A 230,686-nucleotide genomic window follows, 5' to 3' on the forward strand; every position below is an offset into this window, starting at 1 on the left:
GTGGAAGCGCAGTAATGTGTGAAGCTAACTTGTACTAATTGGCTGATTGTCTTGACCATATAATCTGAGTTACTTCAGGTTATTGAAGAAATGCTACAAATAATGTAACTTGTGTTACCTCGACTCTTTACCAGGCCTTAGGCTCAGACGGTTACGAGAAACCGTACAGCCAAAGGATAACAGTTTTCCTGGCGACAATAGCGGTTTGGAACCACCTGATCCCATCTCGAACTCAGAAGTGAAACGAACATGCGCCGATGATAGTGTGAGGCTTCCTCATGCGAAAGTAGGTCATCGCCAGGGTTTTATTCCAGAAAAGCGGCTAATAGCCGCTTTTTTTTTGCCTGAAATCCATGATATGGAACTGATTGTGCGCAGAAACCGTAGCCCGTATTAGCGAAGCGTAATACGGGAAATAACGTTTGGCACTATGCCACATCTTTCCTGTATTACGCTTCGCTAATACAGGCTACGGGACCTACGGGACCCACCACATCCGATAAGGGGGTAGCCCGGTTGCAAGCAGACCGGGCTACGGCTACGAAGGTTCTTATGAATGATGGAAACGATATAATATTCTATATAATTTATACTTTTTGCTTGTTTTAAGGTATTATTAGGGGTTAGTGCTCAATAAACAATTGCTTCATGCCTGATTTTGTCTTTTTAAAGGTATTTAATTCCAATGTTAGTCCAAAGTGTATTGCAATTTATTAAAAATTTAAAAGAGTTCGCTGACCAGATTCCTGTAGATAAACAGCTCTGTCTTGCTTTGGAAAACCATTTTAGGCACTTCAGTGTCGGAGATGAGCTTGACCTTAATGATATTCAATTTATCTTGGACTGTTACAAGAAGCGATGGCCAGAGATCTTCAATAAACCATTAGACTATACGCTTAATCCTCTCGGTATTAACCGCGTCTGGATTCAGTTCGCTAAAGATTTGGCTCTATGCTGTGATAAAAAATACTATCAAATTCTTTTTCCTACAGTCACCAATACAGTAGATTTTAATAATTTATCCCAACTTTCTGAAACAGAAGGCCCTGATAATTTTTATTTGGATCAGGATGGTCTGACCTTGTATAGAAAACGTGGTCTATGTGAACGATTGCTTAATAATCAATTTTCATTGTCTACTTGCAGGGATTTGTCGGTGAAAAGGGTGAGTTCATTGAGTGTAGATGAATTGGCTCACTTGAAAGTATGTCAGCAGGCAAAAGGTGAGTTTTCTATAAAGGAAGAAAAATTTATAAACTTCTGGGATTTCATGCAAAAGAAGGTTTTCCCTAACCTTCAAACGAAGGGCTCTATGCCTTTAAATTTGTTACCACAACTTCTGGCTTTAATTGAGGAATACTACAGGCTAAAAAGCACTGGAGCTGATTTTACTTTATTTAAAAATACAGCTAAGGTATTTTTTGGTTCTCTGCTGCACATCGAGACAGATGATACTAACTTTTTCTATGGGGTTCGGATTCCTTATTATGAGTCAGAGTTCTATTTATTAGATTTTTTAATTACGATCAATCAGGCAAGAAGCTATGAAATTGATAGGGAACTCAATGTATTAGCTCTTTGGTTAAAGCAGTACAACAGTGCATTAAAATCGTCACGTAAGGAATTGGTTGCACTTTATGACGATCAAAAGCAGAAAAGTCTGATTGCAAAAGATGCCAATGGAGTTTCTGAAATTAGTTCCGATCCCTCATTACACCGCTCATGTTGTACTGTGGTATCGTTAATGACGTCAAGCTTTGATTTTCTGCCATTTGCAGGCGTATGTATTAATTTATGGGATGCCAGTAATACTGTATCCTCTGAAGCGGCTGGGTTCTACCGGCTGTTTGAAAAAGCTTTGGAAACTGAATCATCTTCCAATCTGATTCCTGTATATCAGTCCATAATCAGAAATATTAATAACCGTAATAGTAATGATTCCGGTTTCTTATCCATTTTTAGCCAACATAATTCACTGAAACAATGGCTACAACTGATAGATAGAGGAGATTTTTCTTCCATAGATGTGTATTGGTTTGAACCAGAATTAATCTTTGATGCCTTGTTTCATTTTAAAAGCAGCGATACCGCACTGAATGAGCATATCAATATATTTTTAGATAATATCATTCAGACTTATGCCCAAAATATGAGTGATTTATTCAAGGCCTTTCGCGTCAACATTTTATTTTCTGGATTTATGAAGAAATTAAGTGAACATGATAAGACAAATTTATACAGACTAATTAATCTGTACAATCCTGGAAAATGTAAAGATGCTTTTTTAAGTAATTGTGGTGCGCATATAGGCAATCGCCTGACTCAGTTAAGTAGTATACAGGCGAACAGTCCCGTCCATTTTTTTGTTTCAGTCCGTAAACTGGATAGTTCAAAATTACCCTTTTTACAAGGTGATTTATATCAGGTCAGGGATATTATTGAGGCTTACAAGCAAGGTCTTCATGCTCCTGAACTGCATCTTGGTAGTGAACTGATTGATAAAATGTTTACTTATCTTCGCGGGCTAAGCCGTCCGATTTTATCCGTTGCGGAAACTGATGTTGCCCGTAACAGCGCCGCTCATAAAGATTATCTTGGTGCGCCTACATAGCCTTACTGCTATTAAGTTAACGTGAGTTTCGGATAAGAAAGTTGTTTGAGCCAGTGTTTACTTCGATGCCGTTCGGGCTGAGGAAGCGCGATAGCGCTGTCTCGAAGCCTTGGCACGGTGCTAAGGCTTCGAGACGAGGCTACCGCCTCTCCTCAGCCCGAACGGCATCGAAGTAACGACTGGATTGATTAAACTAGATAAAAAACTGTAGCCTTGATGCAGCGATAGTAATCAAGGCTACGTCTATTTTAACATGAAAGACAGCTAAAATTTTGATTTGTTAAATTGAACACATAATTTAATGAAGTTTTCATAGCGTCTTAATGGTATTTTGCCCTGATTTAAAGCGTCTATAATAGCGCAGTGGGGGGTATCTATATGGGTACAATTTCGAAATTTACACAGTGATATATAGGGTTTGAATTCTGCATAACCTTGGGCAAGCATGCCTGAGTCCATATCCCACAAATTAAATTCACGCACTCCCGGGGAGTCTATTAATGCCCCGCCACTGGGTAAATGATAATAGCGGGAATTGCTGGTGGTATGCCGCCCCAGCTCAGAACCTTCTGATAAGGCATTAGTGGCTATATTTTCTTCATGAGGTAGTACAGCGGAAATTAACGATGATTTTCCTACACCTGATTGGCCTACAAAAACGCTGATTTGATGATTCAGTGCTTCTTTAAGTTTTACAACGCCATCCGACTCATTTTTACTGGTCATAATGACGGGATAATTCAAAGTAAGGTAATCAGCTAATAACTGTTCTTTTAGCTCATTGCAGGGTAAGTCTGTTTTATTCAATACAATTACAGCATGCAAACGCAGTGTTTCAGCCATAATTAAATAACTGTCCAGCAAAGGCCAGCTGATTTCCGGTTTTGGAGCTATGACAATAATGAGTTGGGTAATGTTGGCTGCAACAGGTTTTTTTAAGCCAGTGCTCGTAGGGCGAGCCAGGATGCTGCCTCTGGGATAAAGGCTTACAACTACTCCTTGCCCATTTCCCTCGGTTTGCCAGACAACTCTGTCCCCAGCGACCAAAGTTTCAAGGTTAGGTCTTATGGAACAGCGTATGCGCTTACCTTGCTCATCTTCAATTTCAACATGCCTGCTGTAACGAGTAATAACCAGACCGTCAGCTAAATCATCATGATTTTCTTTGGCATCCTGATACGTCTGCTGTATTTTTTCTATGCGCGAGGATTGCTGTTTATTGATTCGTCTTTTACTCATGGTGTCGATTTATACTATAATGTGGGGCAACAAACCCAATTTATTAATGATACAGTATGAAGGTAAATCTTATTTAATGAAAGTATACTTGGTAGGTGGAGCAGTTCGCGATAAATTATTAGGTATTTCTGCCCATGAAAAGGATTGGGTTGTTGTTGGAGCGACACCAGAGCACTTGTTGCGTCAGAAGTTCAGACAGGTTGGAAAAGATTTTCCCGTATTTTTACATCCTGAAACCAATGAAGAATATGCCTTGGCCAGGACGGAACGAAAGTCCGGATCTGGCTATTATGGTTTTGAATGTGATTTTAGTACTTCTGTTACTTTGGAAGAGGATTTGGCTCGCCGTGATTTAACAATCAATGCTATTGCTATGGATGAGCATGACAATTTAATTGATCCTTATCACGGCCAGCGTGACATTCAGGATAAAATATTAAGGCATGTTTCACCGGCCTTTGCTGAAGACCCTGTGCGCGTGTTACGTGTTGCACGCTTTGCTGCCCGGTTTTATTCCCTGGGCTTTCGATTGGCAGAGGAAACCCGCGCATTAATGTATTCTATGGTGACACGAGGTGAATTGGCCCATTTGGTTCCCGAGAGAGTATGGCAGGAAATGCAACGCAGCCTGACTGAAAAAAATCCGGAGCAGTTTATTCTTACTTTACGTGCCTGCGACGCACTTAGGGTTGTTTTGCCCGAGTTAAATGCTTTGTTTGGCGTTCCCAACCCTGTTAAGTATCATCATGAAATAGACAGCGGGGTGCATACATTAATGGTGTTACAGGCCGCTGTGGCTTTAAGCCCTAATCCTGTGACCCGTTTTGCAGCGTTGGTGCATGATTTGGGTAAGGCTGCGACACCGATTCGAGATTGGCCGAAACATCACGGCCATGAAGAGCGGGGGGTCGCAATTGTAGAACATTTATGTACTCGTCTGAGAATACCTAATGACTATAGAACTCTTGCTGTTATGGTGTCACGTCACCATTTAAATATTCACCGTTTATTTGAGTTACGTGCCAGTACAGTTGTTGCTTTGCTAGACCGAACGGACGCATTTCGCAGACCCCATTTGTTTTATGAGTTACTTCTTGCCTGTCAGGCGGATGCCGAGGGTTGTGGGCGAAAAGTGGATTATATGCAGACTCAGCTATGGAGTACTATCTTATCAGAATGTGCTAAAGTAAACCCTCAACAATTAATAGCTCAAGGTTATGAAGGTAAAGCAATAAAGGAGGCTCTGCATCAACGTCGCGTGGCCTGTGTTGAACTGATTCTTAAAGCGTGGAAAGCAAATGAAAAATAATCATAATTTAATCTGGATAGATCTGGAAATGACCGGTCTTGAGCCAGAACAGGATCGAATTATCGAAATAGCTACTATAGTGACTGATCCTCATTTAAATATTTTGGCCGAAGGCCCGGTAATCGCCGTATCCCAACCTCAATCCCTGATTGATGGTATGGACGCATGGAATACCAGACAACATAATCAATCTGGCCTGGTGAAGCGCGTGTTGGAAAGCCAGGTTGGTGAGTCTGAGGCAGAACAATTAACTATTGATTTTTTAAAGCAGTACCTGGATAAAGGTAAATCACCTATGTGCGGAAACAGCATTTGCCAGGACAGACGCTTTTTATATAAATACATGCCTGAACTGGCGGCATTTTTCCATTACCGTAACCTGGATGTTAGTACACTCAAAGAGCTAGCTATCCGCTGGCATCCTACCTTACTTAATGGCCTGACTAAAGAATCCAAGCATCTTGCTTTAGATGATATTAAAGATTCAATTAACGAACTGGTGTATTACCGCCAGCATTTTATTAATTTGCCGGAAGTAAAAGAATGATTCAAAGAGAACGATTGGAATTACCTAATGGAGCAAATAAATTATTACTGCATTCCTGCTGTGCACCCTGTTCAGGTGAGGTAATGGAAGCCTTGGTATTTTCAGAAATTGAATTCGCCATATTTTTCTATAATCCCAATATTCATCCAGTGCAGGAATATGAGATTAGAAAGCAGGAAAACGTGAAGTTTGCTGAAAAGCATAATATTCCTTTTATCGATGCGGACTATGATAAGGATAATTGGTTTGAGCGTGCCAAGGGCCTGGAATGGGAGCCTGAGCGTGGAAAACGCTGTACTATGTGTTTTGATATGCGTTTTGAGCGAACAGCGCTGTATGCGCATGAGCATGGGTATCCGGTTATTTGCAGTTCTTTAGGCATTTCCCGCTGGAAAGACATGAATCAGATTAATGAGTCAGGAATTCGTGCCGCGAGCCATTATCCTGATATGGAATACTGGACCTATAATTGGCGTAAAAATGGCGGTTCAGAACGTATGTATGAAATAGCGAAGAGGGAAGAATTTTACAAGCAGGAATATTGTGGCTGTGTTTATTCCCTGCGTGATACCAATGCATGGCGCAGGCAAAAAACCAGGGACAGAATTAAAATCGGCTTAAACTATTATACAGATGGCCAGCAATCATGACCGGTCATTCACACGAAGGACATAATCACCATTCGCATAGTCATGATGACGTTACCTATGATCGTGCCTTTTTAATAGCAATTGTTGCAAACAGTATTTTTGTTGTATTGCAAATTATTTATGCCTATATTGCGAATTCTACCAGTTTGTTAGCTGATGCTTTCCACAATCTTGGTGATGTGCTGGGCTTAATTTTAGCATGGATTGCAACGGGATTGATGAAGCGCAAACCTACTCAAAAAGCGACTTATGGTTTGAAGAAAACTTCCATCCTGGCAGCATTAATTAACGGTGCCTTATTAGTATTTACCTGTGGAATTATCGCCACAGAAGCAGTATATAAACTGATTACTCCTACAGAAATCCAGGCAATTTCAGTTATGGTTGTTGCAGGAATTGGTATTATAGTCAACGGTACAACGGCATTGCTTTTCTTGCGGGGCTCTGAAGATCTCAATATTCGCGGTGCTTACTTGCATCTTTTTTATGATGCATTGATTTCAGTTGGAGTGGTTATATCTGCAGCCTTATTGTATTGGACTGGCTGGTTATGGATAGATCCTTTAGTCGGTTTGTTGATTGCACTAGTGATTCTCAAAGGAACCTGGTCTTTATTTGCCGACAGTTTCAGATTAATTATTGATGGGGTGCCACGAGGGATTTCCTGGGCAGCAGTGAGTGAGTTTCTCCTGGCTCGACCGGGCGTTAAGGGCATTCATGATTTGCATATTTGGGCCATGAGTACCAAAGAAAATGCTATGTCAGTTCATCTTTATATGCCGGATGATTCTTTATCTGATGAGTCCCGGGCACATTTAGTTGAAGAATTAAGAAAAGAATTTGGCATTCAGCATGTCACCATTCAAACTGAACGAACGGATACAGATTGTAATGATGCCTGTCATGAGCCTAGGGGTTAACTACCCACCCACGAGATTCGTCCTATGTATCAGATTTTATTCTTTTATAAGATCAGGAGGTAATCCCTCAATTAAAGAGTCAATCACTTTCTTATCACGAGAAGGTTCGACAGAAAAAAATGCAGATAATCCGACATCATTCCCCCCAAACCATTGATTAACCCCGCGTGGCGATGTCCTGATTCATCCATATAACCACTGTGGCTTGCTTTCGAAAGACCCCGGATCCCATAAAGAGCCTTGTTCTATTGATGGGCATTTTCGATTACACCATTTATAATCAATTTATTAGGACTTGGCTATAAAGTTTGAAATTATCATTGCACCAAAATTAAATCCAGCTCCGAAAGCTGTCATTAATATATTTTTATTATGTAGTAACTCTTTATAGACATGTAAAGTCAGGGGAATACTAGCATTCACAATGTTTCCATGATTTTGTATTACGGTTAAGACTTTGTCTGAATTAATATTAGACTGTTTCGCAATAGCATTTATAATTCGCAGGTTTGCTTGATGCGGGATTATATAATCAATATCGTCCATTGTCATTTGTGCGGCATTTAGAACCTCGCTAATAGAGGTGCACATAGAATTAACGGCATATTTAAAAACATTTTTTCCATCCATAAAAACCTTACTTGAAAAATACATTTGTTGTTTATCTACCAGATTATGGCAAGTAGGTATATAAAGAAAATGTACACCATCTGTGTCATTATCGATGTAGCTCGCCTTAACATTTTGCTCAGACGAGTGTTCAACTAACCAGGCTGACGAAGCATCACCGAATATAGGCGCACAAACAGGATCATCCTCATCAATAATAATACTCATTTTCTCAGCGGCCACTATTATACCTCGTTTATAATAACCATTTTCCAAAAGACTATTAGCGACTATTAATGCTTGTAAAAATCCAGCGCACCCTGACATTAAATCAAAACACAAAATTTTTTCAATTTTTAGTATTGCTGCAATTTTGTTCGCAGTTGACGGCAGTAACGAATCTGGCGTTGATGTTGTACAAATCAAAAAATCAATTGGTAGCTCTTCTTGTATCACTAGTTTCACGCTGTTGGCCGCCAATTCAGAAACCAATAAATCTGATTCAGCTTGGTGTCTGCAGCGAATTCCTGTCCGTTGTTCTATCCACCCCCTGGACAAGCCAAATTTTTGTTCGTAATAGCTGTTGAGTACCTTTTTTTTCGGAACATATGCAGAACTATTAATTAACTTTATGCCCATTTGATACTCCAGTTTAAGTTTATTTTAATAAACTATGTAGTGTTCGGAATTGTTGTAAGGTTTATAATGGTGAATGCATGAAATTACATAGACAAAGCCTGCATCAACTAATTTGCAAATTTCATTAACTGGTACTTTTCTTTTAAAATACAACTCACATACCTCATCTTTTATTTCTTCAGTATTTGTTTTCATAACGAACTCCTTAATTAAAGATATACTATTTTTTGCAAAATATAGATAAAATGTGAACAATAGGAAAGGTTAATAAGATACGTCTTCCCTATCATTTCGAGCTAATCTCTCCAAGATATTAATATTCCGTGAAGCTATCTTATAAAGTCTCGTCACTATCAATTTTTTTAGTGCTTCAAAATCATTCTTTACTTCATTGACTTCCTCTATACCAGGTATTTCATAAGTAATTTTTTCTATAATTTCCTTCATTTGTCTGATATGAATAGGATTGTAAAAATAATAGTGATTTTTATCATAAGTTTCTTTTTTAAACGTCAAATTTTTTATCTCATTAACTAGGTTGATTTTTTTTAAACATTTATATTTATTTTGGTAAATAAAACTTATCTTATTCATAAAAAAAAATTCTTTAGACAATCCTGGTAGGTAATCGGTGAGAAACGAACAATTAATAATTGGAAGCCCTAACCCAACATAATTTAGGAAGAGCACGTCAAAAACTTTATCAATATACTCTTCGAGTTTTTTTTCATCGTGGTTTTTAAAACAATTAAAAATAAAATTATAATCAAGTCCGCAACGAGAAAAATTTTTGCTTTTGTGAAGATACCAAATGACGCAATAATTATCCAAACACTGACCAATAATTTTTTTTGCCAAGGAATCTTGAAGCGCTCTGATTTCACTAGCTAACTTAAATGTCATTAATGTTGAAGTATTTGGTTTTAAATGAACTATCATGCCGTTTCTATCAAATTCATGCATAGCCAGAAGCTCTAAATCCATGATTAATCCTCCAAAATAAATGTTGATATTCTTTTTTACTTTCATTTGGGGCATAGAGTTATGTTTGAATGGGGGTATATGGTTAAAAATAGACCACCCCTGTATTTTGTCAACAAGATTGTTCTGAGAGCAGAGAGATCGGTATCTTGACAAATCCAATAAAGACAACCATATTTCAATAAACAGGTTCTTTACTTTATTACATGTGATTGGGGTCATCTAACAATAAAGGAGATATCATTATGTTATCGAGTGCTTTTATAACTAAGACCGCGCACTTTCTTCCTAATAAAGTTGTTAACAATGATGAAATGGAAAATTATCTTGGGAAGATAGGTGATAAAGGCTCTAGAGCTAAGTCTATTGTTTTGAGAAATAACAAAATAAAACAAAGACATTACGCATTAAATGAGAGAGGACAAATCACACATACAAATGCTCAAATGGCATTAGAAGCAATTAATTTGTTAGTAGACGATACGTTTAATTTATCTTTGTTGGAATTGCTTGCTTCTGGAACATCTACTCCTGATTATATGATTCCATCCCATGGTATGCAGGTTCATAGTTTGTTAAAAGATAGCTCTAGCATTTCAGTTTATTCTACGTCTGGAGTTTGCTGTTCCAGCATGCATGCGTTAGAGGTCGCTTATCTGGCCTTGTTACAAAATAAAGTGTCGAATGCTATAGCTACAGGCTCTGAATTAGTATCCCCTATATTGCGCTCAGATTTTTTTGAAATTGAATATAAAAAATTGCATGAACTGGATAACAATGCATTATTGGCTTTTGAAAAAGATTTTTTGAGATTTATGTTATCTGACGGAGCTGGAGCCTTCTTATTACGTAACAAACCTGTAAAAGGTCTAAATTTAGAGATCGAATGGATTGAGTCAGTTTCATATGCTAATCAGTTTCCGCCTTGCATGTATGAGGGGTGTATAAGAACTGATGATGGAAAACTAATTTCATGGAAAGAAATGACACCTGAACAGTGGGTAGAAAATACAGTGTTTTCGGTTAAACAAGATACACGAATATTAGAAAATATAATACCTAAAGGTGCTGAGTTCTTTAAATATTGTTTAGAAAAAAATAAATTATGTATACAGGATATCAATTATTTTCTTCCACATATTTCATCAATGTACTTTTATGATAAATTGATTCAAGAGTTTAAAATAAATGATATGGATTTACCAGAAAATAGATATTACACCTCTTTAACTGAAACTGGTAACGTTGGTTCTGCTTCAATTTACATAACACTCGATCGATTTCTTAAAGATAGAGAATTAAATGAAGGAGAGAGAATCATTCTTGGTGTCCCGGAAAGTGCTCAATTTCAATATTCAATGGCATGCTTAAAAGTTGTTTATGCTTAAGTTAGACCAACGTGAGGCAGAACGTGGGGTTTGGTGATTAAATCTTAAATGTAAATAGTCTAAAACAGTGGCCGGTTTATTAGAAGTGTAATTCAAGTCAAATTTAGTTTATAAATTTGGGTTGATTGGCTCTGCTGGTTCCTCATCAGAGCCGGACGCGCGGATTTATCGCTTCCGGCTAGATGATTTGGCACACGTTGAACATTAATGTGTAAAAGGTCACGGGGAGTTAGCAAAAACCAAGGATTTCTGCCCTGAAAAATGATCTGTCAAGATTTGAGAGCACACATCATAAGCACTTTTAGCTTGTAATCTGCATGAAGTAAGAAGAGACATGGTTCTGGCTACAAAGTCAGAACCATGATCGGAGCGTGTTCCGAAATAATTTTTTCGCCAAATTACTGTAGGGCGTAAGCATTGTTCCGCATGATTGTTGGTTGGCTCTCATTAAAAATGAAAGTCCACAGAGCATTGAAATGGGTTAATAGATTATTGTAAAACCGAACGCTCCTTAATTTGGGATCGGTATAAGTTCCTTGCTCCAGAAGCTTGCCAACCTTCTGTCGGATGGGCTGAGTTTGTCGTATGAGCTCCCATCGGGAGAAATATTCTTGCTTGTATTGGTGCCACAATTCAAATAGGTCGGTTCTTAATAACTCATTCCCTATGCGGGCTATTGGTTTGTGCTGTTTCTCAGAAAGTTTGGTGATGCGTTTTAAATGAGCCCAACAGATTTAGCATTTATCGCTGGGAAAATAGTTATATCCGGCATAGCGGTTGGACACAAGAATGCCCTCAAAATCCCCCATTAAAAAGTCAATGACTTTCTTGCCACGAGAAGGTTCGACTAGCCGATCCTGACATCATTCCCCAAAGCCATTGATTCACTCCGTCGCGGCGATGCCCTGTTTCATCCATATGACAGTGGCTTTGCTTTGACTTGGTTTAATAAGTCCGCTACAGGCTCTTTTAGCGCATCGCTCACGAGGCGTTGTTTTTTTGTAAATACATCCCGTAAATAAAAACTATTCGCTTAAAAAGGATTGAAGCCTACAACGAAGACACCTTGTATTTTGAGAGCATGTGAGACATAAAGCTCGTTAATCGGAGACTGGTTATGCCCCATGTAATGCCATTAGGCAAGGTGACCAATCGCTAATTGTACTTTCATTAGAGAATATTTAAATAACTTGATAATGAGTTATTTAATATTTTTTAACGTGGATCGGAGAATGGTACAAGTCGTGACGGTCGCTGGGCCCATCCTGGACTTCATCGGTCAGCCTTCCCCATCTTCTTTGTTCCAGAGAAGAGCAAAATTCATGCGTAGTCGCTAATTCCAACCCCATTCTAAAACTATCGCAAGCCAGGAAGGGTTCATTCAGTTTTTCGTACAGTTTGCCAAGTTCCTGGAAGGTGGCAGGAGTGGGAATAAGTTCGTTGGATTGCTCAAGATATTGTTTGGCCTTTCCCCATAAATGCTGAGCAATGCACAAGCGTCCCAAACATAAAAACAAGGCTGCAGAATGCGGATTTTTTTTCAGTAAAGATTCAGCAAAAATCAACTGTTGTTCATTAATGGCTAATAATCCATAAAGGTTAATCAGTTCTGGGTTATATTCTTTGCGCAGACAGCGTCTTAAGGTATTTTCCGCTTGAGTATACTCACTATTCTTACAAAGGAATCGCACGTATTCGGCAACAATTTCCGGATTATTGACCAAGGATTTGGGGAGCGAATGATAAAGTTTGTTTATTGATTCGGTCTGATTTTGTTTCGCAAAATCGATCATTGCCTGTAAATAAGTGTTTTGTTGTAATTGTTCAAAAGCATTGTCAGAAACCACATTATGTCTTTTTAAATCAGGTAACAGGGCAATAAGCTGAGGCCAATCTCTCACTTCCTCATAGAGGTGCATTAATAATTTTAATACATAGGGATGGCGGGGGGCTAAATCTTGCAGATGCCTTAAGGTTGCCAGGGCTTGTTCCCATTGGTGATTAGCCAATTGCAATTGAGCCTGGGTTAATTCAACAGCAATTTTAGCTTCAGGCATAGATTGTTGCGCCTCACGTAAATAATGATCGCGCAGTTGGCTGTCCCCCATTTTCTGGGCCGCTCGTGCAGCGGTCAAATAATTCAATAAGGGAGTATCAGTATTGGGTAAAGCCTGAATCAAATGATTTTTTGCCTTTTGCCAATACCCTTCACTGTATTCTATCAAGCCTTTACGGGTAGTTGCCTGTGCTTTTTGCGCCAGACGTCTGGAATTCCATTTATTTACCGTACCAGGGGTTTTGGCTATTTTGTGGAATAATTGCAACACCAGATGAACAAGGAGCACTAAAAAAAGCAACCCAAAGAGGGCAACCCATAGAGTGGTTTCTACAGTCCAATGGTTTATGGCGATCAATACATAACCCGGATCATAGTTGAGCTGTATCCCCAGAAGTACAGCGCCTGATAAAACAATAAAGGCAATCAAAACTCTAATCATTGCTTGCTTTCTCCTTTTCCGCCAGTATCTGTCTGGTTACCAGGCAGTTCTTTATTGTCAATCATTTGATTGAGGAGTGGAAGCGCTAATCCTGTTATTGGTTTTTCCTGACGTAATTTTACCTGCTGCAGTGTATTCAACTGTTTGATTAATTCTGCGGTATTACGCTCTTGCTCATCAAAAGTTCTTTTGAGGTTCACTATAGCCTGCTTGAGAGCCATTTGGTATACCGCATCATTATTATTGAGAATAGCCCATTGTGCTTCCTGAAGATTAAGGCGAATACTTTCCCTTAATATGGATTCAAATAAGGGCGACATGAGCGGCTTGATTTCTTCATCGGTGCGTCTTATTACCACCAGTTTTTCCAATAAATTGAGACTGTCCTGAAAACGGGCACGCCAGGCTTGAGGCGTTGCCGCTTTGGGAGTTTCCGTTTCTGCTGATGCACCACTCTCGGCAATAGTGGACTGGATGGTCAAATTACTCACGCTGACTTGTGCTGCATCCAATTGGCTGAGTAAGCCTGCAATATCGACCTTGGGCACGCTTTTCAACTGTGCCATTTCTTTTGCTATGGCCTGACGCACTGTAAATATTTTAGGTGTATTAATTTGTTGCAGTAATTTGTCGGCTTCCTGCAGTAATGCTATAGCGGCATTAAAATTATCACTCCAATGCTCATTAATTTGTGCCAGCTCAAGATAATAGCGTGCTTTGAGGAGTAGCCAATCCTGATTTTGGTACAGACGTTGCTGCATGGCTGTTTGCAACTCTTTATTCAGGCCATCGACTTTACTTTCCAATGTGCTTTGCATGTGTTGTAAGGATTGCGCTTTGGTTGCTATGTCTTCCTGGACGCTGTTATGTTTTTGCTTTAACTCTTCGACTTCTGCCGTCAGGTTTTTATTTGCAGTAATTAAATTATTTTGAAAAGAGTTATTCAGATTGATACTGTATAGCGCGATGATAATTGCGGCAAGGGCTCCTATACAGGCAACACCCGGAATAATTAAATAACTTTTGGAACAGGATCTGCTTTTTTGTTCCTGAGGAGGTTCATTGGATTCAATTATGGGATTTGGTTCTGATTCCATTGTTTCTTTTTTTTCTTCTTTGTTGTTATTGGTCATGAATTAATCCTTATAATCAAACAACGTACTTATCATCCTATCCGGATGGCTAATAATAATTTTTTTCATGCCTAATAAAGAGGCTTCTCTGGCAAGACGTTCACTGATAACAAGACAGGGCTTATGCCGCAACCAGTTATGTGATTCCCGATCAAACATCTTAAAAAGGTTGCGCATCGACTGTTCACTTGTAAACAGTATAATATCCACCGCATCATCATGCCATAAAGAATAAATCAATTGAGGCTGAATTACTGGCATTTTTCTTTGGTACACTACCAGGCTAAATAATTCTGCCCCACGAGCCCTAAGGCTTTCTTCAATGAGTGTCCTGCCTCCTTCTCCCTTAAATAATAGCACGGTTTGGTTTTTTAGTTGCTCTAGTGTTTCAAGGGCTAACAGATGCTCACTGTCTGGCATCTCAGGGATATCATTAGCCTGAATTTGAAATGAATTCAAGGCCTTTGCTGTTCCCTTGCCAATGGCAATAGTATTGATTTGGCCAAGCCACCTGATGTTATTTTGCTCTAATTGGCTCAGAGCATAATGTACGGCATTTGGACTGACAAAAATGGCATGATGCACCTGATTTAAGTCAGGTAGTGAATCAAGCCAGTCAGTGTCGCTGGCAGCCAGTTCCAACGCAGGGCATTCGATAGCTACACCGCCAGCCGCTGTTATTTCCTGACTAAGCTGTTGTGCCTGGCCTTGAGGACGTGTATTTAAAATACGTAAACCGCAAAGTGATTGCTTCATAAGGGAATAGAGTGAAGTAAGTTCATTGCACCTTGTTGTATCAGAGCATGAGTGCATGCATCTGCAATCTGTTGTGCTTCATTCAACGTGCCTGACTGACTGGCGAACAGGGTTTGCGTACCATCCAGACTTAATATTCTGGCTCTTAAAAAAAGAGTATTTTCTGATGTGGCAGTACAAAATACCGCTAAGGGAACATGGCAATTGCCGCCTAATTGAGCATTAACTTCCCGCTCCGCGTGCACGCACAGAGCGGATAAAGGATCATTTAAGCTGTTAATGATGTGTTGAATTTCCGGATCATCGGTGCGGCATTCTATGCATAAAGCACCCTGACCGCAGGCAGGCAGCATCATTTCATCGGATAAGTATTCTGTAATAGCATCTTGCATATTCATACGTTCGAGGCCTGCCGCGGCAAGAATAATCGCATCGTATTCTCCCGCTTCAAGCTTTGCCAGTCTGGTATTAATGTTGCCTCGTAAGGTTTTAATGTGCAGGTCAGGTCTGTATGCCAGTAATTGTGATTGGCGCCGCAAACTTGAAGTTCCAACAATTGCCTGTTGTGGTAAGGCGGCAAGACTGGAATGGTTTTTGCTGATTAAGGCATCAAAAGGGTTATGTCGTTTACAGATCGCGGCAAGATACAGACCCTCTGGAAGTTGCGCTGGCATGTCTTTAGTTGAATGGACAGCAATATCTGCCCTTTTGTCCAATAATGCTTCTTCCAGTTCCTTAACAAATAAACCTTTCCCGCCCTCGACTAATAATTTATCTTTAAGGAATTTATCTCCAGAGGTTACCATGGGTAATAATTCTATAGCGATTCCCGGCCATTGTTTTAATAGCTGCTCACGGACGTGATTGGCTTGCCATAAGGCAAGAGGGCTTTGGCGTGTTGCAATACGGATAGTTCTGGTATTCATAAGATACGGTACTTGTTGGCTAATAGGACATGATACCATTGATTTGTTTTGGGTAAGAAGATTATTCAACTGAAATTCTGGCTAGGAGCAAAGATGTGGCAAATTAAAAAAATAGTGAGGCATTTGGATGAGTCAATGCAGCGCAGTTTATCTCATTCCACTCACCAGCTGGTTGCTGTAGGTGCCATTGCTTTTCTGGGGTTTCCTTTATTTTATCTGATTTGGGTTTATTGGTTTCCTCAATCTTATGAAAATTTATCCTTGCGGTTACTGGGGAGTCTTTTGGGCTTGGGGCTCATGTTAACCCCTTATTGGCCAGTTAAATTTAAGAATTATTTGTCCTGGTATTGGTTTTTGACGCTTTTATTCACGCTGCCCTATTTTTTTACCTTTATGTTTTTGATGACGCAAGCCAGTGTTATCTCCGCCATGTCTCTGCTGTGCAGTATTTTCCTGCTCGTCTTGCTTGTTGATTTATTGAGCTTATCCATAGTCTTGAGTTTAGGCATTGGCTTGGCTTTAATCAGTTATTATTGTTTTGCTCCCCAAATGTATTTTGGCGAGGAACACATAGAAATGGCTTTAGTCATCTTTTTTACCATAGTTGCGGGGTCTACCCTCAACTATAAAACAGCCATGTTGCAACAGCAAAGATTAGCCGGTATGGCAGCAGCCGCAGGCATGATTGCTCATGAGTTACGTACACCCTTACTTGGGATTAAAAGCGGCGCTCAGGCTTTGGTAAATTATTTACCCGGCTTGCTTGAAGGATATCAATTAGCCAAAGAACAAGACTTAATCTCTGCCCCGCTTAGAGATCGCCGTTTAAATCAACTGGAGGGAGTCAGTAACCGTATAGTCAGTGAAATTGATTACGCCAATACCATTATTGACATGTTGCTGGTGAAGGCGGGGCGCGAAAACTCGTTGCAGCATTGTGCTCTGGAAATCTGTTCTATGGCTGAATGTTTAAGCGAAGCAATAGCACGATATCCTTTTTTGTCGCCGGCAGAACGAACTTTGATTCACTGGGATGGTGATTTTCAATTTAGAGGCTCCAAATTATTAATGCAGCATATTTTGTTTAATTTAATAAAAAATGCATTGTATGCGATTGCTACCGCGCGGCGGGGTGAAATTACCATTTGGGCTGAAGAAGGGGAGAAACTGAATTATTTATATTTTAAAGACACCGCAAAAGGAATGTCGAATCAACAGCTATCGCGTTTATTTAATCATTTCTACACCACCACTTTTATGGGAACGGGCATTGGACTGTCATTTTGTAAATTAGTGATGACGAGCTTTGGCGGCACGATTATTTGTGAATCCCGTGAGGGGGAGTATGCTCTGTTTATTTTAAGTTTCCCCAAGGTTGTTGACACGTTGAATCTCTTGGGAGATTAATAGAGGAGGTTTGGTATTCAATTAAAATTAAGGAAGGCTCCATGGCGCAGTTCAGGATAATAATCAGTCTGACCCTAATGGTATTAACCCTTATTTCCAGTGTATTGCATGCAGATGCCAGGCCTAAATTTTCTATTGTTCCATTAGAGCCTCAGGAAAATCATCTCAAAATAACTAAGGTCGGGGCGGGAGAAGTCATTTATCGGGTGACCAATAATACAAAAATTACCCGTACTTTGACCCTTACTCCGCAAAAAGGAGTAGTACAGAAAACGAATATGCCTGGTAGTTGCCCCGCACAGTTTACTCTGGCACCTAATCAATCCTGCTCCTTACACATTGAAGTGCATGGCAACCAAATTGCCAGGGAAGGACATGTCGGCGGACCGGTAGTATGTAAAAGTAACAATGGTGCGGCCGATCCTTTTTTATGTTCTCAGCCCTCATTAGTCAATAGTTTGTATGTTACCTTTATTCAGATTGCTTATGTAAGCAATGCTGTTTCAGGCACCGTGTCAAAATGTAGTCTTGCTGCAAATGGAACCTTTAGTTCTTGTGTTGATTCAGGGGTGGGGGCGCAATTTGATACACCTGCAGAAATCAGCATTCACCCTTCCTTACCTATAGCTTATGTGGTTAACTCATCAAGTGATTCTGTTTCGCGTTGTACTATGGATAATGATGGAAGTTTTGTTAGCTGCACCAAGTTTTTTGGCGGCAGCGTTCCTTTTGAATCTCCTGAAGGAATCGTGTTAAATCATGATGGCAGTATTGCCTACGTGGCTAATGCTTCAAGTACCGAGGTCTCACAATGTGTGCTCAATCCTGATGGTACATTTAATAATTGTGTCGTGGCAGGAACGGTTCCCTCCTCAAACACACCTTTTGGAATTGCCTTGAATTCAGCAGGAACTTTTGCCTACGTCACCTGTTGTGATGCCGTCATTAAATGTTTCATCAAATCAAATGGCGCTTTTGGTGCCTGTATCGATTCTGGAGTAGGGGCAACCTTCAATTTTGCCAATGGGATAGTCATCAATAAAAGCGATACAATTGCCTATGTAGTGGATCAAGGGATTCCAGGATATGGAATTTCCGTATGCCAAATGTTTAAGGGCGCTTTGGTCAGTTGCCGTTTGTTCACCCTGCCTGCATTTTTTGATGTTCCCAGCGACATTGTTTTAAACAGATCAGAAACTTTAGCTTATATTTCTACAGACAATACCGTGGCTGTTTGCGCGATCAGGCCTGATGGTAATCTGGAGCAATGCGTCAATTCTGGAGGGAGTTTTGATGACGCTCGAGGAATTGCCTTATCGCCTTAATATGCATATAAACCGTAAATAATTTGGCTAAAGTAGGCAATCATGATATTTTATAGGCATGTTGTAAGCCCTTGTTTAGAAATATAAATGATGCTATTTCGGTGGGCCTGAATAATTACAACAGTTTTAGGATGTGTTACTGGAACGTTAAGCTCAGGAGGAGCTATGCACCATTTTTCTATACCTACCTGTTACTTTCCAAGTACTGCTGTTTTTGTAGATGACAGTCGAGACTTTCTGCTCAATTTTGTTTTGCAGCTTGATGAAGGATTAGCCTATCGCGTATTTGATTCGCCCTTCAATGCTTTGGACTGTATTCATAAAAAACGATGTGAACTTGAATTATTAAGTCAACGATGTATCAGTGAATATACAGAGGCAAAAAACTGTCCATTGACTAATCATACAATCAACCTGGATTTAGCTGCTATTCATGCAGAGGTATACAATTCCAGGCGCTTTTCAGAAATTTCTGTTGTGGTTGTCGATTATGCCATGCCTGGTATGGATGGATTGGAATTTTGCAGAAGAATTGAAGATACTAACATTAAAAAGATTTTGTTAACTGGTCAAGCCGATGAAAAATTGGCTATTGAGGCCTTTAACCAGGGATTAATCCACAGATACATCAAAAAGAGCGATCCTGATGTAGCCAATTTGATCATTAAAGGCATCCATGATTTGCAATTGCACTATTTCCAAAGCATGTCTGATATGGTTGTCCGCATGTTATCGGTAACTTCTCCAAGCTGTCTGCATGATAAAAAATTTGCAGAGCTGTTTTGGGATTTATGCAAAAAGAAGGGCATCGTGGAATTTTATCTTGCGGATAATTCAGGCAGCTTTTTCATGTTGGATGATGATGCCAACATCAGTTTCCTTATCGTTAAAAATGAAGCGGATATGCGCCTGCATTATGACTTGGCTTTGGACAATGGTGCCAATGAGGAAGTATTGGATCAGTTGCTTGGCGGTGAGAAAATCCCTTGTTTCTGGCAAGCCAGTTCCCCAACGCCACAATGGAATGAGTGGGCGAACTGCCTGGTTCCCGCCCATAAATTTACTTCCGATGAAACCTATTACTATGCCTATGTTCAAGGTGCAGTCTTGTTTGATGTCCGTATGGACAAAATTCTTTCTTACCACCAGTATCTTGAAGAGTTGGATGCTGAGGAAATGTTTATTAATTAGCGAATTATTTCTTTACATCGTGAACGTTTGAGGGGGTAAGTCAGGAGAATTGAGCCTGTATTGTGATTCGCTAATCAAGAGTACAAAAGAGCATCATGCTAAGAACACCGAGCCGCGACCGTAAGGAAGCGGAACAGTTCGATGCACTCCATTGTGAATTACTCATTAGGTGTACATCCAAAATTTCCGCTCCCTCACGGTCGCGGCTCGGTTTTCTTTAGGTAATGAGAGCATAAGCAAACAGAAGAGGTAGTGCTGATAAATAACTATTATTTCCCTGCAAAAAAAGGCATATCCGGCTTTTTTCTGGCTAGTTCAATAAAACAATCAATGATTTGATTTAAATCATTGTTTTCATGGTGTGCACTAATCGATAAACGAATCAGGCTTTTGTTCTTTGGGGTTGCTGGAGAGCAAAATACGGCACCAAAAATATCCCTTTTTTCCAGTTCATTGCGTAACCAGATAGTGTTAGCTTCCGTGCCGGCTATAATTGGGATAATTTGCGAATTGCTGTTACCCAGATAAAACCCATGGTTTAAAAGCGATTTTCGTAAGTAATCAGCATTGGCATGAAGTTTTTCCCTGCGCCACTCTTCATCGGAAATAATGTCCAGTGATGCTGTGAACCCCGCTAAATCCTGAGGGACTAATGCAGAGCTGAATATCGCTGGAAGAGAAGAATAACGAATAAATTCAATAAGTTGATTTTTTCCTGTAATCAGGCCTCCTCTACCCGAAAAGGCCTTAGCCAGGCTTGCAGTGATTACATCTACCTGGTCTGACAAACCAAGAGCAGCAACCAAACCTTTACCTTGTGGCCCATGTGTTCCCAGTGAATGCGACTCATCAACTATAAGTAAACACTGGTACTGGCGAGCTATGTTTACATATTCTTGCAACGGGCTAATAGTTCCTGTGGTGCTATAAATAGAATCAATGGCAATAATCCCTGGGCCGTGTCGTTGCAAGCGTTTGCACAAAGACTCAATTGAATTATGCTGAAACGGTACAGATTTGGCACCCGCAGCCTTTACTCCCGCCCAAAAGGACATATGAGTATAAAAATCGAGATAAACAGGAACATTAGGTTTGGTCAAGGCCTGAATCAGTCCTACATTAGCGCACCAGCCCGATTGGCAAAGCAAGCTTGCAGGATAGCCGAGAAATTCACTGAATTGCTGCTCACAAGTATCCAGCAATTGACTGTTATTACTTAAAAAAACAGCGGATTGCATTTGGCCGTTGCCGTGTTTTTGCATTGCCTCAATCTGGGCATGGAGTAACTTGGGATGCCGGCTGATATGCAGATAGTCGTTACTGGATAAGATCAGGGAGGTAGACTCAGGTGTCTTTCCATTCATGATATGCTTGCCTTGCCAGGATTTATTGACACGCTCTTCAAAATACTTTGCTATCGCTTCATTAATGAAGTCTGGATAGTTATTGGTGTCTGTCGTTGATTTACAACCGTCTGATTCAGTGCTTTTAATGTATTCTTGATTAGTCATCCCTAACGCCGGATTTCTTTCCATTGGATGCAGTGTAGCACAACCACCGGCTTGACGTGATCCAAATTTACAGTTACTTGCTTTTTTTACTGCCAGTGCTGGAAAAAAACATCACTTGCCGGTATGATTTTTAAATTATCAAAAAAGAGGGCGCAACCATGAGGTTGAGTATCGTAGCGCTGTTATCTTTATTTTCTTTTGCTTTATATGCCTTGGAAGATATGGACCGACTGCAAATACAGCAGAGAATTCAACCTGTAGGTAAAGTGCGAGTCGAAGATCAAAATGATAGTTCGTCTCCATCAGGCGTTGAAAATAAGGCGGCAACCGAAGTTGCAGTGAAAAAGGAACCTGGCCAGGAAACTTACGAACAGTATTGTATTATCTGTCATCGTGATGGTTTGGCTGGTGCGCCTAAATTCCGTGATGCAAATGATTGGAAGTCTCATATGCAAGGGAAAAAAATCGATGATCTGCTTGCCGTTGCAATCAAGGGTTTGAATGCCATGCCGGCTAAAGGAACCTGTTTTGAATGCAGTGATGAAGAACTCAAGGATGCAATAATTTATATGATGCCTAAATCATGAAGAAAATCACTTACAGGAAAATTCAGTCCGTTTTAGCAATGGTTACTGTCGTTGTATTATTGTCATCATTTTATCTGCAATATTCTGTAGGGCTTCAACCTTGTCCTTTATGCCTCATGCAACGTATTTGTGTTTTCTTATTGTTGGGTCTCATGGGCTTAAGTCTCGGCACTTTAAGAAAGGCTCATATTGTAAGCCTTATTCAAGTCATTATTGCAACGGCGGGACTGTTTTTTGCCTCAAGGCATTTATGGTTGCAGTCTTTGCCATCAGGTCAGGCTCCCGCCTGTATGCCAGGATTAGATGTTTTGATTCACTATTTTCCATGGCAAACCGTTCTTCATGCTTTATTATGGGGCGCTGGTGACTGTGCTGAGGTAGACTGGAGCATGTGGGGCATTTCCATGCCTGGCTGGAGTGCGCTGTATTTCCTTTTTATGATAGTTTCCGGCTTGTTCCTGTATTTTCAGACTCGTGCCTTATCACCAGATAAATAATTTAATTACTGGTAATAGTGGTTCGATTTGGCTATTATTGCTCCTTTTTTGATTGCCCATTCTATTCATGACTACCTTTTCTTGCGAAGTGCTTTATCGACATTCTGCTACTAAAGCACGGGTTACGCGCGTTACTACCCCTCATGGGGAGTTTATAACACCGGTGTTTATGCCTGTGGGAACGCGCGCGGGTGTTAATAATATGACCGCAAAGGAATTGCAAGAAGCAGGAAGTCAGATTATTTTAGGCGGGAATACCTATCACATGTTATGTGCTCCCGGGATGCGTGTTATAGAAAAGGCTGGCGGGATGCATCCGTTTATGGATTGGCATAGCCCTATGTTGACCGACAGTGGTGGTTTTCAAGTCTTTAGCCTGTCTAAAAACAAAGAAATTTGTACCATTGATGAAGAGGGGGCGCATTTTAAATTACCCGGAAGCCAGGGACTTATCCATATGACGCCTGAAATGTCTTTGGAGACGCAAAAAATCATTGGTGCAGATATTATTATGGCCTTTGATCAATGCACTCCGGATAGCTGCAGCAAAGAAGAAGTGCAGCATATCATGACGCGTACCCATCGTTGGTTGCGCCAGTCTATGAATTATCATCAGCAACATCCTCTTTCTCGTTATGGATACCAGCAAGCCTTATTTGGCATAGTGCAAGGCGGTATTTTTGAAGATTTACGCCAGGAAAGCGCGGATTTTGTTGCGTCTATGAATACCGATGGCATTGCTATAGGCGGTGAAACAATAGGTTTTGATATGAAAACCACGGTTGATGTCATACGCTGGGTTCGTGATTACCTCCCTGAAAACAAACCTCGTTACACTATGGGGGTTGGCATGTCACCTCAGGATCTTTTGGAGGTTGTTGCTGAGGGCATTGATATGTTTGATTGCGTGGCGCCAACCCGCAATGCACGGCATGGTGCTCTTTATTGTGGTGGGTTAGTACCTGATGGGGATTGGTTGCGTTTTAAAAGTGACTATGAAAATGAACGCATTCAAATAAAAAAATCATGTTTTGCTGATGATTTATCCCCTGTTATGGCAAGCTGTACCTGTTACACCTGCCGCAATTATTCACGTTCCTGTTTGCATCATTTATTTAAACGAAAAGCCAATTTATTCACGGCCCTTGCAAGCATTCATAATATCCATGTATTGCACGATGTTTGTGATAAAATGCGCGCTTTGGTGATCAATTCATCGCAGTCGAGTTATTCTTAACAATTTATTACATCAGTTTTTTATATTTTAGAGATAATCAGGAGAGATAATGGTTGTAATTAGCACATCTAAAGGTGATATTCATCTGCAGCTTGATACTGAAAATACTCCCGCAACAGCGGAGAATTTTCTGAATTATATACGTAACGGTTTTTATAATGATACGATTTTCCATCGTGTTATTGACGGATTTATGATTCAGGGCGGTGGATTAACTGCTGATATGGAACAGAAAGCAACTAAAGAGCCGGTCAGGAATGAAGCAAAAAATGCAAAACCTAACAAGCGTGGCACTATAGCCATGGCGCGTACTATGGATCCTCATTCTGCAACAGCCCAGTTTTTTATTAATGTTGCTGATAATGGTTTTCTGAATTACAGCGGTGATCATCCTCAGGGATTTGGTTATTGTGTTTTTGGTGAAGTAACAGAGGGTATGGATGTTGTAGACGCCATTGCCAAAGTAAAGACAGCGCAACGTATGGGACATGGTGATGTTCCCGTTGAAGAGGTCAGTATTCTTGAAATAAAAGAAGCATAAATTAAATTCACGTCGTCCTGAGCGCGTCTTTTTGCGCGAAGGATCTCCCAATACTGGCACCATGCCGCTTTCAGGAGATCCTTCGCGCAAAAAGACGCGCTCAGGACGACGTGGATCGGGGGATGGCATAGATGTGTAGAAGAGGCAGTTGCAAGCAGACCGGGCTACATTCTGTTCGTCCAATTATTTTTTCCGCTTTTTAACGCTTTCTGAATAATCAAAAATAGGGATTTGAATATGAAAGAAAATAGCCAATAGCCTTGCGGTAAAAATACTGATTAAAGTAATAATAATGTTAATGTTCTTGGGGACATGAAAATAGCCCAGGATGATAAACAGTAACGCTCCAGCCAGAGCAATGACGGCATAAAGTTCCTTTCTTAATACCAGAGGAATGTCATTGCATAATATATCGCGTAACATTCCGCCACAAATACCAGTAAGCATGCCACCGATAACCGCAACACTGGGCGGCATCCCATGCGACAGTACCTTTTGAGTACCAATAATCACAAATGCGGATAAGCCCAAGGCATCTAATATTAAAAACACTTTCATTATTTTAACTAATGAATGGGCAATAAAAATAGTTAAAAAGGCGCAAATGGAGGTATATAACAAATATTCGGGATGGGCTACCCAGGTAAGAGGATAAGTATTAAGCAGGGCATCCCGTACTGTTCCCCCACCTAAGGCTGTTATATTGGCTATGAGCATCACACCAAAAAAATCCATTTTTTTCCGGCCAGCGGCTAAAGCACCTGTTATGGCTTCTACACAAATGCCCATAATGAAAAGAAAGTGGAGCAGCATATGATTCACTATTACTAAAACAAAAAACAAGGCTAATACTATTAAAACAAATGGCGAAATACCATACTTCTACTAGAATTTAATTAAGCACAGTCAAGGGCGGAGCCACTTAATGGATGCAGAAGAAATTGAAAATGATGCTGTCTTTGAGAATATTGCTCAACTTATGCGAAAATTAAAGGAATTGCGCTATGAAATTGTGCAACAGGAAAATAATAATGAGCACTCGCAGCAATTGAGCGATCTTGCGGCAGGGGTAAGTGAGGCAATCGGTAACCTGGATATTTTAGTTGAATTACTAGGCAGCGAAAATGAAGAATTAAAACAGGCGCTTAATAGTAAAGATGCGCTTCAAGCCTTAAATGGTATGGTAGAAAAGTTCAGTTCTGGACTGGATACACTGGCTAATGATTTTAATTCTAAAATTTCCCCATCAATGAATAGCTAATATCTTATCCATTCTTTCTGAGCTGAGGCTCTGAATCACTGCTATTAAGTTAAGCGCTACTCCACTCCTTAACTTAACGTGAATTTCGGATAAGAAGCTTGTTTTATCCAGTCGTTACTTCGATGCCGTTCGGGCTGAGGAAGCATAGCCGTCGGGCTAAGGCTCGAAACTTAAAATGTGGCAGGGTCTGGCTCCCTCGCCCGCGAAAGGAATTATATTAATAATCATATTTTTATCGCGGGAGAGGGCTGGGGAGAGGGTTAAGACCGATATTGGCCCTCTCCCTAACCCTCTCCCGCGTTCAACTACAGTTCTATACATGAATTTCTAGCGCGGGCGAGGGGACTGAACCGTGCCGTTTGCTTCTTCTGAGCCTCAGCCCGAACGGCATCGAAGTAACGACTGGATAAAACAAGCTTCTTATCCGAAACTCACGTTAACTTAATGGCAGCGAGGTCCTGAATCCGGGTTCTGATGTTCAAATTTCCGCCGGCTTTCTGTACTGCACGGAAAAAACGGGCTTTTCTGTTTCCAGCATACTGATGTTGTAATTGTTTCTGCCATTTCTATATCGCTGAGCCAGAAACCTGATATTCAGCAGGACTACAGTAGATAAAACAATGATAATGCAGCTTGGTGAGCTTGGCATATGGGTTTTACGAGCCAGATAATCCGACAGCAAGGGAGGCAGCCCTGCAGCAAGACTCGCGGCAATGGAATAGACGATAGATAACGCAGTGCAGCGAATTTGCAGCGGAAATAATTCAGTAAGCAATACTGTAGACACGCTGTAATAACAGGCGCATGGGATGGAGATAATTAATTGCATTAAAATGAAATACCAGACATTTCCATAGTTGATTATGTGCATAAAGGGATAGGCCATGATCAAGAGACCAGAACTTGCAAACGTTAACATTTTTAAGCGATCCTGCTTGTCAGATAACCAGCCAAAAAAGGGAATAAGCAAGGTGACAAAAGCCAGGGAAAAAATATTAGATGTCATGATGAGTGATCGAGGGATGTGTGCATATTGTATTGCGTGAAGTGGAATATAAAGATAAAAAAAGAAACCTGTTGTAACGGATAGGAATACTGAAAAAAAAGCAAAATAAAACATAAACGGATGCTTTTTTACAAAAGTAAGCGATTGCTTGTATATGCTGCGAGTGGTGGGTTTTTCCCTGTTGGCATAGTAAACAATATAAGCCAGGCTTTCCGGCATTTTTGCCCGAATGTAAAAGCCAATCAATGTAGTGAGCAATGCGAATAAAAAGGGAATGCGCCAGAGGTCGGAGTATTCAGGATGGATTTTTGCATAATGATGAAAGCCTTCTGCAACCAGGCAGGCAAGCAGATAACCTGCCTTGACCCCCACAGAGGACCAACACCCTCGAAATCCTCGTTGACTGGTATCACCACTTTCTACCAGCAGTGACGAGGAATTTAAAAATTCTGAGCCAAGAGCCATGCTTTGGATAATGCGTAAGGCCAGCAATAATCCCACTGCATATAAGCCAATATGTTCATAAGCTGGAATAACACCTATTAATGCCGTAGACGCTCCCATGATCAGTATCGATGCCATTAGAACATTTTTACGGCCATATAAATCAGAGAGCAACCCCAGAACGAAAGCACCTATGGGTTTTGCCAGATAAGCAATAAAAATCAAGGACAGCATGACTGTCGGTTTGCCTTTGGTATCCCCAAGAAGTACGCGAGATAATTCAGAAGATAAAAAATAACAAATGGACATATCATAAGCTTCTACAATATTACCCATTAATCCGCCTGATATTACTTTATTTTGATGTTTCATAGTGTGCCTGTCTGGATAAAGGGTTTGATGCAGAAGAATCATAGGAATTAAAAATAGAACTGAGCATATTGGAACAATATTGACCTATTTTGTAAAAGTCTTCCTGTCGGGTTGCAAACAGTTCGCGGGTAGAGGCGCAATTCTTCTGGCTGGCTAGTGAATAAATGACAAAAGCATCGTCTATTTGAGCGGCAAGGGATATACCTAGAGGTAACCCATGCTTAATCTGTTTCAGATAATACAATTCATCGTAGCGTGTCTGGGAATATAAAGTCTGCCAGTAAGCCTGAGCTTTAAGATGAAACCAACGGGGGCTATAAGACTGATCGTAATGCCACAAAGATCCATTAAATAAATTAAATTCCAGGGCTGGAGTAGAGGACAAAACCAACAGTTCATTATTCTTATTGATGCGAGTTATGGAAATATGATTTATTTCATGAATTCCCAGTATGTCCCTGAATACATTTGACACTTTGCTTTTATGAGCAAAAAGTACTTCCAGCATTTGCGGGTGGAGCACTAAACAATTACGGCTATTTTCCATGAGTAGTTCTTATTTACGTTCCATGCGGATGGCTAAAATGCTTCACTGAAGATAAAGCCAGATCAATAATTTTCTTTGACTGTTCTTCGTTGGCATTGATGAGACTGACGTCATTGATCAAGTCCATTAAAAAATCAGGCACTTCTGTTTCCGTTAAGTTGCCATTATATAGACATGCTGCCCTTGTGAAAATATAGTGGAGCAAATTTCTGCTTATTGTTAATTTATCTGTCGAATGACCCTGATCATTGTGCGCATCCCCAAATAAAAGCCAACCAGGAGAAACATGAAGTTTCGCTGCAATTTCTACCAATTTAACCGGTTCTGGTATGGCTTCACCACGAAGATACTTGCGACAGATTTGCACCGAATAACCAGTTATTTCCGCTAACTTATGAATGCAGACACCGGATGTAGAACGTTGAGAGTTAAATCCGGCCGCTATCATTGCATCACGCAAACGGTAAGCAAACTGTTTTGTTAAGTTAACTTTTTCCATTGGATGCAATCCTGATGATTTTAAACTGTCTAGAGTGTAACAAAGGGCAACTGAACCTGCAAATTTACAAACATAACGAAACTTTAAGTTTCTTTTGGAAATTAATTGTTGACAAAGGAAATCAAAAGATTATAATGCGCATCGAAACAACGGAAACGTTTCTCAGTCCAACAAGGAAGCAGTGATACGCGATGGAACCGCTATCACACAAACAGTCCAATTGATGGAAGTGGTTAAACCATAGCGGTTAACCTCGCACAATCTGGCTTGAATGATCCCCCTCATTCAAGCCTTTCTTTATTAGATGCTAAATGATTTGCTTTCTAATAATCTTTCATTATATAATTCAAGCCAATTTGAATACAGGTCGAATTCTAGGCACGTAGCTCAGTGGTAGAGCACCACCTTGACATGGTGGTGGTCGGTGGTTCGATCCCACTCGTGCCTACCATGATTCATTCTAAATAGCATAGTAGACTCATTTCTCTTGACATTTCACCCTATATAGTAGAAAGATCAACAGATTCAGTCTCTGCATCGAATTTTAGGTTTAACCCTGCCATGCAGGGTTTTTTTTTGAGATGAAATACCGGACGTACAGCAAACGGATAGAACTATGCCAAACATTAAATTACCTGATGGAAGTGTGAAACATTTTGAAGCTCCTTTAACTATTTATGATGTAGCACATCATATTAGTCCAGGATTGGCAAAAGCTGCTTTGGCCGGACGTGTTGATGGCCGTATGGTCGACACCTCTTTTCTTCTTGAAACAGATTGCTCACTGGTCATCATCACCGAAAAACAGGAAGAGAGCCTGGAGGTTATTCGACATTCAACAGCGCATTTGCTGGCACAGGCTGTAAAAACCCTTTTTCCAACAGCACAAGTAACAATAGGCCCGGTCATTGACGATGGTTTTTATTATGACTTTGCTTTTGGACGACCATTTACTCCTGAAGATTTGGTAGCGATCGAGGCAAAAATGTATGAGCTGGCTAAAGCCAATCACCCCGTCTCCCGTAGAGAGCTGCCTCGTGATGAAGCAATCAAATATTTCAAAAGCATAGGTGAAGAATATAAAGCAAAAATTATTGCTGATATCCCTGCCGGTGAAGTATTGTCCCTTTACAAACAAGGCGACTTTGAAGATTTATGCCGTGGCCCTCATGTCCCTTCAACCGGATTTTTAAAAGCATTTAAACTGACCAAATTAGCCGGGGCTTACTGGCGTGGCGATTCTAATAATGAAATGCTGCAGCGTGTTTATGGAACAGCCTGGGCGGATAAAAAATCGCTGGCTGACTATTTATTCCGTATGGAAGAAGCTGAAAAGCGGGATCATCGTAAATTAGGCAAGGCTCTGGATCTGTTTCACTTCCAGGACATTGCGCCCGGAATGGTGTTCTGGCACCCCAATGGTTGGGTTATTTACCAGGAGCTGGAGCGTTACATGCGCGCCCGTCTTGCAGATTTTGGCTATCAGGAAATTAAAACGCCTCAATTGGTAGACAAAGTCTTATGGGAAAAATCCGGTCACTGGGCAAATTTCAGAGATGAAATGTTTGTTACTGAAACTGACAACCGCCATTATGCTGTAAAACCAATGAACTGCCCCTGCCACGTTCAGGTGTATAATCAGGGATTAAAAAGTTACAGGGATCTTCCTTTAAGATTGTCCGAATTTGGCAATTGCCATCGTTGTGAACCTTCTGGATCGTTGCATGGCTTGATGCGTGTGCGCAATATGGTTCAGGATGATGCTCATATTTTTTGTACCGAAAATCAAATTCAGTCGGAAGTGGATATGATGCTGGAGTTGGTGCAATCAGTGTATGCCGACTTTGGTTTTAGCGAAATAAAATACCGTTTGGCACTGCGTCCTGAAAAGAGAGTTGGCTCCGATGAAGTCTGGGACAAAGCCGAAGGTGCTTTAAAGCTGGCCATGAAGGGACGGAATATAGAGTGGATTGATGCTCCTGGTGAAGGAGCTTTCTATGGTCCTAAAATTGAATGCTCTTTATCTGATTGTTTGGGCAGAATATGGCAATGCGGTACTATTCAGGTTGATTTTTCCATGCCTTCTCGTCTTGAAGCCAGTTATGTAGCAGAAGATGGCAGCAAACAAATACCTGTCATGCTGCACAGGGCGATTTTAGGATCCTTTGAACGATTTATGGGTATTTTAATCGAGCATTATGCTGGCAAATTACCTTTATGGTTGTCTCCGGTACAGGCGGCTGTCTTGACTATTAGTGAAAAACAGAACGAATATGCGGAAAAAGTAAGTAAAATTTTGCAAAAAAGAGGTATTCGTGCACATTTTGACTTGAGAAATGAGAAGATTGGCTTTAAAATTCGTGAGCATACGTTACAAAAAGTTCCTTATCTGCTGGTTATAGGTGATAAGGAAGTAGAAAATGGCCAGGTCTCCGTGCGTTCGCGTGAAGGAGTAGATCTGGGCGTAATGACAATTGATGCAATTTGTGATACCTTGGCGCAGGAAATTGCCCGGAAAGGATCCCTTTAAAATAACCAACTGGAGAATTGACCATTAGTGCACCGACTAAGCGTGAAAATGATCGCGCAAGAATTAATGAACAGATCACTGTACCTGAGGTACGCTTAATTGATGTCGATGGTAACCAGGCAGGAATTGTATCAACACGAGAAGCCCTGAGGGCTGCGGAAGAAGGTGGTTTGGATTTGGTTGAAATATCACCAACAGCAAAACCTCCTGTATGTCGCATCATGGATTATGGTAAGTTTCTCTTTGAACTGAGTAAAAAACAAGCTGAAGCAAAGAAAAAGCAAAAGCAAATTCAGGTCAAGGAACTGAAATTCCGTCCTACGACGGAAGATGGAGATTATCAGGTCAAGCTACGCAACCTGATCCGTTTCCTCAATCATGGTGATAAGGTCAAAATCACACTGCGTTTTCGTGGCCGTGAAATGGCTCATCAAGAACTCGGTATGAAAATTCTTGAGCGTATACAACTGGACACAGCCGAATTTGCGGTTGTAGAACAGCATGCTAAACGTGAAGGAAGACAATTACTGATGGTATTATCACCCAAAAAAACTAAGTAACAAATGCGGAGTATATTGTTATGCCGAAGTTAAAATCACATCGCGGAGCAGCTAAACGCTTCCGCAAGACAGCAAGTGGTGCGATCAAACGTCGCGGCGCTTACAGGAATCATATCCTCACCAAGAAGTCTACTAAGCAAAAACGTCATTTACGCGTAGGTGCCAGTACTTTGAAGCCATGCGATGCGCGTTTGGCAGAGCGTATGTTGCACGGTAGTTAAGGGGAGAATGAAAGATGCCAAGAGTTAAACGTGGTGTGACCGCGAAAGCGCGTCATAAGAAAATATTAGATCAAGCTAAAGGTTACTACGGTGCCAGAAGCCGGACCTATCGTGTAGCCAAGCAAGCTGTAATCAAAGCTGGCCAATACGCTTATCGTGATAGACGTCAGAAGAAAAGACAATTCCGTGCTTTATGGATCGTTCGAATTAACGCACAAGCTCGTGAATGCGGTATGTCATATAGCCGTTTGATTGATGGCTTGAAAAAAGCATCAATTGAACTGGATAGAAAAATATTAGCTGACATGGCAATTCATGACAAAGTAGCTTTTGCTGCCATAGCTGAGAAAGCTAAAGCGGCTTTAGCTGGTTAGGTCACTGATGTAACTGATAGATGGGTTTATCAATAGGTAACTGGATTTATAGTTACACTTTGAGAAAACCCTGATGCAGTCATGAAAATGGACTGCAAAATAAATTATAGAGGAGGCTCAGGCCTCCTTTTTACTTGTGGGTATCACTATGCAGGATATAATCACCATACAAGAACAAGCCGCTGACGCAATCAGCAAGGCGCAAGACGTAGCTGCCCTTGAATTAATTCGCGTAGATTTTTTAGGTAAAAAGGGCAAACTGACCGACATTTTGAAGGGCTTGGCTCATTTATCTGCTGAAGAAAAACCCAAAGTGGGGCAATTGGTCAATCTGGCCAAACGAGACATCAGTACTCTGATTGAAACCAAGATGCTGGAGTTAAAAGAAAAGCAACTGGCAGAAAAATTATCTGCTGAGCAAATTGATGTGACCCTTTCCGGCCGCTATAAAGCGTCTGGCTCTCTGCATCCTGTAACGCAGGTAAAGCATCGTATTAACGAATTTTTCAGTCGTCTGGGTTTTGACATCGTCGATGGTCCTGAGATTGAAACTGATTTTTATAATTTTGAAGCATTGAATATTCCCGGGCATCATCCTGCCCGCGCCATGCATGATACCTTCTATTTTGGTGACGGACGCCTGCTCAGAACACACACATCACCCGTGCAAATCCGCACAATGGAACAACGCAAACCGCCCTTTCGCCTTATCGCACCAGGCCGAGTGTATCGTTGTGATTCAGATGTGACCCATACCCCCATGTTTCATCAGGTTGAAGGCTTATTGATCGATAAACAGGCAACTCTGGCGGGCTTAAAGGGTTTGCTGCAAGACTTTTTCGCTCACTTCTTTGGCCGTGAACTGGCATTAAGATTCAGGCCTTCCTATTTCCCTTTTACCGAACCATCAGCTGAGGTTGATATTGAATGTACTCAATGCAGTGGTAAGGGATGCCGTTCCTGTAAATTTACCGGATGGCTTGAGGTCTTGGGTTGTGGCATGGTGCATCCAAACGTGTTGAAAGCGGTGAACATATCCCCTGATGAATATCAGGGCTGGGCTTTTGGCATGGGTATGGACAGACTTGCAATGCTCTATTACGGAATAGATGATTTACGAATGATGTTTGAAAATGATTTAACTTTTTTAAGTCAGTTTTAAGGACTATAGATGAAATTAAGTAAGTTATGGTTACGTGAATGGGTTAACTTCACATTAACTGAACAAAAGTTAGCAGATCAATTGACTATGGCGGGTCTTGAAGTAGACGCAGTCAGCCCGGTTGCCGGCGAATTTACTCATGTAGTGGTGGCAGAGGTACTCAGTACCAAACCACACCCTGACGCAGACAAATTAACTTTATGTGAAGTGAATGCCAACACTGACAAACCATTAAAAATAGTCTGCGGTGCTGCAAACGTACGTGCAGGATTAAAAGTTGCTCTGGCTATGATTGGCGCTCAATTACCCGGTGGTTTGCAGATTAAAGAATCCAGATTGCGTGGCGAATTATCACAGGGCATGCTGTGTTCTGTCACCGAGCTTGGCCTGGCTGAGCATTCAGAAGGAATCATGGAGTTGGAACAAGATGCTCCAGTAGGTATGGATATACGCGAATACCTTACTTTAAATGATCATGTACTGGATGTTGATTTAACACCTAACCGTGCTGATTGTTTTAGTGTTCTGGGGATAGCAAGAGAGGTTGCTGTACTGAATCAATTACCGCTTCTCGAGCAACTTGTTGCGACCGTTACTCCTGTAATAGATGATGTTCTGGCAATTAACTTAAAAAATCCTGAAGCCTGTTCACGCTACTGCGGACGGGTTATCCGCAATATTAATCCGGAGGCCACAACTCCTTTATGGATGAGCGAGCGTTTACGCCGCAGCGGGATAAGAGTGCTGCACCCGGTAGTCGATGTTATGAATTATGTCATGCTGGAATTAGGCCAACCGATGCACGCATTCGACTTGGCTACGTTAAAGGGTGATATCAACGTTCGTTTTAGCACTAATACAGAGCATTTGGAACTACTCGATGGCCAGAATGTTACTTTAAGCGAAAAAGTGCTGGTGATAGCAGATGAGGAAAAACCCTTGGCTATGGCTGGAATCATGGGGGGCGCTGCAAGTGCTGTCCAGGCACATACTCGAGATGTCTTTCTGGAAAGTGCTTTTTTCAATCCCATCGTTATTGCAGGTGTGGCCAGAAGCTATGGTTTATTCAGTGATTCCTCACAACGCTATGAGCGGGGTGTGGATCCTTATTTACAAATGAAAGCACTGGAGCGGGCTACTTCATTAATCCTGTCCATTGTTGGCGGAGAAGCAGGTCCTGTAATCGAAGCCTGTGACATGAAGCATTTGCCAGGTAAAATTGCGTTTCGCTTTGATACCAATAAAGTTAAAAAGTTAACCGGCCTTACCATTTCTCTCGCTGAAATGAGAACTTTGCTGGAAGGCCTGGGAATCACTATTTCCCGGGAAGAGAATAACTGTTTTGATGTACAGGTTCCTTCACATCGCTTTGATATTCAGCAGGATGTCGATTTGGTAGAGGAAATTATTCGCCTTTATGGATATGATAATTTAACTGCCCAGCCCATGAATACAGAAGTTCAGGCGGGTTGTGCCAGTGCTAATGAACACATTGCAACGCAACTGGCTATCTGGTTCAGGGCTAAAGGTTATCACGAAACCATTAGTTACAGTTTTGTTGATCCTGAATTACAGGAAGAACTTTATCCGCGTAAAGAGTTTATGCAATTGCTTAATCCTATCTCATCTGAATTATCACAAATGCGGATTGGGATGTGGCCAGGTTTGATTGCGTCAATGATTTATAACGTCCATCGCCAACAAAATGCGATTAAGTTTTTTGAAACAGGTGTGGTTTTTGATGTGCAGCAACAGCAGTTAAGTGAGCGTCCCTGTATTGCCGGTTTGCTCATGGGAGAACAAGGTGGCTTAAGCTGGAATGAAAGCACGAGATTTTTTGATTTTTATGATTTGAAAGGTGATTTGCAGTCACTGTTTTCAATGTTAAAGCTCGGCAACGTGGAATTTAAGCCAGCTGTTCATGATGCACTCCATCCCGGACAATCAGCAGAAATAATCATTAATGGTGAACATGTCGGATGGATGGGGACTCTTCATCCTCGACTGTCAGCGGCACTTGATTTGCATCAGGATGTATTGTTGTTTGAATTAAATCTGCACTCATTAATTAATCCTGTATCACCTTTATATAAAACCATTTCCAAATATCCGCAAATAAGAAGGGATTTATCCTTTCTGGTTGATAAAAAAATAACAGCCAGACAGATTGAAGCAGCAGTAAAATCTGCGGTTCAGGACAACTGGCTGAAGGCTTTTGATGTATTCGATGTTTATGTGGGTAAAGGTATTCCCGAAGGTAAGAAAAGTCTGGCTGTTGCGATGACTTTGCAAGATAGCAGTCGAACATTGGTTGATTCTGAGATCAATTTGTTAATTAGTGCTATAATCAAAACACTGGAAAATGAATTTTCAATCATATTGAGGGAATAATCGTGAATGCACTGAGCAAAGCAATAATGGCAGAAACTTTGTGTGATGACTTAAAACTCGCGAAGCCTGTGGCTAAGGAAATGGTCGAGAATTTTTTTGAAGAGCTGCGTCATGCGCTTGAGCATGGTCAGCATGTGAAATTATCCGGTTTTGGTAATTTTACTTTAAGGGATAAACCACAACGCCCAGGGCGAAACCCGAAAACTGGTGAAGAAATACCCGTAGTTGCCAGAAGGGTGGTAACCTTCAAGCCTGGTTTAAAATTAAAAACTAAAATTGAAGCAATAGGAAAGTAGTTCGTTGAATTATTATAACAAGCACGTTTTATTATGCACCAATCAGAAACCGGGCGGCAAAACCTGTTGCGCCAATTCTGGTGGTGAAGAATTTTTTGATTACATGAAATCCAAATTGTTAGAACTTGAATTACATGGCCCTGGAAAGATTCGGGTCAGTAAATCGGGCTGTCTTGGCCGTTGCAGTTCTGGTCCTTGTATTGTGATCTATCCGGAAGGAGTATGGTACGCTTACTCTTCTTTCGCTGATATCGATCAAATCATTGAGGGGCACCTCATTGCAGGTGAACCTGTAGAGGAACTGTTAATCGATAGAGAGTAGGGTGTGGTGCGGATTTCGTAGCCCGTATTAGCGAAGCGTAATACGGGAAAGTGCCATATCGATCCTGTATTACGCTTCGCTAATACAGGCTACAAACTCCGAAGCTCCGTCGTCCTGAGCGCGTCTTTTTGCGCGAAGGATTGGCACCATGCCGCTTGCAGGAGATCCTTCGCGCAAAAAGACGCGCTCAGGACGACGTGTATGTGATGTAGCGGCTCGGGTTTTTCTCGAAGTATTGAGAATTTTCGTTACAATAATGGAAAATATTCTGTATTTAGTGTAGCCTTTCAATCAATTGGGGATTACGCCTCAAAACAGTTGAAAGTGTCTGTTTCATTGCAGAATGTGCTTTTTTTAGATGGATTTAATTAATTGTTAATAAATTTTTATCCTTTTTACTTGTAGGATGTTTCTGTTTTGGTTAAAATCGCCCGTCCATGATAGAAAGATTACCAATTTAGGCGGTTCGGAGTTAATTAATGAAGACAATTAGTGCCAAAGGCCATGAAGTCAAACGTGACTGGTTAGTGGTCGATGCCAGCGATAAAGTTTTGGGTCGCTTAGCTACTGAGATTGCACGTCGTTTACGTGGCAAACATAAAGCTGAGTATACACCCCATGTTGATACTGGAGATTACATCATTGTTACTAACGCGGAAAAAGTCACTGTGACTGGCCGTAAGTTCAAAAACAAGATGTATCATCATCACACTGGTTTTCCAGGTGGTATCAAATCAGTTACTTTCGAAAAAATGCAGGGTAGAAATCCTGTAAAAATTATCGAACTTGCTGTAAAAGGCATGCTACCAAAAAACCCATTGGGCAGAGAGATGTACCGTAAGCTGAAAGTATATGTTGGTAGCGAGCATCCACATACTGCGCAGCAACCCAAGCAACTAGAGATTGAGGAATAAGTATTATGGCTGAAATGAAGCAATACTATGGCACTGGCCGTAGAAAAAGTTCAACAGCTCGTGTGTTTTTACGTCCAGGTAAAGGTACGATCACAGTAAATAACCGTACTTTGAAAGAGTATTTCTGCCGTGAAACAGCTTGTATGGTTGTAATGCAACCTTTAGAGACTGTAGAAGTTCTTAATAAGTTTGATATTTACATCACAGTAGCTGGTGGTGGTGTTTCTGGTCAGGCTGGTGCAGTTCGTTTAGGTATTGCCAGAGCTTTAGTCGCTTATGATGAAGCTGGATTGGCTAAAGATGCTGAACCTAATCCTAATTCATTCCGTAGAAAGTTACGTGCTCGCAGCCTGTTGACTCGTGACTCTCGTCGTGTGGAAAGAAAGAAAGTGGGTCTGCACAAAGCACGTCGTGCTACTCAGTACTCAAAACGTTAATAGTTTATTATTTAAATTATTCGTTTATAAAACCCCGCACTGCGGGGTTTTTTATTTATCTCCTCGTCTTGTCCGAGGGTGCTAAGGCATCAGGGCAAAAACACTGTCCCTGCCAGTATAACTGTTCCGCTTCCTGACGGTCGCGGCTCGGTTTTCGTGCGTTCGTATCTACTTCATCGTGCACCGGAAACCGAGCCGCGACCGTGAGGAAGCGGAATTTTTGTTGCGGCACAGAGCATGATTTAGTGCTACGCACTGTGCTATTCCGGAACAACTTCCCTCCGAATTCACGTCGTCCTGAGCGCGTCTTTTGGCGCGAAGGATCTCCTGAAACCGGCATGGTGCCAATATGGGGAGATCCTTCGCGCCAAAAGACGCGCTCAGGACGACGTAGATTTTTGTTGAGGATTACGTTTATAAATAGAGTTTTTCATAAGTCCTTTCAGATATCCATTTGAAAATACTCATTTCTTTGTTATAACTATAGGCAGTATCTTTGGCATAAATCAGGATTACATAACTGTGAGTGACATTACTGAACCGGATGTAGAAGGGAAGCAAAGCGATTCAATAGATGAAGAACGACGTCGGTTTTTATTAACGGGCACTTGTGTTTTAGGTGGAATAGGTGCAGCCTGTGCCTTGACCCCTTTGGTTTCATCCTGGTTGCCTAGTGCTAAAGCTCAGGCGGCTGGTGCTCCTGTTCAAGTGGATTTAAGCAGAATGCAACCCGGAGAACAGGCCATTGTTGAATGGCGAGGGAAACCCGTATGGATTATCCGGCGTACCAAAGAGATGCTTGATCATTTAAGTGCCAATTCGTCTTTGTTACGTGACCCTGATTCTTTGACGGATCAACAACCCGCGTATGCCCAAAATCTTCATCGCTCAATCAATCCGGAATATTTAGTATTAATAGGCATTTGCACCCATTTGGGTTGCTCTCCCAAATATAAGCCCAGTCTGCAGGAATTAGGTCCTGACTGGCCGGGTGGATTTTTTTGCCCTTGCCATGGGTCAACCTTTGATCTTTCGGGCAGAGTCTTTAAAGGCGTGCCTGCACCTATAAACCTGGAAGTACCACCGTATCACTTTCTTAATGAACAGACCATCGTGATCGGCGAGGATGCACAATAAAGGATACAACATGAATGGATTGGTAAATTGGTTGGATGCGCGCTTTCCGCTTATAAATACCTGGCGCGATCATTTCAGTAATTACTATGCACCCAAAAATCTAAATTTCTACTACTTTTTTGGGTCAATAGCCTTGGTGATGTTGTTGAATCAGCTCGTTACAGGCATATGGCTCACTATGTTCTATACGCCAAGCGCTGAGCAAGCATTTTCTTCTGTCGAATACATTATGCGAGATATTAACTTTGGCTGGTTATTGCGTTATATGCATTCAACCGGGGCATCTGCATTTTTTATTGTTATCTACCTTCATATGTTTCGGGGACTGTTATACGGCTCCTATCAAAAACCTCGTGAATTAGTGTGGCTACTTGGTATGTTTCTCTATTTGCTCTTAATGGCAGAAGCATTTTTTGGCTACCTGTTGCCTTGGGGGCAAATGTCCTACTGGGGTGCAGAAGTCATTACTTCCCTCTTTGGGGCAGTACCTTACATCGGTAAAAGTCTGGCCGTATGGTTGAGAGGAGATTATTCCGTAGCGAATGCCACCCTGCAGCGTTTTTTTGCCTTACATGTGGTTGGAATTCCTATTCTTATGATTTTTCTGGTGTTCTTACATATAGTTGCCTTACACAAAGTAGGATCAAACAATCCGGAAGGAATTGAAATTAAACATAATGTGGACTCCCACGGCAAGCCAGTCGATGGCATCCCTTTGCATCCTTATTATTCGGTGAAGGATTTTATGGGGATTATTGTCTTTATGATCCTATTTTTTGCTGTTGCATTTTTTGCTCCCGAAATGGGAGGCTATTTCCTTGAGCATGCTAATTTTGCTCCAGCCAATCCTATGGTAACCCCCGACCACATTGCCCCCGTATGGTATATGGCTCCATTCTATGCCATTTTACGGGCTATTCCTGATAAGCTGTTTGGAATTTTTTGTATGCAGGCCGCTATCGTATTACTGTTCTTTGTGCCCTGGCTGGATAAAAGCAAGGTACGGTCCATGCGTTACAAGGGAATACTTTCGCGCATGAGCCTGACCTTGTTTGTGTTAAGTGTACTGCTTTTGGGATACCTGGGAACGGCACCTGTGACGCCGGCCAAACTTATTTTGGCACGAATTGGTACGGTAGTTTATTTTGCCTATTTTATTTTAATGCCCTTTTACAGTCGTTTTGAAACTTCTCGACAAGTACCTGCACGGATAGGTGGATAATAATGAAGATGATGCGATTAATAGTGATTGCTTTGTATCTGCTAGCTCCATCTTTAGAAGCTGCGTCGACCAATGAGTTTGTCATGCAGACTGTTTCCGTTGATATTCGTGATAAAGAACGATTACAACGAGGAGCCAGCCTTTTTATGAATTACTGTTCAGGCTGTCATTCATTAAAGTACATGCGTTACAACCGCATGGCTAAGGATTTGGGGCTGACAACTTTTGATGGTCGACTGGATGAAGACTTGTTAAAGAATAACCTGATATTTACCCAGGCAACAATCAACGATCCCATACAAATTGCCATGCTTCCGACTGATGCCAAAGAATGGTTTGGAATAGTACCACCAGATTTATCCCTCACTGCACGAGAGAGGGGTACTACGTGGATTTATAATTACCTGAAAAGTTTTTACAGTGATGATGCAAGACCCTTTGGCAGCAATAATCTTTTGGTGCCTGATGTGGCTATGCCCAACGTTCTGGAGCCATTAATTGGCAAAATGGTTTTAAATCCTAACCATAAAACCTCTGATGCGAGTTTATTGTTAATAAAACCAGGGGAAATGTATCCGGCACAATTTGACAGTGCCATTCAGGATTTGGTTACCTTTTTAGCTTATGTAGGTGAGCCTGCTCAATTAGTACGCTATCGTTTAGGGGGATTTGTCATCGCATTTTTATTTATTTTTCTGATTGTTGCCTATCGTTTGAAGAAAAATTATTGGCAGCAATTAAAAAAGGTTGAGTAAATTTAACTGGATTTTAATCAAAATCCCCCAGAAGGTTAAAAATGTGGTAGAATGTTGCTCTTTGTATGTAAAATATCAAAGCTATTTTTACAGGCTTTCATGAATCTATAGGAGTTGCTAATGGCAATTGTTGCAAAGCGCACCATAATGTCTTTATTTTCTGATGTTGACGATGTTTACAGTCATCAAGTACGAATCGTATTAGCTGAAAAAGGCGTTAATGTTGAAATTCTGGCAGTGAAGCAAGATGAGCCAGGCGCTGATTTGTTAGCCCTGAATCCTTATGGGACCGTACCTACTCTGATTGACAGAGAGTTGGTGCTTTATGAAGCGCGCATTATTATGGAATACCTGGATGAGCGTTTCCCGCATCCTCCATTATTACCTGTTTACCCCGTTGCACGTGCTGAAACACGTAAAATGATGCATCGCATTGAGCAAGACTGGTATTATTTAATGAATTATATTTTAAGGGATGACAATGCGGAGCAGGCTCGTGCTAATCTGTTGGAAAGTCTGACCAGCCTTGATCCTGTTTTTGCTGACAAACCTTACTTTTTGAGTGATGAATTTTCTTTACTCGATTGTGCTTTGGCACCTTTATTATGGCGCCTGCCTAAGTTAGGATTAGACATTGGTCCACAATACAAAGGCATCATTGCTTACATGCAGCGTGTATTCAAACGTGAATCGTTCCAAACGAGTTTGACTGACGCTGAACGACAAATCAGAGCCGCATAATAAAAATAAGAGCTGCATAACTATGGTAATGACATCAAATAAGCCCTACTTGATTCGCGCATTCTATGATTGGATTGTAGATAATGAATTAACACCTTATATTTTGGTTGACGCTACCTATCCTGGCGTACAGGTTCCTCAGGAACATGTACGTCATGAGCGTATTGTTTTAAACATTTCGCCATCAGCCACTCGTGGGCTTTTGTTGGAAAATGATCGCATTGTATTTACTGCCCGTTTCTCTGGACAAACGGAGCAAATCTTTGTTCTTCCCAACGCGGTATTAGAAATTTATGCCAAGGAAAACGGAAGAGGCATTGCTTTTACCATTGAAGAAAGTAATGATCCTCCACCCGCTCCTACTCCTGATTCAGATACGAGTACCAGAAAAAAACCTTCATTAAAATTAGTAGAGTAGAGTCTGTAGCCCGGTCTGCTTGCAGGCGGGATGAAGAAGTTGCGGTTTTGTTGATCCCGGTTGCAAGCAACCGGGCTACGAATAGAAGAATCTGATGAATTCGGAGCAACAAGTGACCAAGCCAGAAAATATCCTTTATTGTTGTGAGCAAATCAGAAACTGCGAACGCCTCGCAGTAGATTTATATCAATTAGATGAAAATGAATTAATGTCTCGAGCAGGTACCGAGGCATTTCTGTTCATGCAAAAAATGTTTCCCAAAGTGACTCACATTGCTGTATTTTGTGGTGCAGGCAATAATGCCGGTGATGGCTATGTATTAGCACGTCTGGCGCATGAACAGGGATTATCAGTAACTGTTTACCAGTGCAAGGAAATGGAAGAACTTCCTTTAGAGGCTGAATATGCGGCGAGAATGGCGGTTGCGGCCGGAGTAGAATGCCTGGCTGCAGATGAGCCTTTGGATAGTGATGTAGAACTAATCATTGATGCTCTTCTTGGCATTGGATTAAAGGGGCCTGTGCATGGGGTAATTGCGACGGCCATCAACCAGATTAACTCTAGCGAACTTCCTGTATTGTCTTTGGATATCCCATCTGGATTAAATGCAGATACAGGTCTTGTCGAAAATTTCTGTGTAGAAGCCACGTTGACCCTCACTTTTATAGCCCGTAAAGCAGGCATGTATACTTTGGATGGTCCTGACTATTGCGGTGATATTTATTGCAGAACATTACAGCTGAAAAACATACTGGAAAAAATACCCCCCTATGCTTCTTTATTAAGTAATCACTCCCTGCCGTTACCCTTACCTGCACGTAGAAAAAATTCGCATAAAGGAAATTATGGTCATGTAGTGGTCATTGGCGGTGGACCTGGTATGCCTGGTGCTGTAAGCCTTGTAGCCAAAGCCGCAATGCGAACTGGAGCAGGAATGGTCAGTGTTGCCACCTGGCCTGAGCATGCCAAAACCGTTTTGCCTCTGATTCCTGAAGCAATGATATGGGGTGTTCAATCCGCAAAAGATCTTTCTCCCTTGTTAGAAAAAGCATCTGTCTGCGTCATAGGTCCAGGCCTTGGGGAAAGCGATTGGGCTAAAGATCTCTTTCTGGCGGCTATTACCTCGCAATTACCTATGGTCATTGATGCTTCCGCTTTAAGGCTGCTGGCAGAGCATCCCCAGCTGGATGATAATTGGGTTTTAACCCCTCATCCGGGCGAGGCTGCAAGTTTACTTTCCTGTTCCTCACAAAATGTGCAGATGGACAGGTACGGTTCTGCAACTGCAATACAGCAACAATATGGCGGTGTTGTGGTATTGAAGGGAGCAGGCACTATCATTCAAACTGCCGAAAAAAACACTTTTGTATGCCCTAAAGGCAATCCAGGTATGGCTAGTGCTGGTATGGGAGATGTATTAAGTGGTATTATTTCCGCACTTTGTGCTCAAGGATTATCTTTGTCAGATGCAGCGAAGCTTGGCGTGTGGATTCATGCTGTTGCGGGGGATGCAGTAGCCAGAACTTTTGGCGAAGCCGGACTGTTAGCTAGTGACTTACTTGATCTATTGCCTAAAATTTTGAATTGTACCCATTTATGATACACAGTGAAAATGATAAAATATTAAACTATGATTTGCCTGATGAAAAAAGCAGTGTGTATTTTGCACAGCAATTGGCTCTTTGTCTGTTTGCTCCATTAATCATTACCTTCCATGGTGAAATAGGTGCTGGCAAGACAACAATAATTCGTGCCATGTTGCGGAGTCTGGGGGTGGAATCTGCAATCAAAAGCCCTACTTTTTCATTAGTAGAAAGCTATCAGTGCCGGGTTATGGATGTTCATCATTTTGATTTGTACCGCATTCATTCAGAAGATGAGTTGGATTATTTAGGATTCAGGGATTATTTTACCCCGCAAAGTATTTGCTGTATCGAATGGGCAGAGCATGCTGGAAAATCATTGCCTGCAGTTGATATTCGTTTTAAATTAAGTATTAAAGGGGCTGGCCGTGAACTGCATGGTACTGCATCAAGCGTTGCCGGTAAAAGAATTTTAGCTTGCCTGGCAGGTGAACAATAATGATACGAGCATGTGGTTTGTGTCTGTTCTTGTGGATTAGCTCTTTTGCTGCATTTTCTGCACAATTAAATAATATAACTCTATCGCAACAACAGGCGGGTAAAACATCGCTTTATATAACAATTAATGGTCCTTTTACCCATAAATTGTTTATGTTAACTAATCCCTCCAGAGTTGTATTGGATTTGAATAACACGGATTTAAAAGTGAATCTGAATCAGGCCGGATTAACCAACTCGTTGATTCAACAAGTGCGCAGTGGTTCATCCAATTCAAAAACCTTAAGGCTGGTGTTTGATGTAAGCCAACAAGTGCAAGTGCGTTCTGCCCCTTGGGAGCGTAAAGGTTTAAGGTTAGATATTTTGAGTAGTGCGTCAGGCTCTGGCGTAACCCCCCATCATGTTGCAAAAAAACCATTACCCCATACGCCGCAAAACACAGTAACTCGTCGCAATGCATCACCTGCCAAAGCCCAGGTGACAGAGCAAAATCAACCAAGAATTGTCCATACCAAGCCTATTTCCGTTCCTCATAGCCCGTCTAATAAATATCTGCGTGATGTGGTGGTTGTTCTGGATGCGGGACATGGTGGAAAAGATCCGGGTGCGCGAGGTCCGAGGCGCAGTGAAGAAAAACATGTTGTATTAGCCATCACGCTTAAACTAAAACAGCTTATTGACAGACAGCCAGGAATGAAAGCAGTGTTAACCCGTTCTGGTGATTATTATGTCGGTTTAAGGCAACGCCTGGATATAGCAAGAAAATACAATGGTGATATATTCGTATCCATCCACGCAGATGCCTTTAATAATCCTCATTCTCAGGGCGCCTCTGTTTTTGCCTTATCGCAAAGCGGGGCAACCAGTGAAGCGGCGCGCTGGATTGCAGAAAAAGAGAACTACTCAGAATTGGGCGGCGTTAATCTTGGTGAATTGGATGATACCAATGGCGTGGTGCGTTCTGTTTTAATTGATTTATCGCAAACAGCAACCATTAATGCGGGTTTGCAAATGGGAAGCAAGGTTTTAAGTCAGTTGGATGATTTCACCACGCTCCATAATAACAAAGTGGAGCAGGCGCGTTTCATGGTATTGAAGTCACCGGACATTCCTTCCATATTAGTCGAAACCGGCTTTATTTCTAACCCGCGTGAGGAAAGGAACCTGACCAGTTCAGCGTATCAATCCCGATTAAGCCAGGCCATTTTCCAAGGGATTAAAAATTATTTCTGGGATAATCCACCGCATGGTACGCGTATTGAAGCTATGGTGTCCAATCATATACACATAGTCCGTTCAGGAGATACTCTCCCTTCAATTGCAGCCCGTTATCATGTAACGGTCAATGCCTTACAGGCAATGAATGGCTTATCTGCCAGAGCGGCCTTAAGACCGGGACAAAAATTAGTGATTCCTTCGGCATGGGCATGAGAATACAGCAATTACCTCCTGTGGTAGCAAATCAGATTGCTGCTGGTGAGGTAATCGAGCGGCCAGCATCTGTTGTTAAAGAGTTATTGGAAAATTCTCTGGATGCTGGTGCCACCAGCATCAATATAGAATTAAGCTATGGCGGCTTGAATCAAATTAAAATCAGCGATAATGGTTACGGAATCGTTGCTGAAGACTTGCCTTTGGCTGTTGCAGCCCACGCAACCAGTAAAATTACAAAACTGGATGATTTATATGCCATTGAAAGTATGGGCTTCAGAGGCGAAGCATTAGCCAGTATTGCCTCTGTAGCCAAAGTCACCATCAGTTCACGACCTGCATCACAGGAACATGCAATGATGTTGCGTGTACAGGGTTCTGAACAAACTCTTTCACCTTGTGCGCGCAACATTGGAACGACTATTGATGTGGTCGATTTATTTTTCAATACTCCTGTACGCAAGCGTTTTTTAAAAGGGGAAAAACTGGAGTTTCAGGCTATAGAACAGGTGGTGAAACGGTTTGCCCTCAGTGCCCCTGATATCGCTTTAACTTTAAAGCATAATGGCAAATTGATTTTCTCGCTGCCGCCAGCATTAAATGAACAGTCCAAATTGACGCGCATGAGTAAAATCCTGGGTAGTACGTTTATGAGTAATGCCCTGTATCTTGATGTCAAACTGGGTAATATGGCGCTTTATGGATGGTTGAGCAGCCCTGAATACCAACGCAGTCAGAATGATAAGCAATGGGTTTATATTAACCAGCGTATGGTAAAGGATAAATTAATTAATCATGCATTAAAACAAGCGTACGATGGCATACTTCATCCTGGTCGATTTCCTGCCTGCCTGTTGTATTTTACCATGAGTAGTGCTGAGGTAGATGTCAATGTTCACCCGACCAAGCATGAAGTGCGGTTTCAGCAACCTCGGCTGGTTCATGATTTTTTCACCTCCCAATTAACTAAAGTCCTTGCGGCCAGCACTGCAAAATATTTTGAAAAAACTTATGAGCCTATGGCTTATTCCGGAGAAGAGGCTGAAGAGGTTAGCGAAACGTATATCGCCCAATCGGACACTATTCCTTCAGTCGCAACGCAATTCCAGAAGCCTGTGATGCGCCACCAGGTTCCGCGTGATGCGATAGACTCCTGGAGCCCGCGACGCGAAATCACTGCGGCAAATAAATCATATTCCTCGGAGAGTGAATTATCCTGGACTGTTTTGAATCATCAACACGTTCTGATATTAATGAAACAACAACCCTATGTCGTTGATGCATTGGCTTTACAGCAGCAATGGATATACAGCCAGTTAAAGCAAAGTGATTTGCCATTGGCTAGCCGACCCTTGTTAGTGCCTGTACATTATTCGCTATCGCTGACTGAGAGTAATAAGATTGACGCATTAAAAAAAGTGCTGGAGCAGTTAGGAATTCATGCTGAGCGTTCTGCAACAGGCACTATGCTGATTCGCAGTGTTCCTGTTCAGGTTCCGCATCTGGATATACATACTTTTTTAAATCACCTTGTTGATTCACCCGTTTTGCAAACAGAACAATTACTGCTTCTTTTGAGCCAATCTCAACTTTTGGATCTCAATTATTTAGGCGTGGATGAGCGTAAGGTGTTGAATCAATTGCTGCTTGATTTATTACCTGAAACAGGAAGCCATCAAGGGTTGTTTGTGGCGCTTACTCCTGAACGTTGCCGGATGTTACTCCATGTCTGATTTAATTTTTTGTTTGATGGGGCCTACTGCCTCAGGTAAAACCGGTTTGGCTTGTGAATTGGTACGTCATTTTCCATTTGAAATTATCAGTGTCGATTCTGCAATGATCTATCGCGATATGAATATTGGGACCGCCAAACCTTCCAATCAGGAATTGTTATTAGCTCCTCATCATTTGATTGACATTATAGACCCCACGGAATCTTATTCTGCGGCTCAATTCTGCACTGATGTTTCAGCACTTTGCACTTCGATTTTCCAGCGGGGCAAGATCCCTTTACTGGCAGGTGGAACGATGATGTACTTTAATGCCTTGCAAAAAGGGCTGTCTGTTTTACCTGAAGCAGATGAAGCAATGCGCCAGCGTCTTGAAGAGGAAGCCAGAGTGCATGGTCTGGATGCTTTGCATCAGCGACTGGCTGAAATTGATCCCGACACAGCGCAGCGGATTCATGCTCACGATTCTCAACGGATTCAACGGGCTTTGGAGGTTTATTATTTGACTGGAACCACTTTATCGGAGTTTTTGGCAAAACAAAAATCAGGGGTAAACTATCGTTTTGCTAATTTTGCCCTTTTTCCAGAGCAAAGGGCATGGCTGCACCAGCGTATAGCTCAACGCTTTGATCAAATGCTTGATGATGGTTTAGTGCGTGAGGTGCAGGGATTGCTGGATAAATGGCAGCTTTCTATGAATTTGCCATCCATGCGCTGTGTCGGTTACAGGCAGGTTCTTGAACATTTGCAAGGAGATTATGATCTGGCTGCACTGCGTGAAAAAGGGATAGCAGCAACAAGGCAATTGGCCAAACGGCAACTCACCTGGCTCAGACATTGGGATGATGCCTTGTTTTATGATCCGCAAAATACGACTTTTAACGAGCAGATTATAGCGAAAACAAGGGAAATATTGGATAATGAGGCTTCTTAATATTTGGGGCCGCAAGGAACATTATGTTAAAAGAAAAGAAAGAACCGGCGAGTACTAAAAAAAATTATGTAGTACATCGTAACGAATTACCGCTCAGTTGCCCAACTGACGCCATGGAGCTTTGGAATGCCCATCCCAAAGTGTATTTGCCCATAGAAAAAACCGGGGTCGAAGTCTGCCCTTACTGTGGTTCACGATTTGTGTTGCAGAATGATTAAATCAATTTGTATTGCCAGGCTTTCTGCTCTGGGTGATGTTTTGATGATGGTGCCCCTGGTCAGAACATTACAGGCTTACTTGCCCGATACTCAATTAACCTGGATCATCTCTCGTCCTGCTTTTGATTTGGTTGAAGGCATGGATGGTGTCGAATTTATTTGTATTGATAAGCCGAAAAACCTTACTGGCTTTTTGCAGTTTAGAAAACTAATGAAGGACAGGCATTTTGACGTATTGTTGGCTCCGCACGCCCGTTTTGGATCCAATTTACTTTATCCTTTGATTAAGGCCAAAAGAAAAATTGGCTATGATTCACGCCGGGCCGATGACTGTCATCTCTGGTTTGTGAAAGAAAGCATTTCACCTGGGCTTGAGCATACCCTGGAAGGGTTTTTAAAGTTTGCAGAGCCTTTGGGTGTGAAAGAAAAAGTGATTCGTTGGGATTTGCCGATAAACCCTGCAGATTATGAATGGGCTGATGCCCATCTGCCCAAGTCGGATGAGGGGCCTGTTTTAGTGGTTAATCCTGCGGCCAGCAAACCTGAACGCAGTTGGCCTGTGGATCGTTATATTGCGGTTTTACAGCAAGCTCGTGAGTTGTGGAATGCCCAGATTGTCTTGACTGGTGGTCCTGGTGCCTACGATCGTGTCCTGGCTGATCAGATTTTGCAAGTGATTCCGGCAGTTGATTTGGTGGGTAAAACCAAGCCTAAGCAATTATTGGCAGTGATTAGCAAAGCAGATGCTGTACTTTGTCCTGATACAGGACCTTCGCATATGTCTGCTGCAGTAAATACTCCTGTTGTGGCTTTGCATGCAGTGACTAATCCTTTTATTTCCGGACCCTATACTTTTCAGCATTTGGTGGTCAATCGTTATCCTGAGGCTGTTGAAAAGGTCTTTGGCATGTCTTTTGAGCAGAATAAGCAGAAAGTTTGGGGGCGGCATGTTCATGGGGATGAGGCGATGCAACTTATTTCTGTTGCCGAGGTGATGGATAAATTGGCGTTGGTTTTGAACTAACGCGGTACATTGCAGGATTTGTAGCCCGGTCTGCTTGCAGCCGGGATCGAATTGGCATCTGGCACCATGCCGCTTTCGGGAGATCCTTCGCGCAAAAAGACGCGCTCAGGACGACGTAGATCGGGGAATAGCAGGTTGTAGCCCGTATTAGCGAAGCGTAATACGGGAATCGATGTGGTTGACAGGGTCAAATCTATTAAACCATGTCAGGTAATGAGCCCCGGTCCCGTATTACGCTTCGTTAATACGGGCTACAAAACTACGAATTTATGGGTTTAAGGAGCATGGAATGCAGCTTTCCAGTCAACAATGTGATTTTTTTTTCACTAACGGTTATTTGGTATTAAAGGATTTTTTTAGTAAAGAAACCTGTGATGCTTTGCGGGAGCGTATTAATTTTCTTATTAAAAATAATCAGGATGTTATTCCTCAGACTGTTTTTTCTACCCAAACTAATGAGCATGCAAAAAAGCGTTATTTTCTCGATTCCGGGGATAAAATCCATTACTTTTTTGAGCCAGATGCATTGGATGAACAGGGAAACAGTACTCGTCCTTTTGAGCAGTCCATTAACAAAATTGGCCATGCATTGCATGAACTGGATCCCGTATTCAAAGAGCATTCACGTGATCCTCGTATCAAAGAAATAGGCCTGCAGCTCGGACTTAAGTCTTTGGGCCTGGTGCAATCCATGTACATTTTTAAACAACCTGGTATAGGTGCAGAAGTTCTTTGCCATCAGGACAGTACCTATATTTTTGGCCAAGAGAGTGACGCACTGGGATTCTGGTTTGCCCTTGAAGATGCCACTTTGGAAAATGGATGCCTGGAAGTGATTCCAAGCCCCGACACTACTCCCTTAAAGCAACGTATGTTTCGTCAGGGGGACGAGATTTATTTTGAGCACTATGATAAATCACCATGGCCGGAAGAACAGAGTATTCCTTTACCCGTGGAAAAGGGAACCTTAATTTTGTTACACGGGAGAGTACCTCACAAAAGCAAGGCGAATTTATCTGCTAAATCCAGGCATGCTTATACCTTGCATTTGGTCGATACGACTTTGCCTTATCCGGATAAAAACTGGTTACAGTGGTCGGGTGGAATACCACATTTGTGATGTGACGCGAGAAAAACCGTAGCCCGTATTAGCGAAGCGTAATACGGGAAATTGCCACTTCGATCCTGTATTACGCTCCGCTAATACAGGCTACAATCTGATTAACATGGTGCCTGGAATGGATTCATGTTTTGAGCTACTGACGGAGCCTGTTGCTCAGGAAGAACCAACGAATTCCAAAGCGATGGTGTTGCATTCGGCTGAGCTTCAGTTGTTTCATTGGCACAACACCCTATTTCCAGGTCACAGCTAAATTTAGGCGTATGTTGTCTCATCAGCTGATAGGAAGACAGCTCTTCACTTGCCTTGATTTCAGGACTTACTCCACCTTCCAAATGAGGCAAAGACTGCTCTTTAAAACGCCATACGTTGAGTAAGATACAACAAGCCTGCATTACCATGAGTAACACGCCAACACCTGGGTTCAGGGTGAATCCAAGAGCAAGCAATAATCCACCTGCGACTAAAACTGTTGCCAGGTTGTAGCCAAGGCTAAGCAGCAGATTTTGATTGATGTTACTTACTGTTTGTTGGGATATGGCAAAGGCGCTGCCTATAGGCAACAAAGTTCCATTCTGAATAATGGCGCTTGCATTTTGCTGGGTTAATTCATCGCTGTTCTGCGACAATACGGCAATCCCGAAATCACTTGCGGCTATCGCCTGTGCGTCATTGGCTGCGTCTCCAACCATAGCTACTTTAAGTCCTTTTTTCTGTAGTTCATTGATATAAACCGGTTTCGATCTGTCATTTAAATCCAAAGAAGTGGCGACAGCATTCGCATAGACATTTTTAATGTTTAAAGCCTTTGCATAACGCTGTGCTGTTGCTTCATCAGCGCCAGTACATAAATGCACTTCTTTACCCATCTCCTGCAAGGCTTTGACCGTTTGAAATGCATCGTCGCGCAGCGGGTCAGTAATGACCATGTAGCCTATGAGCTTGTCTTCCCGAGCCAGAAATACAAGACTGTCTCCAGCTTCTAATCCCAGCATGTTTTCAATCTGTTCCACTTCAGTAAGTGAAACTCCAATGCCACGCATTAAAGAGCCGCTGCCAATGGTATAATCTTTATTGTTAATCTGACCAAAAATACCTGAGTGATGTGAATCATTCGGCTTTGACGCAACAACAGTTTCCTTACTGTTTTTCATGGCAAACGAATGAATCGCTTTTCCTACTGGATGGGCTGACTTGGATTCCAGTGCGGCACAATGAGCGAGGAACTGGTCAGGAGAAAATCCTGTGTTATCCAGTACCGCCCATTTTTTAACTACAGGAATCCCGGTTGTTAAAGTGCCATTTAAATCAAAAACTACAGCATCTATTTGTTCTGCTTCCTGTAATACTTTAGCATTTTTATACTGCACCCCATGTTCTGCTCCCTTATGGATGCCTGTTTTTACTGCCAGAGGAATAATCAATCCCAGAGTACAGGGACATGCGGATACTAAAACTGAAACAGCGCATTGAATCGCGAGTGCCGGTGGAAAAAAGATTCCTATAATGACTCCTGAAAGAACGGCTAATCCGATGACTGTGGGTATGAAATAAGTCAATAATTGAGCAGTTTTGATTTCAAGAGGTGCTTTTTCAACAAGGGAATCAGCAATACCTTTGTCCAGCCGAGCCAGATAGGATTCTTTAGCTGTTCTTGAAACGCGGATTTTTAAAGGAACAGCATCTTCTGCTACTTTCATTCCCGCCAGTACTTTTTCCCCTTTGTTAAATAAACGCGGTAAAATGGCTCCGGTGATAATGGTGTTATAAATAATGCTGTTTTCTTCACAATAACCATCAAGAGGAATAATTTCTCCTGGGCTGATAATGATCATATCATTTGGCTTCACCTCACTTAACTCAATATCCTTTGACCCGGTTTTTGAATAGAGCAATACCTTTTGAGGGGCTCTGTCCTGAAACCTGGCTGAGCTTATTTTTTCTTTTATTGTTTCTTCTATAGCGATGCCAATATGCCTGAACCCATAAATCAGCAGACCCGCCTCAAACATCATAGGAAGCCATGGTACAAAAAATGAAGCAATGGATACTAAAAGAACTGATATAGTACTAACCGCAAACAGGGTATCCATAGTCAGGGTTTGTGTTTTAATCAACTTTTGCCAGGCTTCATAATAAGAGCGTGCACCTAAAACCAGAGTTAACAAAGTGCTTATGCCGGCCAGAGGGAGCATTGCAATAAGAGGCAAACCACCTGTCGTCAGAAAAAGAATGAGCATTGCTATCCCTGTACCGCAACCAAGAGCCCCCAGAAACCAGTGGGATGTTAACAGGTTTTGACCCAAGGTTAATACGTTTTCAAAGAAGCCTGTTGGGTTCACCTCTTCCTGTGTTTCTGTTGTGGTAGTAGACGCTGATGCTATTGTACCAGGCATATAATCATAGTCTTCACACTTAAACCCTACATCTTCGATGAGGCTTCGGAGTTTTGTCCAGATGACCTGGCGCGCTTCCTCTGATGTATCTGATGGTTCGTCAATCAATATAGTGGTTCTTTTGGGATCTGCTGTGGTGAAATCCGCATTAAAACTTAATATGCTTATGGATTCATTATTTGCTCTTACTACTCTTTCAATGGCACCACTGCAATTACTGCAACTCATCCCATTGATAAAAAAGACATAGGGCTTGGACATAGAATCGTTCTCTGGCATTTGGGTTAGATCATCCTGAATTTCTTTCATTCCCTTGGGCTCTTGGGCTTGAATAGCTATTAAATAATTTAATTTGGTTCGAATAATATCATATCAGCTATTTTTTGCACCTTTGTTTTATTAATTAATGTGGGTTATGGAGTAAGAAGCTTGTTTTATCTCGTCGTTACTTCGATGCCGTTCGGGCTGAGGAAGCGCGATAGCGCTGTCACGAAGCCTTGGCATGGTGCTAAGGCTTCGAGACGAGGCTATCGCCTCTCCTCAGCCCGAACGGATCGAGGTAAATCAAGCTTCTTATCCATAACCCACATTAATTAATATAATTAATTGGCAATTTTAATCAGTCCTGTTAGGGTTGAGTGATTGTAAGTTACTTTATATTAAGGAATTATTAATTTCTTAATATAAGATCAATTTGATTAAAAAGAGTTCTTTTTGTCGCGTGCTCTGTTAACAGAATGGTAAGGGATGATTTTGAATTATTTGTCGATGAGAAAACAGAATTTTCTGGCTTTCTTTTTAGGATTCTATTGCGTTTATGATTTAGCCATCGCGTTATCTCATGCCTGGCAATTCACCACCGATGATGCCTATATCAGCTGGGTATATGCACGGCAATTAATTAATGGTCAGGGATTACTTTGGCATGGCACTCCAGCACCTGTTGAGGGGTATTCCAATTTTTTGTGGATTATCCTCTCTGCCTTGATCATGAAATTACAATTGCCTTTACTGGCTTCTGTAAAATGGTTTTCCATTGTGAGCCTGGGTGGAGGGATGTTTTTCTTATATCGCATCGGTAGAACTTTTTTTAATCCTCTTGCTGCAATGCTGGCGGTATTCCTGTTTAGTCATTACATCGGTGTGGTCTGGTGGACTGTGAGTGGATTAGAAAGCATGTTTTACTGCGCATTGTCCTTATTGCTGGTCTGGCAATGTATCAGGGCTATGGGCATTGTCAGTAATTCCGCCGTCCCGTGGACAAGTCACGGGACGGTGGAAGCCCCCATTTATTCCACAACGTCATGGCTGTTATGCAACATAAGCTTGCTTTTACTGGCATTGACCCGTTTTGAAGGTTTGGTCTGGGTTATTCCCGTTGCGGTTTTTATGGCATGCCAGATAAGAGTCCGCTTTATCAATAAAATCCAGCCAGACAAAAGCACAATGTACCGATGGCTTCTTATTACGCTGCTTTGCTTTATTCTGCCTTACCTACTTTATTTTTCGTGGCGAGTGTATTATTTCGGCCATTGGATTCCTAACAGCTATCGTTGCAAAAGTCTGGCTTCCGGGCAGTTTTTTGTAGTAGACCAGGATTATTTACAAGTACTCTTTCCCTTCATTATTGCTGCCTTACCTTTTTTCCTCCTGGCAAAAAAAGGATGCTGGCATTGGTTGCTTTGGTTGCCTTCTGTTTTATACGCGGTGATGCTGTGGAAAGCAGATCCGGTAATTACGCATTACTTGCGTTTGTTTCTGGGGCCTTTTGCTCTTTTCTCTTTACTGCCTGTTTTAGGCGTAATGCAATTTATTCAGGATTTTATCAGGCTAAAAATCGATCCTGAAGTGTTGAGTGCCGTACTTATTATTGTTATGACTTTTTTATTTATTCCCAGTCATAATGTTTCTTTTTTACAGAAAGCAGTGCTTCATTATCAGGAGCGAACTCATAATCGGATGCAAATAGTCGAATTCCTTAACAAAGAGGCTAAATCAGGAGATACGGTACTTCTGAATGATTGCGGAATCATTCCCTTCAGTGCACGCTATGATCTTCGGTTTATAGACATGCAATGTTTGAACAATCCTGAATTGACACAAAGTCCATACCTGCATCGTTTGGATCTTTATGCAGAACATTTGCAACAGGAAATTAAACCTGCCTGGGTCATTACCCTTTATTATCCGTTAGAATCAAGAAGTGATTATTTGACTGATTTATTGGAAAAGAATCATTTTTTTGATGATTATCGGTTGGTAACAGTTTTGAAATCAGGCTTTATCCCGCAAGAACACGCCTTAAGCTCAAAGAGAACCATGGATTTTGTTTTTTATCTATACAAGCGAGTAGACGAATAGTTTAATTCAGATTCACGTCGTCCTGAGCGCGTCTTTTTGCGCGAAGGATCTCCTCATACGGGCACCATGCCACGTTCAGGAGATCCTTCGCGCAAAAAGACGCGCTCAGGACGACGTGGATCGAGGTGTAGCCCGGTCTGCTTGCAGCCGGGATCGCGTAACCGTTCAGGGGGTATAGGCTTATGTGTACTCGAACAGCCAGATTTGAGCTCAGGTTGAGAGAAAAACCCGCGAAATGAGCGGAGCATAGGTGGCTATGTGAGCATCATTTCGCGGGTTTTTCTCTCAAGATGAGCCAAATATGGCTGTTCCTTCAATAGGGCTGAACACTTACGTGATCGCAGTGGTAATTTCCCGTATTACGGCTATCGCCCAATACGGGTTACGATTTGTTCTTTAATTAGAAGAGGTTGAGCCTTGGCTTGAAAAGTCAGCCGTTGGTTGCCCTGCTTTCAGGTTCTGCATGAGCATAATAGTATTCGTTAACAGAATACGCTCCTGCAGTTGTCTGTCCAGATACATTTGGTAATTGATTTCAGCAAGCAATACGGCAATTTCTTTTTCAACAGTGCCTGGAGAGGCGGTATTGATTTTTTCAATCCATTGCTTATTGGCTGTTTGGCTATTGTCGCCCTGTGTCGGTGTAAATAATCTCCAGGTAGCCATATTAAATTCATTAACTGCCTGGCTGGTAATAGGGCTGCTGGTATTTTGGTTTTGCGGTAATCTTTTTGATAAGATGTAGTACAGATTACTCATTCCGACGGAACTTTGAGCGGCATAAGTACGCAAGTTATTGATATAAGCCGATAAAGTGGCTTGCGCTTGTGCTTGTTGCGGAATATTGGGCGTATTGCCTTTGGGTGGATAAGCAATGTTATACAGATTATCATAATCCTGCAGTTTGGGTAATGACGGAGGTGTTACTGCTCCAGAGACATAGCGGATAAAATTAGCTGCAGTTTGCGCCTGATTTTGCGCCGTTAATCCAGGATTTTGAGTATTAGGAGTGGGACTTCCGGTAGTAATTCCCTGATTACTATCCGTATTATAAAGTAAAGGACCTAACAGCGAATTACTGTTCAATTGGCTGATAACGGGTTGGTTGTATTGGTACGTGTAAAATTGGTAGGTTGTGGGAACAGGACCGATAACGTTTTCCATTACCAGATTTTGATACATTAATGAGCAATTACTTATCCATTGAGTACCATCGTTATTCATACAATAAGAATAATCAGGTGTTCCCAAAATATTAAACACAGCCTGGCTTACGGGATCACCTAAGTATCCTGTCTGAGATGATGGCTGATCAATCAAATTCGAGACAGTAACATTGCCATTCTGGGTACCAGAAGGTGTTTGGTAATTTTGATAGGTGAATGTTTTGTTAGCGAGCTCATTAAGTACAGAAGCACCTTGGATATTAGGGGGTAAAAATTGACCCAGAGCTTGTGACACAAAATCAACAGGAATAGCTCCTAAAAATGTACTGTACGCGAGAGTTTGGGTCATTGCCATCAGCGTTGGATTTATGAGTGCTGCAGATGGAGGATTTTGGTTATTGCTATTGGGATTTTGGGTTAAATCGTAACCCAGGTATTGTCCAAGATTCACTAAATATTGAACCAGGTTTTCTGTATTACTACTTGTTTGCTGGCCATAGCCTGTCTCATATCCGACATCTGCTGCTGCAGTAAGTGAGGTAAAACAAAACAAGTTGATCAGAGTAAATCGTGAGAGTAATTTCATTATTCATCCCCTTCAAGTGCGCGTAAAACGAGTTTTAAGCGATATTGGCAAAAAACTCGAGACAATAAACGTAAACGTTCAAATACAATATTGCGTTTCAGAAAAAATCCTGCAGGATCATGGCTGCCCAGACTTGTTTCCTCTGCATGGATCAAAACGCGCGAAGCACTGCCTGGATGAACTGTATCAATGGCTTGCAGTAAACGAAGCCCTCTGCCCGATTTAATGTTTCCAACAATACGAATAAATTTTTCTTCTTCTGCCAATAAGCTCAAATCAATTTTTTCAATGTCATCTAACTCATTGCCCAGTCGATTCATGGCTTCTTCAAACTCTGGATTTCCATCCAAAGTCCAATCCTCTACACTTTCCATAAACGTGATCACCCGATAAATCATCGGGTCTAAATAATCAAACCAATATTTTGCGGAGGCTTCATGGCTTAGATCAGGCATTATTTACTCTTTTTTTACTGAGATTGATTGATGGACGAATCCACTACATACTACTATAGTATATTATGAAAGGTAAAAGTCCATTATTAAAAAAGTAAAAAATATGAAAAAGAAATCTGGGTCACGAATTGGAAGGGTTTTCAGGCGAATTATTAATATTCGTGCATGGTTCGATTGGGACAGGATGAAGGCTTTTACCTCATTTCTTGTGAATGGTTTTAAACGTTTATTCGTACCCCAAAAAAGCGCTAAAGCTGAATCCTTTGATACAGCCGCATCCAAATTGAAATTAACCGATGCGGACTTGTTAATTAAACAAAATGCTTTACTGCGTTTGAGTATTATCATGGCTGTGGCGTCATTTATGATTTTAATTTATTCGGGGTATCATCTTTTTAATGGTAATTTAAAAGCAGCATTAGTTAGCCTGGTCGTCACTATGATTGGACTGGTTTTAGCTTTTCGTTACCACTTTTGGTACTTCCAGATTAAAGAACGAAAATTGGGGTGTACCATCCAGGAATGGTATAGACAAGGTTTACTGGGTGAGAAAGAATGAATAAACTTGTTATTGCAGTGCTTCTTGTTTTATTTCCTGCGCTTGTTTTAGCCGCCGATGGCTCTTTAAGTTTTGCTCCTCCTGCCAGTGATTATTCAGTAATCTTTCTTGGAAATTTATTCGGTGTTGTTGATGGTGTTTTACACGGCACTGGCAGCCAGATTATGGGGAACATGTTTGGGGTGTTCAACTCAGCAGTTTTAGCTCTGGGTGGTATCATTATTATGTACACCCTGCTGGTTTCTACGATGAATACTGCCCATGAAGGGCAGATGCTCGGACAAAAATGGTCATCCATATGGATTCCTGTTCGTTCTACCATGGGTTTGGCGCTGCTGATTCCTAAAGCATCCGGTTATTGTCTGATGCAGATTTTTGTAATGTGGATAGTGGTACAAGGTGTAGGGGCGGCTGACAAAGTATGGGAAGCGGCCTTAGGCTATTTAAATCGGGGTGGTGTTATTATTCAGTCGCAGACTGACCCCTCTAAAGCATTAACCCAAGCGGCAAGCGCGGGAGTGTCTGGTGGTGCCATGACCATACTTTCCGGCCAGGTCTGTATGCTTGGTTTGCAAAATCAATTACAGTCAATTAGGCAAAGTTATTTAAATACGAAACAAAATAACACCGGCCCCTGTGCAGGAACTCCTTCCACTGATATGGCTAATTTCTGTAATACTGCCGTTCCTGATTTTATCACTACAGTAAATGCGGTAACGGTGCAAAATCAAAATAAAAATGCAACCCATTTTAGCGTCACGATGCCTAACTTTGATTCCAGTTCCCCATACAGTTTTTTAAATGGTATCTGCGGAACAATAACCTGGAATCCTATTGACCCCACTTTGTTAGGGACTTCTCCTCCAGCTCAAGGCAATAACTCTTCTGTAGGTGGAATCAACAACATCACTGCTGCTCAATTAGAAACAGCTCAAATGTCGAGAGCGATAGCCATTCAGCAAATGTATCTTGATTTATCTGCGGTTGCTCAGGTGATGGTCAATAATGATCCGGCATACTCTAATTCTTCCAATCCTAACAGCGGAAATTCAGATTACTCTTTAGTGGCAACACAGCAATTTGGTGTTCCTTACACGGCAAATGGTACTGTTTGTACGAATTACGATAAAACCTGTCAGATTTGGGGGCCTTTGGCTACACCATCAGGAACAAACAGCGGTGTCTTGTTTAACGGTACCGAGTTTCTGGGGGCCATCAATGATTACAATGGTATTATGATGCCTACCTTGAACCTTATAAAGCAAACAGCAGATGCTGCAAATGCCAATAAGTCGAGAGAATTTATTGCCAATGCAACCACCCAGGGGTGGATGATGGCTGGTTCTTATTTCTTTGACCTGGTTACCCTTAATGGGAATGCAGTTACAGATTCTGACCAGTTCGATAAGAATACTGGTCTGGATTCCAGCAGCTTTGATCTGACCGAGTTAACTTCTTCATTTGGTCAAGGTGGTTCCTGTGTGGGAACATATGCTAAATTGTGCACCTGGTTTGGAGGCAATAGCAGCTATTTGAATGCGGTGCAATCGTTGATTAATGGTGCTTATCTTTCGAGTAAAAACGGGGTGCCTATAGCGAATAATAATCCGGTTAAAGCTCCTGACTTAAAGCCTAATCCCAAACGTGAATTAGTTTCTGGTCAGGAATCATCAACAGTGTACGGCTTTATTAATAACTCGGTAATGGTGCAGTTACCAGGACAGCCCGGATTACAACCATTACAGTTTGCTAATATGATTAATTTTAGTGTTGATACAACAATGTATTATTTACAACACCAGAATTTTGATTGTGGCCGGGTTAAAATCCTGTTCTTCTCTTTCTGCCTTGGACAGATGTTTGGCGATTTATTCTATAACTATATTTTCAGATATATATATAACTTCTTCCTGACCCTTTTTGCCCAGATCATTAATCAGGTCATTATGGCGTTTTTGATGATCCCTCTACAGGGAATGGCGGATATCTTCAAAGAGGGGTTGAAGACTATTTCGACGCCCGGAGTAAATCCGATCGTGGCTTTGGCTAATATGGGAACCATGTACATCAACTTCTCCGCTAATTTATGGTTAATGCTGCTGGATATTGCGGTAGTCAGTGCTTTGATTCCATTATTTGGGGTGTTTATTTTCGCGCTGATTTCTCTGGCTATGCCCTTATTAATGGCCTGGATTGGTATTATGGTGGGGATAGGGTTTACTACGGCATATTATATACCGGTCTTGCCGTATATGATCTTTACCTTTGGAACCCTGGCGTGGCTCATAGCCGTGATAGAAGCCATGGTTGCTGCTCCTATAGTGGCATTGGGTGTAACCCACCCCGAAGGGCATGATGCTTTTGGTAAAGGCGAACACGCTATTATGATTCTGATGAACGTCTTTTTAAGGCCATCGATGATGATTATTGGTTATATTTCCGCAATCTCCTTGTCTTATGTTGGCGTTTGGATTCTTAACGCTGGCTTTGATCATGCGATTGGTTTTATTCAGGGAAATATCCAGCAAGATACAAGCGGGACTAAATTTGGCGGGTTTAAACTTGATGACCCCAATTGGAGCAATTCATTAACCGAGCAGCAGGGGGCTGGAAATTCTTCCGGTAAATATACAGAGTGGGCCGGTATTTATGCCTATTTCTTCTCCATTTTGATGTATACCACCATGTATCTGATTATTGTACAAAAGGCCTTTACTTTGATTTCACTTTTGCCTGACAGAGTGTTGCGTTGGATAGGTGGCAGTGCAGAAGATTATGGTAAAGACTCAGCCTCGTGGGGTGATGAAGCCAAACAGGCTGTGAAAAGTGCTGGTGATGAAACTCAGAAAGCTCAGGGTCAGATGGACAAGCAGTTGGGCGGATATGGCCAGAAAGCGGTTGGTGGAGTTAAATCCGGTATTGGTAAACTTATGGGTGGCAAGGGTAATGTCAGTGGTGAGGGTAGTCAATCTTCGACAGGGCCTAACTCGACTCCATCTGGTGGTAAAGGCCCTGGTGGTGCGGAGTAATTTCAAAAAGTATTGCGAGTATCAATCCGGGTTGTCCATATTGTGCTCGCATGCTCGCAATTAATGGTTCTATCTCATATTTAACGAGGTAAATTCGAGTCCCTCATTCTGTTCTTCATTGATTCTATGCTTTGTCGCAGCGTGCTCTTGTCTTCTTTTTCTTGGCATGTCAACTTCTGGTTGTTCCTGGCTGGCAGGCATAGCCTGTAGTATCTGTTTGGTAGAGGATGATTGCTCTGGCTGCGCAGATGATGAGGCCGCTTCCTTGTGACTGCCTGATTTTATTTTACTGACTACTGCCAATAATGGCATAGAAACAGCACCATAGACGCTGTTAACTAATACCCCACCTAAGCCCAATGCTGCTGTGACTGCCGTGAGCGGCGCTGTTATAATAAGGCTGGCAGCAGCAAGTGCCGGATTCCCCCCGCCCACCGCCACGGTTCCTTTTCCTGAAAGCCCCAGCATCATAGAAAAAGCCAGTGGCGCCACTGCGAAGCCTGCGCACATGAGATAATTACTCTTAATAAAATTTTTATTTGCTTTGTAGATACTCTTCCTTGACATGCTTTTCTCCATAAGTTATGTAGTTTTCTACGGTAAGGTATGTTTATGAATTTGTCAATTAGGGTAAGATTACTCTTGGTAGCGATGGATCTATTACCAAGTAAACGTCTATACCAAAGGCATGGACGTTTACCCTATAACGGTTAATTTCAATCTATTAAGCTGTTGGACGTGCCAGGTCATCATGCATCTGATCGAGCAATTGTGTTGATTTAGGTTTAAATGAGAAGAAATTTAAGCTCCACAAAGGAAGAGATACCGGGAGTGCTGCCAGGAAAAGTATTCCTCCTGCAATTAATTTATCCCATTCTCTATGGTAGCTTAAGACTGGTCTTGCTTCTTCAATAGCATTGTTGCACGCATCGCGAAGCACTTCAATTTTAGTTTCCAAAGCAGACATGTCATAAAAAAAGTTTATTCTTGCCTCGTAAATCTTCCAAAGCAATATTTCTGCGGCAGAAACAGCATGATCATAATTATCGTTTCCTTGAACACTTTTTTCGCGCATTTGTTGATATTTTAGGAGGATGGAATGAAATGACGCATCAAAACGAATATTTTGAAGGGCCTTTTGCTCTTCGCTATTGTCGGCAGCAGATAGTTCTGAAAAACACCATTTAACCAGTTCTTCACATCGTTGCCCGGTGTCGCGGGGCAGTAAATAAGCCAGTAAATTAGAACGATTACCCGTTGCCTGATACAGTACATCAAGTTGCTCTGGAATTGGTAAAATAGAAACATGTTTTAGTATAGGTAAAGGAATTGCAGGCAAATGCATGATTGAAAGGCCTAAAGCATCTTTTCCTTGTTGCGTTTGATGGCGAATGTCAGCACCAGCATTTAACAGGAAATCAATAGCATTTTCCTGATTTTGTTCAATGGCATGATAAAGCACGGTATATCCTTGTTCATCGGTGGTTTCCAAAGATGCACCATGAGCCAGCAAACCAGGTAGCGCGTCAACAAGGCCTAGGGATGCTGCTGTATATAATGCGAAATGAACGGAAAATCCTAAATTCTGAAGCTGAGGAATTACCTCATACGTTCCTGTTTGCGCAGCAAGAATAAGTGCATCCCTTCCTGTATTGTCTTTAGTATCAAGTATGTCTGATAGCAGTGCTGAATCTTTTTGGCTTAGCAACAAACGAATTAGTCCTGCAAATAAATGAGGTTGTTCTGATGCCGCATAAAATAATACTCCAGGATAAACTCCATTTGAGATGGTTTTTAATGCTTCCTGTTGTTCAGCCGAAGGTAATAACACGAAACGTGAGAGAGTTAGTTGAATTAAATCGGGATAATCAGACATAAAATCAAACACGTTTTTACCCAATTCAGTTCTTGTTGTTAAGGATTGTTGTGGACTGGAAAGGGCTGATTGCAACAGAGTTCTGCCGTGTTGACTGGTAGCCGGGGTTTTGGGTAAATGAGAAAGCACCGTAAGAGCTTCCAAAGTGCTTGACAGAGTTTCTCCGTGTTCGTGATAGAATTGCGCAGTTAATGTATTAAGAATCAATACCCAGCAATGAGGATATTTATTCTCCAGTTCACGTATCTTCGCTGGTATGCAGTGAACGAGAGTTCTTAAATTTATGTTGATATGATCATATTCTTTATCCATAATGAAAGCAAACATACACCTCCAATGTAATGTCTGGGCATCGGCGTCCAGAGCAGAAGAAGGTAGGTCTTCAAAAATTTTCAGAGCCTTAAAAAACTGTTGTTGCCCCATGAATCCCATAGCAATTCCCAGTAAATTTGCATGGCGTAATTTATCCTTTAGCACTTTTTCAGAACAATTTTCCAGTAATTCCAATGCCCTGTCGAATTGACCAGCACTAATATAGATACCTATCATTCTTTTATAAATTAACTCCAACTGAATGAATTGAGTTGGTAAATTGGGTAATTTTAGCATTTCGCCAATTTTTTTCTCTATTTTTGATATATCTGGTGAAGGGGTTATTTCTGCTTGATCAATAATTGCTATAATATCATGATACAATTTATTTAGTTGTTGATTACGTAAATAAATAGCACGTAGCTCCGCAGGTACGTAAACTGAATCAAGAGAGCCGATTATATTGGTATTTTTTGCACAAGCCTTTGCAAGGCTGGTAGCGTCTTTGGGAATATAAATTCTTTCCAGTTCTTCAATAGTTCTTCTCTCTCCGGGTAATGGATAAAACACTGCTTTTTCAAATACAAACTCTGCTATTTCAGGATGATTATTCTCTAGGGCTATTGATATAGGACTGACAGTTTGGCGGTTGTAATTGTAATCTCTTACTTCATAAGATGTAATTAATGCCCCATTTTCATATAAATATTTTAAAATTTCAAAATTGCCATCGCGCGCGGCGTACATCAAGGCAGTATAGTTAGAGCCTTCGCTTGTATTGATGTTTACCTTTTCCTGCACTAGCCATTTAACTATAGGCATATGTCCGTAACTTGCAGCTTCCATTAATAAAGTATGGCCATTGCTATTTTTCGATTCCATTGAAACACCATTTTGATAAAGGCACTTTAACATCTCTAAATACCCTTTTCTTACCGGTTCCATCGCAAGAGGCTGTCCTTTTCTGCTTAGTACATCAATAGAAGCACCAGAAGTAATCAGTTTGGATACAACATCACAGTGATTATTATTTACAGCCACTATTAAAGCAGAATTTAGCTCATCCAAAGAAAGATTTTTCGATATTAACCATTGTACTGCTGGCAAATGACCTTTAGACGCAGCCAATAGCAAGGAATTACAAAAGGTACTTCCTTTTTGAGTAAGTGGGACATTATTTTCAAATAACCACATCATGACGTGAACATGACCGTTTTCAGCAGCAAATTCCATGAGATTAAAGCCATTGCTCGCTCTTAAATGAAAAAGCTCATTGCGTTCAACAATTATAGATTTAAGTTCAGCCAATTTGCCCTGGCTTGCTAATAGAAAGATTGGATGTTCAGTTTTTAAATTCATTAAAATTGGCTCTTGCACTGTTCAGTAAGCCGGAAACGGTAGCATAAAGATATTTTTTGAACAATATTTTTTTCCCAACAGTTTAATTGGCAGACTATTCCCCGAACTACAAACCCTTGGATTTCAAGTGATACATTTTGAGATCCACAGCACTTGAAATATCAGAAATTCCTCTGACAAACTCCTCCATTTCAATTGCTTCATGCCCTATTTTCAATACGTTACGTACGTAATTTGAGGCACACAATGCAGAGTGTAAATCGTATTTGTTTACCTTGTTAGCATGCAAAAATGCAATGAAAAATTCTGTTTTTAAATTACCGGTCCCTTTTCCCATTCCTGCAAGGGAAGCATCAATAAATTGAGCGCCACAATTCATTGCAGTGAGGGCATTAGTTTGTGCCAGGCCAATATTATCATGGGCGTGAAAACCAAAAGGGACTTTATAGTTAGGAGTGTATCGTTCATAGATTGCTTTAATTCTATGCGGAAGAATGCTGCCATTTGAATCAGCAAAATAAATCATGTCTGGATCATGATGGCTTACTTGCTCAACTACCAGATCCAATTCTTCATCTGAATAGCTGGTCATGAGGATGAAGTTGACGGATACCAGCATATTCAATTGTTTTGCCATTTTTATAATGGGCACCGCTTCAGCAAGTCCGCCTTTAGGGATGCAGATTCTCAATAAACCTACACCACATTCTTTTAATTCTACAAGATCAGATTCATTAATGTTTTTCGCATGTGCCATAACCGCAATAGTTGAATTTTTAATAAGTGACTGGCAAAAAAGAAGATAATTTCTATCGCAATATCCTGCTCTACCCAGAGTGTCTCCAGGGTGCGCAGAACTGTTCCTGTAGCCTATTTCAATGTATTCCACACCAGAATTATCAAGTGGTATCAGAATTCCCTGCAATTCACTGTCCGTAAAGTGAAAATTGGTACGGTGTCCCCCATCTCGAAGTGACGCATCCAGTAATTGAATCGAATTCATGGCACAGCCTTTTACTTCATATACATACTTATAATTTTAGTACTTATAAACAGAAATATCCTGGTTCTTGACGCAGGATTATTGGAAACAAACCCTAGGGTCTGTTGCCCACTGCCCTTAAGTTAAGCGCTACTCCACCGTACCGCGGCTTGTCCGCGGTATCCAGAGATCTAAGTTCGGAGTGAGATTCCTGGATCCCGCGGACAAGCCGCGGGACGGCGGAACTTCTTAACTTAATGGTAGTGGGGCTGTTGCTCCTGGTTTCCTGATATTAAAACAGGTTGTCCTTCATTTTAATCCTTCCTTCAATAACCACTTCGAATGGTTGTGGCAACTGCCTTAGGTATTGAATTACCGTGTCATGATCATTGGCACCGACACTCAGTATTTTCGCTCTTTTCATCACGGAAAAAACGCCATTCCCACTAGCCAGGAAGTCTGGTGCAGCTATGGTATAGATTTTTTTTCTGTTGAGCGGTTTGCCCTTGTGTTGGATGGCAATGATTCGGTGCCCTATCGGTTGGCTGGAATCATAACTGTAATTTATGCCAGAAATTTGTAACATGTTGGCATAGGATCCCATCCACTGTTGCTCCAGCAAATCATAAATATCCTCTCCCGAGAGGCTAAGCGAGACGATATTATTGGAAAAGGGCAGTACTGAATATATTTTTCCCCAGGTGATCGTTCCAGGACTAATATCATCCCTCATGCCATGCGGGTTGGTCATGCCAATGTCCGTATTCATTACAGTGCGTAAGGCATCAGCAACCAGATTTCCTAAATTGGACTCTCCATGCGCGTTCGTTTTTCTCAATAAAGCGTTTTGAGACGTTCCAACATAGCTGTTAATGATCGGTGCTACTTTATCTTCTGCTAATTGGACCAATTTCTGTGTCTGTTCATCGGGTATTTTTCCGGGCCAGCGATCGGCATAAGTAGTGATGATTTGAGCCGATTTCTTTTTAACCTTATGGCTTATTGCATCAATCTGAAGTGTGACTTCAGCAAAGGAAGCACTGTAACTGTTTGCCTGAGTGACCAGAATATTTATTCCATTGTGATTGGGGATAAAGGCATTAAGAAACTGGTGAGTATGACCACCCATAACCACATCAATATCATCATCGAGCTGATCAACAATGGCATTAATACTGCCCTCAACTTTGGTATTGGTTCTTGTTTCCCCTTCATAGGGTATCTGGTTGCCGCCTTCATGGATAAGCACTACTATAATTTGCGCCCCTTTAGCCTTGACTTCAGGAATGTAGTGATTAATGGTCTTGGCCTCATCGAGAAATATTACTCCCTCGGCATTGGCTGGAAACATGGAGTCAGCAGCATTTTTTAAAACAGCACCTATAAAAGCAATACGGATATTATTTATCACTTTAATCGAGTAGGGAGGAAACAGCGGTTTTTCTGTTTTTTCATCGACTATGTTGGCGGAAATATAAGGGTAGGATGAACCCGGATAATTGGGTAAGGAAATCCAGTCATCGGTTGGAGGATTGTCAGTACCATAAATCAAATCGAACATCGCTCTTTGGCCTCTATCAAATTCATGATTTCCAACAGTAGCTACGATATTACACAAAGGATTCATACGATTTTCATTAGTACAGTGTTTATTACCCAAACTGTTGGTAAACAAAATACTGGGCTCATCATGAAGTAAACCAGAAGAAGGGGGCGAAGCGCCAACCTGATCACCCATGATGGTAATTAAGGTTCTGTCTTCCATACCGGTCTGAGCCTGTTTTAAATAGGCCGCCAGTACCGCAGCTCCGCCAACGGGTTTATTCTTTGACATTCTGCCGGTACTGATTTGTCCATGGAAATCATTAATCCCTAATATTTTTATCGTGATGGTTTCATGATCGGTTTGGGATGATAGTGCAGAGGCGTGATTTATTGGTATCGGGATTAAGCTGCTGAACACAATGAGAGAAATTAAAGTGTGACGCCATTTATTGTGAAAAAGCATAGATTAATCCTTTACAAAAATATTCTGTTGCAGCAAGAGAGGAATTAATAGTACCAGTCTCGATTTAAAATAAAAAGAAGGGGCATAAATGGTTGACCATTCCCCGATCTACGTCGTCCTGAGCGCGTCTTTTGGCGCGAAGGATCTCCTTATATTAGCACCATGCCACTTTCAGGAGATCCTTCGCGCCAAAAGACGCGCTCAGGACGACGTGGAGCTGTATCCTTATAAATATTCTATAATCATGTTATGTTGATTACTATGATGCAACTGAATTATCCAGGGGGCGCACATGTCATTATATGTATATTGGTTTTCAATGGCATTGATTCTGGTTGGCCTTGAGATGGCGACAGGAACCTTTTATTTATTAATCATTGCTATTGCCATGGCTATTGGCGGCATTGTTGCACTGCTGGGTATAGGGTTTTCAATACAACTTGCATTAGCAGGTTTGGCGGGTGTTACAGGCATTATTCTGTTGCGGCATATGAAGGGCGGGCATGCTTCTGATGCATCTGTTCTAAATCTGGATGTAGGCCAGCCCGTCAAGATTTTAGCCTGGAAAGCTGATGGCACTGCGCGGGTTTTTTATCGCGGTAGCGAATGGAATGCGGAGCTGGATGCTAAAGACAGCGATCATAAAGGTACATTTTACATTAAAGACGTGCGGGGTTCAGCTCTTGTTTTAACCAATAAAAAACCGGTTTGACTTGTGGATTAATTGTCTGGAGGCGTTATGGAAATTGCATTGTTTATTTTAATTGTAGCTGTTGTTTTTATAGTCACGGCACTCAAGGTTGTACCGCAACAAAATTCCTGGATTATTGAACGATTGGGTAAATTTCATGCCGCCTTATTACCTGGATTAAATGTGGTCATCCCCTTCATTGATCGGGTTGCATACAAACATTCACTCAAGGAAATTCCTCTGGATGTGCCTAGCCAGATTTGTATTACCAAAGACAATACACAATTGCAGGTAGATGGTATTTTGTATTTCCAGGTCACTGATCCCAAGCTTGCATCCTACGGAACCAGTGATTATGTGCTGGCGATCACCCAGCTGGCTCAAACTACTTTGCGTTCAGTAATAGGGAAAATGGAACTGGATAAGACATTTGAAGAGCGCGATCACATTAACGCAGCGGTCGTTGCGGCACTTGATGAGGCGGCTACGAGTTGGGGAGTGAAAGTACTACGTTACGAAATTAAAGACTTAACGCCACCTAAAGAAATTATTCATGCCATGCAGGCACAGATTACCGCAGAGCGAGAAAAACGTGCACTGATCGCCGCGTCAGAAGGACGCAAGCAAGAACAAATCAACATTGCTACCGGTGAGCGTGAAGCATTCATTCAGCGTTCAGAGGGGGAGAAACAATCAGCAATTAACCGCGCACAAGGTGAGGCCGAAGCCATCAAGGCGGTTGCTTCGGCTAATGCCCAGGCAATTCAACAGGTAGCCGAAGCCATACAATCAGCAGGAGGTATGGAAGCGGTTAATTTCAAAGTGGCTGAACAATATGTCGATGCTTTTTCCAATGTAGCCAAAGCGGGCAATACACTTATCTTACCAGGCAATCTGGCCGATTTAGGGGGGTTAATTGCAACAGCTATGGGAATTGTCAAAAGCCAGAAATAATTATCTATGGCCTTGGGTTAACAGGTCATTATATGTTTGAGAATGGAGAGCTCTCCATTCTCATTATAAGGGTATTTAAGAAGATAATTACTCACTTTCCACATAAATTCTCATTATAATAAGAAATTTTTGCAAAATAATTAAAATTCACTATAATTCTTATTATAATGAGAATTAATAGGGTTTGCGTGTGGATAAGAATATTGTTAACAATACAGAAGACTTAGCAAAAATCCTTAAAATGAGGAGGCATCAATTAAATATAACTCAAAAATCTTTAGCTGAACTGTGTGACCTTTCTCATAATGGTATTAGCCGTATTGAGCTTGGCCAATCTGATGTACAACTATCAACAATTTTAAAGATGTCGAAGATTTTGGGTTTTAAAATAATACTCGAGATGGAAGTATGAAATCTCTTTATGTTTTTTACGAAAGCCAACGTGTAGGCATTTATTCACGAGATGAAAATCTTGTTTCTTCTTTTACTTATGATGAGAAGTGGCAAAATAATCCAAATAGCTTTCCCTTGAGTTTAGCTATGCCACTATCTCAGCAAACCTTTGATAATAAGGTGACGCTGTCCTTCTTTGAGAATCTTCTTCCTGAGGGTGATGTGCGGGACGTATTGGAACGTGATCATCACATACATGGTTCCTTCGAGTTTTTAGAGCGCTTCGGAACCGATTGTGCTGGAGCCGTTATTATTACTGCAAATGAAACATTTGAATATATGCCCGATAGTGCGGATGTGAAAATAGATATAGAAAAAATTTATGAAGCAATAAGCAGAAAAAGATCGATAGCTGCAAAGATACCTAAGCGTATTAGTGTTTTAATTGGCAGGAGAGCCAAAGGCCTCAATCAGCAAGGTGTATGAATGGTTCTGAAGTCGGTGTTATTATTGCTGATAATCTTTAGCACCAGCAATAATCAGTTTGTAGACGCGTTCGCTGATGATGCCTTGCTCAAATTTCATGCGGGCATCCTGTGTCATTAGCTGGCCTCGTTGTCTTACCAGTTTACGGGTGGCGGAGGTGACATCGTTTGGGTCGCTTTCCAAAAGGATGTCCCTGACTTCTTCATCAAAAACCAGATATTCTCTTAAAGCAACACGGCGTTCATCTACGGTAGGCACCAGTTTTTGCCAGATACATAACCTGATGGTTTCCAGAATATCTATTGTTCTTCCCAAGCGCTCCTCTCCGGAAAAGGAGGTCACAAGGCGACGCATTGTTTCTGCAACACCTGAGGTATGCAGGGTGGTGTACACTGGATGTCCTGTTAATGCTGCTTCAAGAGCCGCGCTTATAGTTTCAGCATCACGGCACTCTCCCACCATGATCAAGCGTGGTTTGCGGCGTAAAGCATTCCGAACTCCATCAGCAAAGTTGGGTAAATGGCGTGGAATTTCTGATTGGCTGACCACAGATGAAATCGTTTCAATTTCATCATAAACGAATTCGATTGGTGATTCATAGGTTAAAACTTTTCTGTTGGAATCACTGGTTTCTATGAGTTCACGGATAATTGAAGCCAGTAAGGTCGACTTACCAGAACCCGTAGCTCCTGTGATGAACACAATCCCTTCCTGAGGTGCAATGGCTTCCAGAATATTATCCGGGAGATTCATAGTGCTCAGTTTTGGTGGGGTAGTAGGAATGGTTCTCAAGGTCAACTGAATGGCATCATGGCCTTCAACCAGGCATGCAGTACCGTTTACCCTGTAACGATAGCGAACACCGCGGTTAGGGCGGAATTCATAATGGGTATCTATATCTTTACCTGAAAGCAATTGGGTGGTGGCGTTGGGGCCATAAATCGCATTGATTAAATCCCCAAGTTCCGTATTGGACAAGCGGCGATTGGTTATTTTAAGCAATTTGCCGTAAACTTCGGCAAATATAGGCTCGCCAGTCTGGATAGTGATATCCGATGCATTCAGACTCTCTGCATGCTCCAGCATTCTATCCATAAATACCGGAGTAAAACGAGTCGGTTCATCGGGCATTAAATTAATATTATTGGTCATACTTTTATCATTAATTGACTGGCGCTATAGTGGGCTGCCAGGATTTGTTCGTTATGATAATTTTAGACTGATTTGCTACTTTTTCCATATTTTTGAACTGTTCCAGAGCGTTTTCATCTTTGGCAACAGCTGCTTTCCATTCATTACTATTCACATTAAGAGCAGGCAGGGCTGTAATTCTTAATACTCTGTCATCAATATGAATTTCAGATCCATCACCAGTCACGCCTAAGTCGGTGTGAGAGACGAAAGGAGGTGAGACAATATTCATGGCCAGCAATTTTCTGTAGAGAATCATACCGCCGAAATCTTCTTTTAGACGGGCAATATTTTCTTCAAGTATGGTGTTGGCTTGTTCAATCCCGTTTTTCCAGCCCTTTTCCGTATAAATACACCAGATCTGCTTTTCAGCTTTGGTCTTGGGGAGTAAGGTTGAATTAGGCATTTCCGGTTTTAAATAATCCAGCCACAGATATTGGCGCCAATTTGGTGGTGTTGTCACAAAATGTGCTTGTTTGGCTACCTTGTAAGTCCGGTCTGAAAGGCGAATACTTTGAGCATCAGCCAGATTTAATGTGTTTCGTCCTTCAAGAAGAACAGGGGGCAGGATGTTATGTTCCAGCACCAGGGAGTTAAAATCGTAAATAGTGTCCAGATTTCTGGTTTGTTTGGTCAGCCCTTCATCAATGATTTTTGCTCTCCAGGCAAGACCTGCCTGGGCTCCTAAACTCAGAGCGGTTTCTTTCAGTGCCATTTCGCGAATTTTACCCATTTTTTTCTTATTCAGAACTCGAGAGTGCTTACTGACCCCCATGGCCTGAATACCTGCCAGCGAGCCTGTATCGCCGACATAATTTCGGGAAGAAGAACAGGCTATCAGCAAAGCTGACAGTACAATGGTCACACTAGGAATAAATTTTGGCATAGCGCAATTCAACAACCTGACTGTTAGGATACACGTGAATATAGGCTTTTTTACCAGCCTGGTAATCAATATCACGAAGAAGTTCAGCTAAACTTACATCCTTAACGCTTAAACTGATTAAAACAGGTATTGCCGGAGCGGTACCCAGAACACGCAATTTAAAATGTGCTGATTTGGCAATCCTTGCGGTTAACTCTTCAATAGGGCCTGACCAGTCAACACTGGCGCGAGCTTGCATATTATAGGCATTAGGTATGGTCAGGGTATTGTCTTTGTTAGGTGGTGTAATCACTTTTTCAATGCGCGCCATTTCGAGCATGGAATCGCTCACTGACACAGCAGCTTCAGCCAATTTGATTGTGGCGTCATCACTGGGGTTATTCACAGGCGGCTTTCTAAATGTACCCGTGCAGCCGCCAAGCAGGACTGACACAAGAAGCATTAGGACAATCTTGTTACTCATTCAAAGTTCTTTTTATTTTAGGAGTATTAGTTTGATTGAAACAGGAGGAGCACTTATTGTCAAGGGATATAATTATCGTTTTCTAGAGTTTTTCAAAGAGGCCGTAAATTACTTGTCCTGCTTGTTTTAATTTTATTTGCCGCCATTGGTGTTCGTCAGGTGTAATAAGTGTTGGGGACTCAATATAAACAAGCCCGCCTTGCACCAGGAGCTTGTTTTTCACTATATGATCGAGGCAATCGGGAATGTAATTCTGCGCAAAAGGAGGGTCTAAAAAAATAAGGTCGAATTGTTCCGTACTCTGTTGTAAATAATTCAGGGTATCAGCCTTGATCAACGTTAATTTGGGACTGTTAAACTGAGTGATCATCTTTTGCAGATTGGCGTGAGCCTGAGGTGATTGCTCGATGAACACAACCTGGGATGCCCCGCGTGAAAATGCCTCTAAACCCAGAGCGCCGCTGCCCGCAAAAGCATCCAGACAGCGTGCATCCCTGACATCGTTCATCAGCCAGTTAAACAGGGTTTCACGAACCCTGTCCGGAGTGGGCCTTAATCCTTCTACTTCGGGAAACGACAGTTTTTTACCGCGATATTGACCGCCTATGATACGAATGATCTGTTTCAAGATTGTCCTACCGTCACCAGTAATAATTTTTCAGGATTAACCTGCTCCTTGAACGCCTGTTTTATTTGCTGGTCGGTTACTGCATTAATCCTTGCGACATAAGTGTCCAGATAATTGTCAGGAAGATGATAAAAAGCCATCCGCATTAACAGCGCCGCAATAGTACGGTTACTGGATAATGACAAAGGAAAACTGCCGGTGAGGTATTGTTTGGCAGAATTTAATTCTTCTTTATCAGGACCTTTAGCAATAAAGCCATTAAGAGTATTTTGAGTCACATCAAGGGCATTGCCTGCCTGATCGTTTCGGGTAGACAAGCTGATGATGAATGGCCCTTCACCTGGCATAGGGACAAACTGGCTGTCCACTCCGTAAGTTAAACCGCGCTTTTCCCTGACCTCTGTAGAGAGGCGTGAAACCAGAGAGCCTCCTCCCAGAATGTAGTTACCTACCATCAAAGGAAAATAATTGGGATTATGATGATCTATACCTATTTGTCCCAGTCGCACTACGGTTTGGGATGAAGGAAATGGAATGTTTACTTTTTCTGCAGCTCCTAATGGTGAGGCTTTAGGAATGGTATGAGCAGTTTTGCCCTGAGCCAGATCATGGGTTAATTGCTCCGCCAGTTGATGCGCAGTCTTGCTGTCAATCGCTCCTACCATAACCAGTACAGCATTATTTGCAACATAGTATTGTTTATAAAAATCAGTAATCTGCTTTTTATTGATTTGGCTAACTGTGTCTTTTGTACCGTTAACAGGATGGGCGTAAGGATGGTCATGATACAAGGTGGTAAAGAAATTAAGGCTGGCAACATCATCCGGAGATTCATCCACTTGTTCAATAGCCATGAGTTGCTGCTTTTTTTCCCGGGCAAAAGAACTGTCTGGAAAATCAGGATGGCTTAGGATCTGTGCAAAAGTGTTTGTTGATTGTTCAAGTGCTGCTTTATCGGTTAAAGTCCTTAAATTAAATACCGTCATATCCCGACTTGTTTCTGCATCAAACTGGGCACCGGTATTGGCTAGGGATTCCGCAATTGCTGTTGCATCTTTACCCGCATTTCCCTGATTCATCAGATGAGTGGTCAAGGCACTTAAACCAAAGTGTTTCCCATCATAGGCAGAACCCGCAGCGAAGGCTACCGTAATATCCAGCATGGGCACTTCCATGGCTTGGTAGAACACAACCTGAGTTCCCTTTTGAGTGAGCCATTTTTCTGTTTTAAATGAATTAGATAATGCATTTTGAGAAAAACTGATAACCAGGGCAGTGGTCAATACATTTAATATTCTCATGATTTTTCCTCATCTTGTTGGACGGGTTTTAATTCCGCTTCAGTCCGATTTTTATCCTGAAAATAGCGTTGTGCTGTTTGTTGAATTTGTTCAGGAGTGATGCTGTTAATGGCTTGAGGGTAATTATCAATATTTTTCCAGCCAATCCCTACTGTTTCCAAAAGCCCTAATTCCATTGCCTGGCCAAAAATAGAATCTTTTTCAAAGGTTTTTTGAGCGATGATCTGATTTTTAACGCGTTGCAATTCTTGTGCCTCTACAGGTTTGGCTTTTAAAGCATCCAGTTCGGCAAGCAAACTTTTTTGCAGAGCGGGCATTGATACGTTCTTGCTTGGCGCTCCGTAGACAATAAATTGAGTTTGATACCGGGCATAAAGGTTATAATGAACATCGGCACCTGTAGCTACGTGACTGCCTCTGATCAGGTTTTTGGCAAAACGCGAACTTTCACCGGCATCAAGGATTCCTGCGATCAGTTCCAGTGCATAAGGTTCCCAGGCATTTTTAGCTGTTTTCACACCAGGAACAGTATAACCTATCATCAGCATGGGTAATTTCGCCGGCGCTTCGACCACTATTGATTTTTTACCTAAAGCAGGCGGTTCCTGTTGTGGTTTACGAGAGACAACAGCTTTGCCTGGTATGGCACCGAAATACTGCTCTGCCAATGCGTGTACCTTCTCGGGATTCACATCACCAACCACTACCAGTGTCGCATTATTCGGAGCATAATAGCTTTGGTACCATGTTTTGAGATCCTCGACTTTCATTTGCTGCAAATCATTCATCCAGCCAATGACCGGGTGATTGTAGGGTGCTGTTAAATGAGCTGTCGCGAGAAAGCGTTCAAAAGCAAGGGCTTGCGGATTGTCATCAGTGCGCAGGCGGCGTTCCTCTTGAATCACTTTGATTTCTTTTGCGAATTCATCGGCATCAAGGAGCAAATTGTTCATCCGATCTGCTTCCAGTTCAAAACTGGTAGCAAGACGTGACGCATCGATTTTTTCGAAATAAGCGGTGTAATCATTATTGGTAAACGCATTTTCCTGGCCACCCTGGGCGGCAATGGTTTTGGAAAAAACACCTAAGGGAAATTTTTTGGTTCCCTTAAACATCATATGCTCTATAGCATGGGAAACGCCAGTTATGCCCACGGGTTCGTCTGCAGAGCCGATGTTATACCAAATCATGGATACGGCTATGGGAGCCCGGTGATCTTCTTTAACCAATACTTTTAATCCATTATTCAAGGTATACTCTTGAACTTGGCTAAAGGTCTGGCAAGATAGTAACATAAATAAAATAACGAGTGTTTTGCGCATAAATAAACCTCTTGGCTACAGCCTGTTGCTACTTTCGCGAGTTGAAACGCTAAAAGTCGACAGATACTAAAAAGCTGATAGAATTTCATATTTCTCAGGAATTGTACACTAAAATGATTAAATGGTTTAAACGAAATCAAGATTTAGGACCTCCCGCAGCAGAAGAAAATCAAAATAATCTGCCAGAGAGTCAGGAAATGATACCAGAGGTTATCGAGCCTGTTGTTGAGCAGGAGCCTACTAAAGAAGGTATTTTTGCCCGCTTTAAACGGGGCTTGAGCAAAACCCGCCACCAGCTGGGTGATGGCATTGGGCGTTTGCTTTTGGGTAAAAAGGAAATCAGCCAGGATTTGCTGGATGAACTGGAAACTTTATTGATCAGTGCTGATTTAGGGATAGAGACAACTCAGGCTGTTTTAAAACAATTAACCGATGAATTAGAAAGAAAACAATTATCTGATGGCAATACGGTTTATGAGGCATTGAAGTTACAGCTACAGAAGATTCTCGGCGAAGAAATACCATTAACTGCAGAAACCACAGACAAATCACCTTTTGTTATTTTAATGGTAGGGGTGAATGGTGCCGGAAAAACAACAACAATTGGAAAACTGGCGAAACAATTTCAGCGCCAAGGTAAGAAAGTAATGCTGGCTGCTGGAGATACGTTCAGGGCAGCAGCTGTGGAACAATTACATGTCTGGGGCGAGCGTAACGACATTCCAGTGATAGCCCAGCACACTGGTGCAGACAGTGCTTCAGTGATTTTTGATGCGCTGCAAGCCGCCAAAGCACGAAAAATTGATGTCTTGATTGCGGACACTGCGGGTCGTTTACATACCCAAAACAATCTGATGGAAGAATTGAAAAAAGTGAAAAGGGTGTTGCAGAAAATTGATCCTGCTGCCCCCCATGAAACCATGTTGGTATTAGACGCCAGCATAGGACAAAATGCCCTGAATCAGGCGCGTCAGTTTAATGAAGCAGTGCAGTTGACAGGCATTACCATGACCAAACTTGATGGAACTGCCAAAGGCGGGATATTATTTGCTATAGCTAATGATTTGGGGATACCATTTCGTTATCTGGGTGTTGGTGAGGGCATAGAAGATTTACGGCCCTTTGATGCAGCGCAATTTGTCGGTGCAATATTCAATGATGATCACATTTGACCAAGTCAGTAAACGTTATCCTGGCGGCTTTGAGGCTTTAAGCCAGGTAAATTTTTCTATGGAAAAGGGCGAAATGGCCTTTCTTACCGGCCATTCTGGCGCTGGAAAAAGTACTTTCCTTAAATTGATTGCGCTTTTGGAATGGCCTACTTCAGGTCAGTTGATGGTTAATGGCTTAAGGCTTAATCAACTTAAAAAGCGTGATGTTGCTGCCCACAGAAGCCAATTAGGTATTACCTTCCAATCACCCCATTTGCTCAATGACCGAACTGTTTTTGACAATGTTGCCTTGCCTTTACAAATACAGGGCATGCCTTATCCCATGATTGCCAAAAGGGTGCATGCTGCTTTGGATATGGTGAGTTTATTAAGTAAAGAAAAAATGTTACCCCAGCATTTGTCTGGCGGTGAACAACAAAGGGTAGGTCTTGCCCGTGCTGTCGTTCATAAGCCCGCATTACTATTAGCAGACGAGCCAACAGGAAATCTTGATCCCAAATTGTCTTCAGAAATCATGGCTATTTTTGAGCAATTTAATCAGGTAGGGGTAAGCATTTTGATTGCAACTCACGATTTGGCTTTGATCGCGCGTATGAAACATCGCATTGTCATGCTTAAAGGAGGACGGCTGTGTTGAAAAAGGCGCAATCACTTTTGGTATATCACGTACAGGCTGCGGGGCATAGCCTGAATTTAATGTGCCGAAAACCTTTGGCTACCATGATGACTGTGATTGTCATTGCCATAGCTCTGGCTTTACCAGCCCTTTTTTGGGTGTTTACGGATAATTTAAGTCATTTAACCATTGGCTGGCAGCGCGGTGGTCATATTTCCCTTTATTTAAAACCGTCTCTTCCTGAAGCAGAACAAGTTCAACTACTGAAAAAAGTACAGGAAACAGAAGGCGTTGGTCAGGCTTCTTTAAAATCGGCTGCAGAGGGGTTGACTGAATTAACTCAACAGGAAGGCATGCACGATATCATGCAGTATCTTCCCGAAAATCCATTACCTGCTGTTATTGAAGTCGTTCCCGCTTTGGTGATTGATTCTCCAGCAAAACTGGACTTGCTCTCAAGGCAATTACAGGCTCTTCCCGAAGTAGAACAAGTCAAGCTGGATATGGAGTGGATTGGACGCTTGCATGCTATCTTAGGGTTTGCTGCTAATTTGGCTAATGCACTGATGGCTTTATTAGCATTAGCCGTTATTTTGATTATTGGTAATACCTTACGTCTGTCTATCCATAACCGCCAGGAAGAAATTCAGATTTTAAAGCTTATTGGCGCTACTGATCCCTTTATTCTCAGACCTTTCCTGTATTCTGGTGTCTGGTATGGGATGGCGGGTGCTGTAGTTGCGGTGTTTTTGGTTAATATCTTTATTTTAAGCCTGGGTGTGGTGGTCAATCAATTGGCTGTTGCCTATCAAATGCACTATCCGCTTTCCGGGTTGTCAATAAGGCAGATCTTGCTACTTGTGCTATTTGCTATTATACTGGGATGGATCGGGGCACGCCTTTCGGTAAAACGCCAATTAGCTTTCATAGAACCTTATAATTGATGTATAATGTAGGGTATTAATGATTTAAAGTAACTGATCATTTTTCCCATTACCGACCGCGCCTAAGCACGCGGGATTTTGGATGTCCAATAGTTCCGCTCCCTGACGGTCGCGGCTCGCTTAGAGCCCGCGGAGAGACAGACAGTTACCATTTACTTACGTTCTGATGACTGGAGGAAGTAGTATGAGTCAACAGTTACAACTTGCCGCAATGAATTTACCTGTGGGTAGTCTGGATTCTTATATCCATAGGGTAAATCAAATTCCGATGCTTACTCTTGAAGAAGAAATTGCCTGCGCGGAAAATTTCCATGAAAAGGGAGACATTGAGGCTGCACGGCGTTTGGTTCTTGCCCATTTACGTTATGTTGTGCGTGTCGCTCGTGGCTATTTAGGTTATGGTTTGCCGCTGAATGATTTAATTCAGGAAGGCAACGTGGGTTTGATGAAAGCGGTAAAACGTTTTGACCCTAAAATGGGTGTGCGTCTGGTGTCTTTTGCTGTTCACTGGATTAAAGCCGAAATTCATGAATTTGTATTACGCAACTGGCGTATTGTTAAAGTCGCAACCACTAAAGCGCAGCGTAAATTATTTTTTAATCTGCGTCAGATGAAAAATCGCCTGGGTTGGTTTAGCAACGAAGAGGTGGATGCGGTAGCAAAAGATTTAGGCGTGAGCCGTGAAGAAGTACTCGTTATGGAGCAACGTTTAAATGTCATGGATTCCCCCTATGATGCTCCGGATGCGGATGATAATGATGATGCTTATAAAGCACCTGAGCGTTATTTATTTAATATCAATGATGATCCGGCTATTATGCTGGAGAAAGAAGATACTGGCGATCAAGGCAGGGAAAAGCTCTTTGCTGCTTTAGAGCAATTGGATGAACGCAGTCAGGATATTCTGCAGCAACGCTGGTTGGCTGAAAAAAAATTGACCTTACATGATTTGGCCGAGAAATACGGCGTATCTGCTGAACGAGTCCGACAGCTTGAAAAAAATGCCATGAAAAAATTACGTCAATTTATAGAAGGGTAACTTCCTGACTCCACGTTGTCCGATTCACGTCGTCCTGAGCGCGTCTTTTGGCGCGAAGGATCTCCCGAAAGCAGCACGGTGCCAGCATTGGGAGATCCTTCGCGCCAAAAGACGCGCTCAGGACGACGTACTATTCGATGTACTATTACAGTCACTGAGGCTCGGATTTGTTTAAAAACGCACTAATCAACTGTTCCACACGCTCATCCATCAACACACTGACATGATCCGCTTCAGGTAACAAAGACAATCTGGCATTACTGTACTGATTACAGAACTTTATTGATTCTTTAGGATTTATTGTCTCGTCTTGTTCGCCATGAATACATAAAAATTGGGTATCAGGCTTTTGCGAAAGAAACTGACGAAGGCGAATGCATTTGAGATCTATTACTGTTTGTTGCAGAATGACCTGACGTAATTGCAAATACCCATGACCGCTTAATTTAAACCGCCGTGCAATGGAATTGACGGGGCTGCGCATTTGCGTAGGAGATGCAATAAGTACAGCACGTTCAGGTTTGTAATTCAGCTGCCATTCGGGAAGCTGCCCTGCCACATTTAAGGTATTCAACAGCATAGAGCCACCAAAAGAATGACCTATGACTCCATAAAAAGGGCCGTGTGTATTAATGGTTTCTTTCAGAATAGCGACAGCATCTGTCCATGGCAATTGTACTCCCTTGGCCTCGCCATGAGCAGGAAAATCAAGTGCATAGACCTCATAACCTTGCTGATGAAGTGCTCGAATCAGGCGTATCATGTAGGCTGCTCGCGACATCCACCCGTGGGTAATCAGAATTTTTTTGGGATTTTCTACATGTGCTGGTATGAAACGGTGTAATACGTGATGACGAGGTACTTCCTGATGAATTACTTCACTACGTTTTTCTTCCATAAATTCACAGGCCATTTTGGCAAAGAGCCGGTATTTCTTTTCCATTGGAAGATGGACAGGGGTGATAAACATTTGATAGCAGAACTGTACATGTAAAAAATCCCTCAATTCTGCAAGTGAGCTGCTCATCATGATGATATTCCTCGCATTCTTTATTTTTAGTTTAGACCAAAATTAAAAAGGGAAGGAAAAATTAAATCCGAACTATTTTAAATAGATTGCCGGAGCTGGTGTCTCTTCGTTAGCTGTTCTGATTTTATGATAACCTTGTTCCAGAGTGAGTAACCCCGAAGCCATACCGGATAAAATACCATTGGTAATTTGCAGGGCATTATAGGAAGGGTCATCCTGATTCATCGTTAACAATGTCGAACTTGTAGCTAACATCGCTGCTCCCAGAAGCATTTCAATGGGGGCTTCAATCAACCCCAATGGCCCTGCAATGGAACGGTCTCCGCGAATAATGTTAACCCCACTTCCAAAACCTTTCATAAGGCCGCCAAGAAATAAAATCCAGCCATAGTTTTCGCTGCCTGCTGTTGGGTTGCCCATGCTCATGGCGGTAGACAAGGAAAAAAGACCGGCATAACTTTGAGCCATGTTGATGTAATCATTCACCTGATGCGAACTTTGGGCACACATTTTTCTATGCCTTAATTGTTCTTTTTCTTTTTCTGCCTCTTTATCTGTTACAAGGCTGGCTGTTTTTATACCTGGCGCAGAGGCTTCATTTTTTGTCTCAAACATTGTTCTGATGCGATGGTACCCCTGCTCCACTGATAACAGGCCGGTAATCATTGCTGCCAGAATACCGTTAGTAATCTGCAGCCTCATGTATGCAGGATCATCGCTATCCATTGTAAGTAAAATTGAGCTGATTGCTGTCATCGCTGCACCCAGTACCATTTCAATTGGGGCTTCTATCAAACCCAAAGGACCAGCAATGGAGCGATCACCGCGGAATATATTAACAAGGCTGCCAAAACCTTTAACTATTCCACCCAGAAAAAATACCCAGCCAAAATTCACACTACCTGCGGTTTTACTGACAGCAGACATGGCGGTTGCCAGAGAAAATAATCCGCCATAGGTTTGGGCGAGATTGGTGTATTCATTCACTCTATTTGAATGTGTTGCACTTTTTTCCCGTTGTATTTTTTGTTGCTCGAGTTTTGTTTTTTTAGCCAAAGCCTTTTTGTCAGCAACAGTTTTATCAGGAATGACATCAGGCTGATGTCTTTTACGTTTTCTTGTTGTTTCCTCTCTGATGATGATATCTCTGTTTAAGATGGGTGGGGGTGTCCCACGTTCAATATCGTGATGATTATCCGCAGGCGATTCATCATCAGGGCTCGTAAGTCTGTTAAGAAAGTTTTTTATCCAATCCCACATGAATTCCATCTCGTTGTAATTAAAAAGCCCATAATACTGGAAATTCAGGAATTGGGTAGTTTTTTTTCAACAATTCTCAAAAAGCTTCATCAGTGTTTAGGGTAGACTTTTCTTTTAATTGTCCTAGACTATTTGCAACAGATTTTAATTTTGGGGAATAGTGCATGCACACATCAAATCATATTTATCATCACGAGAGCGAAGAACTACATGGCTTTGTAGCTTTTCAAAAAGATTCGGGAACACCTCGCCCAGCAGTCATTGTGGCCCATGACTGGAGTGGTCGCAATGAATTTGCCTGTGATAAAGCGAAAAAGCTGGCAGAAATGGGATACATTGGTTTTGCTTCTGATGTTTATGGCCAGGGTCGTCTCGGAGAGAGCACAGAAGAAAAAACGGCACTCATGCACCCTTTGGTTAATGACAGAATGCTGTTAAGGAATCGGCTTCGCGCTGCTTTTGATGCGGTTAAAGCAATGCCTGAAGTAGATAAAAATCGTATTGCCGTCATCGGGTTTTGTTTCGGTGGTTTATGTGCTCTGGATTTGGCACGCAGTGGTGCGGAACTTCGTGGAGCGGTCAGTTTCCATGGTTTACTAGGCAAGCCTGATTTGCAACCTGAAACAATTAAAGCCAGGATTCTGGTGTTGCATGGTTATGATGATCCTATGGCACAACCGGAGCAAGTCAACGAATTTTGCCATGAAATGACAGAAGCCAAGGCGGATTGGCAAGTGCATATGTACGGACATGTACAGCATGCATTCACTAATCCCCAGGCACATGATACACAGGCAGGCCTGGTATATAACGCCTTGGCTGCAGAGCGCTCCTGGCTGGCAATGGAACTGTTCCTCAAAGAAATTTTTTAGGAATACCAAGAAACAAAAAGGGATTACATGTTTAAAAAAATTCTGATAGCAAATCGTGGTGAAATCGCCTTGCGCATTGTGCGTGCCTGTAAAGAAATGGGTATTGCTGCTGTGACTATTCATAGTGAAGCCGATCGATTTGCCTTACATGTAAAACGCGCCTCTCACTCACATTGCCTGAGCAAAAAACCGTTAGAAGCCTATCTTAATGGCCGGCGTATTATTGAATGCGCCAAGGCTGCAGGTTGCGAAGCCATTCATCCTGGGTATGGTTTTTTGTCAGAAAATCCCGAGTTTGCCAAAGACTGTGAAGACGCAGGGATTGTTTTTATTGGCCCCTCTTCTGCTGTGATTGCAGCTATGGGTTCCAAGGTTGCTGCAAGGGATGCGATGCAAAAAGCCAACATACCTACTATTCCTGGTAGTGATGGCAATCTGGAAACAACAGATGAAGCTGTGGCCTGTGCTCAGAAGCTGGGTTATCCCGTGTTGTTGAAAGCCACCTTTGGCGGTGGTGGTCGAGGAATTCGTCTCTGTCATGATGACACTCAGGTAAAACAACAATTTGCACGTGTGCAATCTGAAGCTGAAAAGGCATTTGGCAACGCTCATGTGTACATGGAACAATTTATTGTAAATCCTCGTCATATTGAGGTGCAGATTTTGGCAGATCATCACGGCAATGTAGTGCATTTATTTGAACGTGATTGTTCTGTGCAACGCCGTCATCAGAAGCTGGTTGAAATTGCACCATCACCTTTGTTAGATGATGCAACTCGCCAGTTGCTCTTTGATTATGCGGTAAGAGCTGCACAACAGGTCGGTTATACCAATGCGGGAACCGTAGAATTTATTTTAGACCAACAGAATCAAGCCTACTTTATGGAGATGAACACGCGTTTGCAGGTGGAGCATCCCGTAACCGAACAGATTACAGGTATTGATATAGTTCAAGAGCAAATCCGTATTGCCTACGGTGAGAAATTGGCTATGACCCAGAAAGAGATCATGCACAGGGGTTATGCCATAGAGTTTCGTATTAATGCTGAAGATCCGCAAAATGATTTTTTACCCAGCTTTGGACGTATTACGCGTTATTATGCTCCCGGTGGGCCTGGTGTGCGCACTGACAGTGCTATTTATACCGGGTACAGCATTCCTCCTGATTACGATTCCTTATGTGCCAAACTGACGGTTTGGGCTTTGGATTGGCCTTCAGTATTGCGCCGGGCACGCCGTGCGCTTGAGGAAATGCGCATGTTTGGCGTTAAAACCACAATTCCCTATTATTTGGAAATGATTCAATCCACAGAGTTCAAAGAAGGAAAATTGACTACCAATTTGGTTGAAGAACATCCTGAATGGCTGAGATATTCTAATAAGTCACTTCCACAACATAAAGCAGCTGTAATTGCTGCAGCAATTTCAATGTACAGTCAAAAACAGGGCATTGGAAAAGATTCAATTTAAGAGAATTAATTTTTTTAAATGGTCCGGGATTCCGGCGCAATCGACATTAGTTACCAATACTTATCAGCAACTGGTTCAACCGATTGCTACCGATGATGAAGAAGGCATGCCAGAATTGTCTTAATCGTAGCCCGGTTGCTCGCAACCGGGATCGGTGCTTCAATTGAACTTTTCATCCTGGCTGCAAGCAGACCGGGCTACGTATTGTTCAGATGAGAAAAAATAATGTCCAGGCGCTCCTGGATGGGGATTGCCGGTAGTTCAATCAATTCATAGCCCAATCGTTTATAAGCTGCATAAATGTGTTGGCCAATTTGTTGCGCGCTGATGTTATCTTCTACGCGCACGGAATCATACTCCAAAGGCAGTTGATGGCAGAAAAACAATTTTTTGTATTGGGTGCGCTGGCAACTGGAAATGATTTGATCTGATTTAAGTTGATAATAGCTAAAATAGCCTAAACTGTCGGGAGTGCCTCTATCAAAAAAAATCAATTCATCAGGCGAAAGACGCCGTTCTCTTTTCAGAACCAGAGCCAGAATTCCTCTTTGTAATTTCCAGTTATTCTGACGCAGTTCATCTAAAGTATGATTATTGGCTAATAAGCCGTTGATGTATTCTCGGGCCACTTCAGGAGCCGTCTGGTAACCTGCCTTAGCTAAATGATTAATTAAAGTCGTTTTACCAGAAGAAGGGGCTCCTGTGATGACATACCAGTTGGTCTGGATCATCAGAGGGAATAATTATCAATTAAACGAATGTCGCCAATCATGACTGCGGCGAATTTTCTGCCTTGATGTTCTTCAATATAATCCACTTTAATTCCCTGTGCATTGAGTTCTTCAATTATCATGGCACAAGCTTTATCCTGATGGAATATCCTGGCAAATTCTTCTGCCAGTATTTTTTGTTCCGGAGTCAGGCGATTATTGCGTGAACTGAATGCCAGGCCGCTTTCTTCCCGGATGGTTGGGCAGGATTTTATGGCCACATTCATGAATAAAGCCTGAGCCATGCCGCGAATCAATAGGTATTGCTGATAATCTTTTTCACCAAAATAAGCAGTGGTAGGTCGGGTCAAGTTCAGTAATTTCATTACTACGGTTAACACCCCATTAAAATGGCCAGGTCGGTGTTTGCCTTCCATTAACTGACAGAGGCTATTTTCCTGTACCTGATAAGTGTAGCCATCAGCATAGATTTCTTTTTCATTGGGCAAAATACAAAAATCCACACCTGAATCAGTCATGAGCTTAATATCTGCCTCCAAGGTTCTTGGATAATGTTCAAAATCATCAGGACGATTAAATTGAGTCGGGTTAATAAACAGGCTGGAAACGGTATAATCATTTTCTTTACTGCTGGCTAAAAACAAAGACGCATGGCCGGCGTGAAGGTTGCCCATGGTTGGAGCAAAGCCCAATGTACATTGGGCAGGAAGAGTCGCACGGAATGCTATCCATTCCTCAAGGTTATGAAAAATTTGCATGATTCTCTCTTTTAAAACGCGTAATCAGTGGTAGGAAAATTCACTTGCTGCACTTCCTGAGCATAAGTGTTCAAGGCATCAAGGATAACCTGTTTCCCCTGGGCATATCGTTTGACAAATCTGGGATTGAATGACGTTTGTAAACCCAGCATGTCGTGCCATACCAGCACTTGGCCATCGGTGTCTGAACCTGCACCAATTCCTATTGTGGGTATTTCCAGTGCCTCAGTAATCCTTTTTGCCAATTGTTGCGGGACACATTCAATGACTACAGCGAAGCATCCGGCTTGTTCCAGGGCACGAGCTTGCTGTAACAGGCTGTCCGCCTGCTCCTGATTTTTTCCTTGTACCCTGTAACCGCCTAATTGGTGGATGGATTGTGGTGTCAAGCCAATATGGCCTATGACGGGGATTCCTGCATTGACCAGATAAGATATAGTGTTACAGGTATCTGCATCAGCGCCTTCAATTTTTACCGCATGAGCACCGGCCTGTAATAATGCTTTAACGTGATCAATAGTTTGGGTATGTGAGGTTTTATGGCTTAAAAAAGGTAAATCAGCAATTAAAAACTGGGTTTTCAAACCGCGTGCAACCGCTTGAGTATGCAGCACCATCATTTCAATGGAGGCCATAATGGTGGTTTCATGGCCGTGTACTGCCATGGCGACAGAATCTCCAACCAAAACGCAATCGATATTTGATTCAGCCACAATGCAGGCTGAAGGATAATCGTAGCAGGTTAGCATGGAAATTTTGCTTTGTTCTTGTTTTTTTCTTTTAAAATCATGTATTTTCATGCTGCTCTCCCTGAAAAAAGAGACATAGCATTAATACAGGGGAACCGCTTTGATTCAGGTACCTGTCGCATGGATCAAGTCCTCCAAAAATGAGAATAATAAAGTCGCTGCCCGCAGGTCAGCGCGTCATTTAATATGATATAACCAAAAGTTCAGCAAGTCCACGACATGAATCAGGTCGGGGCACAATGCCGTAGCCCGGTCTGCTTGCAGCCGGGATCGAAGTGGCAACGAACTTTAAATATGACTCCCAGAAGTTCGAGTCCTGAGCAAGAAACCCCTTAACCTAAGCGGGTCTTTTAGGGAAACCTGCATCCATGCGGTCGGTGTGCGCGTCCCTGCGCACAACGCCCTAAAAGACCCGCTTAGGTTAAGGGGTTTCCGAGAGATTGTGCCAGAGTGGCAATGAACTCATTCCCGTATTATGGCTACGCCTAACTAATGCGGGCTACGAAGTCTAAATTAGACTCTGTGCCTCAACAAAAATTCCGCTTCCTGACGGTCGCGGCTCGGTTTCTGGTGCACGATGAAGTCAATACGAACGCACGAAAACCGAGCCGCGACCGTTAGGAAGCGGAACAGTTATACTGGCAGGGATTGTAGCCCGGTCTGCTTGCAGCCGGGATCGAAGTAGCACCCCCCCGGCTGCAAGCAGACCGGGCTACAACCCAAGTGTGGTGGTAATGATGGATCTCTCAATCATAATTGAACAAAAATATTGCAATTTGATTGTTATTTATGTTATTATTTTGTCCATAATGATTTTGTTTTGCTTGATCGACGGTTTTGCTTTCTCGAACGCAGATCATGGACAAAATGATACTATAAGGATGTAAACATGAAAAAAACAGGATCCCGAAGTGTTTCGTTTTCGCTGAACTTGCCTAAAACGGTTGATAATAAAGACGGTCCTGATTCAAGCCGCAGTCTTCCTGACGAGAAAAAATTTCTTAGCCCGCGTATGATGCTTTCCAAAAAACAGGGGAAGCTCATTACTGAACTCACCAGTTCAAACACCAGCAGCTCTCTTTCGGACAGTGACAACAGTGTCAATTGGCCGCTGACTTTACCAGTAGTCGCCTTTAAGTTAAAAATTAACGGTTTGATTTCTGATGGAGTTCTTTCTATTACCGTAGATAATCAATCATTGCCTGATTATCTGCTCAGTCATTTATCTGAAGCTATTCCTGACTCTGTAATGTACAAAGATTTGGTTAAAAAATTTGTTGCGGTAATTCTGTATGTTGAACTTGATTTGCCCCGGTTTCTTAAGCAAATAAAAGAAATGGTTTATGGGCATGGAGTTTTGAATGATATCTGTTCCAATTTACGAAGCACTCTGGATAAAAAATTTGAAGGTCGTTATTTGAAACTGAAAATCAGAGATAAGAATAATCCTGAACGGCATGGAGAAGCATTGAAAAAAATGCTTAGTGGCGAAGAACAGCAATACCATGAAAAAAATAATATTGATCTGCAATTGCTACTCCTCAACGAGGAATATTTTGTTGAGCACGAACCGTTCCTCTTCTTTTTTGAGCAATCGTTTCATCGTTATCAACAGGCAACTGAACATGACAAGCTGATTTTAGTCGCAGATGAACTGCACCATTTGACTCGTCTCTTTTATATTTTTGCCAGTGTTAATGATTTTACTCTTGGCGGCAAAAATAAATATGCTTTAACCTGGATCACTAATGTAAGTCGTCAGTTGGTTGGATATTTGCAATTATTCGTCCTCACCCAACCAACAGAACAGTTCCTCCCTTCTTTATATTTCATCATGGATATTATTGATTTATTAAACCAGGAAAAGGATGGGGGTGATTATCATTTTGGCCTCTTGCTCTTTAGCGTGCTTCAGTCAGGCCCGGTTAATCGATTGCTACGTTATGAAGACATGCCGCGAGCTCAAAAAGAGCACTACAACCGCCTTGCCACCTTGTTTTCAGCTATTGGAATGAATGCCAACTTAAAAGAACATTTGAGTAAACACCCGGAAGATTATGGCCCTGTCAGTTTTATTGATGCACTTTTTGCCGCAGCGGCAGAAAGTGCTGATCGCAATTTAATGGAAAAATGCGGTGACATTTTGGAGGCAATTATTTTAAAAAAGAAAAAACAAGCAGGTGTCGCCGTTACAATGCATACTGATTTGATATCGTTTCTCAAAAGAATGCCGGAATTTTCACAAGACCTGGCTTATGAACTGTCTTATCAACAGCGTCCATCTGAATTAAGTGACATTGTAGCGGGACGAAGTGAGTTGCTTGGCGAATTTAATCGCTGGATTAATTTTATTCACACGCTGAGAGCCGGATTTAAAAACGGTATAGCGCATGCTGATCTGCTGAATCTGTGCAAAGGGTGGGGACAGGAAAAATCAACCAGACAACTGTTTGTAAAACCCTTGTTTTTTAATCAGGAAATTCAAGAACCAACGCGTCAAACCAAAGAAAGATCTCCATCATTGCGAGACCAGTAACAAGCATGGAACGAATGAGGCTTAAAGTCGTTTCAGGAAAGATTAAGTGATTGCTTCTTCATATTTTTTTTCGTATCATGCCCTCAAAAAGGACAGATTTTTATGAAAATAAGTAATGCACTTGGTTTGGGGATTTTGGTGCTTTTTAGCCATGAATTAGCTTATGGACACGTGTCAAGTCAGGATAAAATGGGTAATTCTGGTACTGTTCGAAATGCCAGCCTGTTGCCGAGCCTGTTTTATAGCTATACGGATTTTAGTTACGATTCAACTGCGGGAACTAATTTTCAACGCTTTGACGGTCATGCGAATCTTTATGGCGTGAGCGCCAGCAGTTTTTTTGTCAGTAACAATGTTTTGGCTGCATTAGGGATATATCATGTAGACTCCGATGTGAGTTCGCAGACACAGTTAAATCCGAGCATCCATACCAGTCAAACTCAATCGGTTAAAAACAACACGCTGTTTGCTTCTGTCAGCAAATTTTTAAACACAGAATGGATGGCTAATTTCACCGGTGGTTATGGTCATAATCAGGTCAACTCCAGTCTTTTTGTCTTTCCCGGAACCCCTGAGCAAACATTAGGTTATGCAAGGAGTAATCTGGATAACTGGTTCGCTAATCTGAATGCGCTTTATACCAAAAAGCGTGGTTCACTTACATTTCAGGGAAGTTTAGGTTTCCTGTACAGTTATACTAATACCCCCGACTTTATTCATTACCGCTTTCCAACAGCCATTCAACCTATAGCCTCCGAGAACAGTAAATCAAGCTGGCTGATGGAAAACGCGCAACTTTCATATAATGTCACTGATAAAGTGGCGCCTTTTGTGGCAGCTGGGCTCATCCAGTCAGTTAACTCCTCAGTGGCTCAGCCTTTGATTACCACAATCAATGGCTCTTTGCCGCAATTGAATGCAATGAAAAATGGTTATCAGGCAGGAGGGGGCGTGAAATTCGTTACTAACAAATTGTCTTTAATTCTACAGTATCGATATTATAATTCGGGGCGTATTTATGAAAGTAATCAGACCTCGGCAGCTCTGACTTATTCTATGGACTAACGGAGCCTGGCTTCATAATAATGGATAAAATACTATGAATAATCTTAATAAATACTTAATCATGACCTTTATTGCAGGTTGCTTTCTGTCAAATACACTGCTGGCTACAGGATCAAATAACAGCAATAAATATGCTCAGAGCAGACTGGCAACTGCTTTTAATTTATCGGAACCCGATCCAGAACCACCTAAAAAGAACGTGACTGTTGATGTAACCCAAGATCCGCACTTTCTTGAAAGAAGCACTATAACACTGTCTGAACCCGTATCGAAACCGGCTACAACCACTCCAAGCGTTAACATTATCATACCCACTACAGGCATAGTCGTTGATTTTCAGACACAAACACAGAATCAAATGCTTGTTACTCAAAATACGAGCCTTGTCATTGTAAATTACGTACCTGTGATTACTGGTATCGCTATTAGTTGTATGGTGCCCTAACTAAGGTTAATAAAATATTAAGGATTAGCTCATGAAAAAGATATTGTTATTCGTCGTGTGTTTTAACTGGATTTTTGCGGCATTTGCTGATAATGCTACTCTTACGGTAAGTCCTGGTAGCGGAAAAGCACATTGTTTTAATTTTGCATGTTCTGTCTTGTTGAAACCACTAAGCACAGAATATTCTGATTTTGCAGATGTGATCATTACTAATAAATCAGCTTTTGAAACTGCTTTAAATATAATTGTTACTCAAGCCCCACCTAACGGCATGGCCATAGGAGTCTTTCCTCCCCCTGTAGACAGTTTAATTTATGTTCAATACGACCCCAGTATGCCCGCACCTTCAGTTACCCCGTGTTATATTCTTCCTGCTAAACGTTTAAGTCCTGGAGCTTCCTGTTCGATTCGATTTTTTGCTGACGAAGAGGCGATTTCTGTGGGCCCCATGCGACTGACCATTCAGGGGGCAAATACAGCACCTATAGACGTGACTTTTGAAGTGCAACAACAAGACTAAAAGCGAAAAAAGCCGTTATTTATCTTTAAATGACGGCTTAATTTTATGAAAACTACAGTGTCATTTTCAAATCTCCTGGAACCCAAAGCCTGCTGTATTCTGCTTCTTCTTTCAGGCCTGATGCTTCCATTGGGATTCGCTCCCTTTCATATCACACCCTGTTTGTTTGTTAGTCTGGCTTTGTTTTATTGGATTTTGCTTGGTAGTAAGCAATCGTCATTTGGGCTGGGCTTTCTTTACGGGCTTTGCTTTTTTGGGCTGTCAATGAACTGGCTCTATAGAGCTTTGCACACTTTATTTGAAACAGTAACCGTTGCTTTGTTTTTAACAATGCTTCTCATTATGTACTTGTCGCTTTTTACCGCACTGGTTAGCTTATTTTTTAATCTTCTCAAAAAAAATCTGCATCAGATTTTATTGCCCATTCTGTTTGCGAGCTTATGGACAGTGTCTGAAATGATCCGTTCCTGCTTTATGGGGGGATTTCCCTGGATGTTGCTGGGTTATGCGCAGGTAGATACTTTATTGGCTTTAACGATTCCTTACATCGGCATATATGGGGCTGGCTTTTTAGCCTGTATCATTTCAGCTTCAATAGCGCAATTGAATACTCTTACTCTGAAGTTCTGCTTTCTTATGTTGATATGTATTCCTGGAGTGATTTTGAATTCATCGGTACCTGAAGAGCTTGCTTTATCTGTAGCTGTAATTCAACCCAATCAATCAACTGAGAATAAATGGGATCAGGAGTCATTTGTTACCACATTAAAAAATATAGAAGCTAAAATTGATCAAAGCCTGGGGCGAGACTTAATTGTTCTTCCAGAAACCGCTATTTCTGTTGCGGTACAATATCTCCATCCTTATATAAAAAAATTGGAAGCTAAGGCGATAGCACATCACTCTGCTTTGCTGCTTGGAATACCTGTTGCTACAAAGAATTCTAAAAATACCTCATATGCCAATGCACTTTATGCTGTTGGTAAAGCAACTGGGCAACATTTAAAACATCATCTGGTGTTATTTGGCGAATATATTCCCCAATATTTAACCCGGTTTACTCAGTGGTTTCCATTGTCTACGGCAGATTTTTTTCCAGGGGGAGTGCAGCAGAAATTAGTTCGGGCACACCAAATACCCTTTGTCAGTTTAATTTGTTTTGAATTAGCCTTTGAAGATATGATACGGTCACAATTGCCTGAAGGTCAGTGGATTGTTTCAATAAGTGACGATGCTTTGTTTGGCAAGACGATACAGCCGTACCAGCAATTACAAATCGCTCAAGCGCGCTCACTACAAACAGGACGTTATCAAATTGTTGCTAATAATAGTGGTTTGTCCTCTGTCATCACTCCTCATGGGCAGATTGTGAGTAGTTTGCCTCATGACACGGAAGGCGTCTTAAATGCCTCTATTGAGCCAATAAAGAGTAGTACCTTCTGGGTGACATGGGGAAATACTCCTGTTTATTGCATTTTGATAGTATTTTTTGCATGGGTTGTTTTCAGAACCCTCAATTCTAATGGTTACATTTCAAATTCAGGCAGTTTTTCAGTGGTTTCTGCATGGTCTTTTTTGGGGGGTGGTTTCAAAAACAGGAGTAAAGGTATTGTTGCTATCACTAACCACATCATAAAACGAAAATCCTGCAAGTAGGCAAGAGTAGCTGCCTGGCGGGTTACTTCTGCATTAAGAGAAGCGAGACCCAGGAGAGAGTCGGTTTTCATCACACCCATTTCATTCGCCTGTCTTAAACTCAAATTAAAGGGAGTAATAAAATTGGCAAAGGCTGCATGATTGGCTTGAAGGTTTTGTGCCAGTTTGGTCATGACTATTGAAATGCCAATGCTGCTGCCTATGTTTCTCAACAAGCTGAACAGGGGCGGACCATCGTTGCGGTATTTGACCGGTAAGGTTGCAAAAGCCAGAGTGGATAAAGGTACAAAGATAAAGCCAAGGCCAAATCCCTGGAGTATGCCTGTAAACACAATGGTGGAATCGCTGATATTGGTATTGAATAAAGTCATGAGCCATAAAGAATAACTGGTGAGTATTAAACCTGCAAAAATGAGATGGCGTGAATCTGCTTTACCCGATAGTTTTCCAACGATCATCATGGACAACATAGTTCCTACACCTCTAGGAGCCAATACCAGTCCCACATCAATGACCGGGTAATTCATCAGGCTTTGTAAAAAGGGTGGCAGTAAAGCCATGGTGGCCAGTAAAATAATGCCAATCATAAAGATAAAAAGCAGGCTTACACTGAAATTGCGGTCTTTGAACATGCCAGGGTCAATAAATGGCTTTTTGTCAGTCAGAATGTGGACAATGAACAGATAAAGGCACAGTACGGAAATAATTCCTTCAATGATAATTTCGTTACTGTTTAACCAATCCAGCGATTCACCGCGGTCTAGGCATAATTGCAAAGAGCCAATGGCAATACTTAAGAATGCGAAGCCCATTAAATCAAAATGAGTTCCTTTTTCCAGTTTGTCTGGCGGTAAGAACGTATTTAACCCTAGCCAGGCAAGTAAGCCAAAAGGCAAATTAATATAAAATACCCAGCGCCAGTTGTAGTATTCAGTGAGCCATCCGCCAAGCGATGGTCCAAGAATGGGACCTACCATGATTCCCATTCCCCAAATGGCCATAGCGGAACCATGTTTTTCAGGAGGATAAGAATCCAACAGTACGGATTGGGAAACAGGAACCAGACTGGCTCCAAAAACACCCTGCAGCAAACGGAATAAAACAATTTGCGGTAAACTTTGAGCGGCGCCACAAAGCATGGAGGCAATGGTAAATCCAACCACTGACCAGATGAACAGGCGTTTGCGGCCAAAACGATTACTTAAAAAACCGGTGAGCGGCATGAAAATGGCGGCAGCCACGATATAGGAAGTCAGTACCCAGGATATTTGTTCTTGAGTAGCCCCCATATCTCCTTGCATGTGTGGCAAGGCCACATTGGCTATAGTGGTGTCCAATGCCTGCATAATGGTTGCCAGCATCACGGACAGGGTGATGAAGACTGCCTGTGATGAGGGTTGTGTTTTGTATGTCTTAAAAACATTCGACATTTAAATTCACTCAGGTTGTTTTAGCTGTATTAGTGTCTTTTGTATCGATTTTTACCCAGGAACTTAAGCCTGATCTGAGTTGCGGGCTGCCAGCTTCTGGTATCAGTTTTATCCGGACTGCTACTCTTTGGGCTATTTTCACCCAGTTCCCTGTCGCGTTCTGAGCTGGAATAATGGAAAACTCAGAGCCGGTGGCTGGACTTAAACTTTCCACCACGCCCTTCCATTTTTTACCGGGATAAAGGTCAATGGTAGCAATTACCTGTTGCCCTGGGCGTACATTAGTAAGCTCCTTTTCAGTAAAATTAGCTTCAACCCAGGGATGATCGTTAGTAACTAAAGTCATGGTGATGTTGCCGGCGCCAATAAATTGGCCAGGCTTTGGGGGAGCATTGATTGTCCCTGATATGGGAGCCCTGATTTCCGTATGAGCTAAATCGAGTTTGGCTTGATCCAGTTCTGCTTTAGCCATTAAGTAGCTGGGATGCTTTTCAACTGGTTCGTTTACGCTGCCCGCCAATGACTCAGCCAAACGTTTTAAATCATATTGTACGGTCGTAACTTGTTGTGCGGCAATTTCCGCACCTTCTTTTGCATCGTCAAGACTGGACATTGAAGTAAAATGTTTTGCAGCAAGATCGGTCTGACGTTGTTTGTTGCGTAGTGAAAAATTATATTTGGTTCGCGCCAAATCGATTTCTGCCTGCTTTTCACGATAGCTTGCCTTAAGGGCCAGAATATCAATGCGCACCTGGGATAATTTGGATTCGGCTTTGGCCAGAGCGACTTTAAATGGCTCCTGATCCAGACGATACAGGAGTTGACCCTTGGTAACATTTTGGTTTTCCCGCACCAAAGTTTCTTGAATGACACCAGAAACCTGCGAACTTATGGGGATTTTATCTGCTTTAACATAAGCATTTTCGGTCTCTACATAACGTCCACCCATTAAATACATCATGGTTATGACTAACAGGGCAAAAGCAGGGACACCAACCAAGAGCATCAAGCGTTTGGAACGTGGTTGCTCTTCGGGAGCAACGACTATGGGTGTTGTTGTAGACGCTTCTTGCAATTCATTCATTCTGTTGATCCTTTATCTGGCATTGGACTGTCTTTTTCCTGAGGTCAGGAAGTGAGTCTCTTCGAAATGATTCCATCTTACTCCTCTTGGCCCCATGGAAGGAAGAGTCTTGTCATCAGATTATTTCTCTTTGTATCTCTGGCAGTTATATCTGCACTCAATCTGCGGTATCATTGCCTAAACAGTATCGTAACGGGTTTTTTATGCAATTCACTGATAAATTAAACAAGGCCGGCGAGCATCCTCTGTCTTTGCAAGGTTTGGCGGGCTCACTGGACGCTGTACTGACTGTACCGGAAACAATTCAGAGTGATCATGTTGCTTTTCTGGGGCACCCTCATTCCCTGCAGGGTGGCACGATGAGCAATAAAGTCGTGACTACCATGGCTCGTGTTTTTAAAGAGCTGGGTATTCCTTCATTGCGTTTCAATTTCAGAGGCGTGGGGCAATCTGCGGGTGTTTACGATGACGGAATTGGTGAAAGTGAAGACATGCTGGCTTTGGTCAAGGCGTGGCAAAAAGAACGGTCTGAGATCAAACTGATCTTTGCAGGCTTTTCTTTTGGCTCTTACGTTGCCTACCGAACCGCATCTCAATGTGGGCAGGGGGTGTTGATTACTATTGCCCCGCCAGTACATCATTACGATTATAAAGAATTTCAGCCCTCACCCAATCCATGGCTCATCGTTCAGGGCGATGCGGATGAAGTAGTACCGGCAGAGCTTGTACTTGATTTTGCCCAAGAGGCTAGTCCTGTGATCCCCGTGATTGAATTTGCTGATACAGGTCACTTTTTTCATGGCAAATTAATAGAGCTTAAAGAAAAACTGATCGCCTATGTTCGTACTCAGGTTTGAGCATGACTTTATTAATGGCCTATGAAGCTGCGGTTCAACGTGGTGAAATTAATGATGATCCCAGTCAAAAAGAACTGTTGGCGCAGATGCAGCGTCTTGCCGATGAATTGGCTGAGCCGACTTCATGGTTCAGCTGGGGTAAAAAAACGATTAAAGGTTTATACATTTATGGACCAGTAGGCGTTGGTAAAACCTATCTTGTGGATATGTTTTATCATTATGTTTCCGAGCCTAAGAAAGCCCGCTTCCATTTTCATCATTTCATGCAGCAGATTGATTTTAAATTAAGGCAATTACAAGGGCAAAAAGATCCCTTACGCCTCATCGCCAAAGAAATTGCCAAATCAACACGTTTATTGTGTTTTGATGAATTTTTAGTCCACGATGTAGCGTATGCCATGATCCTTGCTGAATTGTTTTTGGCATTACAGAGTCATGGGGTGATTTTGGTTATTTCGTCTAATACTAAACCTGATGATTTGTATTTGAATGGCGTCCAGCGCGACCGGTTTTTACCTGCCATTGCCTTTATTAAAAAAGATTGTGATGTTATTTATCTCAACATTAACAAAGATTACCGCATCGGACACACGCCTTTACTGGATGCTTATTTATACCCTCTCAATGCTCATACGGCCGAGGTGATGGAACGCCAATTTAATTCATTGGTCACTGAGGTAGCCATTGATGGCGTTATTACAGTGCAAAACAGAGAGGTAGCCTATCTCAAATGCAGTGACCGAACTATATGGTTTGCTTTCGATGTGTTGTGCAATCCTCCCAGAAGCCAACTGGATTATCTGGAAATGGCCGAGCGCTTCGATACCATTTTTGTCAGTGGTCTTCCTTGTTTGACAGAAAAACATACCTTGCAAACCATCATGTTTATTCATTTCATCGATGTCATGTATGACCGGGGAATCAAGATTGTTATTTCCGCAGCAGTCCCTATTGATGAGCTCTATGTTAAAGGTGAAATGAAAGACACGTTTAAACGCACCTTAAGCCGTCTGGCTGAAATGCAGTCTGTAGATTATCTGAGTCGCCATCCGCGCCGCGTTGTCCATGACATGGCATGATGTGATAATTTTTTTATCAATTGAGAATGATTCTCGATATCATTTGTGGTAAAATATCCTGATTGAATCATTTTTTACTGTACAACATGCACATTACTGAACTAAAACAAGGTGACAAAGTCCGTCTGGTGGATTTCGGTGCGACTGAACTGCAATACAGACGCAGGCTTTTATCCTTAGGCGTAACCCGTGGTGTTGAGTTTTCAGTAGTGCGTATGGCACCTTTGGGTTGTCCTGTGCAAATTGAAGTAAGAGGCACTTCACTGACTTTACGTAAAGAAGAAGCGAGTCACCTGGTTTTGGAGCGTTTATGACTCATGTTTTATTAGTAGGTAATCCTAATTGCGGTAAAACCACATTATTTAATGCCCTGACTGGTGATAATCAACGCGTAGGAAATTGGCCGGGTGTGACTGTTGAAAAGAAAACAGGAACAATGGCTGTTGCTCATCAACAGATTGAAGTCACTGATTTACCAGGAATTTATTCTCTGGTGGCCAATGCAGAAGGCGTAAGCCAGGATGAGCAAATTGCCGCACGCTCCATAGTAACCCTTGATTCTGATTGCATTATTAACGTGATAGATGCCAGCCATCTGGAACGGCATTTGTATTTAACCAGCCAGCTTTTGGAATTAGGCAAGCCTGTTATTGTGGCGCTCAATATGATGGATATTGCCCAACAGCGTGGCATAAGCATTGATATTAATGCTTTGGAACAACAATTAGGTTGCCCTGTTATTTCCATTCAGGCACATAAAAATATTGGTGTTGCTGCGTTGCAACAGGCTTTGACCAATTTGCCCGAACAGATAGCTCCCTGGATGTTACCTTTGTCTGAACCAGTGCACAATGCTCTGGAGCAGCTGGAGCAGAAATTAATCGCTAAAGGCTACAGCCCGGCTCTTGCCTGTTATTATTCCCGCCGCCTTGCTGAAGGGGATACTTTATTAACGGACGAATCGTTTCAAGTCGATTTGGATAATAATGATTTAGGCATTGATGTTTTATTAGCCGATGCCCGTTATCAGAAAATCCATGATGTAGTCAGTAGAGTGCAGCAAAAGCGCAGTGATGCCAGTGAACATTTTACCGCAAAACTGGATCGTATCGTCTTGCACCGTTTTTTTGCGTTGCCCATCTTTTTCGCCATGATGTATTTGATGTTCTTATTCGCTATTAATATTGGTGGAGCATTTCAGGACTTTTTTGATATAGGTACCGATACAGTCTTTGTTCAGGGTAGCGCCTGGTTACTACAGCAATTACACGCACCTCTCTGGCTGATTGCCCTTATTGCGAATGGAGTGGGCAAAGGGATTAACACGACCTTAACCTTTATTCCGGTTATTGCTTCCATGTTTTTCTTTTTATCGCTGCTGGAGACTTCCGGTTACATGGCTCGTGCTGCTTTTGTAGTCGATAAAGCCATGCGCGCTATGGGGTTGCCAGGTAAATCCTTTGTACCCATGATTGTGGGCTTTGGTTGTAATGTGCCTGCGATTATGGCTGCTCGTACCCTGGATTCGGAACGTGATCGCTTGCTGACGGTCATGATGAGCCCTTTTATGTCCTGCAGCGCTCGTTTGGCTATTTATGCTGTATTTGTAGCGGCTTTTTTTCCTACAGGTGGCCAGAACGTTGTCTTTTCTTTATATCTGGTGGGAATTTTGATGGCGGTTTTGACCGGGCTTATCCTGCGTAAAACCAGCCTGAAGGGGCATGCCTCTCCTCTAATTCTTGAGTTGCCGGCCTACCATAAACCTTCTTTGAAGCGTTTAATCAGAGAAACATCAATGCGCTTACGTTTCTTTGTTTTTCGGGCAGGAAAGCTAATTATTCCTGTTTGTATTATTTTAGGCGGTTTGAACGCTATTACTTTAGATGGCGGAATTAATTCAGGCGAAGCCAGCACTCAATCCCTGCTTTCTTTGATGGGACAGTGGATTACCCCTTTCTTCAGTCCTATGGGAATTCATCAGGATAACTGGCCTGCAACGGTTGGTTTATTAACCGGAATGTTGGCTAAAGAAGTAGTGGTAGGTACTTTAAACTCCCTTTATGCCCAAGTTGGGCATCTGGGAGAAGCTGCGGCAGCGCATTTTGATTTCTGGGGTGGTATGCAATCGGCTTTGTGGTCTATTCCTCATAACCTTTCCCAATTGGGCTCAGCTTTATGGAATCCAGTGTTAGCCAGTGCTGCGGAGAGTGATGTATCGCAATCTGTTTATGGCATGATGGCGCAACGTTTTGATGGTCAGGTTGGGGCCTATGCCTATTTGCTCTTTGTTTTGCTCTATATCCCTTGTGTTTCCACCATGGCAGTTATTCGTCAGGAAGCGAATAAGCAATTCATGTGGACTTCTGTTATCTGGTCCTTTGTCGTGGCTTATGCTGCTGCTGTTGTTTTTTATCAGGCTGCACAATTGTTCGTTCATCCGCAACAGAGCATTTTGTGGATAGCGGCCATGGTGATGAGCGTAATCCTGGTGGTCACTGTATTTCGTTATAGTGGGCAGAATATGGGGAGGCACGATGCTGCTGCAAATTCGTAATTACATTTGCCGGGAAGGTGTGGTCAGTACCCAACAGCTGACGCGCGAATTTCGTCTCGAGCTTTCCGCTTTGCAACCCATGCTGGATATTTGGGTGAGCAAAGGAGCCATAAGAAAGTGTCAGGAAAAAACAAGCTGTCAGAGCGCCTGTTTCAAATGCCGTACTCCACCGGAATATTACCAATATATAAATTGATTTGTAGCCTTGATTACAGCTTTTTTACCTAATATTAAAGCATCTTTCGTGCTCATCCTGCTATTTTGCGCTAATATAACCATATCACTGTGAAAACTTGGGTAAATAAATGGCTGACTCTGAAGAGATGGGGAAACCGGGTTTTGTGGAATCTAACATTGCTGATCGCAAGTTGGCGATGGAGTTGGATTTAAACGATCCTATTACTCTGGTTGAACGAGTGTACCAAATCTGGTGGCATTGGGCGGATTTTCATATCTATATCATATCACCACACATAGACACTATTTCTCCTCCTATTATTATTCCGCCAGAGCCTATACCTGGCAGTAATGACCTGGAATTTGTTTATCCTATTCATGATTTTGGCTCCAGATTATCGTGCTCTAAAAGTGAAGACATGTATAGTGCTGGAATGTCCATGTGCAAATTATTCTTTACTATTGAAAAAATGATCCATATTCTCGTTGAGCGCATGAAATCAGGGGGAGTAAGTGGGGAAGATGAAGTTCAGGTCGCTTTCGGTGGACATGAAATTGCGCAAAGAAAAGCTTTTGAATCGGTCATCAATTTGAGTTACAACGTGGTGGTAACTAACTTTGATCCTGGTGCATGGGGCGAACGCTATCTGCAAAACGTGAAACGAATTGCAGACAAAGGATATGGCTATCCTTCAGAAACGCCTAGAGAAACCTACAAACAAATACATAACCCTTCTTCTGCGGGAATTAAACGCTAGGATTGAAGGGTTCATTTCCCGGCCCCTTGACCGCTCTCCCATATCACGTCGTCCTGAGCGCGTCTTTTTGCGCGAAGGACGACGTGGCTTGGAAGGGGGGGGACTTGTACTGATCATCCTGTTTATTTGCATCCTTTTTACAGGGGTAAAAGAGGAGGAGCATTCAGCGCTGCGCTTCATCCAGTCTACTTTTGATATATAACTATTTTTTTTCTAATAAAATCACATCTGAACCGCGGATGTGGGTTATCTTTTTCACGCTTACAGCAGCGTTTTGTACTGTTTTTTGCACATCAGCAAATAAGTCAAAACCATGATGTTCTGATGGTCGTAATAAAAAATAAGCACGGCCTTTGGGAGCAAGGGAATTTTCCAGTGCCTTGATGTAATTGTGAAAAGAACTGTCCAGATAAAAGCGACAGCGATTTTTAAAAGTGGACGGTGAAAGCATCCCATGACCTTCCATGAAGTAGGGTGGGTTACTGACAATCAAATCAAACCTATCTGACCAGCTTGGGCTATGTAATGCATCATAATTTAAAAGATGCCAGAAAAACTGTAATTCAGGACGATTAACATGAGCCACATTCTGATAAAAATATTCAGTATAAACATCCTGAATCTCGATAAACTCAAAGTGCCGAATTGCACGCAGATGCCAGGACAATTCAATACCAATAACGCCACAACCAGCGCAGAGATCCAATACTTTTAATGAATCAAGATCAGTACGGGATTCCAATTGCCCTGCAACAAAGCGAGCCAGGTGAATTGAATCAAGACTAAAACGATATTCGTCCGGTTGTTTGTAATGATAGGTAAAATACATCTTAAAATTAATTCCTGATTAAGTAATCTTCTTTTTTATTGTTCAACAAAATAAATCCGATGAGTAGTTATTTTAATTGGTAGCGTTATAGCATGTTTTGAGTATTGCGCAAGATGTGTTCAGTATCTTTTCCATCAGGCAGGGTATACAATTTGTAACATGGTCTGCTTGCAGCTGTCTTTTGATCACCTCTCTATGCCTTACACCAATGATAAATAAGGCTCTGTGCCGCAACAAAAATTCCGCTTCCTGACGGTCGCGGCTCGGTTTCCGGTGCACGATGAAGTCAATACGAACGCACGAAAACCGAGCCGCGACCGTCAGGAAGCGGAACAGTTATACTGGCAGGGACTGTGTTTACGGTATGATCCCACTTGATTGTTGGCTTAATTTGTTTGTAACATGAGCAAAATAAACCGTGCCTGTTGTATCTTAAACCATTAAATGGCCAATCAAAAACAAATCGCAAAGATGGTTTTATCGAATCGTTACTTCGATGCCGTTCGGGCTGAGGAAGCGCGATAGCGCTGTCTCGAAGCCTTGGCATGGTACTAAGGCTTCGAGACGACTCAGCCCGAACGGATCGAGGTAAATCAAGCTTCTTATCCATAACTCACATTATATTAAGATATAGCTCCAACTTCTTATTATTAATATTTCTCTGGATTTTTTATATTATTAAAATGACATTTCATAATTTAGATTTACATGATGATTATTGCAATGTGAATGCTTATAATAATATTTTTTAAGATAAAATTTATGACACCTGAATCTTCGCTTATGCTAAATTCAGGCCTTTATCTTTTATATCAGATTTATGACAATGAGTTTGTAGTAGTATTTGCTGTGGTTTCACTTGGTTTGGGAGCTTTGGAAAAAAATCTAAAATTAGCCAATATTTTTTCTTTCTCATCGGAAGAAATATTATTTTGATCCAGTACATCACTAAGCCCTTCTTCGCTTGCATTCATTGATGCTAACATCTTGGTACTTAAAGGAAATTCTACAGTTGGAGAAGATAAATTAATCTTATGCTGAGCAATATAACCAACTACTTCTTCTTGTGTTCGAAAAGTACTTAATAGCAATATTAAAAACTCATTCATTGCCATTTTCATTAAAAAGGACATTGGTTTAACATCGCTCTCTTCTGTTTGCGGTAATATTGTGTTGTCTATTTTAATTCCAGTCATTTTGTTTTATAACCCACTTGTTTATAATTTGGATTGCAATATAACAGATTAATTATTTGAATGTAAATAGGTTCTAATTTTTATAAATCCGTAATTTAATCGGACATATTTTATAGATGAAAATTACTTTATAGAAAAATTACCTTATTAATCCATTGCTGGGGTTTTATTCTGAGATAAAATTTTAAGTAGAAAATTACCTCCAAAATAAATACCCGCTTGAAAATCAGGTTTATTTTGCCTCATAAACAGCAGAATCGTGAATTTTTAATTGAATATCGCGTTTATGTGTTTTTGATTCAAATTTCAAAGCCTGCATTTGCCACTTCTATTGAGGTGTTAAAGAATCTGATTCTTCTGCGACAGGAGCAGAACTTGCTGTGGCTTCATTTTTATTAAATAGTACCTGAACATTTTTTCTTTGTCGTGGCGTAGAAGTTATTTTCTGATGACTCACTTTCTTTGCGTCACTATCAGCGCCCGAGTAAAAACGGACTATTCTCTTTCGAGAATAAAGATCGTGCATTGAGAAGGACAGTTTCTCTGCATCAGTTTCCTGTTCCTTAGGCGTGATCTTGCCCGGTTTTTCGTCAGGATCAGGTTGACTCTGATGGCTGGAACTCGATTCGGCAGGGCGCTCCAGTTCTACATTTTGAATAAAGGGTTCAAACGATTGTTCTGACTTCACCTGTAACTCAGTGCTGGTACATAATTCTAAAAGAGCAGGGCAAAGTACGCCGCTTGTTTTTATTTTTTCCAGACTACGTGGCGTTTGTAAACCTACGACAATATCCAAAGCAAAGGATAATTCCAGTCGCAGCATTTTAGATGTTTGTTGAGGCCAGTTGTCTGGCAGATTCTGCTCAATCTTTTTTAGTATGGGTGATACACAGCCAAAATAAAAAAAGGTTTTAAGGAAAATATCCTGTGTTGTATGTAATGCCCGGATTACCTCTTCTCTATTTTCCAGGACTTGTGCAGCACTCTTTAAGCAGAGTTCAAAATTACCAACTAACTTTAAGATATCGTCAACCAAGGCTATAAATGCCTCTCTGGTAAGCGCGTCATTCTTTACTAAAAGCGCTCCACTCTTGGTACTGGAGGCAGGAAGTGCTTTAATAAAATCAGAAACAATGGTTGTGAACGAGGGATGTTTTTCAGTTAATAATTCTCCTATTAAAATCAGGAGCGTTGAATGACGGCAAAAGCCATCAGTTTTTTCAGCATTAAAAAATGCTTTAACTATAAGGGGATTAAATGTCTCTTGTTCAAAATAAGGAAGAAACTGTAAAGCCAGTTGTTTAGTGTTAATTCCATTTAAGATTTTTATCAATTTATATAAACTATTAATCTGAACTCCGTAAAGATTGAAGTTCTGAGGAGAGTCATTCATTGCTAACAGTTTGGCAATCTCTGCAAAATTAACCACAAAGAACTCCATATTTTTTTTGAAAATGTCCTGAGCCTCTGTAATGTATTTTTTACTAACTTTAAGTTTATCCTTTATAAAATTATTTACTTCGTTTTGAGTGTGTTGTGTAAGCGCTTTCTGAATCTCTTTTGCATCTTTCTTTAAGATTTTCTTTATTTCCTTATCGTCTGAGTCAAACAAATGCCTCAGATGTTTTGCGTAATCATCATTTCCAAAAACTACTGCAAGTCCAGTAAATACAATATCCTTTTGGTCTTCTATAATCTTTTTCAATATTGTTTCATCATGGGGCAGCTTTGACACCTTGTCTTTCAATGTAATTAAATCATCAACGCCCTTTTCAAATCCGAACTTTTGGGCTAAATAAAGTCCCTCATTGATAATCGTTAACAAAACATGTTTTTGCAGAAGTGGTGTAAGGCTCATAGGTACAACTCGAATTTAGAATTTTCTATTACAGAAAAATGGTTAAGGCAACGTTTAAAGTTCAATTTAAAATCATACTAATGAATGTCTTGAAAGTTAGTAGTATTCCACATAGCTTTATCAATTGACATAGAAAAACACATAGTGACAAGAGTGTAATAATAACATTTTTTGATTAAGAAAAAATTATGTCGTGAAGTTTATCTTTGCTGACTGTTTGGAATTCAATCAAATTTTGGGACTTTGGCTAAATCATCTTCCCATTTCGCTCGACTATTATAAAAATATGTGCAGTGGTGCTATCTCAGTATTACTTGTTTTGAGATAATTCAACCCTGATTGTAGAACTTAGAGGAAGAAATGTGGTACATCAGAAAAAGTGATGAGCTAACGGTATTCATTTATGTTCAGCCAGGTGCGAAATCGACAGAAATTGTTGGCATCCATGATGGCGCTCTAAAAATTAGATTAAATGCTCCACCTATTGATGGACGAGCGAATGATGCATTACAGAAATTTTTAGCGAAACAATTTCATGTCCCAGCCAGTAAGGTTCAACTGATGCATGGAGAGAAAAGCAGAAAGAAGAAATTTGTGATTTTTGGTACTGAAGTTGATCCGGACAGTTTATACCAAACTCCCCAATAAATGAGTCTCAGAAACCAATTAATAGACTGAAACAGGTATGGGCTCAGCACTTACTTAAGGTTTTTTTATTCTATTTGTAGCCCGGCCTGCTTGCAGCCGGGAATTGACGCTCGTTACACAGAGGAAGTTCTAACTAAGTCTCCATTCCCGGCTGCAAGCAGACCGGGCTACGAAAACATTAAGTGCTATTCGGGTCATGCCTTGAAATTTGAACTCCTCTTCGTTGTGTGGGCAAAAAAATACTATTAAAAGCAAAGTAAGGTTAAATATCCGTGGATGACCACGATTAAATAAGATACACCCCTGAGATAAAATGGCCACTGGATTGATGTACCGCTGCGGATGCAAGTCTTGAATCAAGTCAGTACAGCCATAGTTAATGAGAGGAAAATTTCGATGTTACCAGATCTAGCTCCAACTAATTTAGCAATAAGCACTACAACTAATAGTGTAGCCCCTACTATTCCTGAGCCCTTCATTGTAATTTCTAACCTTATTGGACATATGCATAAAGAGTATCAATCCCGAATAATGACTGAGATCATAAACAGGAATGTCATGGCCATTGCAGAAGAATATGCTCAAAGAAAAAGCATTGAATGTGCTGAGCGGTATATAGATGCATTGGATAAGGCTTTAGTAGAGCTTAATTTTATAATGGCGGAACTGGATAGCGATTTAATTAATCAGTATATAAAACAGATTAGAGAGAAAAAAATTCAACTTGTTCTGGATATTGATAAACTAAATATAGCGTTTATGCCATCTTCTTATTTTAGGAACATATCCATTGGGAACATGAAAGACTATCTGGATAGAATTGAAATTCGCCGACGTCCTAATGTTTTTAGTATAAAAATGACTGACTCGGGATATTTCGAGTTATTTCCCCCAGAAACGTTCGAATATGAAGTTATTAATTATATGAACGAACTTATTCCTATTGAAACTAAACCTTTTTTTATGAATCTATATTTAGTGGGTTATCCTTATTTGTTAACTACCAGGCATGAACGGTTTTCTCAAGCAACAAAAGAATTTAGTATTTTCTGCACTTGTATCAAAAATCAAGAACAACCTCAAAGTGATTTAAAAACTACTATTTTTATTATTAATCATCACGGCCAAATATTCCGGTTTCCGCAAAGCCTACAGATTTTCTCAGGTATTTCCATTCAATCCAGGGAATATTTAAAAACACTATACCAGGTCAGTGATGTCCTAAAGAATTCCGCTCATCAGTATTCTGCTGAAGAATTTGCTGCGTTTAGTTTTGTTTTAAACCATGACCTGATTCCTGATGCCATGCAAGAACGGGTTGCCATGTTGCGACAAAATGTTCAACACAATCTGGAAGATAAAACAAAAGCAGAGCAGGCATTAAAAATTTATGCGGAAGAAGCTGAAGTTTTTATAGCATATTTAAGCACTTTAACTGATTACGATGATTTTTATAAAATAAAAATGCAGAGTGTTAAAGAGGAATTACGCTGTTCTTTTAAGTCATATGATGAGTACTATAGTTGCGCACTGCCTGAAGAACACTCTTTCGGCTTTTTTTCTAAAGTGCTCACGTTCTTTTCAAAGAGTTCCTTTTCATCCAGACAGGAAGTGAGTTGCAATAATCCGTCAATTACTAAAATGTAAGGATCAATGGAATGGTTTTGATTGATGTTACCAGGAAATCAATCGAGTCGTACCATAATCCTTTATTTTCTGTTTAATTATTGAGCGCACGGTGTTTTTAAATTATAATTAGGTGATTATATTAACTTCTTATGGGTGCAATGCGGCATCTATAAAGAGGTAGATTCTGCGAACACTGGAGTGAAGTTGATGAAACCTGAGCGTTTATTAGCAAAATATAGTTTATTCCAAAATGATACATCGGAAGAACAATATATAAAAATGAAAGATGCTTTTGGTCTTTTATTAAATAGAACGGCAGAACGTTGCAGAAAATATTGCCAACACAGGAGTGATCAGGAACGTTACGCAAGTGTGTGTGATGCTGCTGTCCCTGGACTAATTGCCAGGAGAGCCATGATTGATTCTTCAATAGATCGTGTGCTGCTTGAATTAGAAAAAATCGATGCACTTAACCGTGTTGATGAAAAGATTGCTGCCATTAAAGTTTATGCAAAAGGATTGGCAGAAACACCATTTAACGCATTATTTATGGTGATTTTGTCAGGGGAGCTAAAGAAACGTTGGCTTCCCATGGCAGAAGATCCAATTCCCACTGCAGAATTTAATGCATCAAATAATCTAACCATGTTTTGAACAAATCAATGGATCAGGACAGAAGCCAGTATTACTGTTCCGCTTCCTGACGGTCGCGGCTCGGTTTTCGTGCGTTCGTATATACTTCATCGTGCACCGGAAACCGAGCCGCGACCGTGAGGAAGCGGAATTTTTGTTGCGGCACAAAGCCTGATTTAGTACGTAGCCCGGTCTGCTCATTGATTTCTTTTAAAAGCCACCACCTGTTGTGAATCCTCCATCACTGCTGCCACCGCCGTTTCCGCGTGAAGTTCCACCACCCCAGTTTCTCGGGAATGGAAAGTGCCAGGTTCCCTGGCGCTGTTCAAAACCGCCACTGCCAAAACCAGGGTTTGCTTCTATTTTTCTGTAACGCTGTTCCCGTTGTATGGTGCTCCACAGGATACTTGCGCTGATCATTCCCTGAAGAAATTGGTTTAACTGCATCGCCAGTCCTTCTGAATTGATAAATTCAGAGTGAATGCTATCAAAATGTTGTTGTTTGAAGCGGTTTCGAATGTCTTGCAGCTCCCGCATCCGTTCCAGGTAGCGTTGCTGAACCCGTTTGTTATCCGTTACACTTTGCTGAATTTGTTGCGTTGTCACTTTGGTGGCATCCATTTCCTGGACCAGAAGATCGTCTTCCGTGGTGGTTGTGGCTCGGGCATAATCCTGCAAGACCTGAACAGGTTCCTGCTCAAATGTGCTGCTTAAGATCTTAATTGCCTCCTTGAAAGGGGCATCATCCCCAGAAGAAAATGCGCTTTGCTCCATTTCCAGCGCCTGTAAATGCTTTTCTGCATCTTCAATCTGATGATCGCACTGATCGAGCTTTTCCTGAGCCTGCTGCATGGATTTTTTTAATTCTGGAATGCCATCCTCCTCCGCTGCTTTTTTTTCGAGAGCAATGAGTTCAGCAAATGCCAGATCGGCTGCTGAAAGTAAGCGCTGGGCATGTTCGCTTAATCGTTTGGGTATTTCCAGCAACATGGCATAATTTGGCCGGGCTTTATCAAAATCACACAAGCGTGCTACCCATTTGTCCAGAAATCGTATGAATGGGTTGGCTTTGTATTGACTGGTTCCATAGCTACGTTGCCATAAGTACATGAATAACTGCTCATTTTCATAAGGTTTACCCTTTTGTTCACGTGCTGATTGTGCCTGTTGCATTTTGTCATCTGCATGTTTGGCAACGCGCGCCGCTGTTTCTGCTTTCTCCAACTGAGCCAGATAAGCAGGTTCGCCTTTAAGGCGGTTTTGCGTTGCTGCTTCTGCGGTGTCCAGACGTTCCGTTGCTTGTATGGTCAGGGCATGAAGTTGGGCTCGTTGTTGATGATGATCGTTCATTTGAACTTTCGTTGACTTGATTTGCTCTTGTAGCATGTGGATGGCTTTGACTCGCTCTTTCAAAATCTCATCGACACGTTGGCTGACCCTATCCAGGCCAAGCGACAATTCACCGCTTAACACGTTATCCAGGCGAATTTTTGCCATGCGTTTATAGCGTTCGGCTTGCATGGTTTGCAGCGCAACGAGTTTCTGGCTTTGTGTATTGTTCTGTTGGTCAATAGTCTGGATTTGTGAGTGAATCACGTCTATCCCTTTATCTATGGACAACAATATTTGACTGCCACTCTGCATGATCACGTTCCTTACCATGAGGTAATTGTTCCGCCGGGTGTTTGCATACGATATTCCGGTTTCAGATAACCTTTCTTTTTAATACCAAAAATATTATTTTGAATGATGCCATCGTCCTTTTTATCGGCGGCTATGCGATCAAACAATGATTGATCCACCCGTATGCCCCATTTGTTGACGGAGTAGGTCTTGCCATCTTCTTCATTCACAATAGGGAGTGTGAGCACCTGGCCTTTGGGAGTCACGGCTTCCACAATAATGTAATAATTCCTTGCCTGAGTGTTAATATTGGGAATTCGCCACACCCCACTGCGCTCTCCTTGTCGGGATACAATACGTAGTACGTATTCACTGTTCAGATCCGCCAGCAATTGTTTCATCTGTTCCAGGGCAACCGTAGCAGACTTACTGTCCTTTTTGCTCAGATCCAGCTTGCCTTGCTCAAGTAACGAGGTGGCTTCTTCCAGTGCCATAGGGACTTTCGTCTGTGTTTTGATTTGCTGATAATAAGCATCCAATTGCTGAGGCAATTCGGCGAATTTATGTTCGGCAGGTTTCACGACAAGGAAAAAGTACAGACACCACAGTAATACGATGGCTGCCAGGCCTGCCAGCCCGATTTTACCCCACTTACCCCTGCGGATATAGAGTGAAGCCAACCAGGTATTGAAGTTCTTCGCTGGCGGTGTATAAACAAACCGGCCTTCTTTTAAGGATTCAACACCTTGTTCAAGCACCTCATCCGGAACCGTGATGCCCTGTGATCTATAGATTTGTCTTAATCGTTCAATCATTAGTTTATCGCGATCTTCGGAATTCAGCTCCCTGTCGACTAACAACTGTTGATAACGCAGGGTATCAACGACATCCATCGCCAACATAATGTCATCCAGTGGAGCTTTCTCTTGAGTATCCTCGGCCATGTTTTATCCATTACTCTCTTTGCTTTGCTGCGGGAATTCAAGCGGCAATGCTTTGCCTTCATCCACCAATCGAGCCAGACGCTGCTTTCCATCTTCCACAGCCGTGCGGATCTCTTCTGCGTTTTTTGTGCTTAGGGTGCGCATTTCATTGATGATTTCAAAGGAGTGCTCTTGGTATCGGATGACGGAATCCACCAGCTTTTTGACCGCATCCACCCGAATCGTAGGACCATAACCCGCTTTCAAGGCTTCTTCTTGTACTTTCCCACCAATTTCAGCCAAATCTTCCATGCTTTTGCTAATGCCTTCTTTCATCGCATTTAAAGTTTTAGTGCTTTCATACAAGCCATGCAAACCGGTAAACGAAGCGTTGAGTGCCGTCAGAACCGTTTCATTGGTGCCAAAAAAGCTGATTGCCTGCTGATAAACCCGTTCTTTTGCATTAGTAGTTTGTAATAAGCGAGCCATAATGACTTCAGAGGAATGATAATTTATGGTTAAGTTATCGGATAAGTCTTTAGCAATTTGATAGCGACGATCATGATACTGAAAAACTCTTATTTTCTCATCACGAGCCAATTCCAGTTTCGCTCTCGCAGCCAAATCATCCCCTTTAAAATCAGCAACCGCTTTCACCGCTTTTTCAAGATCGGCCTTGGCTTTTGCCAATTCTTTTTCCGCTTTTTTTAACACGTCCAGCGCCAACACCTCTGACTCTTTCAGAGCGCCGCGAAAATCCTGATAGGCATTTAAAATGACGTGTTCCCGTTTAATTTGATCTTTCGAGTCAGCAGCAACATCAAGGTAGGTGTGTTTGATTTTTTCAAAACGCTGAGAGATATCGCCTCGTGAGACCTTCATCCAGATATTGGAAATTCGCTCCATGGTATCAATTTTACCATCATCAAGCTGCATGACCATTTTTTTCGCGTCATCACGAATACTGTTGAATGAATTGGTAATCTCTTCATAGCGCTGTCCCAGTTGCATGCCGCTGATTTGTTCTCTTACCACCTCGTTAAACAACGATGCCTGGCTAAGTGTTCGAGCAATCGCCAGAGTTTTTTCTTCATCGAGATCTGATATTTGATTGATTAAATCAACAATGGGAGCCTCATTTGATTTTTCAGGAACTAAACTAAGATCACGAAGTTGATTAAGTGCGGCATCCAGATATTTCAAGGGTTGCATGGTATTCATAGAATAAGACTCCTGTCCGTTTTCATCGCGTGTACGATGTATTTCCAATTAATAGTGAGAAAATCAAACAAAGTGATTTCAATTAAATATAGCAAAAAAATAGCCACACGCAGAAATGAGGTGGTTTAGAGTCGGGGTTAACTGCCAGATAATGATCGTAGGGTGAGTGATTTAAAATAAGTGTAGCCTTGATGCAGCGATAGCGTAATCAAGGTTTTCATGCAGCAAGGCTACAGTTTTTTATATATTTTAATCAATCTTCTTATCCATAACTCGCGTTAAGTTAATACTTATAAGGAAAAATGCATTATAATCATTATCCATAATCTACTGATCAACAGCACATGATGAACCTTCAAGAGAATGTGAGTTTAACCCACTTAAATACATTGCAACTAGAATCAACTGCATCCCATTATGTCGTGTTAAATCAAATCGAACAGTTAGAGGCAATTCGTTCAGTTCTCTCTGACTTTTCGCAGTTCTTTGTTTTAGGAGGGGGAAGTAATTTAATTGTACCCTCGGCATATCAAGGTTTAGTCATTCATAATCAATTGCGGGGCATCACGATTAATCAAATCGGGCAAGATCGAATTGTGACGGCAATGGCTGGGGAAAATTGGGATGAGTTTGTGGCTTATTGCACTGAAAATAGGGCTTTTGGGTTAGAAAATCTCAGTTTGATTCCAGGTACAGTCGGTGCTTCACCAATTCAGAATATTGGCGCATATGGGGTAGAGGTAAAAGATTTTATTGAAGAAGTTTTAGTTTATGACCTGCAAACTGCACAACTCCTCAGTCTAAGCAATGATGACTGTAAATTTACTTATAGAAACAGTGTATTAAAAAATAATTCACGTTACATTGTAATCAGCGTTAGTTTTAAATTATCTGCACAACCGAATCTTAATTTGAGTTATGGAGATGTGGCGGCAAGAATGTCTGCCATTAATGATTCTACTCCCTATGACTTACGTAAAATAATTATTGATATCCGCCAAAGTAAATTACCCAATCCGCAAGAGTTGGGAAATGCCGGTAGTTTTTTCCATAATCCTGTTTTACCAGCCAAAAAAGTTCGGGAATTGCTTATTCAATATCCAAAACTCCCTCAGTTCCCCACGCCAGATCCAGAGTACATTAAAATTTCTGCGGGTTGGCTTATTGATAATTTAGGACTTAAAGGATTGCGGCATGACAATGTAGGCGTTTATTCAAAACAAGCATTGGTATTAGTGAATTATGGGGGCGCTTGTCAATCAGAATTACTGGAATTTGCTGGGTGGATACAAGCTCAAATTAAAGAAAGCTATGATGTGCAACTTAATATCGAACCCATTGTCCTGGCTGAGGAGCGGCAATAGCCTAGTCAGTACAATGCCAAGGCTTCGAGACAGCGCTACAAAAGCATAATTATCTCTTATTGAGAACGGTCGCCCCTCTTCAGTGTTATTTTGTTGCTCGTAAGTCACCAATTCTTTTTGTAATCATGCGATGCAATAAATTCCTTTTATTTTCAGGCATATCGATTAAATAGAGACTCTGATAATGATTTACAAATCGTGCTATAAGATTATCTAATGTCGTATTTATTGCCTTTGCGCTTATTTTATAACGCTCCGCAAAATCGATAAATGTTTTTCTCTTAATGTTATCATCACGCCCATCAATTTTAAGAGCCATTTTGAAGTCACTATAAATAGCGGTGCAAATCAAATCATACAGGGGGGTTAGGGTAATAGTCCCATCTTCCAATGTGTGTAAGCTGATATTTTTCGCGTGCAAGTCACCGTTGCATATAAGATAGGAAAAGACGTACTGGCGAAGCAAATTTAAAATTTCCAGTTGAGGGGCATTCGTTATTTGCATTAAGGCATCGGCAATTTGATTAATAGAAATACGATATTTATCAGCAGGATAACGATTTAAAAATTGGCAGGCATCTTCTTGATGTAATTTTATTTGGTTATTCCTGTCAAATCTTTCTACTAATAGCCCACTGTTGTTGTCCTTATCAGTGACTATCTTAGCCTTTGCTACATCAAAACCACATTTTTTTGCGAGTAGTAAACACTGTAATTCATTTTGAATTAAATTATTTTTATCTTCCGGATTCAATTTCAAGATATAAGTTTTATCTTTTTTTGCAATATTCAAAGGGAAACTGATCATAGACGCTGAGATTTTTTCTTGGACTCCGGCTAATGATTTTGTATCCAGGATCAAGCTATCAGGAGCTATTGTTTCTTCAAAGTAAGAGTAAAAATTAACGGCATCTAATCTTGGAGGAGCATTCACGCCAGTACGCTCATGATCTTCAACGTAAATATCACCTACGCAATCAGTACCTACTGCTGCAAAAAGAGAAAATAAATCATCTTTTGACGTTTTAATCTTGCTAATTAATGCATTAAGCCGTCTTCCTTCAGGCAGCAAACCTGCAAAAAAAGGCGGCAAATTATCACCATGGATGACTATATTGGCTGAGTTTTTAGGAATGCAGTATGAAAAATAAGGTGCTTTAGTATTCTGAATAAAATGGGGATTCAGTTCAAATTCACATCCTTGATTCGTTCTTTGCAGAATTCCTGCAAATTCAGAATTTTTTAAAATAATTAACTTGTTGATGTCTTTATAATTATTCATTTGGATTCACCAAGCCTGATGAGCCTCGCTCTATCACAAGCTGTAATCCCAGAATCTGCAGGACATCTATAATCTTGCCTATTTGAGCTGTTTTTTTTCCCCGTTCAATCTGACTTACAAAATTAATACTGGTATTGGATAGTTCCGCCAACTGGGTTTGCGTGAGCCGTCTTCGCTTGCGTTCCCTTTCAATAGCTTGACCAAGAATGACGATTTGTTGATGTGGCAGGTTATTTTTCATATTCTCGTGTGAATTTATGTATGATTTATTATTTATTATAACATAAATCTTATTTTTTTCACTTGTACGGATGAAAAAATGTAGTTTTATATAAATTATAGTCATTTAAAATTTGTTATTCACTCGATCGAGTTAAAATAGCTCTTTTCCTTTTGCTACAAGGAATTCAAAAGCAAAGTTCCGCTTCCTCACGGTCGCGGCTCGGTTTTCGTGTTTTCGTATTTACTTCATCGTGCATCGAAAACCGAGCCGCGACTGTAAAGGAGCGGAATTTTTGTTGAGGCACGGAGCCTGGGGCACTGCTTTTTTATCAAGAACCAAGGGCTGATATTAAACTGTAGCCTTGATGCAGCGATAGCGTAATCAAGGTTTCCATTGTGTCCAACTTTTAGTACGAAAACCTTGATTACGCTTCGCTGCATCAAGGCTACCCTGTTAATATCATTGCGGAGCCACTGGCTTGGTTGTGTACCATTGTTCTCCGAGGATGATTTGTTGCCACCAACGGTCCATTTTTTCTTGATCCATGCCTTGCCATAAAGGGGGATTTAATACTAAAGCATCTCCCATTCGTTTCGAGAGTTCATAGGTTGCCAATCGATTGCTTAGAGTGTTTTTTTCCCATCGCTCAATTGCCTGAGACATATCATCAGAAACATTGAGTTGTGCCTGTAAATTTAATGCATCTTGTATTGCCAGTGATGCGCCACTGCCTACATGGGGGCGTAAGACAACACTTGCGTCGCCCAGTAAAAGTGCTCCTTTGGACACCAGTTTTTCAACACCGACATCCACCACTTTTTGCATAAAGGGTAGTGGGGTATCTATGATGATTTGAGCCATTACTTTAGGTAGTTTTGAATCTGCTAATTGATGTAAATGTTTTGTTGCTGTTTCTGAAAAATTGCCTGGGCTTGTATGGCCTAAATCAGCCAGGTTTTCTGCGTCTAATTTTTCATAAAATACCCAGTTTAATTTTTTAACGCCCTCATGATTGACGGGATAAGCCAGCAGGTGACCATTGTTAAAACAATAATAGGGAACGTCATTGATGAATGGAGATTTATCTTTAATCAAATCAAAATCGATTACGCCTCGCCATGCTACATAACCAGAATAAGTTAATTGAGAGCGTTCAGAAATAAGTTTTCTTCCCATAGATTGCGCACCATCGGCGAAAATTATTAAATCAAATTCCTGGGTTTCACCAGACTCAAACAGGATTTGACCAGGTTTTTCTTTCGCAAGGGTGACATCGACTATGCGACATTCATTTTTATATAGTTCATCAGGAATCCGCTTTCGTAAATTAAGAAACAGGGTATCCCAGTGAAGGCTGACAACTGATATGTCCTGATGCCATATATTGTGGCCGTAGTCAGGTTTGCTGGGTAATTGACAGTAAAAACTTCGTGCTGAGGATGAGTATGCTACTGTTTCCTTGTCAATAAGGTTTTTAGATATCAGGGTATCAAGCAATTCTTTTGAAATGGTAATGCCTGCACCGCGAGATTTTAAATTGTTTGAGCGTTCATAGACAGTAACTTCAAATTTATCTTTTAATAACAATGCTGCTGCACAACCAGCGATTGAGCCGCCTATAATAGCGATTTTCAATTTTATACCCTTTCTGTACTATTTAAAGCAGCAGATTATACGATAAATACATAGGAAATCACCTCGGCAATGATAAGATATTTAGTCCGAGGAGAATGAGATAATTTATAAGGAATGATCATGATGTTTAGCAGTAAGAAAAAAGCTTTAATCACAGCAACATTATTAATGTCAACCAATAGTGTAGTAAATGCTGTTGGCCTGGAGTTTGTATTTTTCCCCTCAATTCCAACCCGAATTGAAAATCCATTATATCGAACTATGGATGCCAAATGTACTATAGAAACTCAGGATGCCCAGAATGAATTAGTCGGTGTCATGAAAATAAAAACAGCATCAATTAACAACGTGCATTTAAATCCTGGTGAGAATGTATCGATTTTAGTGAAGAATGGCGATATAATGCACATTATTGCTGATTTTGGATCACGGATTGAAATGACTAATAATGGCGAAGGAGTTGTACGGGCAGTTTGTTCTATAGGTTGATTAATCATAGATGCATACCAGATTAAGGTGAAAAATGACTAAAATTATTAACGTGTACGTCAATGGAACGTTGGACTCAAACGAAGTACCCCAAAACGGCTCTATCAGTCTTGCTACCTTGCTTCATCATTTAACCGTCAGGAATGAGAATAGCATGTCCACTTGTATTAAAGGATGTGCGTTGGAAAGCTGGGATCCTCGTGATTTATATCTGGTCTTCAGTTTTCATTCAAGCGCCCAGGCCGCCAGAATAGTCCGACAAGTGAAACAAGAACTGAAGAACAGTGAAGAGCCAATAGTTTTAAATATTTACGGCTTTAGCAGAGGGGCTATCGTTGCATTTATGACCTGTATGGAATTGGATCAGATAGACAGGTCGCGATTAACTATTAATGTTGCAGGGTTTGATCCTGTTCCTGTTAATTATCAGAGAAGCGTCAAGGCGGATATGTTTTTTGGAACAAGAACCACTCTTTCGTCAAAAGTAGCCGATCTTGGTGCTTGTCATAATGTAGGTGAAATGCTTGTTTTGTTTACCAATCGGCCTTGCCCCAGTTTTATGGGTTTTTCCCCCATTTTGCCCATATTGCCTGATACTAGCCATTTTGAAGTGGATGTGATGCCAGGAAAACATGAGGATGCTGTCGCCTTTACTCTGGATCAGGGTAAAGTGAGTGCTGTGAATACTGAAAGTATACTTATGTTCCATCGAATTGTGGAATTTATGCAACGTTGTGGCACCGTTTTTGATTTCAGTCTGTTACGATTCGATGATAATTTGGTTGTTCCAATGGACTCTGACCACTTGCTAGGTCTATATGCTCAAACGGTGCATGATATTGCAGCACAACACGACCGCTCCATGCATTTGAACAATACGATTCACACTATTCATTCAGAAGACAGAGTATATTTGAACAGACATCACCAGACCTTGGCTGGTGTAGCACCTAATGATGATCAATGTATTTTAACAGTAGAAAGGAATCCGCAAAATAGAGTTGCTGAGCCAGAGTTTAAGGCCGCTCTATAAAAAAGGTTACAAGGAATATAATTTCGAGTAAAAATGAAATTTAAGCATAGACTTAGGATGGTGTAGCATGCTTAAAAGTTGTATCCATTTTTGCTCTTTTAAGTTACGGTTTGTAACAAATATATCAATTTGATGCAAGTTTTAGTATTAAATTGGATTACCTTTTTCATGCGGAGACATTATGCAGAGTAAACAAGAAAAGCCTATTATCGGATTTGCCAGTTCCATGTTTCAAACATCAGGACCACGTTGTGGGGATTCAAACTGGACTGAAGATGCTCGAATAGGGAATGTTCCTGATTCAACTCAAGCCCTACCTCATTGGGATAATTTTGAAGCAGATTTGGATTTGATGGCAAGAGCCGGTGCAGAAACGTACAGAATATCCATTGAGTGGAGCCATATTGAGCCGGTTCAGGGTCAATTTGATGCAGAAGTTTTGGCGCAATATGAACGACTCATTGATGCGTGTATAGCACGTGGTATTAAACCCATGCTGACGCTTTATCATTTTAATGAACCCAGTTGGTTTACAGAACTTGGCAGCTTTGAAAAACAAGCCAATATTGCTCATTTTACAGCTTATTGCAGGCATGTATTCAATGCTCTGTCTCCCAAGGTTTCTTTATGGTGCACCATCAATGAACCTGCAGTACAAGCTTATATGGGCTATTTCCTTGGTAAATTTCCCCCACATACCAAGTTAAGTTTTTCCCAAACAGCAGAGGTACTTAAGAATTTTCTCCGAGCTCATGTTGACGCTTATGAAATGCTTAAGGCACAGCCTAATGGTCAGGAGTCCCAAATTGGTATAGTCCATAATTTTTTACGTTTTAAGCCCTTATATCGGTTTGATCCAATTGCCTATGTACTTACTAATGTGTTTAATCGCATAACCAATGATTTGGTTATGGAATTCTTTGCAACCGGCCGGTTTGATTACAGACTAGGTGGCGTTCATTATCGAGACGATCGCGCCCCGAATGCTAATGATTTTATTGGTTTGAATTTTTACGCTAATCCCATTGTGGGGCCGAACAGAAAAAATATATATGGTCCAACATGCCGTGATGGCCAGGTAATGGGAGATATGTACTTACCCCTTGATGCTGATGGATTTGCAGAAGCTATTGATGAAGTCGCTCGCTTGGGTAAGCCGATTTATATTACCGAAACCGGAGTTGCTGATCAAAGTGATGTATTGCGTCAGCAGCTGCTACCACTTTATCTTGATGTGATCAAAAGAAAAATCGCTGAGGGGATTGATATACCTGGCGTTTATTTTTGGTCAGGTTGGGATAATTACGAGTGGAATGAGGGTAATACAAAGTCCTTTGGTTTCTTTGCTGCAGATAGAACTCCGCGCCCGAGTGTGGCTATATTAACGCAACTCATTAACGAGAAAAATAATCCCACAGCTCCGCAGTATGCGGCAGTAGAAGAAGATGACGTGGCTTCCTTGTTGGGTGCAAGGATCTAATTACTTTAGTTTCCCCTTTCTTGTATAGGAAGGGGAGCTCTTGTTTTTTTCTTATTTAAAAAATCAGTATTATCACAGAACAACGTCATCCTCGAAACCATATTATCTCTCGAGTCTGCGTCGTGCTGATTAGCTCAGTGCCACTGCGATCCCGGCTGCGAGCAGACCGGGCTACGCATTGTGCCATTTCGGAGCAACTTTCCTCTGAATTCACGTCGTCCTGAGCGCGTCTTTTTGCGCGAAGGATCTCCCTGATTTGGCATGGTGTGCTACTCTTAAGGGGATTGGCTCATTGCCACTGTGATCCCGGCTGCGAGCAGACCGGGCTACGCACTGTGCTATTTCGGAGTAACTTCCCTCCGAATTCACGTCGTCCTGAGCGCGTCTTTTTGCGCGAAGGATCTCCAAATATTGGCACCATGCTTCTTTTCGGGAGATCCTTCGCGCAAAAAGACGCGCTCAGGACGACGTGGTTTTATTTTGGGTAAAGAAAAACCCGTTTGCGAGCAAACGGGTTACATGTCATCACAAGGTATGCAATTAAGCGGATGGGGAGAACTCTACGGTATCTTCTTCGCTTTCAACCTTAATATTCTCTACTTGTCGTTTAAACTCTTGCTGGTAGCTTAAATTCTTTTCCAGAGAAGGGAAATACTGAGCCAGATAATAGATTATTTGTTTTAAGATGTACGTAATTAATCCATCATTGTTCTGATTAAATGCTTTACTCACCTCAGGATCGTTAAATTGGGTCTTAAAGTTCTCTAATTTTCTAGCGGCAGAGAGCTTTTCATCCACCAGAATAGCATGCAATTGTTCCATCGCCTCGCAGTTTGCTTTTGCTGAACGCACTTCTGAGGAAAGTTCAGCTTCAGGATCTGCAGGAGTTTCTTTGGCAATAATTTCTCTTAAGTGAATAATTCCATTTCTGAGTTTCTCTTCAAACAGATCAACGTATTCCTGAGCCGTTTTCTCACGGGACTGAATATACAGAATGAATGATTCAGGTAATGCTGGATCCGCTTTTGCAGCGTTAAGTTCAGCAACAATAGACGCTAATTTCACATCAGACAGATTTTGAATGTGAGAAATGGCATCATTCGTATCGACAGGTAGAGAGCCATCAAATCGTTTTACCGCAGCAATCAACTGTGCTTCAGGTATTTGGCGTTTGGCGCGAAGAGGTGATGTCTTCTCTGCGTGAACATTTTGCTTTTGCAGCTCTTTAATCATAAAGTTGACATTTTCATCTTCCCAGCTGATTCCTGATGTCAATTCAGGCTGACCTGATTCAGCATGATGAATTAACACAGTCTGTTGTGGATTATGCTGCATAGCCAACTGTTCCATTACCGTCAAACCACCACCGCGAATGATGAGGCAATTACTTCGGCTCATGAGGGCTGCAATTTCTTTATCTCCCTGATTATGCAAGGCAATGATTCTGTCTTTATACAATGGATTTACACTAAGCTCATCAATTCGTTCTTTTATAACACCATTTTGGCCGCCAAAAACGAATACTTTATCCATGCCATTGTTCAGCAATGTTTCTATATACTCAGTACTGGATATACCTGCCTGACTGCCGAGCATGATAGAGGCGATTTGTTCATTTGCTTTTATGTCATAAGATTCCGGACCCTGTTTACCAGCCAGAACGATGGAAACATCGGTAGCGTATTTTTGGCTGTTGTCTAAGGCGGGCGTCATAAAGCCAGGTCTTACCATAGGGTTGTTTTTTGTATCTAGATCATAAACAGCATCAAATTGTTCGCCACGAGGGAAGAATTGAGTGCTCATTTTCTTATTCATTCCAACGCCATATAACGTCATTTGCCTTTGTTGTTCGGGGGTTAATCGCGATAAGGTATTGAAGAAGTGGACAGCACCTGGGGTCGCCAAATCAGTCATGTATTGATGAATGGTTATTCTGGGAGCATTTATTTTTTCGGCTACAACCCATTCATTATAATTTCTGACTACATCACACAATGCAGGCAAACCCATAGCTTGTGTACTAACAAGTTCAGTATAGGGTTCTTTGTTTATTGCTGCGTCTTTTAATTTTTCCAGGAAATAGTCATAGGTAGGCTGATAATTAGCGGCATCGTTAGTATGCTGTAAATCAACCAGTTTTCGTAAATCATCTATTTTGTCGTTACGTTGTAACACATTCCAAATCGCAGCACTTTCATAACCCGCTGGATAAACATCAAGTAACATGTCAATGTATGGGCGAGGCGCTGTCTTGCTGGAAAGCCCTTTTATTTCATTTGCCAGGCTTTGTTTATCGCACAATACGGGATAAGGCGTAAAAGAAACAGCCAGCTTCAGCGCTGGTCCTACAGCAAAAAGCCCCATTGCAGTAATGGTTTTTGAAATTTGCGATCGGATTGGGGAAGGAGATTTTCTTTCATATGAAACAGGATTGTAGGAGCGCAACACAAGGGTATCTGTGGTATTTTTCTGCAGAAAATCATGTATTCCGGTTATTGCTGCATTATGTCCAGCCCCTCCGCTACACCCGATAAGTAAAGGTTTTTTTACTCCAGATTTTAAAGGGGTATTTTTATATGATAGTTTGGCGTAACCCATATTGACTCCGGATACAAAATGTTAATTCATCGTTATATGAACACAAAAAACCATTAGTGATTTAATATCGGCATAATAGCATAATTAAAGATCAAATAATAGACCTTTTTGTAAGATCATTTCTCACTACAGGCCAAAAATCAAGAGGGAAGATTCACGTCGTCCTGAGTGCGGCATGGTGCCACTATTTGGAGATCCTTCGCGCAAAAAGACGCGCTCAGGACGACGTAGATTGGGGAGTGGCCAGCGAGTGGAGCTCTATTACGGCTAAATACAGGCAAGGAAATCCCACTGAATCCTGGCACAGTTTGTAGCCCGGTCTGCTTGCAGCCGGGATCGAAGTGGCACGATCCCGGCTGCAAGCAGACCGGGCTACGTAATTCCTTGTTATTCCTCTTCTTTTTTGTCCAGCTTGTGGCCATCCAGATGCCGTTCAAAACGTTCCTGCTCTTGTTTATCCCTAAGTTTTTCTTTTTTTGTTCTGCCGAATTTAATGCGATTTTCAGAAGCCTTTTTTTCCTTTTCCAGGCGCATTTTAGCCTTTCTTTTTTTATTAAGATTAATAATTTCTACCATAGCATTCTCTATTAAATTTACTGCCTGACGAACTCGGTTTTAGTCCAGTGGTTGAGCAGAGCGTAGTGACTTTTAAAACAAAAGGGGGCGATGAGCAGGGTGGGAATGAAATAAAGAATACGTCCTAAAATTTGTGGACGCGATAACTGCTCCTGCGTTTTGGCTGCCAGTTTGAACCGCCATGCCCGCATTCCCAGCGTTTGGCCGCCAAATCGTATGGAACTGTAATAGTAAGAGAGTGCTATACCAAGCAGGCTGAGCTGGTACCAAAGGGTTGCCGGAGGGATTGCATGGCCACCATTACATAGTAAGAAGAATGCAGTCAAAACAAAAAACAAAACAATCATGATGATTGCATCATAACTTAATGCTGCCAGATATCTTATAAAAAACATAATTCCCACTTACTTTTTCTGATCGTCCTAACTATGCATTGCTTTTGAACTTTTGCTCACATAGGCAAGGCTGTCTATATATAATTTACTTAAATCATGGCCATTTACCTGATGTTGGGACACATCATCCCAATGCCCTTCTTCATAGGCTACTACCAAAGAAAGAAGTTTTCCTAATGGCCCTGTCTGGTTCATCAGGGCGTTTTTAATTTCTTCTGCCAAGGTGATTTGATTAATCAATTCAACCATAGGCTTGTTTAATAAACAATCCAGTATTGATAATAATCCGGCAGTGTAAGCACTTTGAGTGGTAATATCTGGGTTGCCTTTGGCCAATTCTTCAGCCATATGTGCTCTAATCAATCCTGATTCCAATATCTCAACAGGCTTATCAGAAATATTTTTCATGGAAAAGAGCATGATCCAGTTTTTCAGGTTGATTACCCCTAATCGTGCTACAGCCTGTTCGATAGAATCTATAGAGGTTCCGCCAGAAAATGCTACTGAATTGGCTATTCTCAATAGTTGGAAACTTAATAAAGGATCCGTTTGAATAATGGATGAAATGGTAAACAGATCGCAGTCTTCTTTTTGCAGCGTCTGGATAAGATGCAATAAATTTAATTTATTGGCTGCAATTTCAGTTTGATCATCCTCTGCAGGCTTAAAAAGGAAATCACCGCAATAATAATCCATAGTCATTGCTTTGCATTTATCAAAACTTATAGGCTGCGCAATACCATAGGCAATGACTTTGCGTTGATTGGCTTTACTGTACTGGACTACCTTGGTTACATCCGCCCGACTCATTAGCTGGTCGGTTAATCCTATATATTCAGCAAAATTTAACCAGGCTAATTGCTGAGGCGTATCAATCAATAGGGCGATTGAAAAGATTGATTCTTTTAATTCATTCAGAGAATAGGTTGATTCAATTTGCTCTGCAGGCAGCTTTAGAATAATAGGGTTCTGAATGGGCGGTTCAAATTGTTCGAGCATGGCCTTGAGGGCAAATGGAATAAACAAAGGCAATTGGGTATCCGAATTATTAATTAGTTCAAAAAGGCTGTTGGTTAATTCTTCATTTAATTTGAGATTTTGGTAAGATAGTATTTCGAAAGCGACACATTTTAATTGTTGGTTGTATATTGGCCGTTTTACTAACATACAGACCTCCTTTTGAGCATTTAATTTAATCATAGTACTGGTTTTATTAATTGGCCAGCGAAGTAGACATTTTCCTTATCGACTTAACTTTGCGGGATAAAAACAGAGTGTTATACTTGGCAGGCGTATAGTGAATTTTGGCGTAGCCCGATTGCTTGCAACTGCACTTGCTTAAGATGTTTTTGTAGCCCGGTCTGCTTGCAGCCGGGAATGGAGACTTGGTTAGAACTTTGGTTGTGTAACGAGCATCAGTTCCCGGTTGCAAGCAACCGGGCTACACGAAACTCATCAAAATGGATTGTGATGAAGTAGCTTGCGCGCGTTGTCTCTGGGACTCAGCTGTATTTAAAACATTTTCTTATGAGGAAGAAACTAATAGTGAACAAGAAAAGACCGGTTAATCTTGATTTAAGTAGTTTGAAATTTCCTCCTATGGCTATTGCGTCAATACTACATAGGATTTCAGGAGTTCTTTTATTTGTATTGTTACCCTTTATGTTATTTATCTTAAGCCAATCCCTGCAGTCTGCAGAAGCGTTTACACAAATGAAAATAATGATTGATAACCCTTTTTACAAACTGATTTTATGGGCGTTTAGCGCAGCACTGGCTTATCATGTGTTGGCTGGAATCAGGCATCTTCTCATGGATATGGGTTTTGGTGAGCATCTTGACACAGGTCGGCATACTGCCATTCTGGTTATAGTTCTTGCTGTTATTTCGACTATTTTTCTAGGAATCTGGATATGGTAACTAATGTCACGAGTTTAACGGGTAACGGATTAAAGGATTGGCTGATTCAGCGTGTTACTGCAGTCTATTTTGCAGTGTACTCCATCTTTCTCCTTGTTTTTTTAATAGCACACCCGGATTTGGGTTTTGAACAATGGCAGGCTTTATTTGCCAATATGCTGTTTCAGATTGCGACTGCTATCGCTTTACTGGCTCTTACATTACATGCCTGGATAGGTATCTGGACAGTAACTACCGACTACATGAAATGCACTGTAATACGATTATCAGTACAATTACTAGTCGCTTTATGGCTCCTTAGTCAGTTTATCTGGGGCTTAATGATCGTTTGGGGACAATGAGTATGGCAATTGCACGTAACACCTTTGATGCAGTAATTATTGGCGCTGGCGGCGCCGGAATGCGTGCCGCACTGCAGATGGCAAATTCGGGATTAAAAGTAGCCTTGCTATCCAAAGTATTCCCAACACGCTCGCATACTGTTTCCGCTCAGGGCGGGATTACCGCTGCTTTAGGAAATTCTGATGTTGATGATTGGCGCTGGCACATGTACGACACTGTAAAAGGTGCTGATTACATCGGTGATCAGGATTGTATCGAGTATCTGTGTAAAACAGGCCCCGAAGCAGTTTATGAGCTGGAGCATATGGGGTTACCTTTTTCACGTATGGATAATGGTAAAATCTATCAACGCCAGTTTGGCGGCCAATCCAAGAATTTTGGTGGCGAACAGGCAGCGCGAACCTGTGCTGCAGCTGACAGAACCGGTCATGCACTGCTACATACTTTGTACCAACAAAACGTGAAAGCAAAAACCCACGTATTCAGTGAATGGTATGCCCTTGATTTTGTTAAAGATTCTCGTGGCCAGATTTGTGGTGTTACTGCCATGAATATAGAATCCGGAGAAGTGGTCTTTTTCCAGACACGTGTATGTATTCTTGCAACAGGTGGTGCTGGACGAATCTATCAATCCACAACCAATGCCTTCATTAATACCGGGGACGGTTTTGGAATGGCTTTAAGAGCCGGGATTCCCTTGCAGGACATGGAAATGTGGCAATTTCACCCTACCGGAATCGCAGGCGCTGGAACTTTGGTTACTGAAGGATGCCGCGGTGAAGGTGGTTATTTAATCAATAAAGACGGTGAGCGCTTTATGGAGCGTTATGCTCCAAGAGTAAAAGATTTGGCGTCACGAGACGTTGTTGCCCGTTCCATGGCTTTGGAAATCAGGGCCGGTAAAGGCTTTGATCCTCAGGGGGTCGATCACGTGAAGCTGAAGCTGGATCATTTGGGTGCTGATCTTATCATGTCACGTCTGCCTGGAATACGTGAACTTTCTATGAAATTCGCGGGTGTCGATCCCATTATAGAACCAATTCCGGTTGTTCCTACCTGCCATTACAGTATGGGAGGCATTCCTACTAACATGTATGGCCAGGTTATTAATAAAACCAATGGCGAAGAACAGCTGGTAGAAGGCTTGTATGCCGTAGGTGAGTGTGCCTGTGTCTCGGTTCATGGCGCTAATCGCCTGGGCGGAAACTCACTGTTGGATCTGGTGGTCTTTGGCCGCGCTGCTGGCTTGCATGTTGAAGAATTATGGCAGTCAAACCAAATGCCTGAGCTGGCATACATCAGCGATGAGGACATCGCAGCTTCCATGGCTCGTTACACGCGTTGGGAAGAGTCCAAAGACGGTGAAAGCCCGGCAGTAATTCGTGATGCCATGCAGAGAGTGATGCAGGAAGATTTCGGCGTATTCCGTACTGGTGAGGTGATGGAATCTGGTTTGAAACGTCTGCAGGAACTGCGTGAGCGTTTGGCTCATGCAAAGTTGGAAGATAAAAGCCATATATTCAATACAGAGCGTGTTTCCGCTCTGGAACTGGATAACCTGATGGCTACAGCTTATGCAACTGCCAAGTCCGCTATCGCCCGTACTGAAAGCCGTGGTGCGCACAGCCGGGAAGATTATCCAGACAGAGATGATGCGAACTGGATAAAACATACTTTGTATTTTGAGGAAGGTGAAGTCATTGACTATCGTCCAGTGAACACATCACCTAAATATATCGAGCCATTTGAGCCGAAAGTACGCGTTTACTAAAGAGGATACATAATGACAGATAGTAAAAAAATAACCCTGTCGATTTATCGCTATAATCCTGAGGTGGATGCCAAACCTTACATGAAAGATTATGAGATAGAGATACCGGCTAAAAGTGATCCTATGGTGCTCACTTTACTTGAACGTTTGAAAGCAGAACAAGATCCGACTATAACCTATAGACGATCTTGCCGCGAGGGCGTTTGCGGTTCTGATGGTATGAACATCAATGGAACCAATGGGTTGGCATGTATTACCCATTTAACCCAGTTAAATACGGATAAAATAGTTCTGCGCCCTCTGCCCGGATTTCCCGTAATCCGTGATTTGGCTGTGGATATGAGTCAGTTTTATCACCAATACGAGAAGGTCGAGCCCTATTTACAGAATGATGAAGTAGCTCCGGCTCAGGAACGTTTACAAAGTCCTGAAGAGCGCGCGCAGCTTGATGGCCTCTATGAGTGTATTTTATGCGCTTGCTGCACCAGCTCTTGTCCATCGTTCTGGTGGAATCCGGAAAAATTTATTGGTCCTGCCGGACTGTTACAGGCAAGACGATTTTTGGCAGACAGCCGTGATACGGCAACCGAACACCGTTTGGATAAATTACAGGATCCGTTCAGTGTATTCCGATGCCGAACCATCATGAATTGCACGAATGTATGCCCGAAGGGACTCAATCCAACGCAAGCGATTGCAAAAATCAGAACACAAATGTTGTCGCAGGAAACTTGATAAATCATCAAGATGCGCTAAATGTTATAGACGGGCGTTTTAATGAAACAGTTTTCATCTAAGCGTCCGAGAGAAAACCCTTTGGAGAGAAAAATGAGCAGTTCCAATCTGCAAAATGAATGGGCTTCTTCCTATTTATCAGGTGGAAGTATGGCGTATGTTGATAGTCTTTATGAGGATTATCTCGCTGATCCGGATTCGGTTTCTGCCGGTTGGAAAGCTGTATTTAGTGCTCTGCCCAAGGTGAATGGAACAGCCACTGAACTGTCCCATAAGGCAATTCGTGAGCATTTTTTACAAAATGCAGGAAAGAAAGCACCTCAGATCGTTCAATCTGCTGACAGCCAACAATATCAGGTTGCCAGTCTGATTAATGACTTCAGAGCCATGGGGCATTTAGCGGCTCATCTTGATCCACTGGATATGACCCCGCGTCCTCAGGTATCTCGTCTGGAACTGGCTTATCATCAACTGGATAAAACTGACCCCAAACACAGCTTTTTTGCAGGCACCAGTTTTAATGGTCCAGAAATGCCTTTGGGTGAAATACACAAAGCACTGCGCGACACCTATTGCCGCAGTATTGGTATCGAATACATGCACATTTCCAGTGCCGAAGAAATTGAATGGCTGCAATATCGAATGGAGTCTGTTCGTGGACGCCCTGAATTCAGCTCAGAAAAAAAACTGGCTATTTTGAAAGATTTAATTGCGGCTGATGGTCTGGAGCGTTATTTAGGTACTCGCTATGTAGGACAAAAACGATTTTCCCTGGAAGGTGGCGATTCTCTGATTCCTATGATGAAAGAGATCATCAATCATGCCGGAAGTGACGGCGTTAAGGAAATCGTTATCGGTATGGCTCATAGAGGCCGTTTGAACGTGCTGGTTAACGTTTTGGGTAAAGAGCCTGGACAATTATTCCAGGAATTTGAAGGCAAAGTTAAATACGAACGTACTGGTGACGTAAAATATCATTTGGGCTTTTCATCAGATGTGAGAACGGAATCAGGTTCTATAGTACACCTGGCACTTGCATTTAACCCCTCCCATCTGGAAATTATTGGTCCAGTGGTTGAGGGTTCTGTCCGTTCCAGATTGGGTCGCCGCCATGATTTGGTCAAGAAAGACACCGTTGTTCCTGTTGTGATTCACGGCGATGCCGCCTTTGCAGGCCAGGGCGTTGTGATGGAAACCTTTAACTTTTCTCAGGCACGTGGTTACTCAACGGGTGGTACGATTCATATTGTTATTAACAACCAAATTGGTTTTACAACCAGCAATCCTTTAGATGCACGCTCAACCTTATATTGTACTGATGTTGCTAAAATGGTTCAGGCTCCAATTCTTCATGTTAATGGTGATGATCCTGAAGCGGTAGTGTTTGCAACACAAATAGCTTTTGATTACCGCATGAAATTCAAGCGCGACGTAGTGATCGATTTGGTTTGCTACAGACGAAATGGCCATAATGAGGCGGATGAACCTGCAGTAACCCAACCGGAAATGTACAAAAAAATTAAGTCCATGCGCTCACTGCGTGAGATTTACGCGGATCAACTGATCGCTGCGAATTTGCTGACAAAAAACAATTTTGATGTCATGGTTGAGGCATATCGTGACGGCCTGGATCAAGGAAAAGCAGTAGTTGAAGTAGTGCATGAAAACTATGATGGCAAATACTCCATTGACTGGTCTCCGTACATGACTGCCAAGTGGACAGATAAAGCCGTTACAACAATAACCAAAGCTGAATTACAAAAGCTAACAAAACAATTAAATCAATTACCTGACGGATTCGAATTGCATCCTGTTGTACAGCGTCTACTTAATGAACGCGATAAAATGACTGCCGGCGAAATCCCAATGAACTGGGGGTACGCTGAGACTATGGCTTATGCCAGTTTGCTGGAAGAAGGTTATGGGGTCAGATTATCAGGTCAAGATTGCGGCCGCGGTACTTTTGCTCACAGACATGCTGCTTTGCACGATACGGAAACGGGTGAGACTTTTGTTCCTTTAGAACATATTTCTACTAATCCGGTTAGATCTTTTAGTGTAATTGATTCTGTATTGTCTGAAGAGGCGGTGTTGGCATTTGAATATGGTTTCGCATCATCTGAACCTTCTTTCCTGGTGATTTGGGAAGCGCAATTTGGTGATTTTGCTAATGGTGCTCAGGTAGTTATTGACCAATTCATTAGTTCAGGTGAACAAAAATGGGGACGTCTCTGTGGTTTGGTCATGTTGTTGCCTCATGGATACGAAGGACAAGGCCCGGAACATTCTTCTGCCCGTTTAGAGCGTTACATGCAGCTTTGTGCCCAGCATAATATACAAGTATGTACCCCTACGACTCCGGCACAGATTTTCCATTTATTAAGAAGACAGGTTATTCGTAACTTCAGAAAACCCTTGATTGTAATGACGCCAAAAAGCCTGTTAAGACATAAACTGGCAGTTTCACCTCTGGAAGATTTAACAAAAGGCAAATTTCATACGGTAATTCCTGAAATTGATGATTTAGAGGCACAAAAAGTAACAAAAGTAGTTTTATGTTGTGGCAAGGTCTATTATGATCTGCTACAAATGCGTCGTGATCAGAAACTGAATCATGTTGCTATAGTGCGTATTGAACAATTGTATCCATTCCCCAAGAAGGCCTTAATGGCTGAACTGGCCAAATACCCGCAAGCGAAGACGGTCGTATGGTGCCAGGAAGAACCACAAAATCAAGGGGTTTGGTACTCATCTCAGCATAATATGAAAGATTGTCTGAATGCAGAACAAACTTTGTCTTATGCCGGTAGAGAATCTGCAGCAGCACCAGCGGTGGGAAGTCCTGCTTTGCACGCGCAGCAGCAGAATGCTTTAGTTGAACAAGCCTTACTAGGAAAATAAGTTTAAACAATAAGGGCTATAGGCATTTCTAATGCCTATAGCCCGTGCAATGAGAAGGTATAACCATGTCTATTGAAGTCAAAGTACCTGTTCTGCCCGAGTCAGTAGCTGATGCAACGGTAGCTGCCTGGCATAAGAAAGTGGGTGATAAAGTAACTCGTGATGAAAATCTGGTCGATCTGGAAACTGATAAAGTGGTTCTGGAAGTTCCAGCCCCTGCAGACGGCGTGCTCAGTGAAATTATTTACAAGCTGGGTGATACCGTTGGATCGGGCGAGTTGCTTGCACGAATCACCGCTGGTGATGCGCCCGCAGCGACGCCTGCTAAAGAAGAGAAAAAGGCTGAGGTTGCAGCACCTGTCAGTGCCAGTGAAGATAAATCAACCAGTCCGGTAGTTCGCCGTATGATGGCTGAGAATGATTTACAGCCTGGTGATATTCAAGGTTCAGGAAAAGACGGCCGCATTACTAAAGAAGATGTTATTTCCTACATTGAATCCAACAGGGAAAAATCAGCCAAGCCTGCTGAAACTAAAAAAGAACAAGCAAATGTTGCTTTAGCGCCAATGGGAGCTCGTGAAGAACGACGCGTTCCTATGACTCGCCTGAGAGCCAAAATTGCCGAGCGTTTGGTTCAGGCTCAGCATAATGCGGCAATGCTCACTACCTTTAACGAAGTGAACTTAAAAGCCGTCATGGACATGCGCGCCCAATACAAAGACCATTTCGAGAAAAAGCATGGCGTAAAACTGGGCTTTATGTCCTTTTTCACTAAAGCAGTTGCGGAGTCTTTAAAGCGTTTTCCTGCTGTAAACGCTTCTATAGATGGTCAGGATATTGTGTACCATGGCTTTTATGATATTGGTATTGCGGTATCTACTGAGCGTGGATTGGTAGTCCCTGTTATCAGAGATGCAGACCAAATGAGTATGGCTGAAATTGAAATGGCTATTAATGATGCGGCAACAAAAGCCAGAACTGGCAAATTGTCTATGGAAGAAATGCAAGGCGGTACTTTTACTATCACTAATGGTGGTGTATTTGGTTCTCTGCTTGCTACACCCATCATTAACCCACCGCAAACAGGTATTTTGGGAATGCACAAAATTGAAGACCGACCTGTTGTAGAGAAGGGTGAAATCGTGATCCGTCCGATGATGTACATTGCATTATCTTATGATCACCGTTTGATTGATGGTAAAGAATCAGTCCAATTTTTAGTGAGTGTTAAAGAGTTATTGGAAGATCCTGCTCGTCTTTTACTTAATGTTTAATAATCACATTTAACTGCAAGACCCGTATTCACGGGTTTTGCTTTTTATAAAGGTAACTACAATGAACTTACATGAATACCAAGCCAAGCAATTATTTGCCAGCTATAATCTGCCTGTTCCCCGTGGAGAAGTTGCATATAATGTTGAAGATGCAATCCAGGTAGCATCGCAATTATCTACTCCAAGATGGGTAGTTAAAGCCCAGGTTCATGCCGGTGGCCGCGGCAAGGCTGGTGGAGTGAAACTGGTTTCTACTAAAGATGAATTGGCTGCAGTTGCCAAATCATTACTCGGTACTCATTTGGTTACCTATCAGACTGATGCTAAAGGCCAACCTGTAAATGCGGTATTGGTTGAAGAAACCTGTGACATCGACAGAGAACTTTATCTTGGCGCAGTGGTTGACCGTGCAACTCGCCGTGTTGTGATCATGGCGTCGACTGAAGGCGGCGTTGAAATTGAGAAAGTTGCTGAAGAAACTCCGGAAAAAATATTCAAAATCGTTGTAGATCCATTGGTTGGTGTTATGCCTTTCCAATGCCGTGAAACTGGTTTTAAACTGGGCTTAAAAGAAGATCAAATCAAACAGTTCACTCATTTAATGATGAGCCTGGGCAAAATGTTTGTTGAGTGCGATTTAAGCCTGTTAGAAATTAACCCCTTGGTTGTAACCAAAAGCGGACAATTAATTTGCCTGGACGGTAAAATCAATATTGATGCCAATGCCCTGTATCGTCAGCCAAAACTGAAAAGCATGCGCGATACATCACAAGAAGATGCGCGTGAAAACAGAGCCAGTGATTGGGAGCTGAATTACATTCCTTTAGATGGCACGATTGGTTGCATGGTTAATGGTGCGGGTCTTGCCATGGCAACCATGGACGTAATCAAACTTCACGGCGGTGAGCCAGCAAACTTCCTGGACGTTGGTGGTGGTGCTACCAAAGAGCGAGTCAGTGAAGCATTAAAAATTATTTTATCAGATGAAAAAGTAAAAGGTATCCTGGTTAATATTTTCGGCGGTATTGTTCGTTGCGATCTTATAGCTGATGGAATCCTTGCTGCAGTGAAAGAAGTGGATGTAAAAATTCCTGTTGTAGTCCGGCTTGAGGGTAATAATGCTCAATTGGGCGCAGACATTTTGAATAAGAGTGATTTGAATGTAATTGCTGCAACCAGCCTTACTGATGCTGCGAAAAAGATAGTGGCAGCTGTTGCTTAATAATTCAACATCCATGTCGGGTTTATAGGCCCGACTTAAATAGAACAAGATGCGGCAACGCCATAAAATGACGAGGTTAACGATGAGTGTATTAGTTAATAAACAAACCAAAGTGCTGTGCCAGGGGTTTACCGGAAAACAAGGTACTTACCATTCAGAGCAGGCAATTGAATACGGCACGAAAATGGTGGGTGGTGTGACACCAGGTAAAGGGGGGCAATTGCATTTGGGATTGCCGGTATTTAATACCATGCGCGAAGCAGTTGAAGAAACCAAAGCAGATGCCAGTGTGATTTATGTTCCTGCTCCGTTTTGTAAAGATTCTATTCTAGAAGCGGCAGAAGCTGGAATTAAACTGATTGTCTGTATCACTGAAGGTGTGCCTGTTTTAGACATGCTGCAAGTGAAAGTTTATCTTGAAAATAATACGGATGCTCGTTTAATTGGACCTAACTGTCCTGGAATTATTACCCCCGGCGAATGCAAAATCGGTATTATGCCTGGTTCTATTCATTTGCCTGGTAAAGTAGGTATTGTATCTCGTTCCGGAACCTTGACTTATGAAGCAGTGAAGCAAACCACTGATAAAGGCTTTGGTCAAAGTACTTGCATTGGTATAGGTGGTGACCCTATTCCCGGTACTAACTTCATTGATGCTCTGGCCTTATTTGAAAAAGACCCACAAACTGAAGCCATTATTATGGTTGGTGAAATTGGTGGATCTGCTGAAGAAGAAGCAGCTGAATACATTAAAGCTCATGTGAAAAAGCCTGTTGTTTCCTATATTGCGGGCGTTACTGCTCCTGCTGGCAAGCGTATGGGGCATGCTGGTGCTATTATTTCCGGTGGTAAGGGAACTGCGGCAGAAAAATATGCAGCTCTTGAAGCAGCTGGTGTCAGAACAGTGCGTTCACCTGCAGAGTTAGGTGATGCAATCGCCGAAGTAACTGGCTGGTAAATTACTCCCATTTACGTCGTCCTGAGCGCGTCTTTTGGCGCGAAGGATCTCCCAATATTGGCACCATGCCGCTTTCGGGAGATCCTTCGCGCCAAAAGACGCGCTCAGGACGACGTAGATCGGGGAATGGAAAAGATGTGTAGAAGAGTCAGAGCTCGTAGCCCGTATTAGGCGCCAGCCGTAATACGGGATCGGAGTGGCAATGAACTCATTCCCGTATTACGGCTGGCGCCTAATACGGGCTACACTTTGCAAGGGCTCTTCCGCCAGGTCTTAATTTTTTATTCCCATCTCTCGCAATATATTACTTCCTGGGCGTATAATGACGGCATTATTCTGCCATTAGGACGTGCCATGAGCAATTTCAGAAGCCTTTCAGATATCAGACGCGATTACGGTGAATTGAGTTTAAGCGAAGATTCTGCGCAAACAGATCCTGTTGCCCAATTTAAAAGCTGGTTTGAAGACGTACTGCAAAATGAAAAAAATGATCCCACTGCCATGGTATTATCCACTTCGGATGAAAAAGGATTGCCTGATTCTCGGGTTGTCTTGTTAAAAGGATTGGATGACGGCAATTTTCTGTTCTACACCAATTATCAGAGTGCCAAGGCCATGCAGCTACAGAAAAATCCCTATGCTGCCCTTAACTTCTATTGGCCGCAAATGGCAAGACAGGTACGAATTCGCGGACGGGTTAAGAAAGTAAGCGCGGCCCAATCAGATGATTATTTTGCTTCACGTCCGGTTACAAGCCAGTTAAGCGCTATAGTTTCACCCCAAAGCCAGGAAATTATTAATCGCACCATACTGGAAAATGGTTTAAATGAATTAATTAAATTACATGCCCAGGAACCTGTGGTCAGGCCTAATCATTGGGGAGGCTACATGGTCATTCCTGATGAAATTGAGTTTTGGCAAGGCCGTGACAATCGCCTGCATGACCGTATCCATTATTACCGGCAAGACGGCAACTGGCTGCACCGCAGGCTTGCTCCCTGACCGGCAGAATTTGCCGGATATGTTTCCAGCTATAAAAACTGTAGTCTTGGTGCAGCGACAGCGTAATCAAGGCTACGTCTATTTTAAATCAACCCTCTTAACGTGGTTACTTGCTAATACCAATAAAAATAACAACTCATAACCAATTGATTTATATTAATAAAATGATAATTCTTTTTCGCATTTACCACCCATGGAAAAAGTTGGCCTGGAAGTTGCATCCTCTATAATTAGAATCAAAAAGATCTGTGTAAACTTGATTTTATTTCGAAGCTTAAAAGAATTTTGTGAAGAAATTGTAAATATTTAAACTTCGAAAGCAGCAGGTAAAATTAAGTCGTAAATTGTTTTAAGTGCGACATTTAAGGGCTCTTTGCAAAAGAATCCGGCACTTTGTTTTAATGAATTAAATCAGGAGTAAGTACAGTTGAATAGTAGAAATTATATTTTTGATCCATAAAAAGAGGATACTAAAATGAACGATACAACAGCCTTATTACCACACATCAAATTAAGATTTAACATTGATCATCCAAGTTATGAAGAGTGTTATATGTTTGGTTATGAATGTGCTATTTCAGAAGTAGCTGAGGAAGATAATCCTTTCCGTGAAGGCTCTCAGGAAGCAGAACAATGGCTGGAAGGTTGGTGGGCAGGGGCATATGGAGAAAAGCCTTTGTTCGATTTAAGCAACATCGAAAATGAAGAAATCCAACTCGAAAAGGAAATTGCAGCAAACGATCAGCAATATTGTCAGAAACACAGCTTTTTATCTTTAGTCTTTGAAATTAGTGGTGCGATAGCGGCGTCAGCCATAGTGGGTTATCAATTATTGGAGCTGGTAGCGTGATGTTCGCATTCAATTGAAGAGCATGAGCAAAAATGCTTCTTCAATTGAATAGGATGTATTGAGAGAAAAGTAATGGTTTAATTTTTGAATAATTTTAAAACCATTGATCGCATTCTTGCTGTTTCAGAAGGATTGAATTCTTTATATACATCGCTGCCTATGTCAAGGCAAACGGTTACGTTTTCTCCAAGTCCCTTAAGCAAATCAACGCCAGATAATTTCAATATTTTTATATCTGCAGCTATTTCTGTTGCCCAGGCATTGAGATAACTCATTTCTGTAAAAACAGGAAGAAATATGTGTTCCTGATCTTGCAAGAAGAGCACTTCAGGTTCTTCACTATCCGCATTTTGCTCTACGGGAATAATAAAATTCGCTTTGATAAATTCAAGATAAGCTTTGTTTGCTTCTTTCATGTTTCCGGAAGTTTCAATCGCTTCTTTAATGGCTTGATTCAGGCTGTTCATATATCAGACTTGTAATAAAAAAATTGATTATAAACCAAGCAAATCCGAAATACCATTTTAGTACATATAACCCCAGGGCAAACGCATACTTTGCTCATCACAAATCCAAACTGTGTCGTCCCCGCGTAGGCGGGGATCCATCTGACAGACAAAGTGAGGTGCCACTTTGAAAAATGGATTCCCGCCTGCGCGGGAATGACAGGAGCTAAGCGATAAACATGTCTCAATATCTATTCAAAATAATATGATCTTGCCCTGCATATAACCCTATGCTATTGATGTAATGGCAAAATTTAAAATGTAAGCGCACTATGTGTTGAAATAACTGATTACAGCAGTATAATGTATAGTTGATTTTACTATTATATTGACCATTTTTTAATAAATATGGTATTTTGTTGTTGTTTTATTTTGTGACATGAAACATGTATGTTTTGACTAAACCATTTGATAATCAGATTTGGCTTGAATCAACTACAGCTGTATATCACACCGTTTTATTCAGGATACAAGGATCAACACGAAGATTTTAAGGTCGTCTATTCCAACCGGGAATTGAATCTGGACCGTAATAATAAGTAGAGAGCTTATGAACAAAATAAATGCATCTTCTAAAGCTGAAGAACGTAATCGTAAAAATTATCTGGGTTTTGCCTGGTTAGTCTGGGGATTAGCTGCGGCTTTTTATTTTTCTGATTATATGGCGCGTGTTGCTCCAGGAGTAATGCACCGCTATTTGCAAATTGATTTTGGAATTAATGAGGCAGGTTTTGGAATTCTGACTGCATCTTTTTATATTCCCTATATTTTGATGCAGATCCCTGTAGGATTAACGGTTGATCGTTTAAGCATCCGCTGGTTATTAACAACCATGTCTTTAGTAACCGCCTTTGGCTGCTGTGTGTTTGGCCTGGCAGATGGTTTATTAATGGCATCAATAGGTAGAATGTTAATAGGCTTTAGTGCTGCATTTGCTTTTGTTTGTTCGCTTCGTCTGGCCACATCCTGGTTTCCTCCAACCATGTTAGGCTTATTAGCGGGGCTGACTCAGGCTTTAGGGATGTTAGGAGCTGCTGCGGGTGAAGCACCAGTGTCTTTCCTGGTAAGTAATGTAGGCTGGCGCCACAGTATGCTTATCATTGCGTTTTTATTCATTGCATTGGCTGGTCTGCTTTATCAGTTTATTCAAGACAAGCCAGGTGAGCATCGTCATGAAGTACGCTCCACTAACCGCATTACTATCCTGCAAAGCCTGAAGATCATATTATCCAGCCGTCAAACCTGGTTGAATGCTCTGTATGCCGGATTTCTTTTTGGCCCCACTGCGGTCATTGGCGAAGCAATAGGCCCTGCTTATTTGCAGTTTGGCCGTGGGTTGGGGGCACATGCGGCTGCATTTGCTACTGGTTTGATTTTTATTGGTTGGGGTATTAGCGGGCCTTTATCAGGCTGGCTGTCTGACAGGATGGGGCGCCGTAAGCCTTTAATGATCCTTTCTGCCGCTTTTGGCGTTGTTTTTACTACTTTATTTGTATTTTTACCGAATTTAAGCCAAACCAGTGCTTACCTTCTTTTCTTTGTTTTTGGCTTGACCAATACAGGAGTTGCTATAGCTTATGCGGTGTCCACTGAACTTCACGACCGGAATGTTGTAGGAACTTCGATTGCGTTTACCAACATGACCTCTATTTTTGTGGGAGCCTTGTTGCAACCATTAGTCGGGCGATTGGTTGATATGGTTTCCGGATCAAGGGCTTATAATGTAGAAACATTGCTGCTTTCTGATTTTCAGGCGGGTCTTAAAATATTGCCTTTATGTTCTTTGGTTGCTTTGATCCTTGCTTTCACGGTCAAGGAAACCTACTGCAAACCCGTCCGTTGAATGGGCATATTTGGTGCATCTTGAACGATCGGGTGGGGTGAAAAAATGCTCACATACTTTATGTATGCTCCGCTTTTTTCACCCCACCCGATCGTCCAACCTGCACTCAAATCTGCCCATTCAACTGCATCTCTCCCTGGATTTAGAAAAGGCTTACATGCTTTGCATGTTGTGCCCGACCATCTTGGTGTTTGCCACTTCGATCCCGGCTGCAAGCAGACCGGGCTACGGCATTGTGCTACATCCAAAACTCTTCCATCAATAACAGATCCACGTCGTCCTGAGCGCGTCTTTTTGCGCGAAGGATCTCCCCATACTGGCACCATGCCGATTTCGGGAGATCCTTCGCGCAAAAAGACGCGCTCAGGACGACGTAGATCTGGAACGACGTAGCGTGTAGCCCGGTCTGCTTGCAGCCGGGATTGACGTGGCAAAAACCAAAATGCGCTCAGGACAACGCCGACCTATCAATTATTATCTTGTCTTTTATTTGCACTCACCTTCAAACTAAGCAACAAATCATGATTTTTCCTTTAAATTTCAATCTTCTTTCACACTATTATATGATTTACTGCTATACTTTCCGCAGCGACTTGCTGCAATAGAGTAACGCTGCTTGCAAACTAACATGGAGATAATAATGAAAAAACTTACAGGATTAGTAATTATCCTGGCTGTTTTAATCCTGGGCGGATATTATGGCATGGGAATAATGACAGAAAGAACGATTAAAAAGAATGTAGAAGCTATTAATCAATCTAATGGCCTTTTTGCTGATATCGAGCAATACAATCGAGGATGGTTTAGCTCGGATGCTAAAGTGAAATGGCGTTTGCATGTTCCTGAGCGTATCGTTAAAGACGCTAATGGTCAATCACAAACTGTTGCAGCCCAGGATTACCAGATGGATATGCCCATTGTAATTCATCATGGTCCTTTTATATTTGCCAATAACAAATTGCGTTTTGGTATGGGATACGCTGAAACAGTATTTCCTTTCCCTGAGCAATATAATCAGCAATTTGATTCCATGTTTACCGCCGAATCCAAAAAACCTCAGCTGGATTTAAATATTTTTGTAAACTATTTCAATAACAGTACCGTTGAGTTATCACTGCCTTCATTCAATTTAATTGCTAAAGAAGGTAACGGCAAATTTGACTGGCTGGGTATGGAAAGTTCTACAGCAATGACTTCAAACCTTGATAAGGTGGATGGGGATATTGTAATCAATGGCATGAACATTTCTAAAGATGATACCAAAATCACTTTAGGTAAAGTGACCAGTGAATACGATTTACATCAAACCCCTGCCGGATTGCTTTTAGGCGAAGCAAGTTTTACCTTGCCTTCTTTTGATGTTCTTGTGAAAGACCAAAAAATGTTTTCAATCACTGATTTTCTGCTCAGTTCAAGTAGTGACATCGAAGACAGCCTGTTTAGCACTCATTTCAATGCTGAATTAAAATCAGTAGTAGCCAATGGTCAGTCTTATGGCCCAGGTGAGTTAGAGATTGCATTGAGAAATCTGGATGCTGATGTATTAGCCAAAATAAATGAGCAGGCTACAGCAATGCAAAACGGCAGTGATGCACAACGCCAACAGGCAATGATGGCATTATTACCCGAATTACCTAAATTATTCAGCAAGGGTGCTGAGTTTGAAATATCAAAACTTAGCCTTAAAATTCCAGAAGGAACAATTGACGGTAATTTACTGATTACCTTACCCAAAGGTGACAGCTCAAACCCGTTTGAACTGATTCAAAAAGTTCAGGGTAATGCTAAATTGAAGATGCCTACTGCTGTAGTAAAACAATTAATGCAGCAATCAGTAATGCAGCAGATGTCAAACCAACCTGACATGCAGCAAGCTCTGATTCAGCAAATGCAAAGCACACAGCCACAGGCAAGCCAGACTCCACCAACAACAGAGCAGTTAGCCGCAATGCAAACTGACAAGCAAATTGCAGCGTTGGAGCAATCTGGCCTTATTACCATTGATGGTTCCGACTATGTTATTGAGCTGAACCTGGAACAAGGTAAAGTTTCTGTTAATGGAAAGCCATTTGATCCATCCATGTTAAAATTCTGATACACACTTCAATTAAGGGATAAGCCATCTTGGCTTATCCTTTCCCCAATAAAAATCAAATGTCAATAAAGTAGAGCGCAGATTATTAAATATTGAATTTTAACGCAGTTTTTTTTGTTCTACCCTTGTCTCGAATTGCTCAATTCGGTAATATACTGCTTTTAAAAGGAGGAGCTAATAATAATGACAACAATCAGTAATGATGCAGGCGATACTACTGCGTCACTAGCCGAAAGCGTAACTCATTCAGTGCAAAAATATTTTTCAGAGCTTAAGGGAACTGATCCTGTTGACTTATACCAGTTTGTGCTTGAAGAAATAGAGACCCCTTTATTCAGAGCGGTCATGGAACATTGCAAGTACAATCAGTCTCGTGCTGCTATCATGCTGGGCATTAGTCGTGGAACTTTAAGAACTAAATTACGCCGTTATTTTGATGACAAATATGTTGGTACGCGTGATTAAATAATTGCAGTAATAAAAAAGGGAGCTTGGCTCCCTTTTTTATTGTCTGAAGCATAAAATTCACAACGCTCATTTTAAGGAAAAAGCCGTGCACAAAGATCAACGTAAGCTATTAATACTTTCCAGTCTCGGTGGCGTTTTAGAGTTTTATGATTTTATTATCTTTGCCTTGTTCGCCGGATACATCTCCAATGCTTTTTTTCCTGCTTCAAATGAGCTCGCCAGTTTATTAATCACCTTTGCTACCTTTGCCATTGGTTATCTGGTAAGACCTTTAGGGGGTATTGTATTCGGCCATTTTGGCGACCGTATAGGCCGCAAAGCAACGTTTACCGTGTCTATATTAATTATGGCTCTGGCGACATTAGGCATAGCCTGTATCCCAACCTACGACGTTATAGGAATCACAGCTCCTGTTCTGGTTATCTTTTGCCGCATTTTGCAAGGACTGTCCATCGGCGGAGAAATTCCTGGCGCAATTACCTATGTCAGTGAATCATTTACTGAGTATAAAGGCCTGGCCTGCGGCATCATTTTCTGTGCGCTGACTTTAGGAGTAGTGTTAGGATCTGTAGTACATGCCTCCATCATTAGTTTATTTTCTGAGACACAAATGAACTCTTATGGTTGGAGAATCCCGTTTGCACTGGGTGGGATATTTGGTTTATTAAGTTATGTTTTACGTAAAGATTTGCATGAATCCTCTTCATTTTTATCTATTGGTCATGACGTTGAAAAGTTTCCTGTAATCACGGTTTTCAGGAAGCAATTTCGTTCAGTCATTGCAGGGGCTTTTCTGGCAGCACTATGTGCCGTTATCATCACCTCATTTTTCTTATTTATACCGGCCTATTTTACTAATGTATTGCATTTGCCTGCTAATACTTATATTTGGGAGCGTACTATAGCCATTGCGTGCGGCTCGTCTTTAACGGTATTTTTTGGTTACATGACTGATGTATTTAATGTGAGACGCTTAATCATGGTTTTAGCGATAATGACGGCTTTGCTGGCTTATCCTGTATTTCTGATTTATGTTTCCTATCCAGGGCTTTATTTCCTGTCATTTATCGCCAGCGCTATTCTGCTTGGCTTTTCAGCGGGCATTATTCCAAGGTTACTCAGTGAGTTATTTCCTACAAACATCCGGTACAGTGGAATTGCCGTAAGTTATAATTTTGGTTTTGCAATTTTTGGTGGTTTAACGCCCTTTATTTCTTTATCCTTAATTTATTACACCGATAAGCCAACTATACCGGCTTTATATCTAATCACGGTGTCATCATTGACAATAATGTCGTTATTCTTCATACGGCGACAATACAATAAGAATGATTTTGTAGCCTGTATTAGCGAAGCGTAATACAGGAACGCAGCGGTACTTTCCCGTATTACGCTCCGCTAATACGGGCTACGAATCCACTGAATAATGGCAGGGCTACACGCTGGGCATTCTCTAGACAATTTCATTGTATGTACTCTATAAACTGAGAGAATACAATCGCTACCCCGGATAATGAGGCAATCCATTTTACTTTTTTGGAAATCAGATTGTTAAAGATCAGCAATAAGCTGGCCACTGGATTTCTATTTTTACTTTTCTTGAGACGATGGTACAACGCTGGATTTTTAATCAATTTATGATGAAGGGAATATATTATAGCAGTGACTATCTTGTATATTTTGAATGAACTTATAAAAAACAATTGCTCACCTTGATGTGCATTGGGGTTTAGTTTATAAAAAAAACGCGACATAGGTGATTTTACTTTTCTATCTTTTATATGAAATGTACCCTCTATCTTATTACACAAATCGTAAGTAACAATGTTGCCGTCAATGATGCGATATTCTGTTATACCAATATCCTTTATGCAATGTTCCATTAAATCGGTAATTTCCGAAGGGGTCGTTTCATATGGACTAGGCCAACAAGGCTTATGGTGTTGGGCGTATGAAAACGAACCTGAACTGGAAGAAAGGGCGGACCAGAATTTGTTTTTAAATGGATGCTTTAAAAAAAGATACGCCATGGACTTAAATAGCGAATGGGGTAGACATCCTTCGTGCTTGTATTGATCTTCAACGACTGTATTACCCACGTATATAAGGATGTTATTCTTACATTGAACAAACTGTATGCCAACTGTTGCGATAAGTTGATTGGTATCTTTATGATAATATAAATAAATTTTATCACGTGGCTTTAATAGTTCGAGTATGCAATTTCGGCTGAGAGTGATGTATTTCTGATGAAGGGTAACTATATCGTCTTTTTGATGGTTAGTTAAGTCTCGTGGTTTAACAATAACACACTTTGATTGCTTCATAGCCTCACCTCTATAGAGTACTTATAGATATATGACTTCCGCAGACCTGGTAACAGAATAAAAATAAGTATAGTCCATAAAAGGCAAAAGTGATCAATATTTGATCATTTTTGCACTCTAAAATATCATCTCTCATCAGGTCTATAATTAATTAGATTTTAAAATTAACCGATATTGATCTGAGACTTTAATAGAAATTAATCGGTCTATGGAAAACAAAAATTAATAGCGTACAGAGATTCATTGCATTATGATTTAGTTGAAAAAATCAAGAAAGCGCTGGATCCTAATAACATTCTTTCTCCAGGTCGCTATCATCCTCTTAAATGATTATTCTTACCTTACAGAACGTTTGCTAAATCGCTCTAAAATATGAATATCCTTGGATGCAAGGGTATAAATTCTCGAGAGTGCAACTTCTTTCAAGGAATCAAATTCATTTTTTATCAGGTTAATTGCTTTATTGTCAGGTATTTCATAGGGAGTATTCTCTATAATATTTTTCATCTGCAACACATGGATCGGATTATAAAAATAATAATTATTTTTATCATACAATTCTTTTTTAAAGCTTAATTTAGAGATTTCATTGTAAAGTTCTATTTTATTCAAGCACTTATAATTTCTTTGATAGATAAAACATATTTTGCTCATCAAAAAGAATTCTTTCGATAAGCCGGATAAGTATTTTGTTAATATAGAACAATTAATTACAGGGAGCCCTAAGCCTATATAGTTAAGAAACAGTAAATTAAATACTCTGTCTATATAGCGCTCAAGATTGTCTTCTTTATTTTGTTTAATGCAGTCGTGAATATAGCTAAAATCCAGGTCACAACAGGAAAAACCGATGTCTTCTTGTAAATACCAAATGACGTAATAGGTATCAAAAGGCTGGTTGATGTATTTTTTAGCAATCGAATCCTGAAGAGTTCTTATTTCGTCAATCAGCTTTGAGGTCATTACACCTGGAGTATTGGGTTTCAAATAAACAATAATTCCATTTCTGTCTAGTTCATGTAAGGCTAACAGTTCCAGATCCATCATAGGCTTTCCTTTACTGAGCACAATTGTAATCTGTCAAGATATCTCTAGAGAGTTGTAAAAACATAGAGAGTTTACAATCGCTCCACGTATTCTATCTCTTAGTTATAGAGTATTTTTTGTACAAGTCAAGGTGGTTTTGTAGCCCGGTCTCAATCAAGCTCTGTGCTGCAACAAAAATTCCGCTTCCTGACGGTCGCGGCTCGGTTTTCGGTGCACGATGAAGTCAATACGAACGCAGGAAAACCGAGCCGCGACCGTCAGGAAGCGGAACAGTGATACTGGCAGGGACAGTGTTTCTGCTCTGAACCCATGGATCCCTCGGACAAGCCGAGGGATGTCGGAGTCAATCCCAGATGAGGAGAATGCTTTATTCGGCAAACATAGAGCTGACAGATTCTTCTACATTCACTCGCTTGATGGCCTGAGCCAGCATATCGGCAAGGCTTACTACGCGAATTTTTTCGCAGCTTTGCGCTTCTGAGGATAAGGGGATAGTATCTGTTACTACTACTTCATCAAGACAAGAATGTCTTATATTTTTCACTGCTGGGCCTGATAATACAGGGTGGGTGATAAATGCTCTCACGCTTTTTGCCCCATTTCTCTTTAATTCAAGTGCGGCAGTACAAAGCGTTCCGGCAGTATCCACAATATCGTCAACAATAATACAGTTTTTATCTGCTGGCTCACCAATAATATGCATCACTTCTGATTTATTGGGGCCACTACGGCGTTTATCAATAATAGATAACTCTGCATCATCCAACCGTTTAGCAACAGCTCTGGCTCTCACCACGCCACCTACATCAGGGGACACTACCATGATGTTATCCAGATTTTGCTTTTTAATTTCTTCAATCAGTATGGGTGTTGCGTATACGTTATCCACAGGCATATAGAAAAAGCCCTGAATTTGATCCGCGTGTAAATCTACAGTGAGAACACGGCAAATACCAACAGAGGCCATCATATCTGCGACTACTTTCGCAGTGATAGGAACCCGTGCAGAGCGAACGCGTCTGTCCTGGCGAGCATAACCAAAATAAGGCACTACAGCAGTAATCCTGCCTGCAGAAGAGCGTCGCAAGGCATCCGCCATGGTGAGCAGTTCCATCAGGTTATTGTTTGAAGGAGCACAGGTTGATTGCAGAACGAAAACATCTTTACCGCGAACATTTTCCAATATCTCAACCATGGTTTCGCCATCGCTGAACGTGCCAACGGTCGCCTGACCAATGGGAAGCTGCAAATGTGAGGAAATTTTAAGTGCTAATTCCGGGTTAGCATTCCCTGTAAATATCATCATTGTGGACATGTGTAAAAAGCCTTTAGATTTTAGTGAATCGCATAACTTAAACACATAGCAGAAGACAGCCAGAAAGATATTATTATTATTTGAGCGATACGAAGAACGCATCCTTCCAGGGTATCTTCTGCCGTCTGTTTACTTGTACCTGAACTCAAGTTTTTCCAGGTTGAATCAACAAGAAAATGGCAGGGGTGCTAGGATTCGAACCTAGGTATGCAGGGATCAAAACCCTGTGCCTTACCGCTTGGCGACACCCCTAAAAATTTGTAGATTCTTTAAATCATCTTTGAATTACAACTGCTTTCATCCCTGCGATGTGCTGCGTATTTTGCAGTTCTTTTTTGATGATGTCAACTTTAGAAAGCAAATTAATTATTAAATTTTATAACATTGTACGCCAAGAGTCGGCCGGATAAGGATTTAAGGCTTATTTATCAAGGTCATCACTTGTTTTTGAATATAGGCCAAGACAGCGGCTGTACCTATTTGGACTATTTGTCCTGTAATCACAGCCGGCCATTTGCGGGCGCTGCTTTTCCTGCTCCAGAAGAGAATCAGGGGCACAAGCAGGGCAACAACTAATACCGCTTTATAATTAATCGTATTTAGGACGTATCTTTTATGATCAACCATCCTTTTGCGCTGGATTTGTAATTTCTTTTCCATCAGAGCGATGTCTGCGATCAATTGTTTTCTCGAGGTGGTCATAATTATTATTCTCTTTTTGGGTAAAGTAATTTCTGGTTTTTTCAAAGCTCATATTTCTTAAATTAAAGGCCAGGTACTTAAGCAATCCTAGTAAACAAGCCAGATTAAGCAGAAAAACACAAAACACAACCAATAAAAGATTACCCAGAACCAGGGAGATACCATACCCAATCAGAATCATGGCTAAAAGCCATACGGTAATGAATACGATAAATAAGGCGCATAAATTGAGCAATAATGGGTAAACGCTTAGCCCGGCTAATTGCGCCTCCATTCTCATCAGAGAAAGCAGTTTTTTTATGACGCCTAATTTATCAGAAACATACCCTTCAGCTTCTTCAAGTACCTTCATTACTTGCTCAGAATCTTGGATAACAGAAAACCAATTCCGCCGGCAACTAATACTGAAGTCAGTGGATTTTCCTGTACTTTTTTCAGCAGTTGGTCAGAATATTGTTTTACATTCTCTTCAACGTCGCTTACTTTACCCAGTCCTTCTTCATAGAGTTCATTGGCCAGTTTTTTACTTTCTTTCAACAGCTCGGCAGCGGCTGCGCCTACATTGGCTTTGTCATTACTGGCTTTACTTTTATTTAAACTTTCCATTTTAAATCTCCTTTAAATTCACTTCTCATTGTGTGATTGGTACGTTAACTTATTGTCCAATGCTTAAGTATAGTCCAAATTTTTAGTTTGCCAGGGAAAAGAGACACGGGAATCGTAGCCCGGTCTGCTTGCGGCCGGGATAAAGAAACCCCGGCTGCAAGCAGACCGGGCTACAATTCTGGATTAATGCCTGTTGCATATGGTCATATACGAACTACCTCACTTATGGTAAGTTAGATAAGGCATTGAATTGGCTAATATTAAATATTATGCGCTTAATAAATCGAATAAAAAAAATAACGGGTCGAATAATCTCTTTATTGCTGATTTCATCCTTTATGTCTTGCACCTTAGTCGAAACAACTTCGGCGGCTCCTGATTCCACTGCGATTGCATCAAACATGATAAGCATTGGCACAGTGAACATTATGAATGCCACCTTTAAAGATTTGGGCTGGGAAAATTCCGTTACTTTGAACGGTTACAAACCCGGCCATACGCTTTATTTGCCCATAGCTAAATACACCAGGCCACAAAAGATTGTTTTGCATTTAAAAGCCAAATTTTCGCCCTTGCTCAATGAAAACACCCGTTTAGACATAAAATTAAACCAAACTGTTTTACGTCGGATTGCTTTGCCGGCAGATGTTACCCAGGAGTTTAATTTTGATGTCGAATTACCTTTGAGTGAACTGAGTACCGATTGGCAAGCCCTGGATTTCATGGCCTATTTTGCTGACAACAACCAATTATGCAATCCTAATCTATGGATTTATATTTCACCAGCAAGCAGCATCACAGTAACCACCTTAAACACCCCATTTTCAGGAACATTGAATCAATTGCCTGGGCTGTTCATTAATCCAATCAGCTTAAATCCGATATCTCCAATGCTTTTGCTACCGCAACAAGCATCACGGCAAGAAATCTTCGCTGCTTTAAAACTTGCTTTTTATCTGGGAACCAAGGTTGATAATAGTGCAATGAATTTGAATACCAAAAATATTCATGAATTAACTGATACAGAAAAGGATCGTAATTTTATTTTAATTGGAACAACGGAACATTTAATTGCATCCTCTATTATTGCAGATCCTATCCTCAAGACCCGGCAGGCTCCTGATGCAGGGTTCCTTAAACTGGAACCTTCGTTTTTCAACGAAGTGTTTGGTTTATTAACCATTGGCGGAGACACTAATGAGGCACTTAATAAAGCAATCGACGCACTCATCCTGCCTGAGTTTAAACAAATGGCCACTGGTCAGGTGGTCATAGTAGATCATGTTAATGAGACTGCACAGACAACGTCCAGGAAGGATTGGTATCAAAGTACCTTTAAAGAGTTAGGCTATCAGGATCTGACCGTTTCGGGTTTAGGCCAAAGCAAATTGATATACACTATTCCTCTGCCTAATGATCTTATTCCGGTGAATTCGACACTGAAAACCTACATTACTGCTCCGGGGTTTAACCCTCTGGACCGTTCGCAAATTACACTTTTAGTTAATGGCTTAAAGCAATCCTCATTTGATCTGGTCAAGGAACATTCTGCGTGGAAAGTGGATATTGATCCGGATGCCATGAAACCTGGAATAAACACTTTAGAATATCAAATCAATTTGCATCTCAAAAATGAGTCCTGCACCATCAAAGATCTTGATGAGGTTTGGGCAACCATTCACTCAGAAACAGAGTTTAATACTTTGTTTTTAAACGAATTTCCTAAAGCTACTTTGAATCAGCTGCCAGTGCCTTTTAATAGTGAAATTACTCTCATAGTGCCGGATGAGCTCTCTGCCAGAGACATCACTAATTTGACCAGACTGATGTTCACTTTTGGTAAATTAATGCGTGGCCATGTGATTCCCTTTAATTTTGTTAACAGTTCTGCCGTCGATGAGGAATATGTGCGCAATAACAATGTGATTATCTATGGGACAACAAAAAATCGCTGGATTAAATTTGCCTTTAACTATGTACCGTTCGCACTGGTCAATAAGGATGGACGCAGCCTGGCATTACCGCAAAAAAATCTTGTTCTCAGCGGCCAAAAACTCACCGGATTACTGGAGTTGGTTTCTTCCCCATGGAACAGTACAACCGCAGTCTTCTTAATTAGTGGTGTGGATGAAGCCAGCTTGTCAAGAGCTGTAAGAGCATTTACCAATGACAAATCAAGGCTAAAATTAGATGGGAATATCGCATTAATCAATTCTGATCAATCGATACATGCTATCAACAGCGAGGACACCCAATATATTTCCCTTCGTACACAGGTGTGGCGTTACCTGAAAAATTCTGCAAAAAATATGTGGTTCTATGTGAAATACCACCCACAAATTTTTATCTATCTATTGGTGTTCATTGTGCCTCTGTACATTTATTTACGACAACGAAAAAAATAACATGAGTGACCTGGTGGGTAAATTAATAGCCTTGATGTACGGATTATTGTTTTTAAAAGTCGGAGGTACTGCCTCCGATCCCGCTACGGTATTTCCTGTAACAACGAATGAACTTTCTCCAACATCCTATTGGTTGGATAATAAAAAGCCTTACCCCACGAATGCCTGGTTTATTAATTTTCTCTTTGCTAATAGCCAGCCGGTTAATATCTCACCCTATATTGTAAAAGTGAATCCACAAGGTTTAGGCTTAAGTTATTCATCACCCTACACTTATAAAGAACGCAATTATGCTGAGATTTCAGCCCTTTTTTATCAATACGAAGACCAGCTTCATCTTGGCAGTTTAGAGCCAATGACTGAATATGGCCTGGAGTCTTATAAAGGGTTGATTGCCAATTTAAAATGGCAAAATGCAGCCCAACAAAAAATAGCTGCACCGCTGGTGCAAGGTTCACCATATCTCACAGAGTTTTTTACGCAGGCTACGCCGCAATTAACCAGCCGATATAAATGGTTAAGCATTAATAACCAGGCACAAGATGTTCCCATGCCTGCCAGCAATCGTTATCAAATTCTTCTGCAACTCGACGAAACAAACACGCAGACATGGGTTCTTTATACCCAATATCCGCTCGAATTAACCTGGACTACCAGCACTGCAGGCGAAAAACTGGTGGCAAAAAATGCCTATTCAGGTTGGGTCAGATTAGTGTTGCAAGCCGATACGGCCAGAGGAATAAATAATGATCCCAACATTCTGGATCAATACAGTGCCACTATTCCCCTGGATTATCAGCAAAATTACTTCACCACTGATAAAAATCTGATGTATTCCTGGTCTTGGAAAACACAGAACAACCAGGCTCCGCTCATGCTTTCTCTTGCTCATCAACGTAATGCATTAATGCAAACCCAGCCTGTTTCATACTCTGGCATCAAAGGATTAATGCAAGGGCAAGCACAACAAACATGGAATGTTGAATTACCGCTGATTCCCATTCTGTTTTTGGAACCTAAAAATATATCTTCTCAACAACGCCATGTTCTTGCTCAGGCTTTGGAAGAAGAAGCCGCAATTTTTTTAAAAGAAAAGAAACTCCCTGAGGAAGGGCCCTACCTAACCGGTAAACGCCTGGCTCGTATTGCCAGACTTATTCTCATTGCTGATTTTCTTGGCATGTCCGAGTTGCGGCAACAAATGATAAGCCATACGCAATCGATTCTCCTTGATTTTATGCAAGGACAAAATTCCTGGTTTTTCCAATATGATCAAACATGGGGAGGGATCATTCCCAGTAAAGATAATTATGGCGCACGACATTATAATGATCATCATTATCACTATGGCTATTGGGTGTATACTTTTGCGGTGCTGGCTAAATTTGACCTCAAATGGTTGAAAACCAAACTTCAGGATAAGCCATTTACCCCTGAAGAATGGATTCATTTTCTCATCCTCGATTATGCCAATAAAGATCCCAATAATCCTTATTTTACCTATCAGCGCCATCAGGATGATTACGCGGGTCATTCATGGGCATCCGGTTTAACTCCTGATGCTGCCGGGCAAAATGAACAATCCAGTAGTGAAGCAGTCAATGCGTATTATGCTTTGGCTTTGTATGCCAAGGCTACGAATGACTCCGCTACCTATAATTGGGCACAGTTTCTCATGTCCCGCGAATTAAAATCAGCCCAGCTTTATTGGCAAATCCCGGCTAACAGTCCAGTTTATAGCGAGGCATTTAAAAAAGAGAATCAGGTCATTGGTAATTTATGGGCAAGCAAAGTCGATGCAAATGCTTATTTTATTAAATGTACCGAGGCTTATCGTTGTGGTTTACATTATTCCTTTGGTATGCAGATGTTGCCTTTTACCGCCATTACTTCCTACCTTCTCAATAAAGAATGGCTAATTAACGCCCATCCAACCATAAAAAAATTGATTTCAGGGCAGTTTGGGGCTATAGAACGAGCCTGGTTCTGGATTTTGGTTAAAGGGATAGTGCCTGTTATGATGGCAAAAGAAAAATTACATTTTTTTCAACAGGCTATAGATTCAAAGCCTGATGAATATGATAATGGAGATTCCAAAACTAATACTTTATTTTATTTAATAAATGATTAATTCTAACGTGATAAAAAATATTAAATTAAATAAATGGACCCTGTTTTTATTATTTGGATTATTTTTTTCTATCGCCTGTCAACTAGTGTATGCCCAGCACAAGGGCGCCAGACACATAGCAGCAAAAGATACTGTAACCCTCGAACTACCTCATGATGCGCAAACATCGCTGGATGCCAACTTGCCTCATTCTGACCGTGATTCTGACTTTGATCCTAAAGATTGGTGGGCTCTTACCATTCATTATATTTTGCTGGGCATGGCGCTCACCGGTGTAATACCGGTAATCACTTTTTTTATAGAGCACAACCTGGCTGGAGTACATGCCTTTGTGAATCATTATGGAAAATGCGAAGATTATTGCCCTAATGTAGCGGTTATCATTCCCGCATGGAATGAAGCGCTGGTACTTGAACACACTATCGATATTTTATTAAAAATAGATTACCCGCTCTCTGCTTTACGCTTGTACATCATTGATGATGGCAGTACGGATGATACGCCCGAACTGTTAGCCAGAAAAAAAGAAGAATACCCGGAAAATGTTTTTCATATTCGTAAAGAGGGTGGTGGTAAAGGAAAAGCTCATGCAGTCAACTACGGTCTGGATGTTGCCCTTGCTGATCCATGGACTGAAGCGGTGTTACTTATTGATGCCGATATTTCATTCAAAAAAGATGCGTTAAGGCGTATGGCAAGACACCTTAAGGATCCTGAGGTTGGGGCGGTAACAGCCTACATTAAAGTAGGAAATCGCAGTACCAATTACATTACCCGAACTATAGGTTATGAATACATCGTGTCGCAATCCATTGCCAGAAGGGCGCAAAATGTGATGGGAGTGATTGCCTGTCTGGCGGGAGGGGCGCAATTGCATACCCGCGCCAATATAGAGTCTTTAGGTGGTCATATAGATACATCAACTTTGGCGGAAGATACCTACACTACCCTGTCTACTCAAAAAATGGATAAAAAAGTGATTTATGAAGGCAATGCCTTCGTTTATGCAGAAGAACCTACTGCCATTATTGATGTGTGGAAACAGCGATTTCGCTGGGCGCGTGGTAACCTGCAAATTACCAAAGCCTTCAGGAGTGTATGGTTTCGTGGCAAAAGTTCGCGCTTAGGCAGCTATCTTTTTGGTCTTATCTGGTTTTGTGTGGTGCTCACCCCAGTGATGATGATTGTTTCTTCAATTGGTTTGGTCGGACTTTATTTTTTAGATAAAAACCATTCCACTCAGGTGTTTTTTTACCTGATCTCTGTCAGTCTCTTTGTTTATCTTTATACCACCATTTTTGCTATTATCTCGGATAAACGTACTTCCAGATTATCCTGGAAAGAGGGAATTGTTTATCCCGGCCTGATTTCTTTATCCATTTTATTATTCTCCATTAACCCCCACTTTTTCTTTAATGCCATTAATGTGATCTTTGACCTTAAAAATGCTGATTTTCTGGATGATTATATTTTACTGTTTATGGAGTCTTGGGCCGGGCTGTGCATGTTGTTTGCCTGGATGGTATTTCGTTTGGAGTACATGGGTGTCTCAACTAAAATTACTAACTTTTTACTCATTATCGTGGGGTATGGACCGTTTTTATGCACCATTAATCTTGCAGCCTATATCGCTGAAATCAAGCGGCCTAATCTTCGCTGGGATAAAACCGAGAAAGTAACCTCGAAACGGATAATCAGAAATCATCATCAGCCTGAGAAGCCTTTTGATTTTAACAAAGCGCTGGAACGTGATATTCAACGTGAATATAAATTCTTTTGCCGGGAAATCATGAGCCTGGTTCTGGTCGCATTATTTTTTATTTTATTGAATCGTTTATGAAATTATTAAGCATCTTATCTCTGTTTCTCTTTGTTTCTGCTCATGCGGAACCTGTTATTTTGTGTGATGCTGAAAATGGGTTGAAGTTAATTAACAAACAGTATTATTCCGCTGCACAAATCGAAATGATTTTGAATTCCTGTGACAAAGTCTCACCCAATGCGCCATCCGTTTTGTTATTGCATGCCTTGTTTGCAAGAAAAAATAACCAATTGGAAGAATCCATACAATGGTTAATAAAAGCGAGAACGATTGCCCCACAAAATGTGTCCATAATAATGGAGTTGGCGACTTCTTATGAGTTGGCCAAACAATGGCAACAGGCTTTAGAAACGTATCAATTCATAGTAAACAATGATCCGTACAACAGAGCCGCATTATTGGGTGAGGCAAGAATATTGCGTTTGGAAAAGCAATACCAACCTGCAGCAAAAATCTACCAGGCATTTTTAGATCACGATCCGCAAGATGCTGATGCCTTAAATGGCATGGGGTGGATTAGTGCGGCACAAAATGATTTAAGCAAAGCAAGTACTTATTTCAACCAAACCCTGGCCATTCAACCAGAAAATTCAGAAGCTTTGGCTGCATTAAAAGAAATTAAACGCACTGAATTACAACAGCAGGGGCCACCGATTTTATGTGATACTGCAATGGGTTTTATTTTTTTAAATCAACCTGTGGATCCCACTGCAAAAATTAATGAAATTCTGCAGCAGTGCACTAAAAATGGCATTGAAAATCAGGATACTTTTCTTTTACAAGGATTATTAGCAAGAAAAAACAAAGACTATAAAAACGCACTTTTTTGGTTAAACAAAGCGGTAGCGGCTTCTCCTGCGACCAATCAACGATCGAGTTTTGAATTGGCAACAACTTATGAATGGGATAACCAACCACAAAAGGCCTTGCTTGTTTATCAAAATATTTTAAGCCAGTCACCGGAGAACAGGATTGCCTTGTTAGGTGAGGCGCGAAACTTTAAAGCTCTGAAACAATACGCGCAAGCCAATACCATCTATCAACAACTTTTGGCTAAAAACCCAAAGGATATTGATGTGTTAAATGGAATGGGATGGTTAGCATTAGCACAAAACCAGAAAGAGGATGCTAAAAAATTCTTTCAGCAAAGCTTAAGTCTGGAAGCACAAAATGTTGAGGCCATTCAAGGCTTAAAAGACAGCAATATTATTCCTCCAAAAATCCCTGGGGTTGCAACATTACCACCTCGAATGAGTTTATGTGATGCTGATACCGGACTGATGTTGCTCAATAAAATTCCCCTGCCTTTAGGGCAAATCAGGTCAATTTTGAATCGTTGTGATAAAAACACCCCTGATGCACCCGCAAATCTGCTGTTGCACGGCCTGCTGGCACGACATTTGGCTGTAGAATCAGGTGATTATCAAAGTGCTATTCAATGGCTGACCAAAGCCATGCAAAACTCTAATGAGGATACACCGGTCCTTGAATTGGCTGTTACTTATGAATGGGCGGGAAATTTTAAAAATGCTTTGGCATTGTACCGCTCTCTTTTAGCCAAAAACCCGAAGAATCAGGCTGCCTTGCTGGGTGAGGCGAGAGTATTACGCTTTTCATACCAAATTCAACCTGCATTGCAGCTTTATCAACGTATTCTTGCCTCTTCACCAGGGAACATACAGGCTTTAGGCGGGCTGGGTGAAACCTATATGGCCAATTATGATTTTGATAAAGCGCGTAGCCTGTTCCACCAGGTGCTTCGTGTTGATCCTAAAAACAAACAAGTACAGGATGATTTGCAGCGTCTGGATCTGGCGACTAAAAATGTTCTGGATTTTACCATTGGCGATTACAGCGTACCGCCTGAACAGGCTAACGGATTTAACCTGAATTATTTTCGTAATCTGAACGCGACTGACGGCTTAAATATCTACGCGACCCATAATACCCGACAAATCGAAAGTAATTTTGGCGCAGGCCCAACCTTGTTGCCCAATAACAGCTTGCTGCTTGGTTATCAGCGCCTCGTGCCACAACAATACGGTTGGCAATTAAGTTATGATGCGCGCCAGCATGACCATTTGCCTTTTGAGAATCGGGTTTATGGCGGGGCGAATTTGTTTTTAAAGAACAATCTGGAATGGTTTGGCGGTTTAAGACTTATTTTTCCTGATTTATGGAATACACAACTCATTTCCTCAGGTTTTACGGCCTATACTTCCTGGCCTTTCAATGTCACTGCGACAGGATTTTGGGCATTTCAGGAAATAGGTGGTTTTAATTCATCCTATGCATTAGATTTTAGTAAGGAATATTTAAATCATTTCTTTTATGACATTGGTCCATCTTATTTAGTAGAACAAGAAAGTTGGGAAGTTCATGGGCGATTAGTAGTTCCCGTATTTAAAAACCAGGCTTTACTTGCTCAATGCTCGCATTACTTTTTTAATCGCAGTACCTTTATCACCGCTGGTTGGCGGGTGTATTGGGCTTAGTTTAAAGAGTTTTATTTTGATTCTTAGCCCGTATTAGCGAAGCGTAATACGGGAAAAATCAGAGTTGATGAGTAATTTTAAGGAGTCACAATGAGAATTTTAATTACAGGTGCCGGAGGGGCTGCCGCAATCAGCGTCTGGAAAAGTCTGGGGCAGGAGCATGAACTGTTCATGGCGGATATGGACCCCTGCGCTGCGGGCTTGTATCTGGTTCCTGCGGAAAATCGATTAATTATACCCGGTGGTACTGATCCTCAATACCTTAACTTATTACTCAAAGCGTGTAATGAACGCAATATAGAATTACTCATCCCAACTGTGGATGCAGAATTAGCAAAAATTGCGCGGCATAAGGAAGAGTTTTCCCAAAAAGGAATTAAAGTTCCCTTAAGTCCGGTACAGGCATTGGATTTGTGCAGAGATAAATACCAATTATTAGAGTGTTGTGAACCTACCGGAATTACTCCTTATTTTAAATTGTATGATGAGCAATTGAATCATGCAGACTTTGATTTTCCCTGTTTCGCCAAACCACGTATTGGTTCGGGCTCAAATGGGGTCATGGTGATCAACAGCATTCATGAATTGGCTCAATTGCCTAAAGATGGCAGTTATCTGATCCAGGAATTGCTTACTGGCGATGAATATTCTGTTGATACTTATGTAAGCAGTGCCGGTCACTGTATCGTAGCCGTGCCGCGTTTGCGCATGAAAATTGATTCTGGAATTGCTGTTGCATCTCAGACTAAAAATAATCATGAACTGATGCAAAAGGCAGCAACCATTATTAAAACAGTAGGAATAGCGTATGTTGCCAATGTGCAATTTAAAGCGAATGCTGCCGGAGAGTTCAAATTACTGGAAATAAATCCACGTTTTCCTGGTACTTTACCGTTGACGGCGGCAGCGGGCATTGATATTCCTCAATTACTTATAAAGGATGTGCAAGGTCAGGATTTGGGCGATAAATTACTTCCTTTTAAAGAATTAATGGTCGTCCGCTATTGGACAGAGCAATTTATTGCAATCGACGAATGGAAACAGCTATGCCCTTAAATTTATGGTTAGTACGTCATGGTGAAACGGAAGTAAATCGCGGTGTCTGGAGTATAAATCCTAATGACACGGTTCTGACGTCACGAGGTAAAGAACAGGCTGAAAAAATAGCGGAGCAAGTGCGTCATAAGCCTGATTTGTTTCTTGTGTCGCCGTTAATTCGTGCGCAGCAAACAAGCCAATACTTTATAAATAAATGGCCAGACACAGCTATAATAAACGTAGCGATCCAGGAGTTTGTGTATTTATCGCCACAAAGGCTGGCTTTATTGAGCCAGGAAGAAAGGCGAGTACAAATCAATGAGTATTGGCAAAAAGCCGATCCTTTTTATTGTGATGGTGATGATACAGAATCATTTGCTGGCTTTTTACAAAGGGTAGCTGCTTTTCATGACTCATTATTAGCTATGGAAGGATATGTGGTCGCAGTCGGACATGGGCAATTTTTTAAAGCATTTCAATTGGGTCTGACTTATGGGTTTAACCCTGATAAAAAATGGATGCAGCAGTTTCGTACTCAGGAAACGACGTTTCCACTGGGTAATGGCGAAGTGATGAAATTATTTTTTGATAAAGATAAGTAGGAAGAAGAATTGAAGAAAATTTACAAAGTATTACTGATTGAGCCAGATCTTCAATTAGGCAAAACGATTATTGAATGGCTAAAAGGCAAGGCTGAGGTAGTACACATTACCGATAATCGGGCCGCCAAAAAGTATGCCATGCTTAAAGAATGGGACTTAGTAATTACTGACGTTAATTTTTCAGAAGTAAATGATCTGCATATCACCCAAATGGTAAAAAAGGCTAATCCATCCATTGCCATACTCATCATTGCAGAAAACATTAAAGTCGATTTTATCCTCACCGCCATGAAATACCATGCCGATGGTTTATTCTTTAAGCCATTGGATAAAAAAGAATTTGTTAAACGCGTTTTGCAATTGGCTGCAGAATCGAAGAATAAAAAAGCCAAAAATAATAAAGTGATTTTAGCTATAGGAGCGCATCCTGATGATGTGGAATTTGGATGCGGTGGAACGCTCGCCAGATTAAAGTCGGAAGGCTGTGATATTAATATCCTGACTCTTAGTCTTGGTGGTTTCGGTGGCGATCCTCAGATAAGAAAAAAAGAGGCACAAAAAGCAGCACAATTATTAGGTGCCAATCTTTTTCTGGGTGATTTTTATGATACAAAGATTGATAATGGCATAGAAACGATTCAATTTATTGAATCTATAATTAACAAAGTGAAACCCACTCACGTCTATACCCATTCTATTTTTGATAATCATCAGGATCACAGAAGCACTTATCAGGCAGCAGTTATTGCCGCGCGTTCTGTCCCTAATTTTTTCTGTTATCTTTCGCCTTCAAGCACGGTTGACTTCAGACCCAATATTTTTATTAATATCGATAAATTCATAGATAAAAAGCAAAATATGATTGCAGCATACACCAGCCAAAAGGATATTCGCCAGTATTTACAACCCGATATGATTAAGGCAACTGCCCGTTATTGGGGACGATTTAATAATTTCGCACTGATTGAGCCCATGGAAATTATCAAAGAAGCCTTGTAAAGGTTAATCAAACTGTAGCCTTGATTACGTTGTCGCTCTGAGTGATCCTCTCATAATTTTAATCTCGTAAAAAGATGTAAAATAAACAGGATGATCAGCGCAAGTAGCCCCTCCACCTCCGGGGGAGGGTGCCCGATAGGGTGGGTGGGGGGATCAAAAAGAGAACTTATTTAAGGTAAAAGGTCTAAAATAACAGGGTCTATTTGATAGAAACTCCTTTTTTGATCCCCCCATCCGCCCTGTCGGGCACCTTCCCCCGGAGAGGGGAAGGCGATCCTGCATAGTTCTGAATGGTACTCAATATGAGAGGATCACTCAGCGCTACACAATCCAGTTTTTAATCACAACCTTAACCATAACCCCATTGCCTTCAAGACGAATCATGCTAGGCAAGTCGATGCCTTTTACTGAGGTATACTTGGTAAAGTTAATGGTATAACCACTTTGTTTCAACTGGGTTAAATGATTGAATTGATCGTGCTGTTCTGATTGAACGCCACCAGGAGCTGGTAAACCTCTTACCCAATAATAAAGATTATTTACTGGCAGGCGAATTCCTGTTTGTTTCAAGAGTAATTCGTCAGCATTACTGGAGCTTGCAGTTTTAGGACCATCCTTGAACGTCACTACACCGCCTGATTTATTAATCGCTACAGCGCCACCGCCTAAAGGACCCATTAAACGAATTTGGTATGAACCCGCTCCCTGTTGTACCCAGTTCATGGTAGCTGACCAGCCTTTAGACTTGGTTTTTGCAGCCATAGCGCCTTTAATTTCAAAGGAAGAAATGGTTGCTGTTTCTGCCTTGCGCTTTTCCAGGGGGACTACTTTATTAACGGGTAATTCTTCCGCAGGGCGCGGTGGTGCGCAAGCGGTCAGGAGACAAAAAGAGACAACTGTTAAACGTTTCATTGCATTCATTGCTCACCTCTGGTCCATTAATATAGTTTTTCAATTAACAATACGCTAGACTTCTTTCATATGCAATCAGTGTTAGAAAATATGAAAAATAAAGCAATTTATCCCGGAACTTTTGATCCCGTAACAAATGGGCACATTGATTTAATTACGCGTGCATCCAATATTTTTCCTGAGCTAATCGTGGCTGTTGCCACTAATAAAGCCAAGCGGCCTTATCTTTCATTGGAAAGAAGAATTCATCTTTTAGAACATGTGGTCGGACATTTACCAGGAGTGAAAGTAGTTGGATTTGACAGTTTATTAGTCGATTTTGTTTTGGAGCAAAATGCAGGGATTATTTTACGGGGCTTGCGTGCCGTATCTGATTTTGACTATGAGTTTCAACTGGCAGGAATGAACCGGAAACTCTCTACGAAAGTCGAAACGTTATTCCTTACCCCATCTGAAAACCTGATGTTTATTTCATCGACTCTGGTGCGGGAGATTTCCGCTTTAAACGGCGATGTTTCTCAATTTGTTCCCGCAATAGTAGAGGAAGAACTACGTAAGAGACAAAATGAAATACAAAACTAAATTAATACATGCGGTTATTGCTTTGCTATGTTCTGGAGCTTATGCACAGGGGACTGGTGAAAGCATTCAGCCATTTCATTCTACTCCCCCCGGCTATGCGATTGCCAGCGCTCATCCCCTGGCTACTAATGCAGGATTAAAAATACTGGCAGAGGGCGGGAATGCTTTTGATGCAGCTGTAGCAGTCGCTGCTACCTTGGCGGTCGTTGCCCCTTATCATTCCGGTATCGGTGGTGGCGGTTTTTGGCTATTGCATCAGGAAAAGGAACGTAAAAATATCTTCATAGACGGCCGCGAAGTCGCTCCCAAAGCGGCAAAAAAGGATATGTATCTCGATGCGAAGGGGAATGTTATTCCCGGTTTATCGCTCAATGGAGGCTTATCTGCCGCTATTCCCGGTCAGCCTGCAGCTATGGTTTATGTCGCACAACATTATGGCAAGCTTCCTTTAAGCAAAACACTTGCCCCTGCGATTAAACTGGCGAAAGACGGGTTTCCTGTAGACAAGCAATTCCGCTATTTTTCTACCATGGATGACCGATTGGCGAGTTTGCGGCGTTTTCCAGCCACCGCAGCCATTTTTTTAAAAGATGGCCAGCCTTATGCTCTGGGTGAGTTACTGGTTCAGGCTGATTTGGCTAAAACACTGACCTTGATTGCTGAACAAGGTGAAAAAGGATTTTATTCCGGGGAAACAGCCTTACGGCTGGTGCAGGGAATAACGGCTGCAGGCGGTGTTTGGACTCTGGATGATTTGGCTCAATATAAAATTAAAGTGAGGGAGCCTTTGATCGGCGCCTATCATAATATGTTAATCGTGACCGCGCCTCCACCTTCAGCAGGTGGCATTGCCTTGTTGACCATGCTCAATGTGTTATCGAATTTTGAATTGTCTGCTTTGAACAAATTGAAATGGATGCATTATGTAGTTGAAGCAATGCGCCTGGCCTACTGGCAAAGAGATCAATTTTTAGGCGATCCGGATTTCGTTAAAATTCCGGTTGAGAAATTAATTTCTGCTGATAACGCCAAACAATTAAGCAGCTTAATTCCTGCTGATAAAGCAATTCCCAGTAAAGTGTTGCAAGGAGTACCTGCGGAACCGCAAGGGGTTACAACGACACATTTTTCAATTATTGATGGCGAGGGAAATCGGGTTGCTGCGACAATGACGGTGAATTACATTTTTGGTTCCAGTGTGGTGGCAAAGGGGACTGGTGTTTTACTCAACGATCAAATGGATGACTTTTCCACCAAAGCAGGCGTGCAAAATGTGTTTGGTCTGGTTGGTAGCGATAAAAACGCGATTGCACCCGGAAAAAGACCTTTATCCAGTATGACACCAACTTTTCTGGAGTTACCCGGACGAGTTGCTGTTCTAGGCACACCTGGGGGGAGCCGCATACCGACCATGGTTTTAATCGCATCATTAATTTTTAATGACGGTTACGGTGCCATCAGCATGGTTTCGGCTATGCGCTTCCATCACCAGTATTTACCTGATGTGATTCAATTTGAACCGGATTCTTTACCCCTGGCTCTTCAGGAAGGCTTGAAGGCAATGGGCTATCAATTAATGCCCTTAGAGCAATATTACGGTGATATGCAAGCCATTACCTGGGATAAAAAGACCAACCTGTTAACAGCAGCTTCTGATCCTCGTGGTATTGGCCTGGCTGCCAAAGTGGTGGAAAAGACTGGTGGATATGGGGTGAAATATTAGGTCAGTGTTCTTGGGGGTTTTTATTACACTTGCCGCAGTTATTACACCTGTCTCAGGGAATGCACGTCGTCCTGAGCGCGTCTTTTTGCGCGAAGGATCTCCTGAAAGCGGTATGGTGCCATTATGTGGAGATCCTTCGCGCAAAAAGACGCGCTCAGGACGACGTCGATCGGACACATCTGGACGACGTGTTCTAGGAATGTCAACAGACCCTAAACTTCCCCAACCAATTCTTTGACAGCCTGATAAGTTCGCTCTATCAATTCTTCTTTATTTTCTAAGGTATATTGAGATGCATCTATAGGCTGTCCTATATGAATTTCCGCTTTTTGATTCAAATGAATTTGAAATGTTCGGGCAGGCAAAATATCGAAAGCTCCCCTGATTCCGATAGGAATTATTGTTGCCTGAGCCTCAATAGCCGTAATAAACGCTCCTTTTTTAAACGGAGCGAGCTTGCCATCCTTTGAGCGGGTTCCTTCAGGCGCAATCCAGATGATAATGCCGCTTTCCATGAGTTCTCGTGCATAAGCTAAATCTTTAATTGCCTGATAACGATTTTTCCTGTCTACAAAAGGAAACTCTGCAGCAACCATACCTTTTCCTAGAAGAGGAACCTTTGAAAGTTCGCGCTTTGCAAGCATGCGTATGGAATGATCTGGAAAGGCCTTAAATCCTAAAGGGATATCATAAGCACTGGAATGATTGCACATAAGGATGGTGGCTTTACCCGGCTCAGGCTGAATACCATGCGGGTTAATCACTGTATAGTGCACTTTAACTTCATTTAATAATTGATCTATCCAGTGATGAATTGTTTTATCAACCCACGGCCTGGTGGGTTTACTGAAATAATATTTGCATACAGAACGCAAACTGACCATTGCTGTATAAAAAAATAAGGTAGTAACTATCCAGGCAGTTCTTAATCGGCTTATTTTCATCGTTTTGATAATTAGTATATTGATGGGTAATCATACAGCAAGCCGATTAAATTGCCTAGATGATATTTTTCCTTAATAATCCATTATTTATCAGCTAAATATTCTGCTGATTGTAGAAAAAACTCCGCGGTTTTCAGCCGGAATGTTATGGATATCAAATCCTTCGGACATAACGCGCTCATCGTTCCATCGCTCTGTTTCCCACATATTATAGTGGATGCCATTCAAATAACGAATTTCTTCTATTTCAGTCCAGACCGCATGGCGACGTTCATCATTTGCGCACTCATAATAGCGAAAGCGATAATAGGGATTTTCCGGCATTAGTTCTGCAGCCCTTTTGAAATGAGGGAGAGCTTCTTGTTTGTTGCGGGCAAAAAAGTAAATTACATCGCCTTTTAAATACAACAATCTGCCAAGAACCTGACGCATTTCCAGTGTTTTATTGTTCTCATTCAGACGAATAAAGGCACTGAGATTCTGCTGGAATAAATCGAGCTTTCTCTGAATGTGTGGAACAAATTCTGCTCTGACCGAATGATTGTCATTGAAATCAATGGGAACTCTGATTTGTTCCTTCAGACACTCAATTTTACGCAGTAATAAGTCATTGTACAGTTGCTTGTATCGGGAAGAATTATCCGAAATTGAGCAGCTATTTAATAATTGCTGCGCCTTATCCAGGGTTTCCATGTTGGCATTTTTATTGTCAGGATGCTGTATTGCATCACTGGCCAGCAGGGTAGCTGCGTATTCGATGGTAGCATTGATAACCGGCGCATCCTGAGGAGTTATCAGGGCTATTTTCCTTGCAACGACCAAGACTTCGAGTGCTGTAGCCTCTGCCAGCTGATATTCGCTTCGTTCTAACGCTGCTTTAACAGATATTTGTTTCGCATTCATTTCTTCCAAATAAGAAGATCTGAGCTGCATCAAATGACTTTTATCAAATTTAAAAGCAGGATGTGCTTCAAATATAGATTTGGCATCAGTAAATCGGCGCTCTGTAATTGCTTCTTTAAACTGATAAATAAACCATTCTTCTTTTAAAACAATTTCCTGCATGGAGTTATCTTGGGCTAATATATCCGGAACAAGCCGCAGTGCATGAGTTAACAGGGGAATCACCTTATTACCAAGGAACAATTTGGTAATAGCAAATCTGTCTTTTTCAGCTTTGGCATCAACTAAATAGGATTGTGCCAGTTTCTTTCTTAATTCTGGGTAAGCCGCTGTATACTCCACCTGCTCTGAAAAACTAAAATGTTCTTTGATGTAATGAAGTGCTTTAGTCTGTTTCTCTTCCTGAGAAGATAAGGCAGCAATCAGTTCCATAGCATTGCTTAATGCCTGCGGATTAGTTTTTCTCTGCGATAAGAAAAATCTGATGTATTGTTCTTTATAAAGAAATCTTACTTGTTGAGACCATTGGAGTGCCACTTCAAATCTGGATTGGCCAGTCAGATAGTCCGCATAGGATGCAGCAAAAGTACTGGAAGGAAAATAGTCGCTGCTTTCCGCAAGGAGCGAGCTATGATGCAGCCCTCTGATCGCTTCGGCAATTACCCTTGGTTCTTGTGGATCAAGGGAAGGTACCAGTTGATAGTAGTGATGATCAATCCATGTTTGTCCAAAAGGATAGGTGCGTTCTATTGGTATATTCGATATTGAGTCCGAGTTGCTAATGTAATAACTCATCAGCAGGTGTTGGATTGCTGCTGAATTGGCATTAGTTCTGTCGGCATTCACCAGAGATTGAAATCTGTCTGAAATGAGTGGCTGGTTTAATTGTTGGAAGGTATTTGGGCGGTATCCCTTTAAATAACCATGATAGGCAACTTTAGCCAGGGTCATTTCAACTTTGTTTGTCTGGCAATGGTTTTCAAAGCCTAACCAACCTTTAAATGCTTCAAAAATGGAGCGCAGCCAACTGACTTTAACAACCTGAATACCATCAGTATATAATTGCCCTTTAGGGTGATCCTTAATTTCATTCCAGAATTGTTGATATTCACGATTATCCATGTCGTAACAAATGAAATCAGGACGATAAACTGTTCCCCATTCCATGCATTGGTTTAGAAAATGCTTTCCAACTCTTAAACGCAGCATTATGGATACCTGCAGGGTGATTTTTTAAAAGCAGAATCTTACATGAGAAATACTTTTTGTTCAATAAATAAGTACTATGGCCTTTTGTTGGTATGCTGGTTAGCCTTGGGCTTTTTGCAAAGCCATGCTAACCGAGCGGTTGGCAATGTGGGCAAAATGCCGAATGGCGTCCGCCAATAACTACAGTATCAATGAGGGAACTGCATTGAAAACAGGGGTGTTTTTTACGTCCATAGACTTTTAGAGCAATACTGAAATATCCGGGTTTGCCTTCAAAAGAATAAAAATCTTTCAAAGTTGTGCCTCCAGCCTCTATTGCAGCCTGTAATACTTGCTTGATATGGTTTGTGAGCACATTAAGGGAGTCTGTGCTTACATTCTTTGCTGCGGTCAATGGATGTATGCCCGCTAAAAAAAGGCTCTCTGTTGCGTAAATATTCCCCACACCCACCACAACGTCATTGTTCATAATCAATGATTTGATGGGTAGATTCTTATTTTTAGCCCTTTGGCTGAGATAATTGATATTAAATTCTTCCGAAAGAGGTTCTGGCCCCAGATGGGCTAGAAGAGGATGCTGGTAAGGATTTTCATCTATATAAAAAAATAGGCCGAAACGCCTTGGATCACAGTATCTGAGTATTGAATCATTACCAAGCAGCATATCCACATGATCATGCTTTTCAGGAGGTGTTTCTTTAGGCACGATGCGCAAATGCCCTGACATACCCAAATGAATTAATATATAGCCTTGAGTAAGATGAAGTAACAGATACTTCGCTCTGCGGGTGACAGTCTTTATTTTCTTTCCAGCACACAAATCATCAAGTTCCAGGGGCACAGGTAATCTGAGTCTGGGGTTACGGATGGTTACTTGTTTTATAGTTTGACCATCCAGATGGGGTTGGATTCCTTTTTTTGTGGTTTCTACTTCAGGTAATTCAGGCATTGTTACTTCTTATCATCATGTTCAATAATTCGACCTTGTTCTTTGGTGACAGGTTTTTCTTTGGAAGGGAAAAAATATTCTTTTGCAATCGCAGCAATCCACAACACACCACCAATCAGGACTCCCCAGATGAAAATATAGAAAAACATGAACAATAAGCCAATAAAAATTGCAATTCCCACACCTATCACTATGAATGGAATTACATTCTCTATAATTTTTTGCAATTTATCGCTCATTGTGTCGTCCTGAAGTAAGTTATTCTCTAATTATCGTTTACTTAATGAAATCATGCAATGTAATGTATAAATATGTGTTATCATTATACTATATGGTATAATATTTTTTAATGGATATTTCATGTAATATTACTCATACTTATGGGTAGTATTATTTTTTTTATTTGTATAAAACTCGGAGTTATTATGGTTTTCGGTTTTTTAAACCTGTCATTTTGGGGATATGTGCTTGTCACTTTAGTCTTCTGTCAAATCACTATCGCGGCAGTAACTATTTACCTGCATCGCAACCAAACGCATAGAGCGTTGACCTTACATCCTGTGGTCAGCCATTTTTTCCGTTTCTGGCTATGGATGACTACGGGGATGGTGACCGCTGATTGGGTGGCTATTCATCGTAAGCATCATGCGACAACCGATGTGGACGGCGATCCGCACAGCCCGGTTGTTCTTGGAATTAAAAAAGTATTCTGGCAGGGCGCTGAACTCTACAGGGAAGCGCGCAAAGATAAAGACATGGTTGAGAAATACTCCCATGGTACTCCGAAAGACTGGTTAGAGCGTAAAGTATATTCTCCTCATTCAGCCAAAGGCATTTTGCTCATGTTGTTGATTGATTTGTTTTTATTTGGCGTTCTTGGCCTGACTGTCTGGGCAATTCAAATGATGTGGATTCCCGTGCATGCTGCTGGAGTCATTAACGGGATTGGCCATCATTGGGGTTACAGGAATTATGAATGTCCAGATGCAGCAACCAACATTATCCCCTGGGGGTTCTGGATTGGTGGCGAAGAACTGCATAACAATCATCATACTTTTGCTTCTTCTGCCAAATTTTCTGTGAAATGGTGGGAGTTTGATATAGGTTGGATGTACATACGTGTTCTTTCTTTCCTGGGTTTGGCCAAAGTGAAAAAATTACCACCCAAGCTGGCTATGGACGAAGGCAAACTGCAGGTAGATTTGGATACTGTAAAAGCGGTCATTTCCAACCGTTTTCAGGTAATGTCCAATTACTATAAAGCAGTGATACGTCCCATCCTGCAACATGAAAAGAACAATAGCATTGAGACTAAAGAAGATAAAAAACTGTTTCAACGTGCTGGAAGGTTGTTGCGTCGTGAAGATAAATTGTTAACCAACAAGGCTAAAACGCGCTTGCAAAGCCTGCTGGATGCGCGTGAACAGTTACGTGTTGTCTACAGCTACAAACAATCCTTACAAAACGTCTGGTTAAAGACTGCATCTTCTCAGAAAGAATTGATAGAAGCTTTGCAGCAATGGTGCCGCCAGGCGGAAGAATCCGGTCTTGAGGTTTTAAGACAATTTGCTCAGCAGTTAAAAGGTTATGTCCCTGTATCTGCCTGAGTTAGCCTGCCTTTAAAATCCCGGATTAGACACTAATCCGGGATATTCAACCAGTTATCATACCAAGACAAAATTGAATTGCTGGATCATCATTAAAGTCTAATGATTGCAAATAAAATCATTAGGAAATACTACTGCAACACTGTTATTAGAACCGTTCAAAACAACAGGGCCTGCTTTTAATACACATTCCCCAATGGGTTGATTTCTTATGCCGGATAAGCCTTCGTATTGAGGAGTGAAGTACGCCGTTGCGCTAATATTATATGGGAGGGGTGAGCAAGTCAGTTTACCTATGATTCTTGGCCTGTCGCCGCCATTCATTATGATAGATTTACTCAGTCCATTATCGTTAGTGACGTTAAAAGCCACGCTTTGATCGAGGCCAATTGGAGGACTTGCAACAGCAACTTGTACCTCGCAGGAATCGTCCTGGGCAAGTGCATAGTGAGGAACAAACAGAGACACTATGGTAAAACCTGTAACCAATAACTTATTCAACATGTTACCCTCATTTTATTTAGGTTGAGATCGGGAAAATGAGGATATCTTCAATTAATTTTTAATGCAATCAGTGGTCAGGTCAACCTGTTCCATTATTTCCTTTCCATTCCAGCTCATGATTCGTGCCCCTTGTTCTCTGAGCTGGCCTTGTGCTGTCTTCCATACCCAGGGATAACGGTAAAAAGGTATTCTTGGATACAGGTGATGAATCAAGTGATAGTTTTGACACAGTAATAAGGGGGTCATGACAAGTGACGCGCCAGGCTTAACATTGGTTGCCTTGAATTCATTCTCACTTGCTTTAACGTCATGAGGATAATGAGGGAGAAAATCAAAAGCCAAAGCCAGCCAGGTCACTGCCACTCGACCAGAAATTAACCATAAAACCAAAACCCAGTATAAATAGCCGAAAAATGCAAGCAAGGCAATCAGGCTGATGCTGAATAATGCTGTGATAATCAATTCTCTCCTTTCCTTTTCAGGGCGACCAGACCATTTCCCGGCGTACCAAAAAAGATAGTGGATATCAAGGCTTGCCCAGCGTAAGGGCAAAGTCCATTTATTACCTTTTGCGCACCATTCATCAGGATCATTAGCATTCCCTTCGTTGGTAAACCTATGGTGCTGCATGTGTACAAAACGAAATATGCGGATGCCTGCTACGGGCGATAGTATAAAAGAAGCAATCGAGCCAAGGCCTTCATTTAGCCATTGTATTTGTGACAACGAACGGTGTGAGGCATCATGTAAGACAGTGAATAAAGTAAATTGAGCGACAGCGTTTAAAATAAATCCGGCAATAACTGGAATAATTCCGTGGATGGTACTATAAATTGATCCGAAAAAAACACTCACTGCCACAACAAAGAGGAATAGGGTGGGCCAGGCTGTATGGGGTGGTTGCAGCTCTTTTTTATTGATTTGCTCCCATTGTTGCAAGGAGGTGTTCATCCCTTAATCCTCTGGAATCATTTGGTCAAGTCATGTGCAATTGTAAGTCAGAAAGCACAGAAAAGTCAATTGCAAATATGATTTGCCATTGACAAGTGAAGCATTTTAATTTGTAGTAGTGTCTCCACTAATCATTTCAAAACAAAGGAGTTGTTTATGGAAAGGATGGTAGCAATTGTAACCGGAGGAACCGGTGGGATTGGAACGGCTATATGCCAACGTCTGTCTGAAGATTTTCAAGTGGTCGCCTGTTATTTCAAGGATGGTAAACATGATGAGGCAAAACAGTGGCAGGAAGAACAAAAAAAACTGGGATACGATATTGATATCGTTTATGGAGATGTTGCCCAGTATAATGATTGTGAAAAATTAACTGCTCTGGTTCTTGAACGTTATGGACGTATTGATGTTTTGGTAAACAATGCAGGGATTACTCAGGATTCAAGCCTGAAGAAAATGTCTCCACAACAATGGCAACAGGTACTCGATGCCAATTTGACCAGCGTATTTAATATGACGCGCAATGTAATCCCGGCAATGTTGGAAAAGGGATATGGACGTGTGGTGAGCATTTCCTCAATTAATGGCCGCAAAGGTCAATTTGGACAATGCAACTATGCAGCAACAAAAGCAGCTTTATTTGGTTTTACCAAAAGTCTTGCTTTGGAAGTAGCAAGTAAAGGCATAACTGTGAATACTGTTTCACCAGGTTATATAGAATCACCAATGCTTGCGGCTGTAAAAGAAGAAGTTTTAAATGAAATTATTGCCAATATTCCAGTGGGTCGTTTGGGATACCCTGGAGAAGTAGCTGATGTGGTTGCTTTTCTATGCTCTCCAGACAGTGCCTTTATCACTGGTGCGAATCTGGATGTGAACGGTGGCCAATATATGTAAAAACCTGAGCTCAGCAAAAACAATCTGTTTTTGTATGAGGGTTCAGGTTAACCGATTGGGCGTATAAACATAAGGAGCAGAGAGCTTCATGTCGAATAATAAGGTTGTATTAATTACTGGTGGAACAGGTGATATAGGGACTGCAGTTGCGAAAGAACTGGATGCAATATACAGTCATGTCATCGCTCTTGATTTGATTTCTGATGAGAAAGGCAATGCCTGGAAAAAGGAATTAAACGAAGAGGGCTATAAGAACATAACATTCAGACATATGGATGTAACTGACTTTGATCAGTGTAAGGAAGTTATAGGATTGATTATTAAGGAGTTAGGTCGTGTAGATACCTTAATCAATAACGCCGGGATTACACGTGATGCAGTCTTTACCAAAATGACCAAACAGCAATGGGATGAAGTATTGCGCGTCAATCTGGATGGCATGTTTAATGTAACCCGCCAGGTAGTAGAGGGCATGAAAGCACAGGAATCAGGAAGAATCGTCAATGTTTCTTCTGTTAACGCCCAAAAAGGCCAATTTTCCCAGGCTAATTATGCTGCCTCAAAAGCCGGTGTTTATGGCTTTACCAAAAGTCTGGCTCAGGAATTAATGAGTAAGAATATTACAGTAAACAGCATTTCTCCGGGTTATGTGAACACGCGATTAATGCAAGGCATCAGGCCTGATATATTAGACAGTATTATCTCCCTGATTCCGGCAAAAAGGTTAGCTGAGCCAGAGGAAATTGCCTGGGCAATTGAATATTTAATCAGTGACAAAGCTCGTTATATTACTGGTGCCAATTTGAGTATCAACGGCGGCTTACATATGTATTAATTGATGAGCAATGAACAGAGAGAATGATGACCCGATTGATAAAGAAATATAAGAACCGCAGACTTTATGATACTGAAACAAGCCAATATATAACTATTGAGCAGTTACAGCGTTATGTTGTTGATGGTATTGCGTTTCGCATAGAAGATTCTGAAACGGGGAAAGATCTCACCAATACGGTTCTATTGCAAATTATAGTAGAAATGGAGGCAGGACCTACTCAATTCCTGTCGCCAGAAATTTTGCGCCAGATTATTTCTCTGGCGAATCACCCCATGCATGTATCGCTGAAATCCATGATGGAACAAATGTTCCATGTTATGGATAAGCCATTGCAAAATAATCCGTATCAAAAAGCAACAGAAACATGGAATGAACAAATGCAACAAATGATGCAGCAATGGCAGAATTTGTTTAAAGGATAGCATTGTGGATTCAGGGAGACGTTGATCCGAAATAGCACAATGCGTAGCCCGGTCTGCTTGCTGCCGGGACAACGTAAATCCGGCGAATAAGCGAGCCTGTAATAATCCTCCCATCTGATTGTGCAGTGCAAAAATATTTTTATGAAATCCATTGACAGGTACTGTACTTAGGGTCTATTATTAAATTGTGCAATGCAACATAACGGAGATAATCATGAATCAACCAAATTTTGAAAAATGGAGCGAAATGGCTAAAAAAATACAAGAGCCTTTCCAAGCCATTGCTGAATTAAATGTTAAAACCTTACAAGGTCTGAGCTATTTGAAGCCCGAAGAATTGGCTCATGTTAAAAAGCCAGAAGAAATGCTGGAAAAGCAAATTAATCTTGCTGTTGAAAATGGCCATAAAGCTTTGGATTATTTACAAAAATCGTTTCAGATTCTTGAAAAATCAATGTTAAGCCTGGTTCAGGAAGCTAAGAAAACAGCTGATGAAGTAAAGAAATAAATTTGTTTTCCTGCCAAGGTTAATCATCACAGTTTAAAGGCTTATTTCGATTGAAATGAGCCTTTTTTGTTTTCTACTTTTTTCGTCCAGTAGATAATTATGGGGGTAATAATAACGGTGGGGCTTAACCAGAGCATTAATGGTGGGCCATAATGTACATTGGTTACCAGAAAAGCAGTATAAACCGCTATAGTACCGCCTAACATTGCTCCCAGATGTTTGGAAATTCGTGTGGCTCTGGGTATTGTTCCTTTGTAATAAAGCAGCGCATCATTGAGGCTGAAAATTGCTCCTAACACGCCAAAAACCAGCAAAATCAGCGAATCATCATTTGAAAGATTAAAGTGCCATAATCCCATACTTATCATGATGAATGAAGCCAGGATCATAGCCAGGCATACTATCCAGTCTGATACCGGAATAAGCGATTCATGACGTCTGGCATAGCGCCAGCCAGTGTAGGCGAGATAATAGCTAAACAGTGCGATTAGCAACAGAAAGGTGTTTGTTTTAATAAGAGCCATGGGAATTGCGGTGATAAAAATCCCTGTCATCCCATAAAAAAAATATCGGCCATAACGCCTGTGCTTATTGCCTCCTTTCCGGGTTGCTATGGCGGCTATGGAAAATACCATACATGAGCTGCCGCAAAGGACATGAATCACTAATAAGATATTAAATATCATTTGGATTAGTTCCTCATTTCATTGGTCAAATTTCATTATCATCTTAATTTTCCGAACTGACAAGAAATTGCTATTAGAACCGGGGGTTTTAGCCCTCGATACACGTCGTCCTGAGCGCGTCTTTTTGCGCGAAGGATCTCCTGAAATCGGCATGGTGCCACAGTATTTGGAGATCCTTCGCGCAAAAAGACGCGCTCAGGACGACGTGAATCCGCTCTCACTAAGCATCCATTCCCGGCCGCAAGCAGACCGGGCTACGAACAGAATCCAACATTGATAGAGAAAATAATAACAAATAGAGTATAATGTGCTCCTTTTATGTCTATCAAGTTTTGAGCGAGATGAATATGAGCCTGGAAAATGCACATTTAGAGCTGGGTAAAAAATCCGAGTATAAAGCAATTTATAACGCTGAAAAATTGTTTCCTATTCCTCGTGCTGAAAAGCGTATTGAAATAGGAATCGATCCGCAGAGTCCGCCTTTTTATGGCTTTGATGCATGGAATCATTACGAAGTCTCATGGCTTGATGCTAAAGGAAAGCCTGTAGTTGCGACAGCCGAAATTATCTATGACTGCCACACTCCGAACATTATTGAATCCAAATCGTTAAAACTTTATTTTAATACCTTTAACAATACTCAGTTTGCTTCTGTTGCTGATGTTGAGAATACTGTTATTAAAGATTTATCTCACAATGTTGAAGGAGAAGTGACTGTAGCAATTCAGCAATTAAGAAAGGGGGCCGTGCTTCCTCTAGATACTTCATTCAAAGGTGAATGTATCGATGATCTTGATGTTACTTGCTCTATGTACTCCGTTGATCCTTCTCTTTTAACTACTGAAGATGAAGTGGTAGAAGAGGTGTTATCTTCTGATTTATTAAAATCCAATTGCCTGGTGACTTATCAACCTGACTGGGGAAGCGTGCAAATTGAATATAAGGGACCAAAAATCAATAGAGAAGGTCTTTTGAAATATATAGTGTCTTTCCGCAATCATAACGAATTTCATGAGCAATGCATTGAGCGAATTTTTGTTGATATTATGGCTCAGTGTAAACCACAGGAATTGACTGTTTATGGACGTTATACCCGTCGAGGTGGATTGGACATTAATCCGTACCGTTCGACAAAGAAGCCTTCGCTGGCAGTGAAAAATCTTAGACTTTTGCGGCAATAGTTACCTCTTTTAAGTTAAGGAATAAGCGATTGATTTAAATACATAAAAAAACTGTAGCCTTGATTACGCTATCGCTCTGAATGATCCTCTCATATTGAGTACCACTCAGAACTATGCAGAATCGCCTTCCCCTCTCCGGGGGAAGGTGCCCGACAGGGCGGATGGGGGGATCAAAAAAGGAGTTTCTATCAAATAGACCTTTTTACCTTAAATAAGTTTTCTTTTTGATCCCCCCACCCACCCTGTCGGGCACCCTCCCCCNGAGGTGGAGGGGCTACTTGCGAAGATCATCCTGTTTATTTACATCTTTTTACGAGATTAAAATTATGAGAGGATCACTCAGCGCTATCGCTGCATCAAGGCTACGCCTGGCACCATGCCGCTTTCAGGAGACGTGGATCTGAGGATGATGTCTTTTAGCCCCGTCTAACTATTTTCCAAGTGCCAGTTTGCTTTGATTCTTCTCGCATGCTGCAATCAAATCATCCAGATTTTTGATGCGGTCTGCATTCAAATGCTTTTCCAGAGACTGATGAGAGTTACGAATGAATTCATTTACCATTTTTCCAAGACTTCCCTGATTCAAGGCACCTCTGTCGTATTTGGTAACCTCAGCGTCTTCTCCCTGGAGCTTTTTCAACAGATGGGATACAGCATTTTGCTTTTCTGTTTTTGTATATTGAGGAAACCAGGATAAATGATAAATTTCTTCCTTTTTTGCACGTTCTTTAGAGTAATTCTCGAGCAAATGAATCAGCTTATCCATGGGATTTTGCTGATTAAATGCATCTATTAATTGTCCTACTGTAGTTACCGGTTGTTCACGGTTAAAGTAAACTTGAATTTCATCTTTGTTATCATCAATGTAGTTTTGAATTAACTGATGTAAACGACCATTATTTAATACAGCCCTGTCATACCCATTAATGATTTGTTTCGGGTTAAGAATTGAGCCAATGAAATGCTTAACCGCTTTTCTTTTATCTGTTTTAGTGTATTGGAAAAGCGGGATCCAGAATCGGGTATGTTCTTCTTTCTTTCTCAGAGCTGAATAAGCTGTTACAACTTCGATTAACCCCTGGAAAGGTGATGATGGTTTTTTGTGTTTTGCTTCAGCCTGTCGAAGGTGCAGTTCGGCTTGTTGTTGTTCTGTCTGTAGTCGTTGCAGTTCAGCCTGTCGCTGTTGTTCCAACTGTTGCCGTTGCAGTTCAGCTTGTCGCTGTTGCTCGGCCAAACGACTTTGCTGATCAGCAGATTTGTCAAAAGCATCAAGTGCTGTAAAAGCCTCATCCAAAAAGTCTCTTTCATCAAAATAGCCCGGAACTAACTGATTATTCTCCATCAGTTTTTTGATGTCGCGTAATTCGTTACGGTTTTGTTCATTGTTCATCAGCCCTGACAGATTGTTCCTTTGTTCAAAAAGTTTTTCTATTCTGGGTTGAAGTTCCTCCATCACTTTGGTCGCTTTGACTATTTCATTATATAAATCAAAGCGATAGACAACATCTTTCAAACCGATTTTTCTCTCTTCCATTAATCCCTGAATCAGCATGATGGTATTTTGCAAAGCGTCTTGTTTATCAGTCAAAACCACACTCAAAGCCAGGTTATTCTCTGCTATCAATAAATCATTGAGCTGATGACGCGGGTCTGACTCAAGTTGGCCTCTGGCATGTTGTTCAAGAGCCAGGAGAATCTCATTATCATGCGCTTTTAATTGCCCGAGCAATTGGGGATTTAACTCATCCTTCTGCCTGCCTTTTAACAAACCAGCGACTGCAGCCCAATTTTCCACCTCAACTGCTTTGGCAATCACATCTTCCAACTTGAAATGATGTAACAACATATTAATCAGAAGCGGTTTTTCGCTATTGGCTGCAAAGAGGGCAATGCTTTCCTCATTTAATTCAGGCCTGGTTTCAAGTTGCAGCAGCAGTGCGTTCAGCCTTTCCTCATCTCCATCAACTATAGCCCTTTTAATCAGACGATTTTTCTGCAAAGGGGATAGACCAGGATCTTCAATCAAATCATTGATTGATTTAAACAAGGCAGCAAAAGGGCGGTAACGGTTTGCCAGGACAAATTCATACAAACGGTTCAGCGCTTTTTCATAGACTGTATTATAAATGGAATGGGCATCTTGAGCGGAGTTATTTGCTGTCACTTCAAACAGTTGATCCAATTGCGCATACAAACTCTTTTTATCACTGAATTTGAGAGGGGACTTGAGCAGCTCATTCACAATAGCCGGAGCATGCATGGTACACGCTTGCTGGAACAGGTCTTTTTTATCCAGGCGAGCAAAGTGAGGGTTGTTTTGCAGGTTGCTAAAAAGACGAACATCATCCGTTGCTATGGCATGGTTTAAAAATTCAGTAAAAAAGTCATCTGTTTGTGCTTGTTCTTTATCCAGACTTACTTGTTGGTAAAGGTACAAGGCCGCTTCCGGGCTGCATTTATTAAGAATCGAGTGCAGTCTTTCAGGATAAAATGATTGAAAATGGGTAAGTATTTCCGGTCTGGCAAATGCGCTATGCAATAAAGTGGTGTCATGCTGCTGTATCGCCAGAGAAAAAAGCATGTCTGTCAGAGGATAAGTATGGATTTCAGCACCATGTTTTAATAATAAAACCGCTCCCTGTGTGTCTGCACCAGTAAGTGCTTCATAAAGCGGAGAACCATTTACTTTATAGGCAGCATTAATATGGTCGCTTAGTTGCACAATGAGTTCTTCATAATGCGCTTTTACTGCTTCTTTTAATAAATGCATGTACACATGTTCGGGCAACATTCTGGCTTCGCGTAACAGGGTCGCCAGTAAATCATAATGCTTTTCCTTTGCCAGTTTCAGATACACACCCTTATTGGTGGATAGATAAGGATATTGTTCCAGTAAAAACTGAATTGTTTTGGTGTTTTTTGTTTGGCTGGCGCGAACGAACAGGTCGTATAATTCGTCAAATGACAGGTTAACCTGAGTCTTTAAACTCTCTGCAAAATCAAAATAATGGTTTTCTATGGCATAAATTAAAATATTGCATAAAGGCTGGATCATGCGTTTTGCTGTGTAACGGAATTCTTTGTCTGCCGAGTCATCTTCACCACGAACCCGGTTGAATAAAGCACTTTCGTATTCACTGACTTCAGCACGGATAAACTGATACATTATGTCGGAGCTCAAGGACTGGGACAGCCTGATTGCATGAATGTAGTACTGGGGATCGCCAGCATAGATCAATGCATGTAGCGTCTTTAATACCGCTTCAGGTTCCTTTGTTACTATATACTCATAGAGATTTTTATTGTTTAATATTATTGCAGTCCACAACAGTTTATCCGGGGTCAGAATATCTTTACCTAGAGGTTTTCCGTTTTGACGCGAATAAGCGTTCCAGGCAGCACTAATGAATTCGAATTGACCAATACGGATGAGATCATCTATAAGCGACTTATTCGCTTTATTAAAAAACTGGGGATAATCTATTGCCGTAGACAAAAAGGCTTCCAGTTTATTATGATCATTGTTTTTCAGTGCATTTTTTACGCCATCTACCAAAACGGAAGTCGTTAATTTAAAGCCTTTTTGGGTTAAGAAGCGAGCCATTTCCTTATTGCCGCACTCACAGGCAAACAGCAGTGCTTCAGTACCTGCTTCCCGGCTGACAGAATCAGTCCAGTTTGCTTTGATTAAATCATTACGTTGGTAACTGATTAAAACCTGTAGTGGGCTGATCCCTTCATCTTGAGCCAATAGTTCTATAGGATGTTCAAAGGTATTACTTTTCATGCGTGCAACGAAATCATGCCAATGCGAGGCGGGATTGCTTTTAAGACTTAATTCAAAAAATTCTTTACGGTTCCGTTTTAACGTTGCAGCGAAGAGGGAGGGCGCTACACTAAAACCGGAGTTAATTAATTGTTCAAAATTTAAAAGGGATATTGTTTTGATGAGTTCATTACTGAATAAAGAATCTTTGCTTGTTGTTTGTCGCTCACTCACTTGCCGCCAGAAGGTCAAGGCCCGGTTTTTGTCGTGCTTTATAGCGGTGCGGAGTCCTGCCAGTACAACTGCTTCGGAAAGGGTACCTGCCTCCTGGACAAAGGCAGACAATGAGCCTACATCGCCACTTTTAGTCAAGTGTTCAATGATAGAAATCATTTCAGTTGGCTTCATGGAGTGTAAAGAGATGCCATATTGTTTATAAAGCTTTAACACCTCTAAAATACATTCCGGATTTTTTGACTCTGCAGCCCAGGATAAGCTCACGTCGCTTTGCAAGGTCTTCTTAAATTCCTGTTTTTGCTCTGCTGAAACGACATGGTTGTTTTGATAATCAGCTATCATGAGACGAAACAGGGAGACATTGCCCGCATACAGTGCCTGATGATACAGATTTCTTTTTTTGGCCAAATCGGATTCTTTTGAGTAACAAGCGAACACAATGTCGTTATTGGCTTCCATAAACATGAGTGAACGACAGTCCTTCAGTGCGTTTTTTTGTTGATGGTGTTGAATGGTTTCCCTGTCATTAATTGATGTTGCAAAAAACAGGCTGTCAAAGGTATTGCCTTTTTGTTGGATCCCAATTTGACGTTGAAAATCAGCAGCAGAGTTTAAATAGCTCTGGTGGAGGCGATTTTTGTCAGGATACACAGCGGGACGTTTTTCATCAGGATGAGCATACACAATAATTCCCAGGCCTGTATCACCTGTGTCCGGGTAACCGAATTGCGCTTCCATTTCCCTTATTGCTTCTTGTGCTGTTTTAAAGCGGCGCGTATTCGTTGCATCTGCATTCGGCGCATCATCACTGTCTTCATCATAGTTGGGATCATAAATTTCATATTGGTTGTCGACAAAGGCTATGGCGATGGCATGATTGTGAGAGCGGACGTAACAGGCGCGACCTTCATTTTTTATTTGCTCCAGTATTTTTGACCAATTGTTTTCATTGGTTACCAGACCTAAACTGAATTCTTTTCTAATCGGTTTCTTATTAATAAAAACCGAATTCTCCATATCTCCCTGATAATACTGTCCCTTGCTGTAAATAAACCGATTAAATTCAATTTCAATTTCGTAAATAAATTTATCCAGGAAGCTGTCCTGTCCTATCTGATAATTCTGAGGTAAATGAGCCAATTTTTTGGATAAACGGAAAAATTCCTGTTTTCTGCCTTCCAGGCTATAGCGAATAAATAAACTGGCAAGCCCACCACATACGCCTCCTTCGTTTAAAGTAACCGGGGTATCATTCTTACTTAAAACAATGTTTACGGAATCAATGATTTTGGTTTGAACGGGCATTAGAACCTCGGGGAAGAAAAGGAGATTGTTTGTGGTTAAATTATAGCATGGTGGGTTTAAAAAGAACATTTTGCCGTGTGTTGACGGTAGGATATCCGAGCTGAGATCAGGTAAAAAAGCATGTTTTGCTGGATGAAAACCTTGATTACGCTATCGCTGCATCAAGGCTACTCCTATTTTAAATAAACCCTCTTAACTTAACGTGATTTTCGGATAAGAAACTCACGTGGAATTAAGACGATGATGTAGCTGATGTGTTTAGATCGGCATCTGAATGGCCTGCTCTTGCCAATGAAATTTTGGCCAATCCTCCTCCTGAATTTCATTTACTTACCGCATTTCTAAATTGTAAAATATATGTAAATTATTTGTTCTTTATGGTTTGATTTTGCCACTATTTAAGTAGTGTTGAAACTAAGAGATTATTCATGCAACCGTCCCTGATTGAACTGATATCATCCAGTGGAACTGCCTATCAACTCAAATTAAATCTTGACCCCAATTGGTCCCATTACTGGGAAAAAGAGGATAAATAGGACAGCTTTTCTTTAAAAAAGCGGCTGCTGGTGTTGGCTTAATAGAGGAACAACAACCTTATCAGTACCAGGAATTAAGGTGATGATGTAGTTGACGCGTTTAGATCTGCAGTACCAGGAAGTTAGCAGGTCAATTCACGAAATAAATCAAATAAACCCAGTCATTTGAACCTAAAACGAAAAGTCAATAGAACCTGGCAACAAGGACTTTCTTCATTATGATGATTATAGCGATTGTCTTGACAGTAAATAGACAAAATAATACTCTAGCAAAGGTGAGGGAAATACCTTCGCCATTTTTTGAGTAATCATTAATTAATCAATTAGTTAAGGACAAGGATATGGGACATTTAAAAAGGACGTTATTGGTTTTCTTTTCAATAGGAAGCAGTTCTTTATTTGCTGGCACTATGGGGCCAGTGTGTACACCAGGCAACGTTACCGTACCTTGCGAACAAACTGCCTGGGATGTAGGAATTACAGCGCTTTATCTAAAACCCGTATTAGGCCCCGGTTTTTCTTATTATGGTGCAAATCAAGTTGATTCATATAGTCATTATGTAGATTATGATCCAGATTGGGATTGGGGTTTTAAACTGGAAGCGTCTTATCATTTTAATACCGGTAATGATTTAAACGTTAACTGGTATCATTTAGATTCTGACACTCAGTTCACTCCTGGATTAACTTATGGTGTTGGTAATTTATTGCACATGGATCAAAAATGGAATGCTGTTAATGCTGAATTGGGACAGTATACTGATTTCAGCGCCAACAAAAAAATACGTTTTCATGGCGGCGTACAATATGCGCAAATAAAAACCCACCTTGATGCATATACAGATAATGTCTTTTCGAGTAATGCTAATGCTAAATTTGATGGCTTTGGACCAAGGACTGGCCTTGATCTAATGTATGTTTTTGGAAACGGGTTCGGAGTTTATGCCAAAGGAGCTACTGCCATTTTGATTGGTAAAGGTGATTTCTTTTGTGGTGTTTGTAACTCTGGTGGTTCCAAAAATCAAATTGTTCCTGAGGTCGAAGCCAAATTAGGTATTAACTATGATTATTTAGCGTCTCAAGGAAAGTTCACACTAGATGCAGGTTATATGTGGTTTAATTATTTTCATGCACAACATAATTTTGGAGCAACATTCTTGGGCACTGAGACTGATTTTTCTGCTTCAGGTCCTTATGTAGGGCTAAAATACGTAGGTTCAATATAAAGTTAATCCAGATTCAGAGAGGGATTAATTTTTACTACTTCTCATGAAGCGTTCTTAGAAAGGCATCACTCTTTTATTCGAGAGTGATGCTTTATGCTGTATTACATCGACTCGCAATGGCACTTCCTCAATAGAGCAAAAATAATCCCTTCGAATAAGGTTGTTAATGTCATTTCTGTAACCGGTAAAGGCGTTCAGATATTTTTTGAAAGCCCTCTTTTATGAACCAGTCGTTTTATTCGGTGGTTAGAGTTGTAATCTATAGAGAGTCTTGTAGCCCGGTCTGCTTGCAGCCGGGAACTGTACATATCATCCCGGCTGCAAGCAGACCGGGCTACAATCCCGGATAGATAAATCTTGTAAAAATCGTTACAGTAATGATTAACAGTGCAATTAGGGACTAAGGATAAGGGTATGAAAAATGACAAGGCTGTCTTGCAGGGTTTAAATGGAGTACGATGGCTGATCATTCTGATTTATCTGGCCATTACTCTGCTGTGCGCCGTCTGGAAAACACCTTTTGCCAATCAGGTTGCTCCTGTGATTACGGTTGTCGCTATTTTCAGTGCCGTCTGGCTGCATGGAACTGCGCGTTATGGCACCAGAAACATTCTGATATTTTTTCTGATTACCTGGCTGGTCAGTAATTTCTTCGAAGCACTCAGTATCCGTACCGGTTTTCCCTTTGGCCATTATTATTACGATAAACTGATAGGCCCGCGTTTGTTCGATGTTCCTTTAATTATTATGTTTGCCTATTTTGGCACTGGCTATGTGTCCTGGATTTTGGCTCATGTCCTGTCAGGGCAATACAGCAAGCCTTTATCAGGCCGAAACCTGTTTTTTGTTCCTTTCATTGCAGCTTTTATTATGGTCATGTGGGATTTATGCATTGACCCTCTGTGTTCTACTCTCGGTGCTTTATGGGTCTGGCGGGATAAAGGGGAATATTTTGGGGTTCCCTTACAAAATTATTTCGGCTGGTTTTTGGTTGTTTATATTATTTATCAACTGTTTGCCTTGTATTGCTCAAAATTCGATGTCATTAGTGAGGGTAAAAGGAAGCTTTTCTCGACCCGATTATTCTGGCTGGAAGCGGTGGCTGTTTATGGCATTCAGGGGCTTACCCAAATTGTACAATTTGCAGGGGCTAAAGAACATCTGGACGTCTACGGCTCCATGGCTCTGGTCGCTGTATTCACCATGCTGTTTGTGACTTTAATTTCATTCCTGAGAATTCAGGATGATGACAGGCTGGTGTAGCCGGCTGCTTGCAACGAATGGCACTTACTTAAGCTGTTTTTGTAGCCCGGTCTGCTTGCAGCCGGGAACTGGGCCACTTCGATCCCGGCTGCAAGCAGACCGGGCTACGCACTAAATCATGCTCTGTGCTGCAACAAAAATTCCGCTTTCTCACGGTCGCGGCTCGGTTTTCGTGCGTTCGTATTGACTTCATCGTGCACCGGAAACCGAGCCGCGACCGTGAGGAAGCGGAACAGTGTCCTGAGCGCGTCTTTTTGCGCGAAGGACGACGTGGATTGGGGAGAAGGAAAGGCGATTCCGCACAGTTCAGAGTGTTAAGCCATCAATCTGGGAAATCTGTCTGTACCTATGGGGCTCAGGTTAAGATCTTCCATATTTTGCTCTTTGTTTTGGCTGTTGAAAATACTTAAATCACTTTTTCCTGTCCATTTGTCTTGTTGATTTAAAATTGAACCAATTGTAATACAGAAAACCTTTTGATGATATATTTATTCTCAATAAATCAAAATTATGAGCACAAAGCGGAATTGTAATCTATATTTACTAAAACAAGAATACTAATAATTCGAAAAATAAAATCAAGGAATGACCATGATAAACATTCTGCTATTGCTATTAGCAGTATCTTCATCTGATTTTTCTTTACCTCCAATGACTGTGCTCAAAGAAGAAATGGTTGGTAATCACCAATTCAGTTTTGTGCCTCCTGTGAACACTCAACTGGAGCAGATACAGAGCATGTTGCAAAAAGAAGCGAATACCTTGAGCCCTGCTGTCGTGAACAAAGTGATTACTGCTTTAAAGTGCGCTACAGAACATAATGTTGATCGCAATAATATTCTGACTGTTATTGATTATTCTCTTCCATCGAACCAAAAGCGTTTGTGGGTATTTGATTTGCAGGATAAAAGACTGTTATTTCATACTTATGTATCACATGGTATCCGCTCCGGAACTTTATTCACGGAATATTTTTCGAATAAAAATGACAGTAAAGCCAGTAGTATAGGCGTTTATAAAACCGATAAATCCTATTATGGCCGCGAGGGCTTGTCTTTAAAACTGACAGGTCTGGATAAAAGTTTTAATGACAATGCAGCTAACCGTTACATAGTCATGCATGGCGGTTGGTATATGGATGAGAATTTTATCAAGCGCTACGGCAGGGCAGGGCGTAGCTGGGGATGTCCTGCGGTTCCATTGACTATGTATCAACCCATTATCAATACGATAAAAGATAATTCTTTACTGGTGGTCTATTACCCCAGTGATGAATGGTTTGTTAAATCAAAATTTTTAACCTGCGACAAAATGGATGCAGCAGTGAACACAGCTCAGTCTGCTACGGTAGTGCAACAACCTCCGCGGGATGTTGATTTGCGCGAAGATATTTTGTTTGTGGATGTCAATCAGAACAATCAGCGAGAGGAAAATGACCCTATTGTAGTCATGTCAGCAGACAGTTACGAAAGGGTGTTCCATGCTCAGGCACCCTTGGGGCGTATGCTGCGGCGGCAAATTAATAATGCGGAATACATCGCATTAAGCAAGGCAGAGTTTAACCGCCTGGTCATGCAAAATAACAAAGAAGGTTTGGATGCCATCAATTTCGTAATACCAGTCATTGTAATGTCTCACGGATATTATGAAACTCAGATGAAAATTGTTCCCATGGGAAAAATAAAAGACATCCGTTTAAATCAGGATGCCTCGGCAGCAGGTTCCATGGATAATTACTCGGTAAATTTTGAAGCCAAACCATCCGTACACTTAAAAGCCACCAGCCGTTTTATTCGGTGGCTGGGGTTGTAAATCATATGGGGTTTTGTAGCCTGTATTAGCGAAGCGTAATACAGGATCGACGTGGCAATTTCCCGTATTACGCTCCGCTAATACGGGCTAATCTACATATCTTTGCCATTTCCCGATCTACGTCGTCCTGAGCGCGTCTTTTTGCGCGAAGGATCTCCCGAAAGCGGCATGGTGCCAATATGGGGAGATCCTTCGCGCAAAAAGACGCGCTCAGGACGACGTGTGTAGTGGTTTAATGAGCTGTCTACATTTAAGAATGAGTAACATGCACCGCATAAGGGCCTTTATACTCTTTATAACCGCCTTTGCCAAACAAATTATCCAGGTTAAAGACATTGGACATTGAGTCATGGCCGTGAACATAATTGACGGTGTAGCTTTTGTTTTCCGGATGATAAGCTCGTTTAAGAATGGTGTAATCACGATTCCACAGCACTTGCTTTAAAGGGCTTTGCGTATTGTCCTTTTTATGTTCTCTATTTAAGCGCCAATAATTAAGAGAAAAGGTATTACTCATAATCCATTGCTGGATTTGCTTGTTTATTTCATCCAGACTCAACCTTAATTCATCCAGAGTGTCATCATGAAAGGGCACTTTAAGATCATGAGCTAATGATGCAAGCATTGCTATATCAACAGGGGCGTGGCTGTACAGGGTAATTTCGTTTTTCGCTGGAGTCAGGGTATACCCCGGTAGCACCAGGTGTTTCAGATAATGATTCCGGACAGTGTCCAAAACCTCCTTTTTGTCGACCAGCCCCCGGTCAATAATTTTTCCCAAATGCAACATGGATTGCACCAGCGCTTCATTTTCACCATCACCATAGGGGTTGTAACTAAATGACTGTTCCGGCCTTTCATAGGCTGTCAGGAAGAAATTGCCATGGTTGGAAAGCACCACCTCAAAAGGCACTGCCGCAGTATCCAGCCTTTTATAAATAGCCAAAGTATAATAATCATTCATTCCCCGATCACAGAGGTCATCACCCAGAAAACGTATTTTATGGGCACGATTAATTTGGGCTGTATTAAGAATGATTTGAAAAAGCTCCAGATCCCTGGCTGTAAGTTCATCAGGACTTTTCTTATAAATGGCAACGAATAACTGATATTCTTTTTCCGGTATTTTTATTACATCATTTCTGATAAGAAAATTAAGTAGTTTCAGTGCATTACCATGAAGATCGCCAATAGTTACTTCTACGTCAGGTGCATGAACCACAATTTCTTTAGGGTAATGATATAAATTGACATGACTGACCTGTAATTCATTATACGGCTTATGGGCAAAACTCTTTGCTTGTATTACAAAACAGACGATAAGAAATAGTGTTAATTTGCTAAAGCCATTCATGACGAAATCCATTTACAGGCGCATGGTAAATATGCAGAGGATATTAAGCCTAAAAGCAGACGCAAGCAAGGTTTGCCTTTTGCAAAAACTGACAAAAATACGTAACTCAGTTATGAAATAAACTATTTTATTGCTTGCGTGTGGTTCAACTTGACCATATAATTACATATGGCTCATTGTTACAACATCAGGATGCTTTCATGAGTAATGTGGGTAAAAGAAAAAATCTGCTCGATCTCTTGCAAACCGACAACTCTGAAACAGGTGGGGGTGACCCATCCGTTGATATTATATTGAAAGCCCTTGATAACGATTTTGCTAAATCCCGCGAATCCTGGAATATAAAAAAAATGCTTAATGCTCTAAATGAGGCGCTTTATGTAGCGCTGAAAGCTGAAAAGAATGATCAGGTAACCATTGTATGTGATCAAACAATAAAACTATTAAACACTGAACCAGAGCGTTTTATTGAGGCCTTAGGCAAACCCATTGAAGCAGGTGCTTTTCGAGGTGAAAACAGTGTCTATTTCTGGATGGATCAGCTGTATTCTGCAGTGCTCGTTGCGCAGGAGGAAGCACCTATTGTGAATATCCTTGTTGTATTACGCAACATTTTTAAAAAAGCCCCGGAAGAATTTTGCCGTTTCCTGATGAGCCCTGTAAGTGAAAATAATGCTGAAGTGAGCAATGGCTTGCTTTTGTTTACCAGAATCCTGGCTCATATTTCCCAGTTAGCTTATAAATACCCATCCCGATTTTTAATTGCTGATTTTTTTAATGAATGCGTTATGAGTTCTCCGCATGTTATAGGTCTTGGACTTTTTGGTGAAATGGCTGGGGGTTCGTTTAAGGGAAAAAGTCCTCTTTACATGGTAGTGGATGCTTTAAAAAAAGCAGCAGTTGATGATCCTTTTTTGGTCAATTTAATTTGTGACATCATTATCGATCTCAAGCAAAAGCATCACGAACCCTTACTCAAGACTTTAGGGAAGATCAGTGAATCAGGACCTTATGAGGGCAAGTGCTCTCTGCATACTATCCTGACTACCTTAATTTCTTCTGCATATATAAAAAATAAGCCTGAAATTGCGGATAAGCTCATTAATATGCTTCAAGTTTTATGGGAAAGAAATACGGAAAGGATGGGTGCTTTATTAACCAAACCAATAGAAACTGGTGAGGCTGTTGGCCAAAACGGTGTGCTGATGCTGGTTCGAGCATTGACTGCCATGCTGGATAACCAAATGGATCCTGCATTATTAGTTCCCTTCTTAGACCATCTTTTTAGTGTTCATCCTGATGGCCTGGCACAGGCGTTAATCCAGAAAGCTCCAGATACGCGCAGAGCCTATAATAATGTATCAGCCTTACAGCAATTGCTGTATTTTATGCCTCATCAGACGTGGGTTCGAGCGCTTGTTGAAAACCTCGCGTCATCCTCGGCAGCATCGCAATTAATAGGTTCTTTATCTGAACCACAACGCACTTTGTTCCTTGAGGTATTTTCGGCAAAGCATAATTTGTCACAAAAGGAGATGGCTCTGTTACTAAAGCTGCTTCCTGATGAACCAGTAACTGGCGCTGCGGGTGAACATGACCTGAATGTTGGAGACTTAATCAGCCGTATTAGAGCAGGAGCTTATCCCAACTCTTTTTTTTCTGCAGCGGTGCCGGATGAACCACCCATAGAAAAACAGCATGTAACTCATCTCACCAATAAGTAATTCTCCGAGGGCATCAGGGCAGAAACCTTGTCCCTGCCAGTATCACTGTTCCGCTTCCTCACGGTCGCGGCTCGGTTTTCGTGCGTTCGTATAAACTTCATCGTGCACCGGAAACCGAGCCGCGACCGTAAGAGAATGATGTAAAAATCATTGTGAGCCTTAACTATCTATTTATGTTGTTTCGTTTCTATTATTAAAATTTATTTTAGCGGTCCATTGTGTACAAGCAATTGACNAATAAAATAACTTAATGGTTGAATAAAATCTGGAGCCAGCTAATGGATAACATCGAGCGATAGCTCGGCTGATGTTATAAGCCATAATATGTAGAGCAAACTCAATTTTAACACCGAGAAGCCCTTTTCGTCTAAATCGATTCAAGTTTTGTCTGATACGCAGATGACTAAATACGGGTTCAACCATTGCTTTTCGTTGTCTCAAGCGTTTTTGAGCTTGAGTCTGACTCATCACGTGATGCAGCGCTTCTTTTAACTCATCTCCATCGTACCGCTTTAATTGACGGCAGCCTGTTTTACTTGAGGTGCACTGTTCTTTTAAAGGACAGTGATGACACGCCTTGGTCGAGTAGGTTTGGTAGGCCGGGGCTGTCGTAGTCGCTTTTCCTTTTCTTAACGGGGTGAGGCTATGCCCCTGTGGGCAAAGATAACTATCTGAAGCCTCATCGTATCTGAACTCGCTTTTTTTGAGCTTGGCATGGCCTAGCTTTTCTTTTGTTTTTTTTTACCTGGAGCACATAATAAGCTGATGTCGCGTTCCAAGGTCTCTTGGATGACTTCATGAGATTCATAACCGCCATCCAGAAGTAATTCTTTGACCTCTCCTTCCGAGACTTTATCCGTCATGTCTAACAGAGTATAAAGGGATTCAATTTCATTAGAGGGATGCACGTCTATAGCCACAACAACTCGCGCATCATTCGCCAGTACCGATGGTTTATAGGCTGGAACAGACGCTTTTCCTTTTTTGCCGGGTTGAACGACCGCATCAGGTTCTATTGGGCTAATCGTCACCGTGTCCGTTGGCTTATGTTGCTCGTTACGCTTAGTGATTCGGGTGTGTAATTCAGCAGAAACACGTTCCAGTTTCTCTAACTCTAATTTCAATCCTTCATCCGCAGGATGGGCCTCGGACTTCAGCCGTGCTTTTTGCGTCTTTTCCTCAAGGGCTTCCTGTTTCATTAATCTATAGCGTGACCCCGCCGCCTCGATAATCGTTCCATCTCCTGCTACTGAACGCATCCGCGAACGGGTTATTTTTAGAATACTTTGGGTCAGATGAATAAAAAACTCTTCCGTCAGTACCTCTTGATACCGATTGATAAACCGACCAATACTCGAACTATCCGGAAACGCTCCTTCTGTTAAATAAATACACCCCAAATCAACGCGCGCCATTCGTGATAAATCCCGCAACGACGTGATACCCTGCATTAAGCCATAGAGAATAATACCGACCATCACCTCAGCACTATAGGGCGGACGTTTCCTGACCTTGTCCGGAGAAACAAAAAGAGACCAATCCTCTTGCGATAATATCTCTTTTATATAAAAGGGCGGACGTATATCCGCTGCAAGCAAATAATGTTCTATCGTTTGATGGCCTATATGAAGACTCTCTTCCCCTTCATTAATCTTTAGTTTCAATACGGGGCGTTCCACTAACATCTTCTCAAATCCATTTTAAAAATAAACTATCTTAGTCAACACAAGGCTCATAGGCAAACTATATCTGGTCTCTATGGGCTGATTTTTACATCATTCTCGTAAGGAAGCGGAAAATTTGTTGCGGCACAGAGCCTGATTTAGTGCGTAGCCCGGGCTACAAATCCCACCGAATATAAGTAAAGAGGTGTAGAAGAGCCAGGTGCATACAGCCGGGCTATCTCTCTGAGTTAAAGATAAAAAAACCACATAATGTTGAAAAAAAGATCTTATGGTCTATATTTAAATAAAAATAGTCACTATTTATCTTTATATCCTATGAGAGGATGAGCGCTATGCCAAATCCATTTTTTATTTTCCTTACAAAAGATCATGAGGTCAAAAAGCTCACATCATATACCAATACGGAGCATGCCAGAGAACTGCAAGTGCTTGTAAAGGCTGAAAATAATGCCGAATATAGAAAAAAAGAAGCAGAATATAGAGAACTTGGAGAGAAGTTTCGTTTAACCAAGGGTACCGTCTATCAAATGAAAGATGAAGGTGAAACTCTCAAAGTCAATATTGCTTTACAAGTTAAAGGCGGTAGTCTGACCTGGTATTTCTGGGCACCCGGAGCTATGGATCAATATCCTCAGGAGTTTCGTGATCAACTTTATAATGCTGCAGCCCTGGCTCATAAAGAGGTTAAGAATGGATGCGACTACTATTACCGTGGTAGCAATGCAGTACATATTAAATTAATGCATCATCTGGAAAGCGAATCGGATCATAATCACAATCATTATCGCTTGATGACTGGCATGCACTACACTCCAGACGATTTCAGAGAACATTTGGAAGCATTAGGCAGAAGTGAAGTAGCTGATACATTTTTTGTAAAAGGCGAAATTGAAAAGCTGTGTACCCAATTCAAGGCATTTTACATGGACTGGACTGCTAAAGTAGGTGATCAACCGTCAAAAGAAGATGAATATTTTAGCAGTCCTTCGCAAAAACTCATTCCGGCCGATCTTATTGAACTGGATCTCTTCGGAGGAATGCAAGAACCGTGCAGAATTGATGCTGCTGAATTGAAAGCTGATTTTGAAAGTGCACGAACGGTAATTGAATTATCACTTCAGTCAGATGAGGATTCAGAACAACTTACAAGTTCAATAAACAAGCTTAAAAAGGAATATGAAGAATTATTAGCTTATCGTAAGATTGGAGGGAGCAGGGGGCTTCACTCAAAAATTGCTTCCACTCGCCAGGTTGAAGGTTCTAAAAATCCAGTGGTTCCACAAGTGATGAGTATGGATGACTCTTTGGGAAAAGAAGTTCCTGATGTTCCGGTCTGGGCTACCAGCGTGGTGAAATCGGTTGAGCTGGCTAAAAAATCAATGATGAGTCATGCTAAGGCAAGAGTAATTCCCGAGAGGGAAGAAACTCTTGAAACTGACGTACAAGAAGAGAGTTTGGCTGCAAGTACGCAGCCAGATGATAGAACTGAGACAAAATCAACACAAAGTGGATTTGTTAAAGCTGCTGTACAAGAGATAGAAGGACGTGCTAAAGCGAACGTAGAAGGCGTCACTCTGTTTTCAAAAAAGAAAAAGAGTACAACTGAAAAACCAGAGCCTGGTAAAACCAATCAGGAAGGCACCAGTCTCAATAAGAGTCAGTAATATAACAGTTTAAAAATTTATCGATTGTGGTAAAAAGTTTAAAATGAGGAACATGAAGATGGCAATTTCAATTGACAAGCTTGCTCAAGACAAAGAATTACAAGCTCAAGGCATCATTAACAAACTGGATCAGATAGATGCTGAGGCGAATAAGTATGCCAAAGAATTGGGTGTGCTTGAAGCAGAGATTGATTCAGCTAAATCAAAGGAAGAATTATTTCAAGCCGTAAAACAGATCATTCATGTGGACCGTGCCGTAGGCGGACTCCTGTCACGTGATGAAGATGTGATAAAGATTATCAGACAGCGCATTCAAAATGCCCCTCACGCAGAGAGCATTATCACTTTATTGAACTTTTTATCAGATGATTCAAATATATTAGATAAAGTGATGCACGCAAAAGAAAGGATTCTGGAGAAACAACTTTATGAAAAGCTTTCTGAGGGCGAGAAACGTGTGGCTATGAACTACATTCAAGATGTAAAGGCTTTAAAATCAGACAGTGAATATTTGGATCTCCAAAAAAATGATTTTAGAACACGTCTGGAAGAAGCTGCTACCTTAGATGAAGTGAGTGCAATTGAGTCGGAAATCAATAAGAAGCATCATGAATGCATACTAATGGTGCGCGCTAATGTGCGTTATCCTGAAAATAATGATACAGCAGGCCTGCTCATCGAGTTTATGGATTCCAATCCTCATTTACTGTCTATTTTACAGTCCTTTGATTTTGATGAGAGTTTAAGTGATAACGTTCTGCACGCCAGAGGGCGTCTGAGCCTTCCAAGCCCTTAAAAAGCCACGTGATAATAAGATAAAACTCATCAAGGCAACACAGCTGACCCACAATGGTGCCAGCCAAACCATTTGATGCAGGTTAGCCTGTTCGGCCAGCGGTAAACTCACCGCCCCAATACTGGCTGAAAGCGCCCATACAGTGGAGACGCCACGGCAACGGTATTTGGCGGGGAGTTGTAAATAGAGAAAATAATACAGGGCAGAACAGAGTAAGGCATTACTCAGGATGTAAAGGGCAAGCCCTAACAATACACCAGGTATGACCGCATATGCAGTGAACAGAAAGAGTAACGGGGCCCCAAAAAACGCGGCCATCATACTGCCATGTAATAAAAAGGTGGCTTTGGCTGCCGATACTTTACGTGCAATGGGCAGGGCTAATAAAGCCGAAAGCAATTGTGCAATAGATCCGGCCCAGGCGCAGTGTGCTGGCGACCAAAATTTAAGGTCAATGGTATAGGACACCCAAAACGCATTGCAGATGTATACCGTTACACTGACAAAAGTACCCACCAGAGCAATATTGATAATGCCAGGCCATTCTTCACGGAGTATGTCCCTGACAGGGGTTCGGTTCGCCGTAAATTCAGGCGACTCCTGTAGTTTTTTGCGTAAACTGCACACCCGGAGCGACAACAGGCCTACTGCAACGAAAACAACTCGCCATAACCAATCACTGTGCATGCTTTGCAGAATTGCGGCAGTGGCACCACCAACAAACATTCCGGCAGCGCCGCTGGCTGCAACATAGCTTCCGGCAATTAAAGGTTTATTGGCGTGATGCTCGACCAGAAACATGGCTGAGTTATTCATTTCGCCACCTAAGGCCAAACCTTGAGCTATGCGCAACAGGAGTAATCCCCACGTGGCAGCCAGGCCTATAGTGCTATATCCCGGCAGCAGTGCTATGCCAATGGTTGCTGTTCCCATGGTCGCTGCGGAAAAGATGAGCGGTGCTCTCCTGCCATAGCTGTCTGCGGAACGGCCAAAGAACCAGCCACCTAAAGGGCGTGCCAGAAATGCCGCAGCAAATAGTGCGAAAGACAAAAGCAAACTGTAGTGTGAAGGTGGAAAAAACTCATGGGAAAAAACCGACTTGGCCAGATACAAATACAAGCTGAAATCCAGCCACTCGAGGAAAACCAATGCAACCACAACCAGTAAAGCTTTTCGATTCATTTTTTTGAAAACAGTTTTAGAGTCAGGGGATATTGTATATGATGCGAGAGAATAATTCTTCAGGATGACGAAAATTGTAGCCCGGTTGCAAGCAACTGTCTCTTCTGCCATTCTCCAATCCACGTCGTCCTGAGCGCGTCTTTTTGCGCGAAGGATCTCCTGAAATCGGCATGGTGCCAATACCGGGAGATCCTTCGCGCAAAAAAACGCGCTCAGGACGACGTGATTCTTGGTAGGGTGAGTGTTTGGCAGACGGAGATTTTCGTTAGACCTGAACTTAATATTAAGGATAATATGATGAAAAAATCAATCGCATTGGTAGTCGTTCTGGGATGCTCTATGTCAGTTTTTGCCAAGCCATCCTTTATTCCTGATTATAATACGGTAAAAAAGAATCAGCTGTTAAATAAATCTGTAATTGAAGTGGATTTTTCCGGCAAATGGATAGGGCGATGTGATGGGGATGCCAACAGTAACAGTTTCACCATTCAACAAACAGCCGACAGCTTAAGCCTGATTTTTGATAATGAGAAACTGAAATTTATGTTTAATGGGGTATCAAGCAATGATCGCTTGAACCTGGATATGGTTTATCAGGAAAAATACATCGCTGACTGGGATGGTCAAAGCCAAAGCCTTAAATTAAAAATGATGCATTGGGGGCATAGCTATAACAGCTTTGAATTGGCCCTTAGCCAATTAACGCTGAACCTGAATAACAATCGTTTATTCATCCAAAACACCCACCACGCACTTTTTTCAGGCTTTGAAGACTTTCAGTCGGGTAAATTGAATTGCGTGTATGAGCGTATGGGTTAGTACAGGACGTGTAGCCCGGTCTGCTTGCAGCCGGGAAGACGCAGGCACTGTATTACATGCTACAAATCCAAATGCCGCTAACTTTAACGTCAGTTTCGGATAAGAAGCTTGTTTTATCCAGTCGTTACTTCGATGCCGTTCGGGCTGAGGAGAGGCGTAGCCTCGTCTCGAAGCCTTAGCACCATGCCAAGGCTTCGAGACAGCGCTATCGCGCTTCCTCAGCCCGAACGGCATCGAAGTAACGACTGGATAAAACAAGCTTCTTATCCGAAACTCACGTTAACTTTGAGGTGGTAATCCTTTGACGCTTTCAGATGAGTGCTCTTCAGTTCCCTTGCTCTTCGCCTCTGCTTTAAAAAAAAGATCATGGGATTTTTTATAAAACTCGCTGGTATCATTACTGCGCGCAAATAAATTTAAAAAATCGAGTTTATCCAATACACGCTTCCACCAGGGCTCTTTCTGGGTTTCTGCCAAGATTTGGCTTACTTTCATGAACAAACCTTGAATTTCTGATAACTTATGGCTGTCTGCCTTAGAACTCAAGTCATAAATACGTGCTGCATTATGAGGCATGAGTTTTGTCTGGTTATCAACACGAACTTCCATTCCGCCCAGTTTTCCCAGTTGCCAGTTTTTGTGTTTAATTTCGTGATGAATATTCTGCAGAAACTCTAATTGTTTTAAGGTTAAATCATCTGGCTTGGAAAGTTCAGGAGTATGGCCATGGCGCGTAGGTAATCTTCTTCCTTTAGGTCCTAATGGACGATCTTTTAATTGCTTGTACCGTTCCCTTTCCTTTTTCTGCTCTTCCTCAGAAAGAGGAACATCCTTTTCATCACCTTTGGCCATGATTATCATTCCGCGCGTAATTGTATACTAATTATATTTAATGTTTATAATATTATCAAATTTATGCGCATTAAAACTGGATTGAGAATACAGGAATGATAAATGATGTAAGGGTTGAAGCGTGGCCTCAACCCATTATTACTTATGCGAAATGGTAATTGATACCCAGACGAACAGCATTGCCCGTATATTTAGCCTGAGATTCTACAACAGCACCGGCGTAGAGTGTGGTAGGAGTTGCAGCAAGGCTTTGGCCAAGATTCAAATAAGTATGCATGCTTCCCAAATCATAATAGAGGTATTCCAGTTTCATGCTCCAGCAAGGGGTGAACATCCACTCCGCACCAGCACCTGCTGACCATCCACCTAATATCCGGTTCTTATTCGTTTCTGCATAGATGGGTAACAGATTAGGTTGGCTATTGGTAACAGAATAGGTTGTTGCCAGCGATGCTCCGCCATATGCGAAGGCTCCAGAACCATAAATCAGGAATGACTGAGTGACAAGATAACCCAAACGTCCTTTTAAAAGGCCGAGGTAATTGAGCTTCTTGGTCATTGTGGCGTTTGAAGTATAAGTGCCAATACTGGAAACCGTATCAGTGCGTGCCGTGCTGCTGTCAAAACGAAGGGCATCCAGGTCAGTTTCAATCCCTATCACCAGATGATCAGAAAATTGAGAATTGTAACCAATTTGTGCACCACCCATGAAACTGTTGTCTGAAGTAAACATACGATTAGTAGTGACAAGAGCAATTGCTGTAGCTCTTATCTGGGAGAGAGGAAGAAAAGAGGGATCTGCGTAAGAAGCGCGGCTGATATTATGTAAGCTATTATTTGCCGACCAGGTATATCCTGCATTGGCACCGACATAAAAACCAGTCCAGTCAGCTGGTTGTACATAACCCATGTCGCCAGCAAATGCATGTGTTCCGCATAGAGCCAGGGCCAGAGAAAGGCGTGTCCATTTTTTATTCATTAATATTCTTCCAATTGATTCTGTAACTAAATTGAGTAGCCAGGATCCTAAAATATCTTATAAAATAATTTAGATCAATCACTCACTTACTTTTCCCAGGATTAGGTTAATAGTCTACAATTATACAAAACTCCCATAAATCAGAGAACTTATGAAGACCATAAAAAAAGCTTATGGCACTCTGTTTTTTGCAGTGTTATTTTTGTATGGCACAAGCTTATTTGCTGCCTGTCCCTGTTTCAATGCGGTTTTTCTGCAAACAATTTTTAAGAGCAATGAGACTGCTTCCTGTGACATATACAAAAAGGGAAGTAACATTTATAAAATAAAAATCTACGATGCAAAATACATTGCCGCAACTACTTCCACTAACTGCATGCTTAATTCAGAGCATCATGATGTCTTTGTGGATTTTTATTCAGATTATCATGGGGATCATCATGCGTGCATCAGAGTGATCCTGGATACTTGTAAGCTGTTAAAGGAACATGTGATCATCAGGGATTTTTAGAGGTCGTAGAGGTCGTAGCCCGTATTAGCGAAGCGTAATACGGGAGCGCAGTGGCTATATTCCCGTATTACGCTTCGCTAATACGGGCTACATTCTCAAGCAAGTTCATTACGCAACCCGTTGCTTCATTTGCTCATAAACATAAGCCGGGTAAAAGAAATAAAAAGGCAAGACTTTAACCAGCATATAACCAAAAGAAGGGATAGCCAGAAGCAGGGTAATCACTTTTAAGACCGGGTGTCCGCCAGTGCAGGCGACCAAAACCCAGGGAACAATCAATGACAGCAGAATAAGCAGGCGTAACCCCCACACTTTAGCAACTGTTTTTTTGTTATTAAATACAAACTGCATGGATTCCAGGCTCTTCTTCCAGGCAGATTGCTGATCATTAACCAGCAGAACCGGAGTAAAAATAGTCAAGGTATAAGCCAGCAGGGCAAGCATTTTAAACGGCATGAAAAATGAACCCATTAATTCCAGAATGATCAGCATCACCAGAACAGGCCCCATTGCTTTACCCATGGACTGTGAATTCAAAAGATTGAGAAAACCGGTATTTTCATCTATTGGTTTGCCTTCCAAATGAGCTTTAATCAACTGATACAGACCGTCAAGGAAGGGGAATAAAGCAAAAAAGATCAACGCAGCGACTATCAATAGATAAGGATAATTCAGCAAGGCATGATTAAAGGTTATCCAGCCCCAATGATTTAAACCAAAAGGAATGATGACACCAAAAACAATTAAAACAGCCAGCGGCGTTAAAAAAAGAAAACTTAAAGGCCACCAAAGCATTGTTTGGCATTGGGTATAGGATTTCCAGGCTTCGTTAAACCAGGGAAACGATTCTTTTAGACGGGTAAGGCGCATGATCATAATGTGGGTCATATTTTAGTTTGAATGTATTATATTAACACGAAAGCTTCTCGGTGAGAAGAAATCGATTATAGCCTGTATTAAAGCTTCGAAATATGGAGTCGGTAAGCACTTTTGACTTCTTGCCTGAATCTACGGAGTCCTCGCTCCGTCCCTGATCCCATTTGTCCCCGATCCCCGTCATCCCCGATCTACGTCGTCCTGAGCGCGTCTTTTTGCGCGAAGGATCTCCAAATATTGGCACTATGCTGATTTCAGGAGATCCTTCGCGCAAAAAGACGCGCTCAGGACGACGTAGATCGGATCGGGGACGAATGGGATCGGGAACGACGTAGATCAAGGACGATGTGGATCGAGGGTGGCGTTATTCCAGGGGAACGCGGCTCTGGGGGAAACGCCTATGCACTGACACGGCTCCCAGAGGATGAAACTCACTGCTTCATAAAATGATCATAAACAGCCTTGCTGGCCAAGGCTATAGAATGGCTTCTTGGATAATCACTGGCAGATTGTGATTTTACATAGATAGCCAGTGCGATATGCCCTTTGTTGTGTGGCAAAGTGATGATGCCCACATCGCTGGCAAATCGATACAGTTTTTTAGAGCCTGGATATCTTAGATAATCCATTTCGTCTATCGCCCAAGTGCCTGTTTTATGTGCTACTTTTACATTGGGAGGCAGTAAACCTTTGATTCTGCTGCGACCTGTTCTGCATTTTTCCATGGTTTTAATCAGCAAATCAGTGCTGGATTCAGACAGGGCTTCCCCGTTGTAGAGTTTTACCAGCAAGTTAGCCATGTCATCTGGGGTGGTTGAATCACGTGCATCTTTTTCAAAACGCTTCCAGGCCAGGACTTTCTTACTTAAAGGGGTGCTGTTAAGGATTTTTTTCCAGGAATAAACCGGTCGCCTTTTTTCCAGATAGGAGTGATCCACGTCATTAGTATCCATAAACATTTCAAGTATGGAGCGGTTGACTGATATATTTTTAAATCCCAGGGCAGACATACGCTTATTGACATACTGCGGCCCATTTACCGCATCGAGTAGGGTATCACTGGCACTGTTGTCACTGTTAATCAACATATGATTCATTATTTGCTGTGACGACATATTCAGCTTTTTCTTTTCGAATATATGGTATAAAGAGCCAGAACCAGGGACTGAGTTGTTATAATCCAGTTTAATGATTCGTTTTAAGGAATCCTTTTTTTCATCAACGCGGTGTAAAAAAGCTATGGCTATGGGTAGTTTAATCGTGCTGGCCATGAAAAAGCGTTTATTACCGTTATGACTCATTACCTTGTTCTTTTCTATCAAAACAGCGGTAATACCAATGATCACATTGGCTTTTTTTTCAATGGCACTTATTTTTTTAGCAAGATCGGCCTCGCCGCGGCCTGCAAGGCATTGGTTGGAAAGAAGAAAACAGAACAGTGCCCAAAAGAAGCAATTCTTTATCCCTGACATCCTGATGTTGCGCAAGAATAAGGTTCTTGTCATCATGTAATTCAATCCGTACTAGTTATTGGATGATCACAGTAATTGAACTGGATCCGATGCATCGGGTTTATCACTACTTTGAATCTATTATTTATTGATTTCAAAAAATTTTATAGATATTTTGAGAATATATTTTTTCCGTACCATTGTCCTCGGGTAATCCAGGTGGGTGGGTTTCGATTCGGAGAGGGAAGTAAATCATGCTCTGTGCCGCAACAAATTTTCCGCTTCCTGACGGTCGCGGCTCGGTTTCCGGTGCACGATGATGTTAATACGAACGCACGAAAACCGAGCCGCGACCGTCAGGAAGCGGAACAGTTATACTGGCAGGGACAGTTTTTCTGCTCCGAACCCATGGAGCCCTCGGACAAGCCGAGGAAGGCTGGAGTCAATACCAGATTGTGTTCTCAGAGATGTGTAGAAGAGTCAGCTGCTTGCAGCCAGGATCGTGCCAGTATAATCCCGGCTGCAAGCAGACCGGGCTACAACCCCTCGTGCCCTGATTTAAGCGATTTCAGCAATATTTGCCAGATGAGCGTTAACGATTTTAGTAAAACGATCCAAGGTCTCCTTGCGTGCCTCTTTGTTATCAGGCCATTGCTTATGGATAACATTGCTCAAAAACGCTGCCAGACCTTGTAATACCATTTCATTATTGCGTAAAGGCGCAGGCAATTCCTGAATGCTTTTTATTAATGTAGACAAGAGATTCTGGCCAATAAAGTTCATGGCTTTGGAGAACTCTTCAGGTGTCGGTGCTTGTTGTACGTTTGAAGTCATTTGCATTCCATTTATATAGAGAAAAGAGGTCGATAATATATCATGGCATCAAATGAATTCAAACTTTGCCGTGGTTGATAATCTTCGGCATAATTAAAGATGTTGATGCTGCGAGGCCGTGATTCTCTTCATCAGAATGTTCTCAGATCCGGTAATTTAACGTTCTAAAAGGATTTTGTAATGAAACTATCAGGGATGATTTTCTTTTCATTGATGCTATTTATGTCACAGGGTATTGCCGCTGTGGCGTCTGATCATGCTGTTTTTTCTTTTGATCAGGAAAAAGAGTCTAAAAATCTGGTATACCTGGCTTTTCAGCAATTGTATCAAGTGAATCACAGGATTTTAAAATTGCGCGAACTGGCAATACAGGCAGCGGATGCATCGTTGCCAGACAATCAACGTTATGAATTGGATAAGCTTTTTCAAAAGCAATTAGTGCTTTTGCGTAAGGAAATCAACCAAAGTGAATCTGCATTGGATATTGTACCGGAAAATCCCATTCATATTTTTATGCCTTATCAAGGACAAACCTATCAATTTCAATTGGATTTGTCCGGTTTTTCTGAACTGACTCCAAACGTTGATTTACGTTCAGCACCTGAGGTCTTGCAGGCATTCAAAACGTTAATTTCAAGCCTTGAGAAAGGATTGCCTGATTCTGCCAATCCTGGGGATTGGTCTGGATTTATTGTAGAAAATACAGATTCAGCCTCTTTTAATAAAAAAAATCAGCTCATGATCAGTAACGATGCGGATAAGCTTGCAATAATGACTCAGTTTATTGCCATACGCACTGAGTTGGTATCAAAACTGAATGTACTGTCTCTGCTGTTGGAACAATATATTGAACGTCAGGGAGACGAGGATTTATTGTATGTAATCTGGGAAAGCTTTTTTGATTTGAAAATAAAAGTGAACAGTGGAGAGATGAAGATCCGTTTCAATTTATTTACAGACAACAAATTAAAATTTCCATATCAACATCGAATTCGCAATTATGATTTTCCCAGGTTGAATCTGGAGAAGTATCAAGTGAGGGATTTAAATATTCTCAAGCTTCAGGATGCCTTGGCAGTAGGTGATATGACTTATAAAATGAAGTTATTTATCCGTGACTGGTCGGTTATGTAGCCCGGTCTGCTTGCAGCCGGGGTTGTATACTATGAAGCTTGTATACGGGGATTAGCTTGTTGCCACTTCGATCCCGGCTGCGAGCAGGCCGGGCTACGCACTGTGCTATTTCGGAGCAACTTCACCCCAATCCACGTCGTCCTGAGCGCGTTTTTTGCGCGAAGTTGATCTCCAAATATTGGCACCATGCCACTTTCAGGAGATCCTTCGCGCAAAAAGACGCGCTCAGGACGACGTGCCACTTCGATCCCGGCTGCGAGCAGGCCGGGCTACGCACTGTGCTATTCCGGGGCAACTTCCCTCCGAATTCACGTCGTCCTGAGCGCGTTTTTTTGCGCGAAGGATCTCCTGAATGTGGCATGGCACCAGTTTGTAGCCCGTATTAGGCGTCAGCCGTAATACGGGATCGAAGTGTCAATCAACTCATTCCCGTATTACGGCTACGCCTAATACGGGCTACAAAGCGGTGCTATTCCCAGATCTACGTCGTCCTGAGCACGTCTTTGGGTGCGAAGGATCTCCTTGATTTGGTGTGGTGTCTGTTCAGGATGGCGTTACCGTATCTAGTGCACTGACAATCTTTTTAAACACCTCATCTGCATTCCCCGTGCCGCTGATTGTATGCAGTTGGGGTGCTGATCCAGGATTCCTTGCTGATTCATTTTTGTAATAACTGATCAAAGGCTCGGTTTGCTGATGGTAAATCGCCAGTCGTTTTTTCACGGTTTGTTCTTCATCGTCTTTACGCTGTACCAAGGGTTGTCCTGTCAGGTCATCCTTTCCTGCTACTTTGGGTGGGTTGTAAACGATATGATATACTCGTCCGGAAGCGGGGTGAATGCGTCTGCCGCTCATGCGTTTAATGATTTCCTGATCATCGATGTTAAGGTCTATGATGTGATCAATAGCAATGTGTGCCTCTTGCAGCATTTTGGCCTGAGCTAGAGTGCGGGGGAAACCATCGAGGATAAATCCGTGGGCGCAATCAGGCTGGTTCAGGCGTTCACGGACCAAGGCGAAAATAAGGTCATCAGATAACAAACCACCCGCTTCCATTGTTTTTTTTGCACTTAAGCCTAAGGGCGAGCCTTTTGCGAGTTCCGCACGTAATAAATCCCCAGTCGAGATTTGGGGAATATGGTACTTTTGGGTTAAACGCTCGGCTTGAGTTCCTTTTCCTGCTCCGGGAGCGCCAATCAGCATGATGTGTATCGCAGATTTTGATGTATCGCCCACTGTGGCCGAACACGGCATTGTAAATCCCCAAATGGAAAATAAAAGGCAGATCGCTTTAAATTTCATAATTAAATTCCTCGTCCATGAATCCGATTTTATTCCTTTATAAGCTAATGTGATGTCTCACACAAGAGGCAAATTGATTCACATTTAAATGAATAGTTAATCTTGTTTTCAAAAATGTAAAGACGGGTAAATATGTATATCTTGTTTTGAAAGAGCATGATATAGGTTGATTAATGACCAGAATCACAGCGAGGTGTTTTACTAATAAAGAATTAATCAATAAATACAGGTTCTACAGGATTTAGAACTGTAAATGACTCAATAATATAAGGATATATTATGTCTGGTATTTCGAACGAAAAACCTGAATTCGGCAGAATTCGGGGAGCAATCTGGCCTATTCATTCCTATGAGCTGAAAAAATTCCTGCCCATGGGGCTGATGATGTTCTTCATCCTTTTCAATTACACTATTCTACGTGACACGAAAGATTCTTTAGTGATTACCGCATCCATCAATGGATCTGCAGTGATACCCTTTCTGAAAATTGGATTCGTGTTGCCCGCATCCATATTGTTTGTGCTTTTGTATGCCAAACTGTCAAATATCATGAGCAGGGAAAAGCTTTTTTATACCCTTGTCAGTTCGTTTATTATCTATTTCGGTGTGTTTGCCTTTATTTTGTACCCCAACCGGGAATTGATTCATCCGTCGCCGGAAACAGTAAGTTCATTACAGGAAGCTTATCCTCATTTTCAGCACATTTTTCCGTTGTGGGGAACCTGGATGTACTCCATCTTTTATGTGATGTCGGAATTGTGGGGCAGTGTGATGATTTCCCTGTTGTTTTGGCAATTTGCGAATGAAATTACCCGTACCAATGAAGCAAAACGCTTTTACGGATTGTTTGGTTTGCTCGCTAACGTTTCTCTGGTGTGTTCCGGTTTTACTGTCCAGTATTTATCGGACATACGCGAATCCTTGCCGCCTGAGGTGGACGCATGGGGTATTTCATTAAATTATATGATGAGCGCTGTGATTGCATCTGGCGTGTTCATTATGATGACGTACCGCTGGATGAACCTGAAGGTGTTAACTGATCCTCAGTATTATGATAAAGCGGCGAGTCTGGTCAATACAAAATCAAGCAGGCCCAAGCTGTCTTTGGTGGACAGTTTCCGCTATATCTTTTCTTCAAAATATTTAGGTTTAATTGCCGTTTTGATAGTGGGCTATGGCATTTCAATCAATCTCATCGAAGTCATTTGGAAAGGCATGTTAAAAGAGCAATACCCTAATCCTAATGATTATAATGCCTTTATGGGCGCATTTTCTGTAACCACGGGAATTGTCACCATGACCCTCATCATGATGTTTAAAGGGATAGTACGTAAATTTGGCTGGTTCACTGGTGCCATAATGACACCGGCTGTATTGCTGATTACCGGTGGATTTTTCTATGCCTTTGTATTGTTCGAGGGGCACATGCAACCTGTTGCTGCCTTTTTTGGTACTACTACTTTATTTATGGCGGTTATCCTGGGCGCGATACAGAATGTTGCCAGTAAAGCAACCAAATATTCACTGTTTGATCCTACAAAAGAGATGTCTTACATCCCGCTGGATCAGGAACTTAAGGTGAAGGGTAAGGCGGCTGTCGATGTGATTGGCAATAGTTTTGGTAAAGCGGGTGGTGGGATGATTTCAGGATTTATTTTGGTCATTACTGCCGCGAGCAGTGTGGTCATGATCGCCCACTTCCTGGTGTTTATTGTTATTGCGACCACGTTAAGCTGGATGTATGCTGTGAAAAATCTGAGCGTTCTTTATAATAAAGCCCTGCAATCCAAAGCACCTGCCGAGGTTTCTCTGGTTCGGGAAGAAAGCAATGCTAAAGAGGATGCATTGATGAATAACGCGGTTGTTTAAAATAGTAAAAAAATCCGGGTCGCGGCCGTGAGGAAGCGGAACCTTTGGGTATGCTCAGGAGCAAATACATTGTACCTGTCCTAATGGTTCCGCTTCCTCACGGTCGCGGCTCGGTTTTACAACACTTATTATTAACTCAGCTATAATGTTCATAGAGCTGCAAGATATATATTAAGGATATAAGTCATGAAAGCATCTGTCGCCATTATAGCCCTAACTTTTTCTTTGAGTGCTGGTTTGTCTCATGCAACCGCTTATATGTTAAAAAATGAGCCGGGTTTATGCAGTGATATAGCTGTCTGCAAAAGCCAATATTCTGGACATTTATGTGCTGAAGAAAATTTACCCAGAGGCACTGTTGCGGCAACCTGGAAGCAAGGGGTGAGGATGGTTTGCTATCGTGTGTATATAGAGGGAACTTGCCGTGTTTTATATGGAGTAACCTGCGAGAATTGAGAAAGAGTCGTGTAGCCCGGTCTGCTTGCAGCCGGGAATTGTGCCACTTCGATCCCGGCTGCAAGCAGACCGGGCTACGCACTGAATCAGGTTTTGTGCTGCAACAAAAATTCCGCTTCCTGACGGTCGCGGCTCGGTTTCCGGTGCACGATGAAGTAGATACGAACGCACGAAAACCGAGCCGCGACCGTGAGGAAGCGGAACAGTGATACTGGCAGGGGCAGTGTTTCTGCTCTGAACCTATGGATCCCTCGGACAAGCCGAGAGATGTCGGAGTTAATGTCTGATTGTGTTGCCACTTCTGATCCCGGCTGCAAGCAGACCAGGCTACGGATCGTGCCAGGATTCGGGGCTGTTTGTAATTAAATAATAAAATATTTGCTTTATTTTTCTAATTTTGTGGTAAAATACAGCGCATAATGTGATTTTGTTGAGTTTAAATGCCTAAGTTTAGTACATTTGAAGAGCGCATGAAGCATCCGCAAGGAAAACTTATTCCTTCGTCCATTTGGAATGATAATGAACTTTTTGGTGAAAACCTGGATGATACGGTTCTTTCTCTGATGAAGGTGTCTGATGAAAAGCTACTTTCTCTGCTGGAACGATCAACGACTAAATTAAACGATCCCTGGCTAAAAAAGCAAGCTTGGCTGGCCATAGCCTTAAGTCATCCTGATACAGACCTGACTACTCTTCAGCACATTGCCCAAATGCTTGAAATGGATGATTATGGCTTATTCTCTTTGGTTATTATTCTGGGAAATACCAGTCATTTTGATGAATTGGCAAAGCAATATCCGGCTTCTGTCATTGCAGCACACATTGTACAAAATGTATTTTATGTTTACATTAAAGCTGCAGAAAATGGCCATCTGGAGCTATTAAAAAAAATGGAAACAAAGATTCCCGAGCAGATCACGGAAATGGTCAGGGTGGCTAATTTTGCCCCGTATGCACGAGCTGCTAAAAATGGCCATATCGCTGTATTAAATCATTTGGAACAAACAAGACCGGATTTGGTTCCTGCAATGGTTAAGGCTTCTTTTAAAAATGCGGCGTTACACCACCCGGTTGTGTTGGAGCATATGAAAGAACTGGCAGCGCCTCTTCAGACTCCAAATCATTTCTTCCCCAGAGAAGTTGAGAAACCCGATGAAGAAGTTTATCTGGCTCCTCAGTTAACTGTTAACAATGCATCATAAACTCAGGTTTCGTCATTTCCTCTGAAATGGCGGGTAAACCGTATCAATCTATTATTTATCCCTGAATTCCCCTTTTTTAATATTACCTTAATCCAAATGAGATATATTTATTCATAGTGTCCTATAATTACTGTGTAAGTGATTGTGTTGATAATGTTTCTTAATAGTTGATACGCAGTAAAAACAAACACTGAATAGATCTCGTTTTGGGTGATATAAAAAGCAGTCAGATGAGGCCTGAGAGATACTAAGAAAATCAGGAGTTGGGGATGAGTAAATACGCTGTTGAAATCGCCGAGCTTTTTTCCGCCTTGGAAGCAGATCAAATCAACCTGTTTTTACAAAAGATGAGCCTTGATGAAATTAAATTAATCAATGCGAAAGTCCTGCCGCAAATTAATGATCAGAAAAAAAGAGAATACCTGAAACTTGCTCTCAAGGTACAAGAGAAAAAAATCTACAGCATTACGGAACAAGATCAGGCTTTATCTGGTGCTCTGCAAGAAAATGCCAGTGTCACCGAAAAGCTGCAATCACTCTATGAACGTTTTACTGCAAGCATACTGGCTAACTTCAATAATGAAGAATCAATAAAAATATTCCTGCAACGTGCTTCAGATGAAGAACTCTTTGTCATGGCCAGAAACCTGAACAATCGCACTCTGGATGAGGCAAGCCAAAGCCTGTACAGAGCAACGGTATCAGAACAAAGCAAGCGTGCCTTGCAAAAACCGCCAGGTAAAGAACTTGAATCGTATCGGGAATTTTCACAAGCAGTCAAACACAATCTGCAGTGGGAATCCAAAGTATGGCAAAGCCTGGTAAAGCGTATTGATCAAGCGAATAGTCTGGAAGAAATCCAAAGAGCACAGGCAAGCATTCAACCTCCACAACCCGAAATCCCTGCAGTACCGGAAAAAAAAGGATGGTTTGCCCGAGCGATCAGCTTTATTCGCGGTCTTTTTTCTTCTACCCCGAAACCTTTGCAGCAACCTAAGGTAAAGGAAGAGGCCGTATCAGAGGAAAAAAAAGAAGACCGTGAATCGTATAAAGTCGTATTGGATAAAAAGGAAGAAGAATTACTCGAATCTTGCCGTAAAGAAGGTGGGAACAAGATAGCCGATGAAACTGGAATCGCTAAAATTGGTGAAGCGCCTGCACGTAATCGAAAAGGAATCAGCCGATCCATGCAGACGCGTTTCGGCATGGCCTTGGCGCAACAAATGGTTGCTGAAACAGAAAGCAATAATCACGGCAAATTAATGCGCGTGGTCGACTCTCTGATGCATTCTGAGGACGATCCAGAGACGCTAAGAAAAGTTCGTAGCGCCATCAAGGATGTCAACAAAGACACTCCTGGGGATTATCCGCTAAAAGCTACTTCAGATCACATTTTCGCTACTGGCGGCCAGTCTTACCTGGTGACTGCTTTTGAATCCGAGGTGATGAAAAAACTGTCCCAGGCTTCAGACGGGGAAAGTCTTTATGGAATTGATTTAACAGAAGAAGAGCGGCAACAAGTAAAACAATACCACGACAACATGGCAAGAGCACAGGATTTGGGTTATGCCATGCGGGATTTCGTGTGGTCTGGCGGCTATAAAAAAGATGAACATGGTGACTTTGTCAAGATGACAGAGGAAGAAGGGTTCACCGAAAAGCAAATGGAGTTTGAGCAAAAACTGGCTGTTACCAGCAAAAAATTATTACAGCAATGCACGGAATTAAAAGATGGCGAGTCCATTTATCTGGATACTGGTCTTGATGGCCATGCCATGCAACTGGTCATCAAAAAGGTAGGTAATGAATATAAATTATCCACTTATGATTCTTCTGGTGCTCTGGAGGCTTCAGAGGTTTTTTCTAATACCAAAATTTTTGGCTATAGACTTCCAAATCCTCTAAGAATGGTCCAACAGGCGGTATTGGGTGAAAAGGGTATGAGAAGAAATGCCTACACTATTACTGTACCGCAGGAACGATTGGAATCTGATAGAGGGCACGCTTATTTATCGGAACTGATTCGCAGTAATACCCGGGTAGGGTGGGCAGAACAACGAGAGCAGTTGAAGCTCGAACACAGTTCCATGAGTGAACGAAGCGGTATGGGCATATTCCAGCGGTTGAGGGCGTTGGCTAACCGGGTGCGGGTTTACCATCTCTATAAAGAAAAATTTGCTTCTCTCTCTGATTCACCTCCCCAATTCGAAGATGCTTTACAACGACCACAAAACACGAACAACTGCTTCGCCAAAAAAGCGCAGTCTTGTGAACTGTTCGAATTAGGCAAGCCGCTTTATAAGAAAGTAAGGTTAGGTATTTTACAGGAGCAAAGAGCTGGCCTGCTGAGAGATGCTTCTGAAAAAATATCAGAAGAAGGGGACACCAGTTTTCTTCATGCAGACTATCAGAATATGGTCAATGATCTTGAGCCACAATTTCTTTCTCCCGATGAATCGCATGCCTTGTCCAGCCGTTTAACTGAACTGAAAGAGCCGCCTTCTACTGAGTATTACCAACGTTATTTTGAGTCACTGCTAGAAACCAGACAAAGGCTGGAAGAGTCCGATGTGGAAGGCAAGGAAGAAGCCATCAAACGCATAGATGAAAAAATAGGAAGTCATGCTAAAGAACTGTATTCGTTTTATGTTGCTACCGGCAGAACCAAGGACATAGAAGCTGTGTTTAGCGATGAAGTCCGTAATGATAAAGAGGGTAAATTTGACTGGTCCTCTGGAGAACATATCTTCAAAACAGAAGGAATTCCTGAGGTTTTATCAAGGCATGCGGCAGCCCAATCCTGGAAAGCGATCATTCAGTTAGTTGATCATCAGATTAAAAAATTACAAGTAAATGAACGCAGCCTGACTTCTGAAAATGATCGTTTACCGCGGGCAAGCGCCAGAGAGGCCAGGAACAATGTAACACTGGCTGATTTGGAACAGGCCAATATAGTCCGCTTTCATTCAGGCTTTTCCAGAACCGAACACGTTAACATTGAAATAGACATTAATGGCGAACGTAAGGAAATTGACCGGGCTACTTTTTTTGACCTGGTAATCAAAAACGAACAGTCCTTAACCAATCCCAAAGTGATGGGGCTTTTAGATTATCTGAGAAATTCTTCAAGAGAGTCTGAAAAAGAATACAAAGCAAAAGTTTATGCTCACCAACGCCAGGAATTTATCAAAGTTACTGGCGAAAACCTCATGAAAGCGCAGCAAAATCTGGGTGAAACCATTTATAAACTGGAGCAGAAACAGGTTGCCCTGAAAGGAATAGTTAAGGAGCTTGAAGAGGATATCGAGAAAGTTGAAAGAGCCATTGCAGAGGAAAAGGAAAAAATTGGTCTGGGCAAAAATTCTCTGATTTTAAGAAATCTGGAACTGGAATATTCCCTGTTGAGAAAAGATCATGAGCAACTGCAGAAGCTTTTGGGTAAAGTGGATGCTGAAGTCAACAGTTTGAACAACAAGGGTGAAGGCTCACAAGCATTTAAGATACATCAGGCTGAGGAATCCTTATTACGTCTGATGGACGAACATTCTGATTTGCAAACGATGAATGCAATCAGCCAGCAATTTTCAAAAACAGAACAGCAGCTTAAACAGACTGAGGAGAAACTGGCAGACATAGTACATCAACTCGATGAGGTTAATGTCGCCAGTTATCTGGATAAGCGGGCGAAACGTGTTGATGGATACAGGCGAGAGGTCATTAATAATCATCTGAAAACGAACGCTGAGTATAAAATACTGGAAGATCTTGCAGCGGGTAAGATGGGTTCTGATAAACTCAGAAATAAAGATATGTACCAGCAAACTGCCAGTCAACGACTTGAATTTTTTAAGAGAAATGAAAATACCTTTCCTCCAGGGTCTGTATTCCACAAAATACAGGAATTAAATAAAAAACTTAAAGCAAAATCCGAGGAAATAATCGAGCGGAAAGTTATCTTGCAAACTGATGTTCCTGATACAGTAGACGATAATTCTTTGCGAAGTGCGGATAAAGAATACAAAAAAATGAATAGCCTGGGGCAAGTCCTGGGTAAAGAGCCTATGCCTGCAGAAATGAAAGAGGAATGGGTTCGCGGTATGTTTGCCATATGGCTGGAACATGAAAACCCGGAACATTTATATCAATTGCAAGATAATCCGGCTGCCCTGAATAATGCGTTTCATCATTTTATAGAGCAAAAAGCGAATATAAAATATGGAGCACTCAAAGACGCACAATATCCTATAGACCTTGATGAAAGACAAATGCGGGAAATGGGGTGGAAGCCTATAACTGAAGGCGAAATCGCAGCTGTCCGGGAGGGGCGTGTACAGGCAGTAGCCAAAATTCTACAAGGAATTCGGAGGGTTGCTATCCCTAAACCTGAAAGAAGAGTTGTAACTCCAGTCACTGTAACTCAGCTAAAAAGCAATGAATTAAGCTCAGAGCATGATGAACTTCTGGAAGCAAAGGATTTTGTTGCTCCGGATGTGCTGTTTATACCTAAAACAGCAACGCTGGCAGTAGACGGCAGCACATTAAAATTTTTACGGCAAAACCCCAGGCCTTCTCCTCAAGGAGAAAGCATAAGCCAGTGTGATGATTATTTTAAAGAAAGCCTGACTTATTTGCATAAATTAAAGGCACATAATGGCCTGGAAAATAAAGCTCAGCGTATTGAGGAATGGTGCCACTCACTGTCTGCAACTGTTTTTGATTTACCTTATCCACCACCTCCTGAGCTGATAACGGAAGTGGAAAATACCCTCATAGACCCTTACAGAGGGGATGATGGCGAAATTAAAGATTCGTTTCTCAAGCTTGAAAATACGGAGCGCTCGCAGTTATTGAGTTCTTTAATAAAACTGAATTTGTCCAGAATCGCGGTCGATGGGTCTGCAAAAACGCAAGTTAATCCGCAATTTTATTCAATAATTAAACAATGGGAAAAATTGATAATACCCCGTGATGAACTTTTGTCACGAAAAATTGCCCATTTGGCTCCAGGTGGGACCAAACCTGAAGATATTTCTTTATTCAAAGAAGTAGATATTGCCCTGCATGAATCACCCATCAGTCTCGAAGGTTTGTATGAAGGACAAAAAGGCTTGCAAATGGCCTTGTCGGATTATGGCCGGGAAAAAGGGGTGGATCAGCAACTGCGTAAACTCTCGGATCGCCTCGCTATGCGTAATGGTGATGCCTTGTTAGCAGTACAGTTTATGGATTTTTATACCAATAACAGTTTTCTTGCTTCACGTGAGGGCATTAACAGTACTGAAGGGCGTGAACTCTTTTCCAGAGCTTTAACTGATGCTTTTCAACATGCGACCCAGGAAGAACGTGCACAATTGATCGCATTTGTTAAGGACATAGAGTTTCGTATTGATACGAATGAGTGCCAGCTCAAAACACCGTATACTGTATTTCTCGAAGAAAATTTAATTCGCTGTGCAAACATTGATCCTGATCTGGTTCACGGACTGCTTAGTGACAGTGATCCATTGGACGCACCAGAAACAAAAGCCTTTATTACTGCTTTGACGGGCAGTACCAGTGAGGATGGTGCCGATCGCTTATTTGGATTTGCAAAAGAAATCAATCATCTATCGCTTAAAATTGAACATGCTTTAGCTCAGGAACCTGTAGATAATGAGGCTCTGGATAGCCTTTATGCCCAACTTATCTGCTCTAATTTAGCGTATCAATTACTTCTGGATCAGGCCTCCGAAGATATTCTGGAAAGTTTTAATAACAATTTTGAATACGTCCGGGAAATGGTTGGGGTGCAATCTAATATTAACAGCTTGCAAAACAATCTGACTGAGTTCACCAGTAATCTGCATCTGAATCATCGTAGTGAGCAATTTAAGCTCGTATATGATAACTACGTCAACAATAAAAAATTTGATGGTGTAAAAGTCACGTTTGATTTGGCAGCATCTTCAGATATTCCCGGCTTCGTCAACCTGGGCGGCAATAAAAGTCTGGATGCACTCCACGGTGCGCTTTATGTTGGCAACAATAAATTGGGCATTATGCCTGCCTCTTTGCAAGCCCATATTATTTTACAGGAGTTGGGACTCAATAGTCTTCCTTTCAAAGCCCTGTCAGGAAGCTATATTTATTCAGAAGGTAAAGAGGTTAAAGCAGTCATTATTCCTGGGGAGGATGGTAATATCACTGTACAGCGAGAGCTGACTACCCTGGATGGTCAACCTGAGTTATTACAGTATATTCCACCTGATAAAATGGATGTTTTACCGGCATCGTTTAAAAAGCGCTTGCATGCTGAACATTATTTCATGGGTGCTAACGGTGATTTACATGCCTATAGCGCAGACTTCAAGCCTGTAGTTACATTATCACAGAAAGACGGGCTATGGAGTGGTGTGTTACTCGATCATCAAGGGAAAAAAACTGCGGTCAGTCTCGACAATACTGCTTCCTTCCCTATGATGAAGAGCTTGTCTTCAGTATTCCCTCATGATGAAATGGTGCCTGTTGACGCAAAGACGGTTTATATCCCGGCTATTGCCCAATACGTTATCCAGGAATCAGAGGGATATTCGATTACCGATAGCCTTACAGAAGCAAAGTCTAAAAAGCATTTTAAAATAACGCCTCAAGGCAGTGCCAGCACTGAAAAAGAGCTGTCTCCTGCAGAACAAAAAGAAGTCAATATACTGAATGAACAAATAAAACAATGGCGTGCAGAACTGAGCACTACTACAGGGACTGATTTGCTGGCCAGGCAAGCTCAGGGCAAAATGGAACAAAGGATTAAAGATAATGAGGCGAAAATCAGGGCAATAATTGAGCCTGAGTATTTTGTTTTTGTGCCTCAATCGGAGCAAAGTAAAGCACTTGAAGCCGAAGTTTTGCGCTTGCGAAAAGAAATGGATTTGGCATATTTGGATTACAAAGCCGGTGGTAAAGACAGGGAACTGTTAGCTTCAGGCTATGAGCAAAGCAAAGAAGCCTATCTCAAAGGCAAGAAAGCTCTTGAAAAAGCACTGGCAACAGAAAATCACCTGCGTGTGTACAAGGATAATAATGGGGTATTAGAGGCCAAAGATGTTCACAGCATTCTTCATGTGGGCACTGTTCCTGGCAAGACCGAAGTATTGACCCGCTTGTTGGGGGCTCATGTTCCCCAGACTGCCTTAAAGCCTGCTGAATTGGACGAATTAAGAAAGCTCAAAGCCCAATACAAGGAACAATCAGACCTGAGCATGGAAGAACGGGCGGCTTTAATCATGTTGATTGGTACCGAAATTCAACATCATTTATTGGAAAGAAAAGCCAGTGCAACAGGTAAAGCAGAAGGCTGGAACAGTGAAGCCTATAATAATCTTTTAAGCGAATTCACTGACCAGGTAAAACAGGTCAATCAGTTATCCGGAAAGCTCCCCTTGCAGGATTTTGCTGAATTATGGCGTTCAATCAGTTCTGAGTTGGGTACTGATCAGGAAATAAAAAATACCTTTGAACAGTCTGTCCCTACTGTAGTAACGGGTGAGAAAAAGCCGATAAGTCTTTTTGTAAAGCCAACCGACATGCCTGTTGAAACAATAGCAGGCCGGACACTGGTTGAATTTAAACCCTTTGAAAATCCTCATGAGCTCATTGACGAACAACAGAAAGCATTGGAACTCCGCCTTAGAGGATTGGACGAGCATTCTGAGTCAGTGCAGGCTCAGGAAGACGGGTATTATTACGAAAATTATGGCTTGTTTAACGCTAACACTCTTGAAAAATTGTTCAGTGTTAAAAACGAACATGAGGGTATTGGCGGATTAACCAAAGAAAACGTGGCTTCATTATTCTCATTAATGCAGCAGGAGGGATGGGTTAAAGCGGTAGAAGGTATGGATAAATATCAAATTACCAGACACCCGAGTGAATTTTATTCATCGCAAAAAATTGCAGCTCACCTTCATGAAGCCGGTATAGAGCGGGCAAGAATACAGGCTATTTCTGAACGGCTTGAAACCTTCCTGTATCAGACTGCGGTGAGTGGTGGATCTTACTCTGTAGTAGCTGATAACCGGGAAGAGCTCATTCGAAAAGTTACAGCGGAGCAAAATAAGAATAATCTGAGCTACTTACACGCACTGGATAGCATTCAATCCTTACTGGATGAGGCATCCTCTCCCATCAGTATTGCCGAATTGAACTCTGCTTATCTCTTAAATGATTACAGCCGTATCCTTGCTTTGTTTCCTGAAGAACGGCGTGAGAAGGTGGAAATACATCTGAATAATGGAATGACCCGGTTATTGTATTATAAAACCGAGCTGGATCATTTCAATGACATACAAAGCAGCTTTAAAATGGGGCAAGATGCAAAAGCCATAGCAATGCTGCATACGCGCAGAAATTATAATTTAAATAAACTGTTGGACTCTGAATTGGCTCAGGAGTCTAAGTCTGCCCTGGAGACGGAACAGGAACGGCGAATGCAACGGGCTTTTCTTCTGTTTGAATCAGAGTTTGGCCATCGCTGTAATGCCCGTCAGGTGAGTATTTTCCGCGGTTTACTTCTCGATGGTATCGATGATCCTGATAAAATAGATTCAGCACAGGCACGAATGGGCTTTGGAAAAACGTCATTACTGCCTTTAATTGCCTTGTATAAAACGGGGCCTAAATTAGTGCGCTTTGTTGTGCCCAAATCAGCATTGGAAACGAACACTCAGGATATGTCTGCCGCGTTAGGCAATGTATTGGCTGGCCGGGCGGTGAAAGATGATTTTCAACGTTACCGCATAGAAGCTGATCCGGAACCCGGCATGGGGGCGAACAGCCCTCGTCTGAAATCCTTGCAAGACATTAAGGCGGATTTGCAGAAAAGGCTGGCGCTTTATGAACGAGTAAGGGAAAACCGTGAAGTGCTTGTGCAGGCTCCTAATGTCCGCAACTCCATGGAATGTCAGGCTAAAATCTTTCTGGATATGTTGCTTAATGAAACCACAGCCAGCGAGCCCTTGCAGCAAAAAGAACTCATGGAGTGTATCAGGTTACTCAATGAAATCCGTGCAACGGAAACGATTACCGTATTTGACGAATTGGATGCCACCCAAGATACGGCTACCACAGACGTTAATTTTACTTCTGGAGAGAAAAAGTCCCTTGATGCGGCTGAAATTTATCCTCTGGAAGTGATAACTCAAACCGTAAAAGCCACCGAGGATAAAAGTGTGGCCAATTTGGCAAGCGTCTTGTTAAAGCAATTTGACATAGCCGATCCCGATGGTGATATTTTAAAGTACGTGATTTCATTACAGGAAAAGCAACCTGATTCGGTCACGTCTGCAAACCGGACCGAAATTTATTTAATACGCGCTGTGTTGACGGATCCGGTCATGCTGAGTGTCTTTACTGAAAAAGAACCAGGCACAGACTTTGGTGTGTGGTTTGAAAACAAAAGCGATGGCTCCAAATCTTATGATCATGAGGCGTTCAGGAAAAGTAAAGATGAGCCTGGCAAACCTTTATTAATTACTGTTCCTTATGCCGCAGCCAACACGCCAAAACCACAAGGGTCGCGTTTCGATAATCCTGAAGTGACCGCTATTACTACCTTCCTTTATTATCTGGATCCCAGGACGGAACTGGCTGAAATACCGCATCTGGAGTTTTTAATTGATTCCTTTAGAAATGGATTGAGCGAAGCTTCGTTTAAAGGCCCTCAAGCCGATACCATAGATCCTGAATTTAAAGTGGTGTTCGGCGAGCTTAAAGCTTTGGCTGAAATTGAAGATCCCGTCACCCGTGCTCTTGAGCGGGAAAAATATTTTGCGGCTCTTGAGGGGCGGATTAAGTCAGGTGAAATTCCCCCCAATGCCTTTAGGAAAATGTTGGCTCGAACTGCCATTCAGGAACAGATAAAACTGGATCCGGGTAAAGCCAACAGTAATCGTTATGAACAAGGGAATATCAAGGATCAGGTGATAGGTTTTTCCGGAACCGCCGGTGACACCTCATCTCATTTTAGAGAAAACATGCTTGATCCGGCCGCAGACGGTAACATGACCTTAGGGATCATGGGCAGAAATAACTGTCAGGCAACCCTCTCGCTGAATACTACCCGTTTTGTCGAAACAGGTGAGGACTATACAACTGCGTTAATACAACAATTAGCCGATTCCTTTAAACCCACTACCCGGACTCTTATCGATGTGGGCGGTTTGTGTAAGGCCTCTAATCGCACTGTGGCCAAAGAACTGGCCTTGCAATTAAAGAGTAAGGACAGCCCATTAAAAGGGGTTATTTTCTATGATGATGTCACCAATACCAAGAAACTGTTAACCCTTGATGCTAAAAACAAGGAAACTATTGTTGATTTGACGGCTGAAATGGTTGCTGAATCAGACAGGCAGGGCAGTTATTTTACCTATTATGATCAAAGCCATTCACGTGGAGCTGACATCAAGCAAATGGATGGTGCCCATGCGGTGTTAACCTTGAATTTCACCGTAACCAATAATGATTACAAACAAGCCATCATGAGAATGAGGAAAATTATTGATAAATTATTAGGACAGTCTTATTCAACGGCAGTTCCAGAACAGGTGTGGGAAAAAATCATCAGCGATTTGCAATTGGATAAAGAGCACCAACTTACCGGTAATGATATTGCGTTTTGGCTGCGTAAAAATGAACTCGAAAATGATTTAAAAACAGTGTCGCTCTTAACAGCAGAACTGGATGCAGTGATCAAAAATGCCATTTTGCAGCAACAAGGGGAAATAACCCGATTAATGGCAGGTTCTGAGCTGACTGATGAACAGATAAAAGCCTTTACCCAGTGTATTAAAGACTTAAATGATATTATGCCTTTTATTTCAGGCTCCAGTACCGATTTATACACCAAGTACGGCAAAGTATATGGCAATGTGAAAAAAGAAGCGTTTATCAACGATTTGCAAGAGTCATTTGAGAAAAGGTTAAACACGGTTTTTGATGTGGTCGATCGCACACGGGATCAAATGGGTCTGGGTTTTGTAAACGACGAGGACAAAACTCCCTATGTAGAAATGAAAGACCGTATCATCAAAAAGCGTGCGGATAATTTAAGTGAAGAATTTATTATTCCTTCTGCCAGTGGTGCTTTAACTGAAGTACAATCAGAAAGTGAAAGCCAGTCTCAAAGCCAATCACAAAGCCAGAGTCAAAGCCAAAGCCAGACGCAAACGCATTCATTTTCTCAAGTGGCCACGGAAGAAGTGGTTAATGAGAGTAAACTCAGGAAGCATGAGTTGCCGCCCGAACCTGTTGTAATTGATTATCTACTCAGTGATAAGGGCATATCTGCTTTGAGTTCAGCCAGCACGATACCCCATATGGGTAATGTATTTCTTGCAACAGATTCGGTGAGTTGCAGCCCTGTTTATATACACGCTGGAGCAACCGATCCTGAACAAACCATCCCGCCAGTTCATTATTTTCTGGCTCGGGAAGAAGGTAATCCTAAAATCATTTTGATTAATCAGGATGAGGCTAATTTGTTTAAAGGATCGCCTGTCGCTCCGTGGACTTTATATGATCTGAGACATACTCTGGCAGAATCGAATGTATTGGAGCCGCTGACCAAACCGGATATTGCATCCCTCGATTCTGCTGTATTGAAGAAATTGCACTTTGCTGCTTTCAGATATCAGGTGAAAGGAAACACTGTAGAGACGCTGGCGAATTCCCTGCAAGGTATTTGTACTCCTGAGCAGTTGCAACCCACATTAAACATACAATTTGCAACAACCCCCGTTCGTCCTGAAACTCCTCCTGTTTTTAAATTACCCGAGTGGGGATTTTATGGTGAGGCACAACAAGACATTAAGCTGACTATTGCCCAGATACGCCCTAATCCCGGAGATAAAAATGAAAAAAGTGGTGTGGTGATTTCTTTGGGCAAAGACAAGGTTGCTGTAGGAGAGCATGCCAAAGTGTTCGTTTCCTCAAAACTGAACAAGCGCATTATAGATGAAGTGAATCAGCGGAAAAAGGATGAAGTTCCTGATGAGAAAGGCGTTCTTAACAAGGTGGCAAAAGACATCAGGGAAGATTATAAAAAAGCCATGCTGAAAAAAGCAGAATTAAGAGAAGAACAGAGAAAATACAAACAGGGTCGAACAGAAATACATCAAAAATACGGTTCTGAAATAGAGCGTCTGGAGGCAGAAAAAAACAGTGCTATTGAATATGCCAGGATAAGCCTGCGCTCTATCCATAAGAATGAAATGAGACAATTGCTTGATATGAGAGGCGATTGTGAACGCGTGTTTACCAAAAATCTCAATTCCCAGAGCCGTATGAGAATAGGTGGGGACAAGGTACCCTTTGGCACAAAACTCTTTGGTAAATACAACGAAGACATAGATGCCATGGTGGAACATGCCATTAAAGAAATTTATGCAACAGACCAGCGCTTGCAAAATCCACAACCGCCAGAAATGCCCAGAGAGATCTCTGCCCATGCTTTGGATAAAAAATTGGACGGCTACATTCGGATGATTACGGCCGCTTTGGAAGAGCGTTATGAAGAAAATACTCATTATTCACAGCAGAAAGAAACCACTTTGCTGGAAGAAATGCATCTTGCTTCTGCAAAATCCGGCAGTGCTCCTGTTACCATTTGGTCAACTACTTTGGAAGATGCATTAAAATACCAGTTACATGACAAGTATGTTCACTGGAGGAATGATGATGTTAAAGAGTCCGAACGATATAAAATCTGGAATGAATTTACCGCTCGCATGCAAGACGTGATAGAAAAAAACAAAGGTAAAGATATCAAGGAATTTGAACAAACAGTTTTCGATGAAGTGAAGAAATTTGTTCAGGAAAAAGAGCCAAAACCTGAGCAAGCCAACAGGGTGAGCACTGAAATTATGTACATGCTCAGCATGTCATTTAAACCAAGCGCAGACAAAGATAAAAATGTTGAAGCAACTAAAAGTGCTATCAGTAACGTTGTCAGAAAACGCATGATGTATGAGATCAGAAATCCATCTGGCCAACAAGAAGGTTTATACAAACGAATAGCGGAAAACCTGCGTCAAAAAGAAGCTTATGAGGTACATTTGACGGATACTCTCGTGGCTCCTGGAACAGATCCTGTTTCTGTCAGCGACGTATCAGGAGCAGTTCAGTCTGCTTTGAATAGCCAAAATATACGTATTAGTGAGGCGCGAGCAGAATCATTAGGCAAACGTTGTATAAAATATGTTGCCGGACAGAAATGGCTGGAACATACTTTGGATCATTATGAGGCTGTTGCAGGACGTCCAGAACATTTAGGACAAGTAGATGGTTTCGATGCAACCCTCTTTTCGGATGCCAGAAAAGAGTTGCTTAGTCTTGATAAACGAGTCCTGGAAATCCAGCGACAAATTGATGATGCCAAGGCTGCCAGAAAAAATGAACTGGAACAATTGCATGAAAAAAATAAAAAACTTAAGAAGGATGTGGCTGATAATAATGAGCAATTGACTGAACTTCGTGGTGAAATGTCCGCTCTGGCTAAATTATTATCCGGTGTTAAAAAACTTTTTGCCATTTTCAGTACGCAGCAAGTGAAGGTGGAGGAGGGTGATCCTCTGGATTTTCTCGACAGTCATTTTGATTTAGGCCAAATCATCACGGATGAAATCGCAGATTCAGCTGTCCTGACTTTTGAACCACCTGAATTTTATGATTTTGATAAAGACATGGGGGTGCAAGTCACTCGAATGCACGGTCTTGATCAGACGGAGACAGAGGCACAAACCTCTCTGCACCATGCAGTAGCAGTAGTCAAAGACGCGGCTTCAGAAATCAGGGCACGTAGTGCTCATACTGTACTGCAGCATCAAGAGACGCAGAACCTTGATATTGAAGAGCATGAGGAGAGTAGCCTTGACAGACAACCCGTCTCTTCAGGCGATGAGGAGAAAGCCAATGTTCTTTCCACTGAAGATGTGAGAACGTTCCACAGGATGAAAGCTACCTGGACTGAGACCTATAGAGGGGATGATGATCTGGAGAATGATACTGCTCCACGCATATAAAATATAGTGCGTTTATGATCATGTAGGTATATAATTGCTCAAAAAAAAAATTAAAGAGGTTGCGTTAATGTCGAGGGATAAAATAGAAGGTATTGTTAACACTTTTTCACCAGAATTAAAACCTGATTCAATACTTCCATCTCTGCGGTTAAAAAGACGTGAGATTGCTGTCCTGGTTGATGGGCTCGTGCCTACGGCAGATGAACCTGTATGCTATATAAATAACCAAGACAAAGCGATAAAGGTCACTATTCTGCGACTTGATAATGGCAGTTATTTTGCCAAACTGCACCCCGCAGCTTTGGCCGGGGTAGAAGACAAGACCAGTTATATTAAAGAGGCTGTTCAGTTTGCTCTGAAAGAAAAAAATATAGCGCTGAAATTTGAAGACATAGCCATTGGGGGGGTAATAGGGGCTGAGGGAAGAAAAGCAGTTATTTATAACTTGTTTGGCCAACCCCCACGATCCGAGCATGCCTATGCGGTGTTCAAATTGCCGGGAGAGGCTGGGGTGCATATTGAAGATCCGAGAATGGGATTTTTTAATTTTAGTGATAAACTGCAATCAAAACTGGACGATCAAATTTGTTGTTTCGCAGCTACCGCCTTGTTTTATTTTTGTTATAAAGCCTTCAGTGAGCATCAGGAAATACCATGCAGTTCTTCACAGATGTTTGCAACGATTCATGCATGCAGTGCATTGAAACGAAAAATGCTTGAGCTGGAAGAAAAGGTTGGATATTCCGCAGAGACTAAGGAAGAGGTAATGGCTTCTTTCATAAAGGATATGTCAGTTTTTGAAAATCCAATGAATAGGATTCCCGCTGGTTTCAATCCCAGGTAGCACTCAAGCACTAAAAATAATGAAAACCTTGATTTCGTTTCACCCTGAGTGATCCTCTCATAATTTTAACCTGTAAAAAGATGTAAATAAACAGGATGATCATCGCAAGTAGCCCCTCCACCTTCGGGGGAGGGTGCCCGACAGGGTGGGTGGGGGGATCAAAAAGAAAACTCATTTAAGGTAGAACGCTCTAAAACAAGATGGTCTGTTTGATAGAAACTCCTTTTTTGATCCCCCCATCCGCCCTGTCGGGCACCTTCCCCCGGAGAGGGAAGGCGATTCTGCATAGATCTGAGTGGTACTCAATATGAGAGAATCACTCAGCACTTCACCCCATCAAGGTTACACCACCGGCTTAAAAAGCCGGGTTTAATCCATTGGAAGGAGCTGTAGAACTCTCTGGGGCTTTAGGACGATTGAAAGCAAATAACCCCATACTGGAAACCAGAGCACCCACACCAACGCCTGCCAGGATTAATCCTGGAATATTTAAAGTAGCAGCATTAAGAACAGTGAATGCTACTGCAACGGCGCCAACCCCAAGAGCACCGATAAAACCATTTAACAGGTGCAATGAATATCGCTTTTAGTAAAAGTTAACATGTTTGTCACTTGATTTATTTTAAGTCTCTATGATCAAATCTGGCGCATTGTATCATTGATTGCAACTTAATCAACTGGACTAAAAGACAGGGTTGTTCATTTTGGGGTAATTCTCCTGTTGTTTCATTAATATGCTAAAATTATATACAGATATGGCATCACTCTATTTAAAAGGATTTCCTGATGAAAACAGTCATTCTATCTCTTATATGTTTCTTGTCCTTTTCGCTACACGCTGCCTGCAAATGCAATTGTGATCCGGCTGACTTCAGTATCTGCGCAGGCCAGAATGATCTGGACAGACCCTGTCCGGTTTTGTGTAGTTCCTCCTCATCATCCCCCGGCCTTGCTCCGATGATTACTGCCTGTCCGATAGGAAAAATCACCATGCCCAACACAGGGGTTACCCGCACGGTTAATACGTGCACCGAATAGGCATTACGGTTTGTAGCCCGGTCTGCTTGCAGCCGGGATCGAAGTGGCAATGAACTCATTCCCGTATTACGGCTAATACGGGCGAAATCTGACTCTTGATTACATATTAGTCTACGGCTTGTGGCTTGTCCTATTGATATCCACACCAATGCTATGCTCAGGCTCTGTGCCTCAACAAAAATTCCGCTCCTTAACAGTCGCGGCTCGGTTTTCTGGTGCACGATAAAGTAAATAGGAACGCACGAAAACCGAGCCGCGACCGTGAGGAAGCGGAACAGTTATATTGGCGCGTACTTTATTTCGTGCACCTATACATAGAGCTACACCTCATTCAGGCTTATAATATTTTTGATAAATGGAAACATAAGTGCCGTCTTTTTGCAGGCTGAGAATGGCTTTGCTGATTTCATTGATTAAGGACGTTTTGTCTGGAAGGGCGATTATGCCGTAGCCCTCGCCTAAAGGCATGTCTTTTCCTACGAATTTGATATTGTATAAATCATTAGTCTTCAAACGATAGGCAACCACATTATTAAGTACTATGACATCAATTTTCTTTTGTGCCAAATCCGTCAAGAGCTCCGAGTCCGATTTATAAGCAATGATTTGATTTTGGTTATGGAAAGGGGACCGCAGCAATAAATTATAAAAAGTAGTTTTCACCACCCCGATTTTTTTATTTTTTATATCTGCCAAATCATCAATAGGGCTGTTTTGCAAGGCGACAAATTGTATTTTACTGACTGCATAAGGAATACTCATGGCATATTGCTTCAGATCTTCAGGGCTATAAGGGCTAACCAAAACCAGTAAATCAATATCACCATTATTCAATGATTCAAATTGATCGTTAAGCGTGATCTGCTTATAAACACATTGTTGATCAATACGGGCGCATATATTGTCCATAAGGTCGATACAGAAACCAAAATAATAGGGTCCATGTTCCGATGCTACTTTTTCCACAATGGGCGCTCCTGAAACACCAACCCCCACCTTTAAGGTAGCACCAAAAGAAACAGTGACAAGTCCTATCATGAAGATGACTATCAATAAACGGATTGCCGAAATTTGAGTTAATTTCATAGTATCTTTTTGTATTTTCTTTAAAATTTAGGAAGTAAATCCAGTTTTGTCAACGTAGGCCGGTTATTTGAATCCAGGTAGAGCCAAAGATTCGCCACTATTATTGTTCCTTTCGCTATATGCTTGTATAAGTCCTTGCAACGCATAATCCGGGATGAGGACGTCATCCAACGTTTTTCCATAAGGGATTTTCTTTTGGAAAAATAAAATTTTCGGTTTTTTAAGCAGTTCTTCTATATTCTCCTTTTCATAGGTTTTATTGTCGAGAGTGCATAAAACGGGATGTTGCATTGTTTTCCCGCTGAGGGGACACGCCATCGCTTTCGGTTCTTCATCGTTTGAGAAATCCGTGCGATTTTGATGCACTTGTTTTATGAACTGATTAAGCGCTTTGTTTGGAATCAGAACATCATCTGCAGTTTTCCCCTGGGGAATTTTTACTCGTGACATGGGAGAGGTTTGCTTCTCTTCAAGCCAACTTTTTATAGCAGTTTTCTCATAACTACGGCCATCAAGGGTGCACAAAACCGGGTGTTTCATTATTTCAGAAGTAATAGGGCACTCCATATCTTTAAACATCCATTCTGGGTCAAATGTTTGTGTTGAATCTTCTGAGCTTGTATCGGTGCTTGTTAATGAATCTCCCACTCTGGATTTTAATTCGGCATTGATTCTCTTCACTGTCTTATCAAATTCAGAAGTCTGAAATCCCTGCTCTTGTATTTTAAGTGTTCTGAGTGAGTGATTTTTTCTTAAGGCAGCCAATAATAGTTTAAGTTCTTTTTCTGTAAACTTGTTATACGACAGATCAATTTTTTCAATGGTTTGATTCATGCTGATAAACTTACAGAGACCATGAATTTCCAAATTCAGATGATTATGTTGAAGATCCAGCGATTTAAGCCGCTTATTTTTATTGAGCGCATTGAAAACAGGACCCCAGTCTTTATTGATATCAGGAAGTACAGATCCTCCGTCCGCATAACCTAGACCGAGCTGTATTATTTTGTTATTACTTTTTAGAATGCTGGCTAAAATATCAAAGTTTACCTTATCAAAATGGTTATAACTTAAATCTACTTTTTTCAGACTGCTATTGTTTTTTATACCAGTCAGCACGTGTTTCATTTGTTTGGTTGTCAGACTATTGAATGCGATATCCAATTCTGTAATTTTCGAGTGAGCAGTTAAAAAATCACGCAGCAAGTGGCCTGATTTTGAATTGTATTCTATATATGTGAGCCTTAGTGACAGATATTTTAATTCGGACTGTTCATGAAGAGCGCTTATTATTTGAGGAAAAATGGCATTGCCTAGATCGATGTCTGATAAATTTAACCGCAGCAGATTAGGGCGAACCCTCAGATATCTGGCTAAAGCTTTAAGACCAAGACGTTCAATATGAAGTCCGGGAATACTTAAAATAGTGTAAGCATCAAAGGCATCACTTCTACTAAGTACAAATTCAGATTCACTGAGTTTTTTGAAGCAGTGAACAGCATATAAAAAAAGTCCAATTTCGTTTTTTTCGGGCATAATAACATCTCTTTGGGGTATTTCGTTGTTCCCTTATTGTATTTGGGAACTTGATTCTCTCTTATTGACCCAAATTAAGTTAGCGTATGTTATACGGGTATATGCATCTCAAAAAGTAGAATTATCCGTGTAAAGCCACGATGTTCCAATTACACTCTTTGAGTACGATATCGAATCAAAAATAACATTATATTTGCATGATTCGGAGTTATCTAAATGAAAGCCCTTTGGAATAAAGATAAGAAATTTTTAAACAGCCTGGAATTCATCAATAACAATTTGATGCAACTGAAACAGAACATGGAAGCAGACGAGCAAAGCGTCGAGACCTTCAAGCGTAATAAAGCACTTTACACGAAAATTATAAAGAGCTTTGAAAATGTCCAGGCTTATGCTGATGGCCGCTCCTGGGGGAACGAATGGCGAAAAGCTAAAAAAGCCTGGTTGGCTGGTACGAAACAGCAATTATCAATTCTCAGCCATCGAATGGATGAACTCGACGGAATTAAGCGTCAGGTGACGAAGCCACATGGAGAAAGACAGGCTGATACTGTGGCAGATGAATTGGAAATAATGCAGATTGTAGATGAAATTGCGGACTATATGGGCAAGATTTTTAATTATGACAGTACGCAAAAGACAACATCAGCATATAGTGAAAACGAACTGTCTTCTGCTTCCTCAGTACCTGAACTGGCTGATTTGCAAAAAGCATGTATTGATAATGATGAGCCTGATATTGAAAGAATCGTCACTTATTTTGAAAATTACAACAAAATTGACCTGCTAAAAAAATGTGCCTGCCAATTTGCCGCAGAAGGTCGCGTGGACGCGCTGGAACAGCTTATGGGGCATTCGACCAGGATTGATTATTCGCTTTGTGATAAAGAGGAATGGTCTTTATTGCATTGGGCGGTAGTTGGTAATCAGAAAGAAATGCTCCTGTTTTTATTGAAAAAATCTCCCGTCAGTATTTTAAAAAACAGCACCTCATATTTTTCTCTAAGTGGAAGTATTTTAAATTTTACTGTTGAATATTGTAATCTGGAACTTTTCGAAGCACTTCTCTCATCAGAGGAAGTCAAAAGTAAATTGCCGGAATTGCTCTTGTTAAAAGGCAGAAACGGTAAACGCCCGCTTGCTATTACCATGATTAAAATTAAGGAACTGTTATCGGCTGAGCCCAATGAGAGTATGCAGCAAAAGTATGGTACTTATTTGCGAATGATGGAACGATTGTTTGATTTGGAACACAAGGTCAATGCATCTAACCCACCTTCAGTGATGGAGCAGAACTTTAAAAATCTGACGGACAAAATCAGTGCTTTCTATAGGGAAATGGATGTAGTCAAGAGATACGCTGTGTATGCTGATTTGTCTAAATATTCCAATGAAATTACTTCTGGATTGTCTGCTGCTTATAAAATTTCTGCTGAAGACTTTATGCAGCATGTAAAATGGTGTTTACAAGTCCCATTTTTAAAAGCGTGTCAGGAGAACCAGATTGAAATAGCGACCCAACATGCTAACCTGTTCAAAGAACATGGCGTTGAATCGTTTATTAATGAAATCATCCTGGACTGTTTGTCTTATTCAAGTTCAGAAAGCAAAACCCTTGTTTTTAAATTCATCATTGATAATGGCTTGATGGAGCCATCTAAAGCGGTTACCGATAATCTGACTAACAATGGCTGGAATGTTCTGCATTGGGCTGTTGCGAAAGAAAAGATAAGTATTATTGAATATCTTATTCATAAAGATCCCAATCTGGCTTTTATAAAAACTCCAAACGGATGGTTGAATGGTCGAGAAAATCTGTTACATGTTGCAATTGCATATGGGCAAAAGAAGTCACTTAAATTTATATTAAATGATTTAACTTCAGACAAATATCCAGATAAAACAATTCAATTTAAGCTGTTTTATTTTTTAATCAATAGTAAGGAAAAAAATGGCGAAACCCCATTAGCCCTTGTTTTATCAAAATTAAACAAGGCTCCTACAGAATATTCGCTTACAGAAGCTCAAGAAATGAAAAAAATCATAGAGGATGCAACCACAACCATGGCCGCCAATCCTGAGTTTCAGGCATATCTTGAGTCGATTGAAAAAGATGAAGCTGAAAAAGCCAAGGCTGCGGAACTTAAAACCGAAGCCAACAAGACATCCACCTTTTGTAGCATCATGTAGACAGCCGGATTCTATACATGATCGATCCCGGCTGCAAGCAGACCGGGCTACAATTCGTGCCACATCTATCCTGTGGCACGGTCGTAGCCCGGCTTGCTTGCAACCGGGAGCGAAGTGGCAAAGAACTTACGGCGATGCCACACGTTCAGGAGGACGTGCCAGATTTCATCAACTATTGGGAGTCACAATATTAAACCAGAAATCAAAGTTATCCATGAATCCCAATAATTGATTTAAGGCATTTTGATTCCCTGTAATTTTTAACTCAGCGTTTGCTTCTGTACCCTCAATTGTTTTTTGTTTGAGGATGATTTGGTTTAATGTTTCCCTGTTTATCGTTATTGTTGCATCAGCCTTATCTGACTGATGCCCCTTAACGTGGTGCAAACCGCCATTGTTGAGTTCTACTACATACTGTTCATTAATGTCAGGGAATACAAAATTTAAAGTGAGAGTAGTATTCGCTGCTTGTTCCCCATTCAATTTAATCCCCAGATAATCAAAAAACAAATCGGTACTCATCGCTCGAATAGTATCAGGACTGGCTGCATCGGGTGCTGCAACTTTTTGTATTCCATGACGCAGTTCTCTAGCGCCACTGAGATAAAAATTACGCCAAGGCCCTGATTCAGCCTGATAACCCAATTGTTCCAGTGCATCCGCTTCAAGATTACGTGCATCCTGATTAGCAGGTTCTGCAAAAACCACATGGTTCATGACTTCAGCAACCCAGCGATAATTTCCTTCTGCAAAATCTTTTTTGGCCTGTTCCATAATTTTGGCAGCACCACCCATATAGTCCACATATTTCTTACTGGCTTCTACAGGAACCAATGGATGCAAGGTTGCAGGATTGCCGCTAAACCAGCCTAAATATTTTACATAAGTTGCTTTGGTATTATGATTCATCGTTCCATAATAGCCACGGTTTGACCAGTAATGACTTAATGCAGGTGGCAGATTCACCTTTTCTGCTATTTCATCCATGGTAAAGCCCTGGTTGGCGAAATGCAGGGTTTGATCATTGATGAACCGGTACATGTCTCGCTGTAATCTTAAATGCGTTACTATATTGCCTTTATCCCAAACTGGCCAATGGTGGGGGGCGAATAAGACCTGAACATCATTGCCCCAAAGATAAATCACTTCATTCAGATATTTTGACCATGCTAAGGGATCTCTGATTTTTGCGCCCCTTAAGGAATAGGTATTATGCAGGGTATGGGTTGCATCTTCTGCAGTACACAGCGCATGATAATCAGAGACGTAAAAGAACATCTCGGAGGGCGCTTCAGAATCTGGTGCCATATAAAAAACAAAATCCAGGCCTGCTAAATTTAAATGCTGCTGGTTTTCTTTAACAAGATCGGTAGGGGGGATAAGAGACACAGTTCCTGATGAAGTTGTCATTCCCAAACCTGCACCTACCTGACCTGTAGGAGACATGGGCAACAGATTACCATACATATAACTGGCTCTGCGGCTCATAGCATTTCCTGCCATCACATTTTCAGCCACAGCACTTTCTGTGAAGCCAACAGGAGCCACAATCTTTACCTTGCCCGCTTTCACGTCCTCTTCAGTGACAACGCCCTTGACTCCACCGTAGTGATCGATATGGCTGTGCGTATAAATTACTGCAACAACAGGCTTTTTAGGACGATGTTTAAAATATAAATCAAGAGACGCTTTTGCTGTTTCAGTGGAAATTAATGGGTCGACAATGACTATACCCTGTGGTCCTTCAATAAAAGTAATGTTGGAAAGATCGGCTGTGCGTACTTGATATATGTGTTCATTAACCTGAAACAATCCCCCCATTTTGACCAGTTGCGATTGGCGCCATAAACTGGGATTGACTGTATCAGGTGAGGGGCTGTCATTTTTTATAAACGAAAATTTGCTTAAATCCCAGACAATATCTCCTTTGGCGTTTTTGATTACTCCATCATCAGGCAAAGGGGCTATGAATCCTTTGGAGGCATTAGTAAATGAGTCTTTATTGTTGAAAGGAAGTTCAGTTAATAATGCATTATTTAAACTTTTTGTAACAGGTGACGCTTCTTTGGAGGATTCGTCAGCAGAGGCAGTATTTAGCAATAACAGAGGTGATGCAGTTAAAATACATAACACCAATTGTTTCATTTTCATATCAGTCCTTTGATTTTTAAAATTTGCTTTTAATATACGCGGATTATTATCAATTTGGGATAGGTGAACTAATAAAAGCTCTTCATTATTAACGAAATATCCATGCCAGAGTAGCAGGAAAAGTAATGGTACGTCTTTTGTACGTATGCTATAATTTAGACATACAGGAGATATATCATGACTGCAAAAATAAATTATGAGCGATTAGAGGCAAAAATTCAGCCAGAAATTAAGCGATTAGCTGAAAGAGCTGCTTTAGTAAGTGGCGTTACACTTACCGATTACTTGATTAAATTAATCCAGGAAGATGCGCCTAAAACATTAAAAGCCCATACAGAAATCAAACTCACTAATGAGCAATTTGATACATTTCTTTCTATTTGTGATAGCGATAGAGAGTTAAGTAATGAATTAAAAGCGGCAGCTAAATTATTAGATGATGAAGGTTTTTGATGAGTTTGAATCAAGAGTTTGTTCAACTCAATCCGAAGGAACACTTAATCAAAGATTTTGACTGTAAAAAAGAGGGTATGAATGAGTTTTTAATTAAATATGCTGCAAAACATGCCAGTAAAGGCATTAGCACAACCATGGTTCTAACAGTCAATGATTCTGGCTTGGTTAAGTCGCCAGTTGCATCTTATTATACTCTGGCTCTCTCAACAATTCATAGGGAGGCTATACCATGCACCGGGTTGCCTTCATATCCCATTCCTGTAACTTTACTGGCTCGCCTGGCCGTCGATGTAAATTATCAAGGAAAAAACCTGGGGAAAAAATCGTTAATATATGCTTTGCGTCATTCAGTGAGGTTAAGAAATCACGGTTTGCCAACACAAGGACTGGTGCTCGATGTATTAGATGAAGAGGCTTTAGCCTTTTATAAAACATTCAATTTTTTTCAGGAATGTATCGATAATCCAATGAAGCTTTACATTTCAATGAACGAATTACAGAAAATTTAATTAATTTAAAATAGGCGTAGCCTTGATGCAGCGATAGCGAAATCAAGGTTTTCATGTAGTAAGGCTTAAAGACCATAGGAAAACCTTGATTACGCTATCGCTGCATCAAGGCTACAGTTTTTTATATATTTTAATCAATCTTCTTATCCATAACTCACGCTAATATAATGGCAGTTGCTATAGCCCGGTCTGCTTGCAGCCGGGATCGAACTGATAAATCCTATCCCGGCTGCAAGCAGACCGGGCTACGAATCAAGGCAGCGTCCGGGATTTCCCATATCCTTACAAATCGTTTAAAATGCCGCATGAACAAGTCCTGACATCAAAAATGGAAAGTAGTTATGCAGCAAAATGAAGCATTGAGCTTGTTAAAAATGGGAGCAAATGTTTTTCTCACCGGCGCAGCGGGCTCAGGGAAGACTTATTTACTCAATCAATATATTAATTACCTTAAAGAACATAATGTACCGGTTGCTATGACGGCTTCTACAGGTATTGCCGCCACTCATTTGCAAGGCAGCACGCTGCATTCATGGTCGGGAATAGGTATAAAAGACAATATTTCACCACAGGATCTGGAACGCTTACATAAGAATAAGCGCATAAAATCAAATTATAAAAAAACCAAAGTACTCATTATTGATGAAATATCCATGCTGCATAAACATCAGCTCGATATGGTGGATTTTATAGCCCGAAGCTTTCTTGACCCTGAGCGCGTTTTTGGAGGCTTGCAAGTGATAGTCTGTGGTGATTTTTTCCAGTTACCACCTGTGTCTTCTGGTTTAGAGGAAGAAAAACAGTTCGCTTATGAAGCATCTGTATGGAATGATGAACATTTTAAAGTCTGTTACTTGCACGAACAATACCGTCAAAGCAATGATCCCTTGTTAACGGTTTTAAATGACATAAGAAATGGTACTGCGGGAGAACATACTAAAGTGCCTTTACGGACCCGTTATAAGAAAGAACCGGAAGGGGCTACAAAGGCTACTAAATTATACACCCGCAATATCAATGTTGATTGGATTAATGACCGTGAATTAGCCAGGATTCAAGGGCAGGAAAAAATATTTACCATGGTCTCTCAAGGGTTTGACGCCTTGGTAGAGGGATTAAAAAGCAGTTGTCTTGCGCATGAGCAGTTAAAATTAAAAATTGGTGCTGAGGTAATGTTTATTAAAAACCACCCTCAGGGGAAATATGTCAATGGCACCCGATGCGTGGTGGTGGGGTTTGAAAAGAGTGGCGATGCCTGGCCTGTTGTCAAAACTTATGATAACAGGATAATTACCGCATGTGCAGAAGACTGGGTATTCGAAGACAATGGCATAGTTCGAGCAAGCATCACACAAGTACCTCTTCGCCTTGCCTGGGCGCTTACTATTCACAAAAGCCAGGGAATGACTCTGGACGCGGCGGAAATAGATTTGGGTGATGCCTTTGAGCCAGGCATGGGCTATGTCGCTTTGTCGCGCATACGCAGTTTGAATGGTTTGAAATTAATGAATTTAAACGAAATGGCTTTAAAGGTGCATCCTAAAATCCTCCAGCAAGATCAGTTGTTTAAAGACAGTTCTGCTGCGTTGGTAAAGTATTTACACAACTTATCAGAGGAAGAGACGATTCAATCCCAGCAAACAACCTTGTTTGAACGTTTTGAAGGTGGCACAGTCAAAAAATCCACCAAAAGAATCTTTAATAAAGAAGCGAAGAAACCTACCCATATAATCACTCTTGAACTTTTAAAAAATAAGCTGTCAATTAGTGGAGTAGCAGAGCAGAGAGGATTATCAAGCGGGACAGTGCTTGGTCATGTGGAAAAGCTCAAAGGTTTAAAGCTAATAACTAACTCAGATATTGAGCACCTGAAAGAGGGCTTATCTCAAAATGAATTTGATTTGATATTTACTGAACTTGCCAAATCAGAAGACGGAAAGCTAACGCCCCTTGTTGAAGCCTTCGAGGGAAAATATTCGTACGACACGATCAAGTTAGTAAGATTATTTTATGAAGGGAAAAGCCAGGCCACACAGTCATTAAGTTAAGTGATACCCGGTCCCCGGCTTGTCGTATTGGTATCTCCACAAATGCCAGCTCTGTGCCTTAACAAAAATTCCGCTCCTTAACAGTCGCGGCTCGGTTTTCTGGTGCACGATAAAGTAAATACAAACGCACGAAAACCGAGCCGCGACCGTAAGGAAGCGGAACAGTTCTATTGGCACGTACTTTATTTCTTGCACCTATACAACTGCTTGCAGCGGGGATTTGTGCTTGCTCGATCCCGGCTGCAAGCAGACCGGGCTACATCCTGGCATTGCGCCGAGTTGTTGACAAATCCCGGCGAAAGCCGATTGCATGTTGTATACCGCCAGTAAGTTTTGTTTTTGCTCAATATTGACATCTCGGTTCATTCCTGTTTCATATAAAACTTAAATTAAGCCTATAATGATTAAGTAGAGAAAAGTACAACAGGGAGAATCACATGCAAAAAAAGACATTGAGCTTTGCAAAATGCTTACGTTTGGGAGCAATCATCGTCGCTCTATGTCTTTTATTTTCCTGCGCTCAAAATCTTAATGTCGCCAAAGTATGCAGTGTTGGTTATCGTCAGACCATTGATGGTCGATGCATAGTAAGCGAGAAATGCTGGCAGGATCAGTGGGGGCAGCTGCATTGCAGTAGTGGATATCCTATAAATCTTGGGCCTGTTTTAGGACAGACAAGTCTTTAAAGATTTATCAGAAACTACGAAGTGGTCTTTGTTGTATTAACCTTTGAGGATTGAACGAGTAGTGTCGAACAGTTCTTGTCCCAGATTATATCAGGCTCAGTGCCGCAACAAAAATTCCGCTTCCTCACGGTCGCGGCTCGGTTTTCGGTGCACGATGAAGTAAATACGAAAGCACGAAAACCGAGCCGCGACCGTGAGGAAGCGGAACAGTGATACTGGCACGTACTTTATTTCTTCCACCTATGTATAGCCGACATTGTGCATACCTCATCCCGGCTGCAAGCAGACCGGGCTACGAATTTTAAGAGTGTCATTCTGAGCAAAGCGAAAGATCTTCCATGGAGAAGCCCTATGTCAATCATGGAAGCTCCTTCGCTTTGCTCAGTATGACTTATGGTAGTATTACAATTTGTTTATTTTGAAAAACTAAAAGATTCAACGACACCTATTTCTGCATCTCTACTGGTGAAATAAAGATCAGCCATATTTAGTGCGGTGTCAGGGTTTGCTTTTAAAATTTTAGTGCATACCCCTTTGAAACTGTCATCTTCTCCCTCAAAGAAACCCAAAGAAT

At 41.5% G+C, this 230,686-nt stretch carries 192 protein-coding genes, 2 tRNA genes, 1 rRNA gene and 2 pseudogenes (1 of these 197 cut by a window edge); 119 read left to right on the plus strand and 78 right to left on the minus strand.

What is annotated here, in order from left to right:
* The first annotated feature begins 187 nt into the window (after nucleotides 1-187).
* Nucleotides 188-303, plus strand: a 5S ribosomal RNA gene (gene rrf, locus B094_RS0101100).
* A 382-nt stretch (nucleotides 304-685) separates the two neighbouring features.
* Nucleotides 686-2,611 (plus strand): hypothetical protein, encoded by a 1,926-nt coding sequence (locus B094_RS0101105; RefSeq protein ID WP_018575940.1) that lies wholly within the window; start codon nucleotides 686-688, stop codon nucleotides 2,609-2,611.
* A 264-nt stretch (nucleotides 2,612-2,875) separates the two neighbouring features.
* Here B094_RS0101105 and rsgA read toward each other — a convergent pair whose 3' ends face one another.
* Complete coding sequence (gene rsgA, locus B094_RS0101110; RefSeq protein ID WP_018575941.1) at nucleotides 2,876-3,850, minus strand: small ribosomal subunit biogenesis GTPase RsgA; 975 nt, start codon at nucleotides 3,848-3,850, stop codon at nucleotides 2,876-2,878.
* 76 nt (nucleotides 3,851-3,926) lie between these two features.
* Here rsgA and B094_RS0101115 point away from each other — a divergent pair, with 76 nt between their 5' ends.
* From B094_RS0101115 to B094_RS0101130, 4 genes are read left to right on the plus strand one after another with little or no spacing between them, the layout of a single operon-like run.
* A complete protein-coding gene (locus B094_RS0101115) occupies nucleotides 3,927-5,159 on the plus strand; it encodes a multifunctional CCA addition/repair protein (RefSeq protein WP_026253818.1) in 1,233 nt (410 codons plus the stop codon).
* Nucleotides 5,149-5,706 carry an oligoribonuclease gene (gene orn / locus B094_RS0101120; protein WP_018575943.1) on the plus strand — a complete coding sequence of 186 codons (558 nt, stop codon included), beginning with the start codon at nucleotides 5,149-5,151 and terminating at the stop codon, nucleotides 5,704-5,706. The genes B094_RS0101115 and orn overlap by 11 nt, the downstream gene beginning before the upstream one ends.
* Nucleotides 5,703-6,356 carry an epoxyqueuosine reductase QueH gene (locus B094_RS0101125; protein ID WP_018575944.1) on the plus strand — a complete coding sequence of 218 codons (654 nt, stop codon included), beginning with the start codon at nucleotides 5,703-5,705 and terminating at the stop codon, nucleotides 6,354-6,356. Before orn ends, B094_RS0101125 begins: the two co-directional genes overlap by 4 nt.
* Nucleotides 6,353-7,276: a cation diffusion facilitator family transporter gene (locus B094_RS0101130; protein WP_018575945.1), complete on the plus strand. Its 924-nt coding sequence runs from the start codon at nucleotides 6,353-6,355 to the stop codon at nucleotides 7,274-7,276. Before B094_RS0101125 ends, B094_RS0101130 begins: the two co-directional genes overlap by 4 nt.
* A gap of 288 nt (nucleotides 7,277-7,564) precedes the next feature.
* On the opposite strand, the gene B094_RS15485 is transcribed toward B094_RS0101130, so the two are convergent.
* The 3 genes from B094_RS15485 to B094_RS0101145 all read right to left on the minus strand — a co-directional run bounded on the left by B094_RS15485 (nucleotide 7,565) and on the right by B094_RS0101145 (nucleotide 9,508).
* On the minus strand, nucleotides 7,565-8,524 hold the full coding sequence (locus tag B094_RS15485) for a 3-oxoacyl-ACP synthase III family protein (protein WP_018575946.1): 960 nt from the start codon (nucleotides 8,522-8,524) through the stop codon (nucleotides 7,565-7,567).
* 24 nt (nucleotides 8,525-8,548) lie between these two features.
* On the minus strand, nucleotides 8,549-8,719 hold the full coding sequence (locus B094_RS17190; RefSeq protein WP_018575947.1) for a hypothetical protein: 171 nt from the start codon (nucleotides 8,717-8,719) through the stop codon (nucleotides 8,549-8,551).
* Nucleotides 8,720-8,788: 69 nt separating this feature from the next.
* Nucleotides 8,789-9,508, minus strand: coding sequence for a hypothetical protein (locus B094_RS0101145; RefSeq protein ID WP_237762282.1), 720 nt, complete (start codon nucleotides 9,506-9,508; stop codon nucleotides 8,789-8,791).
* Between the two features lie 242 nt (nucleotides 9,509-9,750).
* Between B094_RS0101145 and B094_RS0101150 the strand changes: the two genes are divergently transcribed.
* Nucleotides 9,751-10,893: a StlD/DarB family beta-ketosynthase gene (locus B094_RS0101150; RefSeq protein ID WP_018575949.1), complete on the plus strand. Its 1,143-nt coding sequence runs from the start codon at nucleotides 9,751-9,753 to the stop codon at nucleotides 10,891-10,893.
* Nucleotides 10,894-12,098: 1,205 nt separating this feature from the next.
* Here B094_RS0101150 and B094_RS0101155 read toward each other — a convergent pair.
* The 4 genes from B094_RS0101155 to hemC are packed head-to-tail and all read right to left on the minus strand — an operon-like array spanning nucleotide 12,099 to nucleotide 16,206.
* Nucleotides 12,099-13,391, minus strand: a complete 1,293-nt coding sequence (locus tag B094_RS0101155; protein WP_018575950.1) for a heme biosynthesis HemY N-terminal domain-containing protein — start codon at nucleotides 13,389-13,391, stop codon at nucleotides 12,099-12,101.
* Complete coding sequence (locus B094_RS0101160) at nucleotides 13,388-14,524, minus strand: uroporphyrinogen-III C-methyltransferase (protein ID WP_018575951.1); 1,137 nt, start codon at nucleotides 14,522-14,524, stop codon at nucleotides 13,388-13,390. Before B094_RS0101160 ends, B094_RS0101155 begins: the two co-directional genes overlap by 4 nt.
* Before the next feature lie 3 nt (nucleotides 14,525-14,527).
* The gene (locus tag B094_RS0101165; RefSeq protein ID WP_018575952.1) at nucleotides 14,528-15,280 is read right to left on the minus strand and encodes a uroporphyrinogen-III synthase; all 753 of its coding nucleotides are present in this window, start codon (nucleotides 15,278-15,280) and stop codon (nucleotides 14,528-14,530) included.
* Complete coding sequence (hemC, locus tag B094_RS0101170) at nucleotides 15,277-16,206, minus strand: hydroxymethylbilane synthase (RefSeq protein ID WP_018575953.1); 930 nt, start codon at nucleotides 16,204-16,206, stop codon at nucleotides 15,277-15,279. Before hemC ends, B094_RS0101165 begins: the two co-directional genes overlap by 4 nt.
* A gap of 93 nt (nucleotides 16,207-16,299) precedes the next feature.
* On the opposite strand from hemC, the gene B094_RS0101175 reads away from it, so the two are divergent.
* The 3 genes from B094_RS0101175 to B094_RS0101185 all read left to right on the plus strand — a co-directional run bounded on the left by B094_RS0101175 (nucleotide 16,300) and on the right by B094_RS0101185 (nucleotide 20,129).
* The gene (locus B094_RS0101175) at nucleotides 16,300-17,613 is read left to right on the plus strand and encodes a sensor histidine kinase (protein WP_018575954.1); all 1,314 of its coding nucleotides are present in this window, start codon (nucleotides 16,300-16,302) and stop codon (nucleotides 17,611-17,613) included.
* Between the two features lie 41 nt (nucleotides 17,614-17,654).
* The gene (locus tag B094_RS0101180; RefSeq protein ID WP_018575955.1) at nucleotides 17,655-18,938 is read left to right on the plus strand and encodes a YncE family protein; all 1,284 of its coding nucleotides are present in this window, start codon (nucleotides 17,655-17,657) and stop codon (nucleotides 18,936-18,938) included.
* Nucleotides 18,939-19,103: 165 nt separating this feature from the next.
* On the plus strand, nucleotides 19,104-20,129 hold the full coding sequence (locus B094_RS0101185; RefSeq protein ID WP_018575956.1) for a response regulator: 1,026 nt from the start codon (nucleotides 19,104-19,106) through the stop codon (nucleotides 20,127-20,129).
* A 269-nt stretch (nucleotides 20,130-20,398) separates the two neighbouring features.
* Here the strand turns inward: B094_RS0101185 and cqsA are convergent, their stop codons facing one another.
* The gene (gene cqsA / locus B094_RS0101190; protein ID WP_018575957.1) at nucleotides 20,399-21,640 is read right to left on the minus strand and encodes an alpha-hydroxyketone-type quorum-sensing autoinducer synthase; all 1,242 of its coding nucleotides are present in this window, start codon (nucleotides 21,638-21,640) and stop codon (nucleotides 20,399-20,401) included.
* A 158-nt stretch (nucleotides 21,641-21,798) separates the two neighbouring features.
* On the opposite strand from cqsA, the gene B094_RS0101195 reads away from it, so the two are divergent.
* From B094_RS0101195 to B094_RS0101210, 4 genes are all read left to right on the plus strand, one after another.
* Nucleotides 21,799-22,227 carry a c-type cytochrome gene (locus tag B094_RS0101195; protein WP_018575958.1) on the plus strand — a complete coding sequence of 143 codons (429 nt, stop codon included), beginning with the start codon at nucleotides 21,799-21,801 and terminating at the stop codon, nucleotides 22,225-22,227.
* Nucleotides 22,224-22,724, plus strand: coding sequence for a disulfide bond formation protein B (locus tag B094_RS0101200; RefSeq protein WP_018575959.1), 501 nt, complete (start codon nucleotides 22,224-22,226; stop codon nucleotides 22,722-22,724). The genes B094_RS0101195 and B094_RS0101200 overlap by 4 nt, the downstream gene beginning before the upstream one ends.
* A gap of 67 nt (nucleotides 22,725-22,791) precedes the next feature.
* A complete protein-coding gene (tgt, locus tag B094_RS0101205) occupies nucleotides 22,792-23,961 on the plus strand; it encodes a tRNA guanosine(34) transglycosylase Tgt (RefSeq protein WP_026253820.1) in 1,170 nt (389 codons plus the stop codon).
* 49 nt (nucleotides 23,962-24,010) lie between these two features.
* On the plus strand, nucleotides 24,011-24,502 hold the full coding sequence (locus B094_RS0101210) for a peptidylprolyl isomerase (RefSeq protein ID WP_018575961.1): 492 nt from the start codon (nucleotides 24,011-24,013) through the stop codon (nucleotides 24,500-24,502).
* 183 nt (nucleotides 24,503-24,685) lie between these two features.
* Here the strand turns inward: B094_RS0101210 and B094_RS0101215 are convergent, their stop codons facing one another.
* On the minus strand, nucleotides 24,686-25,315 hold the full coding sequence (locus B094_RS0101215) for a trimeric intracellular cation channel family protein (protein WP_018575962.1): 630 nt from the start codon (nucleotides 25,313-25,315) through the stop codon (nucleotides 24,686-24,688).
* A 112-nt stretch (nucleotides 25,316-25,427) separates the two neighbouring features.
* Here B094_RS0101215 and B094_RS0101220 point away from each other — a divergent pair, with 112 nt between their 5' ends.
* A complete protein-coding gene (locus B094_RS0101220) occupies nucleotides 25,428-25,763 on the plus strand; it encodes a hypothetical protein (RefSeq protein ID WP_018575963.1) in 336 nt (111 codons plus the stop codon).
* A gap of 478 nt (nucleotides 25,764-26,241) precedes the next feature.
* Here the strand turns inward: B094_RS0101220 and B094_RS15490 are convergent, their stop codons facing one another.
* Genes B094_RS15490 through B094_RS0101235 form a run of 3 tightly spaced genes read right to left on the minus strand, consistent with a single transcriptional unit; the run spans nucleotide 26,242 to nucleotide 28,631 of the window.
* Nucleotides 26,242-27,585, minus strand: a complete 1,344-nt coding sequence (locus tag B094_RS15490) for an MFS transporter (RefSeq protein ID WP_018575964.1) — start codon at nucleotides 27,583-27,585, stop codon at nucleotides 26,242-26,244.
* On the minus strand, nucleotides 27,569-28,132 hold the full coding sequence (locus B094_RS0101230) for a hypothetical protein (protein ID WP_026253821.1): 564 nt from the start codon (nucleotides 28,130-28,132) through the stop codon (nucleotides 27,569-27,571). The genes B094_RS15490 and B094_RS0101230 overlap by 17 nt, the downstream gene beginning before the upstream one ends.
* A gap of 13 nt (nucleotides 28,133-28,145) precedes the next feature.
* A complete protein-coding gene (locus tag B094_RS0101235) occupies nucleotides 28,146-28,631 on the minus strand; it encodes a helix-turn-helix domain-containing protein (protein WP_018575966.1) in 486 nt (161 codons plus the stop codon).
* 376 nt (nucleotides 28,632-29,007) lie between these two features.
* Here B094_RS0101235 and B094_RS0101245 point away from each other — a divergent pair.
* The 24 genes from B094_RS0101245 (at nucleotide 29,008) to B094_RS0101355 (ending at nucleotide 50,649) form a co-directional block, all read left to right on the plus strand.
* Nucleotides 29,008-29,082: transfer RNA gene (locus B094_RS0101245), tRNA-Val, on the plus strand.
* A 165-nt stretch (nucleotides 29,083-29,247) separates the two neighbouring features.
* Complete coding sequence (gene thrS / locus B094_RS0101250) at nucleotides 29,248-31,161, plus strand: threonine--tRNA ligase (RefSeq protein ID WP_018575968.1); 1,914 nt, start codon at nucleotides 29,248-29,250, stop codon at nucleotides 31,159-31,161.
* A gap of 23 nt (nucleotides 31,162-31,184) precedes the next feature.
* The gene (infC, locus tag B094_RS15495; RefSeq protein WP_040523978.1) at nucleotides 31,185-31,721 is read left to right on the plus strand and encodes a translation initiation factor IF-3; all 537 of its coding nucleotides are present in this window, start codon (nucleotides 31,185-31,187) and stop codon (nucleotides 31,719-31,721) included.
* A 20-nt stretch (nucleotides 31,722-31,741) separates the two neighbouring features.
* The gene (gene rpmI / locus B094_RS16670; RefSeq protein WP_035889291.1) at nucleotides 31,742-31,942 is read left to right on the plus strand and encodes a 50S ribosomal protein L35; all 201 of its coding nucleotides are present in this window, start codon (nucleotides 31,742-31,744) and stop codon (nucleotides 31,940-31,942) included.
* Nucleotides 31,943-31,956: 14 nt separating this feature from the next.
* Nucleotides 31,957-32,316, plus strand: a complete 360-nt coding sequence (gene rplT / locus B094_RS0101260) for a 50S ribosomal protein L20 (protein ID WP_018575970.1) — start codon at nucleotides 31,957-31,959, stop codon at nucleotides 32,314-32,316.
* 148 nt (nucleotides 32,317-32,464) lie between these two features.
* A complete protein-coding gene (gene pheS, locus B094_RS0101265; protein ID WP_018575971.1) occupies nucleotides 32,465-33,478 on the plus strand; it encodes a phenylalanine--tRNA ligase subunit alpha in 1,014 nt (337 codons plus the stop codon).
* Between the two features lie 9 nt (nucleotides 33,479-33,487).
* Nucleotides 33,488-35,869 carry a phenylalanine--tRNA ligase subunit beta gene (pheT, locus tag B094_RS0101270; RefSeq protein ID WP_018575972.1) on the plus strand — a complete coding sequence of 794 codons (2,382 nt, stop codon included), beginning with the start codon at nucleotides 33,488-33,490 and terminating at the stop codon, nucleotides 35,867-35,869.
* A gap of 2 nt (nucleotides 35,870-35,871) precedes the next feature.
* Entirely contained in the window at nucleotides 35,872-36,165 is a 294-nt protein-coding gene (locus B094_RS0101275; RefSeq protein WP_018575973.1) for an integration host factor subunit alpha, read from the plus strand.
* A 4-nt stretch (nucleotides 36,166-36,169) separates the two neighbouring features.
* On the plus strand, nucleotides 36,170-36,487 hold the full coding sequence (locus B094_RS0101280) for a (2Fe-2S) ferredoxin domain-containing protein (RefSeq protein ID WP_018575974.1): 318 nt from the start codon (nucleotides 36,170-36,172) through the stop codon (nucleotides 36,485-36,487).
* Between the two features lie 479 nt (nucleotides 36,488-36,966).
* Nucleotides 36,967-37,401 carry a 50S ribosomal protein L13 gene (gene rplM / locus B094_RS0101285; RefSeq protein ID WP_018575975.1) on the plus strand — a complete coding sequence of 145 codons (435 nt, stop codon included), beginning with the start codon at nucleotides 36,967-36,969 and terminating at the stop codon, nucleotides 37,399-37,401.
* A 5-nt stretch (nucleotides 37,402-37,406) separates the two neighbouring features.
* Nucleotides 37,407-37,838 (plus strand): 30S ribosomal protein S9, encoded by a 432-nt coding sequence (gene rpsI / locus B094_RS0101290; RefSeq protein WP_018575976.1) that lies wholly within the window; start codon nucleotides 37,407-37,409, stop codon nucleotides 37,836-37,838.
* Nucleotides 37,839-38,360: 522 nt separating this feature from the next.
* Complete coding sequence (gene petA, locus B094_RS0101295) at nucleotides 38,361-38,975, plus strand: ubiquinol-cytochrome c reductase iron-sulfur subunit (RefSeq protein WP_018575977.1); 615 nt, start codon at nucleotides 38,361-38,363, stop codon at nucleotides 38,973-38,975.
* 10 nt (nucleotides 38,976-38,985) lie between these two features.
* A complete protein-coding gene (locus B094_RS0101300) occupies nucleotides 38,986-40,197 on the plus strand; it encodes a cytochrome b (RefSeq protein WP_018575978.1) in 1,212 nt (403 codons plus the stop codon).
* 2 nt (nucleotides 40,198-40,199) lie between these two features.
* On the plus strand, nucleotides 40,200-40,952 hold the full coding sequence (locus B094_RS0101305) for a cytochrome c1 (protein WP_018575979.1): 753 nt from the start codon (nucleotides 40,200-40,202) through the stop codon (nucleotides 40,950-40,952).
* Between the two features lie 120 nt (nucleotides 40,953-41,072).
* Entirely contained in the window at nucleotides 41,073-41,693 is a 621-nt protein-coding gene (sspA, locus tag B094_RS0101310; protein WP_018575980.1) for a stringent starvation protein SspA, read from the plus strand.
* Between the two features lie 22 nt (nucleotides 41,694-41,715).
* Entirely contained in the window at nucleotides 41,716-42,111 is a 396-nt protein-coding gene (locus tag B094_RS0101315; RefSeq protein ID WP_018575981.1) for a ClpXP protease specificity-enhancing factor, read from the plus strand.
* Between the two features lie 112 nt (nucleotides 42,112-42,223).
* Nucleotides 42,224-43,711 carry an NAD(P)H-hydrate dehydratase gene (locus tag B094_RS0101320; protein ID WP_026253824.1) on the plus strand — a complete coding sequence of 496 codons (1,488 nt, stop codon included), beginning with the start codon at nucleotides 42,224-42,226 and terminating at the stop codon, nucleotides 43,709-43,711.
* A complete protein-coding gene (gene tsaE / locus B094_RS0101325) occupies nucleotides 43,708-44,193 on the plus strand; it encodes a tRNA (adenosine(37)-N6)-threonylcarbamoyltransferase complex ATPase subunit type 1 TsaE (protein WP_018575983.1) in 486 nt (161 codons plus the stop codon). The genes B094_RS0101320 and tsaE overlap by 4 nt, the downstream gene beginning before the upstream one ends.
* On the plus strand, nucleotides 44,193-45,623 hold the full coding sequence (locus tag B094_RS0101330; protein ID WP_018575984.1) for an N-acetylmuramoyl-L-alanine amidase: 1,431 nt from the start codon (nucleotides 44,193-44,195) through the stop codon (nucleotides 45,621-45,623). The genes tsaE and B094_RS0101330 overlap by 1 nt, the downstream gene beginning before the upstream one ends.
* A complete protein-coding gene (gene mutL / locus B094_RS0101335) occupies nucleotides 45,614-47,356 on the plus strand; it encodes a DNA mismatch repair endonuclease MutL (protein ID WP_018575985.1) in 1,743 nt (580 codons plus the stop codon). The genes B094_RS0101330 and mutL overlap by 10 nt, the downstream gene beginning before the upstream one ends.
* Nucleotides 47,349-48,287, plus strand: coding sequence for a tRNA (adenosine(37)-N6)-dimethylallyltransferase MiaA (miaA, locus tag B094_RS0101340; RefSeq protein ID WP_018575986.1), 939 nt, complete (start codon nucleotides 47,349-47,351; stop codon nucleotides 48,285-48,287). Before mutL ends, miaA begins: the two co-directional genes overlap by 8 nt.
* Before the next feature lie 23 nt (nucleotides 48,288-48,310).
* The gene (locus B094_RS0101345; protein ID WP_018575987.1) at nucleotides 48,311-48,505 is read left to right on the plus strand and encodes a zinc-finger domain-containing protein; all 195 of its coding nucleotides are present in this window, start codon (nucleotides 48,311-48,313) and stop codon (nucleotides 48,503-48,505) included.
* Nucleotides 48,498-49,529: a glycosyltransferase family 9 protein gene (locus tag B094_RS0101350; protein ID WP_018575988.1), complete on the plus strand. Its 1,032-nt coding sequence runs from the start codon at nucleotides 48,498-48,500 to the stop codon at nucleotides 49,527-49,529. The genes B094_RS0101345 and B094_RS0101350 overlap by 8 nt, the downstream gene beginning before the upstream one ends.
* A 289-nt stretch (nucleotides 49,530-49,818) precedes the next feature.
* Nucleotides 49,819-50,649: a phytanoyl-CoA dioxygenase family protein gene (locus tag B094_RS0101355; RefSeq protein ID WP_018575989.1), complete on the plus strand. Its 831-nt coding sequence runs from the start codon at nucleotides 49,819-49,821 to the stop codon at nucleotides 50,647-50,649.
* Between the two features lie 101 nt (nucleotides 50,650-50,750).
* Here the strand turns inward: B094_RS0101355 and B094_RS0101360 are convergent, their stop codons facing one another.
* Nucleotides 50,751-53,354: a heavy metal translocating P-type ATPase gene (locus B094_RS0101360; protein ID WP_018575990.1), complete on the minus strand. Its 2,604-nt coding sequence runs from the start codon at nucleotides 53,352-53,354 to the stop codon at nucleotides 50,751-50,753.
* 438 nt (nucleotides 53,355-53,792) lie between these two features.
* Between B094_RS0101360 and B094_RS0101365 the strand changes: the two genes are divergently transcribed.
* Complete coding sequence (locus B094_RS0101365) at nucleotides 53,793-55,406, plus strand: hypothetical protein (protein ID WP_018575991.1); 1,614 nt, start codon at nucleotides 53,793-53,795, stop codon at nucleotides 55,404-55,406.
* A 396-nt stretch (nucleotides 55,407-55,802) separates the two neighbouring features.
* Here B094_RS0101365 and icmX read toward each other — a convergent pair whose 3' ends face one another.
* Both icmX and icmW read right to left on the minus strand, forming a co-directional pair.
* Nucleotides 55,803-57,158, minus strand: a complete 1,356-nt coding sequence (gene icmX, locus B094_RS0101370) for a type IVB secretion system protein IcmX (RefSeq protein WP_018575992.1) — start codon at nucleotides 57,156-57,158, stop codon at nucleotides 55,803-55,805.
* On the minus strand, nucleotides 57,158-57,613 hold the full coding sequence (icmW, locus tag B094_RS0101375; RefSeq protein WP_018575993.1) for a type IVB secretion system protein IcmW: 456 nt from the start codon (nucleotides 57,611-57,613) through the stop codon (nucleotides 57,158-57,160). Before icmW ends, icmX begins: the two co-directional genes overlap by 1 nt.
* Nucleotides 57,614-57,716: 103 nt before the next feature.
* Here icmW and icmV point away from each other — a divergent pair, with 103 nt between their 5' ends.
* Nucleotides 57,717-58,172: a type IVB secretion system protein IcmV gene (gene icmV, locus B094_RS0101380; protein ID WP_026253826.1), complete on the plus strand. Its 456-nt coding sequence runs from the start codon at nucleotides 57,717-57,719 to the stop codon at nucleotides 58,170-58,172.
* On the plus strand, nucleotides 58,169-61,201 hold the full coding sequence (gene dotA, locus B094_RS0101385; RefSeq protein WP_018575995.1) for a type IVB secretion system protein DotA: 3,033 nt from the start codon (nucleotides 58,169-58,171) through the stop codon (nucleotides 61,199-61,201). Before icmV ends, dotA begins: the two co-directional genes overlap by 4 nt.
* Nucleotides 61,202-61,270: 69 nt before the next feature.
* Here the strand turns inward: dotA and B094_RS0101390 are convergent, their stop codons facing one another.
* The 4 genes from B094_RS0101390 to B094_RS0101405 form a co-directional block, all read right to left on the minus strand.
* The gene (locus B094_RS0101390) at nucleotides 61,271-61,768 is read right to left on the minus strand and encodes a hypothetical protein (protein ID WP_018575996.1); all 498 of its coding nucleotides are present in this window, start codon (nucleotides 61,766-61,768) and stop codon (nucleotides 61,271-61,273) included.
* Nucleotides 61,769-61,925: 157 nt separating this feature from the next.
* On the minus strand, nucleotides 61,926-64,748 hold the full coding sequence (locus tag B094_RS0101395; RefSeq protein WP_018575997.1) for an ankyrin repeat domain-containing protein: 2,823 nt from the start codon (nucleotides 64,746-64,748) through the stop codon (nucleotides 61,926-61,928).
* A 106-nt stretch (nucleotides 64,749-64,854) separates the two neighbouring features.
* Complete coding sequence (locus B094_RS0101400; protein WP_018575998.1) at nucleotides 64,855-65,751, minus strand: beta/alpha barrel domain-containing protein; 897 nt, start codon at nucleotides 65,749-65,751, stop codon at nucleotides 64,855-64,857.
* A gap of 271 nt (nucleotides 65,752-66,022) precedes the next feature.
* On the minus strand, nucleotides 66,023-67,738 hold the full coding sequence (locus B094_RS0101405; protein ID WP_018575999.1) for a bifunctional metallophosphatase/5'-nucleotidase: 1,716 nt from the start codon (nucleotides 67,736-67,738) through the stop codon (nucleotides 66,023-66,025).
* A gap of 292 nt (nucleotides 67,739-68,030) precedes the next feature.
* Here B094_RS0101405 and B094_RS0101415 point away from each other — a divergent pair, with 292 nt between their 5' ends.
* The 4 genes from B094_RS0101415 (at nucleotide 68,031) to B094_RS0101430 (ending at nucleotide 70,262) form a co-directional block, all read left to right on the plus strand.
* Nucleotides 68,031-68,450 carry an NfeD family protein gene (locus B094_RS0101415; protein ID WP_018576001.1) on the plus strand — a complete coding sequence of 140 codons (420 nt, stop codon included), beginning with the start codon at nucleotides 68,031-68,033 and terminating at the stop codon, nucleotides 68,448-68,450.
* Between the two features lie 27 nt (nucleotides 68,451-68,477).
* On the plus strand, nucleotides 68,478-69,383 hold the full coding sequence (locus tag B094_RS0101420) for an SPFH domain-containing protein (RefSeq protein WP_018576002.1): 906 nt from the start codon (nucleotides 68,478-68,480) through the stop codon (nucleotides 69,381-69,383).
* Between the two features lie 190 nt (nucleotides 69,384-69,573).
* Nucleotides 69,574-69,795 carry a helix-turn-helix domain-containing protein gene (locus B094_RS0101425; protein WP_018576003.1) on the plus strand — a complete coding sequence of 74 codons (222 nt, stop codon included), beginning with the start codon at nucleotides 69,574-69,576 and terminating at the stop codon, nucleotides 69,793-69,795.
* Nucleotides 69,792-70,262, plus strand: coding sequence for a HipA N-terminal domain-containing protein (locus B094_RS0101430; RefSeq protein ID WP_018576004.1), 471 nt, complete (start codon nucleotides 69,792-69,794; stop codon nucleotides 70,260-70,262). The genes B094_RS0101425 and B094_RS0101430 overlap by 4 nt, the downstream gene beginning before the upstream one ends.
* A 21-nt stretch (nucleotides 70,263-70,283) precedes the next feature.
* Here B094_RS0101430 and dotB read toward each other — a convergent pair whose 3' ends face one another.
* The 6 genes from dotB to B094_RS0101460 all read right to left on the minus strand — a co-directional run bounded on the left by dotB (nucleotide 70,284) and on the right by B094_RS0101460 (nucleotide 76,053).
* Complete coding sequence (gene dotB / locus B094_RS0101435; RefSeq protein ID WP_018576005.1) at nucleotides 70,284-71,414, minus strand: Dot/Icm type IV secretion system ATPase DotB; 1,131 nt, start codon at nucleotides 71,412-71,414, stop codon at nucleotides 70,284-70,286.
* A gap of 10 nt (nucleotides 71,415-71,424) precedes the next feature.
* A complete protein-coding gene (locus B094_RS0101440; RefSeq protein WP_018576006.1) occupies nucleotides 71,425-72,339 on the minus strand; it encodes a type IV secretion system DotC family protein in 915 nt (304 codons plus the stop codon).
* Nucleotides 72,320-72,802, minus strand: a complete 483-nt coding sequence (gene dotD, locus B094_RS0101445) for a type IVB secretion system lipoprotein DotD (protein WP_026253827.1) — start codon at nucleotides 72,800-72,802, stop codon at nucleotides 72,320-72,322. The genes B094_RS0101440 and dotD overlap by 20 nt, the downstream gene beginning before the upstream one ends.
* An 82-nt stretch (nucleotides 72,803-72,884) precedes the next feature.
* The gene (gene rsmD / locus B094_RS0101450; protein ID WP_018576008.1) at nucleotides 72,885-73,430 is read right to left on the minus strand and encodes a 16S rRNA (guanine(966)-N(2))-methyltransferase RsmD; all 546 of its coding nucleotides are present in this window, start codon (nucleotides 73,428-73,430) and stop codon (nucleotides 72,885-72,887) included.
* Nucleotides 73,427-74,731 (minus strand): M16 family metallopeptidase, encoded by a 1,305-nt coding sequence (locus B094_RS0101455; protein WP_018576009.1) that lies wholly within the window; start codon nucleotides 74,729-74,731, stop codon nucleotides 73,427-73,429. Before B094_RS0101455 ends, rsmD begins: the two co-directional genes overlap by 4 nt.
* Nucleotides 74,728-76,053 (minus strand): M16 family metallopeptidase, encoded by a 1,326-nt coding sequence (locus B094_RS0101460; protein WP_018576010.1) that lies wholly within the window; start codon nucleotides 76,051-76,053, stop codon nucleotides 74,728-74,730. Before B094_RS0101460 ends, B094_RS0101455 begins: the two co-directional genes overlap by 4 nt.
* Nucleotides 76,054-76,250: 197 nt before the next feature.
* Here B094_RS0101460 and ftsY point away from each other — a divergent pair, with 197 nt between their 5' ends.
* From ftsY to rpoH, 4 genes are all read left to right on the plus strand, one after another.
* Nucleotides 76,251-77,225 (plus strand): signal recognition particle-docking protein FtsY, encoded by a 975-nt coding sequence (ftsY, locus tag B094_RS0101465; RefSeq protein WP_420324232.1) that lies wholly within the window; start codon nucleotides 76,251-76,253, stop codon nucleotides 77,223-77,225.
* Nucleotides 77,212-77,862, plus strand: a complete 651-nt coding sequence (ftsE, locus tag B094_RS0101470; protein WP_026253828.1) for a cell division ATP-binding protein FtsE — start codon at nucleotides 77,212-77,214, stop codon at nucleotides 77,860-77,862. Before ftsY ends, ftsE begins: the two co-directional genes overlap by 14 nt.
* Nucleotides 77,856-78,785: a permease-like cell division protein FtsX gene (gene ftsX / locus B094_RS0101475; RefSeq protein ID WP_018576013.1), complete on the plus strand. Its 930-nt coding sequence runs from the start codon at nucleotides 77,856-77,858 to the stop codon at nucleotides 78,783-78,785. Before ftsE ends, ftsX begins: the two co-directional genes overlap by 7 nt.
* Before the next feature lie 184 nt (nucleotides 78,786-78,969).
* Nucleotides 78,970-79,824 carry an RNA polymerase sigma factor RpoH gene (rpoH, locus tag B094_RS0101480; protein ID WP_018576014.1) on the plus strand — a complete coding sequence of 285 codons (855 nt, stop codon included), beginning with the start codon at nucleotides 78,970-78,972 and terminating at the stop codon, nucleotides 79,822-79,824.
* A 151-nt stretch (nucleotides 79,825-79,975) separates the two neighbouring features.
* Here the strand turns inward: rpoH and B094_RS0101485 are convergent, their stop codons facing one another.
* Together B094_RS0101485 and B094_RS0101490 are read right to left on the minus strand one after the other, a co-directional pair.
* Nucleotides 79,976-80,854 (minus strand): alpha/beta hydrolase, encoded by an 879-nt coding sequence (locus B094_RS0101485; RefSeq protein WP_018576015.1) that lies wholly within the window; start codon nucleotides 80,852-80,854, stop codon nucleotides 79,976-79,978.
* A gap of 72 nt (nucleotides 80,855-80,926) precedes the next feature.
* Complete coding sequence (locus B094_RS0101490; RefSeq protein ID WP_018576016.1) at nucleotides 80,927-82,114, minus strand: hypothetical protein; 1,188 nt, start codon at nucleotides 82,112-82,114, stop codon at nucleotides 80,927-80,929.
* Nucleotides 82,115-82,278: 164 nt separating this feature from the next.
* Here B094_RS0101490 and B094_RS0101495 point away from each other — a divergent pair, with 164 nt between their 5' ends.
* On the plus strand, nucleotides 82,279-82,986 hold the full coding sequence (locus B094_RS0101495; protein ID WP_018576017.1) for a dienelactone hydrolase family protein: 708 nt from the start codon (nucleotides 82,279-82,281) through the stop codon (nucleotides 82,984-82,986).
* Between the two features lie 27 nt (nucleotides 82,987-83,013).
* Complete coding sequence (locus B094_RS0101500) at nucleotides 83,014-84,456, plus strand: acetyl-CoA carboxylase biotin carboxylase subunit (RefSeq protein ID WP_018576018.1); 1,443 nt, start codon at nucleotides 83,014-83,016, stop codon at nucleotides 84,454-84,456.
* 197 nt (nucleotides 84,457-84,653) lie between these two features.
* Here the strand turns inward: B094_RS0101500 and B094_RS0101505 are convergent, their stop codons facing one another.
* From B094_RS0101505 to panB, 3 genes are read right to left on the minus strand one after another with little or no spacing between them, the layout of a single operon-like run.
* On the minus strand, nucleotides 84,654-85,187 hold the full coding sequence (locus B094_RS0101505; RefSeq protein ID WP_018576019.1) for an AAA family ATPase: 534 nt from the start codon (nucleotides 85,185-85,187) through the stop codon (nucleotides 84,654-84,656).
* The gene (gene panC / locus B094_RS0101510) at nucleotides 85,187-85,945 is read right to left on the minus strand and encodes a pantoate--beta-alanine ligase (RefSeq protein WP_018576020.1); all 759 of its coding nucleotides are present in this window, start codon (nucleotides 85,943-85,945) and stop codon (nucleotides 85,187-85,189) included. The genes B094_RS0101505 and panC overlap by 1 nt, the downstream gene beginning before the upstream one ends.
* Nucleotides 85,946-85,956: 11 nt before the next feature.
* Complete coding sequence (panB, locus tag B094_RS0101515) at nucleotides 85,957-86,745, minus strand: 3-methyl-2-oxobutanoate hydroxymethyltransferase (RefSeq protein WP_018576021.1); 789 nt, start codon at nucleotides 86,743-86,745, stop codon at nucleotides 85,957-85,959.
* Nucleotides 86,746-87,583: 838 nt separating this feature from the next.
* On the opposite strand from panB, the gene B094_RS0101520 reads away from it, so the two are divergent.
* The 5 genes and pseudogenes from B094_RS0101520 to lnt all read left to right on the plus strand — a co-directional run.
* On the plus strand, nucleotides 87,584-89,230 hold the full coding sequence (locus B094_RS0101520) for a hypothetical protein (RefSeq protein WP_018576022.1): 1,647 nt from the start codon (nucleotides 87,584-87,586) through the stop codon (nucleotides 89,228-89,230).
* Nucleotides 89,231-89,332: 102 nt separating this feature from the next.
* Complete coding sequence (locus B094_RS0101525; protein ID WP_018576023.1) at nucleotides 89,333-90,295, plus strand: autotransporter outer membrane beta-barrel domain-containing protein; 963 nt, start codon at nucleotides 89,333-89,335, stop codon at nucleotides 90,293-90,295.
* 34 nt (nucleotides 90,296-90,329) lie between these two features.
* Entirely contained in the window at nucleotides 90,330-90,740 is a 411-nt protein-coding gene (locus B094_RS0101530) for a hypothetical protein (protein ID WP_018576024.1), read from the plus strand.
* A gap of 31 nt (nucleotides 90,741-90,771) precedes the next feature.
* Nucleotides 90,772-91,260, plus strand: a complete 489-nt coding sequence (locus B094_RS0101535) for a hypothetical protein (RefSeq protein WP_018576025.1) — start codon at nucleotides 90,772-90,774, stop codon at nucleotides 91,258-91,260.
* Between the two features lie 120 nt (nucleotides 91,261-91,380).
* Nucleotides 91,381-92,667 (plus strand): annotated as a pseudogene (gene lnt / locus B094_RS17530) (apolipoprotein N-acyltransferase); the annotation flags it as partial.
* A 119-nt stretch (nucleotides 92,668-92,786) separates the two neighbouring features.
* Here lnt and B094_RS0101545 read toward each other — a convergent pair.
* Both B094_RS0101545 and B094_RS0101550 read right to left on the minus strand, forming a co-directional pair.
* The gene (locus B094_RS0101545) at nucleotides 92,787-94,346 is read right to left on the minus strand and encodes a DHA2 family efflux MFS transporter permease subunit (RefSeq protein ID WP_018576028.1); all 1,560 of its coding nucleotides are present in this window, start codon (nucleotides 94,344-94,346) and stop codon (nucleotides 92,787-92,789) included.
* A 10-nt stretch (nucleotides 94,347-94,356) separates the two neighbouring features.
* Nucleotides 94,357-95,430: an efflux RND transporter periplasmic adaptor subunit gene (locus B094_RS0101550; RefSeq protein ID WP_018576029.1), complete on the minus strand. Its 1,074-nt coding sequence runs from the start codon at nucleotides 95,428-95,430 to the stop codon at nucleotides 94,357-94,359.
* Nucleotides 95,431-95,633: 203 nt separating this feature from the next.
* Between B094_RS0101550 and B094_RS0101555 the strand changes: the two genes are divergently transcribed.
* From B094_RS0101555 to B094_RS0101580, 6 genes are all read left to right on the plus strand, one after another.
* Nucleotides 95,634-96,287 carry an alpha/beta hydrolase gene (locus B094_RS0101555; RefSeq protein ID WP_018576030.1) on the plus strand — a complete coding sequence of 218 codons (654 nt, stop codon included), beginning with the start codon at nucleotides 95,634-95,636 and terminating at the stop codon, nucleotides 96,285-96,287.
* 2 nt (nucleotides 96,288-96,289) lie between these two features.
* Nucleotides 96,290-97,366, plus strand: coding sequence for a cell division protein ZapE (zapE, locus tag B094_RS0101560; RefSeq protein WP_018576031.1), 1,077 nt, complete (start codon nucleotides 96,290-96,292; stop codon nucleotides 97,364-97,366).
* Between the two features lie 86 nt (nucleotides 97,367-97,452).
* Nucleotides 97,453-97,680, plus strand: coding sequence for a FeoA family protein (locus tag B094_RS0101565; RefSeq protein WP_018576032.1), 228 nt, complete (start codon nucleotides 97,453-97,455; stop codon nucleotides 97,678-97,680).
* Nucleotides 97,677-99,920, plus strand: a complete 2,244-nt coding sequence (gene feoB, locus B094_RS0101570) for a Fe(2+) transporter permease subunit FeoB (protein WP_018576033.1) — start codon at nucleotides 97,677-97,679, stop codon at nucleotides 99,918-99,920. The genes B094_RS0101565 and feoB overlap by 4 nt, the downstream gene beginning before the upstream one ends.
* On the plus strand, nucleotides 99,901-100,116 hold the full coding sequence (locus tag B094_RS0101575; protein ID WP_018576034.1) for a FeoC-like transcriptional regulator: 216 nt from the start codon (nucleotides 99,901-99,903) through the stop codon (nucleotides 100,114-100,116). Before feoB ends, B094_RS0101575 begins: the two co-directional genes overlap by 20 nt.
* Nucleotides 100,117-100,225: 109 nt before the next feature.
* Nucleotides 100,226-100,855, plus strand: coding sequence for a hypothetical protein (locus B094_RS0101580; RefSeq protein WP_018576035.1), 630 nt, complete (start codon nucleotides 100,226-100,228; stop codon nucleotides 100,853-100,855).
* 202 nt (nucleotides 100,856-101,057) lie between these two features.
* Here B094_RS0101580 and B094_RS0101585 read toward each other — a convergent pair whose 3' ends face one another.
* The 3 genes from B094_RS0101585 to B094_RS0101600 form a co-directional block, all read right to left on the minus strand.
* Entirely contained in the window at nucleotides 101,058-101,684 is a 627-nt protein-coding gene (locus B094_RS0101585) for a methyltransferase (protein ID WP_018576036.1), read from the minus strand.
* Nucleotides 101,685-102,502: 818 nt separating this feature from the next.
* Nucleotides 102,503-102,880: a hypothetical protein gene (locus tag B094_RS0101590; protein WP_018576037.1), complete on the minus strand. Its 378-nt coding sequence runs from the start codon at nucleotides 102,878-102,880 to the stop codon at nucleotides 102,503-102,505.
* Between the two features lie 328 nt (nucleotides 102,881-103,208).
* Nucleotides 103,209-104,738 (minus strand): hypothetical protein, encoded by a 1,530-nt coding sequence (locus B094_RS0101600; protein WP_018576038.1) that lies wholly within the window; start codon nucleotides 104,736-104,738, stop codon nucleotides 103,209-103,211.
* A 360-nt stretch (nucleotides 104,739-105,098) separates the two neighbouring features.
* Here B094_RS0101600 and B094_RS0101605 point away from each other — a divergent pair, with 360 nt between their 5' ends.
* From B094_RS0101605 to B094_RS0101615, 3 genes are all read left to right on the plus strand, one after another.
* Nucleotides 105,099-105,386 (plus strand): DUF167 domain-containing protein, encoded by a 288-nt coding sequence (locus B094_RS0101605; RefSeq protein ID WP_018576039.1) that lies wholly within the window; start codon nucleotides 105,099-105,101, stop codon nucleotides 105,384-105,386.
* A 396-nt stretch (nucleotides 105,387-105,782) separates the two neighbouring features.
* The gene (locus tag B094_RS0101610; protein ID WP_018576040.1) at nucleotides 105,783-107,033 is read left to right on the plus strand and encodes a hypothetical protein; all 1,251 of its coding nucleotides are present in this window, start codon (nucleotides 105,783-105,785) and stop codon (nucleotides 107,031-107,033) included.
* 189 nt (nucleotides 107,034-107,222) lie between these two features.
* Nucleotides 107,223-107,669 carry a hypothetical protein gene (locus tag B094_RS0101615; RefSeq protein WP_018576041.1) on the plus strand — a complete coding sequence of 149 codons (447 nt, stop codon included), beginning with the start codon at nucleotides 107,223-107,225 and terminating at the stop codon, nucleotides 107,667-107,669.
* Nucleotides 107,670-107,858: 189 nt separating this feature from the next.
* On the opposite strand, the gene B094_RS0101620 is transcribed toward B094_RS0101615, so the two are convergent.
* Genes B094_RS0101620 through B094_RS0101630 form a run of 3 tightly spaced genes read right to left on the minus strand, consistent with a single transcriptional unit; the run spans nucleotide 107,859 to nucleotide 111,415 of the window.
* Nucleotides 107,859-109,292: a synaptonemal complex protein 1 gene (locus B094_RS0101620; protein ID WP_018576042.1), complete on the minus strand. Its 1,434-nt coding sequence runs from the start codon at nucleotides 109,290-109,292 to the stop codon at nucleotides 107,859-107,861.
* Between the two features lie 11 nt (nucleotides 109,293-109,303).
* Nucleotides 109,304-110,215: a DUF6384 family protein gene (locus B094_RS0101625; RefSeq protein ID WP_018576043.1), complete on the minus strand. Its 912-nt coding sequence runs from the start codon at nucleotides 110,213-110,215 to the stop codon at nucleotides 109,304-109,306.
* Between the two features lie 3 nt (nucleotides 110,216-110,218).
* On the minus strand, nucleotides 110,219-111,415 hold the full coding sequence (locus B094_RS0101630) for a hypothetical protein (RefSeq protein WP_018576044.1): 1,197 nt from the start codon (nucleotides 111,413-111,415) through the stop codon (nucleotides 110,219-110,221).
* A 344-nt stretch (nucleotides 111,416-111,759) separates the two neighbouring features.
* Here B094_RS0101630 and murB point away from each other — a divergent pair, with 344 nt between their 5' ends.
* Entirely contained in the window at nucleotides 111,760-112,779 is a 1,020-nt protein-coding gene (gene murB / locus B094_RS0101635) for a UDP-N-acetylmuramate dehydrogenase (protein ID WP_018576045.1), read from the plus strand.
* A gap of 85 nt (nucleotides 112,780-112,864) precedes the next feature.
* Here murB and B094_RS15500 read toward each other — a convergent pair whose 3' ends face one another.
* From B094_RS15500 to B094_RS0101650, 3 genes are all read right to left on the minus strand, one after another.
* The gene (locus B094_RS15500) at nucleotides 112,865-114,061 is read right to left on the minus strand and encodes a type II toxin-antitoxin system HipA family toxin (RefSeq protein ID WP_018576046.1); all 1,197 of its coding nucleotides are present in this window, start codon (nucleotides 114,059-114,061) and stop codon (nucleotides 112,865-112,867) included.
* Complete coding sequence (locus tag B094_RS0101645) at nucleotides 114,054-114,302, minus strand: helix-turn-helix domain-containing protein (protein ID WP_051078189.1); 249 nt, start codon at nucleotides 114,300-114,302, stop codon at nucleotides 114,054-114,056. Before B094_RS0101645 ends, B094_RS15500 begins: the two co-directional genes overlap by 8 nt.
* A 441-nt stretch (nucleotides 114,303-114,743) precedes the next feature.
* Complete coding sequence (locus tag B094_RS0101650; protein ID WP_018576048.1) at nucleotides 114,744-115,919, minus strand: FAD binding domain-containing protein; 1,176 nt, start codon at nucleotides 115,917-115,919, stop codon at nucleotides 114,744-114,746.
* A gap of 120 nt (nucleotides 115,920-116,039) precedes the next feature.
* On the opposite strand from B094_RS0101650, the gene B094_RS0101655 reads away from it, so the two are divergent.
* The 3 genes from B094_RS0101655 (at nucleotide 116,040) to B094_RS0101665 (ending at nucleotide 118,921) form a co-directional block, all read left to right on the plus strand.
* On the plus strand, nucleotides 116,040-116,408 hold the full coding sequence (locus B094_RS0101655; protein WP_018576049.1) for a hypothetical protein: 369 nt from the start codon (nucleotides 116,040-116,042) through the stop codon (nucleotides 116,406-116,408).
* A 34-nt stretch (nucleotides 116,409-116,442) separates the two neighbouring features.
* On the plus strand, nucleotides 116,443-117,441 hold the full coding sequence (locus B094_RS0101660; protein ID WP_155823475.1) for a hypothetical protein: 999 nt from the start codon (nucleotides 116,443-116,445) through the stop codon (nucleotides 117,439-117,441).
* Nucleotides 117,442-117,622: 181 nt separating this feature from the next.
* A complete protein-coding gene (locus B094_RS0101665; protein WP_018576051.1) occupies nucleotides 117,623-118,921 on the plus strand; it encodes a family 1 glycosylhydrolase in 1,299 nt (432 codons plus the stop codon).
* A gap of 540 nt (nucleotides 118,922-119,461) precedes the next feature.
* On the opposite strand, the gene B094_RS0101670 is transcribed toward B094_RS0101665, so the two are convergent.
* The 4 genes from B094_RS0101670 to B094_RS0101685 all read right to left on the minus strand — a co-directional run bounded on the left by B094_RS0101670 (nucleotide 119,462) and on the right by B094_RS0101685 (nucleotide 123,657).
* Entirely contained in the window at nucleotides 119,462-121,519 is a 2,058-nt protein-coding gene (locus B094_RS0101670) for a hypothetical protein (RefSeq protein ID WP_018576052.1), read from the minus strand.
* 387 nt (nucleotides 121,520-121,906) lie between these two features.
* Nucleotides 121,907-122,095, minus strand: a complete 189-nt coding sequence (locus tag B094_RS0101675) for a DUF4169 family protein (protein WP_018576053.1) — start codon at nucleotides 122,093-122,095, stop codon at nucleotides 121,907-121,909.
* 17 nt (nucleotides 122,096-122,112) lie between these two features.
* Entirely contained in the window at nucleotides 122,113-122,490 is a 378-nt protein-coding gene (locus tag B094_RS0101680; protein WP_018576054.1) for an RDD family protein, read from the minus strand.
* 27 nt (nucleotides 122,491-122,517) lie between these two features.
* Nucleotides 122,518-123,657 (minus strand): EAL and HDOD domain-containing protein, encoded by a 1,140-nt coding sequence (locus B094_RS0101685; protein ID WP_018576055.1) that lies wholly within the window; start codon nucleotides 123,655-123,657, stop codon nucleotides 122,518-122,520.
* Between the two features lie 378 nt (nucleotides 123,658-124,035).
* Here B094_RS0101685 and sdhC point away from each other — a divergent pair, with 378 nt between their 5' ends.
* The 10 genes from sdhC (at nucleotide 124,036) to B094_RS0101735 (ending at nucleotide 135,465) form a co-directional block, all read left to right on the plus strand.
* Nucleotides 124,036-124,410: a succinate dehydrogenase, cytochrome b556 subunit gene (gene sdhC, locus B094_RS0101690; RefSeq protein ID WP_026253833.1), complete on the plus strand. Its 375-nt coding sequence runs from the start codon at nucleotides 124,036-124,038 to the stop codon at nucleotides 124,408-124,410.
* A complete protein-coding gene (sdhD, locus tag B094_RS0101695; protein WP_018576057.1) occupies nucleotides 124,404-124,751 on the plus strand; it encodes a succinate dehydrogenase, hydrophobic membrane anchor protein in 348 nt (115 codons plus the stop codon). Before sdhC ends, sdhD begins: the two co-directional genes overlap by 7 nt.
* A gap of 2 nt (nucleotides 124,752-124,753) precedes the next feature.
* Nucleotides 124,754-126,523 (plus strand): succinate dehydrogenase flavoprotein subunit, encoded by a 1,770-nt coding sequence (gene sdhA, locus B094_RS0101700; protein ID WP_026253834.1) that lies wholly within the window; start codon nucleotides 124,754-124,756, stop codon nucleotides 126,521-126,523.
* A gap of 12 nt (nucleotides 126,524-126,535) precedes the next feature.
* Entirely contained in the window at nucleotides 126,536-127,258 is a 723-nt protein-coding gene (locus B094_RS0101705; protein ID WP_018576059.1) for a succinate dehydrogenase iron-sulfur subunit, read from the plus strand.
* A gap of 93 nt (nucleotides 127,259-127,351) precedes the next feature.
* Complete coding sequence (locus B094_RS0101710) at nucleotides 127,352-130,159, plus strand: 2-oxoglutarate dehydrogenase E1 component (RefSeq protein WP_018576060.1); 2,808 nt, start codon at nucleotides 127,352-127,354, stop codon at nucleotides 130,157-130,159.
* 65 nt (nucleotides 130,160-130,224) lie between these two features.
* On the plus strand, nucleotides 130,225-131,433 hold the full coding sequence (gene odhB, locus B094_RS0101715; RefSeq protein ID WP_018576061.1) for a 2-oxoglutarate dehydrogenase complex dihydrolipoyllysine-residue succinyltransferase: 1,209 nt from the start codon (nucleotides 130,225-130,227) through the stop codon (nucleotides 131,431-131,433).
* A 61-nt stretch (nucleotides 131,434-131,494) separates the two neighbouring features.
* The gene (gene sucC, locus B094_RS0101720) at nucleotides 131,495-132,655 is read left to right on the plus strand and encodes an ADP-forming succinate--CoA ligase subunit beta (protein ID WP_018576062.1); all 1,161 of its coding nucleotides are present in this window, start codon (nucleotides 131,495-131,497) and stop codon (nucleotides 132,653-132,655) included.
* Nucleotides 132,656-132,737: 82 nt separating this feature from the next.
* Nucleotides 132,738-133,613: a succinate--CoA ligase subunit alpha gene (gene sucD, locus B094_RS0101725; protein ID WP_018576063.1), complete on the plus strand. Its 876-nt coding sequence runs from the start codon at nucleotides 132,738-132,740 to the stop codon at nucleotides 133,611-133,613.
* Nucleotides 133,614-133,967: 354 nt separating this feature from the next.
* Nucleotides 133,968-134,615, plus strand: a complete 648-nt coding sequence (pdxH, locus tag B094_RS0101730) for a pyridoxamine 5'-phosphate oxidase (protein ID WP_018576064.1) — start codon at nucleotides 133,968-133,970, stop codon at nucleotides 134,613-134,615.
* A 475-nt stretch (nucleotides 134,616-135,090) separates the two neighbouring features.
* Complete coding sequence (locus B094_RS0101735; protein WP_018576065.1) at nucleotides 135,091-135,465, plus strand: hypothetical protein; 375 nt, start codon at nucleotides 135,091-135,093, stop codon at nucleotides 135,463-135,465.
* 77 nt (nucleotides 135,466-135,542) lie between these two features.
* Here the strand turns inward: B094_RS0101735 and B094_RS0101740 are convergent, their stop codons facing one another.
* Nucleotides 135,543-135,932 (minus strand): SseB family protein, encoded by a 390-nt coding sequence (locus tag B094_RS0101740; protein WP_018576066.1) that lies wholly within the window; start codon nucleotides 135,930-135,932, stop codon nucleotides 135,543-135,545.
* A gap of 589 nt (nucleotides 135,933-136,521) precedes the next feature.
* Between B094_RS0101740 and B094_RS0101745 the strand changes: the two genes are divergently transcribed.
* The 4 genes from B094_RS0101745 (at nucleotide 136,522) to B094_RS0101765 (ending at nucleotide 141,737) form a co-directional block, all read left to right on the plus strand.
* Nucleotides 136,522-137,814, plus strand: coding sequence for an MFS transporter (locus B094_RS0101745; RefSeq protein WP_018576067.1), 1,293 nt, complete (start codon nucleotides 136,522-136,524; stop codon nucleotides 137,812-137,814).
* A 640-nt stretch (nucleotides 137,815-138,454) separates the two neighbouring features.
* Nucleotides 138,455-139,909 (plus strand): YdgA family protein, encoded by a 1,455-nt coding sequence (locus tag B094_RS0101755; protein WP_018576069.1) that lies wholly within the window; start codon nucleotides 138,455-138,457, stop codon nucleotides 139,907-139,909.
* 183 nt (nucleotides 139,910-140,092) lie between these two features.
* Nucleotides 140,093-140,374, plus strand: a complete 282-nt coding sequence (locus tag B094_RS0101760; protein WP_018576070.1) for a helix-turn-helix domain-containing protein — start codon at nucleotides 140,093-140,095, stop codon at nucleotides 140,372-140,374.
* Between the two features lie 88 nt (nucleotides 140,375-140,462).
* On the plus strand, nucleotides 140,463-141,737 hold the full coding sequence (locus B094_RS0101765; protein WP_018576071.1) for an MFS transporter: 1,275 nt from the start codon (nucleotides 140,463-140,465) through the stop codon (nucleotides 141,735-141,737).
* Between the two features lie 103 nt (nucleotides 141,738-141,840).
* Here the strand turns inward: B094_RS0101765 and B094_RS0101770 are convergent, their stop codons facing one another.
* Nucleotides 141,841-142,704: a hypothetical protein gene (locus B094_RS0101770; RefSeq protein ID WP_018576072.1), complete on the minus strand. Its 864-nt coding sequence runs from the start codon at nucleotides 142,702-142,704 to the stop codon at nucleotides 141,841-141,843.
* Nucleotides 142,705-142,929: 225 nt separating this feature from the next.
* Here B094_RS0101770 and B094_RS17685 point away from each other — a divergent pair, with 225 nt between their 5' ends.
* Nucleotides 142,930-143,034: an FAD-linked oxidase C-terminal domain-containing protein gene (locus tag B094_RS17685; protein ID WP_155823499.1), complete on the plus strand. Its 105-nt coding sequence runs from the start codon at nucleotides 142,930-142,932 to the stop codon at nucleotides 143,032-143,034.
* 6 nt (nucleotides 143,035-143,040) lie between these two features.
* Here B094_RS17685 and B094_RS0101775 read toward each other — a convergent pair whose 3' ends face one another.
* The 6 genes from B094_RS0101775 to B094_RS17415 all read right to left on the minus strand — a co-directional run bounded on the left by B094_RS0101775 (nucleotide 143,041) and on the right by B094_RS17415 (nucleotide 146,801).
* Nucleotides 143,041-143,751: a hypothetical protein gene (locus tag B094_RS0101775; protein WP_018576073.1), complete on the minus strand. Its 711-nt coding sequence runs from the start codon at nucleotides 143,749-143,751 to the stop codon at nucleotides 143,041-143,043.
* Between the two features lie 367 nt (nucleotides 143,752-144,118).
* Nucleotides 144,119-145,066, minus strand: coding sequence for a ribose-phosphate pyrophosphokinase (locus tag B094_RS0101780; RefSeq protein WP_018576074.1), 948 nt, complete (start codon nucleotides 145,064-145,066; stop codon nucleotides 144,119-144,121).
* Nucleotides 145,067-145,243: 177 nt separating this feature from the next.
* Nucleotides 145,244-145,318: transfer RNA gene (locus B094_RS0101785), tRNA-Gln, on the minus strand.
* Between the two features lie 367 nt (nucleotides 145,319-145,685).
* Complete coding sequence (locus B094_RS0101795; protein WP_018576076.1) at nucleotides 145,686-146,120, minus strand: hypothetical protein; 435 nt, start codon at nucleotides 146,118-146,120, stop codon at nucleotides 145,686-145,688.
* The gene (locus B094_RS0101800) at nucleotides 146,120-146,374 is read right to left on the minus strand and encodes a hypothetical protein (protein WP_018576077.1); all 255 of its coding nucleotides are present in this window, start codon (nucleotides 146,372-146,374) and stop codon (nucleotides 146,120-146,122) included. Before B094_RS0101800 ends, B094_RS0101795 begins: the two co-directional genes overlap by 1 nt.
* 223 nt (nucleotides 146,375-146,597) lie before the next feature.
* Nucleotides 146,598-146,801, minus strand: a complete 204-nt coding sequence (locus tag B094_RS17415) for a hypothetical protein (protein ID WP_018576078.1) — start codon at nucleotides 146,799-146,801, stop codon at nucleotides 146,598-146,600.
* A gap of 1 nt (nucleotide 146,802) precedes the next feature.
* On the opposite strand from B094_RS17415, the gene B094_RS0101810 reads away from it, so the two are divergent.
* The 7 genes from B094_RS0101810 to B094_RS0101840 all read left to right on the plus strand — a co-directional run bounded on the left by B094_RS0101810 (nucleotide 146,803) and on the right by B094_RS0101840 (nucleotide 157,866).
* Complete coding sequence (locus tag B094_RS0101810) at nucleotides 146,803-148,779, plus strand: cellulose biosynthesis cyclic di-GMP-binding regulatory protein BcsB (RefSeq protein ID WP_018576079.1); 1,977 nt, start codon at nucleotides 146,803-146,805, stop codon at nucleotides 148,777-148,779.
* 1 nt (nucleotide 148,780) lies between these two features.
* Nucleotides 148,781-150,910 carry a glycosyl hydrolase gene (locus tag B094_RS0101815; RefSeq protein WP_026253836.1) on the plus strand — a complete coding sequence of 710 codons (2,130 nt, stop codon included), beginning with the start codon at nucleotides 148,781-148,783 and terminating at the stop codon, nucleotides 150,908-150,910.
* Nucleotides 150,911-150,917: 7 nt separating this feature from the next.
* Nucleotides 150,918-152,750, plus strand: a complete 1,833-nt coding sequence (locus tag B094_RS15505; protein WP_162263943.1) for a glycosyltransferase family 2 protein — start codon at nucleotides 150,918-150,920, stop codon at nucleotides 152,748-152,750.
* Nucleotides 152,747-155,227, plus strand: coding sequence for a tetratricopeptide repeat protein (locus tag B094_RS0101825; protein WP_018576082.1), 2,481 nt, complete (start codon nucleotides 152,747-152,749; stop codon nucleotides 155,225-155,227). The genes B094_RS15505 and B094_RS0101825 overlap by 4 nt, the downstream gene beginning before the upstream one ends.
* Before the next feature lie 90 nt (nucleotides 155,228-155,317).
* Nucleotides 155,318-156,283, plus strand: coding sequence for an ATP-grasp domain-containing protein (locus B094_RS0101830; protein ID WP_018576083.1), 966 nt, complete (start codon nucleotides 155,318-155,320; stop codon nucleotides 156,281-156,283).
* Nucleotides 156,274-156,867: a histidine phosphatase family protein gene (locus tag B094_RS0101835; protein ID WP_018576084.1), complete on the plus strand. Its 594-nt coding sequence runs from the start codon at nucleotides 156,274-156,276 to the stop codon at nucleotides 156,865-156,867. The genes B094_RS0101830 and B094_RS0101835 overlap by 10 nt, the downstream gene beginning before the upstream one ends.
* Before the next feature lie 9 nt (nucleotides 156,868-156,876).
* A complete protein-coding gene (locus tag B094_RS0101840; protein ID WP_018576085.1) occupies nucleotides 156,877-157,866 on the plus strand; it encodes a PIG-L deacetylase family protein in 990 nt (329 codons plus the stop codon).
* Nucleotides 157,867-158,187: 321 nt separating this feature from the next.
* On the opposite strand, the gene lolB is transcribed toward B094_RS0101840, so the two are convergent.
* Nucleotides 158,188-158,787: a lipoprotein insertase outer membrane protein LolB gene (gene lolB / locus B094_RS0101845; protein ID WP_018576086.1), complete on the minus strand. Its 600-nt coding sequence runs from the start codon at nucleotides 158,785-158,787 to the stop codon at nucleotides 158,188-158,190.
* A 60-nt stretch (nucleotides 158,788-158,847) separates the two neighbouring features.
* Between lolB and coaD the strand changes: the two genes are divergently transcribed.
* Nucleotides 158,848-159,360 carry a pantetheine-phosphate adenylyltransferase gene (gene coaD / locus B094_RS0101850; protein ID WP_018576087.1) on the plus strand — a complete coding sequence of 171 codons (513 nt, stop codon included), beginning with the start codon at nucleotides 158,848-158,850 and terminating at the stop codon, nucleotides 159,358-159,360.
* A complete protein-coding gene (gene ggt / locus B094_RS0101855; RefSeq protein ID WP_018576088.1) occupies nucleotides 159,344-161,083 on the plus strand; it encodes a gamma-glutamyltransferase in 1,740 nt (579 codons plus the stop codon). The genes coaD and ggt overlap by 17 nt, the downstream gene beginning before the upstream one ends.
* Before the next feature lie 212 nt (nucleotides 161,084-161,295).
* On the opposite strand, the gene B094_RS0101860 is transcribed toward ggt, so the two are convergent.
* The 4 genes from B094_RS0101860 to B094_RS0101875 form a co-directional block, all read right to left on the minus strand.
* On the minus strand, nucleotides 161,296-162,027 hold the full coding sequence (locus B094_RS0101860; protein WP_018576089.1) for a lysophospholipid acyltransferase family protein: 732 nt from the start codon (nucleotides 162,025-162,027) through the stop codon (nucleotides 161,296-161,298).
* Nucleotides 162,028-162,117: 90 nt separating this feature from the next.
* On the minus strand, nucleotides 162,118-164,139 hold the full coding sequence (locus tag B094_RS0101865) for a hypothetical protein (RefSeq protein ID WP_018576090.1): 2,022 nt from the start codon (nucleotides 164,137-164,139) through the stop codon (nucleotides 162,118-162,120).
* A 127-nt stretch (nucleotides 164,140-164,266) separates the two neighbouring features.
* Entirely contained in the window at nucleotides 164,267-165,088 is an 822-nt protein-coding gene (mutM, locus tag B094_RS0101870) for a bifunctional DNA-formamidopyrimidine glycosylase/DNA-(apurinic or apyrimidinic site) lyase (RefSeq protein WP_018576091.1), read from the minus strand.
* Nucleotides 165,089-165,090: 2 nt separating this feature from the next.
* Entirely contained in the window at nucleotides 165,091-165,327 is a 237-nt protein-coding gene (locus B094_RS0101875; RefSeq protein WP_018576092.1) for a hypothetical protein, read from the minus strand.
* Nucleotides 165,328-165,513: 186 nt separating this feature from the next.
* Between B094_RS0101875 and B094_RS0101880 the strand changes: the two genes are divergently transcribed.
* Nucleotides 165,514-166,695, plus strand: coding sequence for a DesA family fatty acid desaturase (locus B094_RS0101880; protein WP_018576093.1), 1,182 nt, complete (start codon nucleotides 165,514-165,516; stop codon nucleotides 166,693-166,695).
* A gap of 99 nt (nucleotides 166,696-166,794) precedes the next feature.
* On the opposite strand, the gene B094_RS0101885 is transcribed toward B094_RS0101880, so the two are convergent.
* Both B094_RS0101885 and B094_RS15510 read right to left on the minus strand, forming a co-directional pair.
* On the minus strand, nucleotides 166,795-167,199 hold the full coding sequence (locus B094_RS0101885; protein WP_018576094.1) for a hypothetical protein: 405 nt from the start codon (nucleotides 167,197-167,199) through the stop codon (nucleotides 166,795-166,797).
* A gap of 51 nt (nucleotides 167,200-167,250) precedes the next feature.
* A complete protein-coding gene (locus B094_RS15510) occupies nucleotides 167,251-168,150 on the minus strand; it encodes a fatty acid desaturase (RefSeq protein WP_018576095.1) in 900 nt (299 codons plus the stop codon).
* Nucleotides 168,151-168,306: 156 nt separating this feature from the next.
* Between B094_RS15510 and phbB (B094_RS0101895) the strand changes: the two genes are divergently transcribed.
* The 4 genes from phbB (B094_RS0101895) (at nucleotide 168,307) to B094_RS0101910 (ending at nucleotide 170,815) form a co-directional block, all read left to right on the plus strand.
* Complete coding sequence (gene phbB / locus B094_RS0101895; protein WP_018576096.1) at nucleotides 168,307-169,047, plus strand: acetoacetyl-CoA reductase; 741 nt, start codon at nucleotides 168,307-168,309, stop codon at nucleotides 169,045-169,047.
* Between the two features lie 88 nt (nucleotides 169,048-169,135).
* Nucleotides 169,136-169,882, plus strand: a complete 747-nt coding sequence (gene phbB, locus B094_RS0101900) for an acetoacetyl-CoA reductase (RefSeq protein ID WP_018576097.1) — start codon at nucleotides 169,136-169,138, stop codon at nucleotides 169,880-169,882.
* Between the two features lie 26 nt (nucleotides 169,883-169,908).
* Nucleotides 169,909-170,307, plus strand: coding sequence for a polyhydroxyalkanoate synthesis regulator DNA-binding domain-containing protein (locus tag B094_RS0101905; RefSeq protein ID WP_026253837.1), 399 nt, complete (start codon nucleotides 169,909-169,911; stop codon nucleotides 170,305-170,307).
* A 214-nt stretch (nucleotides 170,308-170,521) separates the two neighbouring features.
* Complete coding sequence (locus B094_RS0101910; protein WP_018576099.1) at nucleotides 170,522-170,815, plus strand: phasin family protein; 294 nt, start codon at nucleotides 170,522-170,524, stop codon at nucleotides 170,813-170,815.
* Nucleotides 170,816-170,856: 41 nt separating this feature from the next.
* Here B094_RS0101910 and B094_RS0101915 read toward each other — a convergent pair whose 3' ends face one another.
* Nucleotides 170,857-171,501: a DUF2306 domain-containing protein gene (locus B094_RS0101915; RefSeq protein WP_018576100.1), complete on the minus strand. Its 645-nt coding sequence runs from the start codon at nucleotides 171,499-171,501 to the stop codon at nucleotides 170,857-170,859.
* Between the two features lie 341 nt (nucleotides 171,502-171,842).
* On the opposite strand from B094_RS0101915, the gene queF reads away from it, so the two are divergent.
* Nucleotides 171,843-172,682 carry an NADPH-dependent 7-cyano-7-deazaguanine reductase QueF gene (gene queF, locus B094_RS0101920; RefSeq protein ID WP_026253839.1) on the plus strand — a complete coding sequence of 280 codons (840 nt, stop codon included), beginning with the start codon at nucleotides 171,843-171,845 and terminating at the stop codon, nucleotides 172,680-172,682.
* A gap of 430 nt (nucleotides 172,683-173,112) precedes the next feature.
* Here queF and B094_RS0101925 read toward each other — a convergent pair whose 3' ends face one another.
* Entirely contained in the window at nucleotides 173,113-177,990 is a 4,878-nt protein-coding gene (locus B094_RS0101925) for an AAA family ATPase (RefSeq protein WP_018576102.1), read from the minus strand.
* 877 nt (nucleotides 177,991-178,867) lie between these two features.
* On the opposite strand from B094_RS0101925, the gene B094_RS0101935 reads away from it, so the two are divergent.
* From B094_RS0101935 to B094_RS0101945, 3 genes are all read left to right on the plus strand, one after another.
* On the plus strand, nucleotides 178,868-179,752 hold the full coding sequence (locus B094_RS0101935) for an Lpg1974 family pore-forming outer membrane protein (RefSeq protein ID WP_018576104.1): 885 nt from the start codon (nucleotides 178,868-178,870) through the stop codon (nucleotides 179,750-179,752).
* Between the two features lie 414 nt (nucleotides 179,753-180,166).
* A complete protein-coding gene (locus B094_RS0101940; RefSeq protein ID WP_018576105.1) occupies nucleotides 180,167-181,015 on the plus strand; it encodes a carotenoid biosynthesis protein in 849 nt (282 codons plus the stop codon).
* 591 nt (nucleotides 181,016-181,606) lie between these two features.
* Nucleotides 181,607-182,827: a murein L,D-transpeptidase catalytic domain family protein gene (locus B094_RS0101945; RefSeq protein WP_018576106.1), complete on the plus strand. Its 1,221-nt coding sequence runs from the start codon at nucleotides 181,607-181,609 to the stop codon at nucleotides 182,825-182,827.
* Between the two features lie 250 nt (nucleotides 182,828-183,077).
* Here the strand turns inward: B094_RS0101945 and wip are convergent, their stop codons facing one another.
* Nucleotides 183,078-184,181: a Dot/Icm T4SS effector Wip gene (gene wip / locus B094_RS0101950; protein WP_018576107.1), complete on the minus strand. Its 1,104-nt coding sequence runs from the start codon at nucleotides 184,179-184,181 to the stop codon at nucleotides 183,078-183,080.
* A gap of 200 nt (nucleotides 184,182-184,381) precedes the next feature.
* Here wip and B094_RS0101955 point away from each other — a divergent pair, with 200 nt between their 5' ends.
* On the plus strand, nucleotides 184,382-185,905 hold the full coding sequence (locus B094_RS0101955) for a hypothetical protein (protein WP_018576108.1): 1,524 nt from the start codon (nucleotides 184,382-184,384) through the stop codon (nucleotides 185,903-185,905).
* Between the two features lie 171 nt (nucleotides 185,906-186,076).
* Here the strand turns inward: B094_RS0101955 and B094_RS17690 are convergent.
* Nucleotides 186,077-186,556: pseudogene (locus tag B094_RS17690) on the minus strand (transposase); the annotation flags it as partial.
* A 68-nt stretch (nucleotides 186,557-186,624) separates the two neighbouring features.
* A complete protein-coding gene (locus B094_RS0101965; protein WP_018576110.1) occupies nucleotides 186,625-187,590 on the minus strand; it encodes a transposase in 966 nt (321 codons plus the stop codon).
* Nucleotides 187,591-187,922: 332 nt separating this feature from the next.
* On the opposite strand from B094_RS0101965, the gene B094_RS15515 reads away from it, so the two are divergent.
* Together B094_RS15515 and B094_RS0101975 are read left to right on the plus strand one after the other, a co-directional pair.
* Complete coding sequence (locus tag B094_RS15515; protein ID WP_018576111.1) at nucleotides 187,923-189,254, plus strand: hypothetical protein; 1,332 nt, start codon at nucleotides 187,923-187,925, stop codon at nucleotides 189,252-189,254.
* Between the two features lie 58 nt (nucleotides 189,255-189,312).
* Nucleotides 189,313-190,050 carry a hypothetical protein gene (locus tag B094_RS0101975; RefSeq protein WP_018576112.1) on the plus strand — a complete coding sequence of 246 codons (738 nt, stop codon included), beginning with the start codon at nucleotides 189,313-189,315 and terminating at the stop codon, nucleotides 190,048-190,050.
* On the opposite strand, the gene B094_RS16385 is transcribed toward B094_RS0101975, so the two are convergent.
* Nucleotides 189,997-191,232, minus strand: coding sequence for an MFS transporter (locus B094_RS16385; RefSeq protein ID WP_162263948.1), 1,236 nt, complete (start codon nucleotides 191,230-191,232; stop codon nucleotides 189,997-189,999). The genes B094_RS0101975 and B094_RS16385 overlap by 54 nt on opposite strands.
* A 294-nt stretch (nucleotides 191,233-191,526) precedes the next feature.
* On the opposite strand from B094_RS16385, the gene B094_RS0101985 reads away from it, so the two are divergent.
* The gene (locus tag B094_RS0101985) at nucleotides 191,527-192,051 is read left to right on the plus strand and encodes a hypothetical protein (RefSeq protein ID WP_155823487.1); all 525 of its coding nucleotides are present in this window, start codon (nucleotides 191,527-191,529) and stop codon (nucleotides 192,049-192,051) included.
* A gap of 279 nt (nucleotides 192,052-192,330) precedes the next feature.
* On the opposite strand, the gene B094_RS0101990 is transcribed toward B094_RS0101985, so the two are convergent.
* Both B094_RS0101990 and B094_RS15525 read right to left on the minus strand, forming a co-directional pair.
* Nucleotides 192,331-192,903 (minus strand): hypothetical protein, encoded by a 573-nt coding sequence (locus tag B094_RS0101990; protein ID WP_018576115.1) that lies wholly within the window; start codon nucleotides 192,901-192,903, stop codon nucleotides 192,331-192,333.
* Between the two features lie 142 nt (nucleotides 192,904-193,045).
* The gene (locus B094_RS15525; protein WP_018576116.1) at nucleotides 193,046-193,882 is read right to left on the minus strand and encodes an outer membrane protein; all 837 of its coding nucleotides are present in this window, start codon (nucleotides 193,880-193,882) and stop codon (nucleotides 193,046-193,048) included.
* Nucleotides 193,883-194,033: 151 nt separating this feature from the next.
* On the opposite strand from B094_RS15525, the gene B094_RS0102000 reads away from it, so the two are divergent.
* Nucleotides 194,034-194,393 carry a hypothetical protein gene (locus B094_RS0102000; RefSeq protein ID WP_018576117.1) on the plus strand — a complete coding sequence of 120 codons (360 nt, stop codon included), beginning with the start codon at nucleotides 194,034-194,036 and terminating at the stop codon, nucleotides 194,391-194,393.
* A 108-nt stretch (nucleotides 194,394-194,501) separates the two neighbouring features.
* On the opposite strand, the gene B094_RS0102005 is transcribed toward B094_RS0102000, so the two are convergent.
* From B094_RS0102005 to B094_RS0102015, 3 genes are all read right to left on the minus strand, one after another.
* The gene (locus B094_RS0102005) at nucleotides 194,502-195,281 is read right to left on the minus strand and encodes a hypothetical protein (RefSeq protein ID WP_237762301.1); all 780 of its coding nucleotides are present in this window, start codon (nucleotides 195,279-195,281) and stop codon (nucleotides 194,502-194,504) included.
* A gap of 419 nt (nucleotides 195,282-195,700) precedes the next feature.
* Complete coding sequence (locus B094_RS0102010; RefSeq protein ID WP_018576119.1) at nucleotides 195,701-196,777, minus strand: serine hydrolase; 1,077 nt, start codon at nucleotides 196,775-196,777, stop codon at nucleotides 195,701-195,703.
* A gap of 501 nt (nucleotides 196,778-197,278) precedes the next feature.
* Nucleotides 197,279-197,554 (minus strand): hypothetical protein, encoded by a 276-nt coding sequence (locus B094_RS0102015; RefSeq protein ID WP_018576120.1) that lies wholly within the window; start codon nucleotides 197,552-197,554, stop codon nucleotides 197,279-197,281.
* 180 nt (nucleotides 197,555-197,734) lie between these two features.
* Here B094_RS0102015 and B094_RS0102020 point away from each other — a divergent pair, with 180 nt between their 5' ends.
* A complete protein-coding gene (locus tag B094_RS0102020) occupies nucleotides 197,735-198,688 on the plus strand; it encodes a hypothetical protein (RefSeq protein WP_018576121.1) in 954 nt (317 codons plus the stop codon).
* 543 nt (nucleotides 198,689-199,231) lie between these two features.
* On the opposite strand, the gene adk is transcribed toward B094_RS0102020, so the two are convergent.
* Nucleotides 199,232-199,942: an adenylate kinase gene (gene adk, locus B094_RS0102025; protein ID WP_248619517.1), complete on the minus strand. Its 711-nt coding sequence runs from the start codon at nucleotides 199,940-199,942 to the stop codon at nucleotides 199,232-199,234.
* A gap of 327 nt (nucleotides 199,943-200,269) precedes the next feature.
* Here adk and B094_RS0102030 point away from each other — a divergent pair, with 327 nt between their 5' ends.
* The 5 genes from B094_RS0102030 to B094_RS0102050 all read left to right on the plus strand — a co-directional run bounded on the left by B094_RS0102030 (nucleotide 200,270) and on the right by B094_RS0102050 (nucleotide 218,412).
* Nucleotides 200,270-201,859 carry an Npt1/Npt2 family nucleotide transporter gene (locus B094_RS0102030; protein WP_018576123.1) on the plus strand — a complete coding sequence of 530 codons (1,590 nt, stop codon included), beginning with the start codon at nucleotides 200,270-200,272 and terminating at the stop codon, nucleotides 201,857-201,859.
* Nucleotides 201,860-202,045: 186 nt separating this feature from the next.
* Nucleotides 202,046-202,315, plus strand: a complete 270-nt coding sequence (locus B094_RS0102035) for a hypothetical protein (protein WP_018576124.1) — start codon at nucleotides 202,046-202,048, stop codon at nucleotides 202,313-202,315.
* A gap of 440 nt (nucleotides 202,316-202,755) precedes the next feature.
* Nucleotides 202,756-203,517: a hypothetical protein gene (locus tag B094_RS0102040; RefSeq protein ID WP_018576125.1), complete on the plus strand. Its 762-nt coding sequence runs from the start codon at nucleotides 202,756-202,758 to the stop codon at nucleotides 203,515-203,517.
* Between the two features lie 269 nt (nucleotides 203,518-203,786).
* Entirely contained in the window at nucleotides 203,787-217,568 is a 13,782-nt protein-coding gene (locus B094_RS0102045) for a hypothetical protein (RefSeq protein ID WP_018576126.1), read from the plus strand.
* Nucleotides 217,569-217,635: 67 nt separating this feature from the next.
* Complete coding sequence (locus B094_RS0102050) at nucleotides 217,636-218,412, plus strand: hypothetical protein (protein WP_018576127.1); 777 nt, start codon at nucleotides 217,636-217,638, stop codon at nucleotides 218,410-218,412.
* 355 nt (nucleotides 218,413-218,767) lie between these two features.
* On the opposite strand, the gene B094_RS0102055 is transcribed toward B094_RS0102050, so the two are convergent.
* From B094_RS0102055 to B094_RS0102070, 3 genes are all read right to left on the minus strand, one after another.
* A complete protein-coding gene (locus tag B094_RS0102055) occupies nucleotides 218,768-218,986 on the minus strand; it encodes a hypothetical protein (RefSeq protein ID WP_018576128.1) in 219 nt (72 codons plus the stop codon).
* Between the two features lie 791 nt (nucleotides 218,987-219,777).
* Nucleotides 219,778-220,536: a transporter substrate-binding domain-containing protein gene (locus B094_RS15530; protein ID WP_018576130.1), complete on the minus strand. Its 759-nt coding sequence runs from the start codon at nucleotides 220,534-220,536 to the stop codon at nucleotides 219,778-219,780.
* A gap of 63 nt (nucleotides 220,537-220,599) precedes the next feature.
* Nucleotides 220,600-222,072 carry a U-box domain-containing protein gene (locus tag B094_RS0102070; protein ID WP_018576131.1) on the minus strand — a complete coding sequence of 491 codons (1,473 nt, stop codon included), beginning with the start codon at nucleotides 222,070-222,072 and terminating at the stop codon, nucleotides 220,600-220,602.
* Nucleotides 222,073-222,288: 216 nt separating this feature from the next.
* On the opposite strand from B094_RS0102070, the gene B094_RS0102075 reads away from it, so the two are divergent.
* Nucleotides 222,289-224,262: an ankyrin repeat domain-containing protein gene (locus B094_RS0102075; protein WP_018576132.1), complete on the plus strand. Its 1,974-nt coding sequence runs from the start codon at nucleotides 222,289-222,291 to the stop codon at nucleotides 224,260-224,262.
* Nucleotides 224,263-224,430: 168 nt separating this feature from the next.
* Here B094_RS0102075 and B094_RS0102080 read toward each other — a convergent pair whose 3' ends face one another.
* Nucleotides 224,431-226,413: an alkyl/aryl-sulfatase gene (locus B094_RS0102080; RefSeq protein ID WP_018576133.1), complete on the minus strand. Its 1,983-nt coding sequence runs from the start codon at nucleotides 226,411-226,413 to the stop codon at nucleotides 224,431-224,433.
* 177 nt (nucleotides 226,414-226,590) lie between these two features.
* Here B094_RS0102080 and B094_RS0102085 point away from each other — a divergent pair, with 177 nt between their 5' ends.
* The 4 genes from B094_RS0102085 to B094_RS0102100 all read left to right on the plus strand — a co-directional run bounded on the left by B094_RS0102085 (nucleotide 226,591) and on the right by B094_RS0102100 (nucleotide 230,112).
* Nucleotides 226,591-226,866: a type II toxin-antitoxin system TacA family antitoxin gene (locus B094_RS0102085; protein ID WP_018576134.1), complete on the plus strand. Its 276-nt coding sequence runs from the start codon at nucleotides 226,591-226,593 to the stop codon at nucleotides 226,864-226,866.
* Nucleotides 226,866-227,378: an N-acetyltransferase gene (locus B094_RS0102090; protein WP_018576135.1), complete on the plus strand. Its 513-nt coding sequence runs from the start codon at nucleotides 226,866-226,868 to the stop codon at nucleotides 227,376-227,378. The genes B094_RS0102085 and B094_RS0102090 overlap by 1 nt, the downstream gene beginning before the upstream one ends.
* 341 nt (nucleotides 227,379-227,719) lie before the next feature.
* A complete protein-coding gene (locus B094_RS0102095) occupies nucleotides 227,720-229,426 on the plus strand; it encodes an AAA family ATPase (protein ID WP_018576136.1) in 1,707 nt (568 codons plus the stop codon).
* A gap of 437 nt (nucleotides 229,427-229,863) precedes the next feature.
* Nucleotides 229,864-230,112, plus strand: coding sequence for a hypothetical protein (locus B094_RS0102100; RefSeq protein WP_018576137.1), 249 nt, complete (start codon nucleotides 229,864-229,866; stop codon nucleotides 230,110-230,112).
* A gap of 413 nt (nucleotides 230,113-230,525) precedes the next feature.
* Here B094_RS0102100 and B094_RS0102105 read toward each other — a convergent pair whose 3' ends face one another.
* Nucleotides 230,526-230,686: the end of a hypothetical protein gene (locus B094_RS0102105; protein ID WP_155823491.1), read on the minus strand. The gene runs 691 nt beyond the window's last position; 161 of the gene's 852 nt are visible here — the last part of the coding sequence; its start codon lies beyond the right edge, outside the window — the gene reads right to left on this strand; its stop codon occupies nucleotides 230,526-230,528.

Origin of the sequence: Legionella shakespearei DSM 23087 (genome assembly GCF_000373765.1) — a bacterium.
Lineage (GTDB): Bacteria > Pseudomonadota > Gammaproteobacteria > Legionellales > Legionellaceae > Legionella > Legionella shakespearei.

Excerpts from the sequence above, each read along its gene's own strand:
- B094_RS0102040 (WP_018576125.1), top strand. The coding sequence starts at position 202,756 with ATGCCTAAGTTTAGTACATTTGAAGAGCGCATGAAGCATCCGCAAGGA.
- B094_RS0101760 (WP_018576070.1), top strand. The coding sequence starts at position 140,093 with ATGACAACAATCAGTAATGATGCAGGCGATACTACTGCGTCACTAGCC.
- B094_RS15500 (WP_018576046.1), bottom strand. The coding sequence starts at position 114,061 with ATGAATAATTATAAAGACATCAACAAGTTAATTATTTTAAAAAATTCT.
- B094_RS0101585 (WP_018576036.1), bottom strand. The coding sequence starts at position 101,684 with ATGTATTTTACCTATCATTACAAACAACCGGACGAATATCGTTTTAGT.
- B094_RS0102035 (WP_018576124.1), top strand. The coding sequence starts at position 202,046 with ATGAAAGCATCTGTCGCCATTATAGCCCTAACTTTTTCTTTGAGTGCT.
- B094_RS0102015 (WP_018576120.1), bottom strand. The coding sequence starts at position 197,554 with ATGACTTCAAACGTACAACAAGCACCGACACCTGAAGAGTTCTCCAAA.
- B094_RS0101775 (WP_018576073.1), bottom strand. The coding sequence starts at position 143,751 with ATGATGGATCTGGAACTGTTAGCCTTACATGAACTAGACAGAAATGGA.
- B094_RS0101770 (WP_018576072.1), bottom strand. The coding sequence starts at position 142,704 with ATGAAGCAATCAAAGTGTGTTATTGTTAAACCACGAGACTTAACTAAC.
- B094_RS0101860 (WP_018576089.1), bottom strand. The coding sequence starts at position 162,027 with ATGAAAATAAGCCGATTAAGAACTGCCTGGATAGTTACTACCTTATTT.
- B094_RS0101990 (WP_018576115.1), bottom strand. The coding sequence starts at position 192,903 with ATGGCCAAAGGTGATGAAAAGGATGTTCCTCTTTCTGAGGAAGAGCAG.
- hemC (WP_018575953.1), bottom strand. The coding sequence starts at position 16,206 with ATGAATACCAGAACTATCCGTATTGCAACACGCCAAAGCCCTCTTGCC.
- B094_RS0101670 (WP_018576052.1), bottom strand. The coding sequence starts at position 121,519 with ATGGGTTACGCCAAACTATCATATAAAAATACCCCTTTAAAATCTGGA.
- phbB (WP_018576096.1), top strand. The coding sequence starts at position 168,307 with ATGGAAAGGATGGTAGCAATTGTAACCGGAGGAACCGGTGGGATTGGA.
- ggt (WP_018576088.1), top strand. The coding sequence starts at position 159,344 with ATGAAATACAAAACTAAATTAATACATGCGGTTATTGCTTTGCTATGT.
- B094_RS0101105 (WP_018575940.1), top strand. The coding sequence starts at position 686 with ATGTTAGTCCAAAGTGTATTGCAATTTATTAAAAATTTAAAAGAGTTC.
- B094_RS0101610 (WP_018576040.1), top strand. The coding sequence starts at position 105,783 with ATGTTACCAGATCTAGCTCCAACTAATTTAGCAATAAGCACTACAACT.
- rpsI (WP_018575976.1), top strand. The coding sequence starts at position 37,407 with ATGGCTGAAATGAAGCAATACTATGGCACTGGCCGTAGAAAAAGTTCA.
- B094_RS15510 (WP_018576095.1), bottom strand. The coding sequence starts at position 168,150 with ATGAACACCTCCTTGCAACAATGGGAGCAAATCAATAAAAAAGAGCTG.
- B094_RS0101710 (WP_018576060.1), top strand. The coding sequence starts at position 127,352 with ATGAGCAGTTCCAATCTGCAAAATGAATGGGCTTCTTCCTATTTATCA.
- B094_RS0101865 (WP_018576090.1), bottom strand. The coding sequence starts at position 164,139 with ATGCTGCGTTTAAGAGTTGGAAAGCATTTTCTAAACCAATGCATGGAA.
- B094_RS0101230 (WP_026253821.1), bottom strand. The coding sequence starts at position 28,132 with ATGGAAAATAGCCGTAATTGTTTAGTGCTCCACCCGCAAATGCTGGAA.
- B094_RS0101600 (WP_018576038.1), bottom strand. The coding sequence starts at position 104,738 with ATGAGCCTTACACCACTTCTGCAAAAACATGTTTTGTTAACGATTATC.
- miaA (WP_018575986.1), top strand. The coding sequence starts at position 47,349 with ATGTCTGATTTAATTTTTTGTTTGATGGGGCCTACTGCCTCAGGTAAA.
- B094_RS0101975 (WP_018576112.1), top strand. The coding sequence starts at position 189,313 with ATGGCAATTTCAATTGACAAGCTTGCTCAAGACAAAGAATTACAAGCT.
- B094_RS0101545 (WP_018576028.1), bottom strand. The coding sequence starts at position 94,346 with ATGTCGAATGTTTTTAAGACATACAAAACACAACCCTCATCACAGGCA.
- B094_RS0101880 (WP_018576093.1), top strand. The coding sequence starts at position 165,514 with ATGGTTTTCGGTTTTTTAAACCTGTCATTTTGGGGATATGTGCTTGTC.
- B094_RS0101955 (WP_018576108.1), top strand. The coding sequence starts at position 184,382 with ATGAGTAATGTGGGTAAAAGAAAAAATCTGCTCGATCTCTTGCAAACC.
- B094_RS0101535 (WP_018576025.1), top strand. The coding sequence starts at position 90,772 with ATGAAAAAGATATTGTTATTCGTCGTGTGTTTTAACTGGATTTTTGCG.
- B094_RS0101495 (WP_018576017.1), top strand. The coding sequence starts at position 82,279 with ATGCACACATCAAATCATATTTATCATCACGAGAGCGAAGAACTACAT.
- B094_RS0101655 (WP_018576049.1), top strand. The coding sequence starts at position 116,040 with ATGATGTTTAGCAGTAAGAAAAAAGCTTTAATCACAGCAACATTATTA.
- B094_RS0101235 (WP_018575966.1), bottom strand. The coding sequence starts at position 28,631 with ATGGAAAAAGTTAACTTAACAAAACAGTTTGCTTACCGTTTGCGTGAT.
- B094_RS0101440 (WP_018576006.1), bottom strand. The coding sequence starts at position 72,339 with ATGCCAAAATTTATTCCTAGTGTGACCATTGTACTGTCAGCTTTGCTG.
- B094_RS0101490 (WP_018576016.1), bottom strand. The coding sequence starts at position 82,114 with ATGTGGGATTGGATAAAAAACTTTCTTAACAGACTTACGAGCCCTGAT.
- B094_RS0101830 (WP_018576083.1), top strand. The coding sequence starts at position 155,318 with ATGAGAATTTTAATTACAGGTGCCGGAGGGGCTGCCGCAATCAGCGTC.
- ftsE (WP_026253828.1), top strand. The coding sequence starts at position 77,212 with ATGATCACATTTGACCAAGTCAGTAAACGTTATCCTGGCGGCTTTGAG.
- coaD (WP_018576087.1), top strand. The coding sequence starts at position 158,848 with ATGCAATCAGTGTTAGAAAATATGAAAAATAAAGCAATTTATCCCGGA.
- B094_RS0101660 (WP_155823475.1), top strand. The coding sequence starts at position 116,443 with ATGACTAAAATTATTAACGTGTACGTCAATGGAACGTTGGACTCAAAC.
- B094_RS0101115 (WP_026253818.1), top strand. The coding sequence starts at position 3,927 with ATGAAAGTATACTTGGTAGGTGGAGCAGTTCGCGATAAATTATTAGGT.
- B094_RS0102075 (WP_018576132.1), top strand. The coding sequence starts at position 222,289 with ATGAAAGCCCTTTGGAATAAAGATAAGAAATTTTTAAACAGCCTGGAA.
- B094_RS0101745 (WP_018576067.1), top strand. The coding sequence starts at position 136,522 with ATGAACAAAATAAATGCATCTTCTAAAGCTGAAGAACGTAATCGTAAA.
- thrS (WP_018575968.1), top strand. The coding sequence starts at position 29,248 with ATGCCAAACATTAAATTACCTGATGGAAGTGTGAAACATTTTGAAGCT.
- B094_RS0102030 (WP_018576123.1), top strand. The coding sequence starts at position 200,270 with ATGTCTGGTATTTCGAACGAAAAACCTGAATTCGGCAGAATTCGGGGA.
- B094_RS0101175 (WP_018575954.1), top strand. The coding sequence starts at position 16,300 with ATGTGGCAAATTAAAAAAATAGTGAGGCATTTGGATGAGTCAATGCAG.
- B094_RS0101565 (WP_018576032.1), top strand. The coding sequence starts at position 97,453 with ATGCACATTACTGAACTAAAACAAGGTGACAAAGTCCGTCTGGTGGAT.
- sdhD (WP_018576057.1), top strand. The coding sequence starts at position 124,404 with ATGGTAACTAATGTCACGAGTTTAACGGGTAACGGATTAAAGGATTGG.
- B094_RS0101685 (WP_018576055.1), bottom strand. The coding sequence starts at position 123,657 with ATGTTAGTAAAACGGCCAATATACAACCAACAATTAAAATGTGTCGCT.
- B094_RS0101460 (WP_018576010.1), bottom strand. The coding sequence starts at position 76,053 with ATGCGCAAAACACTCGTTATTTTATTTATGTTACTATCTTGCCAGACC.
- B094_RS15515 (WP_018576111.1), top strand. The coding sequence starts at position 187,923 with ATGCCAAATCCATTTTTTATTTTCCTTACAAAAGATCATGAGGTCAAA.
- B094_RS0102090 (WP_018576135.1), top strand. The coding sequence starts at position 226,866 with ATGAGTTTGAATCAAGAGTTTGTTCAACTCAATCCGAAGGAACACTTA.
- B094_RS0101530 (WP_018576024.1), top strand. The coding sequence starts at position 90,330 with ATGAATAATCTTAATAAATACTTAATCATGACCTTTATTGCAGGTTGC.
- B094_RS0101215 (WP_018575962.1), bottom strand. The coding sequence starts at position 25,315 with ATGCTGCTCCACTTTCTTTTCATTATGGGCATTTGTGTAGAAGCCATA.
- B094_RS0101130 (WP_018575945.1), top strand. The coding sequence starts at position 6,353 with ATGACCGGTCATTCACACGAAGGACATAATCACCATTCGCATAGTCAT.
- B094_RS15530 (WP_018576130.1), bottom strand. The coding sequence starts at position 220,536 with ATGAAATTAACTCAAATTTCGGCAATCCGTTTATTGATAGTCATCTTC.
- B094_RS0101505 (WP_018576019.1), bottom strand. The coding sequence starts at position 85,187 with ATGATCCAGACCAACTGGTATGTCATCACAGGAGCCCCTTCTTCTGGT.
- B094_RS0101780 (WP_018576074.1), bottom strand. The coding sequence starts at position 145,066 with ATGTCCACAATGATGATATTTACAGGGAATGCTAACCCGGAATTAGCA.
- B094_RS0101590 (WP_018576037.1), bottom strand. The coding sequence starts at position 102,880 with ATGACTGGAATTAAAATAGACAACACAATATTACCGCAAACAGAAGAG.
- B094_RS15525 (WP_018576116.1), bottom strand. The coding sequence starts at position 193,882 with ATGAATAAAAAATGGACACGCCTTTCTCTGGCCCTGGCTCTATGCGGA.
- B094_RS0101315 (WP_018575981.1), top strand. The coding sequence starts at position 41,716 with ATGGTAATGACATCAAATAAGCCCTACTTGATTCGCGCATTCTATGAT.
- ftsY (WP_420324232.1), top strand. The coding sequence starts at position 76,251 with ATGATACCAGAGGTTATCGAGCCTGTTGTTGAGCAGGAGCCTACTAAA.
- sucC (WP_018576062.1), top strand. The coding sequence starts at position 131,495 with ATGAACTTACATGAATACCAAGCCAAGCAATTATTTGCCAGCTATAAT.
- orn (WP_018575943.1), top strand. The coding sequence starts at position 5,149 with ATGAAAAATAATCATAATTTAATCTGGATAGATCTGGAAATGACCGGT.
- B094_RS0102085 (WP_018576134.1), top strand. The coding sequence starts at position 226,591 with ATGACTGCAAAAATAAATTATGAGCGATTAGAGGCAAAAATTCAGCCA.
- B094_RS0101405 (WP_018575999.1), bottom strand. The coding sequence starts at position 67,738 with ATGCTTTTTCACAATAAATGGCGTCACACTTTAATTTCTCTCATTGTG.
- B094_RS0101520 (WP_018576022.1), top strand. The coding sequence starts at position 87,584 with ATGAAAAAAACAGGATCCCGAAGTGTTTCGTTTTCGCTGAACTTGCCT.
- tsaE (WP_018575983.1), top strand. The coding sequence starts at position 43,708 with ATGATACACAGTGAAAATGATAAAATATTAAACTATGATTTGCCTGAT.
- B094_RS0101925 (WP_018576102.1), bottom strand. The coding sequence starts at position 177,990 with ATGCCCGTTCAAACCAAAATCATTGATTCCGTAAACATTGTTTTAAGT.
- B094_RS0101485 (WP_018576015.1), bottom strand. The coding sequence starts at position 80,854 with ATGATGAGCAGCTCACTTGCAGAATTGAGGGATTTTTTACATGTACAG.
- B094_RS0101755 (WP_018576069.1), top strand. The coding sequence starts at position 138,455 with ATGAAAAAACTTACAGGATTAGTAATTATCCTGGCTGTTTTAATCCTG.
- B094_RS0101300 (WP_018575978.1), top strand. The coding sequence starts at position 38,986 with ATGAATGGATTGGTAAATTGGTTGGATGCGCGCTTTCCGCTTATAAAT.
- icmX (WP_018575992.1), bottom strand. The coding sequence starts at position 57,158 with ATGAAATTACTCTCACGATTTACTCTGATCAACTTGTTTTGTTTTACC.
- panC (WP_018576020.1), bottom strand. The coding sequence starts at position 85,945 with ATGCAAATTTTTCATAACCTTGAGGAATGGATAGCATTCCGTGCGACT.
- B094_RS0101815 (WP_026253836.1), top strand. The coding sequence starts at position 148,781 with ATGAGTGACCTGGTGGGTAAATTAATAGCCTTGATGTACGGATTATTG.
- B094_RS0101355 (WP_018575989.1), top strand. The coding sequence starts at position 49,819 with ATGCAGCTTTCCAGTCAACAATGTGATTTTTTTTTCACTAACGGTTAT.
- B094_RS0101575 (WP_018576034.1), top strand. The coding sequence starts at position 99,901 with ATGCTGCTGCAAATTCGTAATTACATTTGCCGGGAAGGTGTGGTCAGT.
- pdxH (WP_018576064.1), top strand. The coding sequence starts at position 133,968 with ATGAGCAATTTCAGAAGCCTTTCAGATATCAGACGCGATTACGGTGAA.
- B094_RS0102045 (WP_018576126.1), top strand. The coding sequence starts at position 203,787 with ATGAGTAAATACGCTGTTGAAATCGCCGAGCTTTTTTCCGCCTTGGAA.
- dotD (WP_026253827.1), bottom strand. The coding sequence starts at position 72,802 with ATGAGTAACAAGATTGTCCTAATGCTTCTTGTGTCAGTCCTGCTTGGC.
- sucD (WP_018576063.1), top strand. The coding sequence starts at position 132,738 with ATGAGTGTATTAGTTAATAAACAAACCAAAGTGCTGTGCCAGGGGTTT.
- B094_RS0102080 (WP_018576133.1), bottom strand. The coding sequence starts at position 226,413 with ATGAAAATGAAACAATTGGTGTTATGTATTTTAACTGCATCACCTCTG.
- B094_RS0101145 (WP_237762282.1), bottom strand. The coding sequence starts at position 9,508 with ATGGATTTAGAGCTTCTGGCTATGCATGAATTTGATAGAAACGGCATG.
- icmW (WP_018575993.1), bottom strand. The coding sequence starts at position 57,613 with ATGCCTGATCTAAGCCATGAAGCCTCCGCAAAATATTGGTTTGATTAT.
- B094_RS0101400 (WP_018575998.1), bottom strand. The coding sequence starts at position 65,751 with ATGAATTCGATTCAATTACTGGATGCGTCACTTCGAGATGGGGGACAC.
- B094_RS0101905 (WP_026253837.1), top strand. The coding sequence starts at position 169,909 with ATGACCCGATTGATAAAGAAATATAAGAACCGCAGACTTTATGATACT.
- B094_RS0102010 (WP_018576119.1), bottom strand. The coding sequence starts at position 196,777 with ATGATGACAAGAACCTTATTCTTGCGCAACATCAGGATGTCAGGGATA.
- B094_RS0101555 (WP_018576030.1), top strand. The coding sequence starts at position 95,634 with ATGCAATTCACTGATAAATTAAACAAGGCCGGCGAGCATCCTCTGTCT.
- B094_RS0101620 (WP_018576042.1), bottom strand. The coding sequence starts at position 109,292 with ATGCAGAGTGGCAGTCAAATATTGTTGTCCATAGATAAAGGGATAGAC.
- B094_RS0101390 (WP_018575996.1), bottom strand. The coding sequence starts at position 61,768 with ATGTCAAGGAAGAGTATCTACAAAGCAAATAAAAATTTTATTAAGAGT.
- B094_RS0101940 (WP_018576105.1), top strand. The coding sequence starts at position 180,167 with ATGAAAAATGACAAGGCTGTCTTGCAGGGTTTAAATGGAGTACGATGG.
- B094_RS0101185 (WP_018575956.1), top strand. The coding sequence starts at position 19,104 with ATGCACCATTTTTCTATACCTACCTGTTACTTTCCAAGTACTGCTGTT.
- B094_RS0102100 (WP_018576137.1), top strand. The coding sequence starts at position 229,864 with ATGCAAAAAAAGACATTGAGCTTTGCAAAATGCTTACGTTTGGGAGCA.
- B094_RS0101500 (WP_018576018.1), top strand. The coding sequence starts at position 83,014 with ATGTTTAAAAAAATTCTGATAGCAAATCGTGGTGAAATCGCCTTGCGC.
- lolB (WP_018576086.1), bottom strand. The coding sequence starts at position 158,787 with ATGAATGCAATGAAACGTTTAACAGTTGTCTCTTTTTGTCTCCTGACC.
- B094_RS0101155 (WP_018575950.1), bottom strand. The coding sequence starts at position 13,391 with ATGATTAGAGTTTTGATTGCCTTTATTGTTTTATCAGGCGCTGTACTT.
- rpoH (WP_018576014.1), top strand. The coding sequence starts at position 78,970 with ATGAGTCAACAGTTACAACTTGCCGCAATGAATTTACCTGTGGGTAGT.
- B094_RS0101415 (WP_018576001.1), top strand. The coding sequence starts at position 68,031 with ATGTCATTATATGTATATTGGTTTTCAATGGCATTGATTCTGGTTGGC.
- feoB (WP_018576033.1), top strand. The coding sequence starts at position 97,677 with ATGACTCATGTTTTATTAGTAGGTAATCCTAATTGCGGTAAAACCACA.
- B094_RS16385 (WP_162263948.1), bottom strand. The coding sequence starts at position 191,232 with ATGAATCGAAAAGCTTTACTGGTTGTGGTTGCATTGGTTTTCCTCGAG.
- B094_RS0101525 (WP_018576023.1), top strand. The coding sequence starts at position 89,333 with ATGAAAATAAGTAATGCACTTGGTTTGGGGATTTTGGTGCTTTTTAGC.
- murB (WP_018576045.1), top strand. The coding sequence starts at position 111,760 with ATGATGAACCTTCAAGAGAATGTGAGTTTAACCCACTTAAATACATTG.
- B094_RS0101330 (WP_018575984.1), top strand. The coding sequence starts at position 44,193 with ATGATACGAGCATGTGGTTTGTGTCTGTTCTTGTGGATTAGCTCTTTT.
- B094_RS0101220 (WP_018575963.1), top strand. The coding sequence starts at position 25,428 with ATGGATGCAGAAGAAATTGAAAATGATGCTGTCTTTGAGAATATTGCT.
- sspA (WP_018575980.1), top strand. The coding sequence starts at position 41,073 with ATGGCAATTGTTGCAAAGCGCACCATAATGTCTTTATTTTCTGATGTT.
- B094_RS0101810 (WP_018576079.1), top strand. The coding sequence starts at position 146,803 with ATGAATGCCACCTTTAAAGATTTGGGCTGGGAAAATTCCGTTACTTTG.
- B094_RS0101605 (WP_018576039.1), top strand. The coding sequence starts at position 105,099 with ATGTGGTACATCAGAAAAAGTGATGAGCTAACGGTATTCATTTATGTT.
- tgt (WP_026253820.1), top strand. The coding sequence starts at position 22,792 with ATGACTACCTTTTCTTGCGAAGTGCTTTATCGACATTCTGCTACTAAA.
- B094_RS0101910 (WP_018576099.1), top strand. The coding sequence starts at position 170,522 with ATGAATCAACCAAATTTTGAAAAATGGAGCGAAATGGCTAAAAAAATA.
- B094_RS15485 (WP_018575946.1), bottom strand. The coding sequence starts at position 8,524 with ATGGGCATAAAGTTAATTAATAGTTCTGCATATGTTCCGAAAAAAAAG.
- B094_RS0101210 (WP_018575961.1), top strand. The coding sequence starts at position 24,011 with ATGGTTGTAATTAGCACATCTAAAGGTGATATTCATCTGCAGCTTGAT.
- B094_RS0101305 (WP_018575979.1), top strand. The coding sequence starts at position 40,200 with ATGAAGATGATGCGATTAATAGTGATTGCTTTGTATCTGCTAGCTCCA.
- B094_RS0101665 (WP_018576051.1), top strand. The coding sequence starts at position 117,623 with ATGCAGAGTAAACAAGAAAAGCCTATTATCGGATTTGCCAGTTCCATG.
- B094_RS0101420 (WP_018576002.1), top strand. The coding sequence starts at position 68,478 with ATGGAAATTGCATTGTTTATTTTAATTGTAGCTGTTGTTTTTATAGTC.
- B094_RS0101825 (WP_018576082.1), top strand. The coding sequence starts at position 152,747 with ATGAAATTATTAAGCATCTTATCTCTGTTTCTCTTTGTTTCTGCTCAT.
- wip (WP_018576107.1), bottom strand. The coding sequence starts at position 184,181 with ATGAATGGCTTTAGCAAATTAACACTATTTCTTATCGTCTGTTTTGTA.
- B094_RS0101705 (WP_018576059.1), top strand. The coding sequence starts at position 126,536 with ATGACAGATAGTAAAAAAATAACCCTGTCGATTTATCGCTATAATCCT.
- B094_RS0101915 (WP_018576100.1), bottom strand. The coding sequence starts at position 171,501 with ATGATATTTAATATCTTATTAGTGATTCATGTCCTTTGCGGCAGCTCA.
- queF (WP_026253839.1), top strand. The coding sequence starts at position 171,843 with ATGAATATGAGCCTGGAAAATGCACATTTAGAGCTGGGTAAAAAATCC.
- B094_RS0102000 (WP_018576117.1), top strand. The coding sequence starts at position 194,034 with ATGAAGACCATAAAAAAAGCTTATGGCACTCTGTTTTTTGCAGTGTTA.
- B094_RS0101885 (WP_018576094.1), bottom strand. The coding sequence starts at position 167,199 with ATGTTGAATAAGTTATTGGTTACAGGTTTTACCATAGTGTCTCTGTTT.
- B094_RS17415 (WP_018576078.1), bottom strand. The coding sequence starts at position 146,801 with ATGTTCACTGTGCCAATGCTTATCATGTTTGATGCAATCGCAGTGGAA.
- B094_RS0101645 (WP_051078189.1), bottom strand. The coding sequence starts at position 114,302 with ATGAAAAATAACCTGCCACATCAACAAATCGTCATTCTTGGTCAAGCT.
- rplT (WP_018575970.1), top strand. The coding sequence starts at position 31,957 with ATGCCAAGAGTTAAACGTGGTGTGACCGCGAAAGCGCGTCATAAGAAA.
- rsgA (WP_018575941.1), bottom strand. The coding sequence starts at position 3,850 with ATGAGTAAAAGACGAATCAATAAACAGCAATCCTCGCGCATAGAAAAA.
- rplM (WP_018575975.1), top strand. The coding sequence starts at position 36,967 with ATGAAGACAATTAGTGCCAAAGGCCATGAAGTCAAACGTGACTGGTTA.
- B094_RS0101365 (WP_018575991.1), top strand. The coding sequence starts at position 53,793 with ATGATTTTGAATTATTTGTCGATGAGAAAACAGAATTTTCTGGCTTTC.
- B094_RS0101195 (WP_018575958.1), top strand. The coding sequence starts at position 21,799 with ATGAGGTTGAGTATCGTAGCGCTGTTATCTTTATTTTCTTTTGCTTTA.
- B094_RS0102050 (WP_018576127.1), top strand. The coding sequence starts at position 217,636 with ATGTCGAGGGATAAAATAGAAGGTATTGTTAACACTTTTTCACCAGAA.
- B094_RS0101740 (WP_018576066.1), bottom strand. The coding sequence starts at position 135,932 with ATGAACAGCCTGAATCAAGCCATTAAAGAAGCGATTGAAACTTCCGGA.
- B094_RS0102095 (WP_018576136.1), top strand. The coding sequence starts at position 227,720 with ATGCAGCAAAATGAAGCATTGAGCTTGTTAAAAATGGGAGCAAATGTT.
- B094_RS0102020 (WP_018576121.1), top strand. The coding sequence starts at position 197,735 with ATGAAACTATCAGGGATGATTTTCTTTTCATTGATGCTATTTATGTCA.
- B094_RS0101200 (WP_018575959.1), top strand. The coding sequence starts at position 22,224 with ATGAAGAAAATCACTTACAGGAAAATTCAGTCCGTTTTAGCAATGGTT.
- B094_RS0102005 (WP_237762301.1), bottom strand. The coding sequence starts at position 195,281 with ATGACCCACATTATGATCATGCGCCTTACCCGTCTAAAAGAATCGTTT.
- B094_RS0101430 (WP_018576004.1), top strand. The coding sequence starts at position 69,792 with ATGAAATCTCTTTATGTTTTTTACGAAAGCCAACGTGTAGGCATTTAT.
- B094_RS0101965 (WP_018576110.1), bottom strand. The coding sequence starts at position 187,590 with ATGTTAGTGGAACGCCCCGTATTGAAACTAAAGATTAATGAAGGGGAA.
- B094_RS0101985 (WP_155823487.1), top strand. The coding sequence starts at position 191,527 with ATGATGAAAAAATCAATCGCATTGGTAGTCGTTCTGGGATGCTCTATG.
- pheT (WP_018575972.1), top strand. The coding sequence starts at position 33,488 with ATGAAATTAAGTAAGTTATGGTTACGTGAATGGGTTAACTTCACATTA.
- B094_RS0101935 (WP_018576104.1), top strand. The coding sequence starts at position 178,868 with ATGGGACATTTAAAAAGGACGTTATTGGTTTTCTTTTCAATAGGAAGC.
- B094_RS0101625 (WP_018576043.1), bottom strand. The coding sequence starts at position 110,215 with ATGGCCGAGGATACTCAAGAGAAAGCTCCACTGGATGACATTATGTTG.
- zapE (WP_018576031.1), top strand. The coding sequence starts at position 96,290 with ATGACTTTATTAATGGCCTATGAAGCTGCGGTTCAACGTGGTGAAATT.
- B094_RS0101800 (WP_018576077.1), bottom strand. The coding sequence starts at position 146,374 with ATGGAAAGTTTAAATAAAAGTAAAGCCAGTAATGACAAAGCCAATGTA.
- dotB (WP_018576005.1), bottom strand. The coding sequence starts at position 71,414 with ATGACCAATAATATTAATTTAATGCCCGATGAACCGACTCGTTTTACT.
- B094_RS0101455 (WP_018576009.1), bottom strand. The coding sequence starts at position 74,731 with ATGAGAATATTAAATGTATTGACCACTGCCCTGGTTATCAGTTTTTCT.
- B094_RS0101795 (WP_018576076.1), bottom strand. The coding sequence starts at position 146,120 with ATGAAGGTACTTGAAGAAGCTGAAGGGTATGTTTCTGATAAATTAGGC.
- phbB (WP_018576097.1), top strand. The coding sequence starts at position 169,136 with ATGTCGAATAATAAGGTTGTATTAATTACTGGTGGAACAGGTGATATA.
- B094_RS0101395 (WP_018575997.1), bottom strand. The coding sequence starts at position 64,748 with ATGAATTTAAAAACTGAACATCCAATCTTTCTATTAGCAAGCCAGGGC.
- B094_RS0101350 (WP_018575988.1), top strand. The coding sequence starts at position 48,498 with ATGATTAAATCAATTTGTATTGCCAGGCTTTCTGCTCTGGGTGATGTT.
- B094_RS0101550 (WP_018576029.1), bottom strand. The coding sequence starts at position 95,430 with ATGAATGAATTGCAAGAAGCGTCTACAACAACACCCATAGTCGTTGCT.
- B094_RS0101580 (WP_018576035.1), top strand. The coding sequence starts at position 100,226 with ATGGCTGACTCTGAAGAGATGGGGAAACCGGGTTTTGTGGAATCTAAC.
- pheS (WP_018575971.1), top strand. The coding sequence starts at position 32,465 with ATGCAGGATATAATCACCATACAAGAACAAGCCGCTGACGCAATCAGC.
- dotA (WP_018575995.1), top strand. The coding sequence starts at position 58,169 with ATGAATAAACTTGTTATTGCAGTGCTTCTTGTTTTATTTCCTGCGCTT.
- B094_RS0101735 (WP_018576065.1), top strand. The coding sequence starts at position 135,091 with ATGAACGATACAACAGCCTTATTACCACACATCAAATTAAGATTTAAC.
- B094_RS0101150 (WP_018575949.1), top strand. The coding sequence starts at position 9,751 with ATGTTATCGAGTGCTTTTATAACTAAGACCGCGCACTTTCTTCCTAAT.
- B094_RS0101875 (WP_018576092.1), bottom strand. The coding sequence starts at position 165,327 with ATGAGCGATAAATTGCAAAAAATTATAGAGAATGTAATTCCATTCATA.
- B094_RS0101180 (WP_018575955.1), top strand. The coding sequence starts at position 17,655 with ATGGCGCAGTTCAGGATAATAATCAGTCTGACCCTAATGGTATTAACC.
- B094_RS15490 (WP_018575964.1), bottom strand. The coding sequence starts at position 27,585 with ATGAAACATCAAAATAAAGTAATATCAGGCGGATTAATGGGTAATATT.
- B094_RS17190 (WP_018575947.1), bottom strand. The coding sequence starts at position 8,719 with ATGAAAACAAATACTGAAGAAATAAAAGATGAGGTATGTGAGTTGTAT.
- B094_RS0101675 (WP_018576053.1), bottom strand. The coding sequence starts at position 122,095 with ATGGTAGAAATTATTAATCTTAATAAAAAAAGAAAGGCTAAAATGCGC.
- B094_RS0101945 (WP_018576106.1), top strand. The coding sequence starts at position 181,607 with ATGATAAACATTCTGCTATTGCTATTAGCAGTATCTTCATCTGATTTT.
- sdhA (WP_026253834.1), top strand. The coding sequence starts at position 124,754 with ATGGCAATTGCACGTAACACCTTTGATGCAGTAATTATTGGCGCTGGC.
- B094_RS0101615 (WP_018576041.1), top strand. The coding sequence starts at position 107,223 with ATGAAACCTGAGCGTTTATTAGCAAAATATAGTTTATTCCAAAATGAT.
- icmV (WP_026253826.1), top strand. The coding sequence starts at position 57,717 with ATGAAAAAGAAATCTGGGTCACGAATTGGAAGGGTTTTCAGGCGAATT.
- B094_RS0101345 (WP_018575987.1), top strand. The coding sequence starts at position 48,311 with ATGTTAAAAGAAAAGAAAGAACCGGCGAGTACTAAAAAAAATTATGTA.
- B094_RS0101125 (WP_018575944.1), top strand. The coding sequence starts at position 5,703 with ATGATTCAAAGAGAACGATTGGAATTACCTAATGGAGCAAATAAATTA.
- B094_RS0101160 (WP_018575951.1), bottom strand. The coding sequence starts at position 14,524 with ATGACCAATAACAACAAAGAAGAAAAAAAAGAAACAATGGAATCAGAA.
- cqsA (WP_018575957.1), bottom strand. The coding sequence starts at position 21,640 with ATGACTAATCAAGAATACATTAAAAGCACTGAATCAGACGGTTGTAAA.
- mutM (WP_018576091.1), bottom strand. The coding sequence starts at position 165,088 with ATGCCTGAATTACCTGAAGTAGAAACCACAAAAAAAGGAATCCAACCC.
- B094_RS0101680 (WP_018576054.1), bottom strand. The coding sequence starts at position 122,490 with ATGTTTTTTATAAGATATCTGGCAGCATTAAGTTATGATGCAATCATC.
- B094_RS0102070 (WP_018576131.1), bottom strand. The coding sequence starts at position 222,072 with ATGCCCGAAAAAAACGAAATTGGACTTTTTTTATATGCTGTTCACTGC.
- panB (WP_018576021.1), bottom strand. The coding sequence starts at position 86,745 with ATGAAAATACATGATTTTAAAAGAAAAAAACAAGAACAAAGCAAAATT.
- B094_RS0101630 (WP_018576044.1), bottom strand. The coding sequence starts at position 111,415 with ATGAATACCATGCAACCCTTGAAATATCTGGATGCCGCACTTAATCAA.
- B094_RS0101360 (WP_018575990.1), bottom strand. The coding sequence starts at position 53,354 with ATGAAAGAAATTCAGGATGATCTAACCCAAATGCCAGAGAACGATTCT.
- mutL (WP_018575985.1), top strand. The coding sequence starts at position 45,614 with ATGGGCATGAGAATACAGCAATTACCTCCTGTGGTAGCAAATCAGATT.
- adk (WP_248619517.1), bottom strand. The coding sequence starts at position 199,942 with ATGCCGTGTTCGGCCACAGTGGGCGATACATCAAAATCTGCGATACAC.
- odhB (WP_018576061.1), top strand. The coding sequence starts at position 130,225 with ATGTCTATTGAAGTCAAAGTACCTGTTCTGCCCGAGTCAGTAGCTGAT.
- B094_RS0101165 (WP_018575952.1), bottom strand. The coding sequence starts at position 15,280 with ATGAAGCAATCACTTTGCGGTTTACGTATTTTAAATACACGTCCTCAA.
- B094_RS0101835 (WP_018576084.1), top strand. The coding sequence starts at position 156,274 with ATGCCCTTAAATTTATGGTTAGTACGTCATGGTGAAACGGAAGTAAAT.
- rpmI (WP_035889291.1), top strand. The coding sequence starts at position 31,742 with ATGCCGAAGTTAAAATCACATCGCGGAGCAGCTAAACGCTTCCGCAAG.